The sequence below is a fragment of the Mycobacterium sp. MFM001 genome (assembly GCF_003402475.1).
Lineage (GTDB): Bacteria > Actinomycetota > Actinomycetes > Mycobacteriales > Mycobacteriaceae > Mycobacterium.
In genome coordinates this window covers 1-198,364 of record NZ_BFAB01000008.1, presented here as the reverse complement: position 1 = coordinate 198,364, position 198,364 = coordinate 1, and the positions used below count along the sequence as shown (strand labels likewise).

The following is a 198,364-nucleotide window of genomic DNA, read 5'->3' as shown; positions in this document are numbered from 1 at the left end:
ACCGGTGGCGGCGGCCCCGGTGGCGGCGGTGGCCAGATTCCCGGCGTCGGTGGCGGCGGTGGCGGCCCGGGCGGTGGCGGCGGCTGCGTCGGCAACGTCTGCGGCGGCTGGCCGTGATCTAACCGGTGACCTCGTTGCGTGCGGGCCCGGGCTGCTTCGGTGGCGCGGGCCCGCACGCCGGTCGTGCTACTTGTTTTGCTTGACCTCGAGGACGCGTTGGCGCAGCCCCTCCGTCGCCGTATCCATCAGGCCCTTCGATCCCTTCTTGATCAGGAATCCCGGCACCGGTATGACCGGGTCGACGGTGAGCTCGAAGTGGACGCGGGTGGAGTCGCCCTGCGGAGTGAGCGTGTAGCGCGCGTCTTGAGCGCGTTGCTGTTTCGAGCTGGCCAGCGTCCAGCTCACCCCGTCGTCGTGCACGGTGTAGTCCAGTACCTGCTCGTCGCTGATGCCGACGATCTTCACGACCTGCCGGGACTTGGTGGGGTGCCCTTGGTCGTCGCGCTCGAGTACTTCTACTTCCTGATGCGTCGAGGACCACTCGGTCAGCGACTCGAGGTCGAACAAGACATCCATGATCTCGTCGGGCGTTGCTTCGATGACAACCTCGCGGGACTCGGTGATAGCCATGCCGAGAACATAGCCGCCGCCGCAGTTTCCGAAACGGCCGCCCTAAAAGCGGGCACCAGGTTTAGGGTTCGGCCATGGCCAAGCTCAGGTTCGGATATTTCATCGCACCGTTTCACCGTGCTGGTACCAACCCGACGCTGGCGTTACAGCGTGACCTGGAGTTCATCGAACACCTCGACGCGCTGGGTTTCGACGAGGTGTGGATCGGCGAGCACCACTCGGCGGGCAGCGAGATCATCAGCTCACCGGAGGTCTTCATCGGCGCGGCCGCCCAACGCGCGCAACGGATCCGGTTCGGCACCGGCGTCATCTCGCTCGCGTATCACAACCCGCTGTGGGTCGCCGACCGGCTGATGTTGCTCGACCACCTCACCCACGGCCGGGTGATCGGCGGGATGGGACCCGGCTCGCTGCCGACCGATTCCGCGATGATCGGACTGAATCCCACCGACACCCGCGAGCTTCTCGAGACCAACCTCGACATCGTCGTCCGGTTGTTGGCGGGGGAGACGGTTACCGCCAAGACCGCCACCCACGAGCTGTTCGACGCCCGGCTACAACTTGCGCCGTATACCGACGGCGGCATCCCGCTGGCCGTCGCCGCCGTCGCGTCACCGACCGGCGCGCGGTTGGCCGGCAAGCACGGCATCGGGCTGCTGTCGATCGGCGCGACGCTGACGATCGAAGGCTTCGACGCGCTGGCCTACCACTGGGGCATTGTCGAAGAGCGCGCCGCGGCGTTCGGCACGCACGTCGACCGCAGCAACTGGAGCCTGGTCGGGCCCTTCCACATCGCCGAGACCGACGAACAGGCCCGCGCCGACGTGAAATTCGGCATCGAGCCGTGGTTCCACTACTTCCAGAAGGTGGCGGCGTTCCCGCAGATGACCATGCCGGGGGATCGGCTCGACGAGATGATCGACATCATCAACGACAACGGCGCCGGCGTGATCGGCACCCCCGAGCGGGCCCGCGCCCAGGTGCAGCGGCTGTGGGATCAGTCCGGCGGATTCGGCTGCATGCTGCAGATGGCCCACGAGTGGGCGAATCCGGCAGCCACCAAGCGATCTGCCGAACTGTTCGCCGCCGAAGTGATGCCGCATTTCCAGGGTCAGGCGCAGCCGACCCTCGATGCCGCCGCACGAGCCAGCGATGTACGAGAAGGCTTGGCGCAGACCCAACTTCAGGCCATCGACCACATGACCAAGAAGTACCAGGACGAAATTCGCTAGTCTTCCTTGCGGATCAGCCGCCACAGTGCCTCGTGATCGGGCGCCAGCAGCTCCTCGATGCGCGGATGGTTCACCTCGGCGACGATGATCTCGCCGACCTCTTGATGGACGTCGTTGAAGATGCCGTGCGACTTCATCTTCTCGGTCTGGTACAGGTTGTCTTCGGTGGGCGTGACGTAGTGCACCCAGTCGGCCTTGAATCGCGTCACCAGCCAGAGGTGAATCAGCGTCATCAGCCGCTTCTGGCGCAGCTTCTCTTCGAAGGTGTTCTGGTCGCGCACCGTCAGGATGTTGACCTCACGCCGGTCTTGGAACTGACCGAAGATCACGTTGGCGAGCTTCTCGTTGGCGTCGCCACCTTCGCGATAGATGACCAGCTCGAGCAGCTCGGAACCGGCGCGCTGCGGCCGTAGCTGCACACGCAGCTTCTCGCCGAGCTGGTAGTGCTCGCTCCACATCGCCAGCCACTCTTCGAGCAGCTTCTTCGGCACCTCGGTCTGCACCAGGTGCTGATGCTGGGTGGAGCCCTTGCCCATCGCCTTGGTGGTCGCGGTGCGACCGGAGGAGGCGAGCAGCGCGGCGTCGCTGCGCGGGCCGCCGACCAGGGTCTGCGGCGTGCGGTACGGCGACTCGACCAGCCGCAGCTGGCGCTGCAGGCGGGCCAGCGCCAGCATGCCGTCCTGCCGCAGTGCGGTCGCGAATTCCTCGGCGGCGAGCCCGTCGATCTGGTGACCGCCGTAGGTGATGAAGTTGAAGACGAAGCCCATCTTGCCGAGTTCTGCCGGGAAGGCCTGCATTTCTTCGTCGGTCATGCCGGTGGTGTCCCAGTTGAACGACGGAGAAAGGTTGTAGGCCAACATCTTGTCGGGGAACTGCGCGTGGATGGCCTCGGCGAACTGGCGGGCGTCGGCGAGGTCCGCCGTCTTGGTCTCCATCCACAGCAGGTCGGCAAATGGCGCCGCCGCAAGCGATTTGGCGATCGCATACGGGATGCCGCCCCGCACTTGGTAATAGCCTTCGGGCGTCTTCGCCAGCTCGCAGTCCCACCGGGCGTCGGCGCCCAATTCCCTGGCCTTCTGCCGCGCGGTGTAGAGCGACGCGGTAGCGGCGAACTCCCCCCATTCGGCGGCGCTCATGTCGCGGGCTTCGTCCTCGCTCTCGGCGAATTCGAGCACCTCGGCCACGGCCTCGCCGTAGGTCATCAGCCCGGCGTCGTCTTCCCACACGTCGACGAACCGCGCCTCGACCTTGTCGTAGATGGCGTCGAGCGATTGCTGGGTGCCGTTCTGCTGCCATTTGCCGGCGGCCTCGGCGATCAGATCGGCGATGCCGCGGCGTTCCAGCCACGCGTCGGCGGCCGCGTACTCGCCGTCGGGGAGCGCATAGAGCAGATGACCGTTGAGGTCCTTGACGCCCAGCTCGTAGAAGCGCCGCATCATCGCCAGGAAACACGACTTGTACGACGGGATCTTTACGTTGGTGGCGCCGAGCAGGAACGGCTGGTCGCGCTCGTCGGCGCGGCTGTCGATCAGGTTGCCGGCCTCGGCGTCGGTGCGCGCGACGATGATGCCGGGCACCTTCATGATGTCGAGCTGGAATCGGGCGGTGTTGAGCCGCTTGATCTGTTCGTCGGAGGGCACCAGAACCTTGCCGCCCTGGTGGCCACACTTCTTGGTGCCGGGGCGCTGGTCTTCGATGTGATATCCCGGGACCCCGGCTTCGACGAAGCGGCGGATCAGGTTGCGGACGTGCGGGTCACCGCCGTGGCCGGTGTCGGCGTCGGCGATGATGAACGGCCGGAAGTCGACGGCCGGGGTGGCGGCCCGGTCGGCTTCGCTCATCCGCTGGCGCAGATACTGCTGATTGCGGTCGGCGGTCAGCAGCGCGCGCACCAGCCCGGCGGCCTCTTCCGGCACCTGACTCAGCGGGTAGCTGGCCAGGTCGGGCCCCGGGTCCTCGGTGGTGGAACCTTTGGCGGAGGTCGCCCAGCCACCGAGGTAGATGCCCTCGATGCCCATCCGCTTCATTGTCACCGCCTGCCCCGGCGAATAGGGGCCGAACGTGGTGATGCTCTTGTGTTCGGCGAAGAGCTCGCGCAGGCGCTGGTAGAACGCCTCGGCCGCCTTTCGCGCCACGGTGTAGTCGGTGGGGATCGTGCCGCGCTGCTCTACGACCTGGCGAGCCGTGTAGAGACGGGTGATGCCGTCGAAGCGCGGACTGTCGAAGTACCGCTGGGTGGCTGCGACCTCGTCCTCGAACGGTGTGCGGGTTTCGGTGTCCGCTTCGATGGTGGTGGCCATGGTTTTACGCTCCTGTTCAGCGCGATTCCCCCAGACGACACGAGTCTAGCCCGGGCGTGTTGTCCTGCCTGTTGTTTCGTCTGATACCCACAGGTGGCACCGAATTCACGGTGCTACCCCAACCGGCCACGCTAGACCGCTGGCGCGCCGGCATCGCCGTTGATGCCCAAAACCGTTGGTGCACAAGCGGATAGGGCCTAGCTGGTCGGTTATCACTGGTTTGGGGAGCGGCAGGGTCGGCGACTTGCCCTTCGCTGCCGTTCACCGCCGGGCAGTACCCCGATGTCAATACCGCGACACTAAGAAAATTCTGGCTTTTTACGGCGGCTGCTCCGCCTTGGGTAGGTTCGCAGCGTGCCCGACCTCACCAACCGCCAGATTGTGCTCCGTCGCCGTCCGACCGGTCTGGTACAGCCCGACGACACCGAGCTGGTCGCGTCGCCGGCGCCCGAACCCGCCGACGGCGAGGCACTGGTCCGCACCACTTACGTGGGAATCGACGCCGCCGTTCGGACGTGGCTCAACGACCAGCCGGGCTATCTGCCGCCGGTCCAGCTGGGGGAGGTCATCCGGGCGGCGGGGATCGGCGAGGTGGTGAAGACCCGCTGCGACGCGTATGCGGTGGGCGACGTGGTCACCACGCTGACGGGCTTCCAGGAATACGTGATCGTGCGCGACGACGTGTTCACCACACCTGTCCCGGGGCCGGAGGTCGACCAACTTGCGGTGATGTCGGTCTACGGCCCGACCGGCGCCACCGCCTACTTCGGGATGACGGGCATCGGCCGGCCCCAGCAGGGCGAAACGGTGGTCGTCTCGGCCGCGGCGGGCGCCACCGGTTCGGTGGCGGGGCAGATCGCCAAGATCGCCGGGGCACGGGTGGTAGGCATTGCGGGCGGGCCGGAAAAGTGCCGGGTGGTGGTGGAGGACTTCGGGTTCGACGCGTGCATCGACTACCGCGCCGGCGACCTACCCGCCGCTTTAAAGCAGCACTGTCCGCGGGGCGTCAACGTCTACTTCGACAATGTCGGCGGGCCGATCCTCGACGCGGTGCTGGGCCGGCTGGCACCGAAGGCACGGGTCGTGCTGTGCGGCGTGATCTCGAGCTATCTGACCGGTGAGCACCCAGGCCCGGCCAACTACGTCAACCTGCTGTCCAAAACCGCGCTGATGCAAGGGTTTAACGCACTCGACGAGTGGGGCCGGTTCGACGAGGCCTTCGCTGCGCTGCGCCGGTGGGAGCAGGAGGGTCTGCTCGCGCACCGCGAAACCGTCTACAAGAGCATCGAGTCGTGCGTCGACGCCCTCAACGGCCTGTTCACCGGGGCCAACATCGGCAAGATGCTCGTGCAGATCAGCGAGCCCGCGCGATGAGACCTAAACCCACACGTAGAGGCGAGGATTGGCGGCGCGGCGCGGTTCCTCCCGCGAAAACGACACCGGCTTTTCGAGCCCGGCGAGTTTGACGCTGATCGCCGACGAATCGGCCGACACGGCGACGATGGTCCCCAGGTCGTACCTGTGCTCGTCGTCCCAACGGATCGCGGCGCGATGCCCGAGATGGTGCACCGAAACATCCTCGGGTGCGACCTCGGTGGGCCCTGCCGGCAGCGGCTCGGCGCTCATCTGGTCGACGGGCGCTACCGACTCGGAGTCGTCGGACCACGCCCGGTCGTTGCCGAAGTACTCCACGTCGTCGCTGCGTTGAAGGCGCTCCAGCCGCGACTTGGTTTTCTGCGAGTCAGCGGGATCTTCGACCCAGAGCTTCCAGCCTTTCGGCGGGGGCGGCCAGGACGGGTCTGGCGACCAGTCAGGTGGTGGTACCCAACCCTCGGGCGGCTTGGGCCAGTTGGGGGGAGGGTTGTATCGCACCTAGTCAACGATAGCCGAGGACGGGCACGGCACCGCTCATTCGCACCCGCCATACACTGACCCATCGTGGGAATGCTGGTGGGCCTCGCGCCGTGGATCGTCTATTGGGTACTTGTCGGTAACGTCCCGTTCGCCGTTTCGGCAGTGGTCGCGTTGGCGGTCGCGATCGCCGCCTGGCTGCTCGGCCGCGCGCGCAGGCTGCCGGGCGGCACTCTCCAAAGCGGCGCTGCCGCAACGTTTGTGGTGCTGGCGGCTCTCAGCTTCACGATGAGCCAGTCGTTCCACGAGCGGTGGTTGCTGCCGCTGAGCAGCGCGGCGCTCTTCGCTGTGGCGCTGACGGGTGTGCTGATCGGCAGGCCGTTCGTCGCCGAGTCCGTAGGAGCAGACCAGTCTGCGGACGCGGTCAAGAGCGAGGCTTTCGGGCGGGTGACGACGCTGCTGACCTGGATGTGGGTGGCGGTGTTCGCCGCCATGACGGTGTCCTCGTCGATCCCGTCACTCGTCTTTACCGACGCCACGATTCTCGACTCGACGCGGCCCTTGCCGTTCGTCGGCTACTGGGTCGTCCCGCTCACGCTGTTCGCGCTGGCGGCCCTGGCGTCGCACATCCTGTTCACCACAATGACGAGCGCGTCGGACAGCGTCGCCCGCAAAACCACGTTCGTCGCCTACGACGAAGCGACCATCGACGAGCTGTACTACCTGGCTCACGAACACGTCAAGCGTGAAGTGGGTGCCGGCAAGGAGGCCTACGACATCAAAGTCGGGGGACTGGGCACACCGCTGGTGGGCGACGACTCCAGGAAATCGTGGCCGGCGACCTACAAGGTTCGCGAGCGGACGCGGTCGTAATCGGGTCGTCCGCGACGGCCTCCTCGCATTAAAGTGATCGCTATGACGGCCTCGTCCAACCTGTCGGGCGGGGATCACGCGTCACTCAGCCGCAGACGGGCGCGACGGATGAGTCGGCGTTTCGCCGGCGTGGGTGTCGGAATTCCGGCGTCGCGGCTCCAGGAGATCGCGGCCGGTGCTCCCTTCCTCTCCGAGGAACTGGTCGACGTCAACTTCGCGCTCGCCGCGACCGAGCTCATGCGCGAGCAGCGTCACGCGAGGTTGAGGCGCAGCCGACGCCATGCCGTCCATTGGCTCATTGTCGCGGGGCTGGTTCTCGCATCGCTGAACCTGCTCATGTGCATGGCCTACGTGTTCATCACGCTGGTCATGCATGAGTCACCGTTGTGAGGGCAGTGGCATCCTGGCCATGTGGGTTTGCTGTTCCGGTTGGCCGAGTTTCTGGTTCTGGCACTGCCGCTGGCCGGCATGATCATTGCAGCCATCAAAGCCTTCAACCGGGCGCGAGAACAAGGCAACCGGCCTAGAGAATCTGGCACCGGTAACCCGGCGGCCCGGTGGCGGTCGCTGACCCGGGTCATGGCGGAGCACGACCGAACGGACACGCGCTGGCTGGAGTACGAACTGGACTTCGCCAAGCTTCTGGAATTCCCACTCATGACCGACATGCGCCACCCGCTGACGATCGGCTTCCACAAGGCCAAGCTCCGGGCCGACCTTCTGCGACCGGCCAAAGCCGAAGATCTGCTCGACGACAACGACACGGCCGCCCGCTACCTGGCCGCTGTCGAAGACTATGTGACCGCGTTCAATATCGCCGAAGCGGAGGCAAAACGGCTGCGCCGCAACAACTTTTCCCGAGGCGAGCAGCAGCGGATTGCCCGCGCCGAAAACCTGTTGCGGGTGGCATCTGACGCCGGCGCAACACCGCAGGAGCGCCAGAACGCCTACGACGTTGCCCGCAAGGAACTCGATGGTCTCGTCGTGTTGCCGGCCTCGACCCAGGCGAGCATCGAGCGCGGGATCTCCGGCGAGATCGACGGTCAATGACCGCCGGACCGCAGCTGCACCGGCCCCGGCCGCCGCTGGCTGACTACATCGACTACTTCGGGTACTGGGCGCGCGACGTCGGCGACCAACACCGGAGTCGGGCGTTGCCACGCGGAGCGGCCACCATCGTCATCGATGTCAGTGGCCGCTCGTGCGTCGACTTCTATGCGGCCGACGGCCACACCCGGCTGGACGTGCCGCCGGCGTTCATCGCCGGCGCCGGCGTCGCCTCGTATGTCACCCGCATCGACGCCGCACAGACGGTCATGACGATCCACTTCCGGCCCGGTGGTGCACTGCTGTTCACGGGAATCCCGTTGGGGGAGTTGGAGAATTCCTGCATCGGTCTGTCCGAGCTCTGGGGTCACGACGCGACGGTGCTGCGGGAGCGGCTAGTCGAGGCTTCCTCAGCGGCGTCCCGGATTGTGCTGTTGGAGTCGTTCCTGCGCAGGCGTATGGTCCGTGACGATCGTGAGCAGCATCCGGCTGTGGCGGCGACGCTGGGGCGCGTCGAGCGCAGTCCGTCGCTGCGCGTCGCCACTATCCTTGAGCTGACCGGGCTTTCGTCGAAGCGGCTCACAGCTGTGTTTCGCGCAGAGGTAGGTCTGGCGCCCAAGGCATATCTGCGGGTGCGACGATTGCAGGCCGCTCTGAAACGGCTCAACGGCGGTGAGGCGCGCGGTGCGACGATTGCCGCCGATCTGGGCTACTTCGATCAGGCGCACTTCGTGCGCGAGTTTCGGTCCTTCACTGCGATGACGCCCAGCCAGTACACGCAGCGCCGATCCTGGTTGCCCGGTCACGTCGAACTAGCAGGACCAAAATTTACAAGCCAAACCGTGCTCAGCCCCCGATGATTGCCGCATGACACATAAGGCCGTGGCCGACACGGCGCTACTGGTAGCCGCCATCCGCGCCAACGAATCCACCCGCGACGACGGGCTTTTCACCGATCCGTTCGCAGCCAAACTGGCAGGGGAGACCGGGCGCGAGCTGCTCGAAGCAGCGCTCGCCTCATCCGGCGAACAGTCCACCATGCAGATCGTGGTCCGTACCCGGTTCTGGGACGAGGCCTTGCTGCGGGCGACGCAGCTGGCCAAGCAGGTCGTGATCCTGGCGGCGGGAATGGATGCGCGGGCCTATCGATTGGCCTGGCCGGACCAGACGACGGTCTACGAGGTGGACCAGCCCGAGGTGATCGCGGCCAAAGCGGATCTGCTTGCCGACGACCGGCCGCGCTGTCACCGCGTGGCCGTCGGCGTCGACCTGGCCGACGATTGGCCCGGCGCCCTGCAGTCGGCGGGATTCGATCCGCAGACCCCGACGGCCTGGTTGATCGAAGGCCTGCTGCAATACCTCGACGAAACCGCCGTGCGCACGCTGTTCGACCGCGTGGACGCGTTGTCTGCGCCCAATTCCGTGCTGCTGTACGACGTTGTCGGCAAGACCCTGCTGGACTCGCCGACGATGGCGGCGGTTCGGGAGGCTATGGCGCAGCAAGGTTCGCCGTGGCTGTTCGCCACCGACGAACCCGCCGAGCTGGCCGAGCGCCTGGGCTGGTCTGCCACCGTGACCGACGTCGCGGAGCCGGGCAATAAATGGAATCGGTGGTATGCCCCCGTCACGCCGATGGACGTGCCGGATGTGCCGCGAGGCTACTTCGTCGAAGCACGGCGGTGATTCGGCGCTGTGCGTCAATAGACTGCGAGCATGGGTCAGGGCTTGCTACAGATCGAGGACTGCCTGGACGCCGACGGCGGCATCGCGCTACCCGCGGACGTCAACCTGATTTCCCTGATCGACCGCAACATCGCCAACGTCGGTGACACGATCGCGTACCGCTACCTCGACTACACCCGCTCCAATGAGGGACAGGCCGTCGAACTGACCTGGGTTCAGTTCGGCGTCCGATTGCGAGCCATCGGTGCACGCCTGCAAGACATCGCAGCTCCAGGTGATCGGGTGGCGGTCCTCGCGCCGCAAGGCCTCGACTATGTGGCCGGGTTCTACGCCGCGGTCAAGGCGGGAACCATCGCGGTGCCGTTGTTCGCGCCGGAACTGCCCGGCCACGCTGAACGTCTCGACATCGCGCTGCGCGACGCCCAGCCGAGCGTGGTCCTGACAACCACCGCGGCAACCGGCGCCGTCGAGGCTTTTCTGGCGGCGCTTCCACACGGCCAACAGCCGCGCGTACTGGTCATCGATCAGATACCCGACTCGGCGGCCGATGCGTTCGTTCCCGTCAGCCTCGACATCGACGCCATCTCCCACCTGCAGTACACCTCCGGGTCGACGCGGCCGCCGGTCGGTGTCGAGGTCACCCACCGGGCGGTCGGCACAAACCTGATACAGATGATCCTGTCGATCGACCTGCTGGACCGAAACACCCACGGCGTCAGCTGGTTACCGCTCTACCACGACATGGGTCTGTCGATGATCGGCTTCCCCGCGGTGTACGGCGGACACTCGACCCTGATGTCTCCGACCGCGTTTGTGCGTCGGCCGCAGCGCTGGATTCATGCTTTGGCCACCGAATCGCGGCGCAGCCGGGTGGTGACGGCCGCGCCGAACTTCGCGTACGAGTGGACCGTACAGCGCGGCCTGCCCGCCCCTGGCGAGGACGTCGACCTGAGCAACGTCGTGCTGATCATCGGCTCCGAACCGGTCAGCATCGAGGCGATCACCGCGTTCAACGAGGCATTCGCGCCGTACGGGTTGCCGCGCACCGCGTTCAAGCCTTCGTACGGGATGGCGGAGGCAACCCTGTTCGTCTCGACCATCGATCCGGATGCGCAAGCGTCGGTGGTGTATCTGGACCGCGAGCAACTGGGCGCCGGTCATGCCGTGCGCGTCGGCGCGGATGCCCCCACCGCAGTGGCGCAGGTGTCCTGCGGACGGGTCGCCCGCAGCCAGTGGGCCGTGATCGTCAACCCGGGCACCGGCGAGGAACTGCCCGACGGCGAAGTCGGGGAAATCTGGTTGCAGGGCAACAACATCGGCCGCGGTTATTGGGGACGGCCCGGCGAGACCCGGCTGGCCTTCGGTGCCACGCTGCAGGCCCGGCTCCCAGAAGGCAGCCACGCCGAGGGCTCACGCAGCGACGGCACCTGGCTGCGGACCGGGGATCTCGGTACCTATCTCGGCGGGGCGCTCTATGTCACCGGCCGCATTGTCGATTTGGTGACCGTCGACGGCCGCAACCACTATCCGCAGGACATCGAGGCCACCGCCGCGGAGGCCTCGCAGACAGTGCGGAAAGGTTACGTCGCCGCCTTCACGGTGCCGGCGAACGACGACACCCGTTTGGTGATCATCGCCGAACGTGCCGCGGGCACCGCGCGCGCAGATCCGCAGCCGGCGATCGAGGCGATCCGGAAAGCGGTGACACACCGGCACGGGCTGACCGTCTCCGACGTGCGCTTGCTGCCTGCCGGTGCAATTCCACGGACCACCAGCGGCAAGCTCGCGCGCCGCGCTTGCCGCGCCGAATATCTCAGCGGCGCACTGGGCGCGCCGTAGCGTCGCCCAACTTGGCGTCGGGCCGCAGCTCGTCGAGCAGACCGTCACCCGTGGCTGCGGCCGCCAGCGCGCGGCCGAGCGCCGGTGCGTGCTTGAAAAGATTATGTCCCGCAACAAAATACATGCCGTCGGCCTCCCAGACGCCCACGCCGTCTGAGCCCCAGGGTAATTCGGTGACCCAGCAGTGGCGGACGTCGACGGGCTTGGGATCAAGCCCGGGCAGCGCACGTTCGACGTAACGGGTTGCCCGCTCGGCGAGTTGGGCCAGGGCCGCCGGGTCCAGCAGGCCGCCGTCGGGGGCATCGACATAGTTGCTGAGCCCCACGGCGTAGCGGCGGTTGCCCGGTTCCGCCGCGGCATAGATGCCCGTTTCACCGAAGGTATCGCTGCCGTCCTGCAGGCACGCCAACGTCGGCGGCGGCTCGCCGCGGACGTCATAGGTGAGGCGGACGTGAGCGCCGGTGCGGACCGGCAACGCCAGGCCGACGCCGCGAGCAAGCGAAGCGGTGCCGCGCCCGGCGCACACCACCACGCTGGCGTGTTCAGCGGTGACACCGCCGGCGCGGACCTCGACCATGCCATCCGGCGTGGGACGCACGAGCAGCACCTCGTCGGCGACCAGCGCGCCGGGAAGCGCGGCGGTGAGCGCACCGATAGCCGCCGTCGTGCGAATCGAGCCGCCGCGCTCGTCGAGAACCGCGGCACCGTCGAAGTCGGCGAGAATCGGCAGCCGGTCGTGCAGTTCGCCGGCGTCGATGCGGCGAACCGGGAGCCCACCCACGTCGTGCAGGACGGCGAGGCGGCGCTCGGCGGTCGGACCGATTGCCACCACGCCATCGCCGGAGACCAATTCGACCCCGAAACGGTCGGCCCACTCATCCCAAACCCGCCGGCTGGACTTGGCGAAGGCAACCAGGCGGGGATCATCGTGGGCATGCCGAAAGATGCGTGACTGGCCGCCCGATTGACCCTGCCCCGGCACGCCGCGCTCGTAGACGGTCACCGAGGCGCCGCGTTCGGTCAGCGCGACAGCAGTGGCCAAGCCGACAATTCCGGCGCCGATCACCCCGACATCGGTGCGTTGCACACCTGGAATCATCGCAGGAATGAGGCGAGATGGCTGGACCGGACGACTGTGGGCCGATGCCGCCGGCACGTACGCCGCGATACTGGATCACCCATTCCTGGCCGGCCTCACCGACGGCCGGCTCGACCCGGCGGCTTTCGCCCACTACGTGGTGCAGGACGCGCATTACTTAACGGATTTCGCGCGAACGCTGACCGTCATCGGCAGCAAGGCGCCGACCCTGGCCGGTGCCGGCATGTTCGCGCGGCACGCCGCCGCCACCGTCGACGTCGAACTGGCACTGCACGAACCGCTGCTGCCCGAACTCGGCATCGAAAACCTCGACGCCGTGCCGGTTGCGCCGACGACGCGCGCCTACACCAGTTACCTGCTGGCCACCGGATACCGCGGCAGCTTCGCTGACGGGCTAGCGGCGGTGTTGCCGTGTTACTGGATCTACGCCGAGGTGGGGACGGAGCTGATCACCCGCGGGTCGCCGGACCCGCGCTACCAACGGTGGATCGACACATACGCCGACGAGCAGTACCAGACCCTGGTCGCCGAGGTGCTGGCGTTGACCGACGAGGTGGGCGCGACACTGGGCGCCGCCGAAGAAGCTCGCGCGAGGGAGCATTTCGTCACGGCCGCCCGCTACGAGTGGATGTTCTTCGACGCCGCCTGGCGACGCGAAGTGTGGCCCGTTTGACGTTGGCGGGCAGCATCTTCCAGCAGTTCGGCGGCGCGGGCGACGCTTTCGGCCGGCGTGCTCATCTGGGCGGCCACCTCGGCGGCCCGGCTGGCGTATTGCGAAGTGAGGATGGCGCGTAGGGCCGTGACCAAAGACGCCCGCGTGGTAGTCGAAAACTGCTGTCCAGAACCAACTTTCAGCTGCTCGACACCAGCTGCCCACATGGGCTGATCCAACCAGTGCCAGAGGATCAATGTCGGAATTCCGGCCCGAATGCCGGCGGCCGTGGTGCCGGCGCCCCCGTGATGGACGACGGCGCGGCAAGCGGGAAGCACGGCAGCGTGATTCACCGCGCGAACGATCTTCACGTTTTCGGCCGGCGGAATACTGCTGAAGTCGGTTGCGCCCGCGCATATCAACGCCCGCTCGCCTAACTGCGCACAGGCAGCGCCGATCATGTCGACGAGATCTTGTGGGGAGGCGATCGGCGTGCTGCCGAAGCCGAAGTAGATCGGCGCCGTTCCGGCCGCAATCCACGACAAGACCTCGTCGTCCAAGTCCGTCGGCAACCCCAGCGTCAGCGCGCCGACGAACGGGTGCCGGTCGTCGCGCTCCACCCATTCGGCCGCCTGGCCGGGCAAGCAGAGCTCGTCGTAGGCCTGGATTTCCAGTGACACGTGTCCGGTTGCTTCCGGCAGGCCCAGTGCACGGCGTTGCGCCTCTTCGGCCGTCTTCGTGATCGGCCCATACATCGGGCCGGACGACCAGATCCGTGCCGGGAAGAAGTGCAGTGCGGCCAGCGGAATGTCGTGGTACTCAGCGACATTGGCGGCGAGGGCTTGCTCGTTCATGCCCGCCAGGAGCAAGTCGGCGCCGTCTGCCAAGGACGTCAGCGTCGTGCTCTTGTCCAACCAGGCCCGGGTGACCCGCTCGGCGACCTCGGCCAACGCAACGACCGGATTCTGCACTCGGCGAAGGAGTTCCGTGGCCGCGCTGGTTTGCTGCTGCGTGTCCTGCCCGTAGCCGACCGCGGCAAGCCCCAGCGGCTCCACGAAGCCGAGCATGTCGGGCGGAACCGCCACGTGCACGTCGTGACCGCGCCGCAGCAGCTCGCGGCCGACTGCCAGGCACGGCTCGACATCGCCGCGACTCCCGTAGCCGGCCAGTACGAATTTCATCGGGCGCAACATAACCCGCGGTGGTGCCGGATGGCATCCCGTCGTGCCACGATGAGGCATGGCTGATCCAGACGGTGAGGCAGCGAACGTCGCCAAAGCCGCGCGCCCCACGCACGCCGACGTGGCCCGTCTGGCGAGCGTGTCGACCGCGACGGTCAGCTATGTGCTGAACAACTCCCATGGCCGGCGCATCTCCTCGCGCACCCGCGAGGCGGTCTACCGTGCGGCTGAGCAGCTGGGCTACCGGCCGCACGTCGCCGCGCGCAATCTGGCCAGCGGCAAGAGCGGCGTGGTCCTGTACGTGGTGCCGCGGATAGCGGTGGGCGAGATGCCGATGCAGGCCGGCAGCCGGATGACCACCGAACTGGCCCGCCGCGGTTTGCTGCAGGTGCAGATCTTCGAGACCGAGGACGACCAGCACGTCATCGACGCGGTCGAAAGCCTCGACCCGATCGCCGTCACCAGCCTGTTCCCGCTGAGCGAGGACGCCCGCGGCGCGGTAGGCGCCGCCGATGTGCCCTTGATCGAGATCGGGACGCTGCCCGCCCTCGGTGATCCCCACCTGTCTGTCGGAGCGCTCCGCGTCGAGCACCTGGTCTCCCGCGGGCACCGCAAGATCGCGTTTGCCTACACCGCGATCGCCAAATGGCGTGCGCTGGGCGACTTTTGGCTCGAAGGTGTTGCCCGCGCCGCTGCGGCGCATGAGCTTCCGCCCGTCAGCGTCGACGACGTCACCGTCGACAACGCCGCCGACGTGGTGGCCCGCTGGGTCAACGCCGGCGTCACCGCGGTGTGCGCGCAAAGCGATGAGATCGCGTGTCTGGTCCTTTACGGCATCCGCCAAGCGGGGCTGCGCTGTCCGGCCGACCTTGCGGTGATCGGCGTGGACGCCAATCCGATGGGGGAGATCAGTTCGCCACCGCTGACCACGGTGGAGTTCAATCCCGTTGCGGTGACCGACGCCGCGATCGCGGCGGTGCTCACCGAGTTGGGCTATCCGCCGCCGCCGGCTCCGCAGCCCACCGACGTCGCACACCTGATCGTGCGGGCCTCCACGTAGCCTGGACATCGGGTGGTTAAGCGCATAACCTACGGCCTGGCGATTCCCGCAACGACGCGAGAAGGGGAGATCTATGACGGTCCAGGATGTGCTCGACGAGATTCGTAAACGACCGGGCACCGGCGAGGTGATTCCGATCATCGATCCCGCCACCGAAGAGCAACTCACCGAGTTCACCGACTGCGGCCCGGAAGCCGTCGACGAGGCGGTGGCGCGCGCGAAGGAGACCGCCGAATCGGGGGTGTGGTCGGGCATGGCCGACTATGAGCGGGCCCGGGTGCTGTGGCGGATCGCCGACCTGATCGACGAAAACGCGGAAATCCTGGCCGAACTCGAGTCCGTCAACGCCGGCATTCCGCCGGCCCAGGCCCAGATCATCACCAAAGTCGGGTCCGAGTGGTTCCGCTACTACGCCGGCTGGTGCACGAAGATCGAGGGCATCGCCCGGGACGTGAACACCGGCGGGCTGACCGGCATCGAATCGCATCAGCACGTCTACACGCTGCGCGAGCCCTACGGCGTGGTGGGGCTGATCTTCCCGTGGAACGGCCCAGTGTTCAATTTCTGCGCAAAGCTGGCGCCGTCCCTGGCCGCGGGCTGCAGCAGCGTCGTCAAGCCCGCCGAGGAGACCCCGCTGTCGGCGCTGGTGCTCGACCGGATTCTGGCCGAGGCCGGAGTGCCCGAGGGCGTGGTCAACCTGCTGCTGGGCTACGGCCACACCGCGGGCGCGGCCATCACCGCGCACCCCGACGTCGAAAAGGTCGCCTTCACCGGATCGACCGAGGTCGGCCGCGAAATCGTGCACGCCTCCGCCAGCAGCAACCTCAACAAAGTCACGCTGGAACTCGGCGGCAAGTCGCCGGTCCTGATCTTCGACGACGCCGACTTGGACATGGCCATCCCGATGGCGTCGTTCGGCACGTTCATCCACTCCGGGCAAGCCTGTGTGTGCGGATCACGCATCTTCGCCCAGCGCGGCGTGTACGACCGGGTCGTGGAGGGCATCGCGAACATGGCCAACAGCATGCAGTTGGGCGGCCCCAAGGAAGAGGGCGCCATGATCGGCCCGCTGATCAGCCAAAAGCAGCTCAACCGCGTCTTGGGCTACCTCGAGGCCGGCAAGGCCGACGGCGTCGAGCTGGTCACTGGCGGGCACCGGCTGGACCGCAAGGGATACTTCGTGCACCCGACCGTGGTCACCAACGTCGACCCGGACAGGAGCCGGCTCTTCCAGGAGGAGATCTTCGGGCCCGTGGTCACGATCCTGCCGTTCGACGACGATGACGAAGCGGTGGCCCTGGCCAACAACAGCACCTACGGGTTGGCCGCCACGGCGTGGACGCGGGACCTCGGCCGGGCGCACCGGTTGGCCAAGCGGCTGAAGGCCGGAACGGTCGGGCTGAACTGCCAGATGCAGTTCGATCACTCCATGCCCTTCGGCGGATACAAGCAATCCGGTTGGGGCTACGAGTCGGGCAAGGCGGGTATCGAGACCTACCTGCAAACCAAGATCGTCTGGGCGCAAATGTAGCCCCGAAGGGGTAAAGCCTTCTGAGTCAACGAAGTCGGTGTATAAGTGGTTACCACGTCGATTCAGGAAGGCCCACGATGAAGCCAATTGCAGCCGCTGCGATCGCGATCGCCGCGCTCTTGTTCAGCGGATGCTCCGCCTCGCAGATCGTCAACACCGGTGGCGATACGAAATGCAAGGACTTCACCACTCAGGACGAGAAGAAGCAAAACGAAGAGATCAGCAAAATGCTCAAGGACAAGAGCGGGACTGATCCCAACGGCATAGAGATAACGGCGACGCGCCTGTCGGCCATGACGTACTGCCAGACAGTCGGCAAGCCGGACACCAAGATTTCGGAAGCGCCCCACGGCTGACACTTCCTTTGTCGCGATGCGGGATTACGTATCGAGATGATCACAGGTATATACCGATGCGAACGGTGATCTGGCGCGACGCGAGGGATGCACAAATCATGGCACAGTGCGCAAATAGCGAAGCCATTTGCAAGTTTCGCGCACCTCAACCGAATTCCTTGTCGCCATGTGGGGTGGCAATACATGGAGGGCTACAAGGGAGGTAGCACGGCATGATGGCGGACCCGGGCCACGCCCAGATCTCTTCTGACCCGCAAAACGGTCGCATCCTCGATACGGCGCAGGGCATTCTGATCGGCCTACGTCGGTGCAGCTCGGAGACGGCGTTGCACGAGTTGCTCAGCGCGGCACAGCGTCACAGGATGCCGGTGTTCGCGATGGCGTGGGCACTGGTCCATCTCGCGGGCAGCGGCGGAAAAGCATCCCGCACGTTCAGCGATGCTCAGTCGGCGGCGCGCCATGAATGGGGCAAACTCTTTGCCCAGCCCGCTGTCTCGCGGTGCTAAAGGCCTAGCCGATCGCCGCTATCGCGTCGATCACTGTCTCCGGCTCGTCAAGTGCGACAAAGGTTTTCGCGTCTGGCACCTCGACGAGCTTCGCATTGCTGAACAACCCGGCCAAGCGCCGGCCCAGCTCCGGGGTGAAGCAGCGGTCTCGCTGGCCCCACACGAGGGTGACGGGCTTGGTGAACTGGGGTAGGCGGGTGGCGACGTCGGTGAGGTCGGTGGTGGCGACCTGACGCAGCAGCCTTGCCAGGTCGCGGCAGATGCGTGAGTCCTCGAGGCAGGGCCGCAGCCACGCGGCGGTGAGCTGCGGATCGGGCTGGTTGGCCAGCAGACCGAAGCCGAGTGGCGACTGACGCAGCGCCCGCAACCGCATTTGTCCGAACAGCGCTTTGATCGAAATAGGCCCCCGAAGCAACCCGAACACGATGTCGAAGGGGAAGGGCGGGCACTTGTCGAAGGCGTCGCAGTTGGTCAGCACCAGGCGGCCGATGCGGTCCGGGTAGGCGTCGACGACCAATTGACATATCCCTCCTCCGGTGTCGCTGCCGACCAGCGTGACGTCGGAAAGATCGAGGGCGACCATCGCGTCGTTGATGATCTCGGCGACACCGGCCAGCGATAGTGCGGTGGGTTCGGTGACCGGGATGGTGTGCGAGCCCAGCGGCCAATTCGGCACGATGCACCGAAAGCCGCGGCGTGCCAGCCCTTCGGCGACCTCACGCCACAGTCGTCCGTCGACCAGGATGCCGTGGACGAACAGTACCGGCGCATGCGGCGAATCCTGCGGGCCCAGCTCCTGGTATTCGATAGTGGCTTGTTTAAGGGCAAGTTGTGGCATGTCGGCGTTCCTCCCTGGACCTGTCAGTACCAACCCGATAAGCGAAGCTCAACGGCTGGTGCCAGGTCCACGCAAGGAACTGCCAGATACTGCCAACGCACCCCGCGTCAGTCGGGATCCAGGCTGCTGCGGCCGCCGCTGTGCCGGCCCGGCTTGTCGTTGGGATCGAACGCGGCGGCGATCACATCGGCCAGACGCTCCAGGGCCGCGGCGATAGCCCACAGCGCATCGGGCTCGGACACCGATTTTGGCGGATCCGGCTGCTCAGAAATGGATGTGGGGGATGCGTTGGTGATGGTCGGCGGTTTCGCCGGTCGCGGCTGAGTGGGCGGCTTGACGTCGCCGGCCGTGTAGAGGCGCGGCTTTCTCTTCTCGTCCCATAGCACCCAGTAGTCCTGCCCGCCGCCGTGGTAAGCCAAGGCCCTGTGGTCCCCGTCATGGCCATGCTCGAGGGCGCATCCATGCACCCAGGCCACCTGGTGGTCTGCACCCATTGCCGCCAGCGAGCGCCACAGTTCCTCGTCGAGCATCACGCTGGCAAAACAGCGATCCGCGGTCACCCCGGCGCCCAGGTGCCGGCGCCGGTCACAGCACACCGCCGGTGTGGATAAGTCACCGATTGCCTCTCGATCGGCCAACAGTGGGGATCTGCCTGGGTCCGCATGCAGTATCCGCCTACCGTGCCGAAAAGTAACGTTTGTCGCTATGCGGTTGGCCGCTCGGGCGTTGTCTGCGGTGTTCGTGCTGCTGTCGGGGGTGGCCGGGGTCGGCGCCGTACGCAGCGCGTCGGCCGAACCGGTCGTCGCAAGTCCCGGCGCCCGGTTGGTGGGCTGGGATACCTATCGGCGATTGGATCGGTTGCCGTACCTGAGCTCCGACACACAAAGCCTGCAGGTGTCGAGTTTCGATCGCAGCGGCGGCGATTTCGACATCTCCACCGGTAACAAGAACGGCAGCGGGGGATGCCTGGCGTCAGCTGGTGTCGGCTGCGTCATCGCTGAGGATCGCGGTGCGGGAGAGGTTGATTCAATCTGGTTCACCCGCGACGGCGGCGACGTGACTGCGATGGAAACGATCCGCATCGAGCTCGATGGGAAGACCGCCGTCGACGCGCCTTTGCAATCGGTGGTCGATGGAGCGCTCGGTGCGCCGTTCGTGTGGCCGCTGGTGGCCAACGCCGCGCAGTCGCCCGGGGGAGTTTACGTCAAGGTACCGATGCCATATCGGGAGTCGATGCGGATCAGCGTCGCATCTAATTTGCAGTACTACCACGTCGATTACCGCCACTTCTCGACAGCCGACGGCGTGACCACTTTCTCGCGCGCCGACACCGCACTCGACGTACTCGCCACACTGCGCGCCGCGGGTACCGCCGATCCCAAACCGGCTGCACCCTCGGCAGCGCAGTCCAATCACGTCGTCGAACTTCCCGCGGGGCATGGCCTGATGATTGCGGAATCAGCTGGGCCGGGCAGTATTTCGGCGTTGCACCTGTGGTTACCGGACGCGACGGATCAGCTCCTTGCCGGGTTGCGGCTGCAGATCGAGTTCGACGGCGAAACCAGGGTCGACTCGCCGCTTGGCGAATTCTTCGGCGCCGGACTGGGCGCCAACGACGTGCGATCGCTGATGTTCGCCGCGATCCCGCAGCCCGACGGTCCGCTGTCGTTGTCGGAGTGGTGGCCGATGCCCTTCGCCCGCTCGGCGCGTGTCACCCTCGTCAATACGACGGGCGACCCCGTACCGAGTATCGACAGCGATGTCGCGATCACGCCCGACCCCCAGTGGGCGCCCGCATTAGCGACTGGTCGCGCCGGCTACTTCACCGCGCGCTCGCACGCCGGACCAACGACGTTGGGTCAGGACTGGTTGTTCGCCGATGAACATGGCCACGGGAAATTCGTTGGCGTCAGCCACACGATCCGCGGTTCTCGGATCAAGACGTCGTTCAGCGATGACGCCCCGTACTTTCTGGAAGGCGCAGAACGCGTATACACAGACGGCGCCGCATCGCCTCAGTGGTACGGCACCGGCACCGAGGACTTCTACGAGGGCGGCTGGTATTTCAAGAACGGCAAGCACTTCAGCGATCCGCTCACCGGGCAGCCGGATCAACGCACGGCCGCGGGCGGATGCGCAGACTACTGCGTGGCTGCCTATCGGCTCATGCTCGCCGAGGCGATCAACTACCACTCGGCGATCCGATTCGGCATCGAGCACGGCAAACGCAATATGGTTCAACCCGACTACAGCTCAACGGCTTTCCTCTACGAACAACCAAACGACACCGCCACGCCGAGCGACGATGTCAACCCCACCGATCCCGTCAGCCGAATCCTGCACGGGTACAACGATGGTGACGCCACCGACCATCTACTCGCCAGTCAATATGAGGGGAGCGAGGACGACCGCCCCGTCGTCGGGATAGTTCACGCAACCGAAGCTGCGAGCACCTTCGACGTCGCAGTCGCCGCGGACAACCACGGCATCCTGCTGCACCGCACGTCGGACCAAGCCGTGGGGTTCCAGTCGGCCGACGTTGCCATCGACGGCGTTCCCGCCGGTACCTGGTTACAGCCGCGCAGCAACGACACACACCGCTGGCTCGAGGACACGTATCTGGTACCTGGCTTTCTCACCGCGGGCAAGCGGCGTGTAACGGTCACACTCACACCGACTGCCGGCTCACCGCCGTGGACTGCCAGCAGCTACCACGTGGACATGCTGACGGGCGCTCCAATTAACGAGTCGCACTGGTGATAAGCATCCCGGTCGCCGACAATAGCGGCAGTGGTGTGCCGAGCTAGGGGATCGCGCTGCGGGATGGCGCTGGTTGCCATCGCGGTGACGTTTGCGGCCGTCGGGTGCTCGGGGCCGACCAGGTCGGCGATCGCATCGCCGTCCACCACGACACAGCAGGCTGCGGCGACGGTCCCGTCGCCCCAACGGCAGCCGGCATCGGACCCCGTGCAAATTGCCGACGACCTGGTCGCCGACGAGCAAGCGCTGCACGACCCGGCGTCCTCGGAGAGCGTGCTGCTGGCGGCCGCGCTTGGGCAGCAAAAGGCTTATCGCGCCCTCGGTTGGCATCCTGAGTGGGACGCAATCGTACGCCCGCGCATCCCGCCGTCGCTGCTGGATGTCTACGACCGCAACATCGATGCTCGACGTCAACTCAGCGCGATGGTCGCGAGCGAACTGAAGGACACCCTGCCCGCCTGGCGCGTCGATGCTCCACCGCCGGCGGACGAGCTGCTCGGTTCCTACCGCGAAGCGGAAGCAGCGACCGGCGTCGGCTGGAACTACCTTGCGGCCGTCAACCTGGTCGAAACCGGTTTCGGCCGCATCGCCGGCACCAGCGACGCCGGCGCACAAGGGCCCATGCAGTTTCTGCCGTCGACGTTCGCCGCATACGGCGACGGCGGCGACATCCATTCGCCGCACGACAGCATCATGGCCGCCGGGCGCTACCTCGCCGCCAACGGTTTCGCTGATGACCCAGACCACGCCCTCTTCCGGTACAACCACTCGGACCAGTACGTCCGGGCGATCGACGACTACGCCGCAGTGCTCGCAACCGGGCCCGCGAGCTTCGCCGCCTACTACCGGTGGGAGATCTACTACCACACGACGGCTGGCGACGTCCTGCTGCCAGTCGGTTACGCCGCAACCTCGCCGATCCCGGTCGCCGACTACTTGGCAACCCATCCGCAGTGAAATAGCTTGGGTAGCTGGCTATCTCACGCAGGGGATGTTGTCGGCGGCCATGCGCGTGAGGTCGGTCGGTGATGGTTGCTGCGTGCCGGTGGCGGTGGCCGACACCGTGGTGACGGTCGTGGTCGGCGACTCTGTTGTGTGGTTGGGGTATTCCAGGTTGGCAATGTCGGTCCCGACGGTCAACCGCACCGTGTTGGGGGCAACGTTGTCGGATGCGCTGGCGCTGAGGCCTAATTCACCGGCGAGCTTTCCGGCCGCTGCTTTTGCGCCGGGTCCGTAGATGATTGTGCTCGACTGACTGATGGAGTCGGCGGTGCTGACCATCCCCGCTATGAACGGCTTTGTCGCCAATGACTTTTCGAGGTGAGCAGCTTCGCCCTCCACACCCGAGGCATTGACGACGTCGAGCGCGATGGTACCTGCGTTGGGCTGTGCGGCGTTGGCTGTCTGCGGGGCGGCAGTGGGTGAGCTTGGTGCGACCAATTTGCGCACGATGGAGCGGATCGTCGACACATCGATGAAATTGACGTCTTCGCCGTTCGAGATTGCACCGAAATCGGTAACCGGCAACGTGTACAGCGTGACCGGTCGGTCGGGGAACGCCGATGCGTCACGCAGAAAACCTTCGAAGTCGAGACCCGCGTCAACGGCGACGTTTTGCTTGGCGACGTCCAACAGGCTGCGCAGTCGCGCGGGGTTCGACAATGTTCCATTGCGGCGCAGGGCGTTTACCAGCGAGACGATGAACGCCTGCTGGCGGCGAGTTCGGTCGAGGTCGGTGAACAACTCGTTGTCGGTGTCGCGGCGTTGCCGCACAAACGCCATCGCTTGGTCAGCGTTGATCTGCTGGGTGCCGCGATGAAAATCCGCGCCGGAGTAGTAGCGGTCCGAAGTGTCCTCGTTCAGGCACACCGTGATCGGTTGGACGACGCGCGCGACTTGAAAGAACCCGACCAAGGTGACCTCGATGAAATGGTCGATCGGGATCTCCAAAAGCTTTCTGACTGTGCTGATTTCGGCTTTACGACCCGCCTCGCGGGCCTTCTGTTCTTTCGCGGCGGGGGATTCGGCGCCGTCGGAGCCGTCGTCAATGACCTTTTGGTAGGCGAACCGGTAGGCCTCTTTGATCTTGCCCCGGCAGCTCGAGGTCGGACACCCGGCCAGGTCGACATAGTCGTCGCGGGGGATGGAGATTGCAGTGGCCGGAGCGTTCCCGGCGGGCAAGTGCAGCACGATGAGTGCGTCGGCGTCACCCTCACCGGAATCTTCGCCGCCTGCATGCAGCGCGTCGTAGATATCCGGCGGCAGCGGACGGCCCCGCTGGTCGCGACGCCCATCCAGGCCCATGATCAAAATGTTTTGGTCACTGCCGGCCGGCGGCGGTTCATCCGCCAATGCCTCGGATGTGGTGATACCAGTCGATGCAGCGTGGTAGCCGACCCACCCCATGCCGGTGACAACGACTATCGCGGCCGATCCCAGCAAGGCGAGCGCCTTGGCGACGGCCACGGCCCGACGGTGCCCGCCGAGAGCATCCGCTCGATGCGTCATGACAAAAGCGAGAATAGCCAGGTCACCGTGCTTCCATCCACTGCGGGGGAATAGAACTGCAGAGTTTGCGTTCTGAGTCGGCGTGAAACCCTTCAGCGAAACCGAACGTCAGGAATTCCTCGCGGCCAAGCACGTCGCTGTTTTGTCCGTGGCAGCCGACGACGGGCGACCCCCGGCCAGTGTGCCGATCTGGTATGACTACGTCCCCGGCGGGAACATCCGTATCGGCACCTCGCCGGGGTCTCGCAAGGCTCGGCTCATCGAGCATGCGGGTGTGGTCACGCTGGTCGTGCAGCGCGAGGAGCCGCCATACCAGTACGTGGTCGTCGAAGGCACCGTCGTCGAGACCACCTCGCCGAGCCCGAAGGACGTGCGGGAGGCCATCGCCATCCGCTACCTCGGCGAGGAAGGTGGACGGGCATTCGTTCGTAACTTCGAGACTTCGGACAACGTGTTGTTCACGATTCGCCCCGACCGCTGGCTCAGTGCTGATTTCACCGGCGACCTTTAGTCGATGACGCCTTGGCGGCGAGCAGAACCAACGGCTCGCCGCCACGATGCAAGGTCGCCCCACTCGTCGGGTTCATCGGCTGGATGCTTGGCATAAGCGGAATAGCTCGCATCTACTTCAAGCGATCGGTGACGAGCTATCAAAGCATCGAGAGCCTCGTCGATGAGGGCGGCGTCGGTGATGCCCGCGCGCAGGCTGCGCGCACTGTCCAACAACTTTGCATCGACAATGGTGCTCAACCGTACGCGAGTCATGCCACAACTATGTCACGTACCCGGCCAGTGGATGCTGGCACGCTGCGACCAGGAAACGGTGGTGTTTGGGCTGACCTGGAAAGCGTTGAGCCCGTTGATGATTAGTGGTGCGATTTCCGGGGAGAGTTGAACCGCGGCAATCTCGCTCGCGATTTCATTCATCACTGCCAGATACAGTCCGTGCTTGATTTCGAAGTGGTGAGCGATCCAACGACGTCGGCAGTTCGCCGATGTCGTCAGTCGTGTACCCGCGGCGTGACGTTGATGTTCGATGGGCCCGATACATGCTTCAGCATGAATCGAGGCCAAGATTTCGTGTCGGTCTCGGTTGAGCAAAGGTACCGCAGCGTACCGCGATGCGAAGGCCGATATCGACTGTTCGGTTTTAGTGTTGGCTGCTATGGCCGCATTAAAGAACTATGTGATGCGCTGGCGCACAGCGCTTCACATAACGGTGTCGGCATCGATAGTTGCCATGTTTGGACTCGCTGTCACGCCCATTGCTCATGCGGCTGCGGTAACGGCCAGGTTGTCGGTGGAACATACCTGGCAGACCGGTTTCATCGCCCGCTTCACCATCGCCAATGCGAGCATGACGCCGCTAAGCGATTGGAAGCTTGAATTCGACATGCCGGTAGGGCAATCCGTCTCGCATGCGTGGAATAGCACCGTTACCCAATCTGGCACCCACTTTGTCGTCACCCCCGCGAATTGGAATCGAGTCATTGCACCCGGTGGTTCAGCCACAGGTGGTTTCAGGGGAGTGCTGAGCGGTTCCTACTCGCCGCCGTCGAATTGCCGGCTCAACGGGCAATATCCTTGCACCTAGCGGCGGCTGATGCCATGTCGAGGCGGCGCCCCGAGCCCTCAGAGTGCTCGTAGGCCGCGCAGGGTCTTTCTTATCAGTTCGCGTCGTTCGTCGAGTGTCATCGAGTCACTGGCGGGGGCGCGCACCCGCAAATAACCCTGTGCCGCCAAGTCGTCGACCAGGAAGCGCGTCGCGCCGAGCGGCAACGACAGACCAGCGGCGATCTCTGCGACCGAGGGGCTCTGTGCGCAATACGTCAGGATCTGGCCCCGCACATCGTTTTTCCGCCATCGCGGCGGCTTCGCTGTAGTACCGAGCGCTTCGACTGGAGCCTCGAGTGCCAGGTTGCCATCGGAGTTGGTACGGGCTGCCGCCAGCGTGTATGGCCGGGCCAGGCTCGGCTCGTCCGCGGTTTCCGGCTCTCTGAACCAATCGCCGGTCGGTTCGCTCTTGCCTTGTTGCGGCGGCTGATTCGCGGCGGTGTGCTTTTCTCCGATAGTTGGCACGTTGTGGTTCTGCAAGAACCGCAAGGCCTGGTCGGCGTGCACCGATGCGCGCACCTCGTTGGAGATGACCTTGAGTATGGTGCGGTCGGTGTCGATGACGAATGTGACCCTTCGGACCGGTAGCAGCCGGGCCAGCAGGCCACGGCGCCGAGTGTGCCGGCGACGCCGGACCGCCTGACGTGCCACCACAGATCTCCGCAGCTTGGCGAGCCTGCCTCGGCGGACCCCGAACAGCTCGGAGACCACGCCGTCCACGTCGGAGAGCAGCGGATAGTCGAACGAGCGCTGTTGGGCGAAATGGGCCTGCTTGTCGACGGTGTCGGTGCTGATGCCCACCCGCTGGGCGCCCATCGCGGCGAATTCTTTGCTCAGGTTCCGAAAATGACAGCCCTGGACGGTACAGATCGGGGAGGACGCTAATGGGAAGAAGAACAGCACAACCGGCCCTTTGCAAAGGAGCGTGGACAGTCTCCGAGGCCGACCGGTGTGATCATAAAGAGTGAAGTCGGGCGCCTTCTCCCCGGCGATCATCGCCAAAGACTAACGCTGGGAAGCTCCGGGTAACACCAGACTCAGATAATCGACCGTCGCCGAGCCGCTGCGCGGTCGCTCCGTGATTAGCTCGGCCACGCCGATCCAGGGGTTAGGAAATGTGCAGGCGGTTACCAGTAACCCGCGCCCAACTGGGTCCCGCCGTATTGTTGCCCGAGCAATTGGGCCGCCTGTAACACCGATCTAGAAGCTCAGCGTCATCCTGTCCAGCGCGACAGGGCAGCGGTGGCGTTCGTTTGCCCGAACGCGAGGGGCAATCCGCACAGTCGGCCCAATGTCTACATTTCGTCTACACTGGACCCGTGGCAGCAGAAACCACGACGGTCCGCATCCGTCGTCGAGATTCTGAGCGACTCCAATCTTTGGCCAAGGCTCGCCAAACCGCCGTAGTCGACGTCGTTCACGCAGCCATCGACGCCTTGGAACGGCAGGAATTCCTGCGGGGACTCAACGAGGATTACCAGCGCCTGCGTAACGACCCCAAACTGTGGGAGCAGTATCTGGCCGAGCGACACGAGTGGGACGCCCTGGCTTGATTTGGCGAGGGGAGGTCTACTACGTCGACCTCGGCCAGCCAATTGGCCACGAGCCCGCCTTTCGACGCCCTGGGGTAGTGGTGTCCGTCGACATTCTCAATAACGGACCGGGTGGCCTGGTGGTCGTCGTTCCGATCACGACCGCTAGTTACGGTTTGCGAAGCCATGTCGAACTCGAGTCAGAGAGCACCGGACTGGACCGCACCTCCTACGCTCGCTGCGACCAACTGCGCGTGGTCTCCGTGGATCGCCTTTCATCTCGCCAGGGAATGCTTACTGCAGACCAGATGCAGTTGATTGACCAAGCGCTGCGATTTGTGCTCGATCTGTGACGGGTCGTAGACGCGTCAGACCCGTGATTCATCTGATGAACACGGCGTACTTTACCCGACATAATGTCGCTTATCGGCAAATGTCTAGCGGCCTACACACGGGAGGCACGGCCGAAAGCGCCCGACGCAGGCGCCACTGAGGCCGCAAGCGCCAAGCGTCGTCTCGTTGCGCGCCCGCCGTCGCGTGGTCGCCGACCGCGACATCCCACCCCGCGAAGGGGCCAATACGACCCCGCTTCGACAGCCACTCGAGTATCCGATATTCGTCACAGTGACGTTTTGGGAGGGTCCGGTCTGATGGCGCAATCACTTTGGCACACAGCAATATTCGACGCTCTTGCCGGTGGCACTTGAAACGCCTCGATGCCTCGATCGACCCCACGCTCAACCTTGTTCGACTGCCGGCCTTTAAGGGGCGACATTCGATCGCCCCGTCATGCCGACGTCCCTACCGCTCAATCCGAAGATCACAAGTCTCCGGCCGCTCCCCTTGTGGCAGGGCGGACGCCTCTACTGATTCGTCACAGTGACGAATACTGCTGCGGGGCAGGGGAATCGGCGTTCGAGCCGCGCTCCCAAACAGCGAAGGCTACGGTGTCGATTTCACCAAGCGCGGCAAGCGAACGGTGGAATTCCTCGACATCGTGCTGCGGTTGTGGAAGGGCGCGCGGCGCTTCAGTCTCTCGCGTGTTCGAGTGCTTGGGTGGCAATGCCAGTGACGACTGCTTCGAGAAGCCTCTCGATATGCTTCGCATCGCTCATGGACCGATCGCCGGAGGCATACCGTGTGAACAATCCCGCGATCAATGTGATGACCGCGTCTCCTTGTGCGTTGCGTACGTCCTCATCGACCGGCCCGAAGTTGAGTGCTGCGATGGCGTCGTGCGTCATCGCGACAACCCGGGACACGAACAATTCGAAGGTTTCGGCTAGGGCGGGATCCCTCGCCCCAGCCAGCAGCAGTTCTTGACGCGCAATGTTGAGCAGCAGCCCGTCGCCTCTGGACTGCATGACGATCAGCTCCGCCAATCGACCGAAGGGAGAGTCAGTCTTGGTCGCGGCATCAGTGAACGAGCGCAGATTCTCGCGGTCTATGGCCGCGACTCGTTCGCCGACGCCGCGCAATAGTGCAGCCCGGGTCCGGTAGTAGTAGGACGTCGTGCCGTCCGGGACGTTAGCGGCGCGATCCACCTGTTGGTGGGTGAGCCCGCGCGAACCCTGCTCAGCAAGTACGCGGATCCCGGCATCGCACAGTTCGCGTCTGCGTTCGTCGCCGTCGCGTTTTCGTGGTGTGGCAATGCGCACGAGTGTATCGGTCAACGCAGGACCGTCCCCCCGTCCACGTTGATGACCTGGCCGTTGATCCAGGCGCCCTCGTCAGACAGCAGGAAGGCGACGACGCCTGCGATGTCGGTGGGTCGGCCGACCCGCGGACCCCGGATTCGCTTGAGCGCCGACTTTTCGAGGTCCGGCCACTGCGGCACCGAACGTATCGCCTCCGTGGCGGTGAAGCCCGGGGCCACGGCGTTGCAGCGGATCCCCTCTTTACCCCAGCGCGTCGCCACGTGCCGCGTAAGCGCGCCAACGCCCGCCTTCGATGCGGCATACGCCGGCCGGGCGGGCTCACCTTGAAAGGCCGCGGCCGACGACATATTCACGATTGCGCCGCCACCGCGTTCGAGGATGTGTGGGATGGAGTACTTCATCGCGGCGACGTAACCGCGCAGCGTCACAGCCATGACGTGGTCCCATAAGTCGAAATCGATGTCCACGACGTCGGAATCGCCTTGTAGGGAACTCATGTCGGCGCCAACTGTGAATAGCGCGTCCAGTCGGCCGTAAGTCTTCACCGTCTCGGCGACGAGATGGGCGACCGACGCGGGATCAGCCAGATCGAAGGTGACGGCCGTGGCTGTGCCGCCCTCTTCGACGATCGTGCGCGCCGTCTCCTGAGCCGCCTCGGCGGCGATGTCGCCCACCACGACATGGCACCCCTCCGCTGCGAGTCGCGCGGCGGTCGTGGCACCGATGCCCGTGGCGCCGCCGGCGACGAGAACGACCTTGCCGGCCAGACCTTGCAGGCTCATGACGCTCCTTCGAAATCAAGGCTTTCCCTCGCACAACGATACCTCTATAGTCATAGAGGGAAAGCTCTAGAAATATAGAGGAGTCGACATGGAGGGGTGCTTCGCCGCCGTCGACTCCGGATTACATGGGACTGCCTGACATGCCTGAAACGGAGTCGAACGCAACCGGCCGCAGACGAGTTCTGGTTACCGGCGCGGCCACCGGCATCGGCGCAGCGATCGTCGACGTCTTCGTGGATTCCGGCGCCGACGTTGTCGCCACCTTCCATGAGGCGCCGTCGCCGGAGCGCTCCCAAGCCACCTGGCTTCACTGCGACGTCACCAGCGTCACCAGCGTCAACGAGACGGTCGACGCAGCCGCGGCGGCCATGGGGGGCTTAGACGCCGTCATCCATGCTGCTGGCCTCTGGCTACCGGGCATCGCGGGAGCGATCACCGACGCCGACATCGATCGGCTCGTGTCAATCAACGTGCGCGGGACCATTCACGTCAATCAAGCCGCTCACCGAATCATGCAGGGCTCGGGAGGCCGGATCATCAACTTCGGCTCCGCAGAAGCGGTCATGGGCAGTCCCATCTCGGCGGTCTACGCGGCCACGAAGGGAGCGGTGCACGCCTGGACGCGTTCCGCCGCCAAAGCGTGGGCCAGTGCAGGCATCACCGTGAACGCGATCGCGCCGGCAATGCAGACACCCGGGGCGGATCGCCTGCGAAATTTCCTCGGCCCCGAAGGTGCGGCGTTCATGGACGAGAAGATGAAGTTGGCCATCCCGCTGGGGGGAACCCTCGGCGACCCGGCCAAGGACCTTGGTCCGCTCGTGGTTTTCCTCGCTGGCGAGGGGTCTGGGTTCATCACCGGCCAACTGCTTGCGGTCGATGGCGGCCTCGTCATGCTGGGCGCTTGAGACATCACACCGATCGGGAGTACGCAATGGACCGGCTAGGTATCGAATTCTTGAGCATCTTCGGCATGCCGCCACTCGAATTCATTTCTCTCACTGCAGAATTGGGTTGCCGCTACATCTCCACGGCGCTATACGGCGTGCCGCTGCCAGAATTGGGTTACCCGACGTATTCCCTCAAGGACGACAAACGTCTGCGGCGCGAGGTGGTCGCCGCCCTGGCCGATACCGGTGTGAAGATCTCGCTGGGCGAGGGACTGCTGATCCTCCCCGAACGTGACTCCGCCAGTGTGGCAGCCGATCTCGACGTGATGGCCGAACTGGGCGCCGAGCAGATCAATGTCGTGAGCTTCGAGCCCGATCTACGGCGAAGCTGTGACGAGTTCGCCGCGATCACCGAAATGGCTTCCCAGCGTGGACTGAGTACAGTCACGGAAGTCGTGCCGGGCTTCACCGTCGGAGACCTCGCCACGGGCATGACGGTGGTTAAGTACGTCGACCGCCCCGAATTCCGCCTGCTGATCGACACCATGCACATCGCCCGGTTGGGCACGCGACCCGCCGACCTCGCAGAAGTTCCAGCGGACTGCATCGGATACATCCAGCTGTCCGACACCACCATGGTCAGCCAATTCGACGACTACAACTTCGAGGCCATGAACGAGCGCCTGGTCCCGGGTACAGGCGAGGTGCCCCTCAAGGAGTACTTGGCCGAGCTCCCCAGAGACGTCGTCGTCGGCCTCGAAATGCCGCAGCGCGAGGCGGCCCTCGCGGGTATCGGGGCAGTCGAACGACTGCGTCCCGGCATCGAAGCAGCGCGCCAACTACTCGCGTCCATCTGACGGCCGTCCCACCCTGCGCACGAAGAAAGGCAACGAGAATGGAAGAAGGGCAAGGAAAATGAAGGCAGAGGATCTGTATCATTGCGGACTCGTCGTGGACGACTTCGACGCCGAGATGGCGTTCCTCTCTAACGTCGCGGGTCATCGGTGGACTCAGGATTTCGAGGTGGACCAGACGGTCGAGATCAACGGCGAAATTCACGTCGTTCCCCTGCGACTGGCGTTCTCACTGACCGAACCACGCCTGGAACTCGTCCAGGCCGTTCCCAACACCCTGTGGGCCCCCTCGAATTCGGGCCTACACCACCTCGGATACTGGTCCGACGACATCGACGGCGACATCACGGCGCTGCAAGAAAGTCACTTTGTTGTCGAGGGCCGGGGTCTAACCCCCGAAGGCGAGACACTCTGGGCCTACTGCAAAGGACCGACCGGTCCGCGAATTGAACTCGTTAACCGGGTAATGCAGCCCGTGCTCGAGAGCTTCTTTGCCATGGGGGAACCCGACTCCGCACGCGCAAACGACGATCGGCCGCTGTCATGAAGCAGGCGACAGTAATCGCCGCCGGAGAGACGGAGTTGGTCGAGGTTCCAAAGCCGCGAACCGGGCCGAACGACGTCCTGTTGCGAATGCGTGCTTGCGGCGTATGCGGGTCTGATGGGATCTACATATCCATGGGCGGGGTCCCACCCATGGAGGGTCGCATGCCTCTGGGCCACGAACCCGCGGGTGAGGTCGTCGAGGTGGGCGCGGAAGTCGTAGGCATCCAGGTCGGGGATCATGTGGTGGTCAACCCGATGAGCGCACCGAGCGGCATTATCGGAAACGGCGGCACCACAGGGGCGTTGGCGCCATACCTACTCGTCGAGAACGCTGTGCGAGGACGCAGTCTCGAGGTGATACCCGAGCACGTGCCGTGGGAGGTCGCAGCGCTCAACGAGCCCATGGCCGTCGCCCTACACGGCGCCAATCGCTGCAACCCTCGAACCGGAGACAAGGTCGTCGTCTTCGGAGCCGGACCGGTGGGCCTCGGTGCAGTACTGGCGTTCAAATCACTCGGCGTGGGCCACGTGGTCGTGGTCGACCCAATCTCGCGCCGTCTCGAAAAGGCGCTGCAAGTTGGCGCCGACGCCGTGATTGACCCCTCCAAGGAGGATGTCGTCACTCGGCTCTTGGAACTGCACGGCGAGGGCGAGTCGATGTTCGGCGGTCGGGTCGGGACCGATGTCTACCTCGACGCTGCGGGCGCGAAAGCCGTCGTCGACACCGTGTTGTCGGCGGCAAAGAGGGGTGCGCGATTGACGATCGTGGGTGTCCATAAGGAACCCGTGTCGGTGGAGCTGCTCAACGTGATGGGCAACGAAATCGAGATCGTCGGATCCTGTGGATACCCCGACGAGATCTTCGAAGTGACAAAGGATCTGGTGGCTAACTGGCAGAAGTACGCCGTCATCATCAGCCACAAGATTCCGTTCGATGACGTCGAGGAGGCACTGCGCCTGGCGGCCACCGCCGGCGCTGCGGACAAGGTCGTTGTGACGTTTTCCTGATGTTGCACGCGACATCTTCGGGAGTCGCTCAGCCGTTGGATACGGCGAAAGCCGTTTGACTGCAAGATTTTCGAGGCGTCGAGGAGACGATATGGCAGGCATACATCGTGAAAGACCGGGCGTCGACGCCCTCGCTATCGCCACTGGCGATCCCGCCACCGCTCTGGGCGACGACGTGTGGATGTCGCCAGGCATCTCGAACTCCTATGCGCTGGGCACCGATGACGGTCGCGTGATCATCAACGGCGGTGCCTTCTTCGAGGGTGAACGCCACCGCAAGGCATTCGCCGAAGTGTCGGGCCCGACACGAGCGATCGTGATCACGCAGGGTCACGCGGACCATTGGGGCGGAGTCAAGGCGCTTCTCGAGCCTGGCACCGATCTAGTGATGCACTCCAATTACCGGTACTGGCGCGACGACAACACACGACTCATGGGCTACCGCGGTGCCAAGGCCTCCTTCGCCTTCCCGCAGTTCCTGTCCGCAACGCTCGAATACTTCGATACAACTGACCCGGCGACGATCGACATGTCGTTCCCCGAGCCGACGACCACTTTCGACCGGCGTCATCAGATGACGATCGGTGGCCGCCGCATCGAATTGGCTTGGACACCGGGCGGTGAGACCACCGACGCGCTGGTGGTCTGGTTGCCCGACGCGCGAATCTTGTTCACCGGCAACCTGTTCGGTCCACTGTTTGGACATGTACCGAACCTCATGACGATCCGTGGCGACCGCTATCGCGACCCTGTCCTCTACATCGAGTCGCTCAACACCGTGCTCGAATTCGCTCCGGAGCGATTGATCACGGGCCATTTCGATCCCATCGAGGGGGCTGACCGGATCGCCGAGGAAGTCACGGCCATGCGAGACGCCATGCAGTCGGTTCACGACCGCACCGTCGAACTCATGGCTGGCGGCGCAGACGTATACACGGCGATGCGAACGGTCGCTGTGCCGGCCGATCTGGACATCGGCGAAGGCTACGGCAGAACGCCGTGGAACGTCCGCGCCATCTGGGAGATGTACGCCGGTTGGTTCCAACACCGTTCCACCACCGAGCTGTTCGCAATTGCGCCGGCAGCCGTGGCCGAGGATGTCGTGCGCATTGCCGGTGCGGAACCACTTGTCGAGGCGGCCCGTGAGCACGTCGACGACGGTCGGCCGTTGCGAGCGCTGCAGCTCACCGACCTCGTGCTGGAAATCGAGCCAGGCCACGCGGATGCACGAGCCGTCGCCGTAGACGCCCACCAGGCCCTGCTGGCGAGCACCGAGAACTTCTGGGAACGAGCCTGGATCACCAAGACGATTGACGAATTAAGGGCAACCGAATGAACTCGATCAAGTTCGACTTCTCCGGAGCCAACGTCTTGGTGACCGGAGGCACCAGCGGAATCGGCTACGCCATCGCGTCCGACTTCGCCGCCGCGGGCGCGAAGGTCACCGTCACGGGAACGCGAGCCAATGCGTCGGACTATCCGGACGTCGATCTCACGGGCCTGACCTTCGTCCAATGCCAGCAGTCCGACACCGATTCGATTGACGCCCTTCCCGAATCGCTCGGCGACCTCGACATCTTGGTCAACAACGGGGGCGCACCATACGCCGCCCAGAAGGACGAATGGGACCCCGAAGGATATGCGGGTTCGGTGGCGGTCAACATGTTTGCGCACATGCGGCTGACCATGGCATGTCACGAACGGCTCCGGGCCAGCACCTTGGCGGGCGGCAGCAGCGTCGTCTCGATCGTTTCAATGTCTGCGTTCGTCTCTGCCGTGCTGGTGCCTGCCTACAGCTCGTCGAAGGCCGGCATGGTGGCCTTCACCAAGAACCTCGCGCGACGCTGGGTCGACGACGGCATCCGCGTCAACGCGGTAGCGCCGGGGCTCATCAAAACGAGAATGACCGCGCCGGTTCTCGATTTCCCCGAAGCGCTCGAGGTGGAGATGCGGCACACGCCGATGAACCGGATGGGCCTCGCTGAGGAAATCTCGCCGACTGTTCTCTTCCTGTGCAGCGACGCTGCGTCCTACATCACCGGAACGACTGTCGCCGTCGACGGCGGCTACCTGACGGTCTAGGAGCGCCCTTCAATGAGCCAATTCGATGACGTGACAACGTCAGACGACGTGCTGCGTCTTGCCATAGAGGCGACCGGCGTTTCGCAAACGCAGTCCGAGTCGTGGCGCCCAGGACTCGACATCATGCTCGATGAACTCGCCACGTCGACTGCGTTCAGCGCACACGGTCGGGACTACATCATCGACAACTCCGTCAAAGCGCTCGCACGCCGCCTCCAAGTAGATGATTACGCCGAGAAACACCCCGAGGTTCTCGACGCATCCGTCGAGCGCCCGATCTTCATACTGGGCATGCCTCGCACGGGTACGACTGTGATCAGTTACCTGCTCGACCAGGACCCGGCTCGGCGGTCGCTACTGCACTGGGAGTGTGTCCATCCGATCCCCCCGGCCACCAGCGACACCCTGCGCACCGACCCGCGGTGCCTGGCGCTGATCGAGGAGCAGAACCAGCTGCTCAATGCGCTGCGCAGCGCTCACATGTCCGTCCCACACTGGGAAGACGCCGACGGTCCGACCGAGTGCATGTTCATCCACAACCAGGATTTCAAGGGCTTGTCGTGGGATGCGTTCATGAAGACGTCGCGGTACGCCGAGTGGTTGTTCGAAAAGGCGGACATGACGACCACCTACGAATATCAGAAGCGATATCTGCAGGTGCTCCAGTCCGCCGCCCCCGGAACGTGGAGCTTGAAGATGCCGTCCCACTCCGTGCACATCGAGTCACTACTCAAGGTGTTCCCCGACGCTCGACTCATCTGGGCGCACCGCGACCCCTACCGCGCAACCGGGTCGTTGGCCAATCTCTGGAAGCTGCCCAAAAAGCTGACACTGCAACCTGATTCGATCGATCTCCCAGACATGGGACGGAAGGCTCAGTGGCAGATGAGCTACCACGTCGACAGGCCACTGCGGGCGCGTGAACGCATCGGCGACGACCGCTTCTTCCACATGTACTACTCCGAGATGATGCGCGACCCGCTCGACGTCATGCGCCGCATCTACGCCTGGGCGGGCGATCCGCTCACCGAGGAAACCGAGAACCGGATGCGTGCCTGGCTCACGGCTCACCCCCAAGATCACTACGGGACCAACACCTACAGCCTCGAGGAGTACTCGCTGACTGTAGATGCGCTCCAACCCACCTTTGCGGAGTACCTCGACACCTTCCCCATCGAACTGGAGGCCAAAGCGTGACGAGTGTTTCGCTTCGAACGGCCGACTGTGCCGGCTAAATGCGACCGATAGAGCTGGTGCGCGACGGTGGCTCCCCTGTGGCCGATGCGCCGCGGACACGTTGGAGCTGATCCGGCACTCTCAGGTTTCCTGCAGTTCCGCCGACACTCGGATGTATTTCGGGACGGTTTGGCTGCGAACGTTCCGCGGCTAACTGAGAGCCGCCCCGTCACGGGCTCAGCGCACTGTCAACATTCCTCGGATCGGACAGTGTCCATGCGGACCGATTGCAGGGCGGCTCCGAAGCGAAGGCGCACCGCAGGAATTAACTACGAAGCCATGGTGTTCGGCTAGCCGTGGCGCACGTGACGAGGTCCTTTGATACTGGCTGTTCGAGCATTTCTAGGCAGGAGGCGCGGTCTTGACAATTCTCAAGCGGGCGTGGGTTCCGCTGGTCGTGGTCGTCGCACTGATCATCGGCGGAGTTGCAGTATTCCGGCTCAATGGCGTCTTCCCAGGACCCGGCCTGCCCAAGCCCGATCCCCGCGATGCGACCCCGCCGTACGCGGCCAAGACCGCCATCTACGAAATCCTGGGACCCCCCGGGACGACCGGCGTCGTCAACTGGATGGATGCCGAGGCGCTACCGCAGAAGGCCACCTTCACCACATTGCCGTGGTCGAAGACGATCGTCGCCCAGATGCCCGGAATCTTTGCCTATGTCGTCGCCCAAGGTGACAGCCCGTCGATCGGCTGCCGAATCACCGTCGACGGCAGACTGGTCGACGAACAGCAGGTCAACACCCGGGACGCTCAGGTTTCCTGCTTGGACAAATCCGCGTGACCGACGATATGAGCGACACGGACGAAATCCCCGTCGCGCCGGACTACGAGCTTGAGCGCAAACCGCGGGTGGCCCGCATCATCCGCGTCTTGGCGCTGCCGATCGTCGTGTCCTGGCTGCTGATCGCGGTCGGCGTCAACGTCTTCGTCCCACAGTTGGAGAAGGTCGCCGAGGACGTCTCGGTGCCGCTCTCGCCATCCGACGCGCCTTCGGTGACCGGGATGAAGCACATCGGCGAGAAATTCAAGGAGTACGACTCCGACAACCTCGTCCTGGTGACCCTGGTCGGTGAGAAACCTCTCGGCCAAGACGCCCACCGGTATTACGACGATCTGGTCAACAAGCTGCAGCAGGACACCGAACACGTCGAGCATGCGCTGAATTTCTGGGGACAGCGTTTCACCGCCTCGGGTGTCGAGAGCTACGACCACAAGTCCGCCTACGTCCAGGTCAACCTGCGCGGTGACCAAGGCGGAGCCGTCGGCGACAAATCGGTTGCCTCGGTTCGACAGATTGTGGCGGACTCGAAGCCGCCGCCCGGGGTGAAGGCTTACGTCGCCGGTCAGGGAGCACTGACCGCCGACACGATCGTTGTCGGCAACAAGAGCCTGGCCAGGATGACGATCATCACGATCATCGTCATCGCGATCATGCTGATGTTCGTTTACCGATCCATCGGCACGGTGCTGCTGACGATGGTCATCCTGTTCGTCGGATTGGCCACTGGCCGTGGTGTGGTGGCACTGCTGGGCGACACCGGCATCATGGGACTTTCGACCTTTGCCGTGAACTTGCTGACGGCACTGGCCATCGCGGCTGGTACCGACTACGCGATCTTCATGGTCGGCCGCTACCAGGAGGGCCGCGAACGAGGGCTGGACCGCGAAGCCGCCTATTACGACACCTTCTCCGGTGTCAGCAAGGTGGTATTGGGCTCGGGCCTGACCATTGTGGGGGCGCTGGCCTGTCTGAAATTCACCCGGCTGCCATACTTCAGTTCGCTGGCGTTTCCGTGCGCAGTCGGTCTGCTGGTGGTGGTGGCAGCCGGGGTAACCCTGACGCCGGCGTTGATCGTGATCGCAAGCCGCTTCGGCCTTTTCGACCCGAAACGCGAGTTCAACTACACCCGGTGGCGCCGTCTGGCAACGGCCATCGTGCGGTGGCCGGCGCCCATCCTCGCTACGTCCGTCATCCTGGCGCTCGTCGGCGCCATTGGCTTGATGGGCTTCACCCCGCGCTACAACGACCTGTACTACTTGCCGCAGAGCGCTTCCTCGGTGCAGGCGTACACCGCGGCCGATCAACACTTCACCCAGGCCCGTTTGAACCCGGACCTGCTGATGATCGAATCGGACCACGATCTGCGCAATCCCAGAGACATGCTGGTCCTGGACAAGATCGCCGGCGCCATCTTCCGGGTGCCGGGCATCGAACGGGTGCAGAGCATCACCAGACCTCTCGGCCCGCCAATCCAAGACGGGTCCATTCCGTTCCAGCTCAGTGTGCAAAGCGCGCCGATCCGCAGCAACCTGAACTATCTGAAGGACCGTATCGCCGACATCAAGAAGATCGTCGGTGACCTCGACACCCTGATCTCCCTCTTGCAGCGCACCTACACCGTGACCCAGGAACTCGCGAACGCCGCGGATGACAGCGCGAAAACCGCGGCGAACACAGCGGCCATCACGGACGAAATCCGCGACCATATTGCGGATTTCGACGACGTCTGGAGACCGATCCGCAGTTACTTCTATTGGGAGAAGCACTGCTTCGACATCCCGGTCTGCTGGTCGCTGCGATCGCTGTTCGACGCATTGGACGGGTTCGATCAGCTCGCCGAGCAGTTCCACAACCTCACCAACGACCTCGGCCACACGGCCGCAGCCACGCACGAACTGCTGGTGATCATCCCCCAGATTATCGGCACGTCGACGGCGATCCGGGATACGACCCTGACCATCTACAGCACGTTCGACAGCCTGATCGATCAGTTCGATCGGCTGACCGACACGAACGCTGTGATGGGCAAGTCCTTCAACGACTCTCAGGTGGAGAGTCTGTTCTATCTGCCGCCCGAGATCTTCCAAAACCCGGATTTCCTGCTGGGGTTGAGCTTGATGGTGTCGCCGGACGGCAAGGCCGCCCGCTTCATCATCACCCACGCAGTGGATCCGGCGACAACGAAGGGAATCGCGTCCGTCGACCAGGAGCGCCAAGCTGCCAAGGAGGCGCTGAAACTCACCTCGCTGGAGAACGCCGACATCTATCTCGGCGGTACGGCTGCGACGTTTTACGACATCGCCAACGGCGCCAAGTACGACCTGATGATCGCCGCGGTGGCCTCGATCGTGCTCATCTTCATCATCATGGTGCTCGTCACCCGCGCTTTGGTCGCTGCGGGCGTCATCGTCGGCACGATCGTAATGTCGCTGGGCGCCGCCTTCGGGTTCTCGACACTGATCTGGCAGCATCTCGGCGATTTCCAGTTACATTGGGTGGCAACCGAATTCGCGCTAATCGTGCTCTTGGCGGTGGGGTCGGATTACAACTTGATGCTGGTGTCCCGGATCGAGGAAGAGATCGGAGCGGGCCTGAAAACGGGACTCATCCGCGGCATGGGTGTTACCGGCCCGGTGGTGACTGCCGCCGGTGTGGTATTCGCCGTCACCATGGCCATGATGATCACCAGCGATCTGCGGGCGATCGGCCAATTCGGCACGACAATCGGCATCGGCCTCATGTTCGACACCTTCGTCGTCCGATCGCTCATCACGCCATCGATCATGACCGTGATGGGACGCTGGTTCTGGTGGCCAAAGCGGGTACGGGTCCGCCCGGCCAGCCAGATGCTTAGGTCCGTCGGGCCGCGCCCACTGGTTCGTGCACTGATGCACCAACCGCGGCACGCAGTCGCGCCGGATCCGCAGACGTAGATCCAGCACACCACACGCCGCTGGTTGCGGGTTATCGGGTGCCCGTTACTTGCGCCGTTTTGGCGGCTTCGCGCCGAGCCTTCTCTTTCACGTGAGTCGAGCAGCAATGCACCATTTCGCGATGGAACTGGTCACTGCATTCATGCGAACAATAGGCGGATGCCTCCGGAAGCCACTCCGGATCAGACAGATCCCGCTGCCAGTTATTCGGTTCGAACGTGTGGCCGCAATGTGCGCAGGTCTTGGTCTTGACCATACCGGCCAGGGTACGCGCGACAGCGCTCAATCGATGCAGATTTCAGCTCAACGGGCCACACCGGGTTCGACACACGTAGCCGGTGATCGATGAGCCTTCCTCCCTCTCCCCCCGCGCCCCACCACGTCCGACTCACTGGGCGGCTACGCCTGCCGAAACCGACGTGGGCAATGACCGAACAGCCCCGCACGATCAGCTACAGCCGAATCACCGGTCGCGCCGGCAGCGTCGAGCCAGAATGTCTGCGCCAGATTGGGCGCTGGCTTGACGACTTCCTGCACCACCCGCAGTAACTCGCACCTCTTGAACATGCACCGTTACCAGTTCGAGCGGTGCGGCTTGTGCTCGGGCCAAATGTTTTGAGGCCCAAGCTGGTTGAGTCGGTACGCCACCGGCTTGATGTGCGTTGCGAATACCAGCAACCGAAGCCACCGCAAATCGCCACTGTGACGAAATCGGCTGGGGCGCAGTGCTATTCGGCGGCTTCGTAACAGTGAGATCTACCGGTCAGTGACGCTCCGACCCGTTACTGGGGCGGTGGCGGCGCCACGGGCTGGCAGGCATTGGCGCCTGGATTCCACCAGTTGCCCGGCCCGCAGTCAGGCGGTGGCGGCGGCGTCACAGGCTGGCACGCGTTGGCTCCCGGATTCCACCAGTTACCCGCACCGCAGTCAGGGGGCGCTGTGGGCTGGCAAGCATTGGCACCCGGATTCCACCAATTGCCAGGACCGCAATCAGGGGGTTGAGCCGAGCCCACGCCGGGCGACACTGCTGCCACATACGTCATGGGCGCCAACGCCACCGCAACGGCGCACGCCATTCGGCGAACGAACATGTTCATCGAGCCCTCCCATCAGAAGCGCCCAGCCCAAGCCGGACGTCAGTGTCAGAGGACTACCCACTAGGCCGACTACGCAATCACCAGCCTGCGCAAGCGCGGCCCCTTTCTAGCCCGATGAGAGTCAATCCGCTGCGGCGCGGTTAGATCGCCGCAGGTTAGGATCGCGCAACATGACCGAAGCAAACGGCGATACCGCGTCCGCGCCGGCACGGGCTTCGGGGGTTGCCCTCGACGTCAACGGTTCCGGTGTCCAGCCGCCAGTGGCCGGCTGGGTGCGCAGGACCTTTTGGTTGTTGGAGCGACTCGCGCCTGGCCTGGGATCGCGGTGGGCCGTCGAGCTGTGGTGTACCCCGCCCGTGATCGAGTCGAGCCTGCGTATGCCGCCAGGCGTCCCTCCGGGCGAGCCGTTGGAGGCCTACTGGGACGGGCACCGGATCGTCGGCGAATCATGGGGCGACGGTCCGCCGGTCTACCTGGTACACGGGTGGGGTGGTCGTCGTCCGCACTTGGGCGTGTTCATCAACCCGCTCGTCGAGTCAGGGCATCGGGTTATCGCGTTCGACCTGCCCAGTCACAACGAGTCCGACCCGGGCGTGCTCGCGCCCGGCCGCACGACGGCCATCGAGTGCGCCGAGGCCGTCGCGGCCGTCATCCGCACTCATGGACCGGCCCGCGCCGTCATTGCCCATTCACTCGGCGCCAACGCCGTCACCTTCGCGGCGGCATGGGGAACGCAGGTCGGCCGTTTGGTTTTCCTGGCGCCGATGGGCGAGTTCCCGCTCTACCTGGATCTCTTCGCGGCGCGCCACGGTTTCGGCCCGCGGATTCGCTCGGGTCTGCATCGGCGTCTCGAGCACCGTATCGACATGCCGCTGCAAGAAACCAACATGGTTCGGGTTGCCGCCCGTACCGGCTACCCGCCGATGCTGCTCATCCACGATCCCGACGATCTCGACAGCCCCTGGGAGTCGAGCCGCAAGGTTGTCGACTCATGGCCCGGCGCACAGTTGATGACCACCCGGGGGCTCGGCCGGCTGGCGCACTACCGACTTTTGCGGCATCGCCCCGCTATTCGCGCCGCGGTCGACTTCATCGGCACCGCAACGACCCGCAGTGGCGCCGACGCTGAGCAAAGTCCTGCACCCTAGCGGCTACGGGCTCCGTTGGGGGAATGGATCGTTGGTGAAATCGATCTGTGCTGCCGGATTGGCGACCGCGGTGGTCATGCCGGATCCGAATGCACCGGATTGATCGAAAAGCGTTGCGGTCCCGACGGCTATTCCGTCTGATGCCCAATGCGAGTCTGCCTGTACGCCTATCCATTCTCCGACCGGCAGACGGGCCAATGCGACGCTCAAATCCCCGTTGATGTAACCCACTCCCCTCGTGCCGAGATTCGTCACCAGGCTGGTCGCCTCGGCGCCCATCGCAGCCCGAACGAACTGCGAGTTCTTCTCCCCCGCAACAACTTCGATGGCGCGGTTGTAGAAGCGTTTACGTGTATCGTTCTGGTGATCGCCCGGCGATCGGCTCCACCCGCCTTGGTCGCTTCCGATCCGCGTCAGCGACGTGTCATCCAGCTCGGGCGGAGCCTCGAAGGATACCGGCGCCGTCCACAGGCGGCCCGGTGGCGCAGCGGATCGCCGGTACTGCAGCAGTGTGGCGCGGGCGACGGTGCGTCCGTCTTGTAAGACGTCGCATTCCCCGCTGCGTACTCGTCGACCGTCGCGCAGTTGTCGCACGACGACCGTCGTCGGTACTCCGCGCGCTGCCCTGAACAAGTCCACCGTCAGCCGTGCCGGCATGAAATCTGGTGATCCGCAGGTGAGTTCGAGTTCCCTGGCAGCTAACCCGACGACGGCCGGACCGTTGAGATGGTCGTCGCCCCAATGGCTTTGCGCAAATTGAGTGGGGATGAATTCGCCGCTTTCGGCCAGAGTGAAATGCGCCGCTTCCGTCGCCATTCCGGCATCTTCGCACAGCACGGAGTCCGCTTGGCGACCGGACGCCCTGACACTTGCTTATGTATGTAGCGCTCGCTACAGTAGCTGAGTGACCCGTGCGCGGCAGGACACAGGATCGCGGGACCAGTTGCTCGATGCCGCCGAACGGCTGATGGCCGAGAAAGGCTACGCGGCAACGCCGGTTTCGGCGATCTGCAAGGCCGCAGGCGTGCCGGTGACGTCGTTGTATTGGCACTTCGGCAGCAAAGACGGCCTGCTGGCCTCGGTGATGGAACGCGGCGCCGACCGATGGTTTGCCGCGCTGCCGCGCTGGGAAGACTTCGACGGGTCCGAGGAACAGCACGCCGAGGCGCTACAAGCCCAAGGAGCGGACGCCGTCGCCGCCAACCCAGACTTCCTGCGGTTGTTCTACACGCTGGCCATCGAGGGCCAACACGACGAGACCGCCGCCGAGACAGTGCAACGCGTCCGTGGTCACGCCTTGGCCTACTTCCGGTCGGCGATCGAGCATGTACTGACGCCGCTGTGCGACGCCGACACGGCACACCGTGCAGCCGAAGATCTTGCCCGCTTTGCGGTCGCCTTCTCCGACGGCTGTTTCTTTGCCTTGCAACTCGAGCCGGAGACCACCGACCTGCGACAGATGTATGCCGACCTCTTCACGGCGATCCGCGCGCTGGCGCCCGTTGCCATCAATCGCGCCACCCGAGAGGAGTCCACACCGTGACCGCAGTCCTGATCACCGGCGGCACCGGCAGCCTGGGTTACCGGACCGCGAAACTGCTTGCCCGAGAGGGTTGGTCGGTCATCATCACCGGACGCAACGCGGATGCAACCGCGAAAGCGGCCGAGGATCTCGCGCGCGACACCGGCAGCGAGGTGACCGGCTTGCCGCTGGATTTGACATCGCTTGACGACGTCCGGCGATTCGCCGCCGAGTTGTCTGGACGTCGCGTGCCGCTGCGCGCGGTGGTCTGCAACGCCGGCATCCAACTCGTATCCGGCGACAGTCGTACCAGCGACGGGATGGAGACCACGTTCGTCGTCAACCACCTGGCCCAGTTCCTGCTCCTCCACCTCCTCCTGCCCACAATGACGATGCCAGGACGAATTGTGCTGGTGGCCAGCGATACTCACGATCCCGACCGGCACACTGGCATGCCTGCACCGCAGTACACCGACGCGCGTTCGTTGGCCTATCCCTCGACGGACGACACGAAGGACGCGGCGCTAGTCGGACGCCGACGATACACCACGTCGAAGCTGTGCAATGTGCTGACGACCTATGAGCTCGACCGCCGGTTAGCCGCAGGGGAATTCGGACCGGCATCCGTCACCGTCAACGCATTCGACCCGGGTCTGATGCCGGGAACCGGGCTGGCCCGCGACTATTCGGGATTCCAGGCATTCGCCTGGCGCTACCTCCTCCCGGCGCTGACAGTGGTACCGGGCATCAACGTGCACACCCCGACGCAATCCGCCCAGGCGCTGGCCAGGCTGGTCACTGACCCAGCGTTGGAAAACACGTCAGGCCGTTACTTTTCGGGCAAGCGCAACACCCGCTCGTCCGCTGACTCCTACGACCGCGCCAAAGCAGCCGACCTGTGGGACACCAGCATCGAGCTGGCCGGCTTGGCCCGCTAGATCCGGCAGCCGTCGGCGCCGAAGAAATGCAGATGATCGGGCTGAGGCCGCAAAAGGACCCTGCTGCCCCGCGCCGGTGGGTTGTGGCCGTCGGCGCGGGCGATCACCGGATGCTCGGTTGCGGCGACCCGCCCGTAGAGGTAGGCGTCGGCGCCGAGCTCCTCGACCACGTCGACCTCCATCTCGACGCCGAGCCCGCCCACCTCGAAGTGTTCTGGCCGGATGCCGACCGTCACCTGATCGGTGGCAATATCTTGCGGCACCGGGATCAGCCAATCACCCAGCGACACAGCCTGGTCAGCCATTGGCAGCGTGAACAGATTCATCGCCGGCGAGCCGATGAACTCCGCGACGAACACGTTGACCGGGTTGCGGTAGAGCTCCCGCGGCGGCGCATACTGCTGCAGCACACCGTCACGCAACACCGCGACCCGGTCGCCCATCGTCATGGCCTCGACCTGGTCGTGGGTGACGTACACGGTGGTGGTGCCCAGCCGCCGCTGCAGTCCGGCGATCTGGTTGCGGGTCTGCACCCGCAGCTTCGCGTCGAGGTTGGACAGCGGTTCGTCCATCAGAAACACCTGCGGGCGGCGGACAATCGCACGGCCCATCGCCACCCGTTGGCGCTGTCCGCCGGAAAGGTCTTTGGGTTTGCGGTCGAGGTAGGGCTCCAGATCGAGCAGCCGCGCCGCATCCAGCACGCGCTCACGGATCTCGGCCTTCGGGGTTCTGGCGATCTTCAACGCGAAACCCATGTTCTGCGCGACGGTCATGTGCGGGTAGAGCGCGTAGTTCTGAAAGACCATCGCGACGTCGCGGTCCTTGGGATCGTCGTCGGTGACGTCACGATCGCCGATGCGGATGCGCCCGGAGTCAACGGTTTCCAAGCCGGCAATCATTCGCAGCGACGTCGTTTTGCCGCATCCGGACGGCCCCACCAGCACGACGAATTCACCGTCGTCGACGGCCAGATCCAGGCCATCCAGCGCCGGCCGCTGCGTGCCGGGATAGCGGCGCGTCGCCTGCTCGAAGGTCACCGACGCCATCGGTCAGCCGCCAAATCCGGTCAACGCGATGCCGCGGACGAAGGCGCGTTGGGCCACCGCGTAGACGATGATCAACGGCAACAGGATGAGCATCGACGCGGCCATCAGAACCGGCCACCGCGCGACGTACTCGCCCTGCATCCGCACCAGGCCCAGCGTCAGCGTGGCAATGCTCTTGCGCTGCAGCATAAGCAGCGGCCACAGGAAGTCGTTCCACACATTGACCCAGGTGAGCACCGCCAGCACCATGACCGCAGGCCGGGCGTGCGGCAAAAGGATCCGCCAGTAGATCTGCCACGGCGTGCAGCCGTCGAGAATCGCCGCCTCCTCGAGATCGGTTGGCAGCGTCCGGAAGAACTGGCGCATCAGATAGGTGCCGAACGCCGTGCCGAACAACCCCGGCACAATCATCGCCCACGGGGTGTCAACCCAGCCCGCGAGCCGCATCAGGATGAACTGCGGAATCACGGTCACGGTCAGCGGCACCATCAGCGTGCCCAGGTAGAGCACGAACACCGTGTCACGGCCGCGGAATTGCAGCCGCGCGAACGCATATCCGGCCAATGAGCAGAAGAACACCTGCCCGGCCGTCACACATCCGGCATAGATAAGCGTGTTGACAAACATTCGCCAAAACGGCATCAGGGCAAAGACTTCCCCGTAGTTCGACCATCGCGGGTGCGACGGGAACAGCGTTGCCTCGCTCACCTCGCCTTCGCGCTTCAGCGAGCCCGAGACCGCCCACAGGATCGGGAACACTGCACACCACGCGACACCGACCAGCGCGGCATACAGCGCGGCGGCGCGCAGGACACTGCGTTTGATCATATGGTCAGCCCTCCCAGGCCCGGCGACGCGCGAACCGTAGCTGCACAACGGTCAACACCAGCAGGATGGCGAACATCACCCACGCCAGCGCCGACGCGTAACCGAACTCCAGGAAAGCGAAGGCGTGCTGGAAAAGCATGATGCCCAACACGTAGGTTCCGGTCTCCGGTCCCCCGTCGCGGCCGGTGAGCACGTAGACGAGGTCAAAAGCCTGGAACGCGTTGATGATCGAAATGACCACCACGAACGTCAGGGCGCCGCGGATCAGGGGCACGGTGATGGAGACGAACTGCCGGATCTCCCGTGCGCCGTCGATTCTGGCCGCCTCGTACACGGTTTCCGGAATCCCCTGCATCGCCGCCAGCAGGATGACCGTGGCGAAAGGCACGCTTTTCCACACGCTGACCAGACACAACGAAACCATGGCCCAGTGAGGTTCGATGAGCCACGGGACCGGTCCGATGCCGATCCAACCGAGCATGATGTTGAGTAGCCCGTTGTCGGTGTTGAACACGAACTGCCAGACGACGGCCATCACCACCGACGACATGGCCAACGGCACGAAGACGACCGTCCGAAAGATGCCGATGCCCTTGACTTTCCGGTTCAGCAGGCCGGCGACGGCCAGGCTGATCAGGACGGTCGGCACGATTGTGCCGACCGTGAAGATCACCGTATTGCGCACCGCGATGAGAAACAGCGGGTCGGCGGTGAAGAGATGCCGAAAGTTCGCCAGCCCGACGAACTTCGGGGCGGTGAACAGGTCCCAGTTCTGGAAGCTCATGAAGAGTGAAAAGCCCAGCGGGAACAGCATGAACACCGCTACCGCTATCAGGTTCGGGGCGACGAAGAGTCGCCCAGCCCACGCACGTCGCCGCGAGTCGATGGCCGTCATGGATTGCGCAGCACCTCGTCGACCTCACGCGACAGTCCGCCCGCCAGCGACGTGGCCGGCCGGCTGCCTCGCAGCACCGGCCCGAAATTGCGGTCCATCAACGCGTTGATCTTCTCCCACGCCGGGCTGACCGGCAGACCCTCGGAGTGGGCCGGCCCGCCGGTCAGCACCGCGAGATTGCCGATCCGGCGGTGCGCGTCGGCGAACCCGGCGGAGTTGATCGCCGAGCGCAGCACCGGGACGAAAAGGCTGGTTTCACCGATGATCGCCTGCCCGACGGGGCCTGCGGCGAACTTCACGAACTCCCACGCCTGCTGCCTGCGACCGCTACTCGCCGCAATGGCGAGGCCGGTGGTACCGATGTTGGACTTGGCGCCGTGACCGTGTGGGCCGGTGGGCAAGACGGTGACGTCGAAGTCCAATCCCTCGGCGCGATCGAAGGTCTGGTAGCGCCAGTGCCCGCCGAGCGCCATGGCCGCCTTGCCGGAGGAGAACAGGTCCATCGTCGACATCGACTGTGTCTCCGATGCGGTGGGCGCGACCTTGTGCTTGTTGGACAGGTCGGCGTAGAACTGTATCCCGTCGAGGAACGCCGCGTTGTCGAAGTTGAGGTGTGAGGGGTTCATTCGCGGATTCGACCACGGCACACCGTTGTTCATCCCGAACAGCCCGGCCGAGTAGGAGGCGACCCAGGTGTCGACAAAACCCCACCGGGTCACTCTCCCCGACTGGTCGCGTTTGGTGAGAGCCTTGGCCGTGTCGAGGAATTCGGCAAAACTCCACGGCCGATCCCATTGTCCCGGCGGCTTCGGCACACCGGCCTCGGCGAAGTGCTTCTTGTTGTAGTACAAGAAGTTTCCCGACCACTGTTCCGGGAAGGCGTACTGTCCGCCGTCGAACGTGAAGGTCTCGTACAGTGCACTGATGCTGTCGCGTTTGAGTTCGGCGGCGAAGGCCGGGTCGCGGGCCAGCATGGTGTTCAGGTCCAGCAGCACTCCCCGATCGGCCAGCCCGGCGTAGCTGAATTCCCACGCCATCAGCACATCCGGGCACTTGTCGCCGGCGCAGAACGTCGACATCTGCTGCATGGGATCCGGTCCCGACAGCAACGTGCGCACCTTGATGTCGGGGTGCCAGTGCTCGAACGCGTCGACGATACGCATCCGGGCGTCGGCCTCTTCGGGATTGGCGGCGAAGAAGAAGGTCAGCGCATCGTCGTCGGGTGCGCACGCTGACGGCCACGGCGCCAGCGACGCCGCGCCGAGCACACCGGCGCCGCGCAGCAGTGTCCGCCGTCCGAACGGCTTAGCGACCATGGCGCTTTGATTCTGGCAGTGCGAGGGCGGCGGCGCGCAGCCGATCGCGATCGCCGATGATGTCGATGGTCGCAATGCGGCCGCGCTCGATCGCGATGACCAGCAGCGCCTGCAGCCGTCCGCCCGGGGCGATCGCGATGCCGGGTGCTCCGTCGATGAGCAGCACGGTGCCGGCCGCGGCACGCCCGGTGAAGCGCCGGGTTTCCTCAGCGACCTGCCGGGCGCCGCGGACTTCGGTGGGCACGTCGTCGGGCACCAGCACGCGGTCGACCCGGCGCACCACATCCGGGGCCAGCAGATGCAGCAGCGTGGCGATGTCGCCGCCGCGCGATGCCGCCAGGAACGCCTGCACGATCGGGAGGTGCTCGGCCGTCGGCGTGGGTTCGACGGACGGTGCCGCGTGCAGGCGCGCACGGGCCCGGCTGGCCAGCTTCTTGGCCGCGTCCGGTGAGCGGTCCAGCAGCTCGGCGATGGTCTCGAACGGCACAGCGAACACGTCGTGCAAGACGAACGCAACGCGCTGCGCGGGTGAAAGGCGGTCGAGGACCACCAGCAGCGCCCGGTTGACCGAGTCGGCCAGCAGGACGTCCTCGTCGGCGGGTGCCACTGCCGGATGATCCAGCTCCTCCAGCGGCCGCTCGGCTCGTCTGCTGCGGGCGCGCAACTGGTCGATGGCCTCGCGGGCCGTGATCGTGGTGAACCACCCGGTCAGGTTCTCGACTGTGTCCGGATCGGCGCGACTGGCCTTCAGCCAGGCGGATTGCACCGCATCGTCGGCGTCGGCGGCGGAACCGAGCAGGTGAAATGCCACCGAACGCAGGTGTTGTCGGTCCTTCTCGAACCGCTGCGCAAGCTCCTCGATGGGGCTCATGGGTCACCTTTCCTGCGCGGCACTCGTCAACGAGGTGAGACCAACGTTCCGCTGCCAAGGAGACCAGCCATGAGCATTGCATACCTCGTTGTCACGACGATCACCGTGGTGGTCACCGCGGGAATCGCGGTGGCCGACTACATTCCCGCCGGGTTCGTACTGGCCAACTCGGCCGAGGTGGGCGTGCCGCGCTCCTGGCTGCCGATGCTCGGAACGCTCAAACTGGCCGGCGCCGTCGGGCTGCTCGCGGGTCTGGTCGTGCCGGCGATCGGCATCGCGGCCGCGGCGGGCCTGGTGTTGTTCTTCGTCGGCGCGATCGTCACCCATGTTCGGGCCGGCGTGTTCTACAACATCGCGTTTCCGGGCGCCTACCTGTTGTTGGCAACGGCGTCATTGGTGCTGCTGGCCGCGAAGTAACGGATCTGCTGAATTGCTGTGCCGCGCTGGGCCATATCGGCGAACATGACGCCACGGCCCTGCGGTGCGGTGACCGAGGCCGCGACGGTGCGGCCCGCGCCGATGATCTTTGTCCAGTTGGCACCGCCGAGCCGATCGATCAGATCAGTGACGTCGACGTCCTCGTCGTCGCCGAAAGTCATTGTGGCCGTGGGCGAGAGCGTTCGCAAAGCGGCGAATTTGTCTCCGGAGGCAACAGCGTCCAGGAAGATGCCGGCCAGCTGTTTGTGGCGTGAGCCCGCGCGGCGAAAGCCAGTCGCGAAGCCGAGGGTTCCACGCAATCGCTGGTTGGCTAACAGCGCTTGCGACAGTTGGAGACCGGCGGGCACGGCCGGCAGTCCGTTGCGCAGGAACTGCAGCATCATGCTCGGCAGTTCCCAGTAGGCCCGCAACGCCGCGATCTTCCATGTGCCGTCGGCCTCGCGCAGGTCGTAGCGCAGGAAGGCCGGGATGTGCATCGTGACGGCCGGGCCCATGGCCACCTCGAGCTCGAGATCGCGGATGACAGCCGAGCCCCGGACGATGTCGAGGTCGCGGTGAAACGTGATGTCGCGCGGCCCGATGAAGGTGTCGTAGAAGCGGCTGATTTGCTCCGGGCCTACATGCGGTCGCGAGCCGACGGGATCCTCGACGCGCCCGTCGTCGGTGAAAAGCCCTACCCAGCCCGCGCGGTCGTGTGCGGCGGCGGCCTGCGGCGATTGCTCGACCGCGGCCAGCAGAGCTGACTGCGTCTGGTCCATCATGCGTTCTGCAACACCGCGACGCCGGCGCTCCGCAGCTCGTCGAGGGCGGCGGCGGTGGACTTCTCCCCCACACCCGCAGTCAGGTCCCGCAGTACCCGGGTGGCGAAGCCGGCTCGCGCGGCGTCCTCGGCGGTTGCGCGGACGCAGTGGTCGGTGGCGAGTCCGACGACGTCGACCTCGTCGACGCCGTGCTGTCGCAGCCAGTCGGCCAGCGGTGTGCCGGCGTCGTCGACGCCTTCGAAACCGCTGTATCCCGCGCTGTAGGCGCCCTTGCGGAAGACCGCCTCGATCCGGCTGGCGTCGAGATCGGGGTGCAGCTCCGCGCCGGGAGTCCCGGCCACGCAGTGCGGCGGCCAGGTCGACGTGTAGTCGGGGTGGTCGGAGAAATGGTCGCCGGGGTCGACGTGGAAGTCCTGGGTGGCCACCACGTGCGGATAGTCCGAGGCGTTCACGTGGTCGGAGATGGCTCGGGCCACGGCGGCCCCGCCGTTCACGGCCAGCGAGCCGCCCTCGCAGAAGTCGTTTTGCACGTCGACGATGATCAACGCCCGCATATCACCCACCGTATCGCCGGCAGGCGCCAAGGCTACTGGTACGTTGCATCACGTAGCCTGTCAAATTATAGTCCAGACACGTGTCCAGACAGTTCGCCGACGACTTGACCGATCCCTCTGCCGTGATTGATTCCGGCCACGCCGCAGCGAAGCGGGCATGAGCATGCGTATTGCTTTGCTGTCCTATCGGAGCAAGACGCATTGCGGCGGACAAGGCGTGTACGTCCGGCACCTGAGCCGCGGCCTCGTCGAACTCGGACACCACGTCGAGGTGTTCTCCGGTCAGCCCTATCCCGACGGCCTCGATCCGCGCGTGGTGCTGATGCCCGTGCCCAGCCTGGACATGTACCGGGAACCCGATCCGTTCCGGATCCCCCATCCGCGCGAAATCCGGGACCGCATCGACCTGCTCGAGCTGGGCACGGTGTGGACGGCGGGTTTCCCCGAGCCGCGCACCTTCAGCCTGCGGGCCGCGCGCCTGCTGGCGGAGCGGGCAGACGAGTTCGACGTCGTGCACGACAACCAGAGCCTGGGTGATGGCCTGCTGACCATCGCGGCCACCGGACTGCCGGTGGTGGCGACCGTGCACCACCCGATCACCCGCGACCGGTTGGTGGATCTCGGCGCAGCCCGATGGTGGCGTAAACCGTTGGTACGCCGCTGGTATGGCTTCCTGAAGATGCAGGAGCGGGTGGCCCGCAGCATTCCCGACCTGCTGACGGTCTCGTCGTCGTCGGCCGCCGACATCATCACCGACTTCGGCGTGACACCCGACCAGTTGCACGTCGTGCCGCTCGGTGTCGACACCGGGCTGTTCGCGCCGTCGGGGCAGCCGCGAGTGCCCGGGCGGATCATCGCGATCGCCAGCGCCGACCGGCCGCTCAAGGGCGTCGGGCATCTGCTGCAGGCGGTGGCCAAGTTGCGGGTCGAACACGACCTGGAACTGCAGCTGGTCGCCAAGCTGGAGCCCAACGGCCCCACCGAGAAGCTGATCGCCGAACTCGGGATCTCCGACATTGTCCACACATCCAGCGGGCTGTCCGACAGCGAGCTGGCGGGGCTCTTCGCATCGGCTGAGATCGCTTGTATCCCTTCGCTTTACGAAGGCTTCTCGCTGCCGGCGGTGGAGGCGATGGCCAGTGGTACGCCGATTGTGGCCAGCCGGGCCGGCGCGTTGCCCGAAGTGCTCGGACCCGACGGCGACTGCGCCCGGCTGGTCCCGCCGGGCGATGCCGCCGAGCTGATCCGGGCGGTGGGCGAGCTGCTGGGGTCACCGGAGCAGCGGCGCCGGCTCGGGGCCGCCGGGCGCCGGCGAGCACTGGAGGTGTTCAGCTGGGAGTCGGTGGCCGCGCAGACCGCCCGCGTCTACGAACGCGCGATCGCGCGCACCTCCCCGCCGGCGGTGGCCGAGCCGTGCTGACCGTCGATTTCGACCGGCTCGGCGTCGGGCCCGGAACCAAGGTCATCGACGTCGGCTGCGGCGCCGGCCGCCACAGCTTCGAGGCATACCGTCGCGGCGCCGACGTGGTGGCGTTCGACCAGGACGCCGCCGAACTGGAGCAGGTCGGCACCCTGTTGCGCGCCATGGCGGAAGCCGGCGAAGCCCCGGCCTCGGCAACCGCCGAGACCGTCGTCGGCGACGCGCTGGCGCTGCCCTACCCCGACGGCACCTTCGACTGCGTCATCGCATCGGAAATCCTGGAGCACGTGCCCGCCGACGACACCGCGATCGGCGAGCTGATCAGGGTGCTCAAAGTCGGTGGCACGCTGGCCGTCACCGTGCCCCGGTGGTTGCCCGAACAGGTGTGCTGGCTGCTCTCCGACGACTATCACAGCAACGACGGCGGCCACATCAGGATCTACCGGGCCAGTCGGCTGCGCTCCAAAATCACCGCTGCTGGGCTGCGATACACCCACAGCCACCATGCACATGCGTTGCACGCTCCGTTCTGGTGGCTGAAATGTGCTGTGGGAGTGTCGAATTCGGATCATCCGGCCGTGGCGGCCTATCACCGGCTGCTGGTGTGGGACATGATGCAGCGGCCGTGGATCACCCGGCTGGCCGAATCGGCGCTCAACCCGCTGGTCGGCAAGAGCGTCGCGCTGTACTTCGAGAAACCGGTGGCGGCCGTTGAACTGGTCTGACATACCGGGCGTCGGCGACGTCCTGACTCCACAACAATGCCGGCAAACGGCGGAATCTATTGTCGCGGTGCAGGAACCGTCAGGTGCCATCCCGTGGTCGGAGGGCGGGCACACCGATCCGTGGGACCATGTGGAATGCGCGATGGCACTGACTGCGGCCGGGCTGATCGAACCGGCCCGCCACGCCTTCGACTGGTGCCGGCGCGAACAGCGCGATGACGGCTCCTGGCCGATCCAACTGCGGGCAGGCGTCGTCGAGGACGCCAACAGCGACAGCAACTTCTGCGCCTACGTCGCGGTCGGGGTCTGGCACCATGTGCTGGTCACCGGCGACGGCGAGTTCGCGACCGCAATGTGGCCGACGGTGCGCGACGCGATCGAGTTCGTCCTGGAATTGCAGCAGCCGGACGGTGAAATCTGCTGGGCGCGCGGCCTTTCCGGACCGCTGCCCGAGGCGTTGCTGACCGGCTGCGCGAGCATCTTCCACAGCCTTCGGTGCGCAGTGGCGTTGGCGAACCACCTCGACGAGCCGCAACCGGAATGGGAAATGGCGCTGGGCCGGCTGGGCCATGCGATCTCCGCGCACCCGTCGGCGTTCACCGAAAAGCCGCACCATTCGATGGATTGGTACTACCCGATTCTCGGGGGTGCGCTGCGCGGTCGGGCAGCGAATTCCCGGATTGCCGAACGGTGGAGTGACTTCGTGGTCGACGGGCTCGGCATCCGATGCGTCGACGACCGGCCCTGGGTCACCGGCGCCGAAACTTGTGAACTGGTCCTGGCACTCGACGCGATGGGCAACCGCGAGGAGGCGCTACGCCAGTTCGCGGCGATGCAGCACCTGCGCGAAAAAGACGGATCCTATTGGACCGGCTTGGTTTTCAGCGACGGCAAACGCTGGCCCGTGGAGCGGACGACCTGGACCGGGGCCGCCGTGATCCTTGCCGCCGATGCGCTGTCGTGCACCACAGCGGGTAGCGGCATCTTCCGCGGCACCGACCTGCCGCGCGGGCTGGAAGGCGACTACGACTGCGAGTGCGCGTTCAGTCCACCGGGCTGACAGCAGCCGTCGTACGCTCCAGCACCCGTAACGAGCCGGTCGCCGACCTCTCTGCGAACTCGCCGCTTTGCAGTGCGCGGCAATAGATCTGATATGGAGCCTGGCCGCCGTCGCGCGGATCGGGGAACACGTCGTGGATGACCAGCGCGCCACCCGGGGCCACCCACGGCGCCCACCCGTCGAAGTCCTGCTGCGCCGCGGCCTCGCTGTGACCGCCGTCGATGAACAGGAGCTGCAGCGGGGTGCGCCAGCCGCGTGCGACCACGGCCGACTTACCCACTACCGCAACGACGTTGTCGTCCAGGCCGGCGGCGTCGAGCGTGCGCCGGAAAGTGGGCAGGGTGTCGAACCGCCCGGTGACGTCGTCGACCAGAGATGCGTCGTGATACTCCCAGCCCGGCTGATGCTCCTCGGAACCGTGGTGGTGGTCAATCGTGTAGAGCACGCTGTTGGTCGCGGCTGCGGCCGCGCCCAGCAGCACCGTCGACTTGCCGCAGTAGGTGCCGATCTCCACTCCGACACCGCCATCGAAGTAGTGCAGCGCCGCGTCGTGCAACGCCTGACCCTCGTCGGCGGGCATGAAGCCGGTCACCCGCTCGGCGAGTTCGAATAACCGCTGGGTGCGCTCGGCGTGGCTCGTCATCACCTTGAATCTCATTCATCGGACCTGCAGATATGGTTGCCGCCCATACTACGTTGTAGTAGTGTCCGGACACGTGTCCGACCCGGTAGCCCGGGAGTCGACGAGACGGCGGCTGACCGCCAAGCAAGCCGACACCGTCGACCGGCTGGGCCACGCTGCAATCGAGGTGCTGAGCCGAGAAGGCTTCTCCGGGTTGACGATTCGCAGAGTTGCGGCCGTGGCCGGCGTCGGCGCCGCGACGGCGTACACGTATTTCGCGTCCAAGGAGCACCTTGTCGCCGAGGTTTTCTGGCGGCGGTTGGCGTCGACGCCGGTTCCGCCCAACGACTCGCCGGATCCCGCCGACCGCGTCATCGGGGTACTGCGGCACATCGCGCTGCTGGTCGCCGACGAGCCCGAGCTGGCCGGGGCCGTCACCAACGCGTTGCTGGGCAAGGATCCCGAGGTCAAGCATCTGCGGCTGCGCATCGGCCGCGAGATCCACCAACGCCTGCTCACCGCGCTGGGTTCGGACGGCGCTCCCGACGTCGTCGAATCGCTGGAACTGCTCTATGCGGGGGCGCTGGTGCGCGCGGGGATGGGTTACGCGTCGTATGCGCAGATCGCCGAGCGACTGGAGACTTCGGCGCGGCTGCTGCTGAAATAAGCCGGCCGCCAGGCGCGGCTGGCATGATCTCGAGGCGTGGACGTCGACCATCCGGAGCGCGATCAGCCTTGGGATGAAGCTGCCCGCTCGGAAACGGAAACCGAACGACTGGACCGCAATTGGGCCAGCCTGCTGCAGGAATTGCGGGTGGTGCAAACCGGTGTCCAGCTGTTGACCGGTTTTCTGCTGACGTTGCCGTTTCAGCAGCGGTTCAACGGGCTCGGGCCGGCGATGCGCGCGGTGTATCTGGCCACCGTCGCCTGCTCGATCAGCTCGACCGTTTTGTTGGTCGCGCCAGTTGGGATGCATCGGTTGCTGTTTCGGCGGCATCGTTTGAAAGCACTGGTGTCGACCGCGCATCGGTTCGCGTACACCGGTTTGTTGCTGCTGGGGTTGGCGCTCGTCGGCGTCACGGTGGTCATTTTCGACTCGGTCGCCGGCCACACCGCCGGTCTGGTCGCCGGGGCGTGTGCGCTGATCGCGCTGGCCGGTTTGTGGGTGGTGCTACCACTGTGGATGCGCAGTACCGGCGCCCCGCCGGACCACTGATCGGTTTGCGCATCGGTCAGCCTGGGAACATATCCGCCATGTTGCTTCGTAGAATCGCTCGCCCCCTGTTGTCAGCGGTATTCATCGGCCAAGGTGTCGAGACGCTGCGAAACCCACAGAGCAGCGCCGATGCTGCGCAGCCCACCCTCGACGCCTTGCGGACACTGCCCGATCCGGTAGGGCCCAAGGTTCCCGCCGACCCCCAGACGGCCGCGCGGATCAATGCGGCCGTGCAGGTCGGTGGCGGCCTGCTGCTTGCCACCGGGAAGATGCCGCGGATCGCCTCGGCGGCCTTGGCGTTCACCGTGATCCCGGGCAGCCTTGGCGGGCACCTGTTTTGGAACGAGTCCGACCCGCAGCGCAAAGCCCAGCAACGCCGCGACTTCCTGACCGATTTGAGCTTGCTCGGCGGGCTGATCATCGCCGCAGCCGACACCGAGGGAAAGCCGTCGCTGGGATGGCGTAGTCGACGGGCCGCGGGCCGGATTTCCGAAGCCGTGTCGGGTGCGCTGCCGCTCGGCGGATCCGACAACGCGCTGCTCGACTCCGAGCTCGGCGAACGGATCGGTGATCTCGGGGAGAGGATCGGTCACGGCCTGCAGCTCGGCGCCGAACGCGGTCGCGAATTGGCCAGCGTGGCGGCCGAAAGGAGCGCCCCGCTGGTCGAGGCTGCCCGTGAGCGGGGCGCTGAGCTCGCCGAAACCGCTCGCGAGCGCGGTGCGGAGTTCGCCGACATCGCCCGCGAGCGCGGTGCGGAGTTCGCCGAGATCGCCCGTGAGCGCGGTAGCGAGTTCGCGGAAACCGCCCGTGAGCGCGGCACCGAATTGGCCGATACCGCGCGCAAGCGGGCCGACGGCCGTCGCAAGCGGTTGCGCCGTGCCGTTAACCAGCCGGCCTGGCGAAACGCGCTACCGCTGGGTTGATGTCGACGGGTGCCGTGCGTGCCACCCATAGAGCACCCACGACGCCGCCACCACGGCGAACACCGCAACCTGCACCGCCCCGGCCCAGCTGGCCGGGTACAGCACCCCGGTGATGTAGTGGGCGATGAATCCCTGCGACGGCAGCGGCGGCATGCCGGCTTTCGCGCGGCCCCACCGCTCCACCCAGGTGAGCGGGCAGTCGAGATGCGCCGTGGTGATCGCAACACCCCACAGCACCGCGGGGACGTGGAGCCAGATGGTGCGTGGCCAGCGCAGTGCGACGAACCCGCCAACGACCAGGTAGGCGATGAAGGCGAAATGGGTGGCTACCGCCAGCGCCACCACCGATTCGTACATCGCTAAGTATCGTAAATACAATGACGACACCTCAGCCCGATCCCAATTCGCCGCAGTACGGGTATCCCCCGCCGCCTTCTGATCGGCGACCGGGCGGGCTCGGCGAACGTTTTTTCGCCCGGCTGATCGACGGGATCATCGTCAACATCGTCGCGTTCGTGCTCTCGCTGTTCATGCTCGACAAGGACTATTGGTTCCTGGTGACCGGACTGTTCTCCGGTGTGCTGATGTTCAGCTATTTCGTGCTCTTCGAAGTCACCCAGGGCTCCAGCCCGGGTAAGAAGCTGCTCGGGCTGGCGGTCCGCGGCGCCGGCGGCGCGCCCAGGCCCGACGCGAAACAGTCGGCCATCCGCAACGCGTTCACTCTGCTGGCGGTCGTGCCCTACTTCGGTGGCCTGCTGGCCTTCATCGCCTATGTGGTGATCGCCGCGACGATCAGTTCCAGTCCGACCAAGCAGGGCAAGCACGACGAGTTGGCCGGCGGCACCCAGGTGGTCAAGCGCTGAGGTAGCTCTCGACGATCGTGTCGACGGAGTTGTCGACGTCGATCGTGATCCCGTGCTCGTCGGGTTCGAGGGGTTCCAAGGTCTCGAATTGCGACTTCAGCAACGACGAGGGCATGAAGTGGCCGGTGCGACCGGCCTGCCGGGCGGCGATCAGCTCCGGTGAGCCGCTCAGGTGCAAGAACCGGACCTTCGGGCAGTGTTCGCGCAACTGGTCGCGGTACGTGCGCCGCAGCGCCGAGCAGCTCATCACCCCGCCGTCGCAGTGATCGGCCAGCCACTCCCCGACGGCATCCAGCCACGGGTGACGGTCGTTGTCGTCGAGCGGTTTACCCGCGGCCATCTTGGCGATGTTGGCTTCGGGGTGCAGGGCGTCGGCGTCGGCGAAAGGCACGTTCAGGCGACGCGCGAGGGCCGCACCCACCGTCGATTTCCCCGATCCCGAAACCCCCATCACCACGATCGGCGGCGTCGCAGTCACTGCGGTGGCCGATTGCGGTTCCATTCCAGCCAGCCCACGCCGGTTCGGCCGTCGGCGGTGCTGACGCTGCCCCACGCTCGCGGAAACCGGCTGACGCGACCGTCGTCGCCGACGAGCCGCAGCGGCGCGTGGCCGCGCAGGTCAACCGTCGCGGTGATGCCGCCGGGGTCGACGGCCAACGCCGCTTCGGTCGGTAACCCGTTGTCGCCGAATACTTCCCGACCGGCGACGGCAGTCAACTCGGTGACTGCGTCGTTGTTTTGGACATAACCGATACCGATCGGTTCAGTGCCGGGTATCCGGATGTCGACGGCGTGCAGGTGGGTTCCGTCGTCGAGATGCAGTGCACTCCAGTTCCAGTCCATCCCCCACCAGTCGCGCACTCCCCACGAGTGGTCACGCTGGCCCGGCACCGAGTCGACGCGGTATGGGGTGCCGTCGACGGTGACGTTGCCCGACACCGTGCACGGAATCTCGTAGCGGGTGGTCAGCCGGTACTGATACGGTGTGCCGTCGGTGGTCCACACCAGATCCATTGCCACCTCGACCGGTTCACCGGCCTCGCCACGCAACAGCGCGGACGGATCTGTGTAAGACTGGCCGCGGCCTTGCAGCCCAACGCGATACGTCTGCAGCGGGGTGTCGGCGGAGTGGGTGAAGTGGGCGGCGTCCGTTCGCAGCGCCCACGGGTCGGCGGGTAGCGGGGCGTCGAACTCGACGACCGCGATCGTCGGCATCTCGGGCCCGCACAGCAGCGCGTGCAGCCATGCCCGATTCTGGTTGGGCATCAACCCGAGCCTGACCCAGCCACCGAAACCCTGTGCGGCGTCGGTGAAGTCGGCATACCAGCTTTCACTCCACAGCGACTCGCCGGTCGCGGTGTGCGCGGCTTCGTCGTCGTGCGACGGGCGCAGGGGCTCCAGCGGCGCGGGTGCGGGCAGCGTCGCCAGCGCGTCGGTGTCGAGCACATGCTCGCAATGGCGTTCCAACATCGTCATGAACATCGCGTCGCCACGCTCGGTGCGTTCCACCAGCATCGACGACACGATGGCCATCATCACCCCGAAGAAGCTCTGCCGGCGCACGCCTTCACGCACGTCGCCGAGACTGATCGGTGCGTTTGCGCCGAGCGCATCGTGGTAGGCACTCAGCAGCCCGTCGTACTGTATGCGCCGGTCCGCCGCCGGCAGCGCGCAGCCGAGGAAGTAGGCCAGATCGGTCATCGCCGGAGCCCAGGTGACCGTCTGCCAGTCGACTACTGTCAACGGGCGCTCGGCGCCGACGGCACCGAAAAGCATGTTGTCCAAGCGGTAGTCGCCGTGCACCAGACCGTGCAGGCTGTCCGACTCCTGAGCCAGATACGCGTCAAAGGCGCCGACCAGCCTTTCGCACACCGCGCGGTGTTGCGGTGCGATCCGGTCGCTGTAGCGGTCGACGAAGCCGGCGTAGAGCTGGGTGATCAGCGCCTGGTTGACTGGCGTGTCCCGGTTCAGCCACGGCGCGTCGGCGAGCGCGGCGTCACCGAGCAGCGGGCCCTGCAAGCGGGCCAGTTCACGCACCGCAAGCTCGGCCTGAGTGGCTGTGGCGCCGCGGATCTCGTCACCGACGACCGCCGGGCTCGCGTCGCCGAGCAGCACGTCGAAGGCGCCGGACGCTGCGTCGATCGCGGCGTGGTAGCACGGCGCCACTGGGCCGGACAGTCGCGGCGCAACTTCGCGGTAGAAACGGACTTCACGCTCGTAGAGACCCAGGCTCAGCCCGGTTTGACGGCTCACCGGGTCGGTGGCCGCGACTTTCAGCACCACCGAATCTCGCTGTGCACCAACATCTTTGTTGGTCAGATAGACGCGGTAGCACTCGCTCATCTGGCCCGTGCCGATGCGTTCGACGGTGAAATCGGTGACGGTCCCGGTGCCCAGCACAGCGGTCAGCCATGCTGCGGTGAGGTCGGTTGGGCGTTCGACGACTGTGTCCGCCTGTGGCATCATCGTGAGATCACCGCGCCAGCGAAAAGCCCTGCCATGCCATCCTCCGCTCGGGGTGCGGGTCGAATTCGACATGGGAGTTGCGGTCGAAGACCATGACGGCGCGGTCGGGGTCAGTATAGGCGGGCCAGTCGTCGCCCGGTACCCCGGTGCGGCTGAATGAGCGCCAGCGCCTTTGTATTTCGTTGCTGACCCGAAGCGCGGACCGCCGATCGCCGGCCGCGGTCAGCAGCGCACCCAGTCTGGTGCGATAGACACCGAAGACGGCGAGCAGTTCGGTGGCGTGGGTGGCACCCAGACCCGACCAGCGCAGGGTACGCGGCGAATAGTCGTAGCGATACAAATAGGTTGGCGCGTGGGCGCCGTGGGCTTCCGCGATTTCCCACGCTGCCGAGCCGAAGGCGAAGTCGCCGCCGAGCCGGATGCATGCGGACGGCTCGGGATAGTCCGGGTAGGCGCGGGTAATACGTTCCCGCGCAGCCGGATCAACCTCGGCCAGCAGCGCTTCGATCATCGGCTCCGTGGTCGGCAGCAGCCGCAGGAAGCGCGTGAACAGGCGGCCCTCTTCGGCGTTGGTGCCGACGATGAGTGGAATACGGTGTGCCTCGCCGCGGCGCATCGCCTCGAGAGGATCCAGCGGCAGGCAGTCGTCGCCGAACGCCGGGCCGAGCGGGAAGGCGCCCAGGATGTCTCGCACACCCTCGTCGATCAGACGGTTTTGCGCGCCAACCAGTTCGGCGGGCGTCGCCTGCATCAGCGCATGGGCGGCATCTTGCCGGCGTACCCCGAGGAGCGCGGCGTAACGCGACGCGAAGTCGGCCGCCAGCTCGCTCGAACGCACCATACCCGAGGCGGGGCTCTCAGAAATAGCATGGGAGAACAACCCTTTGGCCTGCGGTACGGCCATCATCGTGGCGACCGCGTGGGCGCCCGCGCTTTCGCCGAACAGGGTGACGTTGTCGGGGTCACCGCCGAACTCTGCGATGTTGTCGCGCACCCAGCGCAGCGCCATCACCAGGTCACGCAGAAAAAGGTTGCTGTCGATGGTGATATCGGCCGTCGACAGCGACGACAGGTCCAGACAGCCGAGCGCCCCGAGCCGGTAGTTCACCGACACGTACACGCATCCGCGGCGAGCCAGCGCGACGCCGTCGTACAGCGGAGTTGCCGAGCTGCCCAGGATGTATCCCCCGCCGTGCACGAACACCATGACGGGCAGCGATTCGCCGCGCGCGTCTTCGGGGGTGACGACGTTGAGCGTCAGGCAGTCCTCGCCTCTGGGCTGAAATTTGCCGGGACCGAGGATGGTGTAGCGGCGCTCTTGCGGAGCGCATTTGGCGAACGCGTGGCAGTGCCGCACACCCGACCACGGCTGGACCGGTTGCGGCGCCCGGAATCGCAGCGGCCCGACCGGTGGGCGGGCGTAGGGAATGGAACGCCACCGGTGCACGCCGTCGCGGGTGAAGCCCTCGACGGTGCCGGCGGCGGTGCGTGCGCGGACGGTGTGTTCGTGCATGTTCCGACGGTAGCGAACTACGCCGCCCGCTAGCCTAACGACATGCGAATTGCCGCGCTGCTCGCAGCGTCACTCCTGGTCGCCGGATGTTCGCACCAGATCACCGGCCGCCCGACACAGACGTCGACGCCGGGCCCGGCGTCGTCGCACGCGTCGGCAACCCCGCCGTCGTCCAGCAAGCCGGCTGCCCCGTCGGCGGGCGCGCCGATCGGCGACGTGATCGCGTGGATCGACGGCGGTTCGCCCGCCGACCCCGCCGGTTTTCACCGCGCGACGCGTAACGGCGTCACCACCGATCTCGGCGACGACATCGCTTTCACCGTTGGCAAAGTCGCCTGCATGACCGACACCAAGCACACCGACGGCGCGCTGGCCTGCCTCGTCGACCTGACCAATCCGCCGCCGCGACCGGCGACGGCGTACGGCCACTGGGAGGGCGGATGGGTGGACTTCGACGGCGCCAGCCTGCAAGTCGGATCGGCGCGTGCCGATCCCGGGCCGTTCTCCCGCGGCGACGGACCCGAACTGCCGGCCGGAAAGTCGTTGTCGTTCGGCGACTATCGTTGTCGCGCCGACCAAGACGCGGTGGTGTGCGTGAATTACGCCCACCGCTCGGCGGTTCGGTTGGCCGCCGCCGGAGTGCAACCATTCGGATGCCTGCAGTCGTCACCGCCACCCGATGGTGTGGGCGAGAAGTTCAGCTGCTGAAACCTGTTGCTACTGCTGGCCGATGTCGAGTACCCGGATCTCCCCGGTGCCGCCGTCGACCTCGACGAGCGCGCCGGGCGGCAGACGCCGGGTAGCGCCGGCGACGTCGACCACACAGGGAAAGCCGAACTCGCGGGCCACCACCGCGGCGTGCGACATCGGGCCACCGAGCTCCGTCACCACCGCGGCCGCATAAGAGAACGCCGCGGTGTAGCCGACGTCGGTAACCTCGGCAACCAGCACCTCGCCTGGTTCCAGCTCGTCGATGGTCTCCGGCCGCACAATCCGGACCCGCCCGCGCACCCGTCCCCCGCAGACGCCGAGGCCGTGCAGAGTCTCACCCACGGTCAGCACGGTCGCCAGTGTGCTGCCGGCCTGCCAGCTGCCGCTGAACACCGCGGGCGGACTGATATCGGCCAGTTTGGCGCGTTCCGCGCGCCGTCGCGCCACGATGTCTGCCGCGTCGGCGGGTAGCGCGTCGAGTTCGTCGACCAAGAGATAGAACACGTCGTCGGGGGCATCGAGAACACCGGAATCGACCAGGCGGCGGCCGTATTCGCGCAGCAGTCGTCGCAGCACCCAAATGGCGCGCACCATTCGGTCGCGGCGAGCTTCGCGATCGCGCAGCTGACGCACGGCCAGCGCCGCGACGGGCCGGGCCTGCACGGGGATCGGCAGGTGCCGCGGCTCCGGGATCGTGGACGTATTCAGCGATTTCGCCACCATGCGCAGTAGCAGCTCGGGATCGTCGGCGTAGGTGGTCGACAACATCTCGACTTCCGCGGGACCGCGGTGCCCGATCAATGCCAGCTCGGCGAGAACGGCGGCATGGAATTCCGGTGCCTTGTGGGCCAGCGCATCGAGGTGCTTGCCCGGTTCGGCGAGTATCCGGGCCACGTTCGGGTCGCGCCGCGCCACGGCCACCAGCCGGTGCAGCGCGCCCAACAGGCGCGCACTGACCAGGTCCTGCCCGGCCGACGGCGCGATGTTGCGCCCGCCCAGGCCGCGCAGCAGCACGCTGAACGCCGCGAACGTCATGAACGACCCCGATGCCAGCACCCAACCGTGTACGACGAGGTCGCGCGCCAGCAGGATCAGGCTCAGCAGCCGGCGTTCGTCGAGTTGGGTGAGATCGCCGGCTGTCAGATGTTCCAGGCGGTCGACGTCGGCGATGTAGTCGCGCGTATCGCGTGCCGTGCCGGCGCTCAGCCCGACCAGGTTGAGGCCGAATATCCCGAGATTACGTAAGGTGCGCAACGGTTTTGGCACACTACGGGGCTCGGGCGGCAGCCGCTGTTCGCCGAAAATCGGCAACGTGGCCAGGCTGGGACCGAAGAACTGGCTGTTGGCGACCACCGACTCGGGCTTGACGAACGGCACCGTTTCGGCCATGAAGTGCGCGGTGGTGATGGCGCCGTAGAGCCGGTGGGCGAACACTCCGACTGTGCGCGTGGCGATTTCGTGTTGGACCAGGCCGCCCGGGCGCAGCCGCTCGGCGATGCCCACACCGCCCGCCCGCAGGCCGCGCACCGCCACCGAGGCCGACGACGGCGAGAACGGCCCCGGCAGCGCCTCGGACAGGTTGGTGGCCAGAAACATCGGGAACCGCGGGTCGATCGGTGTGTCGAACTCGCCGTTGCTGCCCTCGGGGCCGGCCAGCACGGGCACGGTCCCGTCCGCGGCCGGTGCGTCGACAGAGGGAATGTCCTGCACAGTGGTGAGCTGCCAGGGCAGCGCCACCACCCCCCGGCCGATGCGCACCCGACCGCGCACAGCCAGCGCGAAGTCGTCGATGCATTCCCGGGCCGTCCAGGTCGGGGTGAATTCCCATTTGTCGCACAGCAGCGAGGTGTCCATCGGCGGGGCGCTGAGCAGTTCGGCGAACGAGCCGCCCGCCCACCGGCGCAGCGCGGAGGGAATCCGCACGAGCGGACGGCCCAGTGCGGCGGCAATTTCGGCGAACGTCGGCTCCCCCGGCGCGGCGAGGTTGACCGGCCCGCTGTCGATTCCGGGGTCGAGGATCGCCCGCACGAAGAGCCGATGGGCGTCGTCGGCGTGCACCACCTGCAGGCGCTCGGATGCGTGGACGCCAGGAAGGAGCGCCGCTGCGAAGAGCCGCAGCACACAGTTGTCGACGTTGCGGCCGAGGATGGTCGCCGCGCGGATCGCCACCCACTCCGTGTTGCCGTTGGCCAGCATCTCCTCGACGCGCGCCTGCTGGCGGCCTTGTGCGGACGCCGGATCCAGCGCCTCGTGCTCGGTCGACGGCGACGCGTGCGTGCGGCGCTGACCGTAAACGTGCGCCGAGGAGGCGAATACGACGCGCCGGACGCCGGTTTTTGCCATCGCGTCGAGGACATTGGCGGTGCCGCCGATGTTGACCTCATCACTGGTTGCCCAGGCGCAGTGCGCGACGACGTCGGCGCCGGAGATCGCTTGCCGCACCGCGGCCGCATCGCGGATATCGGCTTGCACGAATTCAGCTGTGCTGGGCCAGCTTTCGGGGCGCTTCCTGGACAGCCCGACGACGTCGTGGCCCAGGGTGAGCAGCCGGGCCGCGATGCCGCGACCGAGGACGCCGCTGGCACCGGTGACGGCAATTCTCACTGACCGACCTCGGCCTACTCGTCGTCGTCGAGCAGCGCCGCGTTGACCAGGTCGTCGAGATCCATGTCCGCGAGGTCTTTTTCGCTGACTTCGGACGCGGCGGTGCCGTCGGTTTCGTTGGCCAAACTCAGCAGCAGGTCCAGCACCCCGGCCTGGCGGAGGCGCTTGACCGGGATCGACGCGACGACGCGCTGGATTTCCGCCTCGCCGGGTGCGACCTTTTCCGGCACCTGACTGTCGGCGCCGAGCAGCTCCTGGCGGAAGTATCCGGCCAGCGCCGCAGAGTTCGGGTAGTCGAAGATGAGCGTGGGCGAAAGCGCCAACCCGGTAGCGGCTTTGAGCCGGTTGCGCATCTCGACCGCGGTCAGCGAGTCGAAACCCAGTTCCTGGAACGCCTTGTCGGGATCGATGGCCTCGGGCGTGGTGTTGCCCAGCACGGTGGCGATGTGCGAGCGCACCAGATCCAGCAGCACGGCGTGCTGCTCGTCCTCGGCCAGTCCTTCCAGCCGTTGCAGCAGCGCCGATTTCGATTTCGCGGCGGCCAGCGAGTCGTCCACCTGTCGGCGCGCCGGAGCGTTGATCAGGTCGACGAACATCGGCGGCAGCGTGCCGGAGTCGTGCTTGGCGCGCAGCGCGGTGAAATCGATGCGGGCCGGCAGCAGGAACGGCTCGTCGACAACCATCGCGGTGTCGAGCAGCGAAAGGGCTTCGCCGGCAGTCATGGCCACGATGCCGTCGCGGGCAAACCGGGCGAAGTCGACGGACCCGAGGTCGCCGGTCATGCCGCTGGCCTGATCCCACAGTCCCCAACCCAGCGAGATGCCCGGCAGGCCGTGAGCGCGCCGGTGCGCGGCCAGCGCGTCGAGGAAGGAGTTGGCGGCCGCGTAGTTGGCCTGTCCGGACGAGCCCACCAGGCCGGCCATCGACGAGAACATCACGAACGCCGACACATGCAGATCCCGGGTCAGCTCATGCAGATTCCACGCCGCAGTCACCTTGGCGCGCAACACCGCATCCATCCGTTCCGGCGTCAGCGAGGTGACTACCGCGTCGTCGAGCACCCCGGCGGTATGGAACACCGCCGACAACGGGTGCTGGAGTTGGCCGACCACTGCGGCCAGCGCGTCGCGGTCGGCCGCATCGCACGCGACCACCTGCACCTGCGCGCCGGCTTCGCGAAGCTCCGCGGCCAACTCCGCCGCACCCGGCGCCTCGGCGCCGCGGCGGCTCAGCAACACCAGGTGACGCACGCCATGCTCGTTCACCACATGGCGCGCCAGCGCCGAACCCGCCATTCCGGTACCGCCGGTGATCAACACCGTGCCCGCGGCCCACGCGTCGGGCATCGTCATCACGACCTTGCCGACATGGCGGGCCTGGCTCAGATACCGCAACGCCGCCGGGGCGCGGCGAATGTCGAACCTGGTGACGGGCAATGGCCGCAGCGACTTGTTCGCGAACATCGCGGCCAACTCGGACAGGATCCGTCGGATGTGGTCGGCCCCCGCTTCGAAGAGGTCGAAGGCGCGGTAGCGAACCTGCGCGTGGTTGTCGGCGACCACGCCCGGGTCGCGGATGTCGGTCTTGCCCATCTCCAGGAAGATGCCGCCGGGCGCGACCAGGCGCAGCGAGGCGTCGACGAAATCCCCGGCCAGCGAGTCGAGCACCACGTCCATCCCGCGGCCGCCGGTCACGGCCCGGAACTTGTCCTCGAAGTCCAGGGTTCGTGAGTCGGCGATGTGGTCGTCGTCGAAACCCATGGCGCGCAAGGTGTCCCACTTGCCGCGGCTGGCGGTGGCGAACACCTCCAACCCCCAATGCCTGGCCAATTGCACGGCCGCCATGCCGACACCGCCGGCGGCGGCGTGAATCAGCACCCGCTGGCCGGGCCGCACCTCGGCCAGCGTCGAGAGCGCGTAGTACGCGGTCGCAAACACGACCGGCACGGTGGCGGCGTCGGTGGACGACCAGCCGGCGGGGATTCCGAGCAGCAGCCGCTGGTCGGTGGTGGCCATGGTGCCGGTGCCCTCGGGGAACAAGCCGGCGACCCGGTCGCCCACCGCGAATTCGGTGACGCCGGGCCCGATTTCGACGACAACGCCGGACGCCTCGACGCCCATCGCGGCGTCCTCGTCGGGGTAGAGCCCCAGCGTGATCATGACGTCGCGGAAGTTGGCGGCCATTGCCTCCACCGCGACCCGGACGTGCCCGGACGCCAGCGGCGCGTCGGCGTCGGGTAGCGGCTCGATCAGCAGGTTCTCGAATGTGCCCTTGCTGGAAAGACCTAACCGCCAAGGTTTTCCGTCGCCGGGTGGCACCAGCAACCCGTCCACCGCGCGACTACCGTGCACCCGCGCGATGTGCGTGACGCCGCCGCGGACCACCACCTGCGGCTCGCCGACCGCCAGAATCGCCTCGGCGTCGACGTCTCCGTCGACATCGGCGAGCACCAGCCGACCGGGATGCTCGGTCTGCGCCGAGCGCACCAGCCCCCACACCGCCGCGCCCGCCAGGTCGGAGACGACCTCGCCCGGTAGCGCCACCGCGCCGCGAGTGACGACGACGAGAACGCCCGAGTCATGCTCGGACACCCACGACTGCACCGCGGCCAGCGCCTCATGCGTGCGCTCGAAGGTGGCCGTCAGCGGATCGCCTGCAGTCGGCGAGGATTCGAAGACCTCACGCGACGGCGTGGCGTCCGTACCCGCGGGTGCGGGTGACCAAATCACCTCGAACAACCGGTCCGGGCCCGAGCCCGACAGCGCCGCCACCAACTGCTGCTGTGTCACCGGGCGGGCCACCATCGCCGACACCGACAACACCGGCAGCCCCAGCCCGTCGGCCAGCTCGACCGACACCGACGACGGGCCGGTCGGCGCGATACGGGCCCGCACCGCGGACGCCCCGGCGGCATGCAGGCACACCCGTTGCCACGAGAACGGCACCAGCACACCACCATCCGCGTCGGCGCCGTTGGTGGCCACGATCACCGCGTGCAGCGCGGCGTCCAGGACCGCCGGGTGCACGCCGAATCCGGCCGGTGACACGCCCGCGTTGGCGGGCAGCGACACCTCGGCGAACACCTCGTCACCGCGGCGCCACATCGCGGTAAGGCCCTGGAACGCCGGGCCATAGCCGTACCCGCAGGCGGCCAGGTGCTCGTAGATCCCTGTCACGTCGACGGGTGCAGCGCCCACCGGCGGCCACGCCGACAACTCCGCGGCTGGTTCGACACTTCCCGAACTGACCTGGCCCTCGGCGTGCAACACCCAGCCGGAGCCGGCGTCGGCGCGAGAAAACACCGACACGGCACGGGAACCGGTTTCGTCGGCGCCGCCGACTACGACCTGCACCGCGACCGAGCCGGTGGCCGGCAACACCAACGGCGCCGCCAGCATCAACTCCTCGACGACGCCGCAACCGACTTCGTCGCCGGCGCGGATCACCAGTTCGACAAAGCCGGCGCCGGGGAACAGGACCACGCCGCCGATCGCGTGATCGTTCAACCAGGGCTGTGATGCGGGTGCGAGCCGACCGGTGAGCACCACTCCCCCTGATGTCGGCAGTTCGACCACGGCGCCGAGCAGCGGATGCTCGCTGGATGCCAATCCCAGCCCGGCGGCGTCGACCGTGGCGCCGTCGCCGGAAAGCCAGAATCGCCGTCGCTCAAAGGCATACGTCGGCAATTCGACAAACCGGCCGCCGCCCAGCATCTTCCGCCAGTCGACTGCGGCGCCGGACACGAATGCCTGTGCGGCGGCGGTGGTAAGGCTGGTGGGCTCGGGGCGGTCCTTGCGCAGCATCGGCACCGAGACGATGTCGGCGTCCGGCAGCGATTCGTCGATGGAGGCCGTCAGCCCGCCGGCGGGACCCACCTCGACGAAGCGGGTGGCTCCGGCCGTATGCGCGAAGCGGATGCTGTCCGCGAACCGCACCGCTTGGCGGATGTGCGTCGTCCAGTACTGCGCGGACCCGAAGTCGTCGCCCGCCAGCTGCCCCGTCACGTTCGAGATGATCGGGATGCTGGGCTGGCTGAGAGCGAGTCCGCCTGCGACCGTGGAGAATTCGTCGATCATCGGTTCCATCAGCGGCGAATGGAAGGCGTGCGAGACGGCGAGCCGGTGGGTTCGACGGCCCTGCGCGCGCAGTCTTTCGGCCACCGCGGCCACAGCTTCTTGGGCGCCCGACACCACCACCGACGTCGGCCCGTTGATCGCCGCGATGCCGACGTCGTCGCCGAGCAGCGGCCGCACTTCCTCTTCGGTGGCCTGCAGCGCCATCATCGCGCCGCCGGCGGGCAGCGCCTGCATGAATCGCCCACGCGCGGCCACCAGGACCGCGGCGTTCTCCAGCGACAGGACACCGGCGACGTGCGCGGCGGTCAGCTCGCCGACCGAGTGGCCCATCACGTAGTCGGGCCGCATGCCCCAAGATTCCAGCAGCCGGTAGAGCGCCACTTCCACCGCGAACAGCGCTGGCTGCGCGAACTCCGTTGTGTTGAGGACGTTTTCGTCATGCCCCCACATCACTTCGCGCAGCGGCCGCAGCAGATGCCGGTCCAGCTCGCCGACGACGGTGTTGAACGCTTCGGCGAAGACCGGGTATGCGGCGTGCAGGCCCATGCCCATGCCGAGCCATTGAGAGCCTTGACCGGGGAAGACGAACACGGTCTTGCCTGCCGGTAGTGCGCAGCCTTGGATGACTGCACCGCCGGGGGTGCCGTCGGCCAGTTCGGTCAGCCCGGCCAGCAACTGCTCCCGGTCGGAGCCGACGACCACCGCCCGATGCTCGAACGCCGACCGGCCCGCCAGCGACCAGCCCACGTCGAGCGGCTCCAGCTCGAGGTGGTCGTCGATATAGCCGGCCAACTGGGCGGCCTGCTTGCCCAGTGCCGTAGCGGTTTTCGCCGACACCACCCACGGCAGCACCGGCGGTGTGGGCGGCTCTTCGTCCGGCTCATCCACCGTCGGAGCGGCCTCGATGATCACATGCGCATTGGTGCCACTGATCCCGAACGACGACACCCCCGCGCGGCGCACTTTGCCCTCCGCCGGCCACGGCTGCGGCTCGGTGAGCAATGCGATCCGTCCCGCAGACCAATCCACGTGGGGGCTGGGTTCGTCCACATGCAATGTCGCCGGCAGCATCTGGTGGCGCATCGCCTGCACCATCTTGATCACGCCCGCGACGCCCGCGGCGGCCTGCGTGTGGCCCATGTTGGACTTGATCGAGCCCAGCCACAACGGCTCGTTGCGGTCCTGACCGTAGGTTGCCAAAAGTGCTTGGGCCTCAATGGGATCGCCCAGCGTGGTGCCGGTGCCGTGGCCTTCCACCGCGTCCACCTCGGCCGGGCTGAGTCCGGCGTTGGCCAGCGCGGCGCGCACCACCCGCTGCTGTGACGGACCATTCGGCGCGGTCAACCCGTTGGAGGCACCGTCCTGATTGACTGCCGAGCCGCGCACCACCGCCAACACCCGATGGCCCAGCCGCTGTGCGTCGGAGAGCCGTTCGACGACCAGCATTCCGCCGCCTTCGGAGAAACCGGTGCCGTCGGCGGCCCCGGCAAACGCCTTGCAGCGCCCGTCCGGTGAGAGTCCGCGCCAGCGACTGAATTCCACGAAGATGTCAGGCGTGGCGTTGATCGTGACACCGCCCGCCAGCGCCAGGTCGCACTCGCCCGAGCGCAGCGACTGCACCGCCATGTGCAGCGTGACCAGAGACGAGGAGCACGCGGTGTCCACCGACAGCGCGGGTCCTTCCAGGCCGAGCACGTACGCAACCCGGCCGGAGGCGACGCTCGACAGCTGGCCGGTGAGCCGGAAGCCTTCGACGGGTTCGGCGGCGAACATGCCGTAGCCCTGCGTCATGACGCCGGCGAACACGCCGGTGGCGCTGCCCCGAAGAGTGGTCGGGTCAATTCCAGCCCGTTCCAACGCTTCCCAGGACAGTTCGAGGAACATGCGTTGCTGGGGGTCCATCGCCAGCGCCTCGCTGGGCGCCACGCCGAAGAAGCCGGGGTCGAAGTCGGCGACGCCGTCGACGAAGCCGCCGGTGCGGGTGTAGCAGGCGCCGGGCACGTCGGGGTCGGGGTTGAACAGCCCGGCGAGGTCCCAGCCACGGTCGGACGGGAACTCGGTGAGCACGTCGCGGCCCTGGACGACCATGTCCCACAGGTCTTCCGGCGAGTTGACCCCGCCCGGGTAACGGCAGGCCATGCCGACAATGGCGATCGGGTCGTCGCCCGTCGCGCGCACCGCGGGAACCTGCTTGATTTCCTGCGGGACCCCGGCAAGCTCGGTGCGCATGTAGCCGGCGAGCTTGCTGGGTGTCGGGTAGTCGAAGATCAGGGTGGGCGAAAGCGCCAGTCCGGTGGCGGCTTTGAGCCGGTTGCGCATTTCGACCGCGGTCAGCGAGTCGAACCCGAGGTCTGAGAACGCCTTGTCGGCGTCGACGGCCTCGGGGGTGGTGTTACCCAGCACGGTGGCGATATGCGAGCGCACCAAGTTCAGCAGCATGGCGTGCTGCTCGTCGTCGGAAAGTCCGTGGAGCCGTTGTGCCAGAGCAGATTTCGACTTGGTAGCGGCCAGCGACTCGTCGACCCGGCGGCGGGCCGGCGCGGTGATCAGCTCGCTGAACATCGGCGGCACCGCCGCGGCGTGGCTGCGCAGCGCGGCGGTGTCGATGTGTGCCGGCACCAGGAAAGGCTCGTCGACAGTCATTGCGGTGTCGAACAATTGCAGCGCCTCGGCGGAGGACAGCGCCTTGACGCCGCTGCGGCTCAGCCGGGCCCGGTCGGCGGCGTCGAGTCCGCCGGTCATCTCGCTGGCCTGCTCCCAGAGTCCCCAGCCCAGCGACGTCGCCGGCAGCCGGTGGGCCCGCCGGTGCGCAGCGAGGGCGTCGAGGAACGAGTTGGCGGCCGCGTAGTTGGCCTGTCCGGAGGAGCCCACCAGGCCGGCCATCGACGAGAACATCACGAACGCCGACACGTGCAGATCACGGGTCAGCTCATGCAGATTCCACGCCGCGTCGATCTTCGCGCGCAGCACCGCGTCCACCCGGTCGGGGGTTAGCGACGTGACGACCGCGTCGTCAAGCACCCCGGCGGCGTGGATCACCGCCGACAGCGGATGCTGCACCGGAATGTCGGAGATCACCTTGGCCAGGGCTTCGCGGTCGGCCGCATCGCAGGCCACCACCTGCACCTGCGCGCCGGCTTGGCGAAGCTCCGCGGCCAACTCCGCCGCGCCGGGGGCGTCGGCGCCGCGGCGGCTCAACAGCAGCAGGTGGCGTACCCCGTGTTCGGCGACGACGTGCCGGGCCAGTGCCGAACCGGCCATCCCGGTACCACCGGTGATCAGCACCGTGCCCGCAGCCCACGCGTCCGGCATCGTCATTACGACCTTGCCGGTATGGCGGGCCTGGCTCAGATACCGCAACGCCGCCGGGGCGCGCCGGATGTCGAACGTGGTCACCGGCAATGGCCGTAATACGCCGTCGTCGAACAGCTGTGCCAGCTCGAGCAGGTACTGGTGCATGCGCGGCCGACCGGGTTCGAAGAGGTCGAAGGCGCGGTAGCGCACGCCCGGGTAGTTTTCGGCGACCACGCCGGGATCGCGGATGTCGGTCTTGCCCATCTCCAGGAAGACGCCGCCGGGGGCAACCAGTCGCAGCGACGCGTCGACGAAATCCCCGGCCAGCGAGTCGAGCACCACGTCGAACCCGCGACCGCCGGTGGCCGTGCGGAACTTCTCCTCGAAGTCCAGCGTGCGCGAGTCGGCGATGTGGTCGTCGTCAAAGCCCATGGCCCGCAAGGTGTCCCACTTGCCGCGGCTGGCGGTGGCGTATATCTCCAGCCCCAGATGGCGGGCCAGCTGCACGGCCGCCATGCCCACGCCACCCGTGGCGGCGTGAATCAGCACCCGTTGCCCCGGCTGAACGTCGGCCAGGTGCAGGAACGCGTAGTAGGCGGTGGTGAAGACGGCCGAGACGCCGGCCGCTTCGGCGAACGACCAGTCCGCCGGCATCGGAAGCAACAGCCGGGTGTCACCGGCGACCAGCGTGCCGCTGGTGTCGGGGAAGAATCCCATCACCGCGTCCCCGACCGCGAATTCGGTGACTCCGGGCCCGACTTCGACCACCACGCCGGCGGCCTCGCCGCCCAGCAGTGCGTCGTGGGTGAACATGCCGAGGGTGATCATGACATCGCGGAAGTTGGCGGCGATGGCGCGGACCGCCACGCGGACCTGGCCCGGCCCCAGCGGCGCGTCGGCGTTGGGCACCGGTTCGAGTTGCAGGTTTTCGAATGTTCCTGCGGCCGAAAGGCCCAACCGCCAGGGCTTCTCGCCGTCCGGCGGCACCAGCAGACCGTCGACGGCGCGGCTGCCCCGCACCCGCGGGGTGTATGCCACTCCGTCGCGCACTAGCACCTGCGGCTCACCGATCGCCAAAATCGTTGCGGCATCGACGGGGCCGTCGACATCCGCGAGCACCAGCCGGCCAGGATTCTCGGTCTGCGCCGAGCGCACCAGCCCCCACACCGCGGCTCCGGCCAGATCGGTCACGTCTTCTCCGGGCAGCGCCATGGCGCCGCGGGTGACGACGACGAGCACGCCCGAGTCGCGTTCGGTCAGCCAGGTCTGTACCGCGGTCAACGCGGCGTGCGTGCGCTCGTAAGCGGCGACGACGGGATCCTCTGCTGCCGGTAGCGATTCGAAGATCTCGTACGACGGCGTAGCACCGGTACCGGCGGAAGCCGGCGACCACGCCAGCTCGAACAGCCGATCGGCAGCCGAACCGGAAACCGCTGCCATCAACTGCTGCTGCGACACCGGGCGGGCCACCATCGCCGACACCGACAACACCGGCAGGCCCAGCCCGTCGGCCAGCTCGACCGACACCGCCGAGGGGCCGGCCGGCGTGATTCGCGCCCGCACCGCCGACGCGCCCGCCGCATGCAGCGTCACGCCCTGCCAGGAGAACGGCAATGCCAGTTCAGCCGTGTCGTGACCGACGACCAACGCGTGCAGCGCCGCATCCAGCAGCGCCGGGTGCACGCCGAACCCGCTGACTCCCCCGGCGGCCTCCGGCAGCGTCACTTCGGCGAACACCTCGTCACCGCGACGCCACATCGCCGTCAGCCCGCGGAACGCCGGGCCGTACCCGTAGCCGTCGGCGGCCAACCGCTCATAGCCGTCGGTCACGTCGACGGGCGTGGCCCCGGCCGGCGGCCACACCGACAAATCCGCTGCCGCCTCAACCGATTCCGAGCTCAACACACCCTCGGCGTGGCAGGTCCACGCGGACTCCGCGTTCTCCCTGGAGAACACGGACACGCTGCGCTTACCCGTCTCGTCGGCCGCCCCCACGACCACCTGCAGCGCAACAGAGCCGGAGGCGGGCAGCATCAGGGGCGCCTGCAGCGTCAGCTCGTCGACCACCGAGCAGCCGACCTCGTCGCCGGCGCGGATGGCCAACTCCACGAATCCCGTGCCCGGAAACACCGTCATGCCGGACACGGCGTGGTCGTTCAGCCAGGCTTGCGACGAGGGCGAGGGACGGCCGGTCAACACCACGCCGCCGGAGTCCGGCCGCTCGACGACCGCACCCAGCAGCGGATGTTCACTGGACGCCAGACCCAGCCCGGCCGCATCGAGCGCGGCGCCGTCGCCGGAGAGCCAAAACCGCCGCCGCTCAAAGGCATACGTCGGCAGCTCGACGAACTCGCCGCCGGGCAGCACGGCACGCCAGTCGACGGCGACGCCCGACACAAAGGCCTGCGCCGCGGAAGTAAGGAACCGGTCGAACCCGCCTTCGTCGCGGCCGAGAGTGGGAATGACGATGGGGTTCACGCCCTGGTCGGTGACGGTGTCTTCGATACCGGCGATCAACGCCGGGTGCGGGCTGGATTCGATGAACGTTCGGTAGCCTTGGCCGCAGGCGCTACGGACCGCCTGGTCGAATTCGACGGTCTGCCGGATGTTGCGGTACCAGTAGTCGGCGTCCAGTCCGGCGGTGTCGAAAAGACTGCCGGTGACCGTGGAAAAGAATGCGGTGCGTGACGATTGCGGCTCGATGCCGGCGAGTGCGTCGGCCAGCTGGCCGCGGATCGCCTCGACGTCCACGGAATGCGAGGCGTAGTCCACGTCGATGCGGCGCGCGCGCAGTTCGCGTTCGGCGCAGTGCCCGATCAGCTCCTCCAGCGCCGGCACTTCACCGGACACCACCACCGCGGACCGCCCATTGATCGCGGCGATGCTGATCCGATCACCGAAGGGCGCCAACAATTCTCGTGCTTGTTCGATGTCGCAGGCCAGCGACACCATGCCGCCGCGGCCGGCCAACTGCGTCAACAATTTGCTGCGCAACGTGACGACGCGTGCGGCGTCGCGCAACGACAATGCGCCCGCGACGTAGGCGGCGGCGATTTCGCCCTGCGAATGCCCGATCACGGCGTCCGGGCGCACACCGACGGATCGCCACAGTTCGGCCAGCGACACCATGACCGCGAACAGCGCGGGCTGCACCACGTCGACCCGGTCGAGGCCGGGGGCGCCCGGTGCGCCGCGCAGCACGTCGATCAGCGACCAGTCGACGAATTCCGCGAAGGCATCCGCACAGGACTGCATGTGCTCGGCGAAAACCGGTGCAGTGTTGAGCAATTCGACGCCCATGCCGAGCCATTGCGAACCCTGGCCGGGAAAGACGAACACGGTTTTGCCGGCCGGTGTGGCGCTGCCGTGCACCACGCGTGCGCCGGGCAGCCCGTCGGCCAGTTCACCCAACCCGGTCAGCAACTGCTCCCGGTCGGAACCGACGACCACCGCGCGGTGTTCGAAGGTCGACCGGCCCGCCAGCGACCAGCCCACGTCGACCGGATCCAGCTCCGGGCGAGCGGCCACGAACTCTGACAGCCGGGCCGCTTGTTTCTCCAGTGCCGCAGTGCTTTTCGCCGACACCACCCACGGCAGCACCGCGGGCTTGACGGCCTCGTCGGCTGGTGCATCCGCGGACGGGACGGATTCGATGATCACATGGGCGTTGGTGCCGCTGATCCCGAACGACGACACCCCGGCGCGGCGCGCTTTGCCGTCGGCCGGCCACGGGTGCGGCTCGGTCAGCAGCGACACCCGTCCCGCCGACCAATCCACATGTGGGCTAGGCGAATCCACATGCAATGTCGCCGGCAGCGTCTCGTGGCGCATGGCCTGCACCATCTTGATCACACCGGCGACTCCGGCCGCGGCCTGGGTGTGACCCATGTTGGACTTGATCGACCCCAGCCACAGCGGCTCGGACCGGTCTTGCCCGTAGGTTGCCAAAAGCGCTTGGGCCTCAATGGGATCGCCCAGCGTGGTGCCGGTGCCGTGGCCCTCCACCGCGTCCACCTCGGCGGCAGTGAGTCCGGCGTTGGCCAGCGCGGCGCGCACCACCCGCTGCTGCGACGGGCCATTGGGTGCGGTCAACCCGTTGGAGGCACCGTCTTGGTTGACCGCCGAGCCGCGCACCACCGCCAACACCGGATGGCCCAATCGCCGGGCATCCGAAAGCCGCTCGACCACCAACATGCCGCCGCCCTCGGACCAGCCCACGCCGTCGGCCGCGCCCGCGTACGGCTTGCACCGGCCGTCCGGCGCGAGTCCGCGATGCCGGCTGAACTCGACGAACACCGTCGGCGTCGCGTTGACCGTCGCTCCCCCGGCCAGGGCCAGGTCGCACTCGCCCGAGCGCAGCGACTGGACCGCCATGTGCAGCGCCACCAACGACGACGAACACGCGGTGTCCACCGACACCGCCGGGCCTTCCAGCCCAAGCACATACGCCACCCGGCCGGTGGCGACGCTGGAGGTCATCCCGGTCAGCCGGTAGCCCTCGATCTCCTCGGCGAGCATGCCGTAGCCCTGGACGATGATCCCGGCGAACACGCCGGTGGCGCTGCCGCGCAGCCCGGTCGGGTCAATTCCGGCCCGCTCCAACGCCTCCCACGACAACTCCAAAAGCATCCGGTGCTGTGGGTCGGTGGCCAGCGCCTCGCTCGGCGACACCCCGAAGAAGCCCGCGTCGAAACCCGCGACGTCGTGGACGAATCCGCCATGGCGGGCGTAAGACTTGTGCGGCGCGTCGGGGTCGGGATCGAACAGCCCGGCCAGGTCCCAGCCCCGATCGGTGGGGAACTCCGACATCACATCGCGGCCCTGGTCCACCATGTCCCACAAGCCGTCCGGGTCGTTGACCCCGCCGGGGAACCGGCAGGACATGCCGACGATCGCGATCGGTTCACCGGACCGTTCCAGCAGTGCGCGGTTCTTGCGCTTCAGCCGCTCCACCTGGACCAGCGCTTTGCGCAGCGCTTCGGTCGCATGCTGGAGTTGGTCAGCCATATTTGTTACCCCTCGCCTAACGTCGGTCGCCGAACCCGGAATGCGGCCGAGTCACGAAAGTCGGTGAGCCGGGTCCGTGGCCAATACCGGCCTCGCCCAGCGATCCATGGCGCGACTGTACAGGTCACAGCTTGGAGACGGTCAGTCGCGGTCAGCGCCAGCCATCGGCCGCCTTGGCCGCCCGCATGAGCGCATCGCAGAGCTCGCGCAGCTCGGGCGCGCCGGCTCCCTCCTCGAGCGCGGTGGCGACGTCCTCGGCGGCGCATCGCACCTGATAGACCCGGTCGGACAGGTCGGCGGCCTCGTCGGCGGAGAGCACGACGGCGTCGGGCGGCAGCGAGGGTCCTCCTGCCCCGTTCATCGAGGCCCGCTGCTCATAGGCCCGCTGGCGACAGGACTGGCGGCAGTACTGCCGGCGGCGGCCCATCCCGGTGTCGGTCACGTCGCGGCCACACCAGCGGCATGGCTGCGGTCGGGCACGGCGGCTCACGGCCCCGACTTTAACGCCCTCTGCGCCGCGGTCCCGGTATCATGGAAGGTCGCGTCGCACGGGAACTGCGCGGACCGCCACAGCGTTGTCCAGCCCGGAGAGAATTGCACTTAGAGGAGTATTGACGATGGCTGATCGTGTGCTGAGAGGCAGCCGCCTCGGAGCCGTGAGCTACGAGACCGACCGCAACCACGATCTGGCGCCGCGTCAGATCGCACGGTATCGCACGGAAAACGGCGAGGAGTTCGACGTTCCGTTCGCCGACGACGCCGAGATCCCCGGCACCTGGCTGTGCCGCAACGGGATGGAAGGCACCCTGATCGAGGGCGACCTGCCCGAGCCGAAGAAGGTCAAGCCGCCGCGCACCCACTGGGACATGCTGCTGGAGCGCCGCTCGGTCGAGGAGCTCGAGGAGCTACTCAAGGAGCGCCTCGACCTGATCAGGTCGCGCCGCCGCGGCAGCTGACACACGCCTGGGTTATTTGAGCTCGTCGGCGGGCACGGCCCGGTTGCGGTTGAACCGCCCGTTGATCCCCCACTGGGCGACCTTGACCAGCGCTTCGCGGATATTGGATCCGCTCATCTTGGACACGCCGAGTTCTCGCTCGGTGAACGTGATCGGGACTTCGACGACGACGAATCCGTTGCTGACCGTGCGCCAGGTCAGGTCGATCTGGAAGCAGTAGCCCTTGGAGTCGACGGCGTCCAGGTCGATCTTCTCCAGCACCGCGCGCCGATAGGCCCGGTAGCCGGCGGTGATGTCGTGGACCCCGATTCCCAGCAGCAGCCGCGAATAGGTGTTGGCGACCTTGGAGAGCACGATGCGCCGCCACGGCCAGTTACGGACCGTCCCGCCATCGACGTAGCGCGAACCGATCGCCAGGTCGGCGCCGCCGTCCACCGCGTCCAGCAGGCGGTGCAGCTGCTCGGGCGCGTGGCTGCCGTCGGCGTCCATCTCGACCAGCGTCGAGTACTGCCTGCTCAGCCCCCAGGCGAACCCCTCCAGGTAGGCCGCGCCGAGGCCGTTTTTGACCGTGCGGTGCATCACGTGGATGCGCTCGGGGTCGGCGACGGCCAGCTCGTCGGCAAGCTGGCCGGTGCCGTCGGGGCTGCTGTCGTCGACCACGAGCACGTGCACGTCGGGGCGGGCGTCGTGCAGGCGACGCAGAATCAGCGGCAGGTTCTCCCGCTCGTTGTACGTCGGGATGATCACCAGCGTGCGCTGGGTGGGACGGTCCCCCGTCATATAGCTCCTTTGTCGGGCCCTCACCGGGCGGAATGTCGGCCGCCCTCGTCGAGCGGTTCGTCGTCGGTGTCGATCAGGTCTTCGTCGTCGGTGTCCTCCGACGCAGCGGCCCGTCGCGCAGGCCGAAGCCAGCGACGATTCGGGCGTGGGAACCATCCATTGTGCAGTATTCCGGCCAGGATGGCCCCGACGCCCGCCAGGACCAGGATCCACTGCACGATCGGGCCCCAGCGGGTGGCCGGCGTCAGCGCCGTCTTGAGCCGCACCTGGCTGTCGAGGTACGCGGGCTGGAAGAACTCGGTGCGGGCCAGCTCCCGGCCATCCGGCGCGATCACCGCGCTGACGCCGACCGTGCCGGCGACGACGACGTAGCGATCGTGTTCGACGGCGCGCACCTTGTCGAAGGCCAGCTGCTGCTCGCTCATCGTCTGCTCGAAGGTGGCGTTGTTGCTGGGCATGGCCAGCACCTGGGCTCCGTTGCGCACCGATTCGCGCGGCGCGCGGTCGAAGATCACTTCCCAGCAGGTGGCCACCCCGACCGGGATGCCGGCGGCATGCACCACCCCGCTGCTCTGGCCCGGCACCATGTGCCCGGCCCAGGAGGCGAATCCGGACAGGTGCTTGAAGAGCCACGGCCAGGGCAGATACTCGCCGAACGGTTGCACGATCTGCTTGTTGTGGCGTTCGGCGGGCCCGCTGCCCGGATTCCAGACGATCACCGTGTTCGTGTAAGCGGGCTGATCCGGCGGCCGGTTGGGGACGTCGAGCACGGTTCCGACGAGGATCGGCGCGCCGATCACCTCGGCGGCCGCCGTGATCAGCTGACCCGCGTCCGGGTTGGCCAGCGGATCGATGTCCGACGCGTCCTCGGGCCAGACGACGAATTGGGGTTGCGGGGCGCGGCCGGCATGCACGTCGTCGGCCAGTCGCCGCGTCTCCCGGACATGGTTGTCGAGCACTGCCCGGCGCTGGGAGTTGAAGTCCAGCCCCAGCCGCGGCACGTTGCCCTGCACCGCGGCGACGGTGACGACGGGCTCGTTGCCCGCGCCCGTGCCCGAATGCCGGACCGGCGGCCAAACGACGATCGTGGCGAACAACACCACGCAGATGCAGACGGTCGGCAGCATGACCGCCGGAACACGCTCCGCCCGATGCGGGCTTTGCCACCAGGATGCGATCTCGACCACGACTGCTGTCGCGGCGCAACCGATCAGCACGATTCCCAGCGACAGCAGCGGCGGGCCACCAAGCCGGACCAGCGGCAGGAAGGGACCGTCGGTCTGACCGAATGCCACCACGCCCCAGGGGAATCCACCGAACGGTCCGGTCGACTTCAGCCACTCCTGAGCCACCCACACCAGCGCGAACCACACCGGCCAGCCCGGCAACCGGCGCACCGCGACGGCCGACAGCCCGAAGATGGCGGGGAACCCCGCAGACACCGTCGCCAGTGCTATCCAGGGCATCGCGCCGACCAGCGCACCGATCCACGGCAGCAGCGGCAGGTAGAACGTCAGCCCGAACAAGAAGCCGTAACCCAGTCCGCCGGCCGGCGTCGTCGCCGGCCGGGTCAACACCCAGGCCAGCAGCGCGAACGCGACGACGGCGGCCCACCACCAGTTGGTCGACGGGAAGCTGGCGTAGAGCAGCAGTGCCGCGACGACCGTAGCGCCCAGCCGCAGCAGTCGCGGCTTGAGCGCGTAGCCGATCCTCGGCGGCAGCGCCAGCACGGCGGGGCCAAGCGCGGCAAGCCGAGCGCGGATCGCCTCGGCGAAGCGGTTCGACGGTTCGCGATCATCGAAGTCCTCGTCGAGGTCTTCGAGGTCGACGTCGTCGTCCTCGTCCGGCACGGGGATTTCGCCGGTGTCGTCATCGCTGACCAGCGGGAGGATCTCGGTGGCGTCGTCGAAGCGCCGCCTTTCTTTAGCCATAGATGACGGCACCCCGGTGCACGGTTTGCCGGCAGCGCGGTAGCGCCTCGCCTGGGCCCAGCCGCGGCAAAGCGGGCACCCTCGAGCGCGGGTCGGTCGACCAGCGCTGGACGGCGTTGTCGGGGGCGGCGACGTCGAGTTCGCCGACGTCCCACACCGCATAGGACGCGGGTGCGCCGGGCGCCAGAGTGCCCGTCAACCCTTCGCGAACCCCGGCGGCGCGCCAGCCTCCGCGGGTGGCAGCGGCAAACGCCGCCCGCACGGACACCGCGCTGTCCGGGGTGTGGTGATGAGCTGCGGCCCGCACACTCGCCCAGGGATCGAGGCCCGTCACCGGGGCGTCGGATCCGAACGCGAGGGGCACGCCTTGGGATGCTAACAGCGCAAAGGGGTTCAGTCGGCTACCTCGATCGATACCCAGACGGCGGGCGTACATGCCGTTGCTGCCGCCCCACAGCGCGTCGAAGTTGGGCTGCATGCTGGCGATGACGCCCCACGCGCCCAGCTTCGCGGCCTGCTCGGCGGTCACCATTTCCAGATGCTCCAACCGGTGCCCGCAGCGGGCAACCGCGACGGTCCCGAGTTCGTCGGCCACCCGCTGGAAAGCGGCGACCGCGGCCGACACCGCGGCATCGCCGATGACGTGGAATCCGGCCGTCACGCCCGCCTGGGTGCAGGCCCGCAGATGGGCGGTGATCGCCTCCGGTTCGAGGTAGCAGTTGCCGGCAGACTCCGGGGCGTCGGCGTACGGCTCGTGCAGCCAGGCGGTGCGCGACCCCACCGCGCCGTCGACGAACAGGTCGCCGGCCAGCCCATGCGCGCCGGTCTCGGCCATCAGTTCGCGGGCGCGCGCCGGGCTGCTCACCGCTTCGCCCCAGTAGCCGACCACGTCGACGCCGTGCTCGAGGGCACGCAGTTGCCGCCAGTCGGCCGGGCCGCCGATTTCGGGACCGGCGCACTCGTGGACGGCGACGATGCCGGCCGCGGCGGCGGCGTCCAGTGCGGCGGCCCGGGCTTCGGCGAGTTGAGCGCTGCTCAAAAGGTCGCGAGCCACGGCCCGGACCAGGTGGTGCGCGTCGCCGGCCAGCGGCTGCTGGTCGGCGAAGCCGTGGGCCGCTGCCAACTCCGGGACCCGCCGTCGCAGCGCGGTCGAGGCCAGCGCGGAGTGCACGTCGATGCGGCTCAGGTAGGCGGGCCGGTCGCCGAGCAGGGCATCCAGGTCGGCCGTCGACGGCGGGCTGTTCTCCGGCCAGGCGGACTCGTCCCAGCCGTGGCCCCACACCAGCTGGTCGGGATGCGCGGCGGCGTAATCGGCGATCAGCTGCAGGCAATGCCGCTGCGAGGTGGCGGCCCGCAGGTCCAGGCCGGTGAGTGTCAGGCCGGTGGCGGTGAGATGGATGTGGCTGTCGACGAACGCGGGCGCGACGAAACCGCCGTCGAGGTCGACGACGTCGGCGTCGGGAAACTGGCCGCGTCCGACGTCGTCGCTGCCGAGCCAGGCGACCACGCCGTCGCGGACCGCCATCGCGGTCGCGTCGGGGTGCGTCGGGCTGTGCACCCGACCGCCCAGCAGCAGCGTTGTCACAGCCGCAAAACTAAGGCAGCCGGGGGCGGCTCGACGTCGGTGACGTCGATGACCTCGCCGTCGATGACGTCGGGTCGGACGCGCCGGTCGACGATGACCAGCGGCCGGCCAAGGCGGCGGGCGACCATCGCGACTACCACCGGGCGGGCGACCGTTCGCGTGGGCGGCAGGAGCAGCAGCAGCCCGACGACGCTGGTGACCAGTCCCGGGACGACGAGCAGCGCGGCGCCGAGAGCGGTCAGCGCGCCGTCGGTCACCGGGCTGCGGCCGGACACCAGGTCTGCGAGTTGACGCTTGAGCTGCGAACCGGCCAGTGCGGTGCCGACGACGACGGTGCCCAGCAGCACCAGCAGGGTCCACCCGAGCCCGATCGTGTGTGCCAGCGCCACCACCACCGCCAGCTCGACCAGGACGTAAACGAGAAACAGTCGCGACACCATGTGATGGCAACGCTCGCGCCGGCCGCGGGAGTTCCGTCGCCGCGCGCAGCGCGGTTAGATGTCTTTTCGTGACGACAATCCAGATGGACACCCCGGCCGGGCCGATCGACGCTCTGCTCGATGTTCCCGACGGGCAGGGCCCCTTTCCGGGCGTGGTGGTGATTCACGACGCCATCGGTTACGGGCCGGACAAAGAGTCGATCAACGACCACATCGCCGCGGCGGGATACATCGCGATCACCCCGAACCTGTTCGCGCGCGGCGGCCGGGCACGCTGCGTCCCGAAGGTCATGCGCGAGCTGCTGACCCAGCGCGCCGGCCCCGCGCAGGACGACATCCTGGCTGCCCGAGACCACGTGCTGTCGTTGCCGCAGTGCTCCGGCAAGGTCGGCATCGCGGGTTTCTGCATGGGCGGCCAGTTCGCTTTGGTCATGTCGCCCAAGGGTTTTGGCGCCTCGGCACCGTTCTACGGCGCCCCACTGCCGCGTCACCTCAGCGAGACGTTGGACGGCGCATGCCCGATCGTCGCCAGCTTCGGCAGCCGCGACCCTCTGGGTATCGGGGCTCCCGCGAAGCTGCAGCGGGTTCTTGAGCAGAAGGCCATTCCGAACGACGTCAAGGTCTATCCGCGTGCCGGGCACAGCTTCGCCAACAAACTGCCGGCCCAACCGCTGCTTCGCATCACCGGTTTCGGCTACAACCAGGCCGCCACCCAGGATGCGTGGGCGCGAGTCTTCGCGTTCTTCAGGGAGCACCTGCAAACCGGATAGGCGTCAGCTTGCGGCGCTCAACTCGATTCCGACGTTCTTTTCCATGCCGCCGCGCATTTTGCTGAAGAAGTTGAAGACGGCGCCGACGATGCCGTACTTCTCGCCGATCGCCTGATAGACCGAGCCGTTGTAGGTCTTTTCCAGGATCGTGGCCCTTGCCTCGATCGGCTCACTTTTCGGGCGGCCGCGAAGGTCGCAGACCGCCAGCGTCACCCGCGGGGTGTTGCGGATCCTTTTGACCTTCCACGACTTTTCCTCGCTGATGACCAGCAACCGGTCTCCGTCGGGGGCCGCCCACACCGGAGTCGGCTTGGCTCGTCCGTCCTTGGTGAAGGTGGTCAGCAAGACGTAGCGCGACTTGGCGAGGTCGGTAAATGTGGGTGGCATGGCCTTAATGTAGGCGCTAGCCTTCGAGGTCGCCTTCGGTTTCCAGCAGCACCTGACGCAGCCCGTCCAGGGTGTCGGCTTGCGGTTCGGCCCACATGCCGCGGCTGACCGCCTCCAGCAACCGTTCGGCCATCCCGTGCAGCGCCCAGGGATTGGACTCGGCCATGAATTTCCGGTTCTCCGCGTCGAGCACGTAGGCCTCGGTGAGTTGCTCGTACATCCAGTCGGCCATCACTCCTGCGGTGGCGTCGTAGCCGAACAGGTAGTCGACCGTCGCGGCCATCTCGAACGCGCCCTTGTAGCCGTGCCGGCGCATCGCGGTCATCCAGCGCGGGTTGACGACGCGGGCGCGGAACACCCGGGTGGTTTCCTCCGAGAGCGTGCGGGTGCGGACGGCGTCGGGGCGGGTGTTGTCGCCGATGTAGGCGGCGGGTGCCTGCCCGGTCAGTGCGCGCACGGTGGCGACCATGCCGCCGTGGTATTGGAAGTAGTCGTCGGAGTCGGCGATGTCGTGCTCGCGGGTGTCGGTGTTCTTGGCGGCCACCGCGATGCGCCGGTAGGAACGGTTCATGTCGTCGGTGGCTTCGCGACCGTCCAGGCCTCGGCCGTAGGCGAATCCACCCCACGCGGTGTACACCTGAGCCAGGTCGGCGTCGTCGCGCCAGTTGCGGCTGTCGATCAGCTGCAACAGCCCTGCACCATAGGTTCCCGGCTTCGAGCCGAAGATCCTTGTGGTGGCTCGTCTTTCGTCACCATGCTGTACCAGGTCGGCCTGCGCATGGGCGCGCACGTAGTTGTCGTCGTCGGGTTCGTCGAGGTCGGCGACCAGCCGCACCGCGTCGTCGAGCATCGTCACCACGTGCGGGAAGGCGTCGCGGAAAAACCCGGATATCCGCACTGTCACGTCGATGCGAGGCCGGCCCAACTCGGTCAGTGGAATCGGCGTCAGGCCCACCACCCGTCGCGACGCGTCGTCCCAGACCGGCCGAACTCCCAGCAGCGCAAGGACTTCGGCGATGTCGTCGCCGGCCGTGCGCATCGCGGACGTGCCCCACACCGACAGCCCGACGGACCGCGGCCAGTCGCCGTAGTCGTCGCGGTAGCGGGCCAGCAACGAATCCGCCATCGCCACACCGGTTTCCCACGCCAGCCGCGACGGGACCGCCTTGGGATCGACGGAGTAGAAGTTGCGTCCGGTGGGTAGCACGTTGACAAGGCCGCGCAGCGGCGAGCCCGACGGCCCGGCCGCGATGAACCGGCCATCCAAAGCCCGCAGCACCTGGTCGATTTCGGCCCCCGTACCGGCCAGCCGCGGCACCACCTCGGTGGCGGCGAATCGCAGCACGGCTGCGACCCCAGGGTCGTCGCTGAGCCCGTCGACAGCGGCCGAATCCCAGCCGGCGTCCTGCAACGCCTTGACCAGGTGCCGCGCCGCGGCTTCGACCTCGTCGACCGACACCCGCTCGTCGGTGCCGTCCTCGGCCAGGCCCAGCGCTTGGCGCAGCCCGGGCACCGAGTGCTTGCCGCCAAAAAGCTGGCGAGCCCGCAGGATCGCCAGCACCAGATCCAGTTCCTGTTCGCCAGTGGGTTTTTGGCCGAGGATGTGCAGGCCGTCGCGGATCTGGACGTCCTTGATCTCGCAGAGCCAGCCGTCGACGTGCAGCAGCATGTCGTCGAACGAGTCGTCCTCCGGCCGCTCGGTCAGCCCCAGGTCGTGGTCCATCTTGGCGGCCCGGACCAGCGTCCAGATCTGTTGGCGGACGGCGGGCAGCTTGCCCGGGTCCAGCGCGGCGATGTTGGCGTGCTCGTCGAGCAGTTGCTCCAACCGGGCGATGTCGCCGTAGGTTTCGGCGCGGGCCATCGGCGGGATGAGGTGGTCGACCAGCACGGCGTGCGCGCGCCGTTTGGCCTGCGTGCCCTCGCCCGGGTCGTTGACCAGGAACGGGTAGACCAGCGGCAGATCGCCCAGCGCCGCGTCGGATCCGCACGCCGCCGACATGCCCAGCGTCTTGCCGGGCAGCCACTCCAGGTTGCCGTGCTTGCCCAGATGCAGCACGGCGTCGGCTTTGAACCCGGCGTCCAGCCAGTGGTAGGCGGCCAGATAGTGGTGGCTGGGCGGCAGGTCGGGGTCGTGGTAGATCGCCACCGGGTTCTCCCCGAAGCCGCGTGGCGGCTGCACCATCAGCACGACGTTGCCGGCTTGCAGTGCGGCGATGACGATTTCGCCGTCGGGGTCGTTGCCGCGGTCGACGAACAACTCGCCGGGCGGCGGCCCCCAGTGCTGTTGCACCGCGTCGGTGAACTCGGCGGGCAGCGTGGCGAACCAGGCGCGATAGTCACCTGCCGACACCCGGATCGGGTTGCCTTCCAGCTGGCCGTCGGTGAGCCAGTCAGGATCCTGGCCGCCGCGTTCGATCAGTGCATGCACCAGCGCGTCACCGTCTTGCGCGTCGACGCCGGGCAGCTCGCCGATGTGATAGCCGTGCTCGCGCATTGCTCTGAGCAGCGCGACGGCGCTGGCCGGGGTGTCCAGTCCGACCGCGTTGCCGATCCGGGCGTGCTTCGTCGGATAGGCCGAGAACACCACCGCTATTCGCTTGTCGGCGTTGGGAATCCGCCGAAGCCGGGCATGCCGCACGGCCAGGCCCGCGACGCGCGCGCACCGCTCCGGGTCGGCGACATAAGAGATCAGTCCCTCGTCGTCAATCTCCTTGAACGAGAACGGGACTGTGATGATGCGCCCGTCGAACTCGGGTACCGCCACCTGGCTGGCAACGTCGAGCGGGCTGAGCCCGTCGTCGTTGTCCTGCCACTGCTGGCGGGAACTGGTCAGGCAGAGCCCCTGCAGGATCGGGATGTCCAGGGCCGCCAGGTGTTCGACGTTCCAGCTGTCGTCATCACCGCCTGCCGTGGCCGTTGCAGGCTTGACTCCCCCGGCGGCTAGCACGGTGACCACCATCGCGTCGGCCTGCGACAGCGTCGCCAGCATGTCGGGTTCGGCGGTGCGCAGGGACGCGCAGTACAGCGGCAGCGGCCTGCCGCCGGCGGCTTCGATCGCCCGACACAGCGCTTCGACGTAGCCGGTGTTGCCGGCCAGCTGCTGGGCCCGGTAGTACAGCACCGCGACCGTCGGGCCGACCGCAAGCGCGGCGGCGGCGCGGTCCAGCACCCCCCACGTCGGCGTGCTCTCTGGCGGCGTGAACCCGAAGCCGGTCATCAGTAGCGTGTCGGACAGGAAGGCGTGCAGCTGACGCAGGTTCGGCACACCGCCGTGGGCCAGGTAGATGTGGGTCTGCAGCGCGATTCCAGCCGGCGTCGTGGAGCGCTCCATCAAATCGGCGTCCGGCGACTGCTCGCCGCTGACGACGACGGCCGGCACGCCGCTGCCCAGCACCGTGTCGATGCCGTCCTGCCAGCTCCGATAACCGCCGAGGATGCGCACCACCACGATGTCTGCGGCGTCCAGCAGCGTCGGCAGCTCGTCGGGCAGCAGTCGCGACGGGTTGGCCCACCGGTAGTTGACGCCGCTGGCGCGGGCCGTGATCAGGTCGGTGTCGGACGTCGACAGCAGCAGCACGGTGGGATCGGGCACTCGTCATTCGTACCGCAGGCCGGCCGGCGTGCGATGATGTGGCCCATGTCTGTCGCGGGAAAAGTCGTGGCGGTCACGGGTGGGGCGCGCGGAATCGGCTTGGCCACCGCGACCCTTCTGCACAAATCGGGTGCCAAGGTCGCGATCGGGGATATCGACGAATCCGCCGCCAACGAAGCGGGTGGCAGCCTGGATTGCCACCGCCGATTAGATGTGACGGACCGCCAGTCGTTCACCGATTTCCTCGACGCGGTCGAAGAGCAACTCGGGCCCATCGACGTCCTGGTGAACAACGCCGGCGTCATCGCGGTGGGCAGCGCGGTCGAGGAGGCCGACACGGTCACCAGGCGGCTGCTCGACGTCAACGTCTACGGCGTGATCCTGGGGACCAAGCTGGCGGCCCAGCGGATGCTGCCGCGGGGTCGCGGTCATGTCATCAACATCGCGTCGCTGGGTAGCGTGCTGCCGACGGCCGGCATTGCCACCTACTGCGCCACCAAGCATGCCGTGCTCGGATTCACCGACACCGTCCGGCTGGAAAACCGTGGCAGCGGCGTCCACTTCTCCGCGGTGCTGCCGACGTTGACCAACACCGAGATGATCGCCGGTGTGGGACACGCGAAGGGTTTCCGCAACGCCGAGCCCGACGACGTGGCCAAGGCGATTGCCGGTCTGATCGTCAAACCCAAAGCGCGCGTGGTGGTTCCGCGATCGATAGCAGCAGCGGTGGCCGTTCAGCGGTTCCTGCCGCAGCGGCTGGGCGAGGCGCTCGGCCGGGCATTGGGCAGCGACCGGGTGTTCACCGCCGTGGACGCCGGGCAGCGCACCGGTTATGCGAAACGGGCCGGGACGTCCTGATCAGCGGATGTCGAAGTCGGCGAGTTCGGGCTCGCGCAACAGTTCGCGGTGACGCTCGGGCGTCCACGGGAACAGCTCCGGCAGCCCGTCCTTGCCCAAGTACCAACTGTTGCAGCCGGTCACCCAGATCGTCTGGGGCATCGCGGCTTTCATGCTCTCGTTGTAGTCCTTGGTGGCCACTTCGGTGGGTGCGGCGGCACGAATGTTTCCGTCCCGCATCTGGTTGATCCACCACATCGCGTAGTCGGCCTGATCCTCGGCGATCGGCACCAACGACTGGTTGCCGATTGGCGAGTGCGGACCCATCAGCATGAACAGGTTCGGAAATCCCGGGACAGCCACCGACCGATACGCGCGCGGCCCGTCGGCCCAGGCCTCCTCCAGAGTCAGCCCGCCTTCGCCGATTACTTGCAGCGGCCGCACATAGGCGCGGGCGTCGAAACCGGTGGCGTAGACGAGTAGGTCCAGCTCGTGCAGAGTGCCGTCGGCGGTGACGACCCCGCGCGGCTCGATGTGGTCGATCGTCTCGGTGACCACCTCAACGCCCGGCTGCTGCACGGATCGGTAGAAGTGGCCGGCAAAGATCAACCGCTTGCACATCGGCTGGTCCTTCGGGGTGAGCTTGGCCCGCAACGCCGGGTCGCGCACCGAGAGCCGCAGATTCCATCGGCACTGAGCCGCAAAGAGTCTGCGCTGGAAGCCCGGACGTATCGGTGCCCGGCCGAACATGGACCGCACATACCAACCCCAGAAGCGGTACGGCACATCGTTCAGCCGCGGCCAGCGGCGCAACACCGCCCGGGTGAGGGCAGAGTAGCGCAAGTTGGGCATCGGGCAGATCCACTGCGCGGTGCGCTGAAACACCGTCAGCTGCCGGACATTTCCGCCGAGTTCCGCGGTGATCTGCACACCGGTCGAACCGGTGCCGATCAATCCGATTCGCTTGTCCGGCAACGATACCGAGTGATCCCAGCGCGATGAATGAAACGCCGGGCCGGCGAACGTCTCCCGGCCCGGGATGTCCGGATAGCGAGGCACCCGCAGCACGCCGGTGGCGGTGACGAGGACGTCGAACGACTCCTCGCCGTCGGCGGTGGTCAGCCGCCAGCGTCCGTCCTCGTATCGTGCCGACGTGACGTCGGTGCCGAAGCGGATGTGCGGACGGATGACCCGCTCGTCGGCCACCTGACGGAAATAGGCCTGGATCTCCGGGCCCGGCGGCAGCAGATGCGACCAATTCGGGTTGGGCCGAAACGAATAGGAGTAGTACCGCGACGGCACGTCGCAGGTGAGTCCCGGATACGTGTTGTCGCGCCAGGTTCCGCCGACGTCGTCGGCCTTCTCGAAAATGGTGTACGAGTCGATGCCGGCCTGCTGGAGCTTGACGGCCATGCACAGGCCGGACATGCCGGCGCCGATGATCGCGATCTTCAAGGGGCGTTTGTCGGCCATGTCAACCACCCGAATCTCCAGACGTCGGCTGGCCCGATCCTACGTCGCGCGAGCCGTTCGGCCCCCGACAAACGGGAATTGAGGTAGCCGACTACCCTATCGGGGCTCCGCGCGACGGCGGAATAGTCGACTGGTCGCCAGGGTGCAGTCGCCCCGACCATGACCAAGGAGGCTAGCGAAATGTCGAACGTCGAGACCGCCAGGTCAGCGCACGAAGCGTTCAGCCGCGGGGATTTGGCCGCATTGAAAGAGGCCTACGCGCAGGACGCGGTCTGGTATTCCTCCGAGGAGATCGCGCCCGGCGGCGAGGTCCACGGACGGGACGCCATCATCGAGATGATGAGCCGGTTGCCGGATCATTGGTCGACGGTGAGCGTCGAGCCGAGCACCTACATCGACGGCGGGGTCTACGTCGTGGTGCTCGGCACCGTCCGTTTCGGCAACGACAACGGCACCGCCGAATCGCCGTTCGTCAACGTGCTGAAGTTCGATGACGACGGCAAAGCGGTGCGCGGCGAAATCCACTACGACACCGCAAAATTCGCCAAGCTGCAAGCCTGATCACGATGAGCAGGCTCGGCGATCACGCCGTCGTTCTGGGCGCAAGCATGGGCGGATTGCTCGCCGCCCGCGTTCTGGCCGACTTCTATTCCACCGTCACGGTGGTGGAGCGCGACACTTTGCGACACGACGCCGTGCACCGGCGCGGCGTCCCGCAGAGCCGCCACGTTCACGGTCTGCTGAGCACGGGCTCGCGCATTCTGGACGAGCTGTTTCCCGAACTGCTCGACGAGCTTGTCACCGCGGGCGCCAACGTCCTGGAGGGCGGCGACGGCACGCGCGTGTGGCTTCGCTTCTCCGGACACGACCTGAACCGCACCGGCAGATTCGCCGACCCGGGAGCGGTGACGTCATACCTGGCCAGCAGGCCGTTTCTGGAGTCTCATATCCGGGCGCGGTTGCGAAGGTTCGACAACGTGACATTGCTCGACGGCCACGACGTGGTCAACTTGTTCGGCGCCGGGTCCGGCCGGGTGGCCGGCGCGCTGGTCGCGGATCGCGACACCGGCGAGAACGTCTTCATGGACGCCGATCTCGTTGTCGACGCGACGGGCCGGGCCGCCCGAACACCGGCGTTTCTGGAGAATTTGGGTTATCGGCGTCCGCCCGAGGAACACATCGTGGTCAAGGTGGCCTACGTCAGCCAGCTGTTGCGGATACCGCCTGGGACGCTGGATGAAAAGCTGATTCTGATCGGCCCGCTGGCCGAGCGGCCGACAGGCGGCGCGCTGTTCGCCTACGAGAACGACACCTGGATGCTGACGTTGGCCGGTCTCAGCGGACACGAGCCGCCCGCCGAACCGACCGAAATGGTCCGCTTCGCCGAGGAGTTCGCGCCGCCACCGATGATCGACGCGATGAAAGCGGCCGAGCCGCTGTCCGAGGTGTGCCACCACCGTTACCCCGCCAGCAAGTGGCGACGTTACGACAAGATGCTGCATTTCCCGGCGGGGTTGCTGGTGTTCGGGGACGCGATCTGTAGCTTCAACCCGGTGTACGGACAGGGCATGTCGGTGGCCGCCCTGGAGGCAATTGCCTTGCGCGACTGCCTGCTTCGCGGTGACGACGATCTGCCCCGGCGGTTTTTCCGCGCGGCCGCCAAGCCGATCAAGTCGGTCTGGAAGATGGCGTCAGGTGCGGATCTTGCTCTGCCACAGGCCCAGGGGCGACGTTCGGTGTCCATGCGATTGTCGAACTGGTACACCGCGCGGTTGTTGGCCGCCGCCGCCTCCGATCCGGTCGTCACCGAGGGCTTCGTGCGGGTGATGAACCTCGTCGACCCGCCGACGCGGTTGCTGCGGCCCGCGGTGATAGCGCGGGTTGCCACCGCTCGCCGGCGTCAGGTCCGGCATGAGGCCACCGTCCCGGAGCCTGAGCTGGTGGCGGGATAGCTACGTCGCGGAGCGGACCCCTTTGAGCAAGTTGACCAGTTGGTCGCGCCGCTCGATACCCAGCTTGGCGAACGTGCGGTACAGGTGTCCGTCCACTGTGCGCACCGACACCGACAGCCGATCGGCGATCTGACGATTGGACAAGCCGCTGGCCACCAACATCGCGATCTCGCGTTCACGGTCGGTGATTGGCAACGGTCGGGCCGCGGCTTTGACTGCCGGAGTTCGTATTTCGTACTGACTGGCCAGCCAGTGCGCCCGCGTCGACGACTCCAATTCCTTGCCGCGGCGTCCGCTGCGGTCATGTTCGCGCGCTGCCTGTGCTGCCGCGTCGGCGGCGAGCGCCAGCGCACCGATCTCTGCGAACCGGTCGGCCGCCAAATCCAGCTGGTCGCCGTCGTGGCCGGCCAGGGCGCGAGCGTGCATCGCGACCACGTCCGCCATTTCAGTGTTCAGCGTCTTGGCGAGTTCCCCCAGCCGCGAGGCATGCGAGCGATCGCCGAACCGGACGGCGGTGTGCAACGCCCGCATCTCGACGACCGGCAACCCGGATCGCCGTGCGATCTGCGCCGCATGCATCGCATGCGACTGCGCCGCAGTGGTTTCGCCGGCGCATGCCCGCTCCCAGGCCCGCGCCAACTCGAGTTCCGGCAGGAATACCGCAACCTGCGGGCCGTAGGCTTGCCCGGATTTCTCCAGCGCTGCTGCCGCGGCGTCACCGTCTCCGCGCGCGCCTTCGGCCTGCGCCTGCCACGCGGTGACGAGCATCATCCATGCCGACGGAAAGCCTTGCGACAGCGCCGATACGGAGTCCGCGAATGCCGAGCAGGCGGAGGGCAGCTCACCGGCGGCAAAGTGTACGAGCCCGAATATGGCGGCCACCATGGCGTCCGCCGCGGGCACACCGGCGGCCATTGCGCCGTAGCGTTCCGCCGCCGCTTCGGCGGCCGGCTGATCACCGGCGGCCGTGTGTGCCATCACCTCAGCCAATCCGAGGGCGAACCGCTGCGGCCCGGACTCGCTGGCCGTCGCGGCCTGCAACCCGGCGTCGACGATCGGTGCAACCTCGCCGAACCGGCCGACGCCGGCCAGCGCACATGCCGTCGGCACCGCCGCCCACAGCGTCGCCAGCGGAAGCACGCTGGACGCGCACAGGCTCGGACCCACCTCGAGGGTGGTCGCGACGTCACCAGAGAAGAATGCAAACGAGACCTGCAGCGCCATCGCCATAGCGCCGCTTGCCTCGGAATCGACGCGGCCCCTGACGTTTTCGAGTACGCGTTGGGCGGCGTCGGTTCGACCGCACTGCCAGAACAGGTTCGCGGCGCGCAGACAACCCCACCGCATGGTCAGCAGCTCGTTGCCGCTGTCCGGCTCGAACCCGGACAGCACCGCCTCGGCTTCGTCACCGCGCCCCTGCCAGCTCAGCGCGTCGGCAAGCACGATGGCGGCCTGCAGACCGCCGCCGCAGTCAAGCGCGTAGCGGGCCAGCTCTTCGCCGTAGCTGAGGTTCGACATGGTGACCGCGCTTGCCGCGGCGGTGATGATCACGTCGAGGTCTGGTTCCAAGTCGCTGCGCATCATGAATTGCGCCAGTCGGATCTGGCCGCGCAGGTCGGGCAGTCGCGAGCGTCGCCCTCCGGCCCGCAGGTGCTTTTGAAGCGCTTGCGCCAGAAGGCCATTGAGTTGTCGCGACCGCACCACACCTGCGAGCCGGATGGCCGCGTCGCCCAAAACGGGGTGATTCAACTGCACCACGGTGTCGGACCCGTCGGCGAGCAGCTGGATCAAGCCCCGCCGTTCCAGGTGGGCCACCGCCTCGGCGTCGCACAGCCCGCGCAGGATCTCCCAGTCCAAGAGCTCTCCGGTGGCCAAGATCTCCACGGCTTCCAACTCTTCGGGAGTCAGGGATCGCAGCCGAAACTCGAGCAGGTCGTAGAGTTCGCGATCCGCCCGGAGCGGGCCGCGAAGCTGCCAGCCGTCCTCGGTGTGGACCAAGACGCCGTTTTCCCGGCCGGCGCTGAGCAGGCCGCGCAGCAGCAGCAGGTTGCCGCCGCTGCGGGCGTAGAGCTCGTCGACCAAGCGCGGCTCGACCGCCCCGCCGAGCACTCGGCGCGCCAGGTCGCCGGTCTGCTCGGGGGTGAACGCGTCGATGTGCAACGTCAGCAACAGCCGCTCTTTGCACAGCGCCGCCACCGCGTCGAGCATCGGTTCGCCCGACCGAATCGTGACGACCAGTCGCGCGGTGCGGTTCGCCGCGAGCTGATACACCAGCGTGGCCGAGAGCGGATCGAGCAGCTGGGCGTCGTCGACGACGACCACCAGGTTGGTGTCTGTCTCCAGGGTCGCGTGCGCGGCGGCCAGCATCGTGGCGGGCTCGTGCGCTCCGGCGACGGTGACCGCGCGCGAGAACGCACCCAGCGGCACCGCGTGCCCGGTCTCGGTGCCCAGCACGAAGCGCACCGTCGCCCCCCGAGACTCGACAGCCGCGGCGAGCGCGCGGCCCAGCGTCGATTTGCCCACCCCACTGGCACCGACCAGCGCAACGCCACGGAATTCCGAGTCGTTCTCGAGTGCCGCCAATGCCTGGCGGAACTCGTCATCACGGGCGACTATCGGCCACGTCGACGCGGTCTCTGTTTGCACCGGGTACAGAGCCTCCTGAGCCACGCGCTGTTGGGGGCAGATTACGCCGGGCCCGATCCGTCCGCGCGAGTTTGCCCATCCGTGATAGCCACCGCGGGCGTTGTCGACATTCCGGCCGAAAGTAGTGCTGCCCGGGCCTGGTTCAGGCCTTGCCACAGTGGCACCTCGCTCAGTCCCCCGACGGCCGTTGACTACCCGGCTGACCTCGGCAAATCCAGCGACCGTCGTCGCCGCTCCCTGTTGCCCGTGGCCACATGGCCAGTCATTCTGCCTGTGTTTTCCGGGAACTCCCGTGCTGCGGAGTTTAGAGCAGCGTCCAACCAGCCGGACGTTTTTCCACACTCCGGGCATCCACCCACCCAACCTCCGGCATCACCGCGGCTGCACCCCCAACTGGCCAAGCAGCTCGTCGCGGTGGCGCTCGGTGGGCGATGCGCGGGGATGGTCGATGCTCAACGCATGAATCACCCTGCCGTCCTCGAGGACCAGCACACGATCGGCCAGCGCGAGAGCCTCGTCGACGTCGTGGGTGACCAGCAGGACGCCAAAGCCGTGGCGGCGCCACAGGTCGAGCAGCAAGGCATGCATGGTCAGCCGAGTCAACGCATCCAGCGCGCCGAACGGTTCGTCGAGCAGCAACAGCTGCGGCTCGGCAACCAATGCCCGTGCCAACGAAACCCGTTGCGCCTGACCGCCCGACAGCGTCAGCGGCCACGCGTCGCCGCGGTCGCCGAGCCCGACGTCGGCAAGCGCCCGTTCGGCGCGCTGCCGAATCTGTGCGGCCGACAACCGGGTTCGGGTGAGCCCGTAGCCGACATTGGTGCGCACGTCGCGCCACGGAAAGAGCCGCGGCTCCTGGAACGCCAGCGCGGGCGCGCCGGCCGTCACGCGATCGCCGGCGTGATCCGTCGAAAGCCCCGCCAGCACACGCAGCACCGTCGACTTGCCCGAGCCGCTGCGGCCGACCAGTGCGACGATCTCGCCCCGTTTCACCTGCAATGAGACGTCGACGAGCACATGACGGCTGCCGTACCACTTGTCGACGCGACGCAATTGCCCGGCGACATCGGTGCGCTTTCGGCTCGCTGTTAAAGTAGCTGTCACAGTTGGCCTTTCACTGTCGATAGCGCAGGGCGCGGCGCTCGAAGACACGGACGACGGCGTCGGTGGCGATGCCCAGTAGCGCATAGACGATCAGCCCGAAGATGATGATGTCGATGCGCAGGAAGTCGCGGGCGTTGTTGATCAAAAACCCGATCCCCTTGTCGGCGTTGATCTGTTCGGCGACGATCAAACTCAGCCACGCGATCGCCAGCGATTGCCGCAGGCCCACCAGCACTTGGGGCGCTGCACTGGGCACGATAATCCGACAGAACCGCTGCCAGAACGAAAAGCCAAGCACCTGAGCGGTTTCGAACAGCTTCGGGTCGACCTGGCGGATCGCGGCAAAGCTGTTGAGGTACAGCGGAAAAGCCACGCCTAATGCCACGAGCAGCACCTTGGGCAACTCGCCGATTCCGAACCACAGGATGAATAGCGGGATCAGTCCCAGATGCGGCAGCGCGCGCAGCATCTGCATGGGCGGGTCGACGGTCGACTCGAACCAACGGGACAGCCCAACCGCAACTCCCAGCGCGACCCCGACCAGCCCGCCCAGCAGCAGACCTTCGACGACCCGCAGCCCGGATACCTGCAGCGCGTCGACGAGCTGCCCGTTGTCGAGCAGCTCCACGCCGGCCTCGGCGATCAGCGAGGGAGCGGGCAACACATCCTGGGGTATGACGCCGATGGCGCTGCCCAGCTGCCACAGCACCAGCAGCGCCACGGGCGACGCGACGCGCAGAATCTCCCATTTGCGACGCGTCCAGCGCTGTGTGCCGATCGGCGCTGCTGCGATGGTCACGGTGTGGACGTCCTCATGGTTGGGGCACAAGCAGATACGACGCAACGCATGGTTGCGGCCTCAGACGTTATGTGCCGCCGATTGACTCGGGTAAGGGTTTTCCGCTCGGTGAGCCGATCTCGAGCATTCGGCTGCGAACAACCCCGTACCGTGAACACGTGCCGAGAACCCGCCACACCGACGCCTGCCCGGGTGCACTGCAGGTGCATCAGGCGGCCGACGGCGCGCTGGCGCGGGTGCGGCTGCCCGGCGGGATGGTCAGCGCCGCGCAGTTGGCGGCGCTGGCCAGCGCTTCCGCCCGGTTCGGCTCGGGCACACTCGAGCTGACCGCACGCGGCAACGTGCAGATCCGCGGCATCACCGATACCGCGGCGGTCGCCGAGGCGGTGGCCGCGGCCGGCTTGCTGCCGTCGACGACGCACGAGCGGGTCCGCAACATCGTCGCCTCGCCGCTGTCCGGCCGGGTCGGCGGTGTCGCGGACGTGCGCGGGTGGGTCGGTGAGCTGGACGCGGCGATTCAGGCGGAGCCGGCACTGGGTTCGCTGCCGGGGCGGTTCTGGTTCGGCATCGACGACGGGCGCGGCGACGTGTCGGGTTTGGGCGCCGACGTCGGCGTGCATGTGCTTGGGGACGGCGTGGCGCTGCTGCTGGCCGGCCGCGACACGGGTGTCCGGCTTGCGGCCGACGAGGTCGTGGACAGGCTGGTCGAGGTTGCGGTGCGGTTTGTCGAGATCCACGGAAAAGCTTGGCGCGTAGTCGAATTGGCCGAGCCGCGAGTGCTGGTGCCCGGCGCCGAACTCGGTGCCAAGTACGCGCCCGTCAGCACGCCACCGGTGGGCTGGATTGCGCAGGACGACGGCCGGGTAACGCTCGGCGCCGTCGTGCCCTTGGGGGTTTTGCCGGCCCGGGTCGCCGAATACCTGGCCGCGATCGAGGCGCCGTTGGTCGTCACGCCGTGGCGCTCGGTGCTGATCTGCAACCTCGACGAGGCGGTGGCCGACACGGCGCTGCGAGTGTTGGCCCCGATGGGCCTGGTGTTCGACGAGGCCTCGCCGTGGCTGTCGGTCAGCGCCTGTACCGGAAGTCCGGGCTGCGCGCATTCGGCCGCCGATGTGCGCGCCGACGCCGCTTTAGCAGTGCAGGCGGACGAGGTGGGCGTCAGGCGACATTTCGTCGGCTGTGAGCGGGCCTGCGGCAGCCCGCCCGTCGGCGAGGTGCTGGTGGCTACCGCAGACGGATACCGGCTACTTCGTGGCGATCGCAAGCGCGGCGAAGCCGGGCGCAGCGGGTCGCCACGCGAAGAACGCTTAAGGTGAGCGGGTGCTCGACTACCTGCGCGACGCCGCCGAGATCTACCGGCAGTCGTTCGCGACCATTCGCGCCGAAGCGGACCTGACCCGGTTTCCCGCCGACGTCGAGCAGGTGGTGGTCCGGCTGATCCACACCTGCGGGCAGGTCGACGTGGCGGAGCATGTCGCCTACACCGACGACGTGGTCGCCCGGGCCAGCGCGGCGCTGGGCGCCGGGGCCCCGGTGCTGTGCGACTCGTCGATGGTTGCCGCCGGGATTACCAAGGCAGCCGGACCGGTCGTGTCGCTGGTAGCCGACCCTGCCGCTGCGGAGCTCGCCGCCAAGCGGGCGACGACTCGCTCGGCTGCCGGGGTGGAGCTGTGGGCGGATCGGCTGGGCGGGGCCGTCGTCGCGATCGGCAACGCGCCCACCGCGCTGTTCCGGCTGCTCGAGCTCGTCGACGAGGGCGCACCCGCGCCGGCCGCGGTGTTGGGCGGGCCCGTCGGCTTCGTCGGCTCCGCGCAGTCCAAACAGGAGCTGATCGACCGTCCGCGCGGGATGTCGTATCTGGTGGTGCGGGGCCGTCGCGGCGGCAGCGCGATGGCCGCCGCCGCCGTCAACGCGATCGCAGCCGGTAATGCCTAGGCGCGGCACGCTTTTCGGCGTCGGGCTGGGGCCCGGCGATCCCGAGCTGGTGACCGTCAAGGCCGCCCGGGTGATCGGGCAAGCCGACGTGGTGGCCTATCACAGTGCGCGGCACGGCCGCAGCATCGCCCGCGGCATCGCCTCGGCGTACCTGCGACCCGGGCAGATCGAGGAGCACCTGGTGTATCCGGTGACCACCGAGACCACCGATCATCCCGGCGGCTATGCCGGAGCGCTCGAGGACTTCTACGCCGAGGCCACGTCGCGCATCGCCGCCTATCTGGACGCCGGCCGCGACGTGGCGCTGCTGGCCGAGGGCGACCCGCTGTTCTACAGCTCCTACATGCATCTGCACACCCGGCTGACCGAGCGGTTCGACGCGGTGATCGTGCCGGGGGTGACGTCGGTTAGCGCGGCGTCGGCGGCGATTGCGACCCCGCTGGTGGCCGGTGACGAGGTGCTGTCGGTGTTGCCGGGCACGCTGCCGGTCGCCGAGTTGGCGCGCCGGCTTTCCGACGCCGACGCCGCAGTTGTCCTGAAGCTGGGCCGCTCGTATCCCGCTGTGCGGGAAGCACTTTCAATGGCGGGCCAGCTCGATGACGCTTTGTATGTGGAGCGGGCCAGCACCGGCGGGCAGCGGGTGTTGCCCGCCGGGTCGGTCGACGAGACCAGCGTGCCGTACTTCTCGCTAGCGATGGTGCCCGGTGGGCGGCGCCGTGAGTCACCCTGCGGCGGCGTCGCGGTGGTGGGCTTGGGCCCCGGGCACTTTCATTGGATGACACCCGAGAGCCGCCGCGAGTTGGCCGAGGCCACCGATCTGGTCGGCTATGGCCCGTATCTGGATCGTGTTCCGGTCCGTGACGGTCAGCGCCGTCATGCCAGCGACAACACCGACGAGGTGATGCGCGCACGGTTGGCGTGCTCGTTGGCGGAGCAGGGCCGGGCGGTGGCGGTGGTGTCGTCGGGTGATGCCGGCGTGTTCGCGATGGCGACCGCGGTGCTCGAGGAAGCCAAACAGTGGCCGGACGTGTCGGTGCGGGTGATTCCGGCGATGACCGCGGCGCAGGCGGTGGCCAGTCGGGTCGGCGCGCCGCTGGGTCACGACTACGCGGTGATCTCGCTGTCGGATCGGCTCAAGCCGTGGGATGTGATCGAGGCACGGCTATCCGCCGCGGCCGCCACCGACATGGTGCTGGCGATCTACAACCCGGCGTCAAAGAGCCGGACCTGGCAGGTAGCGGCGATGCGGGACCTGTTGCTGGAGCATCGTGATCCCGGCACACCGGTGGTGATCGGGCGCGACGTGTCCGGGCCGAACGAGAAGGTGACGGTGGTGCGATTGGCCGACCTGGACCCGGCCGAGGTGGACATGCGTTGTCTGCTGATCGTCGGCTCGTCGCAAACGCAGTGGTATTGCGTGGATTCCACCGACCGTGTCTTCACTCCGCGCCGGTATCCCTCTTGATGGCGAGTGGCCAGTTGTGGCACGGTTTTTGCGAATTAGCGTGTCATAAGTGGCTATTCGGCGGTTGCCAGGACGGGTCACGGCCTAGGCGGGCGAGCAGCCTCGACTGGATGTCGGCGTCGTCATCGCTGTCGACCGGCGCAGCGAACATCCCTGACGCGGTCAATGCATCGGGGTCGTCGGGCAGCCCGTCGAGAAACATTGCACACCAGCCGGGGTCGAGCCGGTCGTCAGCGCCGACCGCGCGGGCCAGGTCCCAGGTATGCACTAACACATCTCGGGTGAGATGTGGCAGTGGCACGTCGAGGACACGCTCACGGTCCAACGCCCCCTTCAGCGCGTCGTGGGTCAACTCCCAGCGCTGCTGTGGGTCGTCGCGGGGACGCTCTGGCTTCAGGCCGAGCGGCCGAAGCAGCAGCACGTCGTGAAAGCCGATCACGTGCTCCAGCACTCCGCGCGCGTCCCACGCGTCGCACGGAGTCGGGCGGTCCCACTTCCCGTCGGCAGACTGGACAGCTTCACCGAACCGTCGGCACACCGCTAAATGCATTCTGCCAGGGTGCATTACATCGCCTCGGCCGGCCGAGTGGCCAGTTCTGGCACACTTTTCGTCAAATAGCGTGTCATAAGTGGCCGTTCGACGAGTGTATCCACGTGACTGCCTCGTCGACGGTGCCTAGCGTCGTCACCCCGGCCGGCAGCGGCGGCCGATCCACCATCACCACCCGGATGTTCAGCGCGGCAGCGGCGTCCAGCTTCGCGCGGGTCATGTCGCCGCCGCTGTTCTTGGTCACCAGCACGTCGATTCGGTGCTCACGCATCAGCTCACACTCCCCCTCGTAGTCATACGGCCCACGGGACAACAGCACTTGGTGATGGCGCGGCAAGGAAGCGGGATCAGGCGGAGTGACCGCGCGGATCAAAAACCAGGCGTCGCTGTCGGCGAAAGCCTTGACCCCCGACCTGCCGGTGGTGAGGAAAACCCGCGAAAATCCCTGACGTGCAACCGTTTCAGCCCCCTCGATATCGGACATCACCACGATCGCGTCGCCCGGCTCCCACGCCGGACGGGCCAGTACCAGATGCGGCAGCCGCAACTCTTCGCACGCCAGTGCGGCGTTCGCGGTGATGGTGGCCGCGAACGGGTGGGTGGCGTCGACGACGGCGTCGATCCTCGCATCGCGCAACCAGTTTCGCAGTCCTTCGACGCCGCCGAAGCCACCGATGCGCACCGCGCCGACCGGCAGCGCCGGGTCGGGCACCCGCCCGGCCAGCGAGCTGATCACCTCGACGTCCGGGTGCAGTCGCTCCGCCAATGCGCGGGCCTCGCCGGTGCCGCCGAGCAGCAACACTCGCATCAGTGCCGGCTCCCCCGGACACGGCCGGTCGAATACAGGTAGCTGTCGGTGAATCCCTCGGCGGCCAACACGTCGCCGACAATGATCACGGCGGTCTTGGTGATTCCGGCGTCGTGCATCTGCCCGGCGATGTCGGCCAGCGTTCCGCGCAGTATGGTCTGCTGCGGCCAGCTGGCCAAAGCGACGACGGCCGTGGGTGTTTCGGCGCGATAGCCGCCGGCCAGCAGCTGCGGGACGATCGCGTCGATCTGCGCGGCGGCCAGGTGCAGCACCAACGTGCCACCCGACCGGGCCAGCGAAGCCAGGTCCTCACCGGGTGGCATCGCCGTCGACAAGGTGGCCACCCGGCTCAGCGTCACCGTCTGCGCCACCCCGGGCACGGTCAGCTCGCGGCCCAGCGCCGCCGCTGCTGCGGCGAAAGCCGGGACGCCGGGCACGATTTCGTAGTCGATCCCCAGCGCGTCGAGGCGGCGGCACTGCTCTGCCACCGCGCTGTACAGCGACGGGTCGCCCGAATGTAGCCGCGCCACGTCCTGGCCGGCGGCGTCGGCAGAAGCGATCTCGGCGACGATCTGGTCCAGCGTCAGCGGGCCGGTGTCGACCACCCGCGCACCGGGCGGGCAGAGTGTCAACACGTCGTCGGGCATGATCGAACCGGCGTACAGGCAGACCGGGCATCGGCTCAGTAACCGCTGCCCGCGCACGGTGATCAGGTCCGCCGCACCCGGGCCAGCCCCGATGAAATACACCGTCATGGCTTGATCATCGCCCACTGGGTGACCGGCAGCGCCGGACGCCAACCGGTGAAGCCGCCTAACGGCTCACCCCGATAGTGCTGGAAACGCTGCAGCTCCCCGCCGAGAATCGAATGAGCCTGCAGCAAAACAGCTTCCGACTCCGCAGTGACGGCATTGGCGACCAGTCGTCCGCCCGCGGGCAGGTTTTCCAGACAGGCCTCGAGCACACCGCGCTGAGTCAGGCCGCCTCCGATGAACACCGCCGACGGCGTCGCGGCACCGGCGAAGGCCTCCGGCGCCGCGCCGCGCACATCGACATCGGCACCAAAAGCGCCGGCATTGCGCTCGATACGACCGCGGCGCTCCTCGTCGCGCTCGAAAGCAACGGCGCTGCAACCCTTCCCGCTCCGTGCCCATTCCACGGCGATACTTCCCGAACCCGACCCGACGTCCCACAGCCGCTGACCGGGCCGAGGAGCCAGCGCCGACAACGTCACGGCACGGATGCCCTGCTTGGTGATCTGCCCGTCGTGGCTGAACGCATCCTCGGGCAGCGCGGCTGCGATGTGTTCGTCGGGCAGGTAGCGGACCGCGATCACGTTGACGCCGTCGACGTCGTCCGGCGGGGCTGTCGCCCAGCCGCCGGCGGTGCTGTGCCGGCAGCGCTCCGCCGGCCCGCCCAGCTGTTCGAGCACGCTGAATTCCGAGTCGCCGCGGCCATATTCGGTGAGCAGGTCGGCCAGTGCCGCTGGCGTGCCCGCGTCGCGTGACAGCACGATGGCCCGTCCGCCACGGCGCACCGCCGTGTGCGGCGCCGCGTTCACCAAGCTGATCACCTCGGTGTCCTGCACACTCCATCCCATCCGCGCACACGCCAGCGTCACCGCCGAAACATGCGGCAAAACGGTGACCGACTCCGCTCCGAACAACCGGATCAGCGTGCCGCCGATGCCGTGCAACAGGGGGTCGCCACTGGCCAGCACATGCACATCGATCGGCTCGTCGAGCAGACCCCGCAGCGCGGGCAGCAACGGCGACGGCCACTCCCGGCGCTCTGCCGCCACCGAGTCATCGAGCAGATCGAGTTGCCGCCTCGACCCGTAAATCACTGCGGCCCTGCGCAATTCAGACGACGACGCCTCCGACAACCCGGCCATCCCGTCGGCGCCGATGCCGACCACGACGATCATGGGCGCCGCTCCTCCTCATCGCTGCGCTCTGCATCGTCGCCGGCGCGGATCATCGCGGCATCCGGCGCCAGACGAACTGCGGCAACATCCGCATCACCCTAGACGCCGGCCCCAATGCCCGCGGGACCCACACCGAGCGCCGACCCTTGGCCAGGGCGCGCACGGTAGCGTCGGCGACCCGCGCCGGGGTGGTCGGCAACGGAGCCGGCGTCATACCGTGCGTCATCCTGCCGATCACGAACCCCGGCCGCACGATCAGCACCCGCACCCCGGTGCCGTGCAGCGCGTCGGCCAATCCACTGGCGAAGCCGTCCAGACCCGCCTTGGCCGAGCCGTACACGTAGTTGGCGCGGCGCACTCGCGCCCCTGCAATCGACGAGAACACCACCAGCGATCCCCCGCCGGCCGCGCGCATGGCCGCGGCCAAGTGGGTCAGCAAGCTGACCTGCGCGACGAAATCGGTGTGCACGATCGCCACCGCGTGCGCGGCGTCGATCTCGGCGCGGGATTGGTCACCGAGGATCCCGAAGGCCAGCACCGCGGTGCCGATCGGGCCGTACTCCGCGACGATCGAGGAGACCAGCCGGCCGTGGGATTCCAGGTCGTCGGCGTCGAACTCGCAGGTGTGCACGGCCACCGCCCCGGCGGCGCGCACCATCGACACCTGCTCGGCGAGCTGGTCGGCCTTGCGCGCGGCCAGCACCACCGTGGCGCCGGGGGCCAACCGCAGCGCGACCTCGACGCCGATCTCGCTGCGGCCACCGAAAATCACCACTGGCCGGGCACCCGTGTCATCCACGGCTGCGATTATCGCCTGCGATAGCGTGAGCAACGATGGCGAATACCACCACCCGGCTCACCCAGGACGCGCTGGCGTTTCTCACCGAACGTCATCTGGCCATGTTGACCACACTGCGCGCCGACAATTCGCCGCATGTGGTGGCGGTGGGTTTCACCTTCGACCCCAAGACACACATCGCGCGGGTGATCACCACCGGTGGCTCGCAAAAAGCCGTCAACGCGGAGCGCGGCGGGGTCGCCGTGCTGAGCCAGGTCGACGGCGCCCGGTGGCTCTCGTTGGAGGGCCGCGCCAAGGTGAACAGCGACGTCGACGCCGTCCGCGACGCCGAGTTGCGCTACGCCCAGCGGTATCGCACGCCGCGCGTCAACCCGCGGCGGGTGGTGATCGAGGTGCAGGTGGAGCGGGTACTGGGTTCCTCGGACCTGCTCGACCGCGGCAAAGGCTGAGCTTCGAGCTGCCCGCGAGCGTGCGCAGTTGTTCAGAGAGCTCGCGGGCAAACGGCCTAACCTGTGCGGGCGTCGCGGGCGCCCGGCGCCCGGATGACCAGCGGCACCGCCGGGAAATAGGCGGCCATCTCCGGCCGCGACTTGGCCAGCGCGGCCGTCCCGTAGCCCCGGTGCCGGCAGTCGGGCCGAATCCAAATCCGGACGTGCACTTCGTGGCCCGCGAGTTCGCCGAACACCATGCCGACCTTCTCGTTGCCGTCTTCCGCGACGAACCAGGCGGCCTCCTCGGCGTCGATTCGCGCCAGCGCCGAACGGATCTCGTCGTCGAGGTTGTCGGCGGGACCGGCGGAGCCGTCGCCGTGGGTGCCGACTTCCTGGGTCCGCGCGGCGAAAATGTCCCGATCGGATTCGCCGGCGAACGGCCTCAGCACTAGCGTTTCGCCCGAGCTGGCCGGCCGCTCCTTCAGCGTGAAGCTCAGTTGGCTGTTCAAATCCTCGATCTCGGCGGCGATCTTCTTGCGCGAGTCCTCGGTGAGCTGATCGAGGCGCATCCCAATCACTGCCTCGGCGCCCCGGTGCGAGGTGCCCAGCAGAGCGACGATCGCTTCGACGGCGGCCTTCCGGTCGTCGGCCTCCACAATTGCGTCGAGCACCTCGTGCCGGCGTTCGAGGGCGTTGAGCAGAGCGTCGGCGATCTCCCGACGGGCGGCGGCGCGGTCGTGATTGGTCATCGCCTGAGCGTAGTCGCTGCCCAAGCCGAGGATCAGCCGATCGGCACCACGACCAGCTCGTGCGGGCGGTGATTGACGGGCTCCGCACCGTTCTCGGTGACGACGACGATGTCCTCGATGCGTGCGCCCCACTTGCCCGGGAAGTAGACGCCGGGCTCGACCGAAAACGCCATGCCCGCGGTGAGGGGCAGATCGTTGCCCGCGACGATGTAGGGCTCCTCGTGCACCGACAAGCCGATGCCGTGGCCGGTGCGGTGCACGAAGTACTCGCCGAGCCCCGCCTGGGTCAGCACGTCGCGGGCTGCGGCGTCCACCTGTTCGGCTGTCACCCCTGGGCGCACCGCGTCGACGGCCGCGCGTTGTGCTCTTTGCAGCACCGAATATTGTTGTGCCACTTCGGCGCTGGGCTCGCCGAGGCTGTATGTGCGGGTCGAATCGGAGTGATATCCCGGCTCGTAGGACCCGCCGATGTCGACGACGACGATGTCGCCGGCCCGCAGTTCGCGATCCGAGCACTCGTGATGCGGGTCGGCGCCGTGTGGTCCGGAGCCGACGATGATGAACGCCACTTCCGAATGTCCTTCGGCGACAATCGCTTCGGCGATGTCGGCGGCGACGTCGGCTTCGGTTCGGCCCGGCACCAGGAACTCCGGAACCCGGGCGTGCACCCGGTCGATGGCCGCGCCCGCCTTGCGCAACGCGTCGACCTCGGCCGCGTCCTTGACCATCCGCAGTTCGCGCAGCACGCCGGTGGCCAGCACCGGCACTACGCCGAGGACGTCGGCCAGCGGCAACAAGTGCAGCGCCGGCATCGCCTCGGTGACCGCGGTCCGCGTCGGTGTGCCGCCCAGCGTCGCGGCGACCAGCCGGTAGGGATCGTCGCCGTCGACCCAATCGGCCACCGCCAGGCCAAGATCCGCTGCCGCGGACTCCTTCAGCGCGGCCAGTTCCAGGCGCGGCACCACCACCCTCGGGTCTCCGGACGCAGGCACCACCAGAGCGGTGAGCCGCTCGAACGTCTGCGCCCGCGAACCGATCAGGTACCGCAGGTCGTAGCCCGGTGTGATCACCAGGCCGGCCAGCCCGGCGTCGGCGGTGGCCGCGGCCGCGGCGGCGAGCCGGCGGGCGTAGACGTCTGAGGCGAATCGGGAGTTCACCTCGGTAAGGCTAGTTGCATCAACGACAATGAGCCCATGCCTGCCCCCCTAGTGCTGCTCGACGGTGCCAGCATGTGGTTTCGCTCCTACTACGGTGTGCCGTCGTCGATCACGTCGCCCGACGGCCGGCCGGTCAATGCGGTCCGCGGCTTCCTGGACTCGATGGCGCTGGTGATCACCCGGCAGCGACCGGGCCGGTTGGTGGTGTGCCTGGATCTGGACTGGCGCCCGCAGTTCCGGGTGGACGCCATCCCGTCGTACAAGGCCCACCGGGTCGAGCAGGAAAACCCGGACGGGCACGTCGATGTCGAGGAAGTGCCCGACGAGTTGTCGCCGCAGGTGGAGATCATCGAGGAGATGCTCGACGCATTCGGCATCTGCACGGCCGGCGCGGCGGGTTTCGAAGCCGACGACGTGATCGGAACACTGGCCGCCGCCGAACGCCGCGACCCCGTCGTCGTCGTCAGCGGGGACCGTGACTTGCTACAGGTGGTCGGCGACGACCCGGTCCCGGTCCGGGTGCTCTACCTGGGTCGCGGGCTGACCAACGCGACGCTGCTGGGCCCGGCCGAGGTCGCCGACCGCTACGGGATCCCGGCGGACCGGGCCGGCGCGGCCTACGCCGAGCTGGCACTGCTGCGCGGGGACCCGTCCGACGGGCTTCCGGGCGTGCCGGGCATCGGCGAGAAGACCGCCGCGACGCTGCTGGCCCAGCATGGCTCGCTGGCGAGCATCCTCAAGGCCGTCGACGACCCGAAATCGTCGCTGTCCAAAGGACTTCGGCGCAAACTGCGGGACGCCGCCGACTACGTCGAGGCCGCCGGCCCGGTGGTGCGGGTGGCCACCGACGCGCCCGTCAAGTTGTCGACACCAACCGACGCGCTACCCCTGACGGCGGCCGACCCGCGGCGGGTGGCCGACCTTGCCGGACGCTACGGCGTCGGGTCGTCGATCGCGCGACTGCAGAAGGCGCTGGATTCGCTGCCAGGGTGAGCTACTTGGGACGGCCGACCTCGTAGGTGCCCTTGTTGTCCTGGAAGGTCACCGTCACCTGCCGCTTGCTGCCGTCGATGCTGACGCTGCAGTCGAACGTGCCGCCCTTCTTGACGACGGGGTTTTGACCGTCGTTGCACTTGACGTCCTTGACGTTCTTGGCGCCGTAGCCGTTGGTCTCGTCGGTGAGGATCTGCTGCACACCGGCCTGCGCCTTGTTGATGTCCAGCTTGGTGGTGACAAAGAACCCCGGCGCCCAAAAGCCGAGCACCAAGACGACTGCGACGAGGATCGCGGCGAACACGCCGACGACCGTGCCGATCACCGCCCGCGAACGCTTCGCGCCGGTCGGTGGCGTGCCGTACTGGCCGGGCTGTTGCGGGTACTGGCCGTACTGCCCCGGTGGGTACTGGCCGTATTGCCCCGGCTGGCCGTATTGGCCCGGGTACTGGCCCGGCTGCTGCGGGTATTGGCCGGTTTGCGCGCCGTACTGCTCGGTCTGCGGGTACGCCGGCGGCTGCGCATAGGGCTGCGACGGCGGGTAGAACTGCCCGGGCTGCTGGTACTGCTGGTAGTCGGTGGGCGTGTAGGCGGGCGCCTGCCACGTCGGCTGCTCACCCGTCGGCTGCTGCCAGGCCGGCTGCTCGCCGGACGGCTGCTGCCAGGGCGACGCCTGCTGCGTCGGCTGGTCGGATTGCTGATCCTCGCCCTGCGGTGGCTGCCACGGCTGGTTCGGGTCAGATCCCTGCGGTCCGCTCATCGTGTCTCCGGTCTTCTTGGTCGCGGTTGCTGGCCTATGCAACCGTAGCTGCGGCCTCAGCCTACCCGGCGTCAACTGCGACGACGCCACGCCGAATAGCATCGATTGCGTGTTTCGCGGTGACATTGAGATCCGGTTGCGGGGCGGCGTTGCGGACCTGGTCCAACAGGTCGAGCACCTGGCGGCACCAGCGCACGAAATCCCCTGCCGACAGCGGCGAGCCGCTGCCGTCGGCGTCCGCCGCCGTCAGCGCCGCCGCCAGATCTCCGCTGCTCGCCCACCGGTAGATCGCCGCGACGAACCCGTCGTCGGGCTCACGACTCAGGGCGATCCGATGTCGCTGCTCGTCGGCGCGCAACGCCGCCGATAGCCGTCGCGTCCGATGCAGCGCCTGCCGCAACGGCGCAGGCAACGCGTCTGGCGAGGGTCCGGGGCCGCCGTCGCCGCGCGACTCGTAGAGCACCGATGAGAGCACCGCCGCCAATTCGGCCGGACGCAGACCGGTCCACGCGCCGGTGCGCAGGCATTCGGCGACCAGCAGGTCGCTTTCGCTGTAGATCCGGGCCAGCAGCCGGCCGTCGTCGGTGACCCGCGGATCGTCGTCGCCGGGGCGCGCGATGAACCCGCGCTCGGTCAACAACCCGACGATCCGGTCGAAGGTGCGGGCCAGCGAATTGGTGGCGGCGGACACCTTCTTCTGCAGCTGCGCGTTGTCCCGTTCGATGCGCAAATACCGCTCGGCGACCCGCATCCGGGATTCCCGGTCAGGCGTGTGGTGGGCGGGATGGTGCCGCAACTGCTGGCGCAACGCGGCCAGCTCGGGATCGATGTCCGGACCGTCGGGTGCCCGGCTCCGACGTCTGCCTCGGGCCGACGGAATCGCCAACCCGGCCGCCGCCGACCGCAGCGCCGACGCCAGATCGCGGCGAACCCGCGGTTGGCGGTGCTCGACGCGCTTGGGCAGCGTCATCGACCCGACCGGCGCCGCGGCGGCCGAATAGTCGGCCGACGAAATCCGCCCAGCCCAACGGTGTTCGGTGAGCACCAACGGCCGCGGGTCGGAGCTGTCCTTATCGGATTCCAGCACCACGGCCAGACCGGTGCGGCGGCCGTGCGGGATCGTGATGATGTCGCCGCGGCGCAGCGCGGCCAAGGCGTCGTTGGCGGCCTGCCGTCGCTGCAGCCGCGACGCACGGGCTTGCGCGCGTTCGGCTTGCGAGATCTGTTCGCGCAACCGGGCGTAGTCGAGGATCGGCGCGTCCTTGCCACCGAGCTCCGCGGCGATCTCGCCGAGCATCCGCTCCCCGCGCTCGACGCCGCGGACCAGCCCGACCACCGACCGGTCGGCCTGAAACTGCGCGAACGACTGCTCCAGCAACCGGTGCGCCTGCTGCGGTCCCATCCGGTGCACCAGGTTGATCGTCATGTTGTACGACGGCGCAAACGAACTGCGCAGCGGGAACGTCCGGGTGGACGCCAGGCCGGCGACCTCGGCCGGCTCGATGTCGGGATGCCAGATCACCACCGCGTGGCCTTCGACGTCGATGCCACGCCGGCCGGCGCGACCGGTCAGCTGGGTGTACTCCCCCGGCGTCAGCGGAACGTGCTGCTCGCCGTTGAACTTCACCAGCCGCTCCAGCACTACGGTCCTGGCCGGCATGTTGATGCCCAATGCCAGTGTCTCCGTGGCGAATACGGCCTTGATCAGCCCGGCGGTGAACAGCTCCTCGACGGTGTGCCGGAATACCGGCAGCATCCCGGCGTGGTGGGCGGCCAGGCCGCGCAACAGTCCTTCGCGCCACTCGTAGTAGCCGAGCACGTCCAGGTCGGCGTCGGCCAGATCGCCGCAGCGATGGTCGATTACCTCCGCGATCCGGGCCCGGTCCTCGTCGGTGGTCAGCCGTAACGGCGAGCGCAGGCACTGGGCGACGGCGGCGTCGCACCCGGCGCGGGAGAACACGAACGTGATCGCCGGCAGCAGACCGTCGGCGTCGAGCACCCTGATCACGTCGGGCCGCGGCGGCGGCCGGTACATGGTGGGCCGCCCGGGACCACGGCGCGGCCGCCAGTCGGCCAGCCGATCCGCCTCGCGGCGATTGGCGATGTGGCGCACCAGGTTTGGATCAACGCGCGGCGTCTCGCCGTCGAGGTCGAACAGGTCGAAGAGCCGTTTGCCGACCAGCATGTGCTGCCACAGCGGCACCGGGCGGTGTTCGTCGACGACCACCGCCGTGTCGCCGCGCACGGTCTGGATCCAGCCGCCGAACTCCTCGGCGTTGCTCACCGTCGCCGACAGGCTGACCAGCCGGACCTCGTCGGGCAGATGGAGGATGACCTCTTCCCACACCGCGCCCCGCATCCGGTCGGCGAGGAAATGCACCTCGTCCATCACCACATGCGAAAGTCCTTGCAGCAGAGGTGAATCAGCGTAGAGCATGTTGCGCAGCACTTCGGTGGTCATCACCACCACCGGCGCGTTGGCGTTGACCGACAGGTCGCCGGTGAGCAACCCGATGCGGTCCTTGCCGTAGCGGGCGACGAAGTCGGTGTGCTTCTGGTTGGACAGCGCTTTGAGGGGCGTGGTGTAGAAGCATTTGCCGCCGGCGGCCAGCGCCAGGTGCACGGCGAACTCGCCGACCACGGTCTTGCCGGCTCCGGTCGGCGCGCACACCAGCACTCCGTGGCCGCGTTCCAGCGCCGCGCACGCCTGTTGTTGGAACGGGTCGAGGCCGAAGGCCAGCTCGGCGGTGAACCGCGCCAGCTCGCTCGGTTCAGGTGATGTCTTCATGTATCGCGGACGGGGGTTCGATCGGCGAGGCCTCGTCGTCGTCGAGGTCGGACAGCGCTTCGCGCTTGGCTTTTCGCTTGTCGTGCAGGCGGGCGATTTGGATCGCCAATTCCAGCAACAGCGTCAGCGCCATCCCGAGCGCAAGCATCGAGAACGGGTCGGATCCGGGCGTGAAAATGGCCGCGAAGCAAAACATCGCGAAAATCAGGCCGCGCCGCCACGACTTCAGCCGCGCATAGCTCAGCACCCCAGCCAGGTTGAGCATCACGATCAGCAGCGGGAATTCGAAGCTGACCCCGAACACCAGCAGCAGGTTGATCAGGAAGCCGAAATAGCGGTCGCCGGACAGCGCGGTCACCTGCACGTCGCTGCCGACGGTCAACAGGAAGTGCAATGCCTTGGCCAGCACCAGATACGCCAACACCGCGCCCGCGACGAACAGCACCGCCGCCGGGATCACGAACGCCACCGCGAAACGGCGCTCCTTGCGGTACAGGCCCGGGGTGATGAACGCCCACAGTTGATAGAGCCACATCGGGCAGGCCAGCACGATGCCGGCGGTCAGCCCGACCTTGAGCCGCAACATGAATTGGTCGAACGGCGCGGTGGCCAGCAGCCGGCACTGCCCGTCGGCGCTGATGTCGGCGCGGGCCGACGCCGGCAGCGCGCAGTAGGGGTGACGCAGCCACTCACCGAGGCTTTCCAGCCCGAACAGCGAGTGGGAGTACCACACGAATCCCAGCGCCGTGGTGAGCACGATCGTGCCCAGCGAGATGAGCAGCCGGGTGCGCAGCTCCGTGAGGTGGTCGACGAGCGACATCGTGCCGTCTGGATTGGTGCGGCTGCGCCGCAGGCGCGGGTCGAGCTTCCGCAGGATTCCGGTGGTGCGCACGGTCGGTCAGACAGCGCGTGCGGCGCGTCCGCACGCTGGGGTCGACGGCAGGTTAGCTCGACCGTCCGTCGGCGGCCGGCGGCTCGACCCGCTCCGACTGCACCGATGAGGGGCCGGCAGGAGATTCCGACTTGTTCTCGTTCTGCAGTTCACGGACCTCGGACTTGAAGATTCGCAACGACTTGCCTAGCGAACGCGCCGCGTCGGGGAGCCGCTTGGCACCGAACAGCACCACGACCACGACGGCCAGGATCAGCCAGTGCCACGGACTAAGACTGCCCACTTTGGTTACCTCCAGACGTTCACCCGATGCTACCGCGCCGCGGCCTGGTAGGCCTCCAGCGCCGCGGCCGCGGCATCGCGAACCCGCTGGGCCAGCGACTCGGGCGCCAGCACTCGCACCGCCGGCCCCAGCCCCAGCACCAGGCGGGTCATCCAGTCGTCGGAGGCGTAGGTCATGGCCGCCTCGCAGTACCCGTCGGGCAGGTCGCGCAGCAGCCGCATCGGGTAGTAGTCGAACATCCACGACGCCGACGGCGCCAGCCGCAGCGTGGCCGACGGCAGCGACGGGTCGGCGTCGAACAGCGAGGTGTCCGGCGGGGCCTGCAGCGCGGGTTCCGGCGGCGCCGAGGGCTCGTCGAGCACCTGCGCGTCGACGATGCGGTCGAACCTGAACAGCCGCACCCCCTCGGCCTCCCGCGACCAGGCCTCCAGGTAGCTGTGGTCGCCGACCAGCACCACCCGGATGGGGTCGACGACCCGGGTGGACAGTGTGTCGTGCGAAGCGGCGTAGTAGTCGATCGTGAGCGCGCGGTTGGTGCGCACCGCGGTGCGCACGGCGGCAGCGGCGTCGCTCTCCGCCGGCGCCGGCTCGTCGACGGCACCCGAGCCACGCGCGGCGACACCGGCCGCGGTTTCGATCTTGGCGATCGCGCTGCGGGCCGCTTCCGGGTCGACCACACCGGGGATGTCGGCGAGCGCCCGCAGCGCCACCAGCAGCACCGTGGCCTCCGGCGACGACAGCCGCAGCGGCTTGTCCACCCCCGCCGAGAACGTCACCTCGACGGTGTCGCCGGAAAAATCGAAGTCGATCAGGTCGCCGCCGAACCCGCCGGGAAGACCACAACACCAGAGCTGCCTGAGGTCTTCGTCGAGCTGCTCGATCGACACGCCCAAGTCGGCGGCCGCCTCGGCACGGGTGATCCGCGGGTTGGCCTGGAAATACGGCACCATGTTGAGCAGCCGCACCAGCCGCGTCGAAACCGGCGTCATACCGAAACCTCAGCCTGCGCCTTCAGCCGTGCCAGCACGTCGTCGCGCAGCGACTCCGGCTCCAACACCACGGCGTCGGCGCCGTAGCCGGCGACCTCGCGAACCAGCCGATCGGTGGAGCCGACGTCCAGTTCGAGCACTTCGCCGTCCCGGCCCGCCAATTGCCTTGGGCCGACAGGTTTTCCGGCGCGCCGTAGCGCGGTGGCCCGCCCGTCGGCCACCCACACCCGGGCCTGCACCCCGGTCGGCGCGTCGGACACGGCCTCGGTCACGATCGCGCGCAGGTCCACACCCTCGGGCGGGGTGACCGCGCCCGGCGGGCCGAGCGGTGTGACCGGGTCGCCGATCCGCGACAACCGAAACACCCGGGTGGCGTCGCGGTCGCGGTCGTGCCCGACCAGATACCAGCGGCCCTTCTCGGTCACCACACCCCACGGCTCGACGGTGCGGGTGGTGTACGGCTCGGTGCGCGACGGCCGGTGCGGAAACTGCACCGCCTGGCCCGCGTCGATCGCCGAGAGCAGCGCTCCCAAGCTGTTCTCCGAGCCGCGGACTCCGTCCAGCCTGGCGGGCGACGCGACGGTCACCGGCGCGTCGGAGTCGACGTCCACCCCGCCGGCACGGAGCTTGAGCAGCGCGCCCTGTGTGGCGGTGACCAGCTCCGGCGATTCCCACAGCTGGGTGGCGACAGCCACCGCCGCGGCCTCCTCCGGGGTCAGCTCGACATCGGGCAACGCATAGGCGTCACGGTTGATCCGGTACCCCTCGACGGGATCGAAGGCCGACACCTTGCCGGTCTCCAGTGGGATGCCGAGATCGCGCAGCTCGTTCTTGTCCCGTTCGAACATCCGCGAGAACGCCTCGTCGCTTGGGCTGTCGCCGTAACCGACCACGGTGGACCGGATCTTCTCGGCGGTCAGGTAGCTACGGGAGGACAGCAAGGCGATGACCAGGTTCATCAACCGTTCGACTTTGGAGATCGCCACGCGCCCCACCTTAATTGCCCGGCTTCTCCTCATCGCGCTACCCGCTCTGCATCGGCGCCGGGCGAGCTACATGCTGGCGATCAGTCGTTTGACCCGCTCGTCGACCGACCGGAAAGGGTCTTTGCACAGCACAGTCCGCTGCGCCTGGTCGTTGAGTTTGAGGTGCACCCAGTCGACGGTGAAGTCGCGGCCGGCGGCCTGTGCGGCGCTGATGAACTCGCCGCGCAGCCGGGCGCGGGTGGTCTGCGGCGGCTGGTCGACGGCGTCCTCGATTTCCTCGTCGGTGGTGATCCGGGCCGCCAGGCCCTTGCGCTGCAGCAGGTCGAACACGCCGCGGCCGCGCTTGATGTCGTGGTAGGCCAGGTCGAGCTGAGCGATCTTGGGGTCGGACAGCTCCATGTCGTAGCGGTCCTGGTAGCGCTGGAACAGCTTGCGCTTGATCACCCAGTCGATTTCGGTGTCAACCTTGGCGAAGTCCTGGCTTTCCACGGCGTCGAGCTGACGGCCCCACAGGTCGACGACCTGCTCGATCTGCGCGTTGGGCTCCCTGGTCTGCAGGTGCTCGACGGCGCGGGCGTAGTACTCCCGCTGGATGTCCAGCGCGCTGGCCTGCCGCCCGCCGGCCAGCCGCACCGGACGCCGGCCGGTGATGTCGTGGCTCACCTCGCGGATGGCGCGGATCGGGTTGTCCAGCGAGAAGTCGCGGAAGGCCACCCCGGCTTCGATCATCTCCAGCACCAGCGCGGCGGTGCCCACCTTGAGCATGGTGGTGGTCTCGCACATGTTGGAGTCGCCGACGATGACGTGCAGGCGCCGGTACTTCTCGGCGTCGGCGTGCGGCTCGTCGCGGGTGTTGATGATCGGACGGCTACGGGTGGTGGCGCTGGAGACGCCCTCCCAGATGTGCTCGGCGCGTTGGGAGAGGCAGAAGGTGGCGGCCTTCGGGGTCTGCAGTACCTTGCCGGCCCCACAGATCAGCTGGCGGGTGACCAGGAACGGCAACAGCACGTCGGAGATCCGGGAGAACTCGCCGGCCCGCACGATCAGGTAGTTCTCGTGGCAGCCGTAGGAGTTGCCCGCCGAGTCGGTGTTGTTCTTGAACAGGTAGATGTCGCCACCGATGCCCTCGTCGGCCAGCCGCTGCTCGGCGTCGACCAGCAGGTCCTCCAGCACCCGTTCGCCGGCGCGGTCATGGGTGACCAGTTGCACCAGGCTGTCGCATTCGGCGGTGGCGTACTCGGGGTGGCTGCCCACGTCGAGGTACAGCCGCGCGCCGTTGCGCAGGAAGACGTTGGAGCTGCGGCCCCAGGACACCACCCGGCGGAACAGGTAGCGGGCGACCTCGTCGGGACTCAGGCGGCGATGGCCGTGAAACGTGCAGGTGACACCGAACTCGGTCTCGATGCCCATGATTCGCCGCTGCACGATTCGAGCGTACTGGTATCCGGCCGCGACGGTACGGGAGGCGCGCTTGTAAACAGCTGTCGGCTTTACTTACCGTCCGACTTAGACTTGCCAGAGTCCGACTTCCCCGACGGCGAATCCGGCTTGGGTAGCAGCGCCTCCAGCGCCGAGCCGGTGATCCGCCGGAACGCTCGCCGCGGCCGGTTGGCGTCCAGAATGGCCACCTCCAGCATGGACACCCCGAGGCTGGGCTGATCGCCGCCGTTGCTGCTGCCCGCCCGCAGCGCATCGACCGCGATCCGCACGGCGTCGGCCAGGTCGGCGTTCTCGGCGTAGGAGTCCTTGAGCGCGTTGGCAATCGGCTCCGTCGTGCCGCCCATCACCACGAAATGCGGTTCGTCGTTGATCGAACCGTCATACGTGATCCGGTACAGCTCAGGGGGTTTCGACTCGCCGTAATGAGCGACTTCGGCCACGCACAGCTCGACCTCGTAGGGCTTGGCCTGCTCGGTGAAGATGGTGCCGAGCGTCTGCGCGTAGACGTTGGCCAGTTGGCGACCGGTGACGTCGCGGCGGTCGTACGCGTAACCGCGGGTGTCGGCGAATTGGATTCCGCCGCGGCGCAAGTTGTCGAATTCGTTGAACTTGCCCGCGGCGGCGAAACCGACGCGGTCGTAGAGCTCGCTGATCTTCTGCAGCGAGCGCGACGGGTTCTCCGCGACGAACAGCACACCGCCGGCGTAGGCCAGCGCCACCACGCTGCGGCCCCGGGCGATGCCTTTGCGTGCGAGCTCGCTGCGCTCGCGCATCGCCTGCTCGGGCGAGATGAAGTACGGAAAGCTCACGAGTCACCCCGCCCAGCGTCGGGGCCGAAAGTGTCTGCACGCGAACGGCTTTCGATGACCTCCTTGGCCAGCTCGGCGATACGCGGCTCGGGCACCTCGGCCGCGCCGTCGGCGCCGATGGTGACCGCCGTCGGGTAGATGCCGCGGACCAGGTCTGGGCCGCCGGTGGCCGAGTCGTCGTCGGCCGCGTCGTAGAGCGCCTCCACGGCAACCCGCAGCGCCGAATCCCCGTCGGTCACCTGTGAATACAGCTTTTTCATCGACGAGTTGGCGAAGATCGATCCCGAACCGACGGACTTGTAGCCCTCCTCCTCGAGGTTCCATCCGCCGGCCGCGTCGAACGACACGATGCGGCCCGCTTTCTCCGGGTCGGGATCGTCGAGGTCGTAACCCACCAGCAGCGGCAGCGCGACCAGGCCCTGCATCGCCGCGCCCAGGTTGCCGCGCACCATGATCGCCAGCCGGTTGACCTTGCCGGCGAACGTCAGCGGCACGCCTTCGAGCTTCTCGTAGTGCTCGAGTTCGACGGCGTAGAGCCGGGCGAACTCGACGGCGATCGCCGCGGTGCCGGCGATGCCGGTCGCGGTGTAGTCGTCGGTGATGTAGACCTTCTGCACGTCGCGGCCGGCGATCATGTTGCCCTGGGTCGAGCGCCGGTCACCGGCGATGACGACCCCGCCCGGGTATTTCAGCGCGACGATCGTGGTGCCATGCGGCAGCGAACTGCCGGCGCCGGGTTCGGCGCTACCGGCACCGACCGGCAGCAGCTCGGGCGCCTGGCGACGCAGGAAGTCAGCGAACGAGGACAGGTCTACAGGGTTAGCGGGAACTCCGGGAAGTGCTGAGTGGGTGGCCAGGCGATCGCGATGAAACGGCCAGGTCACTGGCCGCCCTTTTGGACGTACGCGCGCACGAAGTCCTCGGCGTTCTCTTCCAGAACGTCATCGATCTCGTCGAGCAGGTCGTCGGTTTCCTCGGTGAGCTTCTCGCGACGCTCCTGACCCGCGGCTGTGCTGGCGGTCAGGTCGTCATCGTCGCCGCCGCCACCGCCGCGCTTGGTCTGCTCCTGAGCCATCGCTGCCTCCTGCTATGTCATCGGCGGCGCATTACACGCCCGCCGGTCCCTCTACCCTACCGGTCGACACCGGCCTTTCCCCCGGTAACGAAGCTCACGTCGTCAGTTGTTCCACCAGTTCCGCCGCGCTGTCCACGGAGTCCAGCAGCGCCCCGACGTGGGCCTTGCTGCCCCGCAGCGGCTCCAGCGTCGGGATGCGCACCAGCGAGTCGCCACCGAGGTCGAAGATCACCGAGTCCCAACTGGCGGCCGCGATGTCGGCGCCGAACCGGCGCAGGCACTCCCCGCGGAAGTAGGCCCGGGTGTCGGTCGGCGGGTTGTCCACCGCGCCCAGCACCTGCTGCTCGGTCACCAGCCGCTTCATCGAGCCGCGCGCCACCAGCCGGTTGTACAGGCCCTTGTCCAGCCGCACGTCGGAGTACTGCAGATCGACCAGATGCAGCCGGGGCGCCGACCAGCTCAGGTTCTCCCGGTGCCGGAAGCCCTCGAGGATTCGCAGCTTGGCCGGCCAGTCGAGCAGGTCGGCGCACTCCATCGGGTCACGCTCGAGCAGGTCGAGCACGTGCGCCCAGGTCTCCACGATGTCGTTGGCACGGGGATCGGGGTCGCGGGTGTCGACCAGCTTGGCCACCCGGTCCAGGTAAACCCGTTGCAGCGCAAGGGCGGTCAGCTCGCGGCCGTCGGCCAGTGCCACGGCGACACGCAACGACGGGTCGCGGCTGATCGCGTGCACGGCGTGCACCGGGCGCGCTAACGCCAAGTCCGTGAGATCGATACCCTCCTCGATCAGGTCGAGCACCAGCGCGGTGGTGCCCAGCTTCAGATACGTCGAGGTCTCGGCGAGGTTGGCGTCACCGATGATCACGTGCAGCCGGCGGTACCGGTCGGCGTCGGCGTGCGGCTCGTCGCGAGTGTTGATGATGCCGCGTTTGAGCGTGGTCTCCAGCCCGACCTCGACCTCGATGTAGTCGGCGCGCTGCGAGAGCTGAAAGCCCGGCTCGTCGCCGGCCGGCCCGATGCCGACCCGCCCGGAGCCGGTGACCACCTGCCGCGACACCAGAAACGGCGTCAGCCCGGCGATGACGGCAGAGAACGGCGTCTGGCGGCTCATCAAGTAGTTCTCGTGCGAACCGTACGAGGCGCCCTTGCCGTCGACGTTGTTCTTGTACAGCTGCAGCTTGGCCGCCCCGGGCACGCTGGCGACGTGGCGCGCGGCGGCCTCCATCACCCGCTCACCGGCCTTGTCCCAGATCACCGCGTCGAGCGGGTCGGTGCATTCCGGCGCGGAGTACTCCGGATGGGCGTGGTCGACGTAGAGCCGCGCGCCGTTGGTCAGGATCATGTTGGCCGCGCCCACCTCGTCGGCGTCGACCACCGGCGGCGGGCCGGCGGAGCGGCTCAGGTCGAAGCCGCGGGCGTCGCGCAGCGGCGACTCCACCTCGTAGTCCCAGCGGGTGCGCTTGGCGCGCTGAATACCCGCGGCGGCGGCATACGCCAGCACCGCCTGCGTCGACGTGAGGATCGGGTTCGCGGTCGGGTCCGACGGCGACGAGATGCCGTACTCGACCTCGGTCCCGATAATCCGTTGCATGACCTAAAGACTAGGCGAACCGCTTTTGGCGCGACCGTGCGCGGTTGTCCGGCATTCGCGGCGTGTCGGCGTACAACCACGCACGCTCGCGGCGACGGCCGAGAGCTACAGGTACTGGCCGAGGTTGGATTCCGTGTCGATGGCCCTGCTGGCACTCGAGCTCTTGCCGGTGACCAGCGTGCGGATGTAGACGATCCGCTCGCCCTTCTTGCCCGAGATCCGTGCCCAGTCATCGGGATTGGTGGTGTTGGGCAGGTCCTCGTTCTCGGCGAACTCGTCGACGATCGAGTCGAGCAGATGCTGGATGCGCAGACCGGGCTGACCGGTCTCTAGCACCGACTTGATCGCGTTCTTCTTCGCGCGGTCGACGACGTTCTGGATCATCGCCCCGGAGTTGAAGTCCTTGAAGTACATGACTTCTTTGTCACCGTTGGCATAGGTGACCTCCAGGAACCGGTTGTCGTCGATCTCGGCGTACATCCTGTCGACAACCTTCTCGATCATCGCCTTGATGCATGCCGAGCGGTCGCCGCCGAACTCCGCGAGGTCGTCGGCGTGCACCGGAAGCTCCTCGGTGAGGTACTTGGAGAAGATGTCCTGTGCCGCTTCGGCATCCGGCCGCTCGATCTTGATCTTGACGTCCAGGCGGCCGGGCCGCAGGATCGCCGGGTCAATCATGTCCTCGCGGTTGGACGCGCCGATCACGATGACGTTCTCCAGGCCCTCCACCCCGTCGATCTCGGACAGCAGCTGGGGAACCACCGTGGTCTCGACGTCGGAGGAGACGCCGGTGCCGCGGGTGCGGAAGATCGAGTCCATCTCGTCGAAGAACACGATCACCGGGGTGCCCTCGGACGCCTTCTCCCGCGCGCGCTGGAAGATCAGCCGGATGTGCCGCTCGGTCTCGCCGACGAACTTGTTCAGCAGCTCGGGGCCTTTGATGTTGAGGAAGTAGGACTTGGCCTCGCGCGCGTCGTCGCCGCGGACCTCGGCCATCTTCTTGGCCAGCGAGTTGGCAACGGCCTTGGCAATCAACGTTTTACCGCAGCCGGGCGGCCCGTAGAGCAGCACACCCTTGGGCGGACGCAGCGCATACTCCTTGTAGAGCTCCTTGTGCAGGAACGGCAACTCCACCGCGTCGCGGATCTGCTCGATCTGACGGGTCAGGCCACCGATGTCCTCGTAGCTGACATCCGGCACTTCCTCGAGCACCAGATCTTCGACCTCGGCCTTCGGGATGCGTTCGAACGCATACCCGGCCTTGGTGTCGACCAGCAGCGAGTCACCGGGCCGCAGTCTGCGCGGCCGGGTGTCGTCGGCCAGCGCGTCGGGAATCCCTTCGGGCAGGTCTTCAGCCACCAGCGGCTCGGCGAGCCAGACGATGCGCTCCTCGTCGGCGTGCCCGACGACCAGCGCCCGGTGACCGTCGGCCAGGATCTCCCGCAAGGTCGAGATCTCGCCGACCGATTCGTAGGTCCCGGCCTCGACGACAGTTAACGCCTCGTTGAGCCGAACCGTCTGCCCTTTCTTGAGCAACTTGACATCGATGTTGGGTGAGCAGGTCAACCGCATCTTGCGGCCGGAGGTGAACACGTCGACGGTGTCGTCGTCATGCGTGGCCAGCAGCACGCCGTATCCGCTCGGGGGCTGGCCGAGCCGGTCGACCTCCTCGCGCAGCGCCAACAGCTGCTGACGCGCCTCCTTGAGAGTTTCCATCAGCTTGGAATTACGTGCCGCAAGCGAGTCGATGCGTGCTTCGAGCTGGTGCACATCGCGGGCATTGCGCGCGGCACTTTGCGGCCCGACCGCGCCCTCTAACTGCTCGCGCAGTATCGAGGCCTCACGCCGCAACTCCTCCAGCTCGGCGGCATCTTCGCTGGACAGGTCTTGTTCGCGAGGGCTTCCGAACGCTTCACGCTCTGACTCACCCATGTTGCGCTCCTTTCCCGCACCGGAAATGTGGCACGGCGGATACTTCAACGCTACCGGCGATTTCGGATTCATGCGTGAACTCGAAATGGGGCGCGCTGGCAACAGCGTTAACATGACACCGATCTGGCCTAATCGAGAGGACATTCGTGACCGTGAAATCCCTAGCCACAGGTGCCGCAGTCGTCGCCGCGATCGGTGCCGCGGCCGCCGGTGTGACATCTATTGCATCCGTTACCCCGGCCGCGTCGCAAGTAGTGCCCGTGGTATTCGGGGTGCCGATGCCGCTCGATCCGGCGACGGATGTGCCGACTCCCGACCAGTTGATCAGTGTCCTCAACGGCTTGCAGAACCCGGGTGTTCCGTTCGCGAGCAAGGGCTATCTGGTGGAGGGCGGCGTCGGCGGGGTCGAGGGCCGCATTGCCGACCGCAAGCTGCAGCAGGCTGCACAGCACGGTTCCTTGCCACTGACGTTCCAGGTGGCCAACATCGCACCGGCCGGCCCGGGCGCGGCGTCGGCCGACATCACCGCTTCGGGTCCGACCCTGGCGCCGACCACGCAGAACATCACGTTCGTCAACCAGGGCACCTGGAAGCTGTCCCGAGCCTCGGCGATGACGCTGGTGCAGCAAATCCAATCCGCGGGCTGACCGCTGCTGGTGCTGTGCCGGTTTCCAGGCACCTCCGCGCAGCCGTGAGCGCCGCCGCGATCGTGGCGGCGCTCGGGCTGTCGGGGTGTTCGAGCGGCGGTTCGGGCACTCCCGCCCCCGCGGCGTCGTCGTCTCCTGCCGAGGCTGCACCAGCCACGCCGGCGGCGCCGCAGAGCGCGCCGGTACCGGCGCCCGAGGCGCTCACCGACGTGCTGTACCGCCTCGCCGACCCGGGCGTGCCCGGTGCCCAGAAGCTGGGCCTCGTCGAGGGCGCAACGCCCGACAACGCCGCGGCTCTGGACAAATTCGCCAACGCGTTGCTGGGCGGCGGCTATGCGCCGATGACCTTTGAGGCGCATGACATCGCGTGGTCGGACCGCAATCCCGGAGACGTCGTCGCCACCGTCGACGTCAGCACCCCCAATCCCGGTGCGCCCGGGTTCTCGTTTCCGATGGAGTTCAAGCCCTACCAGGGTGGCTGGCAGCTCTCGCAGCGCACCGCGGAGACGCTGCTCGCCTTCGGCACCGCGCAAAGCGGGGCCTCCCCGACACCGACTCCTTGACATGTGGATCGGTTGGCTGGAGTTCGACGTGCTGCTCGGCGACGTGCGCTCGCTCAAGCAGAAGCGGTCGGTGATCCGCCCGGTGGTGGCGGAGTTGCAACGCAAGCTCAGCGTGTCGGCGGCCGAGACGGGGTCGCAGGATCTGTACCGGCGTGCCGGAATCGGGGTGGCGATGGCCTCGGCCGACCGGCATCACGCCGTCGAGGTGCTCGATGCGGCCGAACGCATGGTGGCCGCGCATCCGGAGTTCGAATTGCTGTCGGTGCGGCGCGGGCTGCAGCGCAGCGACGACTAACGCTTGCGGCGCAACGGAGTCGGCGTCACCGTGCCGGGCGCCAGCCGGCGCGCCGACACCAGGAACGCGGTGTGGCCGCGCATGTTGTGCTGCGGCCGCACGGCCAGACCGACGACGTTCCAACCTCTTTGCAGCGTCTCCCACGCCCGCGGCTCGGTCCAGCATTGCTGTTCGCGCAGCGCCTCCACGGTCTTCGACAGCTGGGTGACGGTGGCGACGTAGATCATCAGCACACCGCCGGGGATCAGCACCCGCGACACCGCGTCGAGCACATCCCACGGCGCCAGCATGTCGAGCACCACCCGGTCGACCGAGCCGTCGGGCAGGTCGCAGTCGGCGAGGTCGGCGATGACCAGCCGCCAGTTGTCCGGCGTGTCGCCGACGAACGTCTCCACGTTGCGGCGCGCGTGGTCGGCGTGGTCGGGGCGCACCTCGTAGGAGATCACCTGCCCGGCCGGCCCGACCGCGCGCAGCAGCGAGCACGTCAGCGCGCCCGAGCCGGCGCCCGCCTCCAGCACCCGCGCGCCGGGAAAGATGTCGCCCTCGTGCACGATCTGCGCGGCGTCCTTCGGGTACACCACCTGCGCGCCGCGGGGCATCGACATCACGTAGTCGACCAACAACGGGCGCAGCACCAGGAACGGGTCGCCGTTGGTGGATTTGACCACGCTGCCTTCGGGCAGCCCGATCACGGTGTCGTGTGCGATCGCCCCGCGGTGCGTGTGGAATTCGCCGCCGGGGCTCAGCAGCATCGTGTAATGCCGGCCCTTGGCGTCGGTGAGTTGAACGCGATCACCGACGCTGAACGGACCGCTTGCGGACACAGCAGTCTAGCCTGCCAGCAGACGCGCCGACGCCGATGCGCGGGGTTGTCGTAGGTGGCCCCTAGGCTGCGGGTATGAGCGGTGAGCGGTCGCGGCCGGCTTCAAAACCAGCTTTGTCGCCGTCGCGGGCGGCCGACTTCAAACAGTGCCCGCTGCTGTATCGCTTCCGGGCGATCGACCGGCTGCCCGAGCCGCCGTCCACCGCGCAACTGCGGGGGTCGCTGGTGCACGCCGCGCTGGAACGGCTCTACGGTCTGCCGGCGCCGCAACGCGTCCCCGACACCGCCCGCGCACTGGTGGGCCCGGCGTGGGAGCAGCTGCTAGCCGAGGAACCCACGCTGGCCGCCGAATTGGACGCGGCACAGCTGGCCGAACTGCTGGACGAAGCCCGCGCGTTACTGTCGGGCTATTACCGGCTGGAGGATCCGACGCGGTTCGATCCGCAAAGTTGCGAGCAGCGGGTCGAGGTCGAACTGGCCGACGGGACGCTGCTGCGCGGGTTCATCGACCGGATCGACGTCGCGCCCACCGGCGAGCTGCGGGTGGTGGATTACAAGACCGGTAAGGCGCCACCGGAAGCCCGTGCGCTTGCCGAGTTCAAGGCGCTGTTCCAGATGAAGTTCTATGCGGTGGCGCTGTTGCGCTCACGGGGTGTGCTGCCCACCCGGCTGCGCCTGGTCTACCTGGCCGACGGGCAGCTGCTGGACTACTCCCCCGACGAAGACGAGCTGCTGCGCTTCGAGAAGACGCTGATCGCGATCTGGCGGGCAATCCAATCCGCTGGCGCCACAGGCGATTTCCGGCCACGCCCGTCGCGGCTGTGCGACTGGTGCCCACACCAGGCGCACTGCCCGGTCTACGGCGGAACGCCGCCGCCCTACCCGGGCTGGCCGGATCATCCCGACGAGGGCGATCCCGACGCCGTTCTGCATCGCGCGGATCCGGCGGCGTGATCGGTTGCCACTACCGTCGGCTCGGCGCCGACGGCGAGGTCGTGCAGTTTGAATCCACCGACTTCACGCGCAGCAACTGGGCGGCCGATCTTCAGCACGGCTCACCGCCGCTGGCGCTGCTGACCAAAGCGATCGAAGAACGGCTGACGGGTTCGCCGCTGCGGATCGGCCGGCTGTGTCTCGACATCCTCGGGGTCATTCCGGTGGCGCCCGTTTCGGTGCGGGCCTGGGTCGAGCGGCCCGGCAAGCGAATCTCGTTGCTGGCGGCCGAAATGCGGCACGGCGACCGCGCGGTGGCGCGACTCGGCGCGTGGGCGCTAGCCACCACCGACACCGCCGACGTGGCCACCGACCGCTACCCGCCGATAGTGGAAGGCCCAGCCAAACCGCAGCCGTCGTATTGGTGGAACGTCGGCGGATATCTGAAGTCCATCGATTGGCGCCCGCAACCAGACGACCCGACCGGCGCGGCGGTGTGGTGGCTGCGCCCACTGGTACATGTGGTGGACAGCGAGGACGCCACGCCGCTGCAGAACTTGGCCATGGTCGTCGACTCCGCCAACGGCGTCGGCGCTGCCCTGCACCCGGAGCGGTTCACGTTCATGAACACCGATACTGTGGTGCATCTGCATCGGGTCCCGCACGGCAGTGATTTTGCGTTGCGGGCGCGCGGCTCGATCGGACCCGACGGGATCGGGGTGACCACTGCGGAGATCTTCGACCGCAACGGTTTTGTCGGGACGTCGGCGCAAACGCTTCTGGTGCAACGTCGTTGACTACTCCAGCGGCGACATCTCCTGCAGCATCGTGGGTATCAGCTCGCTGACCGTCGGATGAATGTGCATGGTGCGCGACAAGGTGGTGTAGGGCGCCTTTGCGGACATCACATCGAGGATGGCGTGGATGATCTCGTCGCCGCCGACGCCGAGGATGGCCGCTCCCAGAATCTGTTTCGTGTCGGCGTCGACGAGGACTTTCATAAAGCCTTGTGTCTCACCCTTTTCCACCGCCCTGCCGACTCGGGTCATCGGCCGCTGGCCGATCAGCGCCGGCCGGCCCGACGCGCGCACCTGCTCGACGCTCATGCCGGCGCGGCCCAGCGGCGGGTCGATGTAGAGCGCATAGGTGGGGATGCGGTCGCTGACCCGGCGCGGGTCGCCGTCGAGCAAATTGGCCGCGACGATCTCGAAATCGTTGTAGGAGGTGTGGGTGAACGCGCCTTTGCCGTTGCAGTCGCCCATCGCCCAGATGTGATCCACATTAGTCTTGAGCTGGTCGTCGACGGTGATGTATCCGCGGGCGTCGGTCTGCACGCCGGCATGCTCGAGGCCGAGGTCGTCGGTGTTGGGCCGTCGCCCCACGGCGACCAGTAGATGGCTGCCGGTGACCGGTTGTGCATCGGCCCGCGGCGTCAGCTCAAAACCGGTGTCCAGCTTGGTGATCCGGATGTCGTCGGCGTTGACGACGACGTCGATGCCTTCGTTTTCCAGGATCGACCGGATGGCGGCGGAGACGTCGTCGTCCTCGCGCGACGCCAGTCGCGGGCCCTTCTCGATAACCGTCACCGCGGCGCCGAACCGGCGGTACATCTGCGCGAATTCGAGCGCGATGTAGCTGCCCCCGATGATCACCAGATGGTCCGGCAACACATCGAGTTCGAGGATCGAGGTGTTGGTGAGGAATTCGACGTCGGAAAGCCCGGCGATGTCCGGGACGACAGCACGGCCGCCGAGGTTGAGAAAGATGCGGTCTGCGTGCAGCAGTTCATCGCCGACCCGCAGCGTGTGCGGATCGGTGAAGCGGGCGTGGCCGCGAATGACCGTGCAGCCGTGCATACCGGCTAGCCAGTCCTCGACACCTTTGCGGTCCTTGAGCATGATGTCGTCTTTGCGCGCTTTGACTAATCCCATGTCCACGCTGACCGATCCGGTGCCGACGCCGTAGTCGGCTCCGCGGCGGGCCAGGTGGGCCGCATGCGCGCTGGCCACCAACGTCTTGGTGGGAATGCAGCCGGTGTTGACGCAGGTGCCGCCGATCAGTTTTCGCTCCACTACCGCGACACGGTGTCCGGCCTCAGTCAGCCGGCCTGCCAGCGGCGGTCCGGCCTGGCCGGCGCCCACCACAATTGCGTCGAAATGGCTTGTCACAGCACGGCTGTCGTCACCGCGATGGCGAATCCGCCGAGTACCGCGACCGTGTCTTCGAGCAGTGCGATCGGCAGGTCGTGACCGTGCGCGGTGCCCAGCCTGGTGCGGGCTTCATAGCCGCCGAGAGTGCCAAGGACTGCGCCGACCGCGCCGGCGCCGAGCGAACTCCACCGATAACCCCATGCCGTGCCGATGACGGCACCGGCGAACGCGCCCAAGACAATCCGGGCGACGAACCCAATCGCGGCGGTGCGGCTCGGTGTCGCCGGAAGCTTGTCGGCGACCAGTTCGAGGATCGCCAAAATGGTCAGCACCGCGACGGTCACCGGATGGCCGACCCACGAGGCCCACGTCCCGTCCATGTTGATCCAGTCGAGCAGCGCCGCCCATGCGACCACAGCGGGGGCTGTCAGCGAACGCAACCCGGCGACGACGCCGATCAGCAGAGCGAGTACCAGGACAAGGACGTGGGTCGTCATGGCGAGGACGCTAGCATCCGCCGAGATCAGAATCGGCAGAACCGGATGTCGGAGGCCAGGATCGCCTTGGCCCCGATCGCGGCGAGCTCGTCCATGATCGCGTTGACGTCGCGGCGTGGCACCAGCGCCCGAACCGCCACCCAATCCGGGTCGGCCAGCGGGGCGATCGTCGGCGACTCCAGGCCCGGCGTGATCGACGTGGCGTTGTCCAGGACAGAACGCGGGCAGTCGTAGTCCAGCATCAGATACTGCTGACCGAACACCACGCCCTGCACCCGGGCCACCAGCTGGTCGCGGGCGGGATTGGGATGCTCGGCGGCGTCGGCTCGCTCGATCAGCACCGCCTCCGAATCACACAGCGGCTCACCGAAGGCCGCCAGGTCGTGCAGGCTCAGGGTTCGTCCGGAGCCCACCACGTCGGCGATCGCATCGGCCACACCCAGTTGCACGGAGATCTCCACCGCGCCGTCGAGGCGGATCACGGTGGCTTCGATTCCCTTGGTGGCCAGATCTTTTCGTACCAGGTTCGGGTAGGCGGTGGCGATCCGCCGGCCGGCCAGATCGGCCGTGGTCCAGTCCCGGCCGGCGGGCGCGGCGTAACGGAAACTCGACGAGCCGAAGCCCAGCGACAGGCGTTCGGCCACCGGCGCCTCGGACTCACGAGCCAAATCCCGTCCGGTGATCCCGAAGTCGAGATCCCCCGACCCGACATAGATCGCGATGTCCTTGGGGCGCAGGAAGAAGAACTCGACGTTGTTCACCGGGTCGAGGACGGTCAGGTCCTTGGGATCGGTGCGACGACGGTATCCGGCCTCGGCGAGGATCTCGGCGGCCGGCTCACTGAGTGCCCCCTTGTTGGGAACGGCGACGCGCAGCATCTACAGCTTCCGATACACGTCGTCGAGCGAGAGCCCGCGCGCGATCATCAGCACCTGCGTCCAGTAGAGCAATTGGCTGATCTCCTCGGCGAGGGCGTCGTCGGGTTCGTGTTCGGCCGCCAGCCAGACTTCGCCGGCCTCTTCGAGGATCTTCTTGCCGATGGCGTGCACCCCGCTGTCCAGCGCGGCCACCGTGCTGCTGCCGGGCGGCCTGACGCGGGCGCGCTCGCCGAGTACGGCGAACAGATCGTCGAAGGTCTTCACGGCCAGCGATTGTTTCATGCGGCGCTCAGCAAAGTCACGGCAGTTTCAGTTGTGCTCGTGCAAGGCGTCGGCGTGCATGTCTTCTAAGGCCACGCCGTTGGTTTCGCGGACCCATCGCCACACGAACACGAACGACAGCACCGCGCACAGCGTGTAGAAGCCGTAGGCGAAGCCGAGCATGTGCCGCAGCGCCGGGAAAGTCACGGCGATGGTGGCGTTGGTGATCCACTGCGCGGTGGCCGCCAGTCCCGCCGCGGCGGCCCGGATGCGGTTGGGGAACATCTCGCCCAGCAGCACCCACAGGATCGGCCCCCACGACACGCCGAACGCGACCACGAAGAGGTTCGCGGCGATCAGCGCGATCACTGCGGAAGCGCCGGCGAGATGCGGCTTGCCGCCGACGACCGGCGCGCTGGCGAAGATCACGGTCAGTGTGGCCAGCATCACGGCCATGCCCGCCGAACCGCCCAGCAGCAGCGGCTTGCGGCCGACCTTGTCGATCAACGCGATCGCGATCAGGGTGATGATCACGTTGACCACCGAGGTGGCCAGGGCGATCGTGAACGACCAGCCTTCGCCGAATCCCACGTGCTCCCAGAGCACATCGGAGTAGAAGAAGATCACCGTGATGCCGACGAGCTGCTGAAAGCACGCCACACCCAGGCCCACCCACACGATGCCGTAGAGGCCGCCGGTCGGCTTGCGCAGGTCACGCCAGGACGGCGGTGTTTCGCGCTGCAGCGTGTCGACGATCCGGGTCACGGTGGGCTCCACGTCACGTTCGTCGAGCAGCCCGCAGAGCACTCGACGGGCTTCCGGAATCCGATGGGAGGCAATGAGGTAGCGCGGTGACTCGGGGATCGTGAAGGCCAGCACGCCGTAGACGACGGCCGGCACCATCTCCCCGAGGAATGTCCAGCGCCAGGCGGCCATGCCCAGCCACAGTTCGCCGCGAGAGCCGCCCGCGATGTGAAACGGCAGCCAGTTCACCGCCAGCGACAGAAAGATGCCCAACACGATCGCGAGTTGCTGCAACGAGCCGAGCCTGCCGCGGATGTCCGGTGGCGATATCTCGGCGATGTACGCCGGTCCGATCACGGACGCGACGCCGACGCCGAGACCGCCCACGACGTGGAAGGCGATGAACATCCAGATGCTGCTCGCCAGCCCGGTGCCCAGCCCGCAGGCGAAGAACAGCGCGGCGGCCAGCCGCATCATCGCCAGGCGGCCGGTGCGGTCGGCGATGCGTCCGGCGGTCGTCGCTCCCACTGCGGCCCCGAGCAGTCCCGAGGCAGCCGCGAAGCCGAGGACGGCGTTGCCGATCTGGAAGTCGGCCTGCAGCGCTCTCACTGCGCCGTTGGTCACCGAAACGTCGTAGCCGAACAGCAGCCCGCCGATCGCGGCCGCCGACGCAAATCGAACAGCACGGACGGTCACGTCATTTCTCACGAGGTTCCAACGTACGGTGTGGCATGAACTTCTCCGAGATCGAGGTCGCCGTCGACGGTGCCCGGGCGGCTATCACGCTGAACCGGCCGGACAAGCTGAACCCGCTTTCCACCACCACCCTGACCGAGCTGGTGGAGGCCGCGCGCCACCTCGACGCCCGGCCCGGAGTGAAGGTGGTGGTGATCTCCGGGCGGGGCCGGGCGTTCAGCGCCGGAGCCGATCTCGCGTCGTTCGCCGCCGAGGGTGGCCCGCCGCCGCGTGAGGCGGCCGACGCCGGACGGCGGATGGCCGATGCGATCGAGGCGATGCGGGCGGTGACCGTCGCCCGGATCCACGGCCACTGCGTCGGCGGCGCGGTGGTGCTGGCCGCGGCCTGCGATCTGCGGATCGCCGCGGACGACGCCCGCTTCTCCATTCCCGAGGTCGACCTGGGCATCCCGCTGGCCTGGGGCGGGATCCCCCGGCTGGTGCGCGAGGTCGGCCCGGCCCGGACCAAGGAGCTGGTGATGACGTGCCGACCGTTCGGCGCCGCGGAGGCGTTGACGGCGGGCTTCCTGAACAGCGTGGTTCCCGCCGCCGAGCTCGACGCAGCGGTCGACGAGCTGGTCGGCGTGCTGGTCGACAAGTCGGCGCTGACCCTGACCGCGACCAAGCGGCACACGAACGCGGTCACCGAAGGCATGGTCGGCACCGCCCGCGCCTGGAACGACGCCGACTCGCTGGTGACCGCGCTGGGTGATCCCGAATCGCGTGCCGCCGCGGAGGCGTATCTGAGGCGTCTGGGCCGCGGCTAGCGCTCGGCGACGACGCCGAACAGCGGATCGGTGGCAAGCAGCCGGTGGAACGCGGCGCCGCGGTAGCCGGCGTCGGTGAGCGCGTGGACGAGTTCGGTGCGCTCTGGCAGCGGCCAACAGCCCGCCGTCGCACGCAGGACAAGATCCAATTCCGTTGCGGAGAGCGAATTTCCGGCGAACATCGAGGTCAGTACCAGCCGGCCGGTTGGCGTAAGGCGTCCTCGCAGATCCGCAAGCAAGGTGCGCCACTCTGCTGGCGGGAAGTAGTAGATGTTGTTGTGCAGGGTGATCAGGTCGAACGGGCCGTCGAGCTCCGCGAGGTTCGAGTCACGAATGTCCGCATGCAGAACCCTGCATCGGCCGGCTAGTCCCCACGCCGCCAGGTTGCCCGACGCAAGCGCGACGACGCGTTCCGATAGGTCGATGGCGACCGCCGACAGCTGCGGGCACGCCTCTGCCGCGTGTCGAACGTATATGCCTGTGCCGCAACCGATTTCCAGCATTGCTTGAGCGGACCCGCCTTCGACGACTCGGCGGACGAAGCGGGCGATGAAGGGTTCGACCAGCCGTGAACCCCGTGCGACCACCTCGTCGTATTCGTCGAGGTATGGGCCACGTTCGCCGGACTGTAGCCGCGCCGGCAGGTCGCGATAGACATCGCCGCGGTAGTCCGCCAGCTCCGCGGTGAACCCGCGGAGACCCTCGCCGTCGCGCGACGCCAAAGCGCGAATTCGGTTGCCTTTGAGGCGATAACGGCCCTTGCGGCATCGCAGTTCCCCGATCGCGACACCGACGTCGAGCAATCCCGTGAGCAAGCCGACGTCGGCGATGCCCAGGCTCTGTTTGAGCTCGTCGACGGTCGCCGGCTTCCGCAGTGCCGCAATCAAACCGATTCGCTCGGCCGCGCCGAGAAAGCGAATGCGACTGAGCCCACGTGAGTCGGCGAGCAGCCCCAACGTGGCGCGCAGATTCTTCACCGCCTCCGTCGGGGGAAGCCACCACGGTGCCTGCATGCCGCTCCTCCTATGGTGGCGACCCGCCGCGCCCGGCTGCGCCGAGCTTGCGATCGCCACGGCCAGCCTCAGTCCTCCGGGTTGTAGGCGAGATTGGAGCTCAGCCAGCGCTCGGCTTCCTTGAGGGTCCAGCCCTTGCGCTTCGCGTAGTCGGCGACCTGGTCCTGGGCCATCCTGCCGACCACGAAGTACTGCGACTGCGGGTGCGAGAAGTACCACCCGCTGACGGCGGCGCCGGGCCACATCGCCATCGACTCGGTCAACTCGATACCGGTGCGCTCATGGACGTCCATCAACTTCCACAGCGTCGCCTTCTCGGTGTGCTCCGGGCAGGCCGGGTAGCCGGGTGCAGGGCGGATTCCCACGTACTTCTCGTCGATCAGTGCGTCGTTGTCCAGCTGCTCGTCCGGCTGGTATCCCCAGAACTCCTTGCGGACCCGTTGGTGCATCCGTTCGGCGAACGCCTCTGCCAGCCGGTCGGCGATCGACTCCAGCAGGATCGCGCTGTAGTCGTCGAGGGCGGCCTTGAACTCCGCGATCTTCTCGCCGCTGCCGAGCCCCGCGGTGACGGCGAACGCGCCGACGTAGTCCGCCAGACCCGTTTCTTTGGGGGCGACGTAGTCGCCCAGCGAGCGGTTGGGGATGCCTTCCCGGTGCTCGCCTTGCTGGCGCAGGTTGTGCAACGTGGTCAGCACCTCGGTGCGGGTGTCGTCGGTGTAGACCTCGATGTCTTCAAAACCCGGGCCGACGGCGTTCGCCGGGAAGAACCCGATCACCGCGTTGGCAGTCAGCCACTTCTCCTTGATCAGGGTGTCCAGCATCTCCTGGGCGTCGTCGTACAGCTTGCGGGCAGCCTCGCCCGTGGCGGGGTTGTTGAGGATGTCGGGGAAGCGGCCCTTCATCTCCCAGGCATTGAAGAACGGCTGCCAGTCGATGTATTCGCGCAACTCGGCAAGGTCGTAATCGTGAAACTCCCGCACGCCGAGACCCTGGGCGGGCACCGGCGGCGTGTAGCCGTCCCACTCGATCGGCGTCCGGTTGGCGCGGGCTTTTTCCAGCGTCAGCATCGGCCGCTCGTTCTTTTGCGAGTGCCGTTCGCGCAGCGATGCGTAGTCCTTCTCGGTGGCCTCCAGCAGGGCCGGACGCTGCTTGTCGTCGAGGAGCGCCGCGGCGACCGGCACCGAGCGGGAGGCGTCTTTGACCCAGACCACCGGACCGCTGCGCCGCGGCGATATCTTCACGGCCGTGTGCGCGCGCGAGGTGGTCGCGCCACCGATCAGCAGCGGGATCTGCAGACCCTCGCGTTCCATCTCGGCGGCGAAGTTGGACATCTCGTCCAGCGACGGGGTGATCAGGCCGGACAGGCCGATCATGTCGGCGTCGTGCTCGTTCGCCGCGGCGAGGATCTTCTCGGCGGGCACCATCACCCCGAGGTCGATCACTTCGAAGTTGTTGCACTGCAACACAACTCCGACGATGTTCTTGCCGATGTCGTGGACGTCGCCCTTCACGGTCGCCATCACGATGGTGCCGTTGGTGTCCTTGGAGTCACCCGGCTGCTTCTCCGCCTCGATGAACGGCAGCAGGTACGCGACGGCCTTCTTCATCACCCGGGCCGACTTCACCACCTGGGGCAAAAACATCTTGCCCGAGCCGAACAGGTCGCCGACGACGTTCATGCCGTCCATCAGCGGGCCCTCGATCACCTCGATCGGGCGGCCACCCGCCGCGGAGATCTCGGCCCGCAGCTCCTCGGTGTCCTCGTCGACGTGGGCGTCGATCCCCTTGACCAGGGCGTGCGTAATCCGCTCGCGCACCGGGAGACCGCGCCACTCGGCGGCAGCCGCGTCGTCAGACTTCTCCGACTTGTTGAACCGCTCGGCGATCTCCAGCAGCCGTTCGGCCGCGTCCTCGCGGCGGTTCAGCACGACGTCCTCGATGCGCTCGCGCAATTCGGGGTCGATCGAGTCGTAGGGCACCAGCGCGCCCGCGTTGACGATGCCCATGTCCAGGCCCGCCTTGATGGCGTGGAACAGGAACACCGCGTGGATGGCCTCGCGGACGGGGTTGTTGCCGCGGAACGAGAACGACACGTTGGAGATGCCGCCGGAGATGTGCACTCCCGGAAGGTTTTCCTTGATCCAGGCGCAGGCCTCGATGAAGTCGATCCCGTAGGTTGCGTGCTCCTCGATACCGGTTGCCAGCGCGAAGCAGTTCGGGTCGAAGATGATGTCCTCGGGCGGGAAGCCGACCTCTTCGGTCAGGATCCGGTAGGCACGCCCGCAGATCTGCTTGCGGCGTTCCAGGTTGTCGGCTTGGCCCTGCTCGTCGAAGGCCATCACGACGACGGCGGTGCCGTACTTGCGGCACAGCCGGGCTTCGCGGATGAACTTCTCCTCGCCCTCCTTCAGGGAGATCGAGTTGACAATCGGCTTGCCCTGCACGTTCTTCAGGCCCGCCTCGATGACCTCCCACTTGGAGGAGTCGATCATCACCGGGACGCGGCTGATGTCCGGCTCGGCGGCGACGAGCTTGGTGAACCGGTCCATCGCGGCGACGCCGTCGATCATGCCCTCGTCCATGTTGATGTCGATGACCTGCGCACCGGCCTCGACCTGCTGCAGGGCGACCGACAGCGCGGTGTCGTAGTCCTCGGCCTTGATCAGGTTGCGGAACCGGGCTGAGCCGGTGATGTTGGTGCGCTCACCGATGTTCACGAACAGGGAGTCGTCGGTGATGTTGAGCGGCTCCAGGCCTGAAAGCCGGGTGGCCACATCGATTTTCGGCACCTCGCGCGGCGGCTTGCCCTCGACGACCTTGGCGATCTCGGCGATGTGCGGAGGCGCGGTTCCGCAGCAACCGCCGACGATGTTGACCAGCCCGGCCTCGGCGAAGTCGGCGATGTAGCCGGCCTGACGCTCCGGGGTCTCGTCGTACTCGCCGAAGGCGTTGGGCAGCCCGGCATTTGGATAGCAGGAGACGAAAGTGTCTGCGATCCGCGACATCTCGGCGATGTACGGCCTCATCTCCGGCGCGCCCAGGGCGCAGTTGAGGCCGACCGCGATCGGTTTGGCGTGCCGGATCGAGTTCCAGAACGCCTCGGTGACCTGACCCGACAACGTCCGCCCCGAGGCGTCGGTGATGGTGCCCGAGATGATGACCGGCCAGCGGCGTCCGCGGTCCTCGAACAGCGTCTCGACGGCGAACACCGCCGCCTTGGCGTTCAGCGAGTCGAAGATCGTCTCGATGATGAGCAGGTCGGCGCCGCCGTCGACCAGGCCGTTGGCAGCCTCCAGGTAGGCGGCGACCAGCTGGTCGTAGGAGACGTTGCGGGCTCCGGGGTCGTTGACGTCCGGCGAGATCGACGCGGTGCGCGTCGTCGGCCCGATTGCGCCGGCGACGTACCGGGGCTTCTCCGGGGTGCTGTACTCGTCGGCGGCCTTGCGGGCCAGGGCGGCGCCGGCGTAGTTGAGTTCGTAGGCCAGGTCGGCCATGTCGTAGTCGGAGAGCGAGATCGCGTTCGCGTTGAACGTGTTGGTTTCCAGGATGTCGGCGCCCGCCTCGAGGTACTCGCGGTGGATCCCCTCGATGATCTGCGGCTGCGTCAGGGTGAGCAGGTCGTTGTTGCCCTGAAGAGCGGTCGGCCATTCGGTGAACCGGTCGCCGCGGTAGCCGGCCTCGTCGGGCCGGTCCCGCTGGATCGCCGTGCCCATCGCACCGTCGATCACGATGATCCGCTGGCGCAGAGCAGCCGTCAGTTCGTCGGTGCAGTCAGGGCGGATGTTCGGCGCGAAATTGTTCACGTACGTTCCTTCCGTAGCGGAAGGCGTCCTTGACTCTGCCGAGCGTGGCGGATACCCGTATCCGTTGCAACGCCTCTCGGCGGTGAAAGTCTACGTCGGCACCCGACGCCTGGACGCCCCAGCTCAGCTCGACCCGGTGGAAGTCATCCCCACAAGCATAGCTCGTCTATCAATTTGGGTCGGTTTGTCGCCACGTCGCCAGCTTCCCACAGGCTTTAGGCTGAGTTCGTGACCTCGCCGGATACCAGCGACAGGCTGCCCGAACTGCACAACACGATCGTCGTGGCCGCGTTCGAGGGCTGGAACGACGCCGGCGACGCGGCCAGCGATGCCCTCGAGCATCTGGACGCGATCTGGGAGGCCGAGCCCATCGTCGAGATCGACGACGAGGCCTACTACGACTACCAGGTCAACCGGCCGGTGATCCGCCAGGTCGACGGCGTCACCCGGGAGCTGGTGTGGCCGTCGATGCGAATCTCGCACTGCCGCCCGCCCGGCAGTGACCGCGACATCGTGCTGATGAACGGCGTGGAGCCCAACATGCGCTGGCGCACGTTCTGCGCCGAGCTGCTGGCCGTCGCAGACAAGCTCAACGTCGACACCGTGGTGATCCTGGGCGCATTGCTGGCCGACACGCCGCACACCCGGCCGGTGCCGGTGTCCGGCGCGGCCTACTCGCCGGAGTCGGCGCTGCGCTTCGGGCTGCAGGAAACCCGCTACGAGGGGCCGACGGGCATCGCCGGGGTGTTCCAGGACGCGTGCGTTGCCGCGGGGATCCCGGCGGTGACGTTCTGGGCGGCGGTGCCACACTACGTGTCGCAGCCGCCCAACCCGAAGGCGACGATGGCGCTGCTGCGCCGCGTCGAGGATGTGCTCGACATCGAGGTGCCCCTGGGCGATCTGCCGGCGCAGGCCGAGGAGTGGGAGCAGGCCGTCAGCGAGATGACGTCCGAGGACGACGAGATCGCCGAGTACGTGACCTCCTTGGAGCAGCGCGGCGACGCCGAGGTCGACATGCACGAGGCACTCGGCAAGATCGACGGCGACGCGCTGGCGGCCGAGTTCGAGCGCTACCTGCGGCGCCGACGTCCGGGCTACGGGCGCTAGTAGCAATTTGCGGCGACTCGACAAGATGAGGCATGGCCCGGTGATGTCCAGCCGCAGCGATCCGGTCGCGCCGCTGTGGCGGGCGGCGCAGGTCTTTCGTCTGCTGAGCTGCCTGTATGCGTTGGGGTTTCAGGTCGCGGTCAATGCCGATTTGCGCCGGCCCGCGCTGGCGTGGGCGTTGTGCGCGGTTCTACTCGGGTTCAGCGTGGTGTGCGCGGTCGCTTATCTGCGGGGGTTTGGGCGGCGGCCGGCGTGGGTGCTCGCCGAGATCGTGGTCGTGGTCTTGTTGATGTGCTCGAACAGGGTTGTGGCGTCGGCGCAGTGGGCGTCGGACAACCAGACGTGGCCCACGACGTTGTGGGCGACCAATCCGACGATTTCTGCAGCGTTGCTGTTCGGCCCTGCCGGCGGCATGGTGACGGGAATGGCCGTGATGGCAACCAATTTCGCCGTCAAAAATTACTTCACCCTGGACATGAGCCATAACGCCACCCTCATTGTCGAGATCGCGCTCGGGTTGGCCATCGGCATGGCCGCACAGACTGCTCGACGCGCCCACGAGGAGCTGCAGCAGGCGATCCGGCTGTCGGTCGCGGTCGAGGAACGCGAACGCCTGTCGCGTCATGTTCATGACGGTGTAATCCAGGTGCTGGCGCTGGTATCCAAGCGTGGCCGCGAGATCGGCGGCGACGCCGCCGATCTCGCGGATTTGGCGGGTGAACAGGAACGGGCGTTGCGCCGGCTGGTGGCCTCGGCGGACTTGCCGCGCGACGGCGACGCGACAACGGTCGACATCCGCACCCTGTTGACCCGCAGGCAAGACGAGCGGGTGTCGATCAGCTTGCCGGCCACGCCGGTGCCGCTGGTGCGGCATGTGGCCGACGAGCTCGACGCGGCGGTCGGCAACGCGCTGGACAACGTGCGCTTTCATGCGGGTCCGGATGCCCGGGCGTTCGTGCTGCTGGAGGATCTGGGGGACGCGGTGACGGTCAGTGTCCGCGACGACGGGGTGGGCATCCCGGCCGGCCGACTCGACGAGGCGGTCCGGCAAGGACATGTGGGGATCTCGAAATCCATCGTGGGACGCCTGGCCGCGCTGGGCGGCAGCGCGCAGCTGAGCACCGATGTCGGCGCAGGGACCGAATGGGAGCTCACGGTCCCACGGGCGGAGCGACATGGTGGCTGAACAGGCGTCGTTGACGGTGATGGTGGTCGACGACCATCCGATCTGGCGCGATGCGGTCGCCCGCGATCTCGCCGAGGGCGGCTTCACCGTGGTCGCGACCGCCGACGGCGTGGCCTCGGCGCGGCGGCGCGCCGCGGTGGTCAAACCCGACGTTGTACTGATGGACATGCGGCTCGCCGACGGCGACGGCGTCCAAGCCACCACCGCGGTGCTCGAGGTCTCGCCGTCGTCACGGGTGCTGGTGCTGTCGGCCTCCGACGAGCGTGACGATGTCTTGCAGGCAGTGAAGGCCGGCGCGCTGGGGTATCTGGTCAAGAGCGCCTCGAGCGCCGAGCTCGCGCAGGCGGTGCGCGCCACCGCGGCGGGCCGGGCGGTGTTCACTCCCGGTTTGGCGGGGCTGGTGTTGGGTGAGTATCGCCGCCTGCAACGCGCTCCGCAGGCGGGCCCCGCCACTCCGGCGCTGACGGAGCGGGAGACCGAGGTGTTGCGTTTGGTGGCAAAGGGGCTGTCCGCCAAGCAGATCGCCGGCAGGCTGTCGTTGAGTCACCGCACGGTGGAAAACCATGTTCAGGCGACTTTCCGTAAGCTTCAGGTCGCTAACCGGGTGGAGTTGACCCGCTACGCCATCGAGCACGGCTTGCACGAATAGCGGGCTGAAATCAGGTAGTTCTACTCATCCATTTCGATCGGTTGCCCGCGATCGTGGCAGCTATGACCGATCCGCATGTCGTTATCACCCGATTGTCTGCTGATTTCGAGTCGATCTCGCGGCAGATGTCACGAGTCTCGACGGGCCTGGCCGAACTCGACCGCTACTTCGCGTCGTGGGCGGCGGCGACGTGGCCCGTCCCGGCGCAACCCGGACCCACATCGCCGTCGCACGCTGCCCGGCCGGCGCAGGCGCAGCGCAGCGAACCACCACCGCCGCCGGGCTGGCTGCCGCCGCGCACCCGCAGGCCGCGGGAGCGGCGGGAGTGGCAGCTGCCGGATTCGGGCGTGATCGGCAAGATCCTGGCCGTCGCCGGGGTGGCCGTCACGTTGGTCGGCGTCGTGCTGCTGCTGGTTTTGGCCGCCAAAGCCGGCCTGCTGCGCCCGCAGATCCGGGTGGCCGGCGGCGCAGCGCTGGCCGTCGCCCTCGTTGCGGTCGGGGCCCGGCTGGCCGGCCGGCCGGGTGGGCGCGTCGGCGCGATCGCGCTGGCCGCCACCGGTATTGCCACCGGCTACCTCGACGTCATCGCCGTGACCACGATCTACCGCTGGGTGCCGGCCGCGGCCGGGCTGGCGATCGCCGCCGCCGTGGGCGGTGCCGGCCTGGCTTTGGCGCGGCGGTGGGACTCCGAACATCTCGGATTGCTGGTAGTCGTCCCGTTGATCGGCCTGGCGCCCGCCATCACGCACGGCGTCGATCTCATGGTCATCGGTTTCATGCTCGCCCTGTCGGTGGCGGCCCTGGCGGTGCAGTGGGGCAAGGACTGGATCTGGATGTACGCCGCGCGCATCGCCGCCCCCACCGTGCCTGCGCTGATCGCCCTTGCCACGATCGGCGCCGACGACCCGTGGCTGGTGGGCGTGGCCTGCGGCTTGGCCGCGCTGCTGGCCATCGTGTCCGGGCTCGCGCTCGCGTCCACCATCACCAACACGACCGCGCTGGCTGTTTTGGCGGCGGTGGGAACCGTGCCGGTGCTGGCCTGCGACGTGGCCGTCGACCGAGTGCTGGCCACGCTGTTGACCGCCAGCCTCGCCGCGGGCCTGCTCGCGCTCGTCGTGCTGGGCCGCGAACTGCCCCGCATCGTCGTGCAGGTCTGGTCAGTGCTGTCCGCAGCGTCGGCGCTCATCGCAGTCACCACCGCGTTCAACGGCTACCTCGAAGCGCCGGTGCTGCTGGCGATGGCCATCGTTGTCGCGGTCGCAGGCCGGCGCGACGCGATCGCCCGTTGGGTGGCAGCAGGATTCGGCTTTTTCGGCCTGGCCGCATACCTGCACTACGCCCCTCCGGGCAACCTGTTGACGGGCACCGCGGTGCCGACCTCGGTCGCGATCGCCACGCTGGTCACCAGCCTGCTGGCCATCGCCTATGTGGCGGCCATGGCGCCGGTGCACACCCTGATCGACGCACGCGATCCCGACCTCACCCGGCTGCTGGCCATCGCCGGCGCAGCGCAACTCGTCTACGCCGTCACCATGTTCACCGTGACCGCCGGCGTCCTGATCGGCGGCACCAGCGACGGGTTCCTGGCCGGGCACATGGCGGCCACGATCTGCTGGATCGCCATGGCCGCCACGCTTTTCGGCTACGCGCGCCGAGTGTCGAACCAGAAGCGGGCTATTGCGGTGATCGGCGCTCTGGCGCTGACCGCAGCAGCCACGGCCAAGCTGTTCCTGTTCGATCTGGGCACTCTCGACGGCATCTTCCGGGTGACCGCCTTCATCGTCGTGGGCCTGGTGCTGCTCGCCATGGGCACCGGTTACGCCCGCTCCCTGGCCCAGCGCGACCGCAGTCTTCAACACTGACTCACCACCGCGAAAACCGCTTCACCGAAAGGGATCTGAACACACCATGACAACTTTGACTGGACTTCCCACACCCGACGAGCTGGCGGCCGCGACCCCGGCCGGGCGCGACCGCGCACTAGACGTCATCCGCATCACCTCGCTGATCGCAGTAGTTGCCGGCCACACCGTCATGGCGATCAGCACGATCCGCGGCGGCGTGCTCATCTGGGACAACCTGCTCACCAAATCCGTTGTATTCCAAGCCTTGACATGGGTCTTCCAGATCATGCCGCTGTTCTTCTTCGCCGGCGCCGCCGCATGCCTGACGTCCTGGCAGCCCGGCACGAACTGGGGCAACTGGCTGATGACACGGTGCACGCGACTGTTCCGGCCGGTGTTCTACTACCTCGGATTCTGGGCGATCGCACTGACCGCCCTGCACCTTGTTCTGCCCCCACACGTCTATGACCCGATCGCCGGTGTCAGCACCCAGGCGCTGTGGTTCCTGGGTGCCTACGTGTTAGTGCTCGCCGCCATGCCAGCGCTGTACCGCATCACCACCACCGCCCGCGTGGCCGCCGCTGTGACCGCCGTCTACGGGGCCATCGCCGTCATCGACATCGTCCGGTTGCATTGGCCTGCCGCAACCTCGCTCGGCTATCTGAACCTCGCGGTCTGGTTGATCCCGGCCATGTTCGGCGTCGCCTACCGTCGCGGATTGCTCACCGGCCGCACCGCGCTCACCATCGCCGCCGCGATGTTCGTGGTGAACCTCGCGCTGGTGTGGTGGGGGCCCTATCAGCTGAGCATGGTCGGCACCGGCGACCATCACCTGTCCAACACCAGCCCGCCGTCGTTGCTGATGGCCGGCCATGCCATCGTCCTGAGTCTGGTGGCGATCGCCGTCGCCCCGGCGATCAGCCGGTGGGCGCAGCGGCCACGCGTGTGGTGGTGCACAGCGCTCGGCAACTCCGGAGCCATGACGCTGTACCTGTGGCATATCCCCGCACTGCTGGGCATCCATCTGCTCTTCGACGAGCTCGGCCTGCCCCGCTACCCCGGCCAGCCCCATTTCGCCGTGGTCACCGTCGCGCAGCTGCTGCTGATGGCCGCCGCCGTCGCCACTCTGTTCATCGCGCTGCGACCCTTGGAAAACAACCCGCTGCCCGGGTGGGACCGCGCCGCGCCCGTCAAGACGGCCGGGCGCGGCCTGGTGATCGGTACGCTGCTGTGCGTAGCCGGGGCCGCGACGTTGGTGTCGATCCACTGGGGCCTCAAAGATGTCGGCCTGCACTTCCAAGCCACCACCGTGACCGCGCTCATCGCCGCCCGGGCCCTCGGTTCGACGCGACCCCACATCAAGCTCTGACGCCAGCCACGGCGAGCGCTAAAGCTGCACGCCGAGCAAGGCGTCCACCGCGGTCGCCACCGCCTGCGGCGCGGCGGCGTCGTGGCCGCCGTAGTCGAGCGCGTCGGTGACCCAACCGTCAACGGCGGCAAGGGCTTTCGGGGTGTCCAGGTCGTCGGCCAGATAGCGGCGAACCCGGGCGATGGTGTCGGCGGCGTCCGGGCCGGCGGGCAACGCGGTCGCGCTGCGCCACCGGTGCAGCCGCGCGGCGGCCTCGTCGAGCAGCTCGGTGCTCCAGTAGCGGTCGGTGCGGTAGTGCCCGGCCAAAAGGCCCAGCCGGATCGCCGACGGCTCGACGCCCTGCGCGCGCAACGCCGACACCAGCACCAGGTTGCCGCGGCTCTTGGACATCTTGTGGTCGTCCCAGCCGATCATGCCGGCGTGCACGTAGTGGCGGGCGAAACGCCGCTCGCCACTGACACATTCGGCGTGCGCCGCGGTGAACTCGTGATGCGGGAAGATTAGGTCGGTGCCGCCGCCCTGGATGTCCAGGCCGGTGCCGATGCGGCTGAGAGCGATCGCGGCGCATTCCACGTGCCAACCCGGCCGGCCCGGCCCGAACGGCGACTCCCAGCTGGGCTCCCCCGGCCGCGCAGCCCGCCACATCAGCGCGTCGAGCGGATCGGTCTTGCCAGGGCGGTCCGGGTCGCCGCCGCGCTCGGCGAACAAGGCGAGCATGGTGTCGCGGTCATAGCCGGACTCGTAGCCGAATTGCAGTGTGGCGTCAGCGCGGAAGTACACGTCGGGATAGTCGCCGCCGTCGACGATGTAGGCCGCCCCGGACGCCAGCATCTTTTCGACGAGTTCGATGACCTCGTCGACGGCTTCGGTCGCCGCGACGTATTCGCGCGGCGGCAGCACCCGCAGCGCCGCCATGTCGTCGCGAAACAGCGTGACCTCGCGGTCCGCGAGGTCACGCCAGTCGACCCCGTCGCGGTCGGCGCGCTCGAACAGCGGGTCGTCGACGTCGGTGACGTTTTGGACGTAATGCACGTCGTGGCCGAGGTCCAGCCACAGCCGGTGAATCAGGTCGAACGTCAGATAGGTGGCGGCATGCCCGAGATGCGTGGCGTCATACGGGGTGATGCCGCAGACGTACATGCTGGCGGTGTGCCCCGCCGCCACCGGTCGTATTTGGCGGTCGGAGGTGTCGTACAGCCGTAGCTCAGGACCGCGTCCCGGCAGCGCCGGCGGCGGTACCGAAGGCCAGGACTGCATACCGTCGACTTTAAGCGTCGGCTCAGCCGGCCAACTCCCCGGCTACGCCGCGCTTGCGATCGCCGCCAGCAGCACGTCGGCGAGCTCCGGGCGGCACATCAGGAAGTCGGGCAGATACGGGTCGGGCCGGTTGTAGATCAGCTCGGAGCCGTCGAGGCGCGACGCGTGCAAGCCCGCCGCCAGCACCACACCTGCCGGTGCGGCCGAGTCCCACTCCCACTGCCCGCCCGCGTGGATGTAGGCGTCGACGTCGCCGCGCACCACCGACATCGCTTTGGCCCCGGCCGAACCGATCGGCACCACCTCGACGTCGAGCCGCTCGACCAGCCGGTACAACACCGCGGGCGGCCGGGTGGAGCTGGCGGTGATCCGGATCGGCCCGGAATGTGCCGAAGTGTGGGCGTGGACGGTGTCGCTGCGGTAGAGCTCCCCCATCGCGGGCAGCGCGACCGCCGCGTCGGTGATGGCCCCGTGCGGACCGCCGTCGCGCCGCCACAACGCCACGTGCACGGCCCAGTCGTCGCGGCCGGGCGTGGAGAACTCCCGGGTGCCGTCGACCGGGTCGACGATCCACACGCGGTCGGACTGCAACCGGGCCAGATCGTCGTAGGCCTCTTCGGACAGCACCGCGTCATCCGGCCGTTCGGCGCGCAGCCGCCGCAGCAGCAGCGTGTTGGCATACATGTCGCCGGCGTCGCCGAGCCGCCACGGATAGTCGAAGCCGACCTCGTCGCGCACCGCCAGCAGCAGCCGCCCGGCGTCGACGGCTAGGTCGGCGGCAAGCGCCGCGTCGGTCAACTTCGGGGTCACCCGGTCCAGTATGGTCGACGGCTGATCTCGCGGAGCCTTACGGATCACCATCTTCTTCCTCCTCGTCGCCGTCGCGGAGGAGTTTTTCGGGGTGGTGGTATTGGTTGACGCGGGGTTGGCCGTGGTCGAGGTGTGGTGGTGGGATCCATTCGGTGTCGCCGTGTGCGTTTTTGCGGGTGGTCCAGCCTTCTTCGGCCAGCGGGTGATGTCCGCCGCAGCCCAGGGTGAGGTCGTTGATGTCGGTGGTGCGGCATTTCGCGTAGGGGGTGCAGTGGTGGGCTTCGCAGTAATAGCCCGGCACCGGACAGTTAGGGAACGTGCACCCGTGATCCTTGGCGTACAACACAATCCTTTGCGCAGGCGACGCGAGGCGCTTGGTGTGGTACAGCGCTAGCGCTTGGCCTTTGTCGAAGATCGCCAGGTAGTGGTGCGCGTGCGAGCCCAGCCGGATCACATCGCTCATCGGTAGCAATGATCCGCCGCCGGTGAGTCCGTGTCCGGTGCCGGCTTCCAGATCGCCCAGGTTGGCGGTCACGATGATGCTGGCCGGTAACCCGTTGTGCTGACCCAGCTCTCCGGAGGCCAGCAGTCCCCGTAGTCCGGCTAGCAGGGCGTCGTGGTTGCGCTGCCCGGTGCTGCGCGAGTCACGCTTCACTGTCTGTTCGCACGGTGTGCCGTCGAGCACTGGGGCGGGGTCCTCGGGGTTGCACATGCCCGGGGCGGCCAGCTTGGCCCACACCGCTTCGAGGGTGGCGCGCAGCTCCGGAGTCACCCAGCCGCTGAGCTGTGACATCTGATCGGGGCCTTGCTTGCCCAACATCAGCCCGCGCCGGCGGGCCCGCTCGTCGTCGGTGAAATCACCGTCGGGGTTCAGACAATCGGTGAGCCGGGCGGCCAGCTTGGCCAAATCGTCGGGGCGATGCTGCCCGGCGAGCTCGGCCAGATGCGCCTCGGCGTGCTCGCGGGTCTCGACATCAACAAAGCCGGGCAGCCGGTGCATGAAGCTGCGGATCACCGCCACATGACCCACACCGATCTGTCCGGCACGCTGAGCAGCCGCGGTCGCGGGCAACACCGGCTCTAACGGTTCGCCAGTCATGGCCCGGCGCTCCCCGAGCTCTTCAGCATCGTGGATGCGCCGGGAGGCTTCGGCGGGGGTGATGCGCAGCCGTTCGGCCAGCGCAAAGCGCAGCGTGCCGCCCAGCTCGGTGTCGCTGGCCTGCTCGGCGAGCTGGTTGATCAGCGGGTGTTCGACGGCGGGCAGCTGGCGGCGCAGGGTTTCGCAGCACTCCAACATGGCCAACGACTCCGGGGTGGTCAGCACCTCGAAGGACAGATCCAGGGCGCGTTTCATGGCAGCCTGCAGCGCGTCGAAGACCTCGACGATCTCCTCACGGCTACTCGAACACATATTCGAATGTTATCACGCCCACCGGACAACCGCCACCACCATTCACACACAAAACCACAGTGACACAAGTGATTACAGTGGCGAAAGGGACCACGAAACCAATCACTATCGGTCGTTTACAGATCCGGCAGGCGACGTCTGGCAAACGACGATCGCCGCTAGAACGCCGGCCAGGGAATGGGACGATGCCTATCCGGGCTGGGCATGACCGGGTTGTCCAACAGCGCCCGGGACCGCAGCCGCAGGGCCGCGATCTCGGCGGCGGTGATGTGTTCGGCCAGCTCGTCGCACAGCGACCCGTTGAGGGCGTCGACTAGGCGGGCCACCGCGTCCAACGTGTCGTCGTCGACGGGTTTGCCGGCCCAGCCCCACAGCACCGTGCGCAGTTTGTCCTGCACATGCAGACACACGCCGTGGTCGACGCCGTAGACGTCGCCGTCGACGCCGCGTAGGACGTGGCCGCCCTTGCGGTCGGCGTTGTTGACCAGGATGTCGAACACCGCCATCCGCCACAGCCGGATGTCGTCGGCGTGGACCAGCGTGACTTCGTCGCCGGCATAGTCATATGCCCGCAACACCGGCAAATAGCCGGGCGGCAACTTGTCGGCCGGAACAAGGTCGACCAGATCCGGTCCCGGCCCCGGTTCTGAACCCGGTGCGTCGCCGGGCTGGTCGACCCAGCGCTGCAGCATCCCCGGACCGGCCGGTCCGTAACGAATGATGGTGTACGGCACGATGTTCCAGCCCAGCTGCGCCGAAACCAGGTAGGCGCCGAGCTCGCGGCCGGCCAGCGTGCCGTCGGGGAAATCCCACAGCGGCTGCTCGCCAGCGACCGGCTTGTAGACGCAGTGCACGCTGCGCTCCCCCAGCGTCGCTTCGCACAGAAACGTGGCGTTGCTCGCCGAGCGGATGCGTCCGAGGACGGTCAGCTCGCCGCGCCGCAACACCTCACGATCGTCAGCCCTCGACGTCATCGTCAGACCCGAGCAACGCGCTACGCCGGTAGCCGTTGGTGCGCGCGCAGATGTGTCCGTCCGGGTCCAGCGGTTCGTCGCACAGCGGGCAGGGCGGACGGCCCGCGGAGATGACGAGGTTGGTGCGAGTTGCGAACTGCCGCGCGGACTCCGGCGTCAGGAACACCCGCACGGCGTCGGGACCCTCGTCGGTGTCGTCGAGCACGACCGACGCGTCGAACTCGGTGTCGGTGACGGCCAGCAGCTCCACCACCACGGTCTGTGCCTCGGAATCCCACCCCAACCCCATGGTGCCGACCCGGAATTCCGCGTCGACCGGTGTGATCAACGGGCTGAGGTCTTCGACCTCGGTGGTCTCCGGCGGCACCGGCGTGCCGAAGCGACGGTTGACCTCGAGCAGCAGCGCGTCGATACGTTCGGCGAGCACCGCGACTTGCTGCTTTTCCAGCACCACCGACACCACGCGCGAGTCGCCGACCGCCTGCAAGTAAAACGTCCGGTTGCCGGGCTGGCCGACGGTCCCGGCGACGAAGCGGTCGGGTGTGCGGAATACGTGAATTGCGCGGGCCATGGCATCTCCCAAAATACCGGCAGTTGCCGCTGCGTCGTAATGGCTCAGCACCACCGGTTCAGTCGGTGGAACCGCCGACCACCGCGTCGCTCGGCGGCGCCTCGCCGTCCGGTGACGGGGGCGCCGTCAGGGCGGACGTCAGTCGCGGGCCGGTGTGGTTGACGTGCATCACGAACGGGCGTAGTTGCGTGTAGCGGATCACACTCATGGACGCCGGGTCGGCGGTGACGCGCTGAAAACCGTCCAGATGCAAACCGAGTGCGTCGGCGACGACGGCCTTGATCACGTCGCCGTGGGTGCAGGCCAACCACAGTGCGTCGCCGCCGTGCTCGTCGGCAAGCCGCCGGTCGTGCTCGCGGACCGCGGCAACCGCACGCGTTTGCACCTGCGCCAGACCCTCGCCGCCTGGGAACACCGCGGCGCTGGGGTGCGCCTGCACCACCGCCCACAGCGGCTCTTTGGCCAGGTCGGCGATCTTGCTGCCGGTCCAGTCGCCGTAGTCGACCTCGGAAAGTCGTTCCTCGACGACGGGCTGCAGACCCAGCGCCTCAGCCAGCGGCTCGACCGTGCGCCGACAGCGCAACAGCGGCGAGCACACCACTGCCCGGATCGGCAGTTCGGCGAGCCGGTCGATCAGGCCGGCGGCCTGCTCGCGGCCCTTGTCGTCGAGGTCGACGCCCTCGGAACGGCCGGCCAGCACGTGTGCGGTGTTCGAGGTGGATCGCCCGTGCCGCAACAAGATGACCGTCATACCGCCGCCACCACCCCGGTTGCCAGCAAGATCAGCACGGTCACCCCGGCGATTATCCGGTAGCCGACGAACCAGTACATGTTGTGGCGCACCAGAAAACGCAGAAACCACGCCACCGCGGACAAGCCGACAACGAACGCGATGATCGTGGCCACCAACAATTGCGGGCCGGTGGCGCTCATTCCTTCCTTCACCGGATGGAAGGCGTCGGGCAGCGAAAACAGCCCCGACGCGAATACCGCCGGGATGGCCAGCAGAAAGCCGAACCGGGCGGCCAGCTCGCGCTCGAGGCCGAGAAACAGCCCGGCGCTGATCGTCGCCCCGGACCGCGAGACGCCGGGAACCAGCGCCAGCGTCTGCGCAAAACCCACGACGACGGCGTCGCGCCAAGTGAGCTGGTCGATGTGGCGGGTCTGTCGCCCGAAGTGCTCGGCCGCCGCGATCACCGCCGAGAACACCAGCAGCGCCGTCGCCACCACCCACAGATTGCGTACGCCCGAACGGATCTCGTCGGTGAACACCAGCCCCAGCACGCAGATCGGGATGGTGCCGATGATCACGTACCAGCCCAGCCGGTAATCGGCGTCGCGGTGCGCTTTGACCACTAAGCCGTTGAACCAGGCTTTCACGATGCGCACGATGTCGCGGGCGAAGTACACCAGTACGGCGAGCTCGGTGCCCAACTGGGTGACAGCGGTGAACGAGGCGCCGGCGTCGCAGTCGAACATGAGCCGCGAGACGATCGCCAGGTGGCCGGACGAGGACACCGGAAGAAACTCGGTCAATCCCTGCACGACGGCCAAAACGATGACCTGCCACCAAGACATCGCCGCCGTCGCAGACACGACGACGACCGTACCCGGTGCCTCCGGCGGGACTAGACGGGCTCGGCGACAGCCACGGCGTCACGCACCGCGGCGGAAAGGCTGCGCTCGTCGGTGACGTCGATGTCCACCACGCTTCGCCTGCACTTGGCGATCACGTCCTCGGGCTGCGGGACCGGTCCGGACAGGCGCGGCCGGTAGACCTCGACCAGCAGCCAGCGCCGCTCGACACGGAAGGCGAAACTGCGGCCATCACCGACGTGTCCGAATCCACTTGCGAACGCCTTGGCCGGGAAGACCCCGGTCCACATGTCCTCGATGACGAAATCCGAGTCGGCGTACTGACGGTCTTCGGCGACGGTCATGCGGCGACCATACCTTCCCAGCGGCCCGTGGCATCGGCGACGGCGCCGCGTCCCGCCCGGCGATCTTCCCTAATATCGGAGTCGAATCCGACTACCCGTCGCATACCTCGAGAGTTACCCCTTGCCCAGTTTTTGTAAACCCGCAGTTCACCGACGCGTCGCCGGCCTGCTGGTTTCGGTGGGGCTGGTCCTCGGTTGCTCGCCGAAGGCACTGGAAGCCGCACCTCCGACGATCGAGCCCGCGCAGCCCGCCGAGTCCCCGCCGGCGACGGCGGTTCCGGCTGGCACCGTGCGCGAACTGGACGGCCACGCCCAAGCGGCGATCTTCGACGACCGCACCGCTTCGCTGGTGTTGCTGACGCCCGGCTCGCCCGGGTCGCCTGCCACCGTCACCGTGCTGGGCGCCGGGCAGGCACCGCCGCGCGTCATCGCGTTGCCCGGCCCGGCGAGCGCATTGACCGGCGACGGCGCGGGCAGCGCCTATCTGTCCACTCGCGGCGGCTACTTCGTCGTCGACCTGTCCGCCGGACGGGTCTCGCGGGTCGACGTCAGCGACGTTGACTTCACCGCGATCGCCCGCCGCGCCGACCACAAGCTGGTGTTGGGCGCCGCGGACGGCTCGGTCTACACGCTGTCCTCCGAGTCAGCGGTAGCCAATCGGTCCAAGATCGTTGGCCGCGTCGATTCGATTGTGGCACAAGGTAATACGGTGGTCGTCTTGGATCGCGGCCAGACGTCGGTCACCACGATCGACCCCGACGGCGCCGTCGGGCAGTCGTTGCGCGCCGGACAGGGCGCCACCACGCTGGCCGCCGACCCGCTGGGCCGGGTGCTGGTGACCGACACCCGCGGCGGCCAATTGCTGGTGTACGGCGTCGATCCGCTGATTCTGCGTCAGGCCTACCCGGTCAAGCAGTTACCGTACGGTCTGGCCGGGTCGCGCGGGCTGGCCTGGGTGTCGCAAACCGCGGCGAATTTGGTGATTGGTTACGATCTGTCCACCGGAATCCCCGTCGAAAAGGTACGTTACCCAACCGTGCGGCAACCCAACACGCTGGCGTTCGACGACGCATCGGGCACGCTGTATGTGGTGGGTGCGGGAGTTCAGGTCATCGAGCACGCGGCGGGTCCGCGTTGAGCGCGCCGCGCCGCAACCGGTTGCCGGCAGGCTGGGACGCCGAGATGTCCGACGAATACGAGTGGGCGCCGCTGCGCCTGCCGCCGGACGTCACCCGGCTCAGCGCCTCCACCCGGCTGTCCATCGAAGCGGAGTACCGCGGCTGGGAACTGACCCGGGTTCGGCTTTACACCGACGGTAGCCGACGAGTCTTGTTGCGCCGCAAGAAGGCTCGTATCGAACAGGGCGGTCGCCCCGACCAGCCGGCACTTTGACGGTGTACGGCGCGCTTCGCCGGGCGCTGTTCCTGGTGCCGCCCGAGCGCATCCACACGCTGGTGTTCGCGGGTCTGCGCGGCGTCACCGCCGGCGCGCCGCTGCGCCGGCCGCTGCACCGGCTGCTGGCTCCGGCCGACCCGATACTGGCCAGCACGGTGTTCGGCGTGCACTTCCTCGGCCCGCTCGGACTGGCCGCCGGCTTCGACAAGGACGGTGTCGGGCTCAAGACGTGGGGGGCGCTGGGATTCGGCTACGCCGAGGTGGGCACCGTCACCGCTCAGCCGCAGCCGGGCAACCCGGCTCCCCGAATGTTCCGGCTGCCAGCCGACCGGGCTCTGCTCAACCGGATGGGCTTCAACAATCGGGGTGCGGCCGAGCTGGCGACCCGGCTGGCACGCCACCGCCCCGACGTGCCGATCGGGGTCAACATCGGCAAGACCAAGGCCGTTCCGCCCGAGCAGGCCGCCGACGACTACCGGGTCAGCGCCCGGCTGGTCGGCCCGCTGGCGTCGTATCTGGTGGTCAACGTGAGCTCGCCGAACACGCCGGGGCTGCGTGACCTGCAGGCGGTCGAAACGCTGCGTCCCATCCTGTCGGCTGTGCTGGAGGAGACGTCCACGCCGGTGCTGGTCAAGATCGCGCCGGATCTGGCCGACGCCGATGTCGACGAAATCGCCGACCTGGCAGTCGAATTGGGCCTGGCCGGCATCGTCGCCACTAACACCACGGTCTCGCGCGACGGCCTATTGACGCTTGACGTCGACCAGCTCGGCCCCGGCGGCATCTCCGGGCCGCCGCTGGCGCGCCGCGCAGTCGAGATACTGCGTCGGCTCTACGCCAGGGTCGGTGACCGGTTAGTGCTGATCAGTGTCGGCGGCATCGAGACCGCCGACGACGCATGGGAGCGCATCACCGCGGGCGCTTCGCTTCTGCAGGGCTACACCGGCTTCATCTACGGCGGGGGCTTGTGGGCCAAGCACATTCACGACGGCATCGCCCACCGGCTGCACGACGGCGGGTTCACATCGCTGAGCGACGCGGTGGGCTCGGCCACTCGCTAGCGCGAGAGCACCGCCGAGTGTGGAGTTGTGTCACGTTTGCGGCCCGAACGCGTGCACTAAGTCCACATTCGGCAAGGGTCAGCGCTGCTCGTAGGTGCCGTAGATGACCGCCCGCGCGATCGCGTGCTGGAAGAGGTTGAATCCCAGGAACGCCGGGCTGGCGTCCTCGTTGAGGTCGAGCTTTTCGACGCCCACCGCATGCACTGTGACGTAGTAGCGGTGCGGGCCGTGCCCCGGCGGCGGCGCGGCCCCGACGTAGCGCCGCATGCCGGCGTCGTTGACCAGGGTCAGCGCGTTGCCCGGCAACTCGCGGCCGTCGCCGACACCTTCGGGCAGTTCGGTGACCGTCGCGGGCAGGTTGGCCACCGCCCAGTGCCAGAAGCCGGACAGGGTGGGCGCGTCGGGGTCATAGACGGTGACCGCGAAGCTGCGGGTTTCCTCCGGGAAGCCCGACCAGCTCAGGTGCGGGCTGGCGTCTTCGCCGCCGGCGCCCATGATCCCGCTGATCTGGGCCGTCGCCAGCGGCTGCCCGTCGGTGATCGACTTCGATTGCAGCTGAAACGACGGCAGCTTGGGCAGCGTCGCGTACGGGTCGGGCGGTGTGATCATGATCAGTCCTCTCGTCTTTCCGGCTAGCAGTTTGTCAAAAAGCGCGACATCACGTCGGCGCCGAACCTCAGTGCGTCGACGGGTACCCGTTCGTCGACGCCGTGGAACAGCGCCGAGAAATCCAATTCCGGCGGCAACCGCAACGGGGTGAACCCGAAACAGCGAATTCCCAAGCGCGCGAATGCTTTTGCATCAGTCCCACCGGACAGCATATACGGCACTGTGCGGGCGTCCGGGTCGACGGCCAGCAGCGCGGAATTCATCGCGTCGACCAGGTCGCCGTCGAAACTGGTCTCATAGGACGGCAGGCTGGTGACCCACTCGCGGGTGACGTCGGGCCCGATCAGCTCGTCGATCTCGGCCTCGAACGCGGCCTGGCGGCCCGGCAGCACCCGGCAGTCCACCATGGCCTCGGCGATCGCCGGCACCACGTTGGCTTTGTAGCCGGCCTTGAGCATCGTGGGGTTGGCGGTGTCGCGCAGTGTGGCCTTCACGATGCGGGCAATCGGCCCCAGCTTCTCGATGGTGCCCTCCAGGTCGGGAGAATCGGCGTCGAAGCTGTGCCCGGTCTCCTCGCCGACCGCGGTCAAAAACTGCATGACGGTGTCGGTCGCTACCAGCGGGAAGCGGTGCCGGCCCAGCCGGGCAACCGCCTGCGCGAGGGCGGTGACGGCGTTGTGGTCGTGCACCATCGAGCCGTGCCCGGCGCGGCCGCGAGCGGTCAGCCGCATCCACTGCAGGCCCTTTTCGGCCGCTTCGATCAGGTAGAGCCGCCGCTCCCCGCCGTCGCGGCGCGGCACGGTCAGCGAGAACCCGCCGACCTCGCCGACCGCCTCAGTGACGCCGTCGAACAGGTCGGGGCGATTGTCGACCAGCCAGTGCGAGCCGTATCTGCCGCCGTTCTCCTCGTCGGCAAGGAATGCGAACACCAGGTCGCGGGGCGGCACGATCCCGGCGCGGCGGAATTGGCGGGCGACCACGATCATCATGCCCACCATGTCTTTCATGTCGACGGCGCCACGGCCCCAGACATAGCCGTCCTCGACCGCGCCGGAGAACGGGTGCACGCTCCAGTCGGCCGCCTCCGCGGGGACCACGTCGAGATGGCCGTGGATCAGCAGCGCACCGCGCGAGCTGTCCGCGCCGGGTAGCCGGGCGAACACATTGCCGCGCCCGGGCGCCCCCGACTCCAGGTATTCCACCTGGTAGCCAACATCTTCCAGCTGGGCGGCGATCCAGCGGGCGCACTCGGCTTCTCCCTTGGTGGTGTCCAGGTCCCCGGTGTTGCTGGTGTCGAACCGGATCAGCCTGCTGACGACCTCCACCACGTCGTCGGCCGGGTCAGGCTGAACGCCGGTTGCAACGGTCACAGTCACCTTTCCTACCATTGAGACGGGTCGCCGGGTTTGGGTCTCCTCTCCCCTATCCGATAGCCTTGGCTGCCAACTTAGGTCGGTCCGAGTGGCGGAATGGCAGACGCGCTAGCTTGAGGTGCTAGTGCCCTATTACTGGGCGTGGGGGTTCAAGTCCCCCCTCGGACACAATTTGTTAGCCAGCAATGTCAGAGCTGATTTTCGGCATTTGCTGATATCGAATTGGCCACCTCGTTGCTGCAAGCTAGACCTGGCGTCCAACACCGAGCCGCTGCCGTCGCCACGCAACGCGCTACGAACGCCAGCTAAGCCGAAGTCCAACGCGTGGCCGCCAGACATTAGAGTGAGTCAACCCGCACCGACCACCTGTGGTCGATTGCCCGCCATGCGGCGGGAGACGCCAGCCGCGATCGCGCTGAAGACGGCCATGCGGATCAACCCCGAACCCGGGCACGTCCGTTGGCTCGGTTGCGCTCAGGCTCGGGCGCCTCGCCCGGTCGGGGGCCGACGAGGGAATCGTGGATGCCTTCGCAATGTTCCCAACCCTTGACCAGGTGCTCGACTTCGCCAACCAGGTAATCGATCGATGGGGTGATGATGGGAAAGCTTGACGGCAAGGTAGCGGTGATCACTGGCGGATCAAGCGGGATGGCGCTGGCCGGTGCCAAGTTGTTCGTTGACGAAGGAGCTCACGTCTTCATCTCGGGTCGGCGGAAGGAAGCGCTGGATGAAGCCGTCGAGCTGATCGGCCGGAATGTGACGGGCGTGCAAGCGGATTCGGCCAACCTGGACGATCTGGACCGGTTGTTCGATGCCGTCAGGCGGGAAAAGGGCGCCGTCGACGTGCTATGGGCGAGTGCGGGGATGGGCGAGGAGGGCAAGCTCGGCGAGATCACAGAGCAGCACTTCGACGCGACTTTCGGGCTGAACGCGCGTGGCACGCTGTTCACGGTGCAGAAGGCATTGCCGCTTTTCAACGACGGTGGCTCGATCTTCATGACCGGGTCGATCGCGTCGGTCAAAGGTTTTCCTCACTGGAGTGTGTACGCGGCCAGCAAGGCTGTATTGCATGCCTACGCCCGCGTGTGGTTGAACGAGTTGAAGGACAGGAGGATTCGGGTCAACGTGCTGACCCCGGGCCAGGTCGCCACGCCGATACAGGAGCAGCTGTTCGACGAGGAGACGAAGGCGCAGTTTGAATCCCTGATCCCGCGGGGAAAGATGGGCCGCCCTGAGGAGATTGCATCGGCCGCACTTTTCCTCGCCTCGGATGACTCAAGCTATGTCAATGGCATGGAGTTGGTTGTCGACGGCGGCACGACGGCAATCTGAGTACGCACCACGCGTGAGCAGGCCGTGAACTCCCCCGGGTATGTCCGGAGACTCTGACATGGGGGGGGCGGTTTGTCCGTCGGCGTCGTCGTTTGTCGTTCGGGTTGCGCTGCGACGAACGCGAGCGGCGTAGCCGCGATCACACCAGCCATGTGATCAATGCCAGCGCTGCCAGGCACCAGGCCACCAGGCCCAGCAGCACACTGAGCGACCCCCACGCCGCCAGTTTGTCTCCCCGGCTCGCGTTCTCCGCGGTGATGACCCCGATGCTCTTCGGCATGCGCCCGAATAGATCTCGCCACGACAGCCGGGAGGTGGCGCGCTTGACTCCGGTGGGGTCCTCGGCCGTCCGCTTGTGCGGCGCCACCCCGATGCCGTTGGTGAAGAGCACGACGCCGAAGGCCGCCAGCGCCGCTCCGACGATGACCAGCAGCACGGCGAGCCACAGCATCGTTTCGTCCTCCAATTGCACTGGCTGTCATGCCGCTTCGCATTGCCCCAATGGGCCACTTTTCAAACGCCGCGCTGCGGTTTCGTGCTGTTGCAGTCGGGGAAGCCGTAGGCTGGTAGGGCCGGCGTGACAACGACGGATACACGAATGAATCGACCGAGCGGCTTTTTGCGGCGAGCATCCCGGCGCACGTTCAGTGACCGCCGGGAAGCCGGCCGGGTACTGGCCGAGGAACTCACGTCGTACCGCGGCAACGACGCGCTGCTGGTGTTCGGACTGGCCCGCGGTGGCGTTCCGGTCGCCTGGGAAGTTGCGTCGGTGCTGCACGCCCCGCTGGACGTCTTCCTGGTCCGCAAGCTCGGTGTGCCGCAGTGGTCGGAGCTCGCGATGGGCGCGTTGGCCAGCGGCGGCGGCGTCGTGATGAACGACAACGTGGTGAGCAGCCTGCGCATCAGCCGGGAGCAGGTGCGCGCGGTGATCGACCGCGAGACCACCGAACTGAACCGGCGCGAGCAGGCCTACCGCGGCGGACGCCCGCTCGCAGACCCGCGCGACAAAACGGTGATCCTTGTCGACGACGGCATCGCCACCGGTGCCAGCATGCTGGCCGCGGTGCGGGCGCTGCGCGCATTGGAACCCGAGGCCATCGTCGTCGCCGTTCCGGTGGGGCCGCCGTCAGCGTGCCAGCAGCTGGCGCAGGAGGCCGACGACGTGGTGTGCGCGACGATGCCACCCGATTTCGAAGCTGTGGGACAGGTGTTCGTCGACTTCCATCAGGTCACCGACGACGAGGTTCGCGAACTGCTCGCGACGCCCACCTAGCACCTAGCGGTCGTCGGCGCCGCGGTCGTGCTCGGCCGGCACCCCGGTCTCTTCGTCGGCTGCAGCGGTATCCGCCTCGCCGGAGGCGTCTTCGGGATAGTCCGCGTAGTCATAGTCGGCGCTCGCCTCGTCGGGCAGCGGCTTGGGAGCATCAGCAGATGTATCGGCGGGGGCGCCGGTTTCGCGGCGCTGACGTTCCTGCAGCGCGTCGATGATCAGCAGCACCACCCCGAGCACACTGGCGGCGATGCACACCCAGGCCACCAACTCGTTGCTGGTGACGACGGCGAATACCAATGCGGCAAGGCCTATCACCGCTAACACCAGCGCGATAATCAGCATCGCTCAACCTCCAGCCGGCGGGGCAAGACACTAAAGACTGCCGAGCACGCTACCGCCCGTCCGGCCCGGCGCCTTCGATCTGTTAGTTATTACCCCGATTGAACTGGTTGAACCCGGCGGCGTCGTTGGTGGCGCTGGAGTCGACGGGTGCCGCCGAGCCGCGCTGGCCGAGCTCCTCGAGCTGTGATTCCAGGTAGGTCTTGAGCCGGGTGCGGTATTCGCGCTCGAAGGTGCGCAGTTGCTCGAGCCGGCCCTCCAGCACGGTGCGCTGCTGGTTGATGGTGCCCATGATCTCGGAGTGCTTGCGTTCGGCGTCGGCCTGCAGCGCGTCGGCCTTCTCCTGAGCCTGGCGCAACTGGGTTTCCGAGCGGGTCTGCGCGTCGGCCAGCATCGCGTCGGCACGCTGCCGGGCTTCGGCCACCGTGCTTTCTGCCTCGCGGCGGGCTTCGGACAGGATCTGGTCGGCGTTGGTGCGGGCGTCGGCCAGCAGTTTGTCGGCCTCGGCCTTGGCGGTGCCGGTCAACCGGTCGGCGGTGTCCTGAGCCAGGCTGAGTACCCGGGCGGCCTTCATGGCCTGGTCCTCACTGACGGCGGCGGACGCTGCGGGCTGTGCCGGCGCAGGCGTCGGAGCGGGTCGGGGCTCCGGCTCCGGCTCGGGCTCATACAGCGGCATCGCCTGCGTGGGCGAAGCGGCGGCGGCGCCGCCACCCGCACGCGCCGCGGCCAGTTCCTGGTCCAGCTCGGCGACCCGCTGGCGCAGATCGGAGTTCTCCTCGATGAGGCGGGTCAGCTCGTTTTCCACCAGGTCGAGGAAGGCGTCGACTTCGTCTTCGTTGTAGCCGCGCTTGCCGATCGGCGGCTTACTGAAGGCCACATTGTGGACATCGGCTGGTGTAAGCGGCATTGTTTGCCCCCTCGAGTCTGGACGGTCAAACCGATCTGGAAAGTGTAGATCGGCATGAACAGTGTCGTAGCCGTACTGCAACTGCCGCCCATCCTGTCACACCAGACCCGCCGGTTGCCGATTCGCCCGATAATTAAGACCGAATTTCAAACTTTAAGAGCCGGCGAAATCGCTGCCTTAGAAACCAAAATGCCGCTGCCGCAAACGGTCTTACGCGTTAGACGGCGGCACTGAAGGCCAGTTGCATGCCGATGAACGCCACGAGCAGCAGCACCATGATCGACAGGTCGAAGCGCACGGCGCCGATGGTGAGCTGCGGGATCAGCCGGCGCAGCAGCTTCACCGGCGGATCGGTGAGCGACATGATGAGCTCCAGGATCACCACGGTGGCGCCACGCGGTCGCCAATCGCGGCTGAACGACCGGATGAACTCGATGACCACCCGGGCGATCAGCAGGAGCCAGAAGACGAACAGCGCAAAGCCCAGGATTTTGAAGAAGAGCGCCAACGAGAGCCCGACCTTACTGATGAGGATGTGACATTCACGACAGCACCGACGGTGGTCGGCGCGGTGATTGTCAGCCTACCCGGCCACGGGTGGCGGGCCTGGTTACTGGTAGGCGTAGAAGCCGGTCTCGGCGATCCGGCGACGTTCCTCCGGCGTCACGTCGACGTCGGCGGGCGACAGCAGGAACACCTTGGTCGCGACTTTGTCGAACGAGCCCCGCAGCGCGAAGGCCAGCCCGGCGGCGAAATCGACCAGCCGCTTGGCGTCGGCGTTGTCCATCGACACCAGATCCATGATCACCGGCGTGCCGTCGCGGAACCGCTCGCCGATGGTCCGGGCCTCGCTGTAGTCCTTGGGCCGCAGCGTGGTGATCTTCGACAGCGGGCTGCCCTCCTCGAACAACATGGCCATCCGGCGCGGATCCATCGCCAGCGCGCCGCGGGTCGAGCCCCGCAACGCCCCGAATCGCGGCCGGGCCAGTTCGGTGCGTTCGAAGTCGCGGGACCGGAAGCGGTGGTCGTCGGCGTAGCCGCTGCGGTAGCTGCCCGGCGGGTAGTCGGTCGGCTCACCGCGCGGGTCGTCGTAGTCGCGCCCCTCGTAGCGGTCGTACCCGTCGTCGAACCGGCGGCGCGAGTAGCCGTGCTGGGTGGGAGCGCGGTCGTCGTCGTAGTACTCGTCGTCGTAGTCCTCCATCGGCGCCATACCGAAGTAGGCCTTGACCTTGTGGAGTGTGCTCATCTCGGGACCCCTTCTTGGCGGCTGAAGATTCGGTGTCTGTGATGAAGATGTGACTGGAGTGACTAGTTCACGGTGACCGTAACGGTCGACGGCCCATTAACGCGGTACCGACACGCACACAGGTCGAACCATGTTTGACGGCGGTTTCCAGGTCGTTTGACATGCCGGCCGACAAACCCACCGCGCTCGGGTGCGACTGCAGGACCCGGTGATGCTCGGATTGCAGCCGCGCGAACGCGGCGTCGGCATCACAGTCCAGCGGCGGGATGGCCATCAACCCAACGAATTCCAGGGCATCGGCTGCGTCGACCTGGGCACAGATCTCGTCGACGGCGTCCGGCTGGGCGACGTCGACGCCGCCGCGGGACACGTCGCCGTCGAGGCTGATCTGCACGTAGATCCGCAGCGGATGCTCGCGACGGCCTTCCTGCAGCGCCGCGCCCACCGCGCGGTCGAGCGCGCTCACCACCCGGGTGCTGCTGACCGAGTGGGCGGTGTGCGCCCAGGCTGCCAGCGACCGGGCCTTGTTGCGCTGGATCTGGCCCACCATGTGCCACTGCACCGAACTCGCCGCGGGTCCCAGCAACTCCCCGACTTGTCGCACCTTCGCCGACGCTTCCTGCTCGCGGGATTCGCCGAACGCCCCGCATCCCAATCGCGACAAAATCGCCACATCGGTTGCCGGAAAGAATTTGGTAATCGGCAGAAGTTCAATTTCGTCGACATTGCGTCCGGCCGCCTCGGCGGCCGCCGCAAGGCGCCGGCGCAGTGCGCTCAAGGCGTCGGCCAATTCGGATTCCCGGTTGTGCAGCACGGCGGTCATTCGATCCACACCACCGACGCCATCCGGCCGGTCGGCGCGCCGCGGCGATGGCTGAACAGGCTGGTGTCGTCGACCGTGCAACGCGGGTCGATGTCGATCGCCGTTACGCCCAAATCCTTGAGCTGGCAAGCGATTCCGGCCCGAAGATCCAGGCCTGGGGTCCCCGCCGAGGTGGTGGTGCGACTTCCCGGTAGCGCCGCCTCCACCTCGTCGGCCATCGCGGCGGGCACTTCGTAGTTGCGGCCGCTCACCGCCGGGCCGAGCAGAGCGGAAATGTCGTCGGCGTGGGCGCCGACGCCCAGCATCGCCTCCAGCGTGCGGGCCACCACGCCGGCGGCTGCGCCGACCCGGCCGGCGTGCACCGCGGCCACGACCCCGGCGCGTGCGTCGGCCATCAACACCGGCACGCAGTCGGCACTCAGCACCGCCAGCGCCAATCCAGGCTCGGCGGTCACCAGGGCATCGGTGTCGTCGACGGCGGCGTCGCGCAGCCCGTCGACCACCTCGACCCGATCGCCGTGGACCTGGTTCATCCAGATCAGCGGGTGCCCGATGGCAGCGGCCAGCCGCGCTCGGTTGGCCGCCACCGCAGCAGGGTCGTCGCCCACGTGGTCGCCAAGATTGAAGCTGTCGTAGGGCGGCGCCGAGACGCCGCCCGCCCGGGTGGTCGTCACCCGCCGGATGCGAACGCTCACCTGCCCAGTGTGCTAGCGCCGCATGAACGGCGGCACGTCGACGTCGTCGTCCTCGCCGCCGATGTCCAGCGTCGAGCCGTTGGTCGGCAGCGGCACGCTGACCGCGTCAGCGGGTTCGAACAGCGGCGAGGCCACCTTGCCGGCCTGTCCCGGCGCGATGGTCTGGGCCTGGCCGCTGCCGACAATCGGCTTTCGGCCCGGCCCGGCGGCGTCGAAGCCCGCCGCGATCACGGTTACCCGGACCTCGTCGCCGAGCGAGTCGTCGATGACCGTGCCGAAGATGATGTTGGCGTCCTGGTGGGCGGCATCCTGCACCAGTGAGGCCGCCTCGTTGATTTCGAACAGGCCCAGGTCGCTGCCACCGGCGATCGACATCAGCACACCGCGCGCACCCTCCATGGACTGCTCCAGCAGCGGCGAATTGATCGCGATCTCAGCGGCTTTCAGCGCCCGGCCGTCGCCGCGGGACGAGCCGATCCCCATGAGCGCCGTCCCCGCGCCGCTCATGATGCCCTTGACGTCCGCGAAGTCGACGTTGATCAGGCCCGGCGTGGTGATCAGGTCGGTGATGCCCTGCACACCGTTGAGCAGCACCTCGTCGGCGCTGCGGAACGCATCCATCAGTGACACCGCGGCGTCGCCCATCTGCAGCAACCGGTCGTTGGGGATCACGATCAGGGTGTCGCAGCTTTCCCGCAGCGTGGTGATGCCGGTCTCGGCTTGAAGACCGCGCCGCTTGCCCTCGAACGAGAACGGCCTGGTGACGACGCCGACGGTCAGCGCGCCCAGCTTGCGGGCGATGCTGGCGACGACAGGCGCCCCGCCGGTGCCGGTGCCGCCGCCTTCGCCGGCGGTGACGAACACCATGTCCGCGCCGCGCAGCAGCTCCTCGATCTCGTCCTTGGCGTCCTCGGCGGCCTTACGGCCGACCTCGGGGTCGGCGCCGGCGCCCAGTCCGCGGGTGGATTCGCGACCGACGTCGAGCTTGACGTCGGCATCGCTCATCAACAGCGCCTGCGCGTCGGTGTTGATGGCGATGAACTCCACGCCCTTGAGGCCCTGCTCGATCATCCGGTTGACGGCGTTGACGCCGCCGCCGCCGATACCCACGACTTTGATGACGGCCAGGTAGTTATGCGGGGGGGTCATCATTCCGTCTTCCTCCCTGTGGGACTTGGCCTGGTGGCGTAGCCGCCTGGCAAACCTAAACCTCAACTAAAGGGTTAGAGTTATGTCAGGTAGTTCCGCGCAAACAGAACGGTATGGGCACGACGGGCGCTATCCGCGCAGGCGCGCCGACGCGCGACACGCAAATTTTTCTCGAGATTTGGCCACCGCGCGCCGGCCCTGTGTCGAGCGTGCGGCCAGCTGCACTCTCGGCGTCGAGTGTGCGGCGTGCCGCACGTTCGCGGGAGCGCGCCTACTTGACAGTCGGCAAGTCGGGGCTGGACACGTCGTAGGTGTGCCCGGGCTGGGTCAGCAGCGCCGCCAGTTTCTCGGCCTTTTCCTCGGTGCGGTCGGTGGTCCCCCAGATCACCGTGCGCCCGTCGGTCAGGGTCAGCGTGATCGAGGCCACCGACGGCGCCGCGATCCGGCCCACCTGTCCAGCCACCTCCGGACGCAGCGCGGTCAGCACCTCGAGCGCAGCCTTGGTCGCCGGGTCGCTCGGGCCGGGGTTGTCGACGTCGAGGTACGGCAATGCCGGCGGCGGCGGTGCGGTCGCGAAGTCGACGCCGTCGCGGTCGTAGAGATGCGGGCCGTCCGGAAAGTCCTTGACTACCACCGGGATTCGCTCGACGATGGTGATCCGCAGCGCCGACGGGTACTGGCGCTGCACTCGCGCACTGGCCACCCGGCGAATGGCGGCCACCCGGTCGGCGACCCCGCCGGTGTCAATCTGCAACAGCGGCGTACCCGGCCGCACCTTGGCCGCGTCGAGGACCTCCTCGCGGGTCACCACCCCCGTCCCGGTGACGACGATGCTGCGCGCCGACATCACCGGCGTGAAGTACAGGATCAACCCCAGTGCGACGGCGATCACCGAGATCAGGATCGTCGCCAGCGCCATCTTCAGCCCCCGAACCGCGCCGCGCGGAACGGGTTTCGCGTCGCCGCTTTCTCCGCGGGCCCGGAGTTTGGCTTCGCGGCGAGCCTGCTCGATCGCCCGCGCGCGGGCCTGCGCCGCACGCCGTTCGGCGCGTTCCCGACGGGCCCGCCGGCGGGGACCCTCGAATTCCCCGGGCGGAGCTCCCTCCGGCGGCGGCCCGGCGGCGAAGATCGGTTCGGTCACGACCTCGGACGGCGAATCGTTCGGCTCGGTCATAACAACATCCCCGGCCGTCCAGGCGCGCTGCGGTTGGCTCGCACCCGCAGCGCGGTGAGGATCTCGGGCCCCAGCATGGTCACGTCGCCGGCACCCATGGTGACGACGACGTCGCCCGGCCCGACGGCCGCGGCCACCGTCTCGGCGACCGCGGAGAAGTCCGGTAGGTAGTGCACCGGCACGCTGACGTGCTCGGCGACGCTGGCGCCGCTGACACCGGCCAGCGGCTGTTCGCGCGCGGCGTACACGTCGAGCACGAAGACCTCGTCGGCCGCATCGAGCGCCCGGCCGAATTGCGCCGCGAAATCCCTTGTGCGGGAATACAAATGCGGCTGGAACACCGCGACCGACCGGCCACTACCGCTCTGCTCGAGCAGGGTGCGGACCGCGGCCAGTGTCGCGCTGATCTCGGTCGGGTGGTGCGCGTAGTCGTCGAACACCTGGACCGACGCCGCGGTGCCGATCAATTCGAACCGGCGACGCACCCCTTCGAAGCCAGCCAGCCCGTCGAGCACGCAGTCGGGCGAGGCGCCGGTCTCGATGGCGGCCAGCAACGCGCCCAGCGCGTTGAGCGCCATGTGCCGGCCGGGCACCGACAGCCGCATCACCCACGGGCGGGTGTCGCCGGCCAGCTCGATCCGCGCAACCGCACCGGTGCCCTGCTGCTCCCAGGACAGCAGCCTGCCGGCCAACTGATCGCCCGTCGAGCCGTAGCGCAGCACCCGAATCCCCAGTGCCGCAGTGCGTTCCGCCAGCGCCGCCGCGCCCGGGTCGTCAGTGCAGATCACCAGCGCCCCGCCCGGGGCGAGCCGCTCCACGAACGAGTCGAACACCGCGGCGTAGGCGTCGGCGCTGCCGAAGAAGTCCAGATGGTCGGATTCGATGTTGGTCACCACGGCGACGTTCGGGGTGTACTCCAGCAGCGAGCCGTCGCTTTCGTCGGCCTCGGCGACAAAGTAGTTGCCGCTGCCGTGGTGGGCGTTGGTGCCGGCCTCCCCCATCTCGCCGCCGACCGCGAACGACGGGTCTTTGCCGCAGTGCTGCAGCGCGACGATGAGCATCGACGTCGTCGTCGTCTTGCCGTGCGTGCCGGTCACCATCAGCGTCGTGCGCCCGGCCATCAGCTTGGCCAGCACCGCGGGCCGCAGCACCACCGGGATGCCGCGACGGCGGGCCTCGACGAGCTCCGGGTTGGTTTTCGGTATCGCGGCATGGGTGGTGATCACCGCGGTGGCGCCGCCCGGCAGCAGGTCCAGCGACGACGCGTCGTGGCCGATCCGGATCACCGCGCCGCGGGCCCGCAGCGCACGCACCCCGCGCGACTCCTTGGCGTCCGACCCCGACACCATGCCGCCGCGGTCGAGCAGGATGCGGGCGATCCCCGACATGCCCGCTCCCCCGATGCCGACCATGTGGACCCGTTGCAGCTCGCGGGGCAGCGGCTCTGCGGTCATCGCCGCCCCCGGCGCACGGCACACGCCACGTCCAACGCGACGCGCGCGACCTGCTCGGCCGCGTCGCGGTGACCGACCCGCGCCGCGGCCGCCGTCATCGCCGCCAGCCGCGGCGGGTCGGTGAGCAGCCCGGCCACCTGCTCGGCCACGAAACCCGGCGTCAGCTCGGCGTCGGCGACCAGCAGGCCGCCGCCGGCGTTGACCACCGGCAGGGCGTTGAGCCGCTGCTCGCCGTTGCCGATCGGCAGCGGCACGTACACGGCCGGCAGGCCGACGGCCGACACTTCGGCGACCGTCATCGCCCCCGAGCGGCAGATCGCCAAATCGGCGGCGGCATAGGCCAGGTCCATCCGGTCCAGATACGGCACGGCCACGTACGGCGGGTCGCCCGGCGCCGGGGCGCGCAGGTCGAGCGTGTTCTTTGCGCCGTAGGCATGCAGCACGGCCACGCCCGCGGCGGCCAAGTCGGCGGCGGCCGCGGCGACGGCCCGGTTGATCGACGCCGCGCCCTGCGAGCCGCCGAACACCAGCAGCACCCGGGCGTCGTCGGCGAAGCCGAAATGCGCGCGCGCCTGCGACCGCAACGCCGCACGGTCCAGCGACGTGATAGCCGAGCGGACCGGCACGCCGACCACCTCGGCGCGCGGCAGCCCGCAATCGGGCACCGCGGAAAGCACGCGCTGCGCGAAGCGGACCCCGACCCGGTTGGCCAGCCCGGCGCTGGCGTTGGCCTCGTGGATCACCACCGGGACGCGACGCCGGCGCGCCGCCAGATAGGCCGGCAGCGCCACATATCCGCCGAACCCCACCACCACGTCGGCGGCGACGCCGTCGAGCACCGCGCGGGTTTGCCGTACTGCGCGCATCACCCGCGGTGGTAGCCGGAGCAGGTCTCCAGTGGGCTTGCGGGGCAACGGAACCGGGGTGATCAGCTCGAGGTGGTAGCCGCGTTCGGGGACCAGCCGGGTCTCCAGGCCGCGCGGCGTGCCCAGCGCGGTGATGCGGACCTGCGGGTCCAGCGCCACCAGCGCGTCAGCGACGGCCATCGCGGGCTCGACGTGTCCGGCCGTGCCGCCCCCGGCGAGCACCACCGACAACGACGCGCCGCCCGGCCGGGAGTTGCTGTTCACCCCGCTGGTCGGCTCTGTGACCGAATCCCTCACCCGTAACGCTGACCTTCCAGTGCGCGAGCGCGCCCGCCGCGCGCGTGCCGCTGTTCGTGCCATGGTGGCGAACCGCCGCGCCGGCGATCGCCACGGTTGTGATGTGGCGACGCGCTGCGCCCGGCTGCGCCGCGCTTGCGATCGCCACCTCCATCATGCCGCCCCCGCACCCGGGCGGGCCGGTCGGCCGCGCGTGCCCGGGCCGGCCGGGCGGGTGGCGTGGGGTTTTGCGGGCGGGCACGCAGGCGGTCCCGCAGCGCCTCGACCCGGGTCGGCGAATACGGCTCGGGCAACGGCAGCCGCAGCAGCCGGTTCATCCGGTCGTCGCGCCCGGCGCGCAGCGCAGCGACGGCCTCCGGTTCGTGCCGTGCCGCGTTGGCCATCATGCCGATCATCAGAAGCGTTGTCGCCGTTGATGTTCCACCGGCCGAGATGAGCGGCAGCTGCAGGCCGGTGACCGGCAGCAGGCCGATCACGTAGCCGACGTTGATGAACACCTGGCCCAGCACCCACATCGTGGTGGTGGCGGTCAGCAGCCGCAGGAACGGGTCGGCGGAGCGGCGCGCGATGCGCATCCCGGTGTAGGCGAACAATCCGAAGAGCGCCAGCAGCCCGAACGCGCCGACGAAGCCGAGCTCCTCGCCGATGATCGCGAAGATGAAGTCGTTGTGGGCGTTGGGTAGGTAGTTCCACTTCGCGGTGCCCTGGCCCAGGCCGTGACCGAAGATACCGCCGTTGGCCAGCGCGAACTTCGCCTGTTTGGCCTGGTAGCCGGAGCCCTGGGAGTCGGCGGCCGGATCGAGCCAGGACCGGACCCGGTCGGACCGGTAGCCCTCGGACACCGCCAGGATCGCCGCGGAGACGATCACCGCGAGCAGCGAGCTGCAGAACACCCGCAGCGGCAGACCGGCGTACCACAGCAGCGCCAGCAGGATGATGCCCAGCGACACCGTCTGCCCGAGGTCAGGCTGGGCGACGATGAGCGCCAGCGCGATGACGGCCGCCGGCACCAGCGGGATCAGCATCTCCCGCAGCGACGCCCGCTCCATCCGCCGGGCGGCCAGCAGGTGCGCCCCCCAGATGGCGAACGCGATCTTGGTCAGCTCGGAGGGCTGCATGGAAAACCCGGCGATCACGAACCACCCGCGAGAACCGTTGGCGTAGTGGCCGATTCCGGGGACCAGCACGAGCACCAGCAGCACGATCGTCACCGCGTACCCGGAGAATGCCATGCGCCGCATCAACCGCACCGGCACCCGCAGCGCCAGGTAGCAGGCCACCAGCCCGATCACCGTCCACATCACCTGACGGCCGAAGATCAACCAGGCCGATCCGTCGTCGTCGTACGAGCGCACCCCCGACGCGGAAAGGACCATGATCAACCCGAGCGTGGTCAGCAGCGCCGCCACCGCGATGATCAGGTGAAACGACGTCATGGGCCGGCCCAGCCAGCTGCCGAACCGGGTCCGCGGCGCCTGGGCGGTTTCCCCACCCTTCGGATCCCGGTGCAGCAACCGGGCCAGTGCGCTGGTCACCACCGCCTACCGGGTGGTGGCGCGGACCGCGGCAGCGAACGCGTCGCCGCGATCGGCGTAGCCGCTGAACTGGTCGAAGGACGCGCCCGCTGGGGCCAGCAGCACAGTGTCGCCGGGTGCGGCCAAGTCGCGGGCGGCGGCCACGGCGGCGGCCATCACGCGACTGCCGGTGACCTCACCGGGCAGGGCAACAACTCTTGTCACAGGAGTCACAGGAGACTCAGCAGTCGCATGCATATCAGCATCCTCGCCTGTCACAAGCTCCACGACGGGGACATCCGGCGCGTGTCGCGATAACGCCTCGGCAACCTTCGCCCGGTCACGGCCGAGCAGCACCGCCCCGACCAGCCGCGACGCCATCCTGGCCACCGCCTCGTCGACCGACGCGCCCTTGAGCAGACCGCCGGCGATCCACACCACCCGCGGGTAGGCCAGCACCGACGCCTCGGCGGCGTGCGGGTTGGTGGCCTTGGAGTCGTCGACATAGCTGATCCCGTCGACGACGGCGACCAGTTCGGCGCGGTGCCGGCCCACCCGGAACGACGCGAGCGCGTCCGCGATGGCCGTGGCGGGCACATCGACGCTGCGGGCCAGCGCCGCCGCGGCCAGCGCGTCGAGCACCCCCACCGGCCCGGGCACCGAAATGGAGGAGACCCCGGCCAGGGCCAGGTCGTCGGCGCCGGCTGACACAAAGGCTCTGTCGATCAGCTGCCCGTCGCGCACGCCGAGTTCGCCGGCGGCGGGTTCGCCCAACCGGAAGCCGACCCGCACCGGCGCCGGCGCGGTGTCCAGCAGCGCCGCGGCCCGTTGATCGTCGAGTCCGACGACGGCGACCCGGCCGCCCAGCACCCGCGCCTTGGCGGCGGCGTAGTCGGCCATGCTGCCGTGCCAGTCCAGGTGGTCCTCGGCGATGTTGAGCACCACACCGGCCTCCGGCCGCAGCGACGGCGCCCAGTGCAGCTGGAAGCTGGACAGTTCGACGGCCAGCAACTCGGCGGGCTCGCGCAGCACGTCCAGCACGGGGTTGCCGATGTTGCCGCACAGCCGGGCGTCCAAACCAGCCGCGGTCAGCATCGCGTGCAGCATCGAGGTGGTGGTGGTCTTGCCGTTGGTGCCGGTGACGGCCAGCCAGCGCCGCGGCGGTCCGTAGCGGCCCGACGTGTCGAGCCGCCAGGCCAGTTCGACGTCACCCCAGATCGGCACCCCGGCCGCCGCGGCCGCGACGAGTACCGGCGCGGTCGGCTTGAAACCGGGGCTGGTGACCACCAGCGCAAAATCAGCGATCCGCTCGGCGGCGGCCGACGGGCTCAGGGTTGCCACCGCCGGGTCGTCGTCGCACAGCGTCGCCGTCGCGCCCAGCTCGCGCAGCGCCGTGAGCACCGACTGCCCGGTGATTCCGCCGCCGGTGACCAGCACCGAGGTGCCGGACAAATCCATCTCAGCCACCGGTCGCGGCGAGCCATTCGCTGTAGAACAGCGCCACACCCAGGCCGCAGCTGATTGCGGTCAGCAACCAAAAGCGGATGATGACCGTGGTTTCGGCCCACCCGACCAGCTCGAAGTGGTGGTGGAACGGCGCCATCCGGAACACCCGGCGGCCGGTGGTGCGAAACGTGAGGATCTGCAGCACCACCGAGACGATCTCGGCGACGAACAGCGAGCCGAGCACCACCGCGAGGAGCTCGGTGCGGCTGGTCACCGACAGCCCGGCGATGATGCCGCCCAGCGCCAGGGACCCGGTGTCACCCATGAAGATCTTGGCCGGCGCGGCATTCCACCACAGAAAGCCGATGCAGGCGCCTGCGGTCGCTGCGGCGATCAGCGCCAGGTCCAGCGGGTCGCGCACGTTGTAGCAGCCCAGCCCAGGCGCGGTCGCGCAGGCGTTGCGGTACTGCCAGAACGTGATCAGCACATAGGCGGCGCAGACCATGGCCATGGCTCCCCCGGCCAGCCCGTCCAGGCCGTCGGTGAAGTTCACCGCGTTCGACCAGGCGCTGACCATCACCACGCAGAACAACACGAACAGTGCGGGAGCCAGTGTGACAGTGGCGATTTCGCGCACATACGACAGGTCGGCGCTGCCCGGGGTGAGCCCGTCGTCGTTGCGGAAACCGAGCACCAGCACGCCGAAGAGCACCGCGGCGGTGATCTGCCCGACGGTCTTGGCGGTCTTGTTCAGCCCCAGGTTGCGCGACCGGCGGATCTTGATCAGGTCGTCGACGAACCCGACACCGCCGAGCGCGGTGGCCAGGAACAACACCAGCAGACCCGACGCCGAGAAGCCGCCGCCGTCGAAGGCCAGGCCCGCGAGGTGGGTGCCCAGGTAACCCGCCCAGATGCCGGCCAGGATCGCCACCCCGCCCATCGACGGTGTGCCGCGCTTGGTCTTGTGAGTCGGCGGGCCGTCCTCGCGGATCTCGTGGCCGAAGCCCTGCCGGGTGAACAGCCGGATCAGCATCGGGGTCAGCACGATCGACACCGTCAGCGCAATGGCGACGGCGATGAGGATTTGGATCATCGGGCGGCGCCCGTCGGCCCAGCAGTCAGCGCGTCGGCCAGTGCACCCAGCCCCGCGGCGTTGGACGCCTTGACCAGCACCACGTCCCCCGGCTGCAGTTCGGCCCGCAACAGTGCCAGGGCCGCGTCGGCGTCGGCGACGATGGTGGCCTCGCCTCCCCACGAGCCCTCCATGACCGCGCCGTGGTGCATGGCGTTCATCGGCCTCCCGGTTCCCACGACAATGAGTCGAGACACATCTAAGCGCACCGCCAACCGACCGACGCGATCGTGCTCGCCAATTGTGTCGTCGCCGAGCTCGGCCATCTCGCCCAGCACCGCCCAGCTGCGCCGTCCGCCCCGGGCCATCCAGGCCAGCGCTTGCAGACCGGCCCGCATCGAGTCGGGGTTGGCGTTGTAGGCGTCGTCGATGACGGTGACGCCGTCGGCGCCGGTGGTCACCCGCATCCGGTGCTGCGAGACCGGCCCCGCGCCGGCCAGCGCGGCCGCCACCTGCTCGATGCTTGCGCCGCATTCCAGCGCGACGGCGGCCGCGCATAGCGCGTTGTCCACCTGGTGGTCGCCGTGCACGGCCAGCCCGACGTCGACGGCGTGCTCACCGGCGTGCAGTGTGAACTGCGGACGGGCCAGCTCGTCGAGGGTCACCGGACCGGCCCACACATCGGCGGGTTCAGCGCGGCTGACGCGGACAACCCGGGCGGCGGTTTTGTCGGCCATTGCCGCCACCGCCGGGTCGTCGACGTTGAGGACGACCACTCCGGATGCCGGAATAGCTTGTGGCAGTTCGGCTTTCGTGGCCGCGATGGCCTCGCGGGAGCCGAATTCGCCGAGATGTGCGGTGCCGACGTTGAGCACCATCCCGATCGCGGGCGGTGCGATCGCGGCCAGCGCGGCGATGTTGCCGGGATGACGTGCCGACAGCTCGAGGATCAGATAGTCGGTGTTTTCGGTGGCGCGCAGCACGGTCCAGGGATGGCCCAGTTCGTTGTTGAACGACCCGGGCGGCGCCACCACCTCGCCGAGCGGTGCGAGCACCGCGGCCAGCAGATCCTTGGTCGACGTCTTGCCGGACGAGCCGGTGATCCCGACGATGGTCAGCCCGTTGGCGACGAGCTGCGCGGCCACCGCCGACGCCAGTTTGGCCAGCGCGGCCAGCACCGCCGCGCCGGACCCGTCGGTGTCATGCTCGAGAACCCCTGCGCGACTTGACATCTGCGGGTCGGGGGTCACCACGATCGCGGGCACTCCGACCGGCCGGGCGGCCAGCACGGCGACGGCCCCGGCGGCCACCGCCGCCGCGGCGTGGTCGTGCCCGTCGGCGCGCGCACCCGGCAGCGCCAGGAACAATCCGCCGGAAGTGGCCTTGCGGGAGTCGAATTCGACGGTCCCGGTGACGTGCAGGCCGGCGGCGTCGCCGGGCGAGATGTCGGCCAGCTCGCCGCCGACGATCTCGGCGATCTGGGCGACGGTCAGGGGAATCACCGGCGCTCCTCCAGCGCCGCGGCGAGCTCTACCCGGTCGTCGAACGGGCGGGTCTGCCCGCCGCCGCTCTGCCCGGTTTCGTGGCCCTTGCCGGTGACCAGGACGATGTCGTCGGGTCCTGCCCATTCGACCGCGTGCCGGATGGCCGCTCGCCGGTCGCCGATTTCGACGACCTCCGCCGTGCCTTCGGTTGTGCCGGAAAGGATTTCGCGACGGATGGCGGCGGGGTCCTCGCCGCGCGGGTTGTCGTCGGTGACCACGACCAGGTCGGCCAGCTGCGCGGCGATCCTGCCCATCGGCGCCCGCTTGCCCGGGTCGCGCTCGCCGCCCGCCCCGAACACCACGGCCAGCCGGCTGCCGGGGCGACGCAGCGACATCAGCACCGCGCTCAGCGCGCCCGGCTTGTGGGCGTAGTCGACCAGCGCCAGGAAGTCCTGGCCGCGATCGATCTGTTCGAGCCGCCCGGGTACCCGGATGTCGCGCAGCCCGGTCGCCGCCTGCTCCGGCGACACCCCCAGCACATCCAGGATGGCCAGTGCGACAAGCGTATTGGCGACGTTGTAGCCGCCCGGTAACCCGATTCGTACCCGGTGATGCACGCCGGCGGGGTCGACGGCGGTGAAATCGTGGCCGCCGGCGTCCGCGGTGATCTCTTCGGCACGCCAGTCCGCGGCGCCGCCTGCGGCGCTGACGGTGATCGCAGCCTCGGCGCGGTCGGCCATCGCGCGGCCGGCGTCGTCGTCGATGCACACGACCGCGGTGCGGGCATGCAGCGGCGAGGCCGGGTCGAACAACCGCGCCTTGGCCTCGAAATAGTCGGCCATGGTCGGGTGGAAGTCGAGGTGGTCGCGGGACAGATTGGTGAAGCCGCCCACCGAGAAGCGCACGCCGTCGACGCGGCCCAGGCTCAGCGCGTGACTGGACACCTCCATCACCACGGTGTCCACGCCGCGTTCGGCCATCGCCGCGAGCTGGGCCTGCAGTGCGGGCGCCTCCGGGGTGGTCAGCGCGCTGGGCACGTCGGCGCCGTCGATGCGGATGCCGATGGTCCCGATCAGGCCCACGGTCCGACCAGCGGCCCGCAGCCCCGCCTCGACGAGATAGGTCGTGGTGGTCTTGCCCGACGTTCCGGTGATCCCGACCACGGCAAGCCGCTCGGACGGATGCTCGTAGACGGTGGCGGCGAGTTCGCCGAGCACCGTGCGCGGCGACGGGTGAATCAGCACCGGCACCGTGGTGGCCATCTCGGCGACCCCGTCGGCGTCGGTGAGCACCGCCACCGCGCCCCGCGCGACCGCGTCACCGGCATAGCGGGCGCCGTGGGTCGACGCGCCGGGCAGCGCGGCGAACAGATCACCCGGATGCGCGTCCTGGGCCCGCAGCGTGACGCCGGTGACGGGCAGCTCAGGGACCACGCTGCCGGCTGCGGACACAGCACCGATCTGCTCTGCCAGCACCGACAGCGGCACGCCGGCCCCGGCGCTGGGCCGCAGCGCAGTGGGCACCCCTCATCACCTCCGTCGTTGCCTGTTTTCAGACGTCGTATCAACGCCGTTAACGGCCATGACACCTTATCCGTCCGGCGGCGTCACGGGTCGCGGAGACGGCCCCTCGGGCCTTAGGCCTGCAGGGTCAGCGGTGGGCCGGGATCGGGCGACAGCGGAACGTTTTCGCGCTGCAGCAGCCAGCCCGCGATGTTGTGGAACAGCGGGGCCGCCGTGTGGCCGGGTGCGCCGTCCGAGGAGCGCTGCGGGTTGTCCATCATGATCCCGATGACGTAGCGGGGATTGTCGGTGGTGGCCATCCCGGCGAAGGTGATCCAGTACACGTCGTCGAAGTAGCAGCCGCATGCCGGGTTGATCTGCTGTGCCGTCCCGGTCTTTCCGGAGATCTGGTAGCCCTCGACCGCGGCCGCCGGCCCGGTGCCCTGCTGAGTGCCCATCGGGTCGCGCTGCACCACGGCACGCAACATGTTGCGCACGGTCTGCGCAGTCTCGGATGACACCACCCGAACACCTTGCGGCCGCGGCTCTTCCGTGCGGGTGCCGTCCGGTGCAATCGTCGCCTTGATGATCCGCGGCGGCATCCGCAGTCCGTCGTTGGCGATCGTCTGATACATGCCGGTCATCTGCAGCAGCGTCATCGAAAGCCCTTGCCCGATAGGCAGGTTGGAGAATGTGCTGCCCGACCACTGGTCGATCGGGGGCACCAGGCCCGCACTCTCACCAGGCAGCCCGACGCCGGTGCGCTGCCCCAGCCCGAACTTACGCAGCATGTCGAACCAGCGGTCCGGCCCGACGCGCTGCGCCAGCATCAGCGTCCCCACGTTGGAGGATTTCCCGAAAATGCCGGTGGTGGTGTAGGGCATCACGCCGTGGTTCCACGCGTCGTGCACGGTGACACCACCCATGTGGATGGAGCCCGGCACTTGCAGCACCTCGTCGGGGTTGGACAAGCCGTATTCGATGACCGACGACGCGGTGATCACCTTGTTCACCGAGCCCGGCTCGAACGGCGACGACACCGGCAGGTTGCCCATCTGCTTGTCGCCCTGGCGACCGATGTCCTGCGACGGGTCGAAGGTGTTGTCGTTCGACATCGCCAGCACCTCACCGGTTTTGGCGTCGAGCACCACGGCGGAGACATTGCGGGCCCCCGAGGCGTTCTTGGCCTGCTGCACCTGCTGCTGGACGTAGAACTGGATGTCGTCGTCGATGGTCAGCTGCACGGTCGAACCATTGACGGCCTTGTGCTGGTTGCGGTAGCTGCCGGGGATCACCACGCCGTCGGACCCGCGGTCGTAGGTGACCGACCCGTCGGTTCCGGCCAGCGCCGCGTCCAGCGAATCCTCCAGGCCCAGCAGACCGTGCCCGTCCCAGTCGATGCCGCCGACGATGTTGGCGGCCAGCGATCCGCCCGGGTACTGGCGCAAATCCTGGCGCTCGGCGCCGACTTCCGGGAATTTGGTGGTGATCGCGGTGGCAACGGCCGGGTCGACCGCGCGGGCCAGATAGACGAACGTCTCGTCGCTTTGCAGCTTCTTCAGCACCGTCGCGTTGTCGGGCTTGTTGTTCAGCCGCGCCGAAACCTCCTTGGCGATGTCGCGCAACCGCTGCTGCGGATCCGGCGCCTTGGCGTCTTTCTGTTTGGCCTCGGCCAGTTCCTTGCGGATCTTGCGCGGTTGGAAGGTCAACGCGCGGGCCTCGATGGTGAATGCGAGCTGGTCGTTGTTGCGGTCGACGATGCTGCCGCGCACCGCCTTTTCGACGTCGGTGACCTTGAGTTGCCCTGCGGCTTCGGCGCGCAGGCCGGAAGCACGCGGGACTTGAAGGTAGAACAGCTGGGCAGCGGCGACCAGCAGCGCCACGAAGATGACCGCGTTGCCGGCTCGGTGCCGAAAGACGAACGACGCGCCGCGCACCCCCAGCTCGGCCGCCTGCCGGGTACGGCGTTGCCGCGCCGAATGACCCGATGCGGCGTTCTTCTTGGCCTTTGTGACGGATTCCTTTGTGCGCCTGGGCTTCCGCACGTCATGGCCGCGCTGTGCCGGCTGCGACGACCGCCCGCGGCCGCGGTTTGCGCCCCTCACCTTGCCGCGCCCGGAGTCGTGACGGTCAGCGGACCGAACTGCTCACCGTTGGTCGGCGGCGGTGCGGCAGGCGGTGCGACGGGAACGACGGGCATTGCGGCTGCAGGCGGCGCGACGGGCGGCGCTGCCGGCGGAGCCGCTGCGGCGGCTGGGGGCACCACATCAGGAGCCGCGGGCACGACAAGCGGCGGGCCCGGCGCGGGCAGCGGACCCGGGGGTGGAACCACGCCGGGTGCAGCGGGTGCGCCGGGCACCGGCGGCATGTCCGGGGGCGGCAAATGCTGGGTGCCCAGCGTCGTCGCACCATTGGGGTCGCGGACCATGACCTCCGGACCGGCTTGGCCCGGAACGACCGGCGCACCCGGCGTGACCCGCATCGGCACCTCGACCGAATTGGGCCGAGCCGGTGGTGCAGGGGGCTTTTCGTCCGGCAGCTTGGTGTTCAGCGGTGGCGGCGGAGCGCCCTCGGCCGGCTTGGGCGTGCCGACGACAACCCAGTTGCCGCCGGGATCCTGGATCAGGTGGGCGGTGTCCTTCGTCGGGATCATCCCCAGGCCGCGGGCGGCCTCGGCCAGCGCCGGAGCGGCCTGCGCCTGCAACACGTCACGTTCGAGCGCCTCCTTCTGCTGCTGCAGAAGCTGAGTGGTCTTGCGGGCATTGCCCAGCTGGTAGGACCGCTCCGCGGAGTCGGTGGACAACCACAGCGTGACGCCCAGTCCGGCGCCCAGCGAGCCGATGATCAGCACCACGAACGGCACCTTGGCGGCCAGCGTGCGCGGCCGCAGGTCGATCGACGCCAGCCGGGTCAGCAGCCGTTCTCGCAGCGGTGGCCGGATAACCTTGGGCGCCTTGGCTTTCCGCGCCTTGGCGCGTGCCTTGGCCTGGCTGGTGCTCTTGGGCCGGGCCGAGCGCTCAGCGAGCCGGGGTGTGGGCGTGGTCTGCGGCGCAGACCGCGGTGCCCGAGGCTCGCGGGCCGGCGCGGAGGCCTTTTTCGGACGACGACCCGTCGTCGGCTCAACCGGGCGGCGCCGGCTTTTTGGAGGGGCAGCCTCGCGACGGCGCTCGCCGTCGCGGCGCTGCGGCGCTTGGCGTTTGGCCTTCATCGGTCGCCCCTCCTTGACTCCAGTCGTTGCACAACCCGCAACCGGACCGCGGCGCTGCGCGGGTTGCGCTCAATTTCGGTGTCGTCGGCGCGTTCGGCGCCACGGGTCAGCGACGTGAATTGCGCTGCATGCCCGGGAAGTTCAACCGGCAGATCGGTGGGCGTACGCGACGCGGTGGCATCGGCGAACGCCCGCTTGACGATCCGGTCCTCCAAAGACTGATACGCAAGTACCACGATGCGTCCGCCTTCGGTCAGGGCATCGAGCGCCACCGGCAGGGCGGCGGTCAACGAATCCAGCTCGCTGTTGACCGCGATGCGCAGCGCCTGGAACGTTCGTTTGGCCGGGTGTCCGCCGGTGCGCCGGGCGGGTGCCGGAATCGCCTGGTAGATAAGCTCAACCAGGTCACCCGTCGTGGTGAACGGCGTTGTCGCCCGGCGTCGGACGATCTGTGCAGCGATGCGGCGGGCAAAGCGCTCTTCGCCGTAGCGACGCAGAATGTCGGCCAGCTCGGCCTCGTCGTAGCGGTTGACGATGTCGGCTGCGCTCACTGGCGAGCCGGGGTCCATCCGCATGTCCAATGGCGCGTCCTGCGCGTACGAGAAGCCACGCTCGGGGCGGTCGAGCTGCATGGACGAAACACCGAGATCGAACAGGATTCCGTCCACCGAACCTGTTGCGGCGTAACCGGATTCAGCGAGGGCGGCTGCGATGCCGTCGTAGCGGGTGTGTACCAGCGTCATGCGGTCGGCGAAGCGCGCCAGCCGCTTGCTGGCGATGTCCAGCGCGATCGGGTCGCGGTCGAGGCCGATCAGCCGGAGACCGGGCAGTGCGGCCAGGAATCGTTCCGCGTGCCCACCGGCGCCGAGGGTCGCGTCGACGAGAAGTGCACCCGTTCCGTCGGGGTGGCGTCGGGTCAGCGCCGGGGTGAGCAACTCGACACAGCGTTCGGCCAACACCGGTACATGACCGAAATCGCCTGTGGCATCAGGCACGGCAACACCTCCCCAGGGAGCGACGGCGATCGCCCGCACATCGAGGTCCCTGTCCGAGAGCACGAACCTGGCGTTGGGGAAGTACGTCAGGGTCGGTTCGGGCAGAGGCCACGGTGCACGGGCATGCGCCTCAGATGATGTCGCCGAGTGCTTCATCGCTGGCCGCGGAGAAGTTCTCTTCGTGGGTCTGTTGGTAGTCGTGCCAGGCCTGCGCATCCCAGATCTCGAGGTAGTCGACCGAGCCGATCACCACGCAGTCCTTCGACAGGTTGGCGTAGCGGCGGTGGTCGGCCGACAACGTGATTCGGCCCTGAGCGTCGGGGTGCTGTTCGTCGGTGCCGGCGGCGAGGTTGCGCAAGAACGCCCGTGCCTCCGGGTTGCTTCGGGATACCTTGCTGGCCCGGCGGGCCAGTTGCTCGAACTCGGCGCGCGGGTAGACGGCCAGGCTGTGGTCTTGGCTTTTGGTGACCATCAACCCTCCTGCCAGCGCGTCGCGAAACTTGGCGGGCAGCGTCAGCCGCCCTTTGTCGTCGAGCTTGGGCGTGTAGGTGCCCAAGAACATCTGGCCACCTCCCGCCACGGGGCGGAGCCTTCACTCCGCCTCTCCCGACTTCAGCCACCATACCCCACAATCCCCCACTTCGCCCCATTTATTGGCCGATCATCGGCATTTTCCCTTTTCGCCGGGAGACGACCGAGAGGAGCTGCCACCGGACGGAGTTGACTACCGCGAAGAAATGCGCAGCTCACACCGCTTTCAAGGACGTGGTGGGGCGTAGTGGGTCACGCTGGGGTCACGGCGGCGCATCGAGCAGCCAACAGGCTGGCCGGCGCAAACAAAAAAGGGGCAGCCGGCGGCTACCCCTTGGTCGGCTTGACGCTTACTCGTCGAAGCGGCGGCGGAACCGATCTTCCATCCGGCTGGTGAACGAACCGCCAGTACCCTTGCTGCGACGCTGCCGCGGCCCCGGGAGATCCGGCTTGGCGGACAGCCGCGGACCGGTGATCGCGTAAACGACACCGCCGAACATCACCAGGAAGCCGAGCACCGAAAGAATCGGGAAGTTACCGATCATCGTGGCCTTGAACGCAACCCCGGAAACCAGCATGCCCAAGCCGATTACGAACAGCGCAGCGCCCTGAAGCCGCCGGCGCGCCGTGGGCGCGCGTAATCCACCGCCGCGAACGCTGGAGGCGAACTTGGGATCTTCGGCATAGAGAGCGCTCTCGATCTGGTCGAGCATCCGCTGCTCATGATCGGAGAGTGGCATTCGTCCCTCCTTGCCGACAAGCTATGACGTGACGATACCCGTTATGTGGGCAACTAACTCAGATGATACGAGGTCGATCTGCGCCGTACCACTGGTTCGTCAGCAGATTGTAACTGCGTCAGATTGCCGGTCCGAACCGAGACCGCCGCGAAGATAATGGCGATGGAAGCATGGCACCAATGACCCTCCGAGGAGGACACCGCGAGTTGGCGACATTCCTCATCGATCTGTCGCCGCACGATATGCAGCGCCGCCTCGACGACGCCCTGGGCGTGTACGTCGACGCGATGCGTTATCCCGCCGGCACCGAAAACCAGCGTGCCGCTATGTGGCTGGAGCACATCCACCGTCACGGCTGGCAGGCCGTCGCTGCGGTGGAGGTCGACGTCGAACCCGGCGGGATACCGTCGGCCGAACAACTGAGCAACGCGCCGCTCTTGGGCGTGGCCTACGGCTACTGCGGCGCGCCGGATCAGTGGTGGCAGCAGCAAGTGGTGTCGGGATTGCAGCGCGGCGGCCTGCCGGGCCCGGAGATCGCCCGCCTGATGACCAGTTACTTCGAGTTGACCGAATTGCATATCCATCCACGGGCGCAGGGCCGCGGACTGGGCGAGGCGTTGACGCGGCGGCTGCTGGCCGGGCGAGGCGAGGCGAATGTGCTGTTGTCGACACCGGAAATCAACGGCGAGGCCAACCGCGCGTGGCGGTTGTACCGACGGCTGGGCTTCATCGACATCATCCGCGGCTACCACTTCGCCGGGGACCCACGGGCGTTCGCGATATTGGGCCGTGCGCTGCCGCTGTAGCAACAGGTCTGGCACGATGACCTGGTGCATGCCCCGACCCGGCGACTGACGCAGCGCCGCCTGCTTGCCATGGCCATGTTGCTGTTGGTGGTGCCGATCGCCACCGGATGCCTGCGGGTCAAGGCGTCGCTCACCATCTCCCCCGACGACACGGTGTCCGGCGAGATCATTGCCGCCGCCAAACCACGCAACGACAAGGACGCCGGACCACAGCTCGACCCCAACATCCCGTTCAGCCAGAAGGTGGCGATCTCCAAATACGACCGCGACGGCTACGTGGGATCCCAAGCGGTGTTCTCCGACTTGACCTTCGCCGAGCTACCGCAGCTGGCGAACATGAACCCCGACGCTCAGGGCGTGAACCTGACGCTGCGCCGAGCCGGCGATCTGGTGATCCTGGAAGGCCGGGCGGACCTGACGTCACTGACCGATCCCGACGCCGACGTCCAGCTCAGCGTTGCCTTCCCCGGCGCGGTGACCTCCACCAACGGCGAGCGAGTCGATTCCGACATGGTGGTCTGGAAGCTCAAGCCGGGCGTGGTCAGCACGATGACGGCCCAGGCCCGCTACACCGATCCCAGCACCCGTTCGTTCCGTGGCGCAGCGCTCTGGCTGGGCCTGGCGTCCATCGCGGTCGCCGGGATAGTGGCCGGATTGGCCTGGTACGGCCGCGATCGTTCGCCGCGCTTCGCCGAATCAGGTGACGAGCCGCCCGACTAGCGCGATGGCGGCGACCCGCCGCGCCCGGCTGCACCGGGCTTGCGATCGCCGCTAGCGCGATGGCGGCGACCAGTAGTCCAGTAGCTCGGCGAACGTCTCGAAAGCCGCCGCCGTAACACCGTAAGTGGCCTCGAGATGGACGCTGAGCGGATAGCCGAGATCGGCGACACCGTCGATCACCCGCTTGTACAGGTCGAGCATGAGCTTGCGCCGCTCCGCGGGCTCGCTGCCGGCCAGCGTCTTGACGAACGCCTGCTCCTCGGCGACGGCGGCGTTGCCCGGGTCCTGGATGAGCCAGTTGATGAAACCCACCCGGTTCTCGACCTTCGGCACGAAGCCGAACGACAGCAGGATCTCGGGCCGGTGATCGGTTTCCTTTGCGAAGTCGGCCAGAAACCGCACGATCGCGTCGGAGTAAAGCAGTTGGGTCTGAGCGAACGTCGCACCCTGCTCGCACTTGAAGTTGAAACGACCGGTTTCGCCCTCCCGCGTCGGAATCAAGATCACGCCCCGGTTGGGCACCAAATCGCGGTAGATCGACAGTGCGTCGGTCGGCGCCACCCCGGAGCCCTCGCCGTCTTGCATGGTGCGCGGAACACCCACGAAGACAATGCCCTCGATCCCGGCGTCGACCAGATCCGTGAGCCGCCCGCGCAGCGATGCCTCGTCGGAAAAAGCGGTGACCTGGCTGCACAATCCGTGCACCCCCGGCAGCTCGGGCTTGATGAGCGACCAGAAGTCCAGCACGTCCAGCTTCGGCTTCATCTCGACGGGCCGGTCGTCCTCCTCGGCGATCAGCCCGGGAATCATGACGTGTCCGATCCGTCCGTCGAGTCCCGCATCCGCGGAGAACTGCAGCACCTTGCGGGCGTCATCGATCGCTTGCTGGGAACCGCGATCCACGTTGGGCGGCACCAGCTCGAGCGCAATGGTGTTCAGACTCACAAGGCTGCTCCTCATCGGATGGCTAGCTTTCCCGCCGCGGCAGGCCGACCGCCGGCGCCTCGCCCTGCCGCGTCGTCTGACGACGCCGGGCGACCTAGGCGCAGGTCATCACGACAGCATAGGCGTCAGGCGACATAGACTGTCGGCCCAGGGCGGCTAGGAGAGAAAGGGGCGGCGCGCTGAGCGTCGAAGCAACGGCAACCGTCGAGTTCGCCGACGCCATCACCGACCAGTTGCGGGCGTATTTGCGTGGCCGTCGCAATGACGCAGCTCATATCGGACCCGAGTACGACGCGCTGGTCGCGGCGCTGGAAGAGTTCGTGCTCGGCGGCGGCAAGCGACTGCGTCCGGCCTTTGCGTATTGGGGCTGGCGCGCGGTGTCGCCCACAAGCCCGAATGCGCAAGTGCTGCTGCTGTTTTCGTCCCTTGAGTTGTTGCACGCCTCGGCGCTGGTGCACGACGACGTGATCGACGCGTCGGCGACTCGCCGCGGCCGACCGACCACGCACGTGAAATTCGCCGTGCTGCACGGCGATCGGCACTGGAACGGATCGTCGGAACGATTCGGCATGTCGGCGGCCATCCTGCTCGGCGACCTGGCGCTGGCCTGGGCCGACGACATTGTCGCCGGGGTCGATCTGCCCGACGATGCGCGCCGCCGGGTCCGGCAGGTCTGGGCGGACATCCGCACCGAATTGCTCGGCGGCCAGTACCTGGACATCGTCGGCGAGGCCAGCGCCGCCGAGTCGATCGCCTCGGCGATGACAGTCAACACCTACAAGACCGCCTCGTACACCGTGTCGCGGCCGTTGCAGCTGGGGGCCGCCGCGGCCGCGGATCGCCCCGACGTACACACCCTTTTCCATGAGGTCGGCACCGATCTGGGGCTGGCGTTCCAGCTGCGCGACGACGTGCTGGGCGTGTTCGGCGACCCGGCGGTAACCGGCAAGCCGTCCGGTGACGACCTGCGGTCCGGCAAGCGCACCGTGCTGCTGGGCACCGCGATCGAGATGGCCGACAAGTCGGATCCGGTGGCGGCCAACCTATTACGGTCCTCGATCGGCACCGACTTGACCGACCCGCAGGTGCGCGACATGCGCGCTGTGATCGAAGGGGTGGGCGCACTGGCCGCGGTGGAAGAACAAATCGACGTGCTGACCCGGCGTGCACTGGCCGCCCTGGCCGCTGCGCCCATCAACGCGCCGGCCAAAGCAGGGCTGTCCGAGCTGGCCAGGCTGACCGCGAATCGATCCGCCTGAGCCGCATGTCCACTCCGACGCCTGTTGCCACGCAATATCTTTCGCGACTACGTGAATTCACCGCGTCTTCTGAGGCCCGGCCGGCGCTGCTGGGCGGCGGCGGTGCCGTGCTCATCACCGCGGGCGGACTCGGCGCGGGCAGCACCAAACCGCACGATCCGGTGCTGGAGACGCTTCACCTGTCCTGGTTGCGTTTCGGGCACGGTCTGGTGCTGTCGTCGGTGCTGCTGTGGCTGGGTGTCGCGCTGATGTTGATCGCCTGGCTTCGGCTGGGCCGCCGGGTAATCGCCGGCGAGGCAACCGAATACACGATGGTGGCCACCACCGGATTCTGGCTGGCGCCGTTGCTGCTGTCGGTGCCGGTCTTCAGCCGTGACACCTATTCCTATCTGGCCCAGGGCGCGCTGCTGCGCGACGGCCTCGACCCGTATGCCGTCGGCCCAGTGGACAACCCGAACCCCTTGTTGGACAACGTCAGTCCCATCTGGACGATCACCACGGCGCCGTACGGTCCCGCGTTCATCCTGATCGCCAAGCTGGTCACGATGGCGGTCGGCAATCATGTGATCGCCGGAACCATGGTGCTGCGCCTGTGCATGCTGCCCGGGTTGGCGCTATTGATCTGGGCCACACCGCGAATAGCCCGCCATCTGGGCGCCAATGCGCCCACCGCGCTGTGGATCTGCGTGCTCAATCCGCTGGTGATCATCCACCTGATGGGCGGTGTGCACAACGAGATGCTGATGGTGGGGCTGATGATGGCCGGCATCGCGCTGACCCTCGAGCGCCACCCCGTCGCGGGCATCACGCTGGTCGCCGTCGCGGTGGCGGTCAAAGCCACGGCCGGGATCGCATTGCCGTTCCTGGTCTGGGTGTGGATGCGTCATCTCGGCGACCGACGGGGGTACCGGCCGCTGCGTGCCTTCGCGGCGGCCGGCGCGACCTCCGTGCTGATCTTCGTGGCGGTCTTCGCGGTGTTGTCCGCGGTGGCGCGAGTGGGTCTGGGCTGGCTGACTGCGCTGGCGGGGTCGGTCAAGATCATCAACTGGCTGACGGTGCCGACGGCCGTGGCCAACCTGGTCCACGCGATCGGCGGGTGGTTCTTCCCGGTCAACTTCTACGCGGTGCTACAGGTCACCCGGGCCGCGGGGATCGTGATCATCGCCGTCGCGTTGCCGCTGCTGTGGTGGCGGTTCCGCCACAACGACCGCGAGGCGCTCACCGGGACCGCGTGGGCGATGCTGGTCGTGGTGTTGTTCGTGCCGGCCGCGCTGCCGTGGTACTACACCTGGCCGCTGGCGGTGGTGGCCCCGCTCGCCCAGTCGCGGCGGGCGCTCGCGGCGATCGCCGGGTTTTCCACCTGGGTCATGGTCATCTTCAAACCCGATGGGGCCCACGGCATGTACTCGTGGATCCACGTCATCATCGCCACCGGCTGCGCGCTGATCGCGTGGTACACGCTGTATCAGGCACCCGAGCCGCGCGTCGAAGAGGCCGAAAGTCTCAGTACGCCATAGCTTGTGCCCGGCGCAGCACTTCGCGTGCCTGATGGGCATGCAACGCGTCGACGGGCCGTGCGTTGCTGATGGCGTCGCGGGTGCCGTCGCGGGTGACGGTCAGCGACGGATCCGGGGTGAACAGCCAGCGCACGATCTCGGTGTCGCGGTAACCGCCGTCGTGCAACACCATCAGCAGGCCGGGCAGGCTTTTCACCACCTGGCCGGTTTCGGTGAAGAAGACCCGCGGCACCACCACGTCGCCGGCGCGCCGCACCGCCACCAGGTGGCCTTCCCGCAGCTGCTGGTGCACCTTGGTCACCGGCACACCCAGCAACTTGGCGACGTCGGTCAGGGCGTAGGTGGGTTCGTCGGGATCCAGGACGTCGTCGCCGGCCGGAATACTGCTCATCGCGCCCAGTGTAGAGCCGATTCCGGCGCGCTGAGTGCAGGTTTCGGGCCGAATTCGCGACGGCGCCTACGATGAGCCCGTGACGGATCCTCTGGTCGGCGCGTTGCTCGACGGGCGCTACCGCGTTGCGGCCAAGATCGCCACCGGCGGCACCTCGACGGTGTACCGCGGAGTCGACGAACGGCTGGACCGGCCGGTCGCATTGAAGGTGATGGACTCGCGCTACGCCGGCGACGAGCAATTCCTCACCCGGTTTCAGCTGGAGGCCCGCAGCGTGGCCCGGCTCAAGGACCCCGGGCTGGTCGCGGTCTACGACCAGGGCCTCGACGCGCGGCACCCGTTTTTGGTGATGGAGCTGATCGAGGGCGGCACCCTGCGCGAGCTACTGGCCGAACGCGGTCCGATGCCGCCACACGCCGTCGCCGCGGTGCTGCGCCCGGTGCTGGGCGCGCTGGCCGTCGCGCACCGCGCCGGACTGGTGCATCGTGACGTCAAACCCGAGAACGTGTTGATCTCCGACGACGGCGAGGTAAAAATCGCCGACTTCGGATTGGTCCGCGCCGTCGCGGCGGCCGGAATCACTTCTGCCAGCGTCATTCTCGGCACGGCCGCCTACCTGTCACCGGAGCAGGTGCGCGACGGCAAAGCCACCCCGCGCAGCGACGTGTATGCGCTGGGAATCGTGACCTATGAGCTGCTGACCGGGCAGACGCCGTTCACCGGCGACTCCGGGTTGTCGGTCGCCTATCAACGGCTCGACACCGACGTGCCGCGACCGAGCGCGCGAATCGAGGGTGTGCCAAGGGAATTCGACACTTTCGTCGCGCAGGCGACGGCGCGCGACCCTGCCGGCCGATACGCCGACGCTTTGGAGATGGGCGCCGCGTTGGACGGCCTCGCCGACGACCTGGACCTGCCGGAGTTCCGCGTGCCCGCACCCCGCAACTCGGCGCAGCACCGGTCGGCGGCGATGTATCGCGGTCGGGCCGACCAGACGACCGAGAAGGTGCGCCACCCGACCCGCCAGCTCACCCGCGAGTGGTCGGACGAGCCCGAATACCCGGACACGCCAGGGCAATTCGCGGGCATCGAGATCAGCGAGTTCATCTGGGCGCGGCAACACGCTCAGCGCATGGTGCTGATCTGGATAGCGGTGGTGCTGGCCATCACGGGGATGGTTGCCGCAGCCGCGTGGACGATCGGCAGCAATCTCGCCGGACTGCTTTGAGCGCCGAATGTGCTGTTGTGCCACGCTATTGCGCGAAAAACGTACAACAACGCCACACTCGGCGTAGGGCAAAACCTAGTCGCGCAGCATCTCAGCGACCAGGAATGCCAGCTCCAGCGACTGCTGGGTGTTCAGCCGTGGATCGCACGCCGTCTCGTAGCGGCCGGCCAGGTCGGTGTCCGAAATATCTTGCGCGCCACCGAGACACTCGGTGACGTTCTCGCCGGTGATCTCCACGTGGATGCCACCGGGGTAGGTGCCCAGCGCGCGGTGCACCTCGAAGAAGCCCTGCACCTCGTCGACGATGCGGTCGAAGTGCCGCGTCTTGTATCCGGTGGACGACTCGTGGGTGTTGCCGTGCATCGGGTCGCACTGCCAGATCACCTGATGCCCGGTGGCCTGCACCTTTTCGATGATCGGCGGCAGCAGGTCGCGCACCTTGTTGTTACCCAGCCTGCTCACCAACGTCAGCCGGCCCGGCTTGTTGTGCGGGTCGAGGCGCTCGACGTATTCGACCGCCAGCTCGGGAGTGGTGGTCGGGCCGATCTTGACGCCGATCGGGTTGGAGATCACTTCGGCGAACGCGACATGGGCGCCGTCGAGTTGCCGGGTCCGGTCGCCGATCCACAGGTAGTGCGCCGAGAGGTCGTACAGCTGGGGCTCGCCGTCATCGGCGTTGGACAACCGCAGCATCGCCCGCTCGTAGTCGAGCACCAGCGCCTCGTGGCTCGCGTAGATCTCGGCGGTCTGCAGGTTGCGGTCCTCCACGCCGCATGCGCTCATGAACTTCAACCCGCGGTCGATCTCCGCGGCCAGCGCCTCGTAGCGCGCGCCGGCCGGCGACGTCCGGACGAACTCCCGGTTCCAGTCATGCACCAGATGCAGCGACGCCAGCCCCGACGAGGTCAGCGCGCGCACCAAATTCATCGCGGCGCCGGCGTTGGCGTAAGCCCGCACCAGCCGCGACGGATCGTGTTCGCGCGCCGCGGCGTCCGGGGCGAACCCGTTGATCATGTCGCCGCGATACGACCGTAAACCCAACGCGTCGATGTCGGCGGACCGCGGCTTGGCGTACTGGCCGGCGATACGGGCCACCTTGACCACTGGCACGCTGGCGCCGTAGGTCAGCACCACCGCCATCTGCAGAAGGGCGCGGATGTTTCCCCGGATGTGCGGCTCGGTGTTGTCGACGAACGTCTCCGCACAGTCCCCGCCCTGCAGCAGAAACGCCTCCCCGCGCGCGACCTGGGCTAGCATGTCCTGCAGCCGCACGATCTCCGAGGGCACCGTCACCGGCGGCACGGCTTCTAAGAGCGTGCGTATCGCTTTGGCCTGGTCGGCCGGCCAGCTCGGCTGCTGCGCCGCGGGCTTGGCCAACGCGGAGTCCAGCCGGGCCCGCAGATCCTCCGGCAGCGGAGGCAGCGACGGCAACTGGTCGATCGGTAGGTCAATGGTCCAGCTCACCGGTCTATGGTAACCGGCCGCCGCAGCCTGTTAATCAGGACGAACGCTGTTGATCAGCCGGAAGCGCCGCAGCTGATCGCGGGCGTCGACCAGAGCGTCGTGCACATCCGGCGGGCGGCGCGGCATCCGCGGACGGCCCCGGTCCTCCCAGAGCTGGCGCAGCTCCCTGGTGAACCGGGGAATTGCCGACGGCAGCTCGGCCATCGAGCCCCACAGCTGACATAACGCCACATGGTCGTAGGCGCCGACCCACGCCCACAGTTCGATCGGCTCGTCGCTGCCGACACCGAGGAAGCTCTCCAGATCCGAACGAATCCGGGCGCGCGGCCGCCACAGCGGCGACGCGGGAGGCGGCAGCTTCGGCAGCACATGGGTACGCACCCAGCTGCCGGCACGCTCCGGGTCGAATTCGGTGGACACGGCGTAGTATTCGCGGCCGTCCTCGGCGGCCACCCCGATGGAGATCAAGTCGATGGTGCGGCCGTCCTCGATGAATTCCGTGTCGTAGAAGTACCGCACGACGCGGAAGCCTAGCCCGCCGACGATGCAGAGCGCACAGCCGCGATGAGGAGAAGGCGGGCGATGGAGTTCTAGCCGTGGCCGCCTGGCACCAGGACACGCAGCGGGCCCGTGGGCGGCGGCGCGGCATGCACTTCGAGGTCCAGCGCCGCATCCACGGTGCGCTCGTCGGGAAGACGCGGCGTACCGGCGATCGTGCTCTGCACCCACAGCTTGGCCCGGATCACCGGCCGGCGCAGCTGGCGTTCCCGCTGCACCGCCCGTCGCATCTTGTCCTGCTGATTGGTGTAGCGCCACCGTGCCCACGGCGCGTGCGGACGCGACAGCCGGATCGCGCCGATGACCAGCAGCACCACGAAGAACATGCCGATCAGACCGGTCCACACCTTGCCTTTGAGCAACACGACGATCGCCAGCGGCGGGGTGAGCACCAGCCCCAGGATCACCGCGGCGTGCAGCAGCGGTGAGTGGGTGTCCTGCCAGAACGACAGGAAGAACATCAGCGGGTGCAGTCCCAGTACCAAAAGTCCGCCGACCGCGACCGCGGCGAACACCGCGTCCACCGACGTGCGCCCGTCCTCCTCCCAGTACACGTCGGACAGGTGCAGGATCAGCGCGTACTCGTCGAGCACCAGCGCTGCGCCGATACCGAAAAAGATTGCCGCCGTGGTCAATTCGGCCTGATTGCCCTCGAGAGCCAGGGTCACCAGGGATATCCCGGAGAGCATCACCAGGACCACGCCGACGACCACGTGGTGGATGTGCATCGACCCGATGTGAATGTTGCGCGGCTCCCACCATTTGGGCGGGGTGCCGCGGTCGGCGCGGTGCCGGATGTAGCGCACGAAGGTGCGCGTCACGAAGAACGTCAGGATGAACGCGACCAGGCAGCACAGCAAGGGCAATCGCCCGTGGCCGATGATGTCATGCCGCAACCAGTCGAGCACCTTAAAAAAGTACGCCCACTTCGGGCGTATCGCCCGTTGCAATACCGCGTGGCGGCACACTCACCGATAGGCTGTCTGCGACATGAGTAGACGGCAGTCGCCCGACGTGGGCAGTATGCGCGGGCGAATTGCGGGTAGGCAGGTCGCCGTCTGGGCGTTGCTGGTGCTGCTCGCCGCCGCGGTGTTCGGCTACGCGGTCTGGCAGCTGATCTGGCACGCGCAGTACCGCATCGACATAGACGTGTACCGGATGGGCGGTCAGGCGTGGCTGGACGGCCGTCCGCTTTACTCCGGAAACGCGAAGTTCCACACGCCGATCGGGCTGGACCTGCCGTTCACCTATCCCCCGCTGGCGGCCATCGCGTTCTGCCCCTTCGCCTGGTTGGGACTGCCGGCCGCCAGCGTGGCGATCACGCTGACGACGCTGGCGCTGTTGCTGGTCTCGACGATGGTCGTGCTCACCCGCCTCGACGTGTGGGACACCTCGCGGGTAGCGCCCGGGCCGGCCTGGCTGCACCGATGCTGGCTGGCCGTGGTGATCGTGGCGGTGTCGGCGATCTGGCTGGAGCCCATCAGGTCGAACTTCGCGTTCGGGCAGATCAATGTCGTGTTGATGACGCTGGTGCTCGCCGATTGCCTGCCGCGCCGCACCCCCTGGCCGCGCGGGCTGATGCTGGGGCTGGGCATCGCGCTGAAGCTCACCCCTGCGGTCTTCCTGCTGTATTTCCTGCTCCGCCGCGACGGCCGCGCCGCGCTGACCGCGCTGGCGTCGTTCCTGGTGGCCACCCTGGTCGCGTTCGCGCTGGCCTGGCGCGACTCGTGGGAGTACTGGACGGACACCGTGCGCAAGACCGACCGCATCGGCGCCGCTTCGCTGAACACCAACCAGAACGTCACGGGCGCACTGGCCCGGCTCGGGCTCGGCGAGCACGAACGCTTCCCGCTGTGGGTGGCCGCGTGCCTGCTTGTGTTGGCGCTGACCGTCTGGGCGGCGCGGCGCGTGCTCGCGGCCGGCGAACCGACTCTCGCAGTGATCTGTATTGCCCTGTTCGGGTTGGTGGTTTCGCCGGTGTCGTGGTCGCACCACTGGGTGTGGATGCTGCCGGCGGTGTTGGTGACGGGCGTGCTGGCCTGGCGCCGCCGCAGCGCCGCGCTGGGGGTGGTCAGCGCGGCGGGGGTGGCGGTGATGGTGTGGACGCCGATCGACCTGATGCCCAAACACCACGAGACGACGGCGGCCGGCTGGCGCCAACTCGTCGGGGCGTCTTATGTGTGGTGGGCGCTGGCGACCATCCTCACGGCCGGGTTCGCCGTCACCGCGCGCGCGGTGCCGCGGGAATCGAGCGTTCCCGAGCCGGCAGCGGTCCCCGCGGTCGGCTGACGGGGCCTCAGCCGGCGGCGGTCTCCGGGATACGGGCCGGCGCCTCGTTCGCGGGCGCCGATCCGTTGCCGCGGTCTTTGACCGTCGCGGCGTAGATGTCGACGTACTCCTGACCCGAGAGCCCCATCAGCTCGTAGATCACCTCGTCGGTGACGGCCCGCTCGATGAAGCGGTTACCGGCCAACCCCTCGAACCGGGAGAACTCCATCGGCTTGCCGAAGCGCACGGTGACCCGGCCGAACCGCCACATCTTGCTGCCGGGCGGGTTGACCTTGTTGGTGCCGATCATCGCCACCGGGATCACCGGGACGCCGGTGTGCAGCGCCAGCCGGGCCAGCCCGGTCTTGCCCTTGTACAGCCGGCCGTCGGGTGAGCGGGTGCCCTCGGGATACATGCCGAGCAGCTTGCCCTCGCTAAGGAGCCGCTCGGCGGTTCGCAATGCGGCATCGGCGGTGTCGGCGTCGGTGCGGTCGATCGGGACCTGTCCGGTGGTGCTGTAGAACCAGCGCAGGAACCATCCCTTCAACCCGGTACCGGTGAAGTATTCCGCCTTGGCCAGGAAGGTGATGCGGCGTCGAACCACCAGCGGCAGGTAGAAGCTGTCGGCGACCGCCAGATGGTTACTGGCCAGGATCGCCGGCCCGGATTGCGGGATGTTTTCCAGGCCTTCGACTTTCGGCCGTCCCAGCAAAGCAAGCAGCGGGCCCATGAAGATGTACTTGAAAAGCCAGTACCACATGGCCCCTCCCTCTCGCCCGCGCCGGATAGTAGTCTGCGCCAACTGTACCGATCGAGTGTGGATGCGACCACAGCGCGCGGCACTCCGCTACTCCTCGACGGTGATCGTGATCGGCTCGTAACGACTCTTCGCGGCGGGCTCGGGCGCAGGCGGCTCCGCGGCGCCGCCGCCGGGCGGCCCTTGCGGCGGCGGTGTCATCGTCCCGTCGACCTCGGCGATGATGGCCCGGATGACCGCAAGCAGCGCAACGCTGTGTTCGGCGATCACGGTCAGCAGCGGATGCTGTTCGCCGGTGACCAGCGCGGCCAGCGCACACACGGGGCACCACACCTGTTGGCATTTGCCGGTTCCCGGGCCGCCGCCCGACGCGCGCATCGCCGCCGCGCGCACCGCCGGGTCGATTCCGTCCAGGATGGTCTGCGCCAGTTTCCGCAATTCCGGACCGATGTCGGGGTGGACGCCGGTCATTTCCGCCGCTCCTCCTCATCGCGCCGCGCTGCATCGTCGCCGGCGGTCACGTCGGCCACACCTCCGGATTGGGTCGAAAACGCACCGTCAGCTCACTACCTCGAAGGTGGGCGTCCAGCACTGTGCACCGCCGCAACACGGACGCCAACCGAACTCGGCGCCGCATACCGCCGGCGCTGATGATCAGGTCGTCGTCGACCCGGCCCAGACTGAGTGCGCCCGAATCGACTTGCGGCAACTCTAGCCGCAATCGGTACACCGACTGCAGTCCTGAGCCAGATTCGAGATCCACGATGGGACGCAGCGGCCCCGGCGGCGCTGATCCGTCGCGACGGCGGGCACAGTCCAGCAGCTCGGCCAGCGCCTTGGGTCCGATCGGCTCGCCGGCCAGGTGCGGGGTCAGCACCAGCGCCACGTCACCGATGGTGGCGTCCAGTTCGTCCAGCACGGCGCGCTGCTCGCCGATGCGCTCGGCGTACCAGTCGAACGCGGGATGGTCGGGCAGGTTGCGATATTCGTATGAATCGTCTTGCAGCAGAATCTGATTGACAATCAACTCCTCGACCCGAACCCCCATCAGCGCCAACGAGCCCAGGGTGCGGACCGCCTCGGCGGCCACCACCCGCTCTGCGGTCAGCACCAGGTGTGCGCCGAGGCGCGCGGGGTCGGTGAGCAGTGCGGAGAGGCGTTCGACGCTGGCGCTGATGCGCTCGAGCAGTTCCACCACCGCCGCCGAGCGGTCGTCGGCGGCGCCGGAAAGTCTGCGGTGCCGCGGCCATGCGCGCTCCACGTAGAGCCCGAAGGTGGCCGGCAGCGTGAGCATCCGCAACGCGTCGGCGGTCGACGCACAGTCGACGACGACGTGGTCCCAGCGGCCGGCGGCGGCCAGCTCGCCGACCTCGTGCAGGCCGAGGACTTCCTGGATGCCAGGCAGCGCCGAGAGTTCTTCGGGCGCAATGCTATCCAGCTCCGACTCGGGAAAACGCCCGCCGAGCGCATCGACGACGTCACGCCAGCGCGCCTCCAGCAACGCCAGCGTGTCCAGCGCCAGCGCGTCCAGGAACCCGCCACCCGTGTCGGCTCCCCCGGTTTCCAGGTCGGCGAGCACGCGGACCGGGTCGCGCCGACCGGTCGGCGGAACCGCTACTCCCAGCACGTCCCCAAGCGAATGCGCCTGATCGGTGGATACCACGAGCACCCGTTGGCCGGCCCGCGCGTCGGCGACGGCGGTGGCGGCCGCCAGTGTTGACTTTCCTACCCCGCCCTTGCCGACGAAGAGACTGATCCGGGCCAGGACGGGCGTTGCCGACTCACTCAGCCTCGACTCGTTTCTTCAGATCCTTCAACGCGGTTTCGGTCAGCCTGCGCTCAGCCTTGCGCTTGATCAACCCGATCAGCGGGATGGCCAGGTCGACGGTGAGCTCGTATGTCACGTCGGTGCCGGAACCCTTGGGCGACAACAAGTATGCGCCCTCGAGCGAACGCAGTATCGAGGAGGAGACCAGCGACCAGCGCACCGAGCCACGGTCTTTGGGCCAGTCGTAGGAGAACACCAGGGTGTCCTTGAGCACCGTGGTGTCCAGCACCATGCGCGCCACCTTCGGGTAGCCGTCGGCGTCGGCCTCTAGGACCTCGGCCTCCTTGTACTCCGAAACCCACTCCGGATAGGAACCGATGTCGGCGATCACGTCCATCACGGTGCTGGGGTCGGCATCGATATAGATCGTCTGTGCCGTCTTCTCCGCCACCTGGCTGCTTCCCTCTCCCCCGCAAGCGGGTGCTACCCCCAGTGTCTGTCGCAGAAACGGTACTCCCCGCACCGGCCCGACCGGGGTCAAGCCACAGGAGCGACCCCGACGGGACGCGACCGCTCCAGCGTCGCCTTGACTTCGAATGCCATTTTCTTGCCTGCAACGCGGCGGCGGTGCGTCATTCGGGCGAGGTTCATCCGGGCCAGCTGCCACGCGGCGACCCCGGAGGGTTCGGCGTGCAGGAAGTAGTGCAGCAGCACCCCGTCCAGCACCGGTTCGAGCCAGATCTCCATCGTGCCGGTGAGCGGTCCGGTCACCGTCCACCGCATTCCCAACGCGCCGCGGTCTTCGACGACCTCGAGCCGCAGATCCGGCCACCACCGCCGCCAGTTGGCCCGGTCGGCGACCGCCGCCCCGACCTGTGCGGCGTCGGCGGCGACAAACGTCTCGTCGGCGACTTGAATGCTGTGCACGGCGCTAGCTTCACATATTCCCTGCGCCGGCGGATACCGCGGTCGGCAAGTGAACGGCGTCACGTCCGGACTAGGCTGGAGCGCACTCAGCCGTCGACATCAAGCGAGGTCACAAGAGTGCGTGAATTCAGTGTTCCCGCCCCGTTCACCGTGGGCGAGCGCGACAACGTCGTCGCCGCGGTATTCGAGCATGAGCGCGACGATCCCGACTTCGTGATCTTCCAGCGCCTGGTCGACGGCGCCTGGACCGACGTCACCTGCGCCCAGGCGGCTGCTCAAATCCGTTCGGCGGCAGCCGGTTTGATCGCAGAGGGCGTGCAGGCCGGTGATCGGGTGGCCATCTTCTCGGCCACTCGCTACGAGTGGGCGATCCTCGACCTCGCGATTCTGGCGGTCGGGGCGGTCACGGTGCCGATCTACGAGACGTCCTCGGCCGAGCAGGTGCGCTGGGTGCTGCAGGATTCGGGTGCGGTGCTGGTGTTGGCCGAGACCGACGCCCACGCAAAAATCGTCACCGAACTCACCGGCGACCTGCCGTCGCTGCGCCGGGTGATGCACATCGACGGCTCCGGTCCCAAGGCGATCGAGGCGCTCGCCGAAGCAGGCGCTTCGGTGGATCCGGCCGAACTGACCGGGCGGGTCGAGGCGTTGCGGGCCGAGGGCCCGGCCACGCTGATCTACACCTCCGGCACTACCGGCAGGCCCAAGGGTTGTCAGCTCACCCATTCCAACCTGGTCTACGAGATCCGGGGTGCCAAGGAGTCGCTGCCGACGCTGCTGGGCAAGAACGAGCGGATGCTGGTGTTTTTGCCGCTGGCACACGTGCTGGCCCGGGCGATCACGCTGGCAGCCTTCACCAACAAGGTCACCGTCGGTTTCACCAGCGACATCAAGAACCTGGTGCCGATGTTTTCGGTGTTCAAGCCGACGATCGTGGTGTCGGTGCCGCGGGTGTTCGAGAAGGTGTACAACACCGCCGCGCAAAACGCCGACAACGACGGCAAGGGACGGATCTTCCAGATGGCCGCGCAGACCGCGGTCGACTGGAGCGAAGCGCAGGACCGCGGCGGCCCCGGGCTGCTGCTGCGGGCCAAGCACGCGGTGTTCGACCGGCTGGTGTACCACAAGCTGCGCGCGGCGCTGGGCGGTGACTGCCGCGCGTCCATCTCCGGCGGAGGGCCGCTGGGCACCCGGCTGGGCCACTTCTACCGCGGTGTCGGCCTGACCATCTACGAGGGCTACGGCCTGACCGAGACCAGCGCGGCCATCACGGTCAACCGGGTCGGCGACCTGAAGATCGGCACCGTCGGAAAGCTGTTGCCCGGCAACAGCATGCGGATTGCCGACGACGGGGAATTGCTGGTGCGCGGCGGGGTGGTGTTCCGGGAGTACTGGCGCAACGAACAGGCCACCGCCGAGGCGATGGCCGACGGGTGGTTCAAGACCGGTGACCTCGGCGCCATCGACGACGACGGCTTCTTGACGATCACCGGCCGCAAGAAGGAGATCATCGTCACCGCGGGCGGCAAGAACGTGGCGCCCGCCGTGCTGGAGGACCAGTTGCGGGCCCACCCGCTGATCAGCCAGGCGATGGTGGTCGGGGACGCCAAGCCGTTCATCGGGGCGCTGATCACCATCGACCCCGAGGCGTTCGAGGGCTGGAAGCAGCGCAACAGCAAGGCGTCGGGCAGCTCGGTGGGCGACCTGACCACCGACCCCGACCTGGTCGCCGAGGTGGACGCCGCCGTCAAACAGGCCAATCAGGCGGTCTCGCATGCGGAATCGATCCGCAAGTTCCGCATCTTGCCCGTCGACTTCACCGAGGACACCGGCGAGCTGACGCCGACGATGAAGGTCAAGCGCAAGGTGGTGGCCGAAAAGTTCGCCACCGATATCGAGGCGATCTACAGCTAACCAAGCAGCTCGGCCAGCCGCGCGGCCAGCGTGTCCCAGCGCCACTGCGCCGTCGCCCATGCCCGGCCAGCGGCGCCCATCGCCGCGGCGCGGTCGGGGTCGGCCAGCAACTCGGTGACGGCGTCGGCGACTTGATGCTCCGACCGACCATCGACCACTAGCCCAGTTTCGTTGTGCCGCACGGTTTCCGGCGCTCCACCCGAGCATCCGGCAATCACCGGCACGCCGGTCGCCGACGCCTCCAGGAACACGATGCCCAGCCCCTCGACATCCAGCCCGGCGCCGCGGGTGCGGCACGGCATCGCGAACACGTCGGCCATTGCGTGGTGGGCGGGCAGTTCCGCGGCGGGCACACCGCCGGTGAACGTCACATGGTCGCGGACCCCGTAGCGCTGGGCCAGCTGCCGTAGCGACGCCAGATACGGCCCGCCGCCGGCAATCACGAGCGCTGCGCCGTCCACCCTTCTCCGGATCGCCGGCAGCGCGCGGATCAGCATGTCCTGCCCCTTGCGCGGCACCAGCCGCGAAAGGCACACGACGGTCGGCCGCTGACCCAGCCGGTAGCGGGCGCGCAGCTCGGCGCGGCTGGCAGCGTCGGGCCGGAACCGGTCGGTGTCCACCCCTGGCGGCAGGTACTCCAGCGCCGCCGCGGGCCCGAAGGCCGGGGCGAAGCGGGCCCGGGTGTAGCGGCTGACGAAGGTGACGACGTCGGTGTCCTCGCCGATGCGACGCAGCACCGACCGCGCCACCGGAAGCATCGACCAGCCCACCTCGTGGCCGTGCGTACTGGCCAGCACCCGGCTCGCCCCCGCCCGGCGAGCGCGGCGGGCCAGCAGCGCCAGCGGCGCCGCCGCGCCGAACCAGACGGTGTCGATACCGTGCTCGGCGATCAGCCGGCGCATCCGCGCCTCCACGGCGGGCCCGGGCAGCATCAAGGTCCCGGGGTGTCGCACGACGTGATAGCCGTCCGCGCGGGCGTCGAACGCGTCGGCGCCCTTCCACTGCGGCGCATACACCGTCAGCGCGTGCGACCCGGTCGCGGCCAGCCGAGTGACCAGCTCTTCCAGGTAGGACTGAATGCCGCCGGGCCGAGGGGGAAAGTCATTGGTAACCAGCAGGACCCGGGACACCGGGATAGGTTAACGGGTTAGCCAGCGCTGCCAGTCGACGAGCAGACCGGCCGGGTCGGCGCCGAGCACGTCGTGCACGGCGGTGGGGAGGTCGGCATGGCCGGCCCCGCACGCGGCCACGTAGAGGGCACGCAGCGTCGCCGCGCCGTAGCTGTCGGCCACGAAGCGCGCGAACCACCACGCCCGGTCGTAGGCCAGCGAGCGCGCCGGCCCGGGTGTGTCCAGGTCGGCGTCCGACGGCAGGGCCGCCGGATGAGCGTCGGGCACCGCGGCGGGTGGACGTGCCACGAAGTCGGCCACGCCCTCGGTCAGCCAGCGGGGCGCGTCCAGCGCGGTGTCAGCTCGCGCCGCGTAGTGGAAAAGCTCGTGGCGCAACACAATTCGCAGTGCCGAATCGCTCATGGCGTTCGCGCCGGGGGCGAACACGATGCGCTGGCCGACCGCGGCCCGGCGGGCCGGATCCACCCGGTCGGCGACGGCCACCGCCGCGATGTCGGCCCACTGCGCCTCGGGCCCACCGCCGGCCTGGGCCTCGAACTGGCGCTGCGAGCCGGTGGCCACGACGACGACCTCGCGCGGCCAGTCGGTGCCCCAGAAGCCCTGCACCGCATCGACAGCCGTTGGCATCTCCGCCGAGACGCGGCCCAGCAGAGGCTCGGCACCCGACCCGCCGAGGTTGACCACGCGAACGGTGCGGTCCGCGACGGTCTGCGGCGGCGACGGACGGATCAGCGCCGCCGCGGCGAGGATCAGCTCGACGACAAGGGCGCAGGCCAGCAGTAGGCGGCGGAACTCAGTAACGGCGGGCGTTGTAAATCGGGCCGGACGAGGTCATCGGCACCACTCGCACCGGCTGACCGTAGGTGGAGGAATGGACCATCAGCCCGTCGCCGACGTAGATGCCGGCGTGTGACGCGTCGGAGTAGAAGGTCAGCACGTCACCGGGCTGCAGGTCGGACAGCGCGACCGGCTGTCCGCCGTGCGCCAGCGCCTGGCTGGAGTGCGGCAGCGGGATGCCAGCCTGCTGAAACGCCCACATCACCAGCCCCGAGCAGTCGAACCCGCCGGGCGAGGCGCCGCCCCACGCGTAGGGCTGGCCAACCTGGGTCAGGGCCGCCTGCACCGCGACGGCGCCCTCGCCGCTACCGCCCGCGCCGCCGGGCAGCGCCTCCGGGGGACCCTCCGGCCCGCCGCCCGGATGCAGGGCTTCGGGTGCGGGCGCGGCCGCAGCCAGCGTGGCAGCGGGCGGCGGCACCGGGCCGGGGTCGGCCAGCGCCGTGCGCTGTCCGGGGGTCAGCGATTGATATTGCGACTTGACGACGGCGATCTGCAGCTGCAACTTGCTCTGCTTGGCCTGCAGACCGGCCCGCACCGCCGCCGCTTGCTCGGCCGCGGTCTTGGCGTCGGCGGCCGACTTCGCCGACGCCTGTTCGGCTTTGGCGGCCTGCTCGCCGGCGGCCCGGTAGCTGGCCATCTGGGCGGACATCTCGCTGGCGATCACGCGCTGCACGGCCAGCTTGCCGATCAGGTTCTGCGGCGACTCGGCGGTCAGGATCGCGTCCATGCCAGAGGTGCGGCCACCCATGTACATCGCTGCAGCAAACTTGTTGACGGAGGACTGGAAGGTTGCCAGGCGCGACTTAGTCGATTCCACGGCGGCTTGGTCGTCGGCGTGCTTCTTTTCGGCGGCATGCTGCGCAGCCAGCTTCTCGTTGAGGTCGAGCTGGGCGCTGTGCATGGCCTCGGTGGTTTGCTCGGCTTGGCGCGACAGCTCGTTGAGCTTTGCTACGGCGTCTTCAGCAGGATCGGCCAGCACACTGGCGGTGGTGATGCCAGCGAAAGCAACGAAGCTCGTTATCGCGGCGACAGCAAACCGCTTGAGGGTACGTTCAGTCCAGCATCCATCGCCTAGCCCCGACCCCAAGATTTCGTGTCCTTATCCGTCGACAAAACCGTCACATCTGCTTTAGGTCTCAGACAGGTTACGAAACGGTATAGGCAATGTCCAACAGCAGAACATTAAGAAATCAGCAAGACTTCCGCGTTTCACGCCACGCCGGGCCGCTGGCGGTGAATCGGCACCAGCCTAAGCCGTGGCGCCATCCCCGCATCCGCGAGCACCTCCAGCGCCGCGCATTCGTCGTCCAGCAAAGTTTCCGGTACCCCTAGTAACACGCTGACGACGCAGTCGCGGCAGCCCGGCCCGCGGACTGCGCAGTCGTCGCAGTCGATGGTCACCCCGCCCGGGTCGTCTGGCCTGCTGCTTTGTGCCATCTGCCTGGTCCTTTCGTTGCGAGTAGCCGATCTGCCCGTAGGTTATCGGCTGCCACCGACATGTCGGTGCTGACGCTTAACGTCTCGGCCATGGGTGTGCCCGCCCCCGAGCAGCTGAGCTTCCCCGAGGTGAAGCGGGCCGCCGAGTTGCCGCTGCGGGAGACCACGTTCGTAGTCGTCGACCTGGAAACCACCGGCGGCGCAGCCACCGACACCATCACAGAGATCGGCGCGGTCAAGGTGCGCGGCGGTGAAGTGCTGGGCGAGTTCGCCACGCTCGTCGATCCGCAGCGCGACATCCCGCCGCAGATCGTGCGGCTCACCGGCATCACCACCGCGATGGTGTGCGACGCCCCCACGATCGCCGCGGTGCTGCCCGCATTTCTCGAGTTCTCCCGTGGGGCAGTGCTGGTGGCTCACAACGCACGCTTCGACGTCGGGTTCCTGCGGGCCGCCGCCGAGCGGTGCGGGATCCCGTGGTCGCGGCCCCAGGTGCTGTGCACGGTCCGGCTGGCCCGCCGGGTGCTCAGCCGCGAGGAGGCCCCCAGCGTGCGGCTGGCGGCGCTGGCGCGCCTGTTCGCCGTGGCCAACCAGCCGACGCACCGGGCTCTCGACGACGCCCGCGCCACCGTCGAGGTGTTGCACGCGCTGATCGAGCGAGTCGGCAACCAGGGGGTGCACACCTACGCGGACCTGCGCTCCTATCTGCCGGGCGTGACCGCCGCCCAGCGCCGCAAGCGGGTGCTGGCGGAGCGCCTGCCGCACCGGCCGGGGGTCTACCTGTTCCGCGGACCGACGGGCGAGGTGCTCTACGTGGGCACTGCAATCGACTTGCGGCGCAGGGTATTTCAGTACTTCAATGGCGCCGACTCGCGTGGCCGCACCAAGGAGATGGTCGCGCTGGCCGAGACGGTCGATCATGTCGAATGCGCGCACGCCCTGGAAGCCGGGGTGCGCGAACTGCGGATGCTGGCCGCGCACGCCCCGCCGTACAACCGGCGCTCGAGGTTCCCGCACCGCTGGTGGTGGATTGTGTTGAGCGACGAGGCATTTCCGCGGTTCTCGGTGGTGCGCGCGCCGCGGCACCAGCGTGCGATCGGCCCGTTTCGTTCCCGGGCCGACGCCGCCGACACCGCTGCCCTGCTGGCCCGGTTCACCGGCGTGCGCACCTGCACCACGCGGCTGGCCCGTTCAGCACTGCACGGGCCGGCCTGCCCGGTCCGCGAAGTGTCGCCCTGTCCGGCCGGCCGCGACATCACCGCCGAGCAGTACTCCCCGACCTCAGAACGCGCCGCCGCGCTGATCGACGGCCGCGACAACGCGGCGCTGGCCGCCGCCG

The 198,364-nt window shown here is 67.7% G+C and carries 184 protein-coding genes, 1 tRNA gene and 4 pseudogenes; 76 read left to right on the top strand and 113 right to left on the bottom strand.

Features of this window, described 5'->3' with window-relative positions:
- Positions 1-186: 186 nt before the first annotated feature.
- Positions 187-630 carry an SRPBCC family protein gene (locus tag MFM001_RS16140; RefSeq protein WP_116376282.1) on the bottom strand — a complete coding sequence of 148 codons (444 nt, stop codon included), beginning with the start codon at positions 628-630 and terminating at the stop codon, positions 187-189.
- Positions 631-704: 74 nt separating this feature from the next.
- On the opposite strand from MFM001_RS16140, the gene MFM001_RS16135 reads away from it, so the two are divergent.
- Complete coding sequence (locus tag MFM001_RS16135; RefSeq protein ID WP_116376281.1) at positions 705-1,862, top strand: LLM class flavin-dependent oxidoreductase; 1,158 nt, start codon at positions 705-707, stop codon at positions 1,860-1,862.
- Here MFM001_RS16135 and aceA read toward each other — a convergent pair.
- On the bottom strand, positions 1,859-4,162 hold the full coding sequence (gene aceA / locus MFM001_RS16130) for an isocitrate lyase ICL2 (protein ID WP_116376280.1): 2,304 nt from the start codon (positions 4,160-4,162) through the stop codon (positions 1,859-1,861). The two genes, MFM001_RS16135 and aceA, sit on opposite strands and share 4 nt — an antisense overlap.
- Before the next feature lie 354 nt (positions 4,163-4,516).
- Here aceA and MFM001_RS16125 point away from each other — a divergent pair, with 354 nt between their 5' ends.
- Entirely contained in the window at positions 4,517-5,536 is a 1,020-nt protein-coding gene (locus tag MFM001_RS16125; protein WP_116376279.1) for an NADP-dependent oxidoreductase, read from the top strand.
- 3 nt (positions 5,537-5,539) lie between these two features.
- Here MFM001_RS16125 and MFM001_RS24895 read toward each other — a convergent pair whose 3' ends face one another.
- Complete coding sequence (locus MFM001_RS24895; protein ID WP_238159231.1) at positions 5,540-6,034, bottom strand: hypothetical protein; 495 nt, start codon at positions 6,032-6,034, stop codon at positions 5,540-5,542.
- A gap of 66 nt (positions 6,035-6,100) precedes the next feature.
- Between MFM001_RS24895 and MFM001_RS16115 the strand changes: the two genes are divergently transcribed.
- The 6 genes from MFM001_RS16115 to MFM001_RS16090 are packed head-to-tail and all read left to right on the top strand — an operon-like array spanning position 6,101 to position 11,455.
- Entirely contained in the window at positions 6,101-6,886 is a 786-nt protein-coding gene (locus tag MFM001_RS16115) for a hypothetical protein (protein ID WP_116376278.1), read from the top strand.
- 42 nt (positions 6,887-6,928) lie between these two features.
- Positions 6,929-7,276, top strand: a complete 348-nt coding sequence (locus MFM001_RS16110; protein WP_238159230.1) for a hypothetical protein — start codon at positions 6,929-6,931, stop codon at positions 7,274-7,276.
- Between the two features lie 21 nt (positions 7,277-7,297).
- Entirely contained in the window at positions 7,298-7,936 is a 639-nt protein-coding gene (locus MFM001_RS16105) for a hypothetical protein (protein ID WP_116376277.1), read from the top strand.
- A complete protein-coding gene (locus tag MFM001_RS16100) occupies positions 7,933-8,793 on the top strand; it encodes an AraC family transcriptional regulator (protein ID WP_116376276.1) in 861 nt (286 codons plus the stop codon). Before MFM001_RS16105 ends, MFM001_RS16100 begins: the two co-directional genes overlap by 4 nt.
- Positions 8,794-8,800: 7 nt before the next feature.
- Positions 8,801-9,616 (top strand): SAM-dependent methyltransferase, encoded by an 816-nt coding sequence (locus tag MFM001_RS16095; protein ID WP_116376275.1) that lies wholly within the window; start codon positions 8,801-8,803, stop codon positions 9,614-9,616.
- Positions 9,617-9,646: 30 nt separating this feature from the next.
- The gene (locus MFM001_RS16090) at positions 9,647-11,455 is read left to right on the top strand and encodes a fatty acyl-AMP ligase (protein WP_116376274.1); all 1,809 of its coding nucleotides are present in this window, start codon (positions 9,647-9,649) and stop codon (positions 11,453-11,455) included.
- On the opposite strand, the gene MFM001_RS16085 is transcribed toward MFM001_RS16090, so the two are convergent.
- Positions 11,430-12,554, bottom strand: a complete 1,125-nt coding sequence (locus tag MFM001_RS16085) for an FAD-binding oxidoreductase (protein ID WP_238159229.1) — start codon at positions 12,552-12,554, stop codon at positions 11,430-11,432. The two genes, MFM001_RS16090 and MFM001_RS16085, sit on opposite strands and share 26 nt — an antisense overlap.
- A gap of 7 nt (positions 12,555-12,561) precedes the next feature.
- Between MFM001_RS16085 and tenA the strand changes: the two genes are divergently transcribed.
- Positions 12,562-13,227, top strand: a complete 666-nt coding sequence (gene tenA, locus MFM001_RS16080) for a thiaminase II (protein WP_116376273.1) — start codon at positions 12,562-12,564, stop codon at positions 13,225-13,227.
- On the opposite strand, the gene MFM001_RS16075 is transcribed toward tenA, so the two are convergent.
- The gene (locus tag MFM001_RS16075; RefSeq protein ID WP_116376305.1) at positions 13,173-14,387 is read right to left on the bottom strand and encodes a glycosyltransferase; all 1,215 of its coding nucleotides are present in this window, start codon (positions 14,385-14,387) and stop codon (positions 13,173-13,175) included. The genes tenA and MFM001_RS16075 overlap by 55 nt on opposite strands.
- Positions 14,388-14,445: 58 nt before the next feature.
- Here MFM001_RS16075 and MFM001_RS16070 point away from each other — a divergent pair, with 58 nt between their 5' ends.
- The 4 genes from MFM001_RS16070 (at position 14,446) to MFM001_RS16055 (ending at position 17,840) form a co-directional block, all read left to right on the top strand.
- Positions 14,446-15,447 (top strand): LacI family DNA-binding transcriptional regulator, encoded by a 1,002-nt coding sequence (locus tag MFM001_RS16070; RefSeq protein WP_116376272.1) that lies wholly within the window; start codon positions 14,446-14,448, stop codon positions 15,445-15,447.
- A 73-nt stretch (positions 15,448-15,520) separates the two neighbouring features.
- On the top strand, positions 15,521-16,978 hold the full coding sequence (locus tag MFM001_RS16065; protein WP_116376271.1) for an aldehyde dehydrogenase: 1,458 nt from the start codon (positions 15,521-15,523) through the stop codon (positions 16,976-16,978).
- A gap of 77 nt (positions 16,979-17,055) precedes the next feature.
- The gene (locus tag MFM001_RS16060) at positions 17,056-17,334 is read left to right on the top strand and encodes a hypothetical protein (RefSeq protein ID WP_116376270.1); all 279 of its coding nucleotides are present in this window, start codon (positions 17,056-17,058) and stop codon (positions 17,332-17,334) included.
- A gap of 212 nt (positions 17,335-17,546) precedes the next feature.
- Positions 17,547-17,840, top strand: coding sequence for an ANTAR domain-containing protein (locus MFM001_RS16055; RefSeq protein WP_116376269.1), 294 nt, complete (start codon positions 17,547-17,549; stop codon positions 17,838-17,840).
- Between the two features lie 4 nt (positions 17,841-17,844).
- Here MFM001_RS16055 and MFM001_RS16050 read toward each other — a convergent pair whose 3' ends face one another.
- A complete protein-coding gene (locus MFM001_RS16050; RefSeq protein WP_116376268.1) occupies positions 17,845-18,678 on the bottom strand; it encodes an alpha/beta fold hydrolase in 834 nt (277 codons plus the stop codon).
- A 107-nt stretch (positions 18,679-18,785) separates the two neighbouring features.
- Positions 18,786-19,238, bottom strand: a complete 453-nt coding sequence (locus tag MFM001_RS16045) for a hypothetical protein (RefSeq protein ID WP_142760701.1) — start codon at positions 19,236-19,238, stop codon at positions 18,786-18,788.
- Positions 19,239-19,383: 145 nt separating this feature from the next.
- Here MFM001_RS16045 and MFM001_RS16040 point away from each other — a divergent pair, with 145 nt between their 5' ends.
- Together MFM001_RS16040 and MFM001_RS16035 are read left to right on the top strand one after the other, a co-directional pair.
- Positions 19,384-21,438 carry a glycoside hydrolase family 172 protein gene (locus MFM001_RS16040; protein ID WP_116376266.1) on the top strand — a complete coding sequence of 685 codons (2,055 nt, stop codon included), beginning with the start codon at positions 19,384-19,386 and terminating at the stop codon, positions 21,436-21,438.
- A gap of 63 nt (positions 21,439-21,501) precedes the next feature.
- Positions 21,502-22,395 carry a lytic transglycosylase domain-containing protein gene (locus tag MFM001_RS16035; RefSeq protein WP_116376265.1) on the top strand — a complete coding sequence of 298 codons (894 nt, stop codon included), beginning with the start codon at positions 21,502-21,504 and terminating at the stop codon, positions 22,393-22,395.
- Between the two features lie 18 nt (positions 22,396-22,413).
- Here MFM001_RS16035 and MFM001_RS16030 read toward each other — a convergent pair whose 3' ends face one another.
- Positions 22,414-23,946 carry an LCP family protein gene (locus MFM001_RS16030; protein ID WP_116376264.1) on the bottom strand — a complete coding sequence of 511 codons (1,533 nt, stop codon included), beginning with the start codon at positions 23,944-23,946 and terminating at the stop codon, positions 22,414-22,416.
- Positions 23,947-24,028: 82 nt separating this feature from the next.
- Between MFM001_RS16030 and MFM001_RS16025 the strand changes: the two genes are divergently transcribed.
- Entirely contained in the window at positions 24,029-24,457 is a 429-nt protein-coding gene (locus tag MFM001_RS16025) for a pyridoxamine 5'-phosphate oxidase family protein (protein WP_116376263.1), read from the top strand.
- On the opposite strand, the pseudogene MFM001_RS16020 reads toward MFM001_RS16025, so the two are convergent.
- Both MFM001_RS16020 and MFM001_RS24630 read right to left on the bottom strand, forming a co-directional pair.
- Positions 24,454-24,723: pseudogene (locus tag MFM001_RS16020) on the bottom strand (antitoxin); the annotation flags it as partial. The gene MFM001_RS16025 and the pseudogene MFM001_RS16020 overlap by 4 nt on opposite strands.
- On the bottom strand, positions 24,724-24,873 hold the full coding sequence (locus MFM001_RS24630; RefSeq protein WP_192886962.1) for a hypothetical protein: 150 nt from the start codon (positions 24,871-24,873) through the stop codon (positions 24,724-24,726).
- 238 nt (positions 24,874-25,111) lie between these two features.
- Between MFM001_RS24630 and MFM001_RS16010 the strand changes: the two genes are divergently transcribed.
- Entirely contained in the window at positions 25,112-25,540 is a 429-nt protein-coding gene (locus MFM001_RS16010; RefSeq protein WP_116376261.1) for a cellulose-binding domain-containing protein, read from the top strand.
- A gap of 38 nt (positions 25,541-25,578) precedes the next feature.
- Here the strand turns inward: MFM001_RS16010 and MFM001_RS25230 are convergent.
- Both MFM001_RS25230 and MFM001_RS25225 read right to left on the bottom strand, forming a co-directional pair.
- Positions 25,579-25,911: pseudogene (locus MFM001_RS25230) on the bottom strand (DUF742 domain-containing protein); the annotation flags it as partial.
- Between the two features lie 123 nt (positions 25,912-26,034).
- Positions 26,035-26,556: pseudogene (locus tag MFM001_RS25225) on the bottom strand (peroxiredoxin); the annotation flags it as partial.
- A gap of 323 nt (positions 26,557-26,879) precedes the next feature.
- Between MFM001_RS25225 and MFM001_RS16000 the strand changes: the two are divergent.
- Together MFM001_RS16000 and MFM001_RS15995 are read left to right on the top strand one after the other, a co-directional pair.
- On the top strand, positions 26,880-27,113 hold the full coding sequence (locus tag MFM001_RS16000; protein ID WP_116376259.1) for a hypothetical protein: 234 nt from the start codon (positions 26,880-26,882) through the stop codon (positions 27,111-27,113).
- Positions 27,065-27,445, top strand: a complete 381-nt coding sequence (locus MFM001_RS15995; RefSeq protein WP_371685549.1) for a type II toxin-antitoxin system PemK/MazF family toxin — start codon at positions 27,065-27,067, stop codon at positions 27,443-27,445. Before MFM001_RS16000 ends, MFM001_RS15995 begins: the two co-directional genes overlap by 49 nt.
- Before the next feature lie 675 nt (positions 27,446-28,120).
- Here MFM001_RS15995 and MFM001_RS15985 read toward each other — a convergent pair.
- Both MFM001_RS15985 and MFM001_RS15980 read right to left on the bottom strand, forming a co-directional pair.
- The gene (locus tag MFM001_RS15985; RefSeq protein ID WP_238159226.1) at positions 28,121-28,765 is read right to left on the bottom strand and encodes a TetR/AcrR family transcriptional regulator; all 645 of its coding nucleotides are present in this window, start codon (positions 28,763-28,765) and stop codon (positions 28,121-28,123) included.
- The gene (locus tag MFM001_RS15980) at positions 28,762-29,532 is read right to left on the bottom strand and encodes an SDR family NAD(P)-dependent oxidoreductase (RefSeq protein WP_116376256.1); all 771 of its coding nucleotides are present in this window, start codon (positions 29,530-29,532) and stop codon (positions 28,762-28,764) included. Before MFM001_RS15980 ends, MFM001_RS15985 begins: the two co-directional genes overlap by 4 nt.
- A 140-nt stretch (positions 29,533-29,672) precedes the next feature.
- On the opposite strand from MFM001_RS15980, the gene MFM001_RS15975 reads away from it, so the two are divergent.
- The 9 genes from MFM001_RS15975 to MFM001_RS15935 all read left to right on the top strand — a co-directional run bounded on the left by MFM001_RS15975 (position 29,673) and on the right by MFM001_RS15935 (position 39,862).
- On the top strand, positions 29,673-30,437 hold the full coding sequence (locus tag MFM001_RS15975; RefSeq protein WP_116376302.1) for an SDR family NAD(P)-dependent oxidoreductase: 765 nt from the start codon (positions 29,673-29,675) through the stop codon (positions 30,435-30,437).
- Positions 30,438-30,463: 26 nt separating this feature from the next.
- On the top strand, positions 30,464-31,276 hold the full coding sequence (locus MFM001_RS15970) for a sugar phosphate isomerase/epimerase (protein WP_116376255.1): 813 nt from the start codon (positions 30,464-30,466) through the stop codon (positions 31,274-31,276).
- Positions 31,277-31,334: 58 nt separating this feature from the next.
- A complete protein-coding gene (locus MFM001_RS15965; RefSeq protein ID WP_116376254.1) occupies positions 31,335-31,820 on the top strand; it encodes a VOC family protein in 486 nt (161 codons plus the stop codon).
- Positions 31,817-32,827, top strand: coding sequence for a zinc-binding dehydrogenase (locus MFM001_RS15960; RefSeq protein ID WP_116376253.1), 1,011 nt, complete (start codon positions 31,817-31,819; stop codon positions 32,825-32,827). Before MFM001_RS15965 ends, MFM001_RS15960 begins: the two co-directional genes overlap by 4 nt.
- Before the next feature lie 91 nt (positions 32,828-32,918).
- Complete coding sequence (locus MFM001_RS15955) at positions 32,919-34,163, top strand: alkyl sulfatase dimerization domain-containing protein (RefSeq protein WP_116376252.1); 1,245 nt, start codon at positions 32,919-32,921, stop codon at positions 34,161-34,163.
- The gene (locus tag MFM001_RS15950) at positions 34,160-34,909 is read left to right on the top strand and encodes an SDR family NAD(P)-dependent oxidoreductase (RefSeq protein ID WP_116376251.1); all 750 of its coding nucleotides are present in this window, start codon (positions 34,160-34,162) and stop codon (positions 34,907-34,909) included. Before MFM001_RS15955 ends, MFM001_RS15950 begins: the two co-directional genes overlap by 4 nt.
- 12 nt (positions 34,910-34,921) lie before the next feature.
- Complete coding sequence (locus MFM001_RS15945; RefSeq protein WP_116376250.1) at positions 34,922-36,106, top strand: sulfotransferase; 1,185 nt, start codon at positions 34,922-34,924, stop codon at positions 36,104-36,106.
- Between the two features lie 400 nt (positions 36,107-36,506).
- On the top strand, positions 36,507-36,929 hold the full coding sequence (locus MFM001_RS15940) for an MmpS family transport accessory protein (protein WP_116376249.1): 423 nt from the start codon (positions 36,507-36,509) through the stop codon (positions 36,927-36,929).
- Between the two features lie 8 nt (positions 36,930-36,937).
- Positions 36,938-39,862 (top strand): RND family transporter, encoded by a 2,925-nt coding sequence (locus tag MFM001_RS15935; RefSeq protein ID WP_192886961.1) that lies wholly within the window; start codon positions 36,938-36,940, stop codon positions 39,860-39,862.
- 31 nt (positions 39,863-39,893) lie between these two features.
- On the opposite strand, the gene MFM001_RS15930 is transcribed toward MFM001_RS15935, so the two are convergent.
- Positions 39,894-40,118 (bottom strand): ferric uptake regulation protein, encoded by a 225-nt coding sequence (locus MFM001_RS15930; protein WP_116376247.1) that lies wholly within the window; start codon positions 40,116-40,118, stop codon positions 39,894-39,896.
- A gap of 89 nt (positions 40,119-40,207) precedes the next feature.
- Here MFM001_RS15930 and MFM001_RS25085 point away from each other — a divergent pair, with 89 nt between their 5' ends.
- Entirely contained in the window at positions 40,208-40,411 is a 204-nt protein-coding gene (locus tag MFM001_RS25085) for a type II toxin-antitoxin system PemK/MazF family toxin (protein ID WP_116376246.1), read from the top strand.
- Between the two features lie 718 nt (positions 40,412-41,129).
- Complete coding sequence (locus MFM001_RS15915) at positions 41,130-42,107, top strand: alpha/beta fold hydrolase (protein ID WP_116376245.1); 978 nt, start codon at positions 41,130-41,132, stop codon at positions 42,105-42,107.
- Between the two features lie 3 nt (positions 42,108-42,110).
- Here the strand turns inward: MFM001_RS15915 and MFM001_RS15910 are convergent, their stop codons facing one another.
- Positions 42,111-42,923, bottom strand: a complete 813-nt coding sequence (locus tag MFM001_RS15910; protein ID WP_116376244.1) for an acyl-CoA thioesterase domain-containing protein — start codon at positions 42,921-42,923, stop codon at positions 42,111-42,113.
- Positions 42,924-43,011: 88 nt separating this feature from the next.
- Here MFM001_RS15910 and MFM001_RS15905 point away from each other — a divergent pair, with 88 nt between their 5' ends.
- Both MFM001_RS15905 and MFM001_RS15900 read left to right on the top strand, forming a co-directional pair.
- A complete protein-coding gene (locus tag MFM001_RS15905) occupies positions 43,012-43,650 on the top strand; it encodes a TetR/AcrR family transcriptional regulator (RefSeq protein ID WP_238159223.1) in 639 nt (212 codons plus the stop codon).
- Positions 43,647-44,567 carry an SDR family NAD(P)-dependent oxidoreductase gene (locus MFM001_RS15900; protein ID WP_116376243.1) on the top strand — a complete coding sequence of 307 codons (921 nt, stop codon included), beginning with the start codon at positions 43,647-43,649 and terminating at the stop codon, positions 44,565-44,567. The genes MFM001_RS15905 and MFM001_RS15900 overlap by 4 nt, the downstream gene beginning before the upstream one ends.
- Here MFM001_RS15900 and MFM001_RS15895 read toward each other — a convergent pair.
- The 5 genes from MFM001_RS15895 to MFM001_RS15875 are packed head-to-tail and all read right to left on the bottom strand — an operon-like array spanning position 44,564 to position 49,523.
- The gene (locus MFM001_RS15895; protein WP_116376242.1) at positions 44,564-45,613 is read right to left on the bottom strand and encodes an ABC transporter ATP-binding protein; all 1,050 of its coding nucleotides are present in this window, start codon (positions 45,611-45,613) and stop codon (positions 44,564-44,566) included. The genes MFM001_RS15900 and MFM001_RS15895 overlap by 4 nt on opposite strands.
- A gap of 3 nt (positions 45,614-45,616) precedes the next feature.
- Positions 45,617-46,441, bottom strand: a complete 825-nt coding sequence (locus tag MFM001_RS15890; protein WP_116376241.1) for a carbohydrate ABC transporter permease — start codon at positions 46,439-46,441, stop codon at positions 45,617-45,619.
- A gap of 4 nt (positions 46,442-46,445) precedes the next feature.
- Positions 46,446-47,336, bottom strand: coding sequence for a carbohydrate ABC transporter permease (locus MFM001_RS15885; RefSeq protein ID WP_116376240.1), 891 nt, complete (start codon positions 47,334-47,336; stop codon positions 46,446-46,448).
- Positions 47,333-48,652, bottom strand: a complete 1,320-nt coding sequence (locus tag MFM001_RS15880; RefSeq protein WP_116376239.1) for a sugar ABC transporter substrate-binding protein — start codon at positions 48,650-48,652, stop codon at positions 47,333-47,335. Before MFM001_RS15880 ends, MFM001_RS15885 begins: the two co-directional genes overlap by 4 nt.
- Entirely contained in the window at positions 48,642-49,523 is an 882-nt protein-coding gene (locus tag MFM001_RS15875) for a sigma-70 family RNA polymerase sigma factor (RefSeq protein WP_116376238.1), read from the bottom strand. Before MFM001_RS15875 ends, MFM001_RS15880 begins: the two co-directional genes overlap by 11 nt.
- Positions 49,524-49,592: 69 nt before the next feature.
- On the opposite strand from MFM001_RS15875, the gene MFM001_RS15870 reads away from it, so the two are divergent.
- The gene (locus tag MFM001_RS15870) at positions 49,593-49,940 is read left to right on the top strand and encodes a DoxX family protein (RefSeq protein ID WP_116376237.1); all 348 of its coding nucleotides are present in this window, start codon (positions 49,593-49,595) and stop codon (positions 49,938-49,940) included.
- Here the strand turns inward: MFM001_RS15870 and MFM001_RS15865 are convergent.
- Both MFM001_RS15865 and pncA read right to left on the bottom strand, forming a co-directional pair.
- Positions 49,892-50,722 (bottom strand): ketosteroid isomerase family protein, encoded by an 831-nt coding sequence (locus MFM001_RS15865; RefSeq protein ID WP_116376236.1) that lies wholly within the window; start codon positions 50,720-50,722, stop codon positions 49,892-49,894. The genes MFM001_RS15870 and MFM001_RS15865 overlap by 49 nt on opposite strands.
- On the bottom strand, positions 50,719-51,276 hold the full coding sequence (gene pncA / locus MFM001_RS15860) for a pyrazinamidase PncA (protein ID WP_116376235.1): 558 nt from the start codon (positions 51,274-51,276) through the stop codon (positions 50,719-50,721). Before pncA ends, MFM001_RS15865 begins: the two co-directional genes overlap by 4 nt.
- A 163-nt stretch (positions 51,277-51,439) precedes the next feature.
- Here pncA and MFM001_RS15855 point away from each other — a divergent pair, with 163 nt between their 5' ends.
- The 3 genes from MFM001_RS15855 to MFM001_RS15845 are packed head-to-tail and all read left to right on the top strand — an operon-like array spanning position 51,440 to position 54,481.
- Complete coding sequence (locus MFM001_RS15855; RefSeq protein WP_116376299.1) at positions 51,440-52,696, top strand: glycosyltransferase family 4 protein; 1,257 nt, start codon at positions 51,440-51,442, stop codon at positions 52,694-52,696.
- Positions 52,690-53,421, top strand: a complete 732-nt coding sequence (locus MFM001_RS15850) for a class I SAM-dependent methyltransferase (protein ID WP_116376234.1) — start codon at positions 52,690-52,692, stop codon at positions 53,419-53,421. Before MFM001_RS15855 ends, MFM001_RS15850 begins: the two co-directional genes overlap by 7 nt.
- Positions 53,408-54,481 carry a prenyltransferase gene (locus tag MFM001_RS15845; RefSeq protein ID WP_116376233.1) on the top strand — a complete coding sequence of 358 codons (1,074 nt, stop codon included), beginning with the start codon at positions 53,408-53,410 and terminating at the stop codon, positions 54,479-54,481. The genes MFM001_RS15850 and MFM001_RS15845 overlap by 14 nt, the downstream gene beginning before the upstream one ends.
- Here the strand turns inward: MFM001_RS15845 and MFM001_RS15840 are convergent.
- Positions 54,465-55,139, bottom strand: a complete 675-nt coding sequence (locus tag MFM001_RS15840) for a class I SAM-dependent methyltransferase (RefSeq protein ID WP_238159222.1) — start codon at positions 55,137-55,139, stop codon at positions 54,465-54,467. The two genes, MFM001_RS15845 and MFM001_RS15840, sit on opposite strands and share 17 nt — an antisense overlap.
- Before the next feature lie 58 nt (positions 55,140-55,197).
- Here MFM001_RS15840 and MFM001_RS15835 point away from each other — a divergent pair, with 58 nt between their 5' ends.
- The 3 genes from MFM001_RS15835 to MFM001_RS15825 are packed head-to-tail and all read left to right on the top strand — an operon-like array spanning position 55,198 to position 57,242.
- A complete protein-coding gene (locus MFM001_RS15835) occupies positions 55,198-55,770 on the top strand; it encodes a TetR family transcriptional regulator (protein WP_116376232.1) in 573 nt (190 codons plus the stop codon).
- Positions 55,771-55,806: 36 nt separating this feature from the next.
- Complete coding sequence (locus tag MFM001_RS15830; RefSeq protein ID WP_116376231.1) at positions 55,807-56,319, top strand: DUF6328 family protein; 513 nt, start codon at positions 55,807-55,809, stop codon at positions 56,317-56,319.
- A 38-nt stretch (positions 56,320-56,357) separates the two neighbouring features.
- Complete coding sequence (locus tag MFM001_RS15825) at positions 56,358-57,242, top strand: DoxX family membrane protein (protein WP_116376230.1); 885 nt, start codon at positions 56,358-56,360, stop codon at positions 57,240-57,242.
- Here the strand turns inward: MFM001_RS15825 and MFM001_RS15820 are convergent.
- Positions 57,228-57,599 carry a DUF2784 domain-containing protein gene (locus MFM001_RS15820; protein WP_116376229.1) on the bottom strand — a complete coding sequence of 124 codons (372 nt, stop codon included), beginning with the start codon at positions 57,597-57,599 and terminating at the stop codon, positions 57,228-57,230. The two genes, MFM001_RS15825 and MFM001_RS15820, sit on opposite strands and share 15 nt — an antisense overlap.
- 20 nt (positions 57,600-57,619) lie before the next feature.
- Between MFM001_RS15820 and MFM001_RS15815 the strand changes: the two genes are divergently transcribed.
- Positions 57,620-58,105, top strand: coding sequence for an RDD family protein (locus MFM001_RS15815; protein WP_116376228.1), 486 nt, complete (start codon positions 57,620-57,622; stop codon positions 58,103-58,105).
- Here the strand turns inward: MFM001_RS15815 and MFM001_RS15810 are convergent.
- The 3 genes from MFM001_RS15810 to MFM001_RS15800 are packed head-to-tail and all read right to left on the bottom strand — an operon-like array spanning position 58,095 to position 62,084.
- Positions 58,095-58,607, bottom strand: coding sequence for a gluconokinase (locus MFM001_RS15810; RefSeq protein WP_116376227.1), 513 nt, complete (start codon positions 58,605-58,607; stop codon positions 58,095-58,097). The two genes, MFM001_RS15815 and MFM001_RS15810, sit on opposite strands and share 11 nt — an antisense overlap.
- On the bottom strand, positions 58,580-60,571 hold the full coding sequence (locus MFM001_RS15805; RefSeq protein WP_116376226.1) for a phosphotransferase: 1,992 nt from the start codon (positions 60,569-60,571) through the stop codon (positions 58,580-58,582). The genes MFM001_RS15810 and MFM001_RS15805 overlap by 28 nt, the downstream gene beginning before the upstream one ends.
- A gap of 7 nt (positions 60,572-60,578) precedes the next feature.
- Entirely contained in the window at positions 60,579-62,084 is a 1,506-nt protein-coding gene (locus MFM001_RS15800) for a carboxylesterase/lipase family protein (RefSeq protein ID WP_116376225.1), read from the bottom strand.
- A 42-nt stretch (positions 62,085-62,126) separates the two neighbouring features.
- Between MFM001_RS15800 and MFM001_RS15795 the strand changes: the two genes are divergently transcribed.
- Entirely contained in the window at positions 62,127-62,792 is a 666-nt protein-coding gene (locus tag MFM001_RS15795; protein WP_116376224.1) for a hypothetical protein, read from the top strand.
- A 9-nt stretch (positions 62,793-62,801) separates the two neighbouring features.
- Here the strand turns inward: MFM001_RS15795 and MFM001_RS15790 are convergent, their stop codons facing one another.
- From MFM001_RS15790 to MFM001_RS15780, 3 genes are all read right to left on the bottom strand, one after another.
- Positions 62,802-65,399: an NAD-dependent epimerase/dehydratase family protein gene (locus MFM001_RS15790; protein WP_116376223.1), complete on the bottom strand. Its 2,598-nt coding sequence runs from the start codon at positions 65,397-65,399 to the stop codon at positions 62,802-62,804.
- Between the two features lie 14 nt (positions 65,400-65,413).
- Entirely contained in the window at positions 65,414-77,776 is a 12,363-nt protein-coding gene (locus MFM001_RS15785) for a type I polyketide synthase (protein WP_116376222.1), read from the bottom strand.
- Positions 77,777-77,927: 151 nt separating this feature from the next.
- Positions 77,928-78,266, bottom strand: a complete 339-nt coding sequence (locus MFM001_RS15780; RefSeq protein WP_116376221.1) for a hypothetical protein — start codon at positions 78,264-78,266, stop codon at positions 77,928-77,930.
- A 127-nt stretch (positions 78,267-78,393) separates the two neighbouring features.
- Between MFM001_RS15780 and rbpA the strand changes: the two genes are divergently transcribed.
- Positions 78,394-78,732 carry an RNA polymerase-binding protein RbpA gene (rbpA, locus tag MFM001_RS15775; RefSeq protein ID WP_116376220.1) on the top strand — a complete coding sequence of 113 codons (339 nt, stop codon included), beginning with the start codon at positions 78,394-78,396 and terminating at the stop codon, positions 78,730-78,732.
- 12 nt (positions 78,733-78,744) lie between these two features.
- Here the strand turns inward: rbpA and MFM001_RS25220 are convergent, their stop codons facing one another.
- The 4 genes from MFM001_RS25220 to MFM001_RS15755 are packed head-to-tail and all read right to left on the bottom strand — an operon-like array spanning position 78,745 to position 83,468.
- The gene (locus MFM001_RS25220) at positions 78,745-79,512 is read right to left on the bottom strand and encodes a polyprenol monophosphomannose synthase (protein WP_116376219.1); all 768 of its coding nucleotides are present in this window, start codon (positions 79,510-79,512) and stop codon (positions 78,745-78,747) included.
- Positions 79,513-79,532: 20 nt separating this feature from the next.
- Entirely contained in the window at positions 79,533-81,443 is a 1,911-nt protein-coding gene (gene lnt, locus MFM001_RS15765; RefSeq protein ID WP_116376218.1) for an apolipoprotein N-acyltransferase, read from the bottom strand.
- Positions 81,436-82,968 carry an amidohydrolase gene (locus MFM001_RS15760; RefSeq protein WP_116376297.1) on the bottom strand — a complete coding sequence of 511 codons (1,533 nt, stop codon included), beginning with the start codon at positions 82,966-82,968 and terminating at the stop codon, positions 81,436-81,438. The genes lnt and MFM001_RS15760 overlap by 8 nt, the downstream gene beginning before the upstream one ends.
- Positions 82,969-83,024: 56 nt before the next feature.
- Positions 83,025-83,468 carry an FxsA family protein gene (locus MFM001_RS15755; protein ID WP_116376217.1) on the bottom strand — a complete coding sequence of 148 codons (444 nt, stop codon included), beginning with the start codon at positions 83,466-83,468 and terminating at the stop codon, positions 83,025-83,027.
- A gap of 68 nt (positions 83,469-83,536) precedes the next feature.
- On the opposite strand from MFM001_RS15755, the gene MFM001_RS15750 reads away from it, so the two are divergent.
- The gene (locus MFM001_RS15750) at positions 83,537-84,238 is read left to right on the top strand and encodes a dienelactone hydrolase family protein (protein WP_116376216.1); all 702 of its coding nucleotides are present in this window, start codon (positions 83,537-83,539) and stop codon (positions 84,236-84,238) included.
- Positions 84,239-84,241: 3 nt separating this feature from the next.
- Here MFM001_RS15750 and MFM001_RS15745 read toward each other — a convergent pair whose 3' ends face one another.
- Positions 84,242-84,625, bottom strand: coding sequence for a PPOX class F420-dependent oxidoreductase (locus MFM001_RS15745; protein WP_116376215.1), 384 nt, complete (start codon positions 84,623-84,625; stop codon positions 84,242-84,244).
- Positions 84,626-84,641: 16 nt separating this feature from the next.
- On the bottom strand, positions 84,642-88,217 hold the full coding sequence (gene cobN, locus MFM001_RS15740) for a cobaltochelatase subunit CobN (RefSeq protein WP_116376214.1): 3,576 nt from the start codon (positions 88,215-88,217) through the stop codon (positions 84,642-84,644).
- A 45-nt stretch (positions 88,218-88,262) separates the two neighbouring features.
- Between cobN and MFM001_RS15735 the strand changes: the two genes are divergently transcribed.
- Positions 88,263-89,075 carry an SDR family oxidoreductase gene (locus MFM001_RS15735; RefSeq protein WP_116376296.1) on the top strand — a complete coding sequence of 271 codons (813 nt, stop codon included), beginning with the start codon at positions 88,263-88,265 and terminating at the stop codon, positions 89,073-89,075.
- On the opposite strand, the gene MFM001_RS15730 is transcribed toward MFM001_RS15735, so the two are convergent.
- Positions 89,076-90,527: an NAD(P)/FAD-dependent oxidoreductase gene (locus tag MFM001_RS15730; RefSeq protein ID WP_116376213.1), complete on the bottom strand. Its 1,452-nt coding sequence runs from the start codon at positions 90,525-90,527 to the stop codon at positions 89,076-89,078.
- A gap of 180 nt (positions 90,528-90,707) precedes the next feature.
- On the opposite strand from MFM001_RS15730, the gene MFM001_RS15725 reads away from it, so the two are divergent.
- Complete coding sequence (locus tag MFM001_RS15725) at positions 90,708-91,088, top strand: nuclear transport factor 2 family protein (RefSeq protein WP_160118020.1); 381 nt, start codon at positions 90,708-90,710, stop codon at positions 91,086-91,088.
- Positions 91,089-91,093: 5 nt separating this feature from the next.
- On the top strand, positions 91,094-92,479 hold the full coding sequence (locus MFM001_RS15720; RefSeq protein ID WP_116376211.1) for an NAD(P)/FAD-dependent oxidoreductase: 1,386 nt from the start codon (positions 91,094-91,096) through the stop codon (positions 92,477-92,479).
- Here MFM001_RS15720 and MFM001_RS15715 read toward each other — a convergent pair whose 3' ends face one another.
- The 3 genes from MFM001_RS15715 to MFM001_RS15705 form a co-directional block, all read right to left on the bottom strand.
- Positions 92,480-95,125 (bottom strand): LuxR family transcriptional regulator, encoded by a 2,646-nt coding sequence (locus MFM001_RS15715; protein ID WP_238159221.1) that lies wholly within the window; start codon positions 95,123-95,125, stop codon positions 92,480-92,482.
- 372 nt (positions 95,126-95,497) lie between these two features.
- Complete coding sequence (locus tag MFM001_RS15710) at positions 95,498-96,229, bottom strand: ABC transporter ATP-binding protein (protein ID WP_238159220.1); 732 nt, start codon at positions 96,227-96,229, stop codon at positions 95,498-95,500.
- Between the two features lie 10 nt (positions 96,230-96,239).
- Entirely contained in the window at positions 96,240-97,028 is a 789-nt protein-coding gene (locus MFM001_RS15705) for an ABC transporter permease (protein WP_116376208.1), read from the bottom strand.
- Between the two features lie 158 nt (positions 97,029-97,186).
- Between MFM001_RS15705 and cobG the strand changes: the two genes are divergently transcribed.
- Genes cobG through MFM001_RS15690 form a run of 3 tightly spaced genes read left to right on the top strand, consistent with a single transcriptional unit; the run spans position 97,187 to position 100,428 of the window.
- Positions 97,187-98,344 carry a precorrin-3B synthase gene (gene cobG / locus MFM001_RS15700; protein WP_116376295.1) on the top strand — a complete coding sequence of 386 codons (1,158 nt, stop codon included), beginning with the start codon at positions 97,187-97,189 and terminating at the stop codon, positions 98,342-98,344.
- A 4-nt stretch (positions 98,345-98,348) separates the two neighbouring features.
- A complete protein-coding gene (locus tag MFM001_RS15695; RefSeq protein WP_116376207.1) occupies positions 98,349-98,963 on the top strand; it encodes a precorrin-8X methylmutase in 615 nt (204 codons plus the stop codon).
- On the top strand, positions 98,956-100,428 hold the full coding sequence (locus MFM001_RS15690; protein ID WP_116376206.1) for a precorrin-2 C(20)-methyltransferase: 1,473 nt from the start codon (positions 98,956-98,958) through the stop codon (positions 100,426-100,428). The genes MFM001_RS15695 and MFM001_RS15690 overlap by 8 nt, the downstream gene beginning before the upstream one ends.
- A 43-nt stretch (positions 100,429-100,471) precedes the next feature.
- Here the strand turns inward: MFM001_RS15690 and MFM001_RS15685 are convergent, their stop codons facing one another.
- The 5 genes from MFM001_RS15685 to MFM001_RS15665 all read right to left on the bottom strand — a co-directional run bounded on the left by MFM001_RS15685 (position 100,472) and on the right by MFM001_RS15665 (position 104,512).
- On the bottom strand, positions 100,472-100,978 hold the full coding sequence (locus MFM001_RS15685; protein ID WP_238159219.1) for a maleylpyruvate isomerase N-terminal domain-containing protein: 507 nt from the start codon (positions 100,976-100,978) through the stop codon (positions 100,472-100,474).
- A gap of 73 nt (positions 100,979-101,051) precedes the next feature.
- On the bottom strand, positions 101,052-101,786 hold the full coding sequence (locus MFM001_RS15680) for a cobalt-precorrin-6A reductase (RefSeq protein WP_116376204.1): 735 nt from the start codon (positions 101,784-101,786) through the stop codon (positions 101,052-101,054).
- Positions 101,786-102,541, bottom strand: coding sequence for a precorrin-4 C(11)-methyltransferase (gene cobM / locus MFM001_RS15675; RefSeq protein ID WP_116376294.1), 756 nt, complete (start codon positions 102,539-102,541; stop codon positions 101,786-101,788). The genes MFM001_RS15680 and cobM overlap by 1 nt, the downstream gene beginning before the upstream one ends.
- Positions 102,538-103,713, bottom strand: a complete 1,176-nt coding sequence (cbiE, locus tag MFM001_RS15670; RefSeq protein ID WP_116376203.1) for a precorrin-6y C5,15-methyltransferase (decarboxylating) subunit CbiE — start codon at positions 103,711-103,713, stop codon at positions 102,538-102,540. Before cbiE ends, cobM begins: the two co-directional genes overlap by 4 nt.
- 49 nt (positions 103,714-103,762) lie before the next feature.
- Positions 103,763-104,512 carry an SDR family NAD(P)-dependent oxidoreductase gene (locus tag MFM001_RS15665; protein ID WP_116376202.1) on the bottom strand — a complete coding sequence of 250 codons (750 nt, stop codon included), beginning with the start codon at positions 104,510-104,512 and terminating at the stop codon, positions 103,763-103,765.
- A gap of 35 nt (positions 104,513-104,547) precedes the next feature.
- Between MFM001_RS15665 and MFM001_RS15660 the strand changes: the two genes are divergently transcribed.
- A complete protein-coding gene (locus MFM001_RS15660; RefSeq protein ID WP_045379458.1) occupies positions 104,548-104,961 on the top strand; it encodes a F420-dependent biliverdin reductase in 414 nt (137 codons plus the stop codon).
- 56 nt (positions 104,962-105,017) lie between these two features.
- On the opposite strand, the gene MFM001_RS15655 is transcribed toward MFM001_RS15660, so the two are convergent.
- Positions 105,018-105,692 carry a GNAT family N-acetyltransferase gene (locus MFM001_RS15655; protein WP_116376293.1) on the bottom strand — a complete coding sequence of 225 codons (675 nt, stop codon included), beginning with the start codon at positions 105,690-105,692 and terminating at the stop codon, positions 105,018-105,020.
- Between the two features lie 32 nt (positions 105,693-105,724).
- A complete protein-coding gene (locus tag MFM001_RS15650) occupies positions 105,725-106,849 on the bottom strand; it encodes a Xaa-Pro peptidase family protein (RefSeq protein ID WP_116376201.1) in 1,125 nt (374 codons plus the stop codon).
- A gap of 36 nt (positions 106,850-106,885) precedes the next feature.
- Between MFM001_RS15650 and MFM001_RS15645 the strand changes: the two genes are divergently transcribed.
- A complete protein-coding gene (locus MFM001_RS15645; RefSeq protein ID WP_116376200.1) occupies positions 106,886-107,842 on the top strand; it encodes a 5'-3' exonuclease in 957 nt (318 codons plus the stop codon).
- 1 nt (position 107,843) lies between these two features.
- Here the strand turns inward: MFM001_RS15645 and MFM001_RS15640 are convergent, their stop codons facing one another.
- The 12 genes from MFM001_RS15640 to arc all read right to left on the bottom strand — a co-directional run bounded on the left by MFM001_RS15640 (position 107,844) and on the right by arc (position 121,387).
- The gene (locus MFM001_RS15640) at positions 107,844-108,602 is read right to left on the bottom strand and encodes a DUF4333 domain-containing protein (RefSeq protein ID WP_116376199.1); all 759 of its coding nucleotides are present in this window, start codon (positions 108,600-108,602) and stop codon (positions 107,844-107,846) included.
- A gap of 61 nt (positions 108,603-108,663) precedes the next feature.
- Complete coding sequence (locus tag MFM001_RS15635) at positions 108,664-111,390, bottom strand: RNA helicase (protein ID WP_116376198.1); 2,727 nt, start codon at positions 111,388-111,390, stop codon at positions 108,664-108,666.
- On the bottom strand, positions 111,374-112,282 hold the full coding sequence (gene tatC / locus MFM001_RS15630) for a twin-arginine translocase subunit TatC (protein WP_116376197.1): 909 nt from the start codon (positions 112,280-112,282) through the stop codon (positions 111,374-111,376). The genes MFM001_RS15635 and tatC overlap by 17 nt, the downstream gene beginning before the upstream one ends.
- A 52-nt stretch (positions 112,283-112,334) precedes the next feature.
- Positions 112,335-112,565 (bottom strand): Sec-independent protein translocase subunit TatA, encoded by a 231-nt coding sequence (gene tatA / locus MFM001_RS15625; protein ID WP_116376196.1) that lies wholly within the window; start codon positions 112,563-112,565, stop codon positions 112,335-112,337.
- 29 nt (positions 112,566-112,594) lie between these two features.
- Entirely contained in the window at positions 112,595-113,554 is a 960-nt protein-coding gene (locus tag MFM001_RS15620) for a YafY family protein (protein WP_116376195.1), read from the bottom strand.
- A complete protein-coding gene (locus tag MFM001_RS15615; protein WP_116376194.1) occupies positions 113,551-114,540 on the bottom strand; it encodes a YafY family protein in 990 nt (329 codons plus the stop codon). The genes MFM001_RS15620 and MFM001_RS15615 overlap by 4 nt, the downstream gene beginning before the upstream one ends.
- 66 nt (positions 114,541-114,606) lie before the next feature.
- The gene (pafA, locus tag MFM001_RS15610; RefSeq protein ID WP_116376193.1) at positions 114,607-115,965 is read right to left on the bottom strand and encodes a Pup--protein ligase; all 1,359 of its coding nucleotides are present in this window, start codon (positions 115,963-115,965) and stop codon (positions 114,607-114,609) included.
- 65 nt (positions 115,966-116,030) lie between these two features.
- Entirely contained in the window at positions 116,031-116,789 is a 759-nt protein-coding gene (prcA, locus tag MFM001_RS15605; protein ID WP_116376192.1) for a proteasome subunit alpha, read from the bottom strand.
- A complete protein-coding gene (gene prcB / locus MFM001_RS15600; RefSeq protein ID WP_116376191.1) occupies positions 116,786-117,673 on the bottom strand; it encodes a proteasome subunit beta in 888 nt (295 codons plus the stop codon). Before prcB ends, prcA begins: the two co-directional genes overlap by 4 nt.
- Positions 117,670-117,864, bottom strand: a complete 195-nt coding sequence (locus tag MFM001_RS15595; protein ID WP_062540654.1) for a ubiquitin-like protein Pup — start codon at positions 117,862-117,864, stop codon at positions 117,670-117,672. Before MFM001_RS15595 ends, prcB begins: the two co-directional genes overlap by 4 nt.
- Before the next feature lie 94 nt (positions 117,865-117,958).
- Positions 117,959-119,455: a pup deamidase/depupylase gene (gene dop / locus MFM001_RS15590; protein WP_116376190.1), complete on the bottom strand. Its 1,497-nt coding sequence runs from the start codon at positions 119,453-119,455 to the stop codon at positions 117,959-117,961.
- A 105-nt stretch (positions 119,456-119,560) separates the two neighbouring features.
- Positions 119,561-121,387, bottom strand: a complete 1,827-nt coding sequence (gene arc / locus MFM001_RS15585) for a proteasome ATPase (protein ID WP_116376292.1) — start codon at positions 121,385-121,387, stop codon at positions 119,561-119,563.
- Between the two features lie 146 nt (positions 121,388-121,533).
- On the opposite strand from arc, the gene MFM001_RS15580 reads away from it, so the two are divergent.
- Genes MFM001_RS15580 through MFM001_RS15570 form a run of 3 tightly spaced genes read left to right on the top strand, consistent with a single transcriptional unit; the run spans position 121,534 to position 122,892 of the window.
- Positions 121,534-122,034 carry a hypothetical protein gene (locus MFM001_RS15580; protein WP_192886959.1) on the top strand — a complete coding sequence of 167 codons (501 nt, stop codon included), beginning with the start codon at positions 121,534-121,536 and terminating at the stop codon, positions 122,032-122,034.
- A gap of 44 nt (positions 122,035-122,078) precedes the next feature.
- On the top strand, positions 122,079-122,597 hold the full coding sequence (locus MFM001_RS15575; protein ID WP_238159218.1) for a hypothetical protein: 519 nt from the start codon (positions 122,079-122,081) through the stop codon (positions 122,595-122,597).
- A gap of 1 nt (position 122,598) precedes the next feature.
- Entirely contained in the window at positions 122,599-122,892 is a 294-nt protein-coding gene (locus MFM001_RS15570; protein ID WP_116376188.1) for a DUF503 domain-containing protein, read from the top strand.
- On the opposite strand, the gene trmI is transcribed toward MFM001_RS15570, so the two are convergent.
- On the bottom strand, positions 122,889-123,716 hold the full coding sequence (trmI, locus tag MFM001_RS15565; protein ID WP_116376187.1) for a tRNA (adenine(58)-N(1))-methyltransferase TrmI: 828 nt from the start codon (positions 123,714-123,716) through the stop codon (positions 122,889-122,891). The genes MFM001_RS15570 and trmI overlap by 4 nt on opposite strands.
- Positions 123,717-123,790: 74 nt before the next feature.
- Between trmI and MFM001_RS15560 the strand changes: the two genes are divergently transcribed.
- Together MFM001_RS15560 and MFM001_RS15555 are read left to right on the top strand one after the other, a co-directional pair.
- Entirely contained in the window at positions 123,791-124,669 is an 879-nt protein-coding gene (locus tag MFM001_RS15560; RefSeq protein WP_116376186.1) for a RecB family exonuclease, read from the top strand.
- Positions 124,666-125,445, top strand: coding sequence for a thioesterase family protein (locus MFM001_RS15555; RefSeq protein ID WP_116376185.1), 780 nt, complete (start codon positions 124,666-124,668; stop codon positions 125,443-125,445). The genes MFM001_RS15560 and MFM001_RS15555 overlap by 4 nt, the downstream gene beginning before the upstream one ends.
- Here MFM001_RS15555 and MFM001_RS15550 read toward each other — a convergent pair whose 3' ends face one another.
- Genes MFM001_RS15550 through MFM001_RS15530 form a run of 5 tightly spaced genes read right to left on the bottom strand, consistent with a single transcriptional unit; the run spans position 125,446 to position 129,886 of the window.
- Positions 125,446-126,816 (bottom strand): FAD-containing oxidoreductase, encoded by a 1,371-nt coding sequence (locus tag MFM001_RS15550; RefSeq protein WP_116376184.1) that lies wholly within the window; start codon positions 126,814-126,816, stop codon positions 125,446-125,448.
- Positions 126,813-127,295 (bottom strand): DUF4126 family protein, encoded by a 483-nt coding sequence (locus tag MFM001_RS15545; protein WP_116376183.1) that lies wholly within the window; start codon positions 127,293-127,295, stop codon positions 126,813-126,815. Before MFM001_RS15545 ends, MFM001_RS15550 begins: the two co-directional genes overlap by 4 nt.
- 26 nt (positions 127,296-127,321) lie before the next feature.
- Positions 127,322-128,173: an ATP phosphoribosyltransferase gene (gene hisG, locus MFM001_RS15540; RefSeq protein ID WP_116376182.1), complete on the bottom strand. Its 852-nt coding sequence runs from the start codon at positions 128,171-128,173 to the stop codon at positions 127,322-127,324.
- Entirely contained in the window at positions 128,174-128,455 is a 282-nt protein-coding gene (locus MFM001_RS15535) for a phosphoribosyl-ATP diphosphatase (RefSeq protein WP_116376181.1), read from the bottom strand. It abuts the gene before it with no gap.
- 27 nt (positions 128,456-128,482) lie between these two features.
- Complete coding sequence (locus MFM001_RS15530) at positions 128,483-129,886, bottom strand: sugar porter family MFS transporter (RefSeq protein WP_116376180.1); 1,404 nt, start codon at positions 129,884-129,886, stop codon at positions 128,483-128,485.
- A 23-nt stretch (positions 129,887-129,909) separates the two neighbouring features.
- Here MFM001_RS15530 and MFM001_RS15525 point away from each other — a divergent pair, with 23 nt between their 5' ends.
- Entirely contained in the window at positions 129,910-130,680 is a 771-nt protein-coding gene (locus tag MFM001_RS15525; protein WP_116376179.1) for an enoyl-CoA hydratase/isomerase family protein, read from the top strand.
- On the opposite strand, the gene MFM001_RS15520 is transcribed toward MFM001_RS15525, so the two are convergent.
- Both MFM001_RS15520 and metH read right to left on the bottom strand, forming a co-directional pair.
- Entirely contained in the window at positions 130,677-131,693 is a 1,017-nt protein-coding gene (locus MFM001_RS15520; RefSeq protein ID WP_116376178.1) for a cyclopropane-fatty-acyl-phospholipid synthase family protein, read from the bottom strand. The genes MFM001_RS15525 and MFM001_RS15520 overlap by 4 nt on opposite strands.
- A 68-nt stretch (positions 131,694-131,761) precedes the next feature.
- A complete protein-coding gene (gene metH, locus MFM001_RS15515; protein ID WP_116376177.1) occupies positions 131,762-135,496 on the bottom strand; it encodes a methionine synthase in 3,735 nt (1,244 codons plus the stop codon).
- 228 nt (positions 135,497-135,724) lie between these two features.
- Here metH and MFM001_RS15510 point away from each other — a divergent pair, with 228 nt between their 5' ends.
- From MFM001_RS15510 to MFM001_RS15490, 5 genes are all read left to right on the top strand, one after another.
- Positions 135,725-136,603 (top strand): PAC2 family protein, encoded by an 879-nt coding sequence (locus tag MFM001_RS15510; RefSeq protein ID WP_192886958.1) that lies wholly within the window; start codon positions 135,725-135,727, stop codon positions 136,601-136,603.
- A gap of 43 nt (positions 136,604-136,646) precedes the next feature.
- A complete protein-coding gene (gene macS, locus MFM001_RS15505; protein ID WP_116376176.1) occupies positions 136,647-137,789 on the top strand; it encodes a MacS family sensor histidine kinase in 1,143 nt (380 codons plus the stop codon).
- A complete protein-coding gene (locus MFM001_RS15500) occupies positions 137,779-138,438 on the top strand; it encodes a response regulator transcription factor (RefSeq protein WP_045379523.1) in 660 nt (219 codons plus the stop codon). The genes macS and MFM001_RS15500 overlap by 11 nt, the downstream gene beginning before the upstream one ends.
- Before the next feature lie 62 nt (positions 138,439-138,500).
- Positions 138,501-140,300 (top strand): DUF2339 domain-containing protein, encoded by a 1,800-nt coding sequence (locus tag MFM001_RS15495; protein ID WP_116376175.1) that lies wholly within the window; start codon positions 138,501-138,503, stop codon positions 140,298-140,300.
- 46 nt (positions 140,301-140,346) lie between these two features.
- Positions 140,347-141,651 (top strand): acyltransferase, encoded by a 1,305-nt coding sequence (locus MFM001_RS15490; RefSeq protein ID WP_116376174.1) that lies wholly within the window; start codon positions 140,347-140,349, stop codon positions 141,649-141,651.
- A gap of 18 nt (positions 141,652-141,669) precedes the next feature.
- Here the strand turns inward: MFM001_RS15490 and mshC are convergent, their stop codons facing one another.
- The 8 genes from mshC to MFM001_RS15450 form a co-directional block, all read right to left on the bottom strand.
- Positions 141,670-142,908: a cysteine--1-D-myo-inosityl 2-amino-2-deoxy-alpha-D-glucopyranoside ligase gene (gene mshC / locus MFM001_RS15485; RefSeq protein ID WP_116376173.1), complete on the bottom strand. Its 1,239-nt coding sequence runs from the start codon at positions 142,906-142,908 to the stop codon at positions 141,670-141,672.
- Positions 142,909-142,950: 42 nt separating this feature from the next.
- Positions 142,951-143,769 carry a 3'(2'),5'-bisphosphate nucleotidase CysQ gene (locus MFM001_RS15480; RefSeq protein WP_116376288.1) on the bottom strand — a complete coding sequence of 273 codons (819 nt, stop codon included), beginning with the start codon at positions 143,767-143,769 and terminating at the stop codon, positions 142,951-142,953.
- Positions 143,756-145,129: a 13E12 repeat family protein gene (locus MFM001_RS15475; RefSeq protein ID WP_116376172.1), complete on the bottom strand. Its 1,374-nt coding sequence runs from the start codon at positions 145,127-145,129 to the stop codon at positions 143,756-143,758. The genes MFM001_RS15480 and MFM001_RS15475 overlap by 14 nt, the downstream gene beginning before the upstream one ends.
- A 158-nt stretch (positions 145,130-145,287) precedes the next feature.
- Complete coding sequence (locus MFM001_RS15470; RefSeq protein ID WP_116376171.1) at positions 145,288-146,103, bottom strand: SCO1664 family protein; 816 nt, start codon at positions 146,101-146,103, stop codon at positions 145,288-145,290.
- Positions 146,087-146,674, bottom strand: a complete 588-nt coding sequence (locus MFM001_RS15465) for a DUF3090 domain-containing protein (RefSeq protein ID WP_116376287.1) — start codon at positions 146,672-146,674, stop codon at positions 146,087-146,089. Before MFM001_RS15465 ends, MFM001_RS15470 begins: the two co-directional genes overlap by 17 nt.
- Positions 146,675-146,732: 58 nt before the next feature.
- Positions 146,733-147,425 (bottom strand): histidine phosphatase family protein, encoded by a 693-nt coding sequence (locus MFM001_RS15460; RefSeq protein WP_116376170.1) that lies wholly within the window; start codon positions 147,423-147,425, stop codon positions 146,733-146,735.
- Entirely contained in the window at positions 147,422-148,252 is an 831-nt protein-coding gene (locus MFM001_RS15455) for an undecaprenyl-diphosphate phosphatase (RefSeq protein ID WP_116376169.1), read from the bottom strand. The genes MFM001_RS15460 and MFM001_RS15455 overlap by 4 nt, the downstream gene beginning before the upstream one ends.
- Before the next feature lie 50 nt (positions 148,253-148,302).
- Complete coding sequence (locus MFM001_RS15450; protein ID WP_116376168.1) at positions 148,303-148,614, bottom strand: hypothetical protein; 312 nt, start codon at positions 148,612-148,614, stop codon at positions 148,303-148,305.
- A 121-nt stretch (positions 148,615-148,735) separates the two neighbouring features.
- On the opposite strand from MFM001_RS15450, the gene MFM001_RS15445 reads away from it, so the two are divergent.
- From MFM001_RS15445 to MFM001_RS15435, 3 genes are read left to right on the top strand one after another with little or no spacing between them, the layout of a single operon-like run.
- Entirely contained in the window at positions 148,736-149,752 is a 1,017-nt protein-coding gene (locus tag MFM001_RS15445) for a YncE family protein (protein ID WP_116376167.1), read from the top strand.
- Positions 149,749-150,006, top strand: coding sequence for a DUF5703 family protein (locus MFM001_RS15440; protein WP_116376166.1), 258 nt, complete (start codon positions 149,749-149,751; stop codon positions 150,004-150,006). Before MFM001_RS15445 ends, MFM001_RS15440 begins: the two co-directional genes overlap by 4 nt.
- A gap of 2 nt (positions 150,007-150,008) precedes the next feature.
- Positions 150,009-151,070, top strand: coding sequence for a quinone-dependent dihydroorotate dehydrogenase (locus tag MFM001_RS15435; protein ID WP_116376165.1), 1,062 nt, complete (start codon positions 150,009-150,011; stop codon positions 151,068-151,070).
- Between the two features lie 78 nt (positions 151,071-151,148).
- Here MFM001_RS15435 and MFM001_RS15430 read toward each other — a convergent pair whose 3' ends face one another.
- Positions 151,149-151,679, bottom strand: coding sequence for a YbhB/YbcL family Raf kinase inhibitor-like protein (locus tag MFM001_RS15430; RefSeq protein WP_116376164.1), 531 nt, complete (start codon positions 151,677-151,679; stop codon positions 151,149-151,151).
- Positions 151,680-151,702: 23 nt separating this feature from the next.
- Entirely contained in the window at positions 151,703-153,067 is a 1,365-nt protein-coding gene (locus tag MFM001_RS15425; protein WP_116376163.1) for a M20/M25/M40 family metallo-hydrolase, read from the bottom strand.
- A 67-nt stretch (positions 153,068-153,134) separates the two neighbouring features.
- Between MFM001_RS15425 and MFM001_RS15420 the strand changes: the two genes are divergently transcribed.
- Positions 153,135-153,220 (top strand) — tRNA-Leu (locus MFM001_RS15420).
- A gap of 429 nt (positions 153,221-153,649) precedes the next feature.
- Positions 153,650-154,384: an SDR family NAD(P)-dependent oxidoreductase gene (locus MFM001_RS15410; protein WP_116376162.1), complete on the top strand. Its 735-nt coding sequence runs from the start codon at positions 153,650-153,652 to the stop codon at positions 154,382-154,384.
- A gap of 139 nt (positions 154,385-154,523) precedes the next feature.
- On the opposite strand, the gene MFM001_RS15405 is transcribed toward MFM001_RS15410, so the two are convergent.
- The gene (locus MFM001_RS15405; protein WP_142760700.1) at positions 154,524-154,835 is read right to left on the bottom strand and encodes a hypothetical protein; all 312 of its coding nucleotides are present in this window, start codon (positions 154,833-154,835) and stop codon (positions 154,524-154,526) included.
- Between the two features lie 147 nt (positions 154,836-154,982).
- Between MFM001_RS15405 and MFM001_RS15400 the strand changes: the two are divergent.
- Positions 154,983-155,657 (top strand): annotated as a pseudogene (locus MFM001_RS15400) (phosphoribosyltransferase); the annotation flags it as partial.
- Positions 155,658-155,660: 3 nt separating this feature from the next.
- On the opposite strand, the gene MFM001_RS15395 reads toward MFM001_RS15400, so the two are convergent.
- The 20 genes from MFM001_RS15395 to MFM001_RS15300 all read right to left on the bottom strand — a co-directional run bounded on the left by MFM001_RS15395 (position 155,661) and on the right by MFM001_RS15300 (position 177,099).
- Entirely contained in the window at positions 155,661-155,999 is a 339-nt protein-coding gene (locus MFM001_RS15395) for a hypothetical protein (RefSeq protein WP_116376159.1), read from the bottom strand.
- An 82-nt stretch (positions 156,000-156,081) separates the two neighbouring features.
- Positions 156,082-156,903 (bottom strand): DivIVA domain-containing protein, encoded by an 822-nt coding sequence (locus MFM001_RS15390; RefSeq protein ID WP_116376158.1) that lies wholly within the window; start codon positions 156,901-156,903, stop codon positions 156,082-156,084.
- A gap of 217 nt (positions 156,904-157,120) precedes the next feature.
- Entirely contained in the window at positions 157,121-157,411 is a 291-nt protein-coding gene (locus MFM001_RS15385) for a YggT family protein (protein WP_062540808.1), read from the bottom strand.
- Positions 157,412-157,513: 102 nt separating this feature from the next.
- Positions 157,514-158,149 carry a cell division protein SepF gene (locus tag MFM001_RS15380; RefSeq protein ID WP_116376157.1) on the bottom strand — a complete coding sequence of 212 codons (636 nt, stop codon included), beginning with the start codon at positions 158,147-158,149 and terminating at the stop codon, positions 157,514-157,516.
- Positions 158,150-158,216: 67 nt separating this feature from the next.
- Positions 158,217-158,972, bottom strand: a complete 756-nt coding sequence (locus tag MFM001_RS15375) for a YggS family pyridoxal phosphate-dependent enzyme (protein WP_116376156.1) — start codon at positions 158,970-158,972, stop codon at positions 158,217-158,219.
- Complete coding sequence (gene pgeF, locus MFM001_RS15370) at positions 158,969-159,667, bottom strand: peptidoglycan editing factor PgeF (RefSeq protein ID WP_116376155.1); 699 nt, start codon at positions 159,665-159,667, stop codon at positions 158,969-158,971. Before pgeF ends, MFM001_RS15375 begins: the two co-directional genes overlap by 4 nt.
- Before the next feature lie 12 nt (positions 159,668-159,679).
- Positions 159,680-160,816, bottom strand: a complete 1,137-nt coding sequence (gene ftsZ, locus MFM001_RS15365; protein ID WP_116376286.1) for a cell division protein FtsZ — start codon at positions 160,814-160,816, stop codon at positions 159,680-159,682.
- 271 nt (positions 160,817-161,087) lie between these two features.
- A complete protein-coding gene (locus tag MFM001_RS15360) occupies positions 161,088-161,990 on the bottom strand; it encodes a cell division protein FtsQ/DivIB (protein ID WP_116376154.1) in 903 nt (300 codons plus the stop codon).
- A complete protein-coding gene (gene murC / locus MFM001_RS15355; protein WP_116376153.1) occupies positions 161,987-163,444 on the bottom strand; it encodes a UDP-N-acetylmuramate--L-alanine ligase in 1,458 nt (485 codons plus the stop codon). The genes MFM001_RS15360 and murC overlap by 4 nt, the downstream gene beginning before the upstream one ends.
- Positions 163,441-164,607 (bottom strand): undecaprenyldiphospho-muramoylpentapeptide beta-N-acetylglucosaminyltransferase, encoded by a 1,167-nt coding sequence (murG, locus tag MFM001_RS15350; protein ID WP_371685547.1) that lies wholly within the window; start codon positions 164,605-164,607, stop codon positions 163,441-163,443. The genes murC and murG overlap by 4 nt, the downstream gene beginning before the upstream one ends.
- Entirely contained in the window at positions 164,604-166,130 is a 1,527-nt protein-coding gene (gene ftsW, locus MFM001_RS15345; RefSeq protein WP_371685550.1) for a putative lipid II flippase FtsW, read from the bottom strand. Before ftsW ends, murG begins: the two co-directional genes overlap by 4 nt.
- Before the next feature lie 18 nt (positions 166,131-166,148).
- Positions 166,149-167,579, bottom strand: coding sequence for a UDP-N-acetylmuramoyl-L-alanine--D-glutamate ligase (gene murD, locus MFM001_RS15340; RefSeq protein WP_116376151.1), 1,431 nt, complete (start codon positions 167,577-167,579; stop codon positions 166,149-166,151).
- A gap of 1 nt (position 167,580) precedes the next feature.
- A complete protein-coding gene (mraY, locus tag MFM001_RS15335) occupies positions 167,581-168,660 on the bottom strand; it encodes a phospho-N-acetylmuramoyl-pentapeptide-transferase (RefSeq protein WP_116376150.1) in 1,080 nt (359 codons plus the stop codon).
- Entirely contained in the window at positions 168,657-170,141 is a 1,485-nt protein-coding gene (gene murF / locus MFM001_RS15330) for a UDP-N-acetylmuramoyl-tripeptide--D-alanyl-D-alanine ligase (RefSeq protein ID WP_116376149.1), read from the bottom strand. The genes mraY and murF overlap by 4 nt, the downstream gene beginning before the upstream one ends.
- Positions 170,138-171,646, bottom strand: coding sequence for a UDP-N-acetylmuramoyl-L-alanyl-D-glutamate--2,6-diaminopimelate ligase (locus tag MFM001_RS15325; protein ID WP_116376148.1), 1,509 nt, complete (start codon positions 171,644-171,646; stop codon positions 170,138-170,140). The genes murF and MFM001_RS15325 overlap by 4 nt, the downstream gene beginning before the upstream one ends.
- Positions 171,647-171,759: 113 nt before the next feature.
- A complete protein-coding gene (locus MFM001_RS15320) occupies positions 171,760-173,670 on the bottom strand; it encodes a penicillin-binding protein 2 (protein ID WP_238159217.1) in 1,911 nt (636 codons plus the stop codon).
- Positions 173,671-173,726: 56 nt separating this feature from the next.
- On the bottom strand, positions 173,727-174,833 hold the full coding sequence (locus MFM001_RS15315; protein ID WP_116376146.1) for a hypothetical protein: 1,107 nt from the start codon (positions 174,831-174,833) through the stop codon (positions 173,727-173,729).
- Complete coding sequence (gene rsmH / locus MFM001_RS15310; protein ID WP_116376145.1) at positions 174,830-175,984, bottom strand: 16S rRNA (cytosine(1402)-N(4))-methyltransferase RsmH; 1,155 nt, start codon at positions 175,982-175,984, stop codon at positions 174,830-174,832. The genes MFM001_RS15315 and rsmH overlap by 4 nt, the downstream gene beginning before the upstream one ends.
- Positions 175,959-176,390 (bottom strand): division/cell wall cluster transcriptional repressor MraZ, encoded by a 432-nt coding sequence (gene mraZ, locus MFM001_RS15305; protein ID WP_045382941.1) that lies wholly within the window; start codon positions 176,388-176,390, stop codon positions 175,959-175,961. The genes rsmH and mraZ overlap by 26 nt, the downstream gene beginning before the upstream one ends.
- A 319-nt stretch (positions 176,391-176,709) precedes the next feature.
- Positions 176,710-177,099, bottom strand: coding sequence for a DUF3040 domain-containing protein (locus MFM001_RS15300; RefSeq protein ID WP_116376144.1), 390 nt, complete (start codon positions 177,097-177,099; stop codon positions 176,710-176,712).
- Positions 177,100-177,305: 206 nt separating this feature from the next.
- Here MFM001_RS15300 and MFM001_RS15295 point away from each other — a divergent pair, with 206 nt between their 5' ends.
- Entirely contained in the window at positions 177,306-177,905 is a 600-nt protein-coding gene (locus MFM001_RS15295) for an N-acetyltransferase (RefSeq protein ID WP_192886963.1), read from the top strand.
- A 69-nt stretch (positions 177,906-177,974) separates the two neighbouring features.
- Positions 177,975-178,625: a DUF3153 domain-containing protein gene (locus MFM001_RS15290; RefSeq protein WP_116376142.1), complete on the top strand. Its 651-nt coding sequence runs from the start codon at positions 177,975-177,977 to the stop codon at positions 178,623-178,625.
- 51 nt (positions 178,626-178,676) lie between these two features.
- Here MFM001_RS15290 and MFM001_RS15285 read toward each other — a convergent pair whose 3' ends face one another.
- Complete coding sequence (locus tag MFM001_RS15285) at positions 178,677-179,570, bottom strand: mycobacterial-type methylenetetrahydrofolate reductase (RefSeq protein ID WP_116376141.1); 894 nt, start codon at positions 179,568-179,570, stop codon at positions 178,677-178,679.
- A 179-nt stretch (positions 179,571-179,749) separates the two neighbouring features.
- On the opposite strand from MFM001_RS15285, the gene idsA2 reads away from it, so the two are divergent.
- Positions 179,750-180,829 carry a bifunctional (2E,6E)-farnesyl/geranyl diphosphate synthase gene (idsA2, locus tag MFM001_RS15280; RefSeq protein WP_116376140.1) on the top strand — a complete coding sequence of 360 codons (1,080 nt, stop codon included), beginning with the start codon at positions 179,750-179,752 and terminating at the stop codon, positions 180,827-180,829.
- A gap of 5 nt (positions 180,830-180,834) precedes the next feature.
- The gene (locus MFM001_RS15275) at positions 180,835-182,346 is read left to right on the top strand and encodes an alpha-(1->6)-mannopyranosyltransferase A (protein ID WP_116376139.1); all 1,512 of its coding nucleotides are present in this window, start codon (positions 180,835-180,837) and stop codon (positions 182,344-182,346) included.
- Here the strand turns inward: MFM001_RS15275 and MFM001_RS15270 are convergent.
- Complete coding sequence (locus MFM001_RS15270; protein WP_116376138.1) at positions 182,333-182,737, bottom strand: Rv2175c family DNA-binding protein; 405 nt, start codon at positions 182,735-182,737, stop codon at positions 182,333-182,335. The two genes, MFM001_RS15275 and MFM001_RS15270, sit on opposite strands and share 14 nt — an antisense overlap.
- Before the next feature lie 79 nt (positions 182,738-182,816).
- On the opposite strand from MFM001_RS15270, the gene MFM001_RS15265 reads away from it, so the two are divergent.
- Positions 182,817-183,965, top strand: coding sequence for a protein kinase (locus tag MFM001_RS15265; RefSeq protein WP_116376284.1), 1,149 nt, complete (start codon positions 182,817-182,819; stop codon positions 183,963-183,965).
- Between the two features lie 75 nt (positions 183,966-184,040).
- On the opposite strand, the gene MFM001_RS15260 is transcribed toward MFM001_RS15265, so the two are convergent.
- The 3 genes from MFM001_RS15260 to MFM001_RS15250 form a co-directional block, all read right to left on the bottom strand.
- Entirely contained in the window at positions 184,041-185,429 is a 1,389-nt protein-coding gene (locus MFM001_RS15260; protein ID WP_116376137.1) for a class II 3-deoxy-7-phosphoheptulonate synthase, read from the bottom strand.
- Positions 185,430-185,459: 30 nt separating this feature from the next.
- Positions 185,460-185,948 carry a polyadenylate-specific 3'-exoribonuclease AS gene (locus MFM001_RS15255; protein WP_116376136.1) on the bottom strand — a complete coding sequence of 163 codons (489 nt, stop codon included), beginning with the start codon at positions 185,946-185,948 and terminating at the stop codon, positions 185,460-185,462.
- Positions 185,949-186,019: 71 nt separating this feature from the next.
- Positions 186,020-186,895, bottom strand: coding sequence for a hypothetical protein (locus MFM001_RS15250; protein WP_116376135.1), 876 nt, complete (start codon positions 186,893-186,895; stop codon positions 186,020-186,022).
- An 82-nt stretch (positions 186,896-186,977) separates the two neighbouring features.
- Between MFM001_RS15250 and MFM001_RS15245 the strand changes: the two genes are divergently transcribed.
- A complete protein-coding gene (locus MFM001_RS15245) occupies positions 186,978-188,276 on the top strand; it encodes a glycosyltransferase 87 family protein (RefSeq protein WP_116376134.1) in 1,299 nt (432 codons plus the stop codon).
- Between the two features lie 7 nt (positions 188,277-188,283).
- Here MFM001_RS15245 and MFM001_RS15240 read toward each other — a convergent pair whose 3' ends face one another.
- From MFM001_RS15240 to MFM001_RS15220, 5 genes are all read right to left on the bottom strand, one after another.
- The gene (locus MFM001_RS15240) at positions 188,284-189,015 is read right to left on the bottom strand and encodes a 1-acyl-sn-glycerol-3-phosphate acyltransferase (RefSeq protein WP_116376133.1); all 732 of its coding nucleotides are present in this window, start codon (positions 189,013-189,015) and stop codon (positions 188,284-188,286) included.
- Positions 189,016-189,102: 87 nt separating this feature from the next.
- On the bottom strand, positions 189,103-189,483 hold the full coding sequence (locus MFM001_RS15235; RefSeq protein ID WP_116376132.1) for a hypothetical protein: 381 nt from the start codon (positions 189,481-189,483) through the stop codon (positions 189,103-189,105).
- Between the two features lie 46 nt (positions 189,484-189,529).
- Complete coding sequence (locus tag MFM001_RS15230; protein ID WP_116376131.1) at positions 189,530-190,801, bottom strand: ArsA family ATPase; 1,272 nt, start codon at positions 190,799-190,801, stop codon at positions 189,530-189,532.
- Positions 190,794-191,231: an SRPBCC family protein gene (locus tag MFM001_RS15225; RefSeq protein WP_116376130.1), complete on the bottom strand. Its 438-nt coding sequence runs from the start codon at positions 191,229-191,231 to the stop codon at positions 190,794-190,796. The genes MFM001_RS15230 and MFM001_RS15225 overlap by 8 nt, the downstream gene beginning before the upstream one ends.
- Positions 191,232-191,317: 86 nt before the next feature.
- A complete protein-coding gene (locus MFM001_RS15220) occupies positions 191,318-191,707 on the bottom strand; it encodes a polyketide cyclase / dehydrase and lipid transport (protein ID WP_116376129.1) in 390 nt (129 codons plus the stop codon).
- A gap of 117 nt (positions 191,708-191,824) precedes the next feature.
- On the opposite strand from MFM001_RS15220, the gene MFM001_RS15215 reads away from it, so the two are divergent.
- Entirely contained in the window at positions 191,825-193,621 is a 1,797-nt protein-coding gene (locus tag MFM001_RS15215; protein ID WP_116376128.1) for a long-chain fatty acid--CoA ligase, read from the top strand.
- Here the strand turns inward: MFM001_RS15215 and pimB are convergent.
- The 4 genes from pimB to MFM001_RS15195 all read right to left on the bottom strand — a co-directional run bounded on the left by pimB (position 193,618) and on the right by MFM001_RS15195 (position 197,025).
- Positions 193,618-194,751, bottom strand: coding sequence for a GDP-mannose-dependent alpha-(1-6)-phosphatidylinositol monomannoside mannosyltransferase (pimB, locus tag MFM001_RS15210; protein ID WP_116376127.1), 1,134 nt, complete (start codon positions 194,749-194,751; stop codon positions 193,618-193,620). The genes MFM001_RS15215 and pimB overlap by 4 nt on opposite strands.
- A gap of 9 nt (positions 194,752-194,760) precedes the next feature.
- The gene (locus tag MFM001_RS15205) at positions 194,761-195,531 is read right to left on the bottom strand and encodes a hypothetical protein (protein WP_116376126.1); all 771 of its coding nucleotides are present in this window, start codon (positions 195,529-195,531) and stop codon (positions 194,761-194,763) included.
- A 13-nt stretch (positions 195,532-195,544) separates the two neighbouring features.
- The gene (ripC, locus tag MFM001_RS15200; protein ID WP_304481781.1) at positions 195,545-196,675 is read right to left on the bottom strand and encodes a peptidoglycan hydrolase RipC; all 1,131 of its coding nucleotides are present in this window, start codon (positions 196,673-196,675) and stop codon (positions 195,545-195,547) included.
- Between the two features lie 122 nt (positions 196,676-196,797).
- Positions 196,798-197,025 carry a hypothetical protein gene (locus MFM001_RS15195; RefSeq protein WP_116376125.1) on the bottom strand — a complete coding sequence of 76 codons (228 nt, stop codon included), beginning with the start codon at positions 197,023-197,025 and terminating at the stop codon, positions 196,798-196,800.
- Between the two features lie 60 nt (positions 197,026-197,085).
- Between MFM001_RS15195 and MFM001_RS15190 the strand changes: the two genes are divergently transcribed.
- Positions 197,086-198,364, top strand: a 1,279-nt coding sequence (locus MFM001_RS15190) for a DEDD exonuclease domain-containing protein (RefSeq protein WP_116376124.1), incomplete at its 3' end; no start/stop codon positions are given.

Bases quoted from the DNA above. Each gene is read 5' to 3' on its own strand.
- MFM001_RS16140 (WP_116376282.1), bottom strand. From the start codon at position 630: ATGGCTATCACCGAGTCCCGCGAGGTTGTCATCGAAGCAACGCCCGAC.
- MFM001_RS16135 (WP_116376281.1), top strand. From the start codon at position 705: ATGGCCAAGCTCAGGTTCGGATATTTCATCGCACCGTTTCACCGTGCT.
- aceA (WP_116376280.1), bottom strand. From the start codon at position 4,162: ATGGCCACCACCATCGAAGCGGACACCGAAACCCGCACACCGTTCGAG.
- MFM001_RS16110 (WP_238159230.1), top strand. From the start codon at position 6,929: ATGACGGCCTCGTCCAACCTGTCGGGCGGGGATCACGCGTCACTCAGC.
- MFM001_RS16100 (WP_116376276.1), top strand. From the start codon at position 7,933: ATGACCGCCGGACCGCAGCTGCACCGGCCCCGGCCGCCGCTGGCTGAC.
- MFM001_RS16095 (WP_116376275.1), top strand. From the start codon at position 8,801: ATGACACATAAGGCCGTGGCCGACACGGCGCTACTGGTAGCCGCCATC.
- MFM001_RS16090 (WP_116376274.1), top strand. From the start codon at position 9,647: ATGGGTCAGGGCTTGCTACAGATCGAGGACTGCCTGGACGCCGACGGC.
- MFM001_RS16085 (WP_238159229.1), bottom strand. From the start codon at position 12,554: ATGATTCCAGGTGTGCAACGCACCGATGTCGGGGTGATCGGCGCCGGA.
- tenA (WP_116376273.1), top strand. From the start codon at position 12,562: ATGAGGCGAGATGGCTGGACCGGACGACTGTGGGCCGATGCCGCCGGC.
- MFM001_RS16075 (WP_116376305.1), bottom strand. From the start codon at position 14,387: ATGAAATTCGTACTGGCCGGCTACGGGAGTCGCGGCGATGTCGAGCCG.
- MFM001_RS16070 (WP_116376272.1), top strand. From the start codon at position 14,446: ATGGCTGATCCAGACGGTGAGGCAGCGAACGTCGCCAAAGCCGCGCGC.
- MFM001_RS16065 (WP_116376271.1), top strand. From the start codon at position 15,521: ATGACGGTCCAGGATGTGCTCGACGAGATTCGTAAACGACCGGGCACC.
- MFM001_RS16060 (WP_116376270.1), top strand. From the start codon at position 17,056: ATGAAGCCAATTGCAGCCGCTGCGATCGCGATCGCCGCGCTCTTGTTC.
- MFM001_RS16055 (WP_116376269.1), top strand. From the start codon at position 17,547: ATGATGGCGGACCCGGGCCACGCCCAGATCTCTTCTGACCCGCAAAAC.
- MFM001_RS16050 (WP_116376268.1), bottom strand. From the start codon at position 18,678: ATGCCACAACTTGCCCTTAAACAAGCCACTATCGAATACCAGGAGCTG.
- MFM001_RS16040 (WP_116376266.1), top strand. From the start codon at position 19,384: ATGCGGTTGGCCGCTCGGGCGTTGTCTGCGGTGTTCGTGCTGCTGTCG.
- MFM001_RS16035 (WP_116376265.1), top strand. From the start codon at position 21,502: ATGGCGCTGGTTGCCATCGCGGTGACGTTTGCGGCCGTCGGGTGCTCG.
- MFM001_RS16030 (WP_116376264.1), bottom strand. From the start codon at position 23,946: ATGACGCATCGAGCGGATGCTCTCGGCGGGCACCGTCGGGCCGTGGCC.
- MFM001_RS24630 (WP_192886962.1), bottom strand. From the start codon at position 24,873: ATGAATGAAATCGCGAGCGAGATTGCCGCGGTTCAACTCTCCCCGGAA.
- MFM001_RS16010 (WP_116376261.1), top strand. From the start codon at position 25,112: ATGGCCGCATTAAAGAACTATGTGATGCGCTGGCGCACAGCGCTTCAC.
- MFM001_RS15980 (WP_116376256.1), bottom strand. From the start codon at position 29,532: ATGAGCCTGCAAGGTCTGGCCGGCAAGGTCGTTCTCGTCGCCGGCGGC.
- MFM001_RS15975 (WP_116376302.1), top strand. From the start codon at position 29,673: ATGCCTGAAACGGAGTCGAACGCAACCGGCCGCAGACGAGTTCTGGTT.
- MFM001_RS15970 (WP_116376255.1), top strand. From the start codon at position 30,464: ATGGACCGGCTAGGTATCGAATTCTTGAGCATCTTCGGCATGCCGCCA.
- MFM001_RS15965 (WP_116376254.1), top strand. From the start codon at position 31,335: ATGAAGGCAGAGGATCTGTATCATTGCGGACTCGTCGTGGACGACTTC.
- MFM001_RS15960 (WP_116376253.1), top strand. From the start codon at position 31,817: ATGAAGCAGGCGACAGTAATCGCCGCCGGAGAGACGGAGTTGGTCGAG.
- MFM001_RS15955 (WP_116376252.1), top strand. From the start codon at position 32,919: ATGGCAGGCATACATCGTGAAAGACCGGGCGTCGACGCCCTCGCTATC.
- MFM001_RS15950 (WP_116376251.1), top strand. From the start codon at position 34,160: ATGAACTCGATCAAGTTCGACTTCTCCGGAGCCAACGTCTTGGTGACC.
- MFM001_RS15945 (WP_116376250.1), top strand. From the start codon at position 34,922: ATGAGCCAATTCGATGACGTGACAACGTCAGACGACGTGCTGCGTCTT.
- MFM001_RS15935 (WP_192886961.1), top strand. From the start codon at position 36,938: ATGAGCGACACGGACGAAATCCCCGTCGCGCCGGACTACGAGCTTGAG.
- MFM001_RS15930 (WP_116376247.1), bottom strand. From the start codon at position 40,118: ATGGTCAAGACCAAGACCTGCGCACATTGCGGCCACACGTTCGAACCG.
- MFM001_RS25085 (WP_116376246.1), top strand. From the start codon at position 40,208: ATGAGCCTTCCTCCCTCTCCCCCCGCGCCCCACCACGTCCGACTCACT.
- MFM001_RS15915 (WP_116376245.1), top strand. From the start codon at position 41,130: ATGACCGAAGCAAACGGCGATACCGCGTCCGCGCCGGCACGGGCTTCG.
- MFM001_RS15910 (WP_116376244.1), bottom strand. From the start codon at position 42,923: ATGGCGACGGAAGCGGCGCATTTCACTCTGGCCGAAAGCGGCGAATTC.
- MFM001_RS15895 (WP_116376242.1), bottom strand. From the start codon at position 45,613: ATGGCGTCGGTGACCTTCGAGCAGGCGACGCGCCGCTATCCCGGCACG.
- MFM001_RS15890 (WP_116376241.1), bottom strand. From the start codon at position 46,441: ATGATCAAACGCAGTGTCCTGCGCGCCGCCGCGCTGTATGCCGCGCTG.
- MFM001_RS15885 (WP_116376240.1), bottom strand. From the start codon at position 47,336: ATGACGGCCATCGACTCGCGGCGACGTGCGTGGGCTGGGCGACTCTTC.
- MFM001_RS15880 (WP_116376239.1), bottom strand. From the start codon at position 48,652: ATGGTCGCTAAGCCGTTCGGACGGCGGACACTGCTGCGCGGCGCCGGT.
- MFM001_RS15875 (WP_116376238.1), bottom strand. From the start codon at position 49,523: ATGAGCCCCATCGAGGAGCTTGCGCAGCGGTTCGAGAAGGACCGACAA.
- MFM001_RS15870 (WP_116376237.1), top strand. From the start codon at position 49,593: ATGAGCATTGCATACCTCGTTGTCACGACGATCACCGTGGTGGTCACC.
- MFM001_RS15865 (WP_116376236.1), bottom strand. From the start codon at position 50,722: ATGATGGACCAGACGCAGTCAGCTCTGCTGGCCGCGGTCGAGCAATCG.
- pncA (WP_116376235.1), bottom strand. From the start codon at position 51,276: ATGCGGGCGTTGATCATCGTCGACGTGCAAAACGACTTCTGCGAGGGC.
- MFM001_RS15855 (WP_116376299.1), top strand. From the start codon at position 51,440: ATGCGTATTGCTTTGCTGTCCTATCGGAGCAAGACGCATTGCGGCGGA.
- MFM001_RS15840 (WP_238159222.1), bottom strand. From the start codon at position 55,139: ATGAGATTCAAGGTGATGACGAGCCACGCCGAGCGCACCCAGCGGTTA.
- MFM001_RS15825 (WP_116376230.1), top strand. From the start codon at position 56,358: ATGTTGCTTCGTAGAATCGCTCGCCCCCTGTTGTCAGCGGTATTCATC.
- MFM001_RS15820 (WP_116376229.1), bottom strand. From the start codon at position 57,599: ATGTACGAATCGGTGGTGGCGCTGGCGGTAGCCACCCATTTCGCCTTC.
- MFM001_RS15815 (WP_116376228.1), top strand. From the start codon at position 57,620: ATGACGACACCTCAGCCCGATCCCAATTCGCCGCAGTACGGGTATCCC.
- MFM001_RS15810 (WP_116376227.1), bottom strand. From the start codon at position 58,607: ATGGAACCGCAATCGGCCACCGCAGTGACTGCGACGCCGCCGATCGTG.
- MFM001_RS15805 (WP_116376226.1), bottom strand. From the start codon at position 60,571: ATGATGCCACAGGCGGACACAGTCGTCGAACGCCCAACCGACCTCACC.
- MFM001_RS15800 (WP_116376225.1), bottom strand. From the start codon at position 62,084: ATGCACGAACACACCGTCCGCGCACGCACCGCCGCCGGCACCGTCGAG.
- MFM001_RS15795 (WP_116376224.1), top strand. From the start codon at position 62,127: ATGCGAATTGCCGCGCTGCTCGCAGCGTCACTCCTGGTCGCCGGATGT.
- MFM001_RS15785 (WP_116376222.1), bottom strand. From the start codon at position 77,776: ATGGCTGACCAACTCCAGCATGCGACCGAAGCGCTGCGCAAAGCGCTG.
- rbpA (WP_116376220.1), top strand. From the start codon at position 78,394: ATGGCTGATCGTGTGCTGAGAGGCAGCCGCCTCGGAGCCGTGAGCTAC.
- MFM001_RS25220 (WP_116376219.1), bottom strand. From the start codon at position 79,512: ATGACGGGGGACCGTCCCACCCAGCGCACGCTGGTGATCATCCCGACG.
- lnt (WP_116376218.1), bottom strand. From the start codon at position 81,443: ATGGCTAAAGAAAGGCGGCGCTTCGACGACGCCACCGAGATCCTCCCG.
- MFM001_RS15760 (WP_116376297.1), bottom strand. From the start codon at position 82,968: ATGGCGGTCCGCGACGGCGTGGTCGCCTGGCTCGGCAGCGACGACGTC.
- MFM001_RS15755 (WP_116376217.1), bottom strand. From the start codon at position 83,468: ATGGTGTCGCGACTGTTTCTCGTTTACGTCCTGGTCGAGCTGGCGGTG.
- MFM001_RS15745 (WP_116376215.1), bottom strand. From the start codon at position 84,625: ATGCCACCCACATTTACCGACCTCGCCAAGTCGCGCTACGTCTTGCTG.
- MFM001_RS15735 (WP_116376296.1), top strand. From the start codon at position 88,263: ATGTCTGTCGCGGGAAAAGTCGTGGCGGTCACGGGTGGGGCGCGCGGA.
- MFM001_RS15730 (WP_116376213.1), bottom strand. From the start codon at position 90,527: ATGGCCGACAAACGCCCCTTGAAGATCGCGATCATCGGCGCCGGCATG.
- MFM001_RS15725 (WP_160118020.1), top strand. From the start codon at position 90,708: ATGTCGAACGTCGAGACCGCCAGGTCAGCGCACGAAGCGTTCAGCCGC.
- MFM001_RS15720 (WP_116376211.1), top strand. From the start codon at position 91,094: ATGAGCAGGCTCGGCGATCACGCCGTCGTTCTGGGCGCAAGCATGGGC.
- MFM001_RS15690 (WP_116376206.1), top strand. From the start codon at position 98,956: ATGCCTAGGCGCGGCACGCTTTTCGGCGTCGGGCTGGGGCCCGGCGAT.
- MFM001_RS15685 (WP_238159219.1), bottom strand. From the start codon at position 100,978: ATGCATTTAGCGGTGTGCCGACGGTTCGGTGAAGCTGTCCAGTCTGCC.
- MFM001_RS15680 (WP_116376204.1), bottom strand. From the start codon at position 101,786: ATGCGAGTGTTGCTGCTCGGCGGCACCGGCGAGGCCCGCGCATTGGCG.
- cobM (WP_116376294.1), bottom strand. From the start codon at position 102,541: ATGACGGTGTATTTCATCGGGGCTGGCCCGGGTGCGGCGGACCTGATC.
- cbiE (WP_116376203.1), bottom strand. From the start codon at position 103,713: ATGATCGTCGTGGTCGGCATCGGCGCCGACGGGATGGCCGGGTTGTCG.
- MFM001_RS15660 (WP_045379458.1), top strand. From the start codon at position 104,548: ATGGCGAATACCACCACCCGGCTCACCCAGGACGCGCTGGCGTTTCTC.
- MFM001_RS15655 (WP_116376293.1), bottom strand. From the start codon at position 105,692: ATGACCAATCACGACCGCGCCGCCGCCCGTCGGGAGATCGCCGACGCT.
- MFM001_RS15645 (WP_116376200.1), top strand. From the start codon at position 106,886: ATGCCTGCCCCCCTAGTGCTGCTCGACGGTGCCAGCATGTGGTTTCGC.
- MFM001_RS15640 (WP_116376199.1), bottom strand. From the start codon at position 108,602: ATGAGCGGACCGCAGGGATCTGACCCGAACCAGCCGTGGCAGCCACCG.
- MFM001_RS15635 (WP_116376198.1), bottom strand. From the start codon at position 111,390: ATGAAGACATCACCTGAACCGAGCGAGCTGGCGCGGTTCACCGCCGAG.
- MFM001_RS15620 (WP_116376195.1), bottom strand. From the start codon at position 113,554: ATGACGCCGGTTTCGACGCGGCTGGTGCGGCTGCTCAACATGGTGCCG.
- MFM001_RS15595 (WP_062540654.1), bottom strand. From the start codon at position 117,864: ATGGCTCAGGAGCAGACCAAGCGCGGCGGTGGCGGCGGCGACGATGAC.
- dop (WP_116376190.1), bottom strand. From the start codon at position 119,455: ATGCAACGGATTATCGGGACCGAGGTCGAGTACGGCATCTCGTCGCCG.
- arc (WP_116376292.1), bottom strand. From the start codon at position 121,387: ATGGGTGAGTCAGAGCGTGAAGCGTTCGGAAGCCCTCGCGAACAAGAC.
- MFM001_RS15570 (WP_116376188.1), top strand. From the start codon at position 122,599: ATGTGGATCGGTTGGCTGGAGTTCGACGTGCTGCTCGGCGACGTGCGC.
- MFM001_RS15560 (WP_116376186.1), top strand. From the start codon at position 123,791: ATGAGCGGTGAGCGGTCGCGGCCGGCTTCAAAACCAGCTTTGTCGCCG.
- MFM001_RS15545 (WP_116376183.1), bottom strand. From the start codon at position 127,295: ATGACGACCCACGTCCTTGTCCTGGTACTCGCTCTGCTGATCGGCGTC.
- hisG (WP_116376182.1), bottom strand. From the start codon at position 128,173: ATGCTGCGCGTCGCCGTTCCCAACAAGGGGGCACTCAGTGAGCCGGCC.
- MFM001_RS15535 (WP_116376181.1), bottom strand. From the start codon at position 128,455: ATGAAACAATCGCTGGCCGTGAAGACCTTCGACGATCTGTTCGCCGTA.
- MFM001_RS15525 (WP_116376179.1), top strand. From the start codon at position 129,910: ATGAACTTCTCCGAGATCGAGGTCGCCGTCGACGGTGCCCGGGCGGCT.
- MFM001_RS15520 (WP_116376178.1), bottom strand. From the start codon at position 131,693: ATGCAGGCACCGTGGTGGCTTCCCCCGACGGAGGCGGTGAAGAATCTG.
- macS (WP_116376176.1), top strand. From the start codon at position 136,647: ATGTCCAGCCGCAGCGATCCGGTCGCGCCGCTGTGGCGGGCGGCGCAG.
- MFM001_RS15500 (WP_045379523.1), top strand. From the start codon at position 137,779: ATGGTGGCTGAACAGGCGTCGTTGACGGTGATGGTGGTCGACGACCAT.
- MFM001_RS15495 (WP_116376175.1), top strand. From the start codon at position 138,501: ATGACCGATCCGCATGTCGTTATCACCCGATTGTCTGCTGATTTCGAG.
- MFM001_RS15490 (WP_116376174.1), top strand. From the start codon at position 140,347: ATGACAACTTTGACTGGACTTCCCACACCCGACGAGCTGGCGGCCGCG.
- mshC (WP_116376173.1), bottom strand. From the start codon at position 142,908: ATGCAGTCCTGGCCTTCGGTACCGCCGCCGGCGCTGCCGGGACGCGGT.
- MFM001_RS15480 (WP_116376288.1), bottom strand. From the start codon at position 143,769: ATGGTGATCCGTAAGGCTCCGCGAGATCAGCCGTCGACCATACTGGAC.
- MFM001_RS15475 (WP_116376172.1), bottom strand. From the start codon at position 145,129: ATGTGTTCGAGTAGCCGTGAGGAGATCGTCGAGGTCTTCGACGCGCTG.
- MFM001_RS15470 (WP_116376171.1), bottom strand. From the start codon at position 146,103: ATGACGTCGAGGGCTGACGATCGTGAGGTGTTGCGGCGCGGCGAGCTG.
- MFM001_RS15465 (WP_116376287.1), bottom strand. From the start codon at position 146,674: ATGGCCCGCGCAATTCACGTATTCCGCACACCCGACCGCTTCGTCGCC.
- MFM001_RS15460 (WP_116376170.1), bottom strand. From the start codon at position 147,425: ATGACGGTCATCTTGTTGCGGCACGGGCGATCCACCTCGAACACCGCA.
- MFM001_RS15455 (WP_116376169.1), bottom strand. From the start codon at position 148,252: ATGTCTTGGTGGCAGGTCATCGTTTTGGCCGTCGTGCAGGGATTGACC.
- MFM001_RS15450 (WP_116376168.1), bottom strand. From the start codon at position 148,614: ATGACCGTCGCCGAAGACCGTCAGTACGCCGACTCGGATTTCGTCATC.
- MFM001_RS15430 (WP_116376164.1), bottom strand. From the start codon at position 151,679: ATGATCACACCGCCCGACCCGTACGCGACGCTGCCCAAGCTGCCGTCG.
- MFM001_RS15425 (WP_116376163.1), bottom strand. From the start codon at position 153,067: ATGGTAGGAAAGGTGACTGTGACCGTTGCAACCGGCGTTCAGCCTGAC.
- MFM001_RS15410 (WP_116376162.1), top strand. From the start codon at position 153,650: ATGGGAAAGCTTGACGGCAAGGTAGCGGTGATCACTGGCGGATCAAGC.
- MFM001_RS15405 (WP_142760700.1), bottom strand. From the start codon at position 154,835: ATGCTGTGGCTCGCCGTGCTGCTGGTCATCGTCGGAGCGGCGCTGGCG.
- MFM001_RS15395 (WP_116376159.1), bottom strand. From the start codon at position 155,999: ATGCTGATTATCGCGCTGGTGTTAGCGGTGATAGGCCTTGCCGCATTG.
- MFM001_RS15390 (WP_116376158.1), bottom strand. From the start codon at position 156,903: ATGCCGCTTACACCAGCCGATGTCCACAATGTGGCCTTCAGTAAGCCG.
- MFM001_RS15380 (WP_116376157.1), bottom strand. From the start codon at position 158,149: ATGAGCACACTCCACAAGGTCAAGGCCTACTTCGGTATGGCGCCGATG.
- MFM001_RS15375 (WP_116376156.1), bottom strand. From the start codon at position 158,972: ATGACCGCCGTGCTGCACAACCGGGAATCCGAATTGGCCGACGCCTTG.
- ftsZ (WP_116376286.1), bottom strand. From the start codon at position 160,816: ATGACCCCCCCGCATAACTACCTGGCCGTCATCAAAGTCGTGGGTATC.
- MFM001_RS15360 (WP_116376154.1), bottom strand. From the start codon at position 161,990: ATGACCGAGCCGAACGATTCGCCGTCCGAGGTCGTGACCGAACCGATC.
- murC (WP_116376153.1), bottom strand. From the start codon at position 163,444: ATGACCGCAGAGCCGCTGCCCCGCGAGCTGCAACGGGTCCACATGGTC.
- murD (WP_116376151.1), bottom strand. From the start codon at position 167,579: ATGGATTTGTCCGGCACCTCGGTGCTGGTCACCGGCGGCGGAATCACC.
- mraY (WP_116376150.1), bottom strand. From the start codon at position 168,660: ATGATCCAAATCCTCATCGCCGTCGCCATTGCGCTGACGGTGTCGATC.
- MFM001_RS15315 (WP_116376146.1), bottom strand. From the start codon at position 174,833: ATGAAGGCCAAACGCCAAGCGCCGCAGCGCCGCGACGGCGAGCGCCGT.
- rsmH (WP_116376145.1), bottom strand. From the start codon at position 175,984: ATGAAGCACTCGGCGACATCATCTGAGGCGCATGCCCGTGCACCGTGG.
- mraZ (WP_045382941.1), bottom strand. From the start codon at position 176,390: ATGTTCTTGGGCACCTACACGCCCAAGCTCGACGACAAAGGGCGGCTG.
- MFM001_RS15300 (WP_116376144.1), bottom strand. From the start codon at position 177,099: ATGCCACTCTCCGATCATGAGCAGCGGATGCTCGACCAGATCGAGAGC.
- MFM001_RS15290 (WP_116376142.1), top strand. From the start codon at position 177,975: ATGGCCATGTTGCTGTTGGTGGTGCCGATCGCCACCGGATGCCTGCGG.
- MFM001_RS15275 (WP_116376139.1), top strand. From the start codon at position 180,835: ATGTCCACTCCGACGCCTGTTGCCACGCAATATCTTTCGCGACTACGT.
- MFM001_RS15270 (WP_116376138.1), bottom strand. From the start codon at position 182,737: ATGAGCAGTATTCCGGCCGGCGACGACGTCCTGGATCCCGACGAACCC.
- MFM001_RS15245 (WP_116376134.1), top strand. From the start codon at position 186,978: ATGAGTAGACGGCAGTCGCCCGACGTGGGCAGTATGCGCGGGCGAATT.
- MFM001_RS15240 (WP_116376133.1), bottom strand. From the start codon at position 189,015: ATGTGGTACTGGCTTTTCAAGTACATCTTCATGGGCCCGCTGCTTGCT.
- MFM001_RS15235 (WP_116376132.1), bottom strand. From the start codon at position 189,483: ATGACCGGCGTCCACCCCGACATCGGTCCGGAATTGCGGAAACTGGCG.
- MFM001_RS15195 (WP_116376125.1), bottom strand. From the start codon at position 197,025: ATGGCACAAAGCAGCAGGCCAGACGACCCGGGCGGGGTGACCATCGAC.